208 protein-coding genes and 5 pseudogenes (2 of these 213 only partly in view) are annotated in these 225,850 nt (G+C 63.0%); 106 read left to right on the top strand and 107 right to left on the bottom strand.

Translation table 11 applies throughout. The features are described 5' to 3' along the window. From tssF to BTHE68_RS23100, 7 genes are all read left to right on the top strand, one after another. On the top strand, positions 1-22 hold the end of the coding sequence (tssF, locus tag BTHE68_RS23130) for a type VI secretion system baseplate subunit TssF (protein ID WP_162068632.1). The gene continues 1,838 nt to the left of window position 1, outside the view; 22 of the gene's 1,860 nt are visible here — the last part of the coding sequence; the start codon falls outside the window, past its left edge; its stop codon occupies positions 20-22. Continuing rightward, positions 19-1,113: a type VI secretion system baseplate subunit TssG gene (gene tssG, locus BTHE68_RS23125; RefSeq protein WP_162069156.1), complete on the top strand. Its 1,095-nt coding sequence runs from the start codon at positions 19-21 to the stop codon at positions 1,111-1,113. Before tssF ends, tssG begins: the two co-directional genes overlap by 4 nt. An 11-nt stretch (positions 1,114-1,124) precedes the next feature. Further along, complete coding sequence (gene tssJ, locus BTHE68_RS23120) at positions 1,125-1,655, top strand: type VI secretion system lipoprotein TssJ (protein WP_162068631.1); 531 nt, start codon at positions 1,125-1,127, stop codon at positions 1,653-1,655. A gap of 68 nt (positions 1,656-1,723) precedes the next feature. Then, the gene (tssK, locus tag BTHE68_RS23115) at positions 1,724-3,076 is read left to right on the top strand and encodes a type VI secretion system baseplate subunit TssK (RefSeq protein WP_162068630.1); all 1,353 of its coding nucleotides are present in this window, start codon (positions 1,724-1,726) and stop codon (positions 3,074-3,076) included. Between the two features lie 41 nt (positions 3,077-3,117). Next, the gene (gene tssE / locus BTHE68_RS23110) at positions 3,118-3,534 is read left to right on the top strand and encodes a type VI secretion system baseplate subunit TssE (protein ID WP_162068629.1); all 417 of its coding nucleotides are present in this window, start codon (positions 3,118-3,120) and stop codon (positions 3,532-3,534) included. 86 nt (positions 3,535-3,620) lie between these two features. Then, a complete protein-coding gene (locus tag BTHE68_RS23105; protein WP_162068628.1) occupies positions 3,621-5,294 on the top strand; it encodes a hypothetical protein in 1,674 nt (557 codons plus the stop codon). Positions 5,295-5,312: 18 nt separating this feature from the next. Then, a complete protein-coding gene (locus BTHE68_RS23100) occupies positions 5,313-6,446 on the top strand; it encodes an FAD-dependent monooxygenase (RefSeq protein WP_162068627.1) in 1,134 nt (377 codons plus the stop codon). Between the two features lies 1 nt (position 6,447). Here the strand turns inward: BTHE68_RS23100 and BTHE68_RS23095 are convergent, their stop codons facing one another. Then, entirely contained in the window at positions 6,448-6,705 is a 258-nt protein-coding gene (locus BTHE68_RS23095; protein ID WP_162068626.1) for a DUF1272 domain-containing protein, read from the bottom strand. Between the two features lie 47 nt (positions 6,706-6,752). Beyond that, positions 6,753-7,673 carry a LysR family transcriptional regulator gene (locus tag BTHE68_RS23090; RefSeq protein WP_162068625.1) on the bottom strand — a complete coding sequence of 307 codons (921 nt, stop codon included), beginning with the start codon at positions 7,671-7,673 and terminating at the stop codon, positions 6,753-6,755. A gap of 101 nt (positions 7,674-7,774) precedes the next feature. Here BTHE68_RS23090 and BTHE68_RS23085 point away from each other — a divergent pair, with 101 nt between their 5' ends. From BTHE68_RS23085 to BTHE68_RS23065, 5 genes are read left to right on the top strand one after another with little or no spacing between them, the layout of a single operon-like run. Continuing rightward, a complete protein-coding gene (locus BTHE68_RS23085) occupies positions 7,775-9,445 on the top strand; it encodes an FAD-dependent monooxygenase (protein WP_162068624.1) in 1,671 nt (556 codons plus the stop codon). 25 nt (positions 9,446-9,470) lie between these two features. Further along, a complete protein-coding gene (locus BTHE68_RS23080) occupies positions 9,471-10,799 on the top strand; it encodes an MFS transporter (protein WP_162068623.1) in 1,329 nt (442 codons plus the stop codon). 37 nt (positions 10,800-10,836) lie between these two features. Beyond that, positions 10,837-11,685, top strand: coding sequence for a fumarylacetoacetate hydrolase family protein (locus tag BTHE68_RS23075; protein WP_162068622.1), 849 nt, complete (start codon positions 10,837-10,839; stop codon positions 11,683-11,685). A 16-nt stretch (positions 11,686-11,701) separates the two neighbouring features. Then, entirely contained in the window at positions 11,702-12,601 is a 900-nt protein-coding gene (locus tag BTHE68_RS23070; RefSeq protein WP_162068621.1) for a VOC family protein, read from the top strand. 30 nt (positions 12,602-12,631) lie between these two features. Continuing rightward, positions 12,632-13,768 (top strand): porin, encoded by a 1,137-nt coding sequence (locus tag BTHE68_RS23065; RefSeq protein WP_162068620.1) that lies wholly within the window; start codon positions 12,632-12,634, stop codon positions 13,766-13,768. Between the two features lie 47 nt (positions 13,769-13,815). On the opposite strand, the gene BTHE68_RS23060 is transcribed toward BTHE68_RS23065, so the two are convergent. Next, complete coding sequence (locus tag BTHE68_RS23060) at positions 13,816-17,259, bottom strand: autotransporter domain-containing protein (RefSeq protein ID WP_162068619.1); 3,444 nt, start codon at positions 17,257-17,259, stop codon at positions 13,816-13,818. A gap of 222 nt (positions 17,260-17,481) precedes the next feature. Here BTHE68_RS23060 and BTHE68_RS23055 point away from each other — a divergent pair, with 222 nt between their 5' ends. Then, the gene (locus BTHE68_RS23055; RefSeq protein ID WP_162068618.1) at positions 17,482-18,126 is read left to right on the top strand and encodes a DsbA family oxidoreductase; all 645 of its coding nucleotides are present in this window, start codon (positions 17,482-17,484) and stop codon (positions 18,124-18,126) included. Between the two features lie 30 nt (positions 18,127-18,156). On the opposite strand, the gene BTHE68_RS23050 is transcribed toward BTHE68_RS23055, so the two are convergent. From BTHE68_RS23050 to BTHE68_RS23020, 7 genes are all read right to left on the bottom strand, one after another. Further along, positions 18,157-18,462 carry a Rieske (2Fe-2S) protein gene (locus BTHE68_RS23050; RefSeq protein WP_162069155.1) on the bottom strand — a complete coding sequence of 102 codons (306 nt, stop codon included), beginning with the start codon at positions 18,460-18,462 and terminating at the stop codon, positions 18,157-18,159. A 200-nt stretch (positions 18,463-18,662) separates the two neighbouring features. Beyond that, positions 18,663-19,253: an RBBP9/YdeN family alpha/beta hydrolase gene (locus BTHE68_RS23045; RefSeq protein WP_502710604.1), complete on the bottom strand. Its 591-nt coding sequence runs from the start codon at positions 19,251-19,253 to the stop codon at positions 18,663-18,665. Positions 19,254-19,258: 5 nt separating this feature from the next. Then, positions 19,259-20,605, bottom strand: coding sequence for an MFS transporter (locus BTHE68_RS23040; RefSeq protein WP_162068616.1), 1,347 nt, complete (start codon positions 20,603-20,605; stop codon positions 19,259-19,261). 65 nt (positions 20,606-20,670) lie between these two features. Beyond that, the gene (locus BTHE68_RS23035; RefSeq protein WP_061178169.1) at positions 20,671-21,726 is read right to left on the bottom strand and encodes a beta-keto acid cleavage family enzyme; all 1,056 of its coding nucleotides are present in this window, start codon (positions 21,724-21,726) and stop codon (positions 20,671-20,673) included. A gap of 46 nt (positions 21,727-21,772) precedes the next feature. Then, the gene (locus tag BTHE68_RS23030) at positions 21,773-22,621 is read right to left on the bottom strand and encodes a TauD/TfdA dioxygenase family protein (protein WP_162068615.1); all 849 of its coding nucleotides are present in this window, start codon (positions 22,619-22,621) and stop codon (positions 21,773-21,775) included. An 11-nt stretch (positions 22,622-22,632) separates the two neighbouring features. Continuing rightward, positions 22,633-23,613: a quinone oxidoreductase family protein gene (locus BTHE68_RS23025; protein ID WP_162068614.1), complete on the bottom strand. Its 981-nt coding sequence runs from the start codon at positions 23,611-23,613 to the stop codon at positions 22,633-22,635. 45 nt (positions 23,614-23,658) lie between these two features. Next, positions 23,659-24,510: a universal stress protein gene (locus tag BTHE68_RS23020; protein WP_162068613.1), complete on the bottom strand. Its 852-nt coding sequence runs from the start codon at positions 24,508-24,510 to the stop codon at positions 23,659-23,661. A 186-nt stretch (positions 24,511-24,696) separates the two neighbouring features. Here BTHE68_RS23020 and BTHE68_RS23015 point away from each other — a divergent pair, with 186 nt between their 5' ends. The 7 genes from BTHE68_RS23015 (at position 24,697) to phaZ (ending at position 33,842) form a co-directional block, all read left to right on the top strand. Continuing rightward, positions 24,697-27,390, top strand: coding sequence for a winged helix-turn-helix domain-containing protein (locus BTHE68_RS23015; RefSeq protein ID WP_162068612.1), 2,694 nt, complete (start codon positions 24,697-24,699; stop codon positions 27,388-27,390). 221 nt (positions 27,391-27,611) lie between these two features. Next, complete coding sequence (locus BTHE68_RS23010; protein ID WP_162068611.1) at positions 27,612-28,736, top strand: porin; 1,125 nt, start codon at positions 27,612-27,614, stop codon at positions 28,734-28,736. 14 nt (positions 28,737-28,750) lie between these two features. Beyond that, positions 28,751-29,104, top strand: coding sequence for a BON domain-containing protein (locus BTHE68_RS23005; protein ID WP_162068610.1), 354 nt, complete (start codon positions 28,751-28,753; stop codon positions 29,102-29,104). A 16-nt stretch (positions 29,105-29,120) separates the two neighbouring features. Next, positions 29,121-30,785: a fatty acid--CoA ligase gene (locus BTHE68_RS23000; protein ID WP_232078093.1), complete on the top strand. Its 1,665-nt coding sequence runs from the start codon at positions 29,121-29,123 to the stop codon at positions 30,783-30,785. Next, positions 30,782-31,246: a MaoC family dehydratase gene (locus BTHE68_RS22995; RefSeq protein WP_162068608.1), complete on the top strand. Its 465-nt coding sequence runs from the start codon at positions 30,782-30,784 to the stop codon at positions 31,244-31,246. Before BTHE68_RS23000 ends, BTHE68_RS22995 begins: the two co-directional genes overlap by 4 nt. 19 nt (positions 31,247-31,265) lie before the next feature. Then, positions 31,266-32,936 (top strand): alpha/beta fold hydrolase, encoded by a 1,671-nt coding sequence (locus tag BTHE68_RS22990; RefSeq protein ID WP_162068607.1) that lies wholly within the window; start codon positions 31,266-31,268, stop codon positions 32,934-32,936. 90 nt (positions 32,937-33,026) lie between these two features. Further along, positions 33,027-33,842: a poly(3-hydroxyalkanoate) depolymerase gene (phaZ, locus tag BTHE68_RS22985; RefSeq protein WP_162068606.1), complete on the top strand. Its 816-nt coding sequence runs from the start codon at positions 33,027-33,029 to the stop codon at positions 33,840-33,842. Positions 33,843-33,881: 39 nt separating this feature from the next. Here phaZ and BTHE68_RS22980 read toward each other — a convergent pair whose 3' ends face one another. Continuing rightward, entirely contained in the window at positions 33,882-35,579 is a 1,698-nt protein-coding gene (locus BTHE68_RS22980; protein ID WP_162068605.1) for an electron transfer flavoprotein-ubiquinone oxidoreductase, read from the bottom strand. Between the two features lie 16 nt (positions 35,580-35,595). Beyond that, entirely contained in the window at positions 35,596-37,386 is a 1,791-nt protein-coding gene (locus BTHE68_RS22975) for an acyl-CoA dehydrogenase (protein ID WP_162068604.1), read from the bottom strand. Between the two features lie 315 nt (positions 37,387-37,701). Between BTHE68_RS22975 and BTHE68_RS22970 the strand changes: the two genes are divergently transcribed. The 3 genes from BTHE68_RS22970 to BTHE68_RS22960 all read left to right on the top strand — a co-directional run bounded on the left by BTHE68_RS22970 (position 37,702) and on the right by BTHE68_RS22960 (position 40,705). Continuing rightward, positions 37,702-39,999: a mechanosensitive ion channel family protein gene (locus BTHE68_RS22970; protein WP_162068603.1), complete on the top strand. Its 2,298-nt coding sequence runs from the start codon at positions 37,702-37,704 to the stop codon at positions 39,997-39,999. A gap of 63 nt (positions 40,000-40,062) precedes the next feature. Further along, entirely contained in the window at positions 40,063-40,455 is a 393-nt protein-coding gene (locus BTHE68_RS22965) for a hypothetical protein (protein WP_162068602.1), read from the top strand. Between the two features lie 88 nt (positions 40,456-40,543). Further along, the gene (locus BTHE68_RS22960) at positions 40,544-40,705 is read left to right on the top strand and encodes a hypothetical protein (RefSeq protein ID WP_162068601.1); all 162 of its coding nucleotides are present in this window, start codon (positions 40,544-40,546) and stop codon (positions 40,703-40,705) included. A 17-nt stretch (positions 40,706-40,722) separates the two neighbouring features. Here the strand turns inward: BTHE68_RS22960 and BTHE68_RS22955 are convergent, their stop codons facing one another. The 3 genes from BTHE68_RS22955 to BTHE68_RS22945 all read right to left on the bottom strand — a co-directional run bounded on the left by BTHE68_RS22955 (position 40,723) and on the right by BTHE68_RS22945 (position 42,585). After that, positions 40,723-41,244 (bottom strand): SRPBCC family protein, encoded by a 522-nt coding sequence (locus BTHE68_RS22955; protein WP_162068600.1) that lies wholly within the window; start codon positions 41,242-41,244, stop codon positions 40,723-40,725. Then, positions 41,222-41,518 (bottom strand): ArsR/SmtB family transcription factor, encoded by a 297-nt coding sequence (locus BTHE68_RS22950; RefSeq protein ID WP_232078092.1) that lies wholly within the window; start codon positions 41,516-41,518, stop codon positions 41,222-41,224. The genes BTHE68_RS22955 and BTHE68_RS22950 overlap by 23 nt, the downstream gene beginning before the upstream one ends. A 122-nt stretch (positions 41,519-41,640) precedes the next feature. Continuing rightward, positions 41,641-42,585 carry a helix-turn-helix domain-containing protein gene (locus tag BTHE68_RS22945; RefSeq protein ID WP_162068599.1) on the bottom strand — a complete coding sequence of 315 codons (945 nt, stop codon included), beginning with the start codon at positions 42,583-42,585 and terminating at the stop codon, positions 41,641-41,643. A gap of 93 nt (positions 42,586-42,678) precedes the next feature. Here BTHE68_RS22945 and BTHE68_RS22940 point away from each other — a divergent pair, with 93 nt between their 5' ends. Genes BTHE68_RS22940 through BTHE68_RS22930 form a run of 3 tightly spaced genes read left to right on the top strand, consistent with a single transcriptional unit; the run spans position 42,679 to position 46,234 of the window. After that, a complete protein-coding gene (locus BTHE68_RS22940; protein ID WP_162068598.1) occupies positions 42,679-43,923 on the top strand; it encodes a DUF1479 domain-containing protein in 1,245 nt (414 codons plus the stop codon). Positions 43,924-43,966: 43 nt separating this feature from the next. Next, positions 43,967-45,214, top strand: coding sequence for an ABC transporter substrate-binding protein (locus BTHE68_RS22935; RefSeq protein WP_162068597.1), 1,248 nt, complete (start codon positions 43,967-43,969; stop codon positions 45,212-45,214). A gap of 57 nt (positions 45,215-45,271) precedes the next feature. After that, on the top strand, positions 45,272-46,234 hold the full coding sequence (locus BTHE68_RS22930) for an aldo/keto reductase (protein ID WP_232078104.1): 963 nt from the start codon (positions 45,272-45,274) through the stop codon (positions 46,232-46,234). 4 nt (positions 46,235-46,238) lie between these two features. On the opposite strand, the gene BTHE68_RS22925 is transcribed toward BTHE68_RS22930, so the two are convergent. The 7 genes from BTHE68_RS22925 to speB (BTHE68_RS22895) all read right to left on the bottom strand — a co-directional run bounded on the left by BTHE68_RS22925 (position 46,239) and on the right by speB (BTHE68_RS22895) (position 54,093). Beyond that, positions 46,239-46,646 (bottom strand): DUF2000 family protein, encoded by a 408-nt coding sequence (locus tag BTHE68_RS22925; RefSeq protein WP_162068595.1) that lies wholly within the window; start codon positions 46,644-46,646, stop codon positions 46,239-46,241. A gap of 44 nt (positions 46,647-46,690) precedes the next feature. Continuing rightward, entirely contained in the window at positions 46,691-47,548 is an 858-nt protein-coding gene (locus tag BTHE68_RS22920) for an AraC family transcriptional regulator (protein WP_162068594.1), read from the bottom strand. 21 nt (positions 47,549-47,569) lie between these two features. Beyond that, positions 47,570-47,989 carry a diacylglycerol kinase gene (locus BTHE68_RS22915; protein WP_162068593.1) on the bottom strand — a complete coding sequence of 140 codons (420 nt, stop codon included), beginning with the start codon at positions 47,987-47,989 and terminating at the stop codon, positions 47,570-47,572. 219 nt (positions 47,990-48,208) lie between these two features. Then, entirely contained in the window at positions 48,209-49,900 is a 1,692-nt protein-coding gene (gene betA, locus BTHE68_RS22910; RefSeq protein ID WP_162068592.1) for a choline dehydrogenase, read from the bottom strand. Positions 49,901-49,924: 24 nt separating this feature from the next. Then, on the bottom strand, positions 49,925-51,445 hold the full coding sequence (locus tag BTHE68_RS22905) for a purine-cytosine permease family protein (protein ID WP_162068591.1): 1,521 nt from the start codon (positions 51,443-51,445) through the stop codon (positions 49,925-49,927). Positions 51,446-51,527: 82 nt separating this feature from the next. Then, positions 51,528-53,036: an aldehyde dehydrogenase family protein gene (locus BTHE68_RS22900; protein ID WP_162068590.1), complete on the bottom strand. Its 1,509-nt coding sequence runs from the start codon at positions 53,034-53,036 to the stop codon at positions 51,528-51,530. Positions 53,037-53,118: 82 nt separating this feature from the next. Beyond that, positions 53,119-54,093: an agmatinase gene (gene speB, locus BTHE68_RS22895; protein ID WP_162068589.1), complete on the bottom strand. Its 975-nt coding sequence runs from the start codon at positions 54,091-54,093 to the stop codon at positions 53,119-53,121. A 75-nt stretch (positions 54,094-54,168) separates the two neighbouring features. Between speB (BTHE68_RS22895) and BTHE68_RS22890 the strand changes: the two genes are divergently transcribed. Next, positions 54,169-55,167, top strand: a complete 999-nt coding sequence (locus tag BTHE68_RS22890) for a LysR family transcriptional regulator (protein WP_232078091.1) — start codon at positions 54,169-54,171, stop codon at positions 55,165-55,167. Positions 55,168-55,277: 110 nt separating this feature from the next. Here BTHE68_RS22890 and BTHE68_RS22885 read toward each other — a convergent pair whose 3' ends face one another. The 12 genes from BTHE68_RS22885 to BTHE68_RS22830 all read right to left on the bottom strand — a co-directional run bounded on the left by BTHE68_RS22885 (position 55,278) and on the right by BTHE68_RS22830 (position 68,954). Beyond that, complete coding sequence (locus BTHE68_RS22885) at positions 55,278-56,636, bottom strand: MFS transporter (RefSeq protein ID WP_162068588.1); 1,359 nt, start codon at positions 56,634-56,636, stop codon at positions 55,278-55,280. Between the two features lie 31 nt (positions 56,637-56,667). Beyond that, positions 56,668-58,329 (bottom strand): UbiD family decarboxylase, encoded by a 1,662-nt coding sequence (locus tag BTHE68_RS22880; RefSeq protein ID WP_162068587.1) that lies wholly within the window; start codon positions 58,327-58,329, stop codon positions 56,668-56,670. Between the two features lie 68 nt (positions 58,330-58,397). Further along, entirely contained in the window at positions 58,398-59,870 is a 1,473-nt protein-coding gene (locus BTHE68_RS22875) for an NAD-dependent succinate-semialdehyde dehydrogenase (RefSeq protein ID WP_162068586.1), read from the bottom strand. 76 nt (positions 59,871-59,946) lie between these two features. After that, positions 59,947-60,537, bottom strand: a complete 591-nt coding sequence (locus tag BTHE68_RS22870; RefSeq protein WP_225936362.1) for a UbiX family flavin prenyltransferase — start codon at positions 60,535-60,537, stop codon at positions 59,947-59,949. Further along, complete coding sequence (locus tag BTHE68_RS22865; protein ID WP_162068584.1) at positions 60,524-62,191, bottom strand: UbiD family decarboxylase; 1,668 nt, start codon at positions 62,189-62,191, stop codon at positions 60,524-60,526. Before BTHE68_RS22865 ends, BTHE68_RS22870 begins: the two co-directional genes overlap by 14 nt. 90 nt (positions 62,192-62,281) lie before the next feature. Then, positions 62,282-63,010: an enoyl-CoA hydratase/isomerase family protein gene (locus BTHE68_RS22860; protein WP_162068583.1), complete on the bottom strand. Its 729-nt coding sequence runs from the start codon at positions 63,008-63,010 to the stop codon at positions 62,282-62,284. 63 nt (positions 63,011-63,073) lie between these two features. Beyond that, positions 63,074-65,440, bottom strand: coding sequence for a xanthine dehydrogenase family protein molybdopterin-binding subunit (locus BTHE68_RS22855; protein WP_162068582.1), 2,367 nt, complete (start codon positions 65,438-65,440; stop codon positions 63,074-63,076). Between the two features lie 6 nt (positions 65,441-65,446). Then, positions 65,447-65,959: a (2Fe-2S)-binding protein gene (locus BTHE68_RS22850; protein ID WP_061178203.1), complete on the bottom strand. Its 513-nt coding sequence runs from the start codon at positions 65,957-65,959 to the stop codon at positions 65,447-65,449. A 14-nt stretch (positions 65,960-65,973) separates the two neighbouring features. Next, positions 65,974-66,861, bottom strand: a complete 888-nt coding sequence (locus BTHE68_RS22845) for an FAD binding domain-containing protein (protein ID WP_162068581.1) — start codon at positions 66,859-66,861, stop codon at positions 65,974-65,976. Between the two features lie 30 nt (positions 66,862-66,891). Then, a complete protein-coding gene (locus BTHE68_RS22840; RefSeq protein ID WP_162068580.1) occupies positions 66,892-67,608 on the bottom strand; it encodes an SRPBCC family protein in 717 nt (238 codons plus the stop codon). A gap of 87 nt (positions 67,609-67,695) precedes the next feature. Beyond that, positions 67,696-68,499, bottom strand: a complete 804-nt coding sequence (locus BTHE68_RS22835; protein ID WP_162068579.1) for an alpha/beta fold hydrolase — start codon at positions 68,497-68,499, stop codon at positions 67,696-67,698. Positions 68,500-68,558: 59 nt separating this feature from the next. After that, positions 68,559-68,954: a carboxymuconolactone decarboxylase family protein gene (locus tag BTHE68_RS22830; protein WP_162068578.1), complete on the bottom strand. Its 396-nt coding sequence runs from the start codon at positions 68,952-68,954 to the stop codon at positions 68,559-68,561. Here BTHE68_RS22830 and BTHE68_RS22825 point away from each other — a divergent pair. From BTHE68_RS22825 to BTHE68_RS22805, 5 genes are all read left to right on the top strand, one after another. Next, positions 68,949-69,791: a GntR family transcriptional regulator gene (locus tag BTHE68_RS22825; RefSeq protein ID WP_232078090.1), complete on the top strand. Its 843-nt coding sequence runs from the start codon at positions 68,949-68,951 to the stop codon at positions 69,789-69,791. The genes BTHE68_RS22830 and BTHE68_RS22825 overlap by 6 nt on opposite strands. Positions 69,792-70,055: 264 nt before the next feature. Further along, positions 70,056-71,354 (top strand): MFS transporter, encoded by a 1,299-nt coding sequence (locus tag BTHE68_RS22820; protein WP_162068577.1) that lies wholly within the window; start codon positions 70,056-70,058, stop codon positions 71,352-71,354. Between the two features lie 10 nt (positions 71,355-71,364). Further along, positions 71,365-72,756 (top strand): uracil-xanthine permease family protein, encoded by a 1,392-nt coding sequence (locus BTHE68_RS22815; RefSeq protein ID WP_162068576.1) that lies wholly within the window; start codon positions 71,365-71,367, stop codon positions 72,754-72,756. A gap of 73 nt (positions 72,757-72,829) precedes the next feature. After that, positions 72,830-73,876: a porin gene (locus BTHE68_RS22810; protein WP_162068575.1), complete on the top strand. Its 1,047-nt coding sequence runs from the start codon at positions 72,830-72,832 to the stop codon at positions 73,874-73,876. A gap of 93 nt (positions 73,877-73,969) precedes the next feature. Further along, entirely contained in the window at positions 73,970-75,061 is a 1,092-nt protein-coding gene (locus BTHE68_RS22805; RefSeq protein WP_162068574.1) for a porin, read from the top strand. 39 nt (positions 75,062-75,100) lie between these two features. Here the strand turns inward: BTHE68_RS22805 and BTHE68_RS22800 are convergent, their stop codons facing one another. The 3 genes from BTHE68_RS22800 to BTHE68_RS36960 form a co-directional block, all read right to left on the bottom strand. Next, positions 75,101-75,541, bottom strand: coding sequence for an aromatic-ring-hydroxylating dioxygenase subunit beta (locus BTHE68_RS22800; protein ID WP_162068573.1), 441 nt, complete (start codon positions 75,539-75,541; stop codon positions 75,101-75,103). A 41-nt stretch (positions 75,542-75,582) separates the two neighbouring features. Then, positions 75,583-76,869 carry an aromatic ring-hydroxylating dioxygenase subunit alpha gene (locus BTHE68_RS22795; protein ID WP_162068572.1) on the bottom strand — a complete coding sequence of 429 codons (1,287 nt, stop codon included), beginning with the start codon at positions 76,867-76,869 and terminating at the stop codon, positions 75,583-75,585. A gap of 330 nt (positions 76,870-77,199) precedes the next feature. Next, entirely contained in the window at positions 77,200-77,715 is a 516-nt protein-coding gene (locus BTHE68_RS36960) for a non-heme iron oxygenase ferredoxin subunit (RefSeq protein ID WP_232078089.1), read from the bottom strand. Positions 77,716-77,761: 46 nt separating this feature from the next. On the opposite strand from BTHE68_RS36960, the pseudogene BTHE68_RS37285 reads away from it, so the two are divergent. From BTHE68_RS37285 to benC, 4 genes and pseudogenes are all read left to right on the top strand, one after another. Continuing rightward, a pseudogene (locus BTHE68_RS37285) lies at positions 77,762-77,893 on the top strand (helix-turn-helix domain-containing protein); the annotation flags it as partial. A 140-nt stretch (positions 77,894-78,033) separates the two neighbouring features. Then, positions 78,034-78,654 carry a LysR substrate-binding domain-containing protein gene (locus BTHE68_RS22780; RefSeq protein WP_162068570.1) on the top strand — a complete coding sequence of 207 codons (621 nt, stop codon included), beginning with the start codon at positions 78,034-78,036 and terminating at the stop codon, positions 78,652-78,654. Positions 78,655-78,658: 4 nt separating this feature from the next. Beyond that, on the top strand, positions 78,659-79,339 hold the full coding sequence (locus BTHE68_RS22775) for a cysteine hydrolase family protein (protein ID WP_162068569.1): 681 nt from the start codon (positions 78,659-78,661) through the stop codon (positions 79,337-79,339). Between the two features lie 118 nt (positions 79,340-79,457). Continuing rightward, positions 79,458-82,254: pseudogene (benC, locus tag BTHE68_RS22770) on the top strand (benzoate 1,2-dioxygenase electron transfer component BenC). On the opposite strand, the gene BTHE68_RS22765 reads toward benC, so the two are convergent. The 3 genes from BTHE68_RS22765 to BTHE68_RS22755 form a co-directional block, all read right to left on the bottom strand. Then, entirely contained in the window at positions 82,225-83,157 is a 933-nt protein-coding gene (locus tag BTHE68_RS22765; protein ID WP_162069150.1) for a helix-turn-helix domain-containing protein, read from the bottom strand. The pseudogene benC and the gene BTHE68_RS22765 overlap by 30 nt on opposite strands. A gap of 148 nt (positions 83,158-83,305) precedes the next feature. Further along, positions 83,306-84,736: an alpha/beta fold hydrolase gene (locus tag BTHE68_RS37280; protein ID WP_162068568.1), complete on the bottom strand. Its 1,431-nt coding sequence runs from the start codon at positions 84,734-84,736 to the stop codon at positions 83,306-83,308. A 76-nt stretch (positions 84,737-84,812) separates the two neighbouring features. After that, entirely contained in the window at positions 84,813-85,319 is a 507-nt protein-coding gene (locus BTHE68_RS22755; RefSeq protein ID WP_162068567.1) for a YkgB family protein, read from the bottom strand. 174 nt (positions 85,320-85,493) lie between these two features. Between BTHE68_RS22755 and BTHE68_RS22750 the strand changes: the two genes are divergently transcribed. Beyond that, positions 85,494-86,399: a LysR family transcriptional regulator gene (locus tag BTHE68_RS22750; protein ID WP_162068566.1), complete on the top strand. Its 906-nt coding sequence runs from the start codon at positions 85,494-85,496 to the stop codon at positions 86,397-86,399. Between the two features lie 74 nt (positions 86,400-86,473). On the opposite strand, the gene BTHE68_RS22745 is transcribed toward BTHE68_RS22750, so the two are convergent. The 5 genes from BTHE68_RS22745 to BTHE68_RS22725 form a co-directional block, all read right to left on the bottom strand. After that, positions 86,474-86,734 (bottom strand): hypothetical protein, encoded by a 261-nt coding sequence (locus BTHE68_RS22745; protein WP_162068565.1) that lies wholly within the window; start codon positions 86,732-86,734, stop codon positions 86,474-86,476. A gap of 348 nt (positions 86,735-87,082) precedes the next feature. After that, a complete protein-coding gene (locus tag BTHE68_RS22740; protein ID WP_162068564.1) occupies positions 87,083-87,322 on the bottom strand; it encodes a hypothetical protein in 240 nt (79 codons plus the stop codon). Between the two features lie 146 nt (positions 87,323-87,468). After that, complete coding sequence (locus BTHE68_RS22735) at positions 87,469-88,041, bottom strand: response regulator (protein WP_232078085.1); 573 nt, start codon at positions 88,039-88,041, stop codon at positions 87,469-87,471. A 61-nt stretch (positions 88,042-88,102) separates the two neighbouring features. Further along, positions 88,103-89,398, bottom strand: a complete 1,296-nt coding sequence (locus BTHE68_RS22730) for an MEDS domain-containing protein (protein ID WP_162068562.1) — start codon at positions 89,396-89,398, stop codon at positions 88,103-88,105. Positions 89,399-89,611: 213 nt separating this feature from the next. After that, positions 89,612-91,372 (bottom strand): SulP family inorganic anion transporter, encoded by a 1,761-nt coding sequence (locus BTHE68_RS22725; RefSeq protein WP_162068561.1) that lies wholly within the window; start codon positions 91,370-91,372, stop codon positions 89,612-89,614. A 354-nt stretch (positions 91,373-91,726) separates the two neighbouring features. On the opposite strand from BTHE68_RS22725, the gene BTHE68_RS22720 reads away from it, so the two are divergent. Then, positions 91,727-92,314: a BPSL1445 family SYLF domain-containing lipoprotein gene (locus BTHE68_RS22720; protein WP_162069149.1), complete on the top strand. Its 588-nt coding sequence runs from the start codon at positions 91,727-91,729 to the stop codon at positions 92,312-92,314. 232 nt (positions 92,315-92,546) lie between these two features. Here the strand turns inward: BTHE68_RS22720 and BTHE68_RS22715 are convergent, their stop codons facing one another. Both BTHE68_RS22715 and BTHE68_RS22710 read right to left on the bottom strand, forming a co-directional pair. Further along, positions 92,547-93,254: an MgtC/SapB family protein gene (locus BTHE68_RS22715; protein WP_162068560.1), complete on the bottom strand. Its 708-nt coding sequence runs from the start codon at positions 93,252-93,254 to the stop codon at positions 92,547-92,549. A 124-nt stretch (positions 93,255-93,378) separates the two neighbouring features. Then, positions 93,379-93,846 carry a YybH family protein gene (locus BTHE68_RS22710; RefSeq protein ID WP_162068559.1) on the bottom strand — a complete coding sequence of 156 codons (468 nt, stop codon included), beginning with the start codon at positions 93,844-93,846 and terminating at the stop codon, positions 93,379-93,381. A gap of 306 nt (positions 93,847-94,152) precedes the next feature. On the opposite strand from BTHE68_RS22710, the gene BTHE68_RS22705 reads away from it, so the two are divergent. The 3 genes from BTHE68_RS22705 to pstS all read left to right on the top strand — a co-directional run bounded on the left by BTHE68_RS22705 (position 94,153) and on the right by pstS (position 97,966). Then, positions 94,153-95,085: an MBL fold metallo-hydrolase gene (locus BTHE68_RS22705; RefSeq protein ID WP_162068558.1), complete on the top strand. Its 933-nt coding sequence runs from the start codon at positions 94,153-94,155 to the stop codon at positions 95,083-95,085. 97 nt (positions 95,086-95,182) lie between these two features. After that, the gene (locus BTHE68_RS22700; RefSeq protein WP_162068557.1) at positions 95,183-96,613 is read left to right on the top strand and encodes a DEAD/DEAH box helicase; all 1,431 of its coding nucleotides are present in this window, start codon (positions 95,183-95,185) and stop codon (positions 96,611-96,613) included. A 321-nt stretch (positions 96,614-96,934) separates the two neighbouring features. Further along, positions 96,935-97,966: a phosphate ABC transporter substrate-binding protein PstS gene (gene pstS / locus BTHE68_RS22695; RefSeq protein WP_162068556.1), complete on the top strand. Its 1,032-nt coding sequence runs from the start codon at positions 96,935-96,937 to the stop codon at positions 97,964-97,966. Positions 97,967-97,994: 28 nt separating this feature from the next. On the opposite strand, the gene BTHE68_RS22690 is transcribed toward pstS, so the two are convergent. Beyond that, a complete protein-coding gene (locus BTHE68_RS22690) occupies positions 97,995-98,372 on the bottom strand; it encodes an NUDIX hydrolase (RefSeq protein WP_162068555.1) in 378 nt (125 codons plus the stop codon). Between the two features lie 378 nt (positions 98,373-98,750). Here BTHE68_RS22690 and BTHE68_RS22685 point away from each other — a divergent pair, with 378 nt between their 5' ends. Further along, complete coding sequence (locus BTHE68_RS22685; protein ID WP_162068554.1) at positions 98,751-99,662, top strand: CHAD domain-containing protein; 912 nt, start codon at positions 98,751-98,753, stop codon at positions 99,660-99,662. Between the two features lie 368 nt (positions 99,663-100,030). Here the strand turns inward: BTHE68_RS22685 and BTHE68_RS22680 are convergent, their stop codons facing one another. The 4 genes from BTHE68_RS22680 to BTHE68_RS22665 all read right to left on the bottom strand — a co-directional run bounded on the left by BTHE68_RS22680 (position 100,031) and on the right by BTHE68_RS22665 (position 104,116). Then, entirely contained in the window at positions 100,031-101,011 is a 981-nt protein-coding gene (locus tag BTHE68_RS22680) for a transglutaminase family protein (protein ID WP_162068553.1), read from the bottom strand. Between the two features lie 43 nt (positions 101,012-101,054). Then, positions 101,055-101,354 carry a hypothetical protein gene (locus tag BTHE68_RS22675; protein WP_232078084.1) on the bottom strand — a complete coding sequence of 100 codons (300 nt, stop codon included), beginning with the start codon at positions 101,352-101,354 and terminating at the stop codon, positions 101,055-101,057. A gap of 139 nt (positions 101,355-101,493) precedes the next feature. Beyond that, positions 101,494-103,407 carry an RICIN domain-containing protein gene (locus BTHE68_RS22670; RefSeq protein ID WP_502710607.1) on the bottom strand — a complete coding sequence of 638 codons (1,914 nt, stop codon included), beginning with the start codon at positions 103,405-103,407 and terminating at the stop codon, positions 101,494-101,496. Positions 103,408-103,486: 79 nt separating this feature from the next. After that, a complete protein-coding gene (locus tag BTHE68_RS22665) occupies positions 103,487-104,116 on the bottom strand; it encodes an SCO family protein (protein WP_162069146.1) in 630 nt (209 codons plus the stop codon). Between the two features lie 440 nt (positions 104,117-104,556). Here BTHE68_RS22665 and BTHE68_RS22660 point away from each other — a divergent pair, with 440 nt between their 5' ends. Continuing rightward, on the top strand, positions 104,557-106,236 hold the full coding sequence (locus BTHE68_RS22660) for a PQQ-binding-like beta-propeller repeat protein (RefSeq protein ID WP_162068552.1): 1,680 nt from the start codon (positions 104,557-104,559) through the stop codon (positions 106,234-106,236). Positions 106,237-106,310: 74 nt separating this feature from the next. Here the strand turns inward: BTHE68_RS22660 and BTHE68_RS22655 are convergent, their stop codons facing one another. Together BTHE68_RS22655 and BTHE68_RS22650 are read right to left on the bottom strand one after the other, a co-directional pair. Continuing rightward, positions 106,311-106,799 carry an Hcp family type VI secretion system effector gene (locus tag BTHE68_RS22655; protein ID WP_162068551.1) on the bottom strand — a complete coding sequence of 163 codons (489 nt, stop codon included), beginning with the start codon at positions 106,797-106,799 and terminating at the stop codon, positions 106,311-106,313. Positions 106,800-106,984: 185 nt separating this feature from the next. Beyond that, the gene (locus tag BTHE68_RS22650) at positions 106,985-108,424 is read right to left on the bottom strand and encodes a beta-1,3-glucanase family protein (RefSeq protein WP_162068550.1); all 1,440 of its coding nucleotides are present in this window, start codon (positions 108,422-108,424) and stop codon (positions 106,985-106,987) included. A 199-nt stretch (positions 108,425-108,623) separates the two neighbouring features. Here BTHE68_RS22650 and BTHE68_RS22645 point away from each other — a divergent pair, with 199 nt between their 5' ends. Continuing rightward, positions 108,624-109,019, top strand: a complete 396-nt coding sequence (locus BTHE68_RS22645; protein ID WP_162068549.1) for a tautomerase — start codon at positions 108,624-108,626, stop codon at positions 109,017-109,019. An 11-nt stretch (positions 109,020-109,030) separates the two neighbouring features. On the opposite strand, the gene BTHE68_RS22640 is transcribed toward BTHE68_RS22645, so the two are convergent. After that, on the bottom strand, positions 109,031-109,978 hold the full coding sequence (locus BTHE68_RS22640) for a GlxA family transcriptional regulator (protein ID WP_162068548.1): 948 nt from the start codon (positions 109,976-109,978) through the stop codon (positions 109,031-109,033). A gap of 209 nt (positions 109,979-110,187) precedes the next feature. Between BTHE68_RS22640 and BTHE68_RS22635 the strand changes: the two genes are divergently transcribed. Further along, a complete protein-coding gene (locus tag BTHE68_RS22635) occupies positions 110,188-110,997 on the top strand; it encodes an SDR family NAD(P)-dependent oxidoreductase (RefSeq protein WP_162068547.1) in 810 nt (269 codons plus the stop codon). Between the two features lie 62 nt (positions 110,998-111,059). Here the strand turns inward: BTHE68_RS22635 and BTHE68_RS22630 are convergent, their stop codons facing one another. Continuing rightward, entirely contained in the window at positions 111,060-112,106 is a 1,047-nt protein-coding gene (locus tag BTHE68_RS22630; protein ID WP_162068546.1) for a LacI family DNA-binding transcriptional regulator, read from the bottom strand. 186 nt (positions 112,107-112,292) lie between these two features. Here BTHE68_RS22630 and hisD point away from each other — a divergent pair, with 186 nt between their 5' ends. After that, positions 112,293-113,606: a histidinol dehydrogenase gene (gene hisD, locus BTHE68_RS22625; RefSeq protein ID WP_162069145.1), complete on the top strand. Its 1,314-nt coding sequence runs from the start codon at positions 112,293-112,295 to the stop codon at positions 113,604-113,606. 20 nt (positions 113,607-113,626) lie between these two features. Next, the gene (locus BTHE68_RS22620) at positions 113,627-114,067 is read left to right on the top strand and encodes an acyl-CoA thioesterase (RefSeq protein WP_162068545.1); all 441 of its coding nucleotides are present in this window, start codon (positions 113,627-113,629) and stop codon (positions 114,065-114,067) included. Here the strand turns inward: BTHE68_RS22620 and BTHE68_RS22615 are convergent. Then, positions 114,051-114,482: a MarR family winged helix-turn-helix transcriptional regulator gene (locus tag BTHE68_RS22615; RefSeq protein WP_162069144.1), complete on the bottom strand. Its 432-nt coding sequence runs from the start codon at positions 114,480-114,482 to the stop codon at positions 114,051-114,053. The genes BTHE68_RS22620 and BTHE68_RS22615 overlap by 17 nt on opposite strands. Positions 114,483-114,894: 412 nt before the next feature. Between BTHE68_RS22615 and BTHE68_RS22610 the strand changes: the two genes are divergently transcribed. The 4 genes from BTHE68_RS22610 (at position 114,895) to BTHE68_RS22595 (ending at position 118,611) form a co-directional block, all read left to right on the top strand. Further along, the gene (locus BTHE68_RS22610; RefSeq protein WP_162068544.1) at positions 114,895-115,266 is read left to right on the top strand and encodes a tautomerase family protein; all 372 of its coding nucleotides are present in this window, start codon (positions 114,895-114,897) and stop codon (positions 115,264-115,266) included. Between the two features lie 72 nt (positions 115,267-115,338). Next, positions 115,339-116,682 (top strand): MFS transporter, encoded by a 1,344-nt coding sequence (locus tag BTHE68_RS22605; protein ID WP_232078083.1) that lies wholly within the window; start codon positions 115,339-115,341, stop codon positions 116,680-116,682. A 29-nt stretch (positions 116,683-116,711) separates the two neighbouring features. Next, positions 116,712-117,836 carry a LacI family DNA-binding transcriptional regulator gene (locus BTHE68_RS22600; RefSeq protein ID WP_197919730.1) on the top strand — a complete coding sequence of 375 codons (1,125 nt, stop codon included), beginning with the start codon at positions 116,712-116,714 and terminating at the stop codon, positions 117,834-117,836. Positions 117,837-117,852: 16 nt separating this feature from the next. Further along, positions 117,853-118,611: an SDR family NAD(P)-dependent oxidoreductase gene (locus tag BTHE68_RS22595; RefSeq protein ID WP_162068543.1), complete on the top strand. Its 759-nt coding sequence runs from the start codon at positions 117,853-117,855 to the stop codon at positions 118,609-118,611. 70 nt (positions 118,612-118,681) lie between these two features. Here the strand turns inward: BTHE68_RS22595 and BTHE68_RS22590 are convergent, their stop codons facing one another. Then, positions 118,682-119,128: a type II 3-dehydroquinate dehydratase gene (locus BTHE68_RS22590; RefSeq protein WP_162068542.1), complete on the bottom strand. Its 447-nt coding sequence runs from the start codon at positions 119,126-119,128 to the stop codon at positions 118,682-118,684. A 4-nt stretch (positions 119,129-119,132) separates the two neighbouring features. Continuing rightward, positions 119,133-120,416: an MFS transporter gene (locus tag BTHE68_RS22585; RefSeq protein WP_162069142.1), complete on the bottom strand. Its 1,284-nt coding sequence runs from the start codon at positions 120,414-120,416 to the stop codon at positions 119,133-119,135. Positions 120,417-120,605: 189 nt separating this feature from the next. Here BTHE68_RS22585 and BTHE68_RS22580 point away from each other — a divergent pair, with 189 nt between their 5' ends. Then, positions 120,606-121,391 (top strand): IclR family transcriptional regulator, encoded by a 786-nt coding sequence (locus tag BTHE68_RS22580; protein ID WP_162068541.1) that lies wholly within the window; start codon positions 120,606-120,608, stop codon positions 121,389-121,391. Between the two features lie 153 nt (positions 121,392-121,544). Here BTHE68_RS22580 and BTHE68_RS22575 read toward each other — a convergent pair whose 3' ends face one another. After that, entirely contained in the window at positions 121,545-121,868 is a 324-nt protein-coding gene (locus BTHE68_RS22575) for a DUF4148 domain-containing protein (protein ID WP_162068540.1), read from the bottom strand. 330 nt (positions 121,869-122,198) lie between these two features. Here BTHE68_RS22575 and BTHE68_RS22570 point away from each other — a divergent pair, with 330 nt between their 5' ends. From BTHE68_RS22570 to BTHE68_RS22550, 5 genes are all read left to right on the top strand, one after another. Beyond that, positions 122,199-122,861, top strand: a complete 663-nt coding sequence (locus tag BTHE68_RS22570; protein WP_162068539.1) for a CsgE family curli-type amyloid fiber assembly protein — start codon at positions 122,199-122,201, stop codon at positions 122,859-122,861. 53 nt (positions 122,862-122,914) lie between these two features. Then, complete coding sequence (locus tag BTHE68_RS22565; protein WP_162068538.1) at positions 122,915-123,352, top strand: curli assembly protein CsgF; 438 nt, start codon at positions 122,915-122,917, stop codon at positions 123,350-123,352. Between the two features lie 18 nt (positions 123,353-123,370). Continuing rightward, positions 123,371-124,291, top strand: a complete 921-nt coding sequence (locus BTHE68_RS22560; RefSeq protein ID WP_061180519.1) for a CsgG/HfaB family protein — start codon at positions 123,371-123,373, stop codon at positions 124,289-124,291. Positions 124,292-124,341: 50 nt separating this feature from the next. Then, on the top strand, positions 124,342-124,860 hold the full coding sequence (locus tag BTHE68_RS22555; RefSeq protein ID WP_162068537.1) for a hypothetical protein: 519 nt from the start codon (positions 124,342-124,344) through the stop codon (positions 124,858-124,860). Between the two features lie 159 nt (positions 124,861-125,019). After that, entirely contained in the window at positions 125,020-126,294 is a 1,275-nt protein-coding gene (locus tag BTHE68_RS22550) for a hypothetical protein (protein WP_162068536.1), read from the top strand. A gap of 142 nt (positions 126,295-126,436) precedes the next feature. On the opposite strand, the gene BTHE68_RS22545 is transcribed toward BTHE68_RS22550, so the two are convergent. Further along, positions 126,437-127,942, bottom strand: coding sequence for a DASS family sodium-coupled anion symporter (locus BTHE68_RS22545; protein WP_162068535.1), 1,506 nt, complete (start codon positions 127,940-127,942; stop codon positions 126,437-126,439). A gap of 291 nt (positions 127,943-128,233) precedes the next feature. Between BTHE68_RS22545 and BTHE68_RS22540 the strand changes: the two are divergent. Beyond that, positions 128,234-128,398, top strand: a pseudogene (locus BTHE68_RS22540) (Lrp/AsnC family transcriptional regulator); the annotation flags it as partial. On the opposite strand, the gene BTHE68_RS22535 reads toward BTHE68_RS22540, so the two are convergent. Then, positions 128,388-129,692 (bottom strand): MFS transporter, encoded by a 1,305-nt coding sequence (locus BTHE68_RS22535; RefSeq protein ID WP_162068534.1) that lies wholly within the window; start codon positions 129,690-129,692, stop codon positions 128,388-128,390. The pseudogene BTHE68_RS22540 and the gene BTHE68_RS22535 sit on opposite strands and share 11 nt — an antisense overlap. A gap of 458 nt (positions 129,693-130,150) precedes the next feature. Between BTHE68_RS22535 and BTHE68_RS22530 the strand changes: the two genes are divergently transcribed. Continuing rightward, on the top strand, positions 130,151-130,594 hold the full coding sequence (locus BTHE68_RS22530) for a MarR family winged helix-turn-helix transcriptional regulator (RefSeq protein ID WP_162069141.1): 444 nt from the start codon (positions 130,151-130,153) through the stop codon (positions 130,592-130,594). 17 nt (positions 130,595-130,611) lie between these two features. On the opposite strand, the gene BTHE68_RS22525 is transcribed toward BTHE68_RS22530, so the two are convergent. The 5 genes from BTHE68_RS22525 to BTHE68_RS22505 all read right to left on the bottom strand — a co-directional run bounded on the left by BTHE68_RS22525 (position 130,612) and on the right by BTHE68_RS22505 (position 136,334). Then, on the bottom strand, positions 130,612-132,891 hold the full coding sequence (locus BTHE68_RS22525) for a xanthine dehydrogenase family protein molybdopterin-binding subunit (protein WP_162069140.1): 2,280 nt from the start codon (positions 132,889-132,891) through the stop codon (positions 130,612-130,614). 73 nt (positions 132,892-132,964) lie between these two features. Next, positions 132,965-133,618: an isochorismatase family protein gene (locus tag BTHE68_RS22520; protein ID WP_162068533.1), complete on the bottom strand. Its 654-nt coding sequence runs from the start codon at positions 133,616-133,618 to the stop codon at positions 132,965-132,967. 9 nt (positions 133,619-133,627) lie between these two features. Then, positions 133,628-134,671: a 2,5-dihydroxypyridine 5,6-dioxygenase NicX family protein gene (locus tag BTHE68_RS22515; RefSeq protein ID WP_162068532.1), complete on the bottom strand. Its 1,044-nt coding sequence runs from the start codon at positions 134,669-134,671 to the stop codon at positions 133,628-133,630. A 28-nt stretch (positions 134,672-134,699) separates the two neighbouring features. Next, positions 134,700-135,551: an alpha/beta fold hydrolase gene (locus BTHE68_RS22510; protein ID WP_162068531.1), complete on the bottom strand. Its 852-nt coding sequence runs from the start codon at positions 135,549-135,551 to the stop codon at positions 134,700-134,702. A 30-nt stretch (positions 135,552-135,581) separates the two neighbouring features. Continuing rightward, positions 135,582-136,334: a maleate cis-trans isomerase family protein gene (locus tag BTHE68_RS22505; RefSeq protein WP_162068530.1), complete on the bottom strand. Its 753-nt coding sequence runs from the start codon at positions 136,332-136,334 to the stop codon at positions 135,582-135,584. Positions 136,335-136,606: 272 nt separating this feature from the next. Here BTHE68_RS22505 and BTHE68_RS22500 point away from each other — a divergent pair, with 272 nt between their 5' ends. The 3 genes from BTHE68_RS22500 (at position 136,607) to BTHE68_RS22490 (ending at position 140,703) form a co-directional block, all read left to right on the top strand. Next, on the top strand, positions 136,607-137,764 hold the full coding sequence (locus BTHE68_RS22500; protein ID WP_162068529.1) for an FAD-dependent monooxygenase: 1,158 nt from the start codon (positions 136,607-136,609) through the stop codon (positions 137,762-137,764). 103 nt (positions 137,765-137,867) lie between these two features. Continuing rightward, a complete protein-coding gene (locus tag BTHE68_RS22495; RefSeq protein WP_162068528.1) occupies positions 137,868-138,371 on the top strand; it encodes a (2Fe-2S)-binding protein in 504 nt (167 codons plus the stop codon). A 19-nt stretch (positions 138,372-138,390) separates the two neighbouring features. Next, positions 138,391-140,703, top strand: a complete 2,313-nt coding sequence (locus BTHE68_RS22490) for a c-type cytochrome (RefSeq protein WP_174258118.1) — start codon at positions 138,391-138,393, stop codon at positions 140,701-140,703. A gap of 27 nt (positions 140,704-140,730) precedes the next feature. On the opposite strand, the gene BTHE68_RS22485 is transcribed toward BTHE68_RS22490, so the two are convergent. Together BTHE68_RS22485 and BTHE68_RS22480 are read right to left on the bottom strand one after the other, a co-directional pair. Then, on the bottom strand, positions 140,731-141,972 hold the full coding sequence (locus BTHE68_RS22485) for an NAD(P)/FAD-dependent oxidoreductase (RefSeq protein WP_162068526.1): 1,242 nt from the start codon (positions 141,970-141,972) through the stop codon (positions 140,731-140,733). Positions 141,973-141,995: 23 nt separating this feature from the next. Further along, positions 141,996-142,778 carry an ABC transporter substrate-binding protein gene (locus BTHE68_RS22480; RefSeq protein WP_162068525.1) on the bottom strand — a complete coding sequence of 261 codons (783 nt, stop codon included), beginning with the start codon at positions 142,776-142,778 and terminating at the stop codon, positions 141,996-141,998. A 156-nt stretch (positions 142,779-142,934) separates the two neighbouring features. Here BTHE68_RS22480 and BTHE68_RS22475 point away from each other — a divergent pair, with 156 nt between their 5' ends. After that, on the top strand, positions 142,935-143,939 hold the full coding sequence (locus tag BTHE68_RS22475; protein WP_162068524.1) for an ornithine cyclodeaminase family protein: 1,005 nt from the start codon (positions 142,935-142,937) through the stop codon (positions 143,937-143,939). Then, a complete protein-coding gene (locus BTHE68_RS22470) occupies positions 143,936-144,628 on the top strand; it encodes a helix-turn-helix transcriptional regulator (RefSeq protein WP_174258104.1) in 693 nt (230 codons plus the stop codon). Before BTHE68_RS22475 ends, BTHE68_RS22470 begins: the two co-directional genes overlap by 4 nt. A gap of 167 nt (positions 144,629-144,795) precedes the next feature. On the opposite strand, the gene BTHE68_RS22465 is transcribed toward BTHE68_RS22470, so the two are convergent. From BTHE68_RS22465 to BTHE68_RS22450, 4 genes are all read right to left on the bottom strand, one after another. After that, positions 144,796-146,358 carry a purine-cytosine permease family protein gene (locus BTHE68_RS22465; protein ID WP_162068522.1) on the bottom strand — a complete coding sequence of 521 codons (1,563 nt, stop codon included), beginning with the start codon at positions 146,356-146,358 and terminating at the stop codon, positions 144,796-144,798. Between the two features lie 125 nt (positions 146,359-146,483). Next, entirely contained in the window at positions 146,484-147,437 is a 954-nt protein-coding gene (locus BTHE68_RS22460) for a LysR family transcriptional regulator (protein WP_162068521.1), read from the bottom strand. A 29-nt stretch (positions 147,438-147,466) separates the two neighbouring features. Continuing rightward, complete coding sequence (locus BTHE68_RS22455) at positions 147,467-148,900, bottom strand: NAD(P)/FAD-dependent oxidoreductase (protein ID WP_174258103.1); 1,434 nt, start codon at positions 148,898-148,900, stop codon at positions 147,467-147,469. A gap of 49 nt (positions 148,901-148,949) precedes the next feature. After that, the gene (locus BTHE68_RS22450) at positions 148,950-149,297 is read right to left on the bottom strand and encodes a cupin domain-containing protein (RefSeq protein ID WP_061176360.1); all 348 of its coding nucleotides are present in this window, start codon (positions 149,295-149,297) and stop codon (positions 148,950-148,952) included. Positions 149,298-149,511: 214 nt separating this feature from the next. Between BTHE68_RS22450 and BTHE68_RS22445 the strand changes: the two genes are divergently transcribed. The 5 genes from BTHE68_RS22445 (at position 149,512) to BTHE68_RS22425 (ending at position 154,042) form a co-directional block, all read left to right on the top strand. After that, on the top strand, positions 149,512-150,357 hold the full coding sequence (locus BTHE68_RS22445; RefSeq protein WP_162068520.1) for a helix-turn-helix domain-containing protein: 846 nt from the start codon (positions 149,512-149,514) through the stop codon (positions 150,355-150,357). 111 nt (positions 150,358-150,468) lie between these two features. Continuing rightward, positions 150,469-151,419, top strand: coding sequence for an agmatinase (speB, locus tag BTHE68_RS22440; RefSeq protein ID WP_162068519.1), 951 nt, complete (start codon positions 150,469-150,471; stop codon positions 151,417-151,419). A gap of 17 nt (positions 151,420-151,436) precedes the next feature. Next, the gene (locus BTHE68_RS22435) at positions 151,437-152,900 is read left to right on the top strand and encodes an aldehyde dehydrogenase family protein (RefSeq protein ID WP_232078082.1); all 1,464 of its coding nucleotides are present in this window, start codon (positions 151,437-151,439) and stop codon (positions 152,898-152,900) included. Positions 152,901-153,138: 238 nt separating this feature from the next. Then, entirely contained in the window at positions 153,139-153,570 is a 432-nt protein-coding gene (locus BTHE68_RS22430) for a hypothetical protein (protein WP_162068517.1), read from the top strand. Between the two features lie 232 nt (positions 153,571-153,802). Continuing rightward, positions 153,803-154,042 (top strand): hypothetical protein, encoded by a 240-nt coding sequence (locus BTHE68_RS22425; protein WP_061176365.1) that lies wholly within the window; start codon positions 153,803-153,805, stop codon positions 154,040-154,042. A gap of 92 nt (positions 154,043-154,134) precedes the next feature. Here BTHE68_RS22425 and BTHE68_RS22420 read toward each other — a convergent pair whose 3' ends face one another. The 3 genes from BTHE68_RS22420 to BTHE68_RS22410 all read right to left on the bottom strand — a co-directional run bounded on the left by BTHE68_RS22420 (position 154,135) and on the right by BTHE68_RS22410 (position 157,383). Beyond that, complete coding sequence (locus BTHE68_RS22420) at positions 154,135-155,154, bottom strand: Gfo/Idh/MocA family protein (protein ID WP_353622662.1); 1,020 nt, start codon at positions 155,152-155,154, stop codon at positions 154,135-154,137. A 79-nt stretch (positions 155,155-155,233) separates the two neighbouring features. Then, positions 155,234-155,971, bottom strand: a complete 738-nt coding sequence (locus BTHE68_RS22415) for a sugar phosphate isomerase/epimerase family protein (protein ID WP_197919728.1) — start codon at positions 155,969-155,971, stop codon at positions 155,234-155,236. Between the two features lie 62 nt (positions 155,972-156,033). Next, a complete protein-coding gene (locus BTHE68_RS22410; protein WP_162068515.1) occupies positions 156,034-157,383 on the bottom strand; it encodes an MFS transporter in 1,350 nt (449 codons plus the stop codon). A 125-nt stretch (positions 157,384-157,508) separates the two neighbouring features. Here BTHE68_RS22410 and BTHE68_RS22405 point away from each other — a divergent pair, with 125 nt between their 5' ends. The 3 genes from BTHE68_RS22405 (at position 157,509) to BTHE68_RS22395 (ending at position 160,467) form a co-directional block, all read left to right on the top strand. After that, a complete protein-coding gene (locus tag BTHE68_RS22405; RefSeq protein ID WP_162068514.1) occupies positions 157,509-158,429 on the top strand; it encodes a LysR family transcriptional regulator in 921 nt (306 codons plus the stop codon). 778 nt (positions 158,430-159,207) lie between these two features. After that, a complete protein-coding gene (locus BTHE68_RS22400) occupies positions 159,208-159,738 on the top strand; it encodes a hypothetical protein (RefSeq protein WP_232078081.1) in 531 nt (176 codons plus the stop codon). A 450-nt stretch (positions 159,739-160,188) separates the two neighbouring features. Continuing rightward, entirely contained in the window at positions 160,189-160,467 is a 279-nt protein-coding gene (locus BTHE68_RS22395) for a hypothetical protein (RefSeq protein WP_162068512.1), read from the top strand. 164 nt (positions 160,468-160,631) lie between these two features. On the opposite strand, the gene BTHE68_RS22390 is transcribed toward BTHE68_RS22395, so the two are convergent. Next, entirely contained in the window at positions 160,632-161,528 is an 897-nt protein-coding gene (locus tag BTHE68_RS22390) for a LysR family transcriptional regulator (protein ID WP_162068511.1), read from the bottom strand. Positions 161,529-161,634: 106 nt separating this feature from the next. Between BTHE68_RS22390 and BTHE68_RS22385 the strand changes: the two genes are divergently transcribed. Continuing rightward, positions 161,635-162,750, top strand: a complete 1,116-nt coding sequence (locus BTHE68_RS22385) for an NADH:flavin oxidoreductase (protein ID WP_162068510.1) — start codon at positions 161,635-161,637, stop codon at positions 162,748-162,750. Positions 162,751-162,778: 28 nt separating this feature from the next. Here the strand turns inward: BTHE68_RS22385 and BTHE68_RS22380 are convergent, their stop codons facing one another. Then, a complete protein-coding gene (locus BTHE68_RS22380; protein ID WP_162068509.1) occupies positions 162,779-163,750 on the bottom strand; it encodes an AraC family transcriptional regulator in 972 nt (323 codons plus the stop codon). 119 nt (positions 163,751-163,869) lie between these two features. Here BTHE68_RS22380 and BTHE68_RS22375 point away from each other — a divergent pair, with 119 nt between their 5' ends. The 3 genes from BTHE68_RS22375 (at position 163,870) to BTHE68_RS22365 (ending at position 166,876) form a co-directional block, all read left to right on the top strand. Beyond that, on the top strand, positions 163,870-164,409 hold the full coding sequence (locus BTHE68_RS22375) for a carboxymuconolactone decarboxylase family protein (RefSeq protein ID WP_162068508.1): 540 nt from the start codon (positions 163,870-163,872) through the stop codon (positions 164,407-164,409). Positions 164,410-164,477: 68 nt separating this feature from the next. Then, positions 164,478-165,875: a mercuric reductase gene (locus tag BTHE68_RS22370; protein WP_162068507.1), complete on the top strand. Its 1,398-nt coding sequence runs from the start codon at positions 164,478-164,480 to the stop codon at positions 165,873-165,875. Between the two features lie 716 nt (positions 165,876-166,591). Next, complete coding sequence (locus BTHE68_RS22365; protein ID WP_162068506.1) at positions 166,592-166,876, top strand: hypothetical protein; 285 nt, start codon at positions 166,592-166,594, stop codon at positions 166,874-166,876. A 160-nt stretch (positions 166,877-167,036) separates the two neighbouring features. Here the strand turns inward: BTHE68_RS22365 and BTHE68_RS22360 are convergent, their stop codons facing one another. Both BTHE68_RS22360 and BTHE68_RS22355 read right to left on the bottom strand, forming a co-directional pair. Next, positions 167,037-167,588: a TolB-like translocation protein gene (locus tag BTHE68_RS22360; RefSeq protein ID WP_162068505.1), complete on the bottom strand. Its 552-nt coding sequence runs from the start codon at positions 167,586-167,588 to the stop codon at positions 167,037-167,039. A 384-nt stretch (positions 167,589-167,972) separates the two neighbouring features. After that, positions 167,973-168,530: a MarR family winged helix-turn-helix transcriptional regulator gene (locus tag BTHE68_RS22355; RefSeq protein WP_162068504.1), complete on the bottom strand. Its 558-nt coding sequence runs from the start codon at positions 168,528-168,530 to the stop codon at positions 167,973-167,975. A gap of 111 nt (positions 168,531-168,641) precedes the next feature. On the opposite strand from BTHE68_RS22355, the gene BTHE68_RS22350 reads away from it, so the two are divergent. Both BTHE68_RS22350 and BTHE68_RS22345 read left to right on the top strand, forming a co-directional pair. Then, entirely contained in the window at positions 168,642-169,442 is an 801-nt protein-coding gene (locus BTHE68_RS22350; RefSeq protein ID WP_162068503.1) for an SDR family NAD(P)-dependent oxidoreductase, read from the top strand. Positions 169,443-169,625: 183 nt separating this feature from the next. Then, positions 169,626-170,399, top strand: a complete 774-nt coding sequence (locus BTHE68_RS22345) for an SDR family NAD(P)-dependent oxidoreductase (protein WP_162068502.1) — start codon at positions 169,626-169,628, stop codon at positions 170,397-170,399. A gap of 183 nt (positions 170,400-170,582) precedes the next feature. Here the strand turns inward: BTHE68_RS22345 and BTHE68_RS22340 are convergent, their stop codons facing one another. Continuing rightward, entirely contained in the window at positions 170,583-171,413 is an 831-nt protein-coding gene (locus BTHE68_RS22340; protein WP_162068501.1) for an enoyl-CoA hydratase/isomerase family protein, read from the bottom strand. Between the two features lie 339 nt (positions 171,414-171,752). Between BTHE68_RS22340 and BTHE68_RS22335 the strand changes: the two genes are divergently transcribed. From BTHE68_RS22335 to BTHE68_RS36940, 3 genes and pseudogenes are all read left to right on the top strand, one after another. Continuing rightward, entirely contained in the window at positions 171,753-172,949 is a 1,197-nt protein-coding gene (locus tag BTHE68_RS22335; protein WP_162068500.1) for an MFS transporter, read from the top strand. A gap of 80 nt (positions 172,950-173,029) precedes the next feature. Continuing rightward, complete coding sequence (locus BTHE68_RS36735; RefSeq protein ID WP_225936357.1) at positions 173,030-173,251, top strand: SDR family NAD(P)-dependent oxidoreductase; 222 nt, start codon at positions 173,030-173,032, stop codon at positions 173,249-173,251. Then, positions 173,212-173,352, top strand: a pseudogene (locus BTHE68_RS36940) (glucose 1-dehydrogenase); the annotation flags it as partial. The gene BTHE68_RS36735 and the pseudogene BTHE68_RS36940, both read left to right, overlap by 40 nt. Positions 173,353-173,428: 76 nt before the next feature. On the opposite strand, the gene BTHE68_RS22325 reads toward BTHE68_RS36940, so the two are convergent. The 6 genes from BTHE68_RS22325 to BTHE68_RS22300 form a co-directional block, all read right to left on the bottom strand. Further along, on the bottom strand, positions 173,429-173,881 hold the full coding sequence (locus BTHE68_RS22325) for a winged helix-turn-helix transcriptional regulator (RefSeq protein WP_162068499.1): 453 nt from the start codon (positions 173,879-173,881) through the stop codon (positions 173,429-173,431). A gap of 542 nt (positions 173,882-174,423) precedes the next feature. Continuing rightward, complete coding sequence (gene hpxZ, locus BTHE68_RS22320) at positions 174,424-174,804, bottom strand: oxalurate catabolism protein HpxZ (protein WP_162068498.1); 381 nt, start codon at positions 174,802-174,804, stop codon at positions 174,424-174,426. Beyond that, a complete protein-coding gene (locus tag BTHE68_RS22315; protein ID WP_162068497.1) occupies positions 174,801-176,225 on the bottom strand; it encodes an AtzE family amidohydrolase in 1,425 nt (474 codons plus the stop codon). Before BTHE68_RS22315 ends, hpxZ begins: the two co-directional genes overlap by 4 nt. Then, positions 176,222-176,413 (bottom strand): AtzG-like protein, encoded by a 192-nt coding sequence (locus BTHE68_RS22310; protein WP_162068496.1) that lies wholly within the window; start codon positions 176,411-176,413, stop codon positions 176,222-176,224. The genes BTHE68_RS22315 and BTHE68_RS22310 overlap by 4 nt, the downstream gene beginning before the upstream one ends. 11 nt (positions 176,414-176,424) lie before the next feature. Further along, on the bottom strand, positions 176,425-177,576 hold the full coding sequence (locus BTHE68_RS22305) for an amidase (protein ID WP_162068495.1): 1,152 nt from the start codon (positions 177,574-177,576) through the stop codon (positions 176,425-176,427). Continuing rightward, positions 177,573-178,379 carry a cysteine hydrolase family protein gene (locus tag BTHE68_RS22300; protein ID WP_162068494.1) on the bottom strand — a complete coding sequence of 269 codons (807 nt, stop codon included), beginning with the start codon at positions 178,377-178,379 and terminating at the stop codon, positions 177,573-177,575. Before BTHE68_RS22300 ends, BTHE68_RS22305 begins: the two co-directional genes overlap by 4 nt. 196 nt (positions 178,380-178,575) lie before the next feature. Between BTHE68_RS22300 and BTHE68_RS22295 the strand changes: the two genes are divergently transcribed. The 5 genes from BTHE68_RS22295 (at position 178,576) to BTHE68_RS22275 (ending at position 183,953) form a co-directional block, all read left to right on the top strand. Next, positions 178,576-179,601 carry a BMP family protein gene (locus BTHE68_RS22295; RefSeq protein WP_162068493.1) on the top strand — a complete coding sequence of 342 codons (1,026 nt, stop codon included), beginning with the start codon at positions 178,576-178,578 and terminating at the stop codon, positions 179,599-179,601. Then, the gene (locus BTHE68_RS22290; protein ID WP_162068492.1) at positions 179,598-181,169 is read left to right on the top strand and encodes an ABC transporter ATP-binding protein; all 1,572 of its coding nucleotides are present in this window, start codon (positions 179,598-179,600) and stop codon (positions 181,167-181,169) included. The genes BTHE68_RS22295 and BTHE68_RS22290 overlap by 4 nt, the downstream gene beginning before the upstream one ends. Next, a complete protein-coding gene (locus BTHE68_RS22285; RefSeq protein ID WP_162068491.1) occupies positions 181,166-182,284 on the top strand; it encodes an ABC transporter permease in 1,119 nt (372 codons plus the stop codon). The genes BTHE68_RS22290 and BTHE68_RS22285 overlap by 4 nt, the downstream gene beginning before the upstream one ends. Next, positions 182,281-183,198 carry an ABC transporter permease gene (locus tag BTHE68_RS22280; protein ID WP_162068490.1) on the top strand — a complete coding sequence of 306 codons (918 nt, stop codon included), beginning with the start codon at positions 182,281-182,283 and terminating at the stop codon, positions 183,196-183,198. Before BTHE68_RS22285 ends, BTHE68_RS22280 begins: the two co-directional genes overlap by 4 nt. Before the next feature lie 62 nt (positions 183,199-183,260). Beyond that, positions 183,261-183,953 (top strand): TetR family transcriptional regulator, encoded by a 693-nt coding sequence (locus BTHE68_RS22275; RefSeq protein WP_162068489.1) that lies wholly within the window; start codon positions 183,261-183,263, stop codon positions 183,951-183,953. Between the two features lie 5 nt (positions 183,954-183,958). Here BTHE68_RS22275 and BTHE68_RS22270 read toward each other — a convergent pair whose 3' ends face one another. Genes BTHE68_RS22270 through BTHE68_RS22255 form a run of 4 tightly spaced genes read right to left on the bottom strand, consistent with a single transcriptional unit; the run spans position 183,959 to position 188,170 of the window. Next, on the bottom strand, positions 183,959-184,855 hold the full coding sequence (locus BTHE68_RS22270) for an ABC transporter permease (protein ID WP_162068488.1): 897 nt from the start codon (positions 184,853-184,855) through the stop codon (positions 183,959-183,961). Position 184,856: 1 nt separating this feature from the next. Then, positions 184,857-185,771, bottom strand: coding sequence for an ABC transporter permease (locus BTHE68_RS22265; protein WP_162068487.1), 915 nt, complete (start codon positions 185,769-185,771; stop codon positions 184,857-184,859). Between the two features lie 16 nt (positions 185,772-185,787). Next, positions 185,788-187,077 (bottom strand): ABC transporter substrate-binding protein, encoded by a 1,290-nt coding sequence (locus BTHE68_RS22260; protein ID WP_162068486.1) that lies wholly within the window; start codon positions 187,075-187,077, stop codon positions 185,788-185,790. 37 nt (positions 187,078-187,114) lie between these two features. Beyond that, on the bottom strand, positions 187,115-188,170 hold the full coding sequence (locus tag BTHE68_RS22255) for an ABC transporter ATP-binding protein (RefSeq protein WP_162068485.1): 1,056 nt from the start codon (positions 188,168-188,170) through the stop codon (positions 187,115-187,117). 272 nt (positions 188,171-188,442) lie between these two features. On the opposite strand from BTHE68_RS22255, the gene BTHE68_RS22250 reads away from it, so the two are divergent. The 3 genes from BTHE68_RS22250 to BTHE68_RS22240 are packed head-to-tail and all read left to right on the top strand — an operon-like array spanning position 188,443 to position 190,650. Beyond that, positions 188,443-189,360, top strand: coding sequence for a polysaccharide deacetylase family protein (locus BTHE68_RS22250; protein ID WP_162068484.1), 918 nt, complete (start codon positions 188,443-188,445; stop codon positions 189,358-189,360). Then, the gene (locus BTHE68_RS22245) at positions 189,357-190,061 is read left to right on the top strand and encodes a GntR family transcriptional regulator (protein ID WP_162068483.1); all 705 of its coding nucleotides are present in this window, start codon (positions 189,357-189,359) and stop codon (positions 190,059-190,061) included. The genes BTHE68_RS22250 and BTHE68_RS22245 overlap by 4 nt, the downstream gene beginning before the upstream one ends. 1 nt (position 190,062) lies before the next feature. Beyond that, positions 190,063-190,650 carry a flavin reductase family protein gene (locus BTHE68_RS22240; RefSeq protein ID WP_162068482.1) on the top strand — a complete coding sequence of 196 codons (588 nt, stop codon included), beginning with the start codon at positions 190,063-190,065 and terminating at the stop codon, positions 190,648-190,650. Positions 190,651-190,673: 23 nt separating this feature from the next. On the opposite strand, the gene BTHE68_RS22235 is transcribed toward BTHE68_RS22240, so the two are convergent. From BTHE68_RS22235 to BTHE68_RS22210, 6 genes are all read right to left on the bottom strand, one after another. Beyond that, complete coding sequence (locus tag BTHE68_RS22235; protein ID WP_162068481.1) at positions 190,674-191,294, bottom strand: glutathione S-transferase family protein; 621 nt, start codon at positions 191,292-191,294, stop codon at positions 190,674-190,676. 23 nt (positions 191,295-191,317) lie between these two features. Beyond that, entirely contained in the window at positions 191,318-192,199 is an 882-nt protein-coding gene (locus BTHE68_RS22230; RefSeq protein WP_162068480.1) for an NAD(P)H-binding protein, read from the bottom strand. Positions 192,200-192,336: 137 nt separating this feature from the next. Continuing rightward, on the bottom strand, positions 192,337-192,894 hold the full coding sequence (locus tag BTHE68_RS22225; protein WP_162068479.1) for a TetR/AcrR family transcriptional regulator: 558 nt from the start codon (positions 192,892-192,894) through the stop codon (positions 192,337-192,339). A 121-nt stretch (positions 192,895-193,015) separates the two neighbouring features. Then, positions 193,016-193,795 (bottom strand): TetR/AcrR family transcriptional regulator, encoded by a 780-nt coding sequence (locus tag BTHE68_RS22220; RefSeq protein ID WP_162068478.1) that lies wholly within the window; start codon positions 193,793-193,795, stop codon positions 193,016-193,018. Between the two features lie 127 nt (positions 193,796-193,922). Next, positions 193,923-194,834, bottom strand: coding sequence for an SMP-30/gluconolactonase/LRE family protein (locus BTHE68_RS22215; protein WP_162068477.1), 912 nt, complete (start codon positions 194,832-194,834; stop codon positions 193,923-193,925). A gap of 39 nt (positions 194,835-194,873) precedes the next feature. Continuing rightward, entirely contained in the window at positions 194,874-195,638 is a 765-nt protein-coding gene (locus tag BTHE68_RS22210) for an enoyl-CoA hydratase/isomerase family protein (RefSeq protein ID WP_061179652.1), read from the bottom strand. Positions 195,639-196,002: 364 nt separating this feature from the next. Here BTHE68_RS22210 and BTHE68_RS22205 point away from each other — a divergent pair, with 364 nt between their 5' ends. The 6 genes from BTHE68_RS22205 to BTHE68_RS22180 are packed head-to-tail and all read left to right on the top strand — an operon-like array spanning position 196,003 to position 202,343. Beyond that, positions 196,003-197,340: an MFS transporter gene (locus BTHE68_RS22205; RefSeq protein WP_162068476.1), complete on the top strand. Its 1,338-nt coding sequence runs from the start codon at positions 196,003-196,005 to the stop codon at positions 197,338-197,340. Next, positions 197,337-199,769 carry a xanthine dehydrogenase family protein molybdopterin-binding subunit gene (locus BTHE68_RS22200; RefSeq protein WP_232078080.1) on the top strand — a complete coding sequence of 811 codons (2,433 nt, stop codon included), beginning with the start codon at positions 197,337-197,339 and terminating at the stop codon, positions 199,767-199,769. Before BTHE68_RS22205 ends, BTHE68_RS22200 begins: the two co-directional genes overlap by 4 nt. Next, entirely contained in the window at positions 199,766-200,626 is an 861-nt protein-coding gene (locus BTHE68_RS22195; protein ID WP_162068475.1) for an FAD binding domain-containing protein, read from the top strand. The genes BTHE68_RS22200 and BTHE68_RS22195 overlap by 4 nt, the downstream gene beginning before the upstream one ends. After that, positions 200,623-201,090: a (2Fe-2S)-binding protein gene (locus BTHE68_RS22190; RefSeq protein ID WP_162068474.1), complete on the top strand. Its 468-nt coding sequence runs from the start codon at positions 200,623-200,625 to the stop codon at positions 201,088-201,090. The genes BTHE68_RS22195 and BTHE68_RS22190 overlap by 4 nt, the downstream gene beginning before the upstream one ends. Positions 201,091-201,121: 31 nt before the next feature. After that, on the top strand, positions 201,122-201,448 hold the full coding sequence (locus BTHE68_RS22185; RefSeq protein ID WP_162068473.1) for an EthD family reductase: 327 nt from the start codon (positions 201,122-201,124) through the stop codon (positions 201,446-201,448). A 37-nt stretch (positions 201,449-201,485) separates the two neighbouring features. Beyond that, positions 201,486-202,343, top strand: a complete 858-nt coding sequence (locus BTHE68_RS22180) for an NAD(P)-dependent oxidoreductase (RefSeq protein WP_162068472.1) — start codon at positions 201,486-201,488, stop codon at positions 202,341-202,343. Positions 202,344-202,460: 117 nt separating this feature from the next. Here the strand turns inward: BTHE68_RS22180 and BTHE68_RS22175 are convergent, their stop codons facing one another. The 3 genes from BTHE68_RS22175 to BTHE68_RS22165 all read right to left on the bottom strand — a co-directional run bounded on the left by BTHE68_RS22175 (position 202,461) and on the right by BTHE68_RS22165 (position 208,167). Continuing rightward, complete coding sequence (locus BTHE68_RS22175; RefSeq protein WP_162068471.1) at positions 202,461-203,939, bottom strand: alpha-amylase family glycosyl hydrolase; 1,479 nt, start codon at positions 203,937-203,939, stop codon at positions 202,461-202,463. Positions 203,940-203,949: 10 nt separating this feature from the next. After that, a complete protein-coding gene (locus BTHE68_RS22170) occupies positions 203,950-206,688 on the bottom strand; it encodes an MGH1-like glycoside hydrolase domain-containing protein (RefSeq protein WP_162068470.1) in 2,739 nt (912 codons plus the stop codon). A gap of 261 nt (positions 206,689-206,949) precedes the next feature. Further along, positions 206,950-208,167 (bottom strand): FAD-dependent monooxygenase, encoded by a 1,218-nt coding sequence (locus BTHE68_RS22165; RefSeq protein WP_162068469.1) that lies wholly within the window; start codon positions 208,165-208,167, stop codon positions 206,950-206,952. A gap of 169 nt (positions 208,168-208,336) precedes the next feature. Between BTHE68_RS22165 and BTHE68_RS22160 the strand changes: the two genes are divergently transcribed. The 3 genes from BTHE68_RS22160 to BTHE68_RS22150 all read left to right on the top strand — a co-directional run bounded on the left by BTHE68_RS22160 (position 208,337) and on the right by BTHE68_RS22150 (position 211,855). After that, on the top strand, positions 208,337-209,272 hold the full coding sequence (locus BTHE68_RS22160; RefSeq protein WP_162068468.1) for a LysR family transcriptional regulator: 936 nt from the start codon (positions 208,337-208,339) through the stop codon (positions 209,270-209,272). A 332-nt stretch (positions 209,273-209,604) separates the two neighbouring features. Next, entirely contained in the window at positions 209,605-210,030 is a 426-nt protein-coding gene (locus BTHE68_RS22155; RefSeq protein ID WP_232078079.1) for a septal ring lytic transglycosylase RlpA family protein, read from the top strand. A gap of 157 nt (positions 210,031-210,187) precedes the next feature. Then, entirely contained in the window at positions 210,188-211,855 is a 1,668-nt protein-coding gene (locus tag BTHE68_RS22150; protein ID WP_162068467.1) for an ABC-F family ATP-binding cassette domain-containing protein, read from the top strand. A 22-nt stretch (positions 211,856-211,877) separates the two neighbouring features. On the opposite strand, the gene BTHE68_RS22145 is transcribed toward BTHE68_RS22150, so the two are convergent. From BTHE68_RS22145 to BTHE68_RS22115, 7 genes are all read right to left on the bottom strand, one after another. Next, the gene (locus BTHE68_RS22145; RefSeq protein WP_162068466.1) at positions 211,878-212,627 is read right to left on the bottom strand and encodes an IclR family transcriptional regulator; all 750 of its coding nucleotides are present in this window, start codon (positions 212,625-212,627) and stop codon (positions 211,878-211,880) included. Between the two features lie 11 nt (positions 212,628-212,638). Next, positions 212,639-213,391 (bottom strand): amino acid ABC transporter ATP-binding protein, encoded by a 753-nt coding sequence (locus BTHE68_RS22140; protein WP_162068465.1) that lies wholly within the window; start codon positions 213,389-213,391, stop codon positions 212,639-212,641. Beyond that, complete coding sequence (locus BTHE68_RS22135; RefSeq protein WP_162068464.1) at positions 213,388-214,032, bottom strand: amino acid ABC transporter permease; 645 nt, start codon at positions 214,030-214,032, stop codon at positions 213,388-213,390. The genes BTHE68_RS22140 and BTHE68_RS22135 overlap by 4 nt, the downstream gene beginning before the upstream one ends. A gap of 11 nt (positions 214,033-214,043) precedes the next feature. Further along, positions 214,044-214,760, bottom strand: coding sequence for an amino acid ABC transporter permease (locus tag BTHE68_RS22130; RefSeq protein ID WP_162068463.1), 717 nt, complete (start codon positions 214,758-214,760; stop codon positions 214,044-214,046). 13 nt (positions 214,761-214,773) lie between these two features. Then, positions 214,774-215,625, bottom strand: coding sequence for an ABC transporter substrate-binding protein (locus BTHE68_RS22125; RefSeq protein ID WP_162068462.1), 852 nt, complete (start codon positions 215,623-215,625; stop codon positions 214,774-214,776). Positions 215,626-216,016: 391 nt separating this feature from the next. Beyond that, positions 216,017-217,114 carry a lipopolysaccharide biosynthesis protein gene (locus BTHE68_RS22120; RefSeq protein WP_162068461.1) on the bottom strand — a complete coding sequence of 366 codons (1,098 nt, stop codon included), beginning with the start codon at positions 217,112-217,114 and terminating at the stop codon, positions 216,017-216,019. 977 nt (positions 217,115-218,091) lie between these two features. Continuing rightward, positions 218,092-218,433, bottom strand: a complete 342-nt coding sequence (locus BTHE68_RS22115; RefSeq protein WP_162068460.1) for a BON domain-containing protein — start codon at positions 218,431-218,433, stop codon at positions 218,092-218,094. Positions 218,434-219,042: 609 nt separating this feature from the next. Here BTHE68_RS22115 and leuC point away from each other — a divergent pair. The 8 genes and pseudogenes from leuC to BTHE68_RS22075 all read left to right on the top strand — a co-directional run. Next, positions 219,043-220,473: a 3-isopropylmalate dehydratase large subunit gene (leuC, locus tag BTHE68_RS22110; RefSeq protein ID WP_162068459.1), complete on the top strand. Its 1,431-nt coding sequence runs from the start codon at positions 219,043-219,045 to the stop codon at positions 220,471-220,473. A 1-nt stretch (position 220,474) separates the two neighbouring features. Continuing rightward, positions 220,475-221,071: a 3-isopropylmalate dehydratase small subunit gene (gene leuD / locus BTHE68_RS22105; protein WP_162068458.1), complete on the top strand. Its 597-nt coding sequence runs from the start codon at positions 220,475-220,477 to the stop codon at positions 221,069-221,071. A gap of 37 nt (positions 221,072-221,108) precedes the next feature. Beyond that, complete coding sequence (leuB, locus tag BTHE68_RS22100; RefSeq protein ID WP_162068457.1) at positions 221,109-222,179, top strand: 3-isopropylmalate dehydrogenase; 1,071 nt, start codon at positions 221,109-221,111, stop codon at positions 222,177-222,179. A 109-nt stretch (positions 222,180-222,288) separates the two neighbouring features. Next, a pseudogene (locus tag BTHE68_RS37355) lies at positions 222,289-223,315 on the top strand (ABC transporter substrate-binding protein). After that, a complete protein-coding gene (locus BTHE68_RS22090; RefSeq protein ID WP_162068456.1) occupies positions 223,312-224,166 on the top strand; it encodes an ABC transporter ATP-binding protein in 855 nt (284 codons plus the stop codon). The pseudogene BTHE68_RS37355 and the gene BTHE68_RS22090 overlap by 4 nt, the downstream one beginning before the upstream one ends. Then, positions 224,147-224,953, top strand: coding sequence for an ABC transporter permease (locus tag BTHE68_RS22085; RefSeq protein WP_162068455.1), 807 nt, complete (start codon positions 224,147-224,149; stop codon positions 224,951-224,953). The genes BTHE68_RS22090 and BTHE68_RS22085 overlap by 20 nt, the downstream gene beginning before the upstream one ends. Positions 224,954-224,980: 27 nt before the next feature. Further along, entirely contained in the window at positions 224,981-225,736 is a 756-nt protein-coding gene (locus tag BTHE68_RS22080) for an SDR family NAD(P)-dependent oxidoreductase (RefSeq protein WP_162068454.1), read from the top strand. A gap of 15 nt (positions 225,737-225,751) precedes the next feature. After that, positions 225,752-225,850, top strand: the 5' end (the start) of a protein-coding gene (locus BTHE68_RS22075; RefSeq protein ID WP_162068453.1) for a fumarylacetoacetate hydrolase family protein. It continues 744 nt past the right edge of the window; 99 of the gene's 843 nt are visible here — the first part of the coding sequence; it begins with the start codon at positions 225,752-225,754; its stop codon lies off the right edge, out of view.

Here is a 225,850-nt window from a genome sequence, read left to right as displayed (position 1 = left end):
GACGCATCGGGCGCCGCTATGACGCCGGCCGGTTTCCCGAATGTCGAACCGCTGGTCGCCGCACTGCTCGCGCGTGCGCCGCGCATGAACTTCATGCAGTTGTGCCGCTTGTTCGAAGCGAGCGCGCCGCAGCGTGCTGGTTTCGGCGAGCGCGACACGCCCGAACATGAGCCGGTGCGGTTCCGGCCGCGCCCGCGCATGGGCTTCCCGGCGGGCGAGATCGCCGCCGTCGAACTCGATGACATCGATGAGGGCGGATATGGCGCGCCGAGGCCGCCGACGATCCGCACGACTTTCCTGGGCCTCTATGGCGTCGACGCGGTGATGCCTACGCACTACCTCGACGACATCGTCATGCGCGAGGAAGGGCACGAGGCGGTCGAAGCGTTTCTGGACCAGTTCAATCATCGATTCGTGACACTGCTGTATCGGGCGTGGAAGAAGTATCGCTACCCGGAGACCTTTCGACCCGGCGGATCGGACGCGTACTCGAAGAGCCTGCTGTGTCTGGTGGGCTTCGGATGGGGGAACAAGCCCGCGCGCGCGGGCCTGCCCGACTCGCGCATGCTCGCGCTTCTGGGACTGCTGATCCAGCGCACACGCACGCGCGAAGGACTGGCCGGTGTGGTGGCCCTGGGCGCGCCGGGCGTCGATGTGCGCGTCGATGAATTCTGGCCGGTGGCCCGACGCGCAGCACCAGGGCAACCGCTGAGCGCGAAAGCTGCGCCGCCGGCCAGGTCCAGCGGTCTGGGCGGCGGCTACGTGCTCGGCAAGCGCCTGCATTATCGCAGCCGCGCGGTGCGCGTGACGCTCAGGCCGACGAACGCGCAGCAGGCGCAGGACCTGTTGCCCGGCGTGTGGCTGCATCGCGATCTGCTGGCGCTGGTGCGGCTCTATATCGGCACGAAGGCGGATGTGCATTTGCGCATGCAGATGTCCTCGCGCTTCGCGCCGCAGCCGTCAGTGGGCAAGTCACGCACAGCCGTTGCGCCGCGTCTGGGCTGGACCGTCGTGCTGCCCGCTCAGGAAGAGCGCCTGATCACGGTCGAACTGGGCGTTTGCGAATCGTTTCCTGCGCCGCGGCCCAACCCATATCTCGAACCCAACGAATGAGAGGACGAACGATGTTCAAACGTGGCGCAGTGACCAGCGCATTTCTGCCCGTCTTGTTGGGCGGATGCGGCGTCTGGCAGGCGGCCTCCGATGGCACGGCGAACGCCTGGCACGTAATGACCGACTGGCGCGTGAAGGTGGTCGATGTCGACATGAGCGCGCACGCGGACCTGAACCCGGACGCCTCGGGCCATCCGGGCTCGGTCGCGGTGCGCGTCTACCAGTTGAAGGACCGCAAGCGCTTCGATAGCGCATCGTTCAACGATCTCATCCGCCGCGACCAGACCCTGCTCGCACCGGACCTGCAGACGAGCATGGCGACCGTCGTGAACCCCGGCGCATCGGCGAGCGTCTCACAGCCAATGCAAAAAGAGACCGCGTTCATCGCGATCGCAGCCTTCTATGAAACGCCGAACAAAGCGGGCGCGTGGAAGCAGGTGATTGCAGCCAGGAAGTTGCCGGACGATGTGCCGCTCAAGCTGACGCTCGCCGATGGAAAGCTGGAACTGGCGAACGAGGACACGAAGGCAGGCAAGCGCTGACTACCTCCTACCAGGCGCATGGAATTCCCACTTCAATCAAAAACCATAAGCAAAACGAAGCAAACTCAATGAGAATCGATAAACCGCTCTGGCACGAAGGCCTGATACTCACGCAACAGCATTTCCAGCAACAGGAGCGATGGACCGAGTTCGCGCTTCGCCAATTCGCCACGGCCGCGCTGGCGTATCCGTGGGGCACGCTCGATGTCGCCGTCGATGAAGATGCGCTTGCCGCCGGACGCGTCAAACTCTCGCGCCTGAAGCTGCGCTTTCCCGATGGCACGCCGGTCGACAGCACTGTGGCCGACGCGCTGCCGCCCGCACGCGATCTCACACAGGGCGTGAGCTCCGAGCGGCAGAGCGTGACCGTGCTCGCCGCGCTCGCGCTGCCGGATGCCAACGGCAACAATTGCCGCATGGACGAGACGGTGCTGACGCGTCCTCGCCGCTCGTTTCGCGAGTTCGTCAAGGTCACCGACCTGAACGGTACGGATGAGGTGGAAATCGCCGCCGAGCGGCATGCCGTGCGCCTGCTGTTCGACTTCGAGCCGCACGCGGACGACACGGTGTGCGCCGTCGCGCGTCTGACGCGTTCGACGAACGGTCAGTTTCAGCTCGACCCGCGCTTCGTGCCACCATGCTTTACGCTCGCGGCGCACGCACTGCACGCCGAACGCATCAGCCGTATCGCCGATATTCTGCTGGCCAGGAGCTTGACCCTGAGCACGCGCCGCAGCGAGCGCATCGAGCAGGTGGCGGAGTACGGCGTCGCCGACGTGCAACTGTTCTGGCTCCTGCACTGCATTCATGCGGCGTGGCCGAAGTTGCGATATCTAGCATCGAGCCTGAATCAGCCGCCCGAGCGGCTGTACGGCGTGCTCTCGGAACTGGCGAGTGCGTTGATGACGTTCTCGACGGGCAAGCAACTCACCGACATTCCGCTCTACGATCACGGGCGCGCGGATGAAGTGTTCGCGCAACTGGAGTCGATGATTCGCAACCTGCTCGATGCCATCATTCCGTCGCGCGTGGTGTCGATCGGGCTGACCCATCCCAGCACGACGACGTGGACTGGCCAGATTCTCGACGATCGTATCGCCGAGGGCGCGGCCGACTGGTATCTCTCGGTCAACTCGACGCTGCCAGCGTTCGAGCTCATCGAGCGGATTCCGCATCTGTGCAAGATCGGCGCGCCCGATGAGGTCGATCGCATCGTCAATGCGGCGCTGGCGGGCATTGCGCTCAAGGCCGTGCAGCGCGTGCCGGCGGCCATTCCTGTCAGGCTGGACAACCAGTATTTCGCGCTCGACGCCACGAGCCCCGCACACGCGCGCATGCTCGCGGCGCGCGCCTGTCAGATTTATTTGCCGAGTTCGCTGCCGGATGTCTCGCTTGAACTCTACGCGGTGTTGCGTTCATGAGATCGCGTTCATCATTCTTTGTTGGCCTGAGGTGAGCACCGATGCCAACGGGTCCTTCTCTTTACGACATGCTGCTCGGCCAGATCGATGGCGTGCCGATCGGCAATTTCGACGACAGCACGCTCGAGGCGCTGAGCGTCCAGCACAACGTGCGGCGCATCCTGAACACGCGTGCGGGAGCACTCAAGCACCTGCCCGACTATGGCTTGCCGGATCTGACGAACATCTACAAGGCGTTACCGGCGTCATCGCAAGCACTCAAGGAACAGATGGAGGTGACGCTCCTGAAGTACGAGCCGCGCATCCGCGCCATCGACGTGGCGATGATCGACTCGGCCGAGCCCGGGCTTCAGGTGAGCTTCGAGATGACGTGTCACCTGAAGAAGTCGGGGCTGGTGCGCTTCGGCACGTACTTCGTGCCGCCGGGCGTTTTCCGGCTGGAACGACGCGTGCGTTAGGGGAGAACTTGATCTCTTCGTGAGGTCCGACGCGTGCCTCTGACCGATGTACTATCCGTCATGTCACTTTAGCCAACTGACTGACGATGCCCGAACACCTCACACACAGGATCGAGTCGAGCGCGGGAGCCACCGGGTTGCTCTTCGTTGTCGCGTATGCCGCGCTTTCGCTCACAGCGATCCTGCTGGTCGGTCCCTATGGCTGGGACGACGGCGCCATCACCGTCGCCTACGCGCATACATTGGGGCGGCACGGGATCTTTGCGTTGACACCGGCTTCGGTATCGGCCGAAGGTACGTCGAGTCTGCTCATGACAGCGCTGCTGGCGCTGGGCCAATGGCTGCTGCATCCAGACTTTCTTGAGGCGATCAGAGCAGCGCAGCTGCTGTCCTTCATCGCGCTGAGCGCCACCTTGGTGCTCGTGTGGCGCGAGCTTCAACCGTCCCTGCCGAACCCGACGCATCGTCTCGTCGTGGTGTGCCTGCTCGGGCTGCTGCCGACCTGCCAGGCCGAGATCGTCAATGGCATGGAAATGACGATCTTCGCACTGCTGCTGTTTGCGTTCGTGCTCTCCTGGCGCGCGCAATCGACGCTCGCCTATGCGATGTTGCCGCTTCTGCTGCTGACTCGCTACGAGGCGGTGTTTTATCTGGGCTTCGCGCTTGGCTGGATGGTCGTGTTTTGCAAGCAGGATCGACGGCGCGCGGTTCGAATGTGCGTCTGGCTCGTGTTTTGCTTTGTCATCCTTACAATATCGAGATTTTGGTTCTTCGGGTCTCTTTTGCCGAACACCATCCTCGCCAAGCTTCAGGCGCCCTACAGTAAAGAAGGCTGGAGCGGCGTGTTGGAAAAGCTTCGCGGACTCAAGGATTTCCTCTTCGTGAATGCCGCGTTGCTGGCTGGAATGTACATGAGCCGGAAGGGCGGCGAGGGGCGTCGTCTCGATCCGATGCCTGTACTTCTGATATTGGCCTTCGGCGTATTCGCACTCGTATCGGGAAGAAACTGGGGCTATACCGGGCGAATGTTCCTGGCGGTGCCACCCCTTTTCGTATTGACTCTCGCTGAACGTTTTGCCGATACGCGTCGACCACGTGTGTTGCACGGTCTTTTGCTGTGCCTTGCCGGAACCTTCCTGTTCAACCTTGCAGTGCTGCGCGACAACGTCGAAACCGTCATCCTCGGTGCGGCGATGCGTGGCGCTTTGCCGGCCTCACTGAACTCCACGGGCGGCACGGTGCGAGAAAGAGTGTGGCACGATTTCCCCGGTGACTGGCGGGGTATTACGCCAGCGAACTACGCGATGACGGGCGCTTCGGTCGATCGCCTGCGCAAGCATCTCGGGCAACCGACGCTCAAGTTCATGACGCCGGACGTTGGCGGGGCCGCATTGTGCTGCCAGCATCTGGACATTCTGGATTCGGGGCTGTTGACCAACCCGTCGCTGGCGCGCAGCGGGTACGCAGGGCTCGCGGACTATCTGAGCAAGGAGCGCCCCGAAGTCATCGAAACGCATGGCTTGTGGAGCAGCGTCAGCGACATATACTCCGTCGCCGAATTCAGGACGAACTATCTGCCCGCGGTTCACGACGGGACGCTTCTCTGGCTGCGTCATGACGTCCTGCGGCGCTTGATGGCGGGCGGCATGGCGGCCGATTCCGTTCGTCCGGACAAGCTGCTCGAAATTCGTTATCTGGGAAACAGCGCAGACGTTCCGTATCTGATGCGATTTCCTGCCGTGACAGTGCTCGGCCGATAAACCTCAAGGAGAATTACGATGCTTCGAAACGCTCTGATTTCCGGCGCCGGCGTCACGGGTCTCGCGCTGGCCTTCTGGCTGGATCGCGCGGGAATTGCCGTCACGCTCGTGGAACGTTCCGATGGTTTCCGGCGTGGCGGTCAGGCCGTCGATATCCGTGGCGTCGCGCTGCATGTCGTGCAGGCGATGGGCCTGCTCGATGACGCACGCGCGTTGCGTACACGGCTCAAGGGCATGTCGATGCTCGATGCCGACGGCAAGGAGATACATCGAACGGAAGAGCGCACGTACAGTGCGGGCCGTCTCGATAGCGACGACATCGAGATCTTCCGCGACGACCTGTGCGAGTTGCTGATGAACGCACTGAGCGGGAACGTCGAGTTCATGTATGCCGATAGCATTCGCGCGATCGACCAACACGCGGACGGCGTCGAGGTCCAGTTCGAAAGCGGTTCGGACAGATCCTTCGATATCCTGATCGGTACGGATGGAATCTACTCGAACGTCCGGAAGCAGGTGTTCGACGATGAAGCAGCGGTTGTTTTTCCGCTGGGCGTCGTGCTCGCGCTGTTTTCGACGCCCAATCTCATCGGCCTCGATGGCTGGCAGATCGGGCACCGGATGAACGAACTCGGCTATGTCATATACCCGAGCCGGGACCAGCGCGAGTTGCGCATCGGGGTGGGCTTTGCAGCGCCCGATCCAGCATTGTCCCGAAGCGATGTCGATGCACAGAAGCGCGTCGTAGCAGAAAGCTGCGCGAATCTGAAAGGCGATTTCCCCAGGTTTCTCGACGCGATGAAGCGCACGGACCAGTTCTACTACAACGAGCTGGCGCAAATACACATGCCCGCGTGGTCGCAAGGCCGTGTCGTGCTGGCTGGCGATGCGGCGCATTGCGCATCGCCGTTTTCGGGGCAGGGCACGAGCCTCGGGCTTGTCGGCGCGTTCGTGCTCGCGCATGAACTCGTGCGCCGCCCGGACGATCTTGCGGATGCGTTCGCCGCCTATGAAGTACGAATGAGGCCGTACGTCGATCTGAATCAGGCGCTGGTCGATCTCGAACGCGAAGGACCGGTGCCGGACGAGCAACTCGACGCGGCGAAAAACGGCATCGACGTGACGGATTTGCTGGGCGCCACGATCCGATGAGTCAAGGCGTGCGCCGCGCCTTGTCCCGGCATGTCGGATCGAACACGCGCTGGGTGGAGGCGGGATGTTTGACGAGTTTGTCCGCCGCGCGGCGCGGGCGCGCCAGCAGTTCGCCTCCGCAGTTGGGGCAGGCGCCGCCCAGCACGTTCGCTGCGCAATCGCGACAGAAAGTGCATTCGAACGAGCAGATGAGCGCATCGGTCGAATCCGGAGGCAAGTCCTTGTCGCAGCATTCACAACCGGGTCGAAGTTCCAGCATGTCTGTCTCCGGAATCGGTGAGTCGGGTCATTCGTTATCGTGCGAGTCTACACGCGCACCGGTTTTCGGCCGGCTGACCCGAGCGTCGTCGCCACCAGACCTCTGAACCACCGATGCCCCGCATCGTTGTGATGCCGCGCGTGCCAGAACTGCTGCACCGTGAGATCGGGCAGTTCGACAGGCAAGGGGAACACATCGACATCCGCGAGGCGCGAGAACAGTTCCGCGAGTTCATCCGGCACCGCCGCAATGAAATCCGATGTCGCGACGAGGCTCGGGACCGCGAGCAGATACGGCACGTCGATACCCACTTTCAGCTTCGAACCGAGCCGACGCAATTCCTTTTCGAGCAACTGGTTCGTCAGCGCCAGCGTGCCCGCGACGACATGCTTGCGCGCGATGAACTCATCGAGCGTCATGCGAATCTTCCTGCGCGTCTTGCCGCCCTTCACGATGCCGACCAGCGAGCGCCTGAACAGCGGCTGCTGATGCAGGTTCTCGCCCATCTTGCCGAGATAGCCGATAGCGAGATCGAGCGCGCCGTCCTGAAGCGCGCTCGCCAGCTCCAGCGACGGAAGCTGAATCGGCTTGAGCGTCGCGTTCGGCGCGCGTTCGCGCAAAGCCGCGAGCAGACGCGGCAACAGCACGATCACGCCCATGTCGCTCAGACACACCGAGAACGTGCGCGTGGTGCTCGCGGCATCGAAGGCCTTTGCGCTCCAGATTTCTTCCTGCACCACCGCGAGCACATGCGCCACGCCTTGCGCGAGCCGCTCGCCCACCGGCGTCGGCGCCATCACCGAACCCGCGCGCACGAACAAATCGTCCTGAAACAGCGTACGGAGTTTCCCTAGTGCATGGCTCACGGCAGGCTGAGTCAGCCCGAGGCGTTCGGCGGCGCGAGACACGCTCCGCTCCTCGTCGAGCGCCTGCAACACATACAGAAAGTTCAGGTCGGGGGTCGGCATGTATGAATCAGATTCATTCCGGGTATGAAAGTCATTGTATAGATTTATAGCGCCGACGCGTTTAACTTCGCATCCAGCTTCAGAAAAAACAGGAGACGGATGTGCTGGATTGCGAAGTCATCATCGTGGGCGGAGGCCCGGTCGGGCTGTTTCTCGCCGCCGAACTCGGGCAGCGCGGCGTGAGCGTCGAATTGTTCGATGCCAAGAGCGGCACCAGCCGTCATCCCGCCGCCAATGCCAACAGCGCGCGGACCATGGAGCACTTCCGGCGCATCGGCATTGCGTCGAAAGTGCGCTCGCTGGGTTTGCCTGCGGACTACGCACCGGACGTGGCGTATTTCACGTCGATCGCGGGTCACGAACTGGCGCGGCTGCATCAGCCCGCATCGCGCGACGCGGTCGAATGGGCGAAGGGACACGCGTTCACCTGGCCGACGCCGGAGCCGCCGCATCGCTGCTCGCAGCTTTATGTCGAGCCCGTTTTGCTCGACGCCGCCCGCAGCTATCCCGATTGCCACGTGCATTTCTCATCGCGCGTGGTGGACTTCACGCAGAACGAGACATCGGTCACGGCGACGATCGAATCCGATGCCGGCGACACACGCACCGTCACGGCGCGCTATCTGATCGGCTGCGACGGTCCGCGCAGTTTCGTGCGCAAGGCGCTCGATATCCGGCTCGCGGGCATGGCCGGGGAAAAACGCGAATTCATGGGCGGGCAGATGGACGCCGTGTACTTTTACGCGCCCGATATCTATCGCGTGAGCAAGCGTGCGCCGGCGTGGCAATACTGGACCTTCAGCCCGCGTCAGCGCGCGCTCATCATCGCGGTCGATGGCGCGGGCCACTTCATCATGAACGTGCAGTTGCGCGAGGGCGAAGTCGCGGATGAGGACAGCGTGCGCCGTCGCATCGCGGAAGCGATCGGCGCGGACATTCCCTTCGAAGTGAAGAGCACATCGACATGGACGGCGGGCTTCGCGCTGGTCGCCGAACGCTTCGGCGCGGGCCGCGTGTTCCTCGCGGGCGACGCCGCGCATCTGTTCACGCCGACGGGCGGTCTCGGCTACAACACCGGCATCGACGATGCAGCCAATCTCGCATGGAAGCTCGAAGCGATGATCAAGGGCTTCGCGGGCGATGCGCTCGGCGCGAGCTACGAAGCGGAGCGCCGGCCCGCGGCCTTGCGCAACACCGCGTTCGCGCGCGGCTTCGCGGACGGCATCGGTCACGTGCGACTGCCCGACGCGGCATTCGAAGCAGGCGCATCGGGCGATGCCGCGCGCGAAGCCATCGGCGATTATCTGGCGTTTCATGCCACCGGCGAATTCGTGATTCCCGGTGTGCATCTCGGCACGCGTTACGAAGCATCGCCGCTCGTGGAAGCGGAAGCGGGGTCGCCGCCGCCCGATGCCGCGAATCTCTATCTGCCGACCGCGCGCGCGGGGCATCGCGCGCCGCATGTCTGGCTTGCCGACGGCGCATCGCTGTTCGATAGTTTCGGTCCGGGCTTCACGCTGCTATGCACGAAGACCGCGAGCGCCGCTTTCGATGCCGATGCGGTGCAACGCGCCGCGCGTGCGCTGCCTCGACTCGCGGTCGTGCACATCGACGAAGCGGAAGTCGCGCAGGCCTACGGCGCGGGCTATGTGCTGATTCGTCCCGACCAGCATGTCGCCTGGCGTGGCGATGCGCTGGACGTTGGGTTCGAAGCGGCCGCGCGACGCACTGTCGGGCTGTGCGCGAACGAAGCCGCGCTGGTCACTCAATAAAAACATCGATCGGAGACACACCAACATGCATGCGCAATCCGTTGCACCGCAAGGCATCGCCGATGAAGCGAAGACTTCGCCGCTGCAGGTTCTGACGCTGGTTCTCTGCTTTCTCGTCGTTGCCGCCGATGGCTTCGATGTCGCCTCGGTCGGCTATGTCGCGCCGCTCCTGAAATCGGCTTGGTCGCTGACGCCCGCGCAACTCGGGCCGATTTTCGGCGCGGGGCTCTTCGGCCTCACCGTCGGCAGCTTTCTCTTCGGGCCGCTCGCGGATCGCATCGGCCGCAAGCGGGTCATCGCGATCTCGCTGATTCTGTTCGGCCTCGGCAGTCTCGCCTGCGCCTTTGCGCCGTCGGCGGGATGGCTCATCGCGCTGCGCTTTCTGACCGGCGCGGGACTCGGCGGCGCGATGCCCAACTCGATCACGCTGTCGTCCGAATTCAGTCCCCCGCGCGGCCGCGCGATGCGCGTCACGCTGATGTTTTGCGGCTTCACGCTCGGTCTAGCGGGCGGCGGCGCGGTCGCGTCGCTGCTGTTGCCCACGTTCGGATGGCAAGGCGTGTTCGTGTTCGGCGGCGTGTTTCCGCTGCTGCTCGCGCCGGTGATCTGGCTGTGGCTGCCGGAATCGATCCGCTTCATGGCCGGCAAGCCGCGCTATGGAAAGGAAGCGCGCCGCACCATCGAACGCCTGACCGGCGACGCGAATACGCCCATCGACACCTTCGCGCCCGAAGACGCGCGGCGCGAGCACGCGCAACGGAGCGTAATCGGCACGCTGTTTTCCACGCGCTATCGCACGGGCACGCTGCTGTTGTGGATCGCGTTCTTCTGCACGCTGTGGGTCTATTACCAGGTCAGCAGCTGGCTGCCGACGGTGATCACCAGCGCGGGCATCGATGCCTCGCATGCGGCGCGTGTCGGCGCGATGCTGCCGCTCGGCGGCACGCTCGGATCGCTCGTCAACGCGCGGCTGATGGACCGGATGAATCCGTTCTTCGTGCTGTCCGGCTCGTATGCGATCGCGGCGGTATCGATCGCGCTGATCGGCGTGGCGATCGGCGAGCCGTTCCTCGTGTACGTCACGGTGTTCATGGCGGGCTTCGGGCTGTCCGGTGCGCAGACCGGCGCAAACGTGCTGGTCGCCGGCTTCTATACGACGGCGGCGCGCGCGACTGGCGTGAGCTGGGCGCTCGGGGTGGGACGCATCGGCTCGATCATCGGTTCGATGACGGGCGGCGTGCTGCTCGCGACCTTCCATTCGCTGCCGGCCGCCTTCGCGCTGTTCGCGGCGCCGGTTGTCATCGCCGGACTGGCGATGCTCGCGAACGGCTGGGTGTATCGGTCGCGCGCCTGACCTCTGCAATTTTTCCATTTCGATAAAGGATCAAGACATGCGGTTCGTGAATTTCATCAAGGAAGGACAAGCGACGCTCGGCGTGCGCGATGGCGACGATGTACGCGTGCTCGGCACCGAGCCGATGGAAGCGGTGCTGGCGCGCGGCGTCGATCTGAACGAATGGGCTCGTGCAAGCGCCAGCGAAGAGAAGCTGCCGATGGCGGGCCTTCGCTTGCTGCCGCCCTTGCAGCGCCCGCCGAAGATCATCTGCGTGGGACTCAATTTCGCCGATCACACGAAGGAGAGCAACTACGAGCAGCCCGCGTATCCGACGCTGTTTCTGCGCGTGAACACGAGCCTCGTCGCGCACGATCAGCCGATGATCCGTCCCGGCGTGACGGACTCCGAAGGACTCGACTACGAAGGCGAGATCGCGGTCGTGATCGGCAAGGGCGGCCGTCATATCGCAAAGGAAGATGCGCTCGATTGCGTGGCGGGTTATTCGCTCTTCAACGACGGCTCCGTGCGCGAGTATCAGTTCAAGACGCCGCAATGGACCGTGGGCAAGAACTTCGATGCGACCGGCGCGTTCGGCCCCGATCTCATCACCGCCGACGAACTGCCGCCGGGCGTCAAGGGCCTGCGGCTGGAAACGCGCGTGAACGGCAACGTGGTGCAGTCCGCGAATACCGACGAGATGGTGTTCGACGTGGCTTCGCTCATCAGCATCATCAGCGAGGCGATCACGCTCGAAGCGGGCGATGTGATCGTGTCGGGGACGCCCTCGGGCATCGGCTGGGCGCGCACGCCGAAGTTGCTGATGAAGGCGGGCGACGTGTGCGAAGTGAGCGTCGAAGGCATGGGCGTGCTGCGCAATGTCATCGCGGACGAACCGGCGCGCTGAAACTCGGGAGGCGATCATGGCTGCCGTTCATTCGATCGATCACTTCGCGCTCAACGTGCCTTCAGTCGATGAAGCCGAGCGCTTTTTCAAGGCATTCGGGCTCGATGTGGCGCGTGCGGGCGCGCATCGGAACGAACTCGAACTGCGCGCCGCCGACGGCTGGCGCTGGGCGCGCGTGCTGCCCGCGGCGGACAAGTCGCTGGCGTATCTGAGCTTCAACTGTTTCGAGCACGATCTCGCAACGATTCGCGCGCAAGCGCAAGGCGCAGGCGCGCGATTCGTCGATGGCGACGAGGGCCTCTGGTTCCGCGATCCGGATGGCAATCTCATTCAGGTCAAGGCGGGACCGAAGACGAGTCCGTCATCGAAGACGTCGCATGCGGTCATGGGCGCCGCAGCGGACGAGCGCGGCAACTGCACGCGTTCCGAAGTGAAAGAGGTCAGGCCGAATCGCCTGTCGCACGTGTTGCTGTTTTCGCCGGACGTGCTGCGCGCGATCGACTTCTGCGGCGCGGCGCTGGGCCTGCGCCTCTCCGATCAGTCGCGCGACATCATCGCGTTCACGCATGCGCCGCACGGCAGCGATCATCACCTCGTCGCGTTCGCGAAGAGCAGCGCGCGCGGCTGGCATCACGCGGCATGGGACGTCGACGACGTGAACCGCGTGGGCGAAGGCGCGGCGCAGATGGCGGCCGCCGGCTACACGAAAGGCTGGGGCACGGGGCGTCATGTGCTCGGCTCGAACTACTTCCATTACGTGGAAGACCCGTGGGGATCCTTCTGCGAGTACTCGGCGGATATCGATTTCGTGTCGGCGGGACAGGCATGGCCCGCGGGCGATTTCGCTCCGGAGGACTCGCTCTATCTATGGGGACCGCCCGTGCCGGAGAACTTCATACACAACACCGAAGCATAGGCATCGCTAAAAACATAAAAGGACGGAGACATGAAACGCAAGATGATGGCGGGCGCTGCCGCGCTTACGCTGTGCTGCGGCGCGCACGCGCAAAGCAGCGTGACGCTGTACGGAATTCTCGATACGGGCATCGAACTCGTCACGCACGCGGGACCGACGGACGACAAGGTCGTGCGGATGCCGGGCATCACCGGCTCGCTGCCCTCGCGCTGGGGAATGCGCGGCGTCGAGGACCTGGGCGGCGGCTACTCGGCTATTTTCACGCTGGAGAACGGTTTCAACGTGCGCTCGGGCGACGTCAATCAGGGCGGCCGCCTGTTCGGACGGCAGGCGTGGGTCGGCGTGTCGAACCGTTTCGGCACGCTCAGTTTCGGGCGGCAATACACCATGTCTTACTGGGCCATCGTCGATGCCGATCAGCTCGGGCCGGACATCTACGGTGGCGTCGGCTCGCTCGATTCATACATGCCCAATGCGCGCAGCGACAATACGGTCGCCTATAAAGGCACGTTCAGCGGCGTCACGATAGGCGGCACGTATGCGCTCGGCCGCGATTCGGCGGGAACGGGCAACTCGCCCGGACAGGGAACCTGTGCGGGTGCGATTCCCGGCAACTACAACGCGTGCCGGCAGTGGTCGGTACTCCTGCGCTATGACGCGAATGCGTTCGGCGTCGCCGCGTCCTACGACGAGCAGCGCGGCGGTCCGGGCGCCGCCGCGAATCTCTTCAACGGAACCGCGCCGATTGCGCTGACCAACAGCGGCGACAAGGATGCTCGCACGCAATTGAACGGCTATATCAAGCTCGGCCAGTTGAAAGTAGGCGGCGGCTGGCTCGGACGCCGCGTGCAAACGGTGTCGCCGACGCTCGCCGATGTGCATACCGACATCTTCTATCTCACGGGCACGTACTTCGTGACACCCGCGATGTTCGTCGATGGGGGCGTGTATCGCACTGTCGACACGGCGCAGGACACGCGCGCGACGCTAGCCGCGCTGCGCGGCACCTATCTGCTGTCCAAGCGCACCGGCGTCTATCTGCAAAGCGGGTATGTCTTCAACAGCGCGAAGGCGCGCTACACGCTGAGCCAGGGCGGTCCGGGCACGACGCCGAATGCGGGCGTCGGTCAACTCGGCGTGATGGCGGGCATTCGCCATACGTTCTGATCGAGCGGACCGCGTGAGTCGCGATCCGCTCTGCTTCGACCTCGTCCTCAGAATGCGACGCGCGCGCCGGCGGTCAGACCATACGCCGTCCGGCGAGCCGCCGCTTCGCCCTCGACATGCGCGAACAGATGGCCGTTCTTCGACACCCGCAGCGTGCCGTCGAGGCCGAGCTGCCCGAACACGCGGCCCGAATGCGGCGAGGTCGTCGTGAGGCCGAGTCCCGCAAGGCTTGCGTCGACGCTCGGTCGCGTGAGACTGCCGGCATCGACGCCCACGGCCGCCGTGAAGCGGTAGGTCACACGCTGGGCGAGCGGGTCCTGCACGCGCGAGCCGCCGGCAAGCCCCGTCATCATGCGCACGCCGTTGCCCGAGTAGCTGTCGAGCGAGAGCGCCGCAGGCGAGACCGCGCCTTCCGAGCTCGCATCGCGCGATACGTGCTGGTAGATCGCCCGGGCGAACGGCTCGAGCCGCTGCGTGCCGATGTCCACCGGCAGGCGCACGCCCGTGGCGGCGAGCACGTCGCGGCCGTGGGTGCCGCTGGTGAGGCCGGACGTGGTGCCCAGCGCGTCGGCATGATGCGTGTCCCAGCTCTGCGCGCCATAGCCGAGCGTGCCGTCGATCAGCACGCGGCCGAGCGCATGCTGCCCGTACACGAAGCCCATGCTTTCCTCGATCGCGCCGTTGCCCGAATCCGCCGACACGTTGGTCTGCGTATAGGCGAAGCCGACGCCCACCTTCGTCGTGGCGTTGCGCACGATATCCGCGCCGGTCGCCACCTGGTTGTCGCGCGAGGTGAAGCCGGAGGCGTGACTGTCGCTTGCCGAGGTGTTGTTGCCGTGCGTGACGTTCGCCCAGAGCGTCTGACCATGGTCGATGCTCCCCGTCGCGATATCCGACAGATGCGCCGCGACCTGTCCCTGCACGCCGAGCGCCGCGCGCGGCGCGGCCGCGGCCATGTCCGCGTGGATCTCGCCGGAGAGCGTCTTCGTGACGGGGCCGATCTGCGCCGCCTGCGCACTGGCCACCGCATAGATCAGCTGGCTTTGCAGCGCGGACGCGCTGCCCTTGTCCTGCGCGCCCATGATCGTGTCGAGCAGCGCGGCCGCCGCGCGCGCGTTGTCGTTTTCCGCCGCGAGCGTCGTCGCGTACGAAACCGGCGTCACGCGCAAGTCGATGCTGTTGCTGCCGTTCATGTCGTAGAACGCCTGCAGGCGCGTGCCCGCCTGCAGCCCGTCCGAAGGCTGCGCGAGGGTGTCGAAGCGCCCGCTGATGCCGCCTTCGGCTGTGACGATGCGGTAGGTATCGCCGAGATTCGGCACGAAGGTGTTGGTCGCGTCGCCGGTGATGCCGCGCAGGAGCGGCGCGAGCGTGCCCGCGGCGACGAACGGATGATTCGCGCCGAACACCAGCAGTCGCGAATAGTTGCCAGCGCCCGTGCCGGTGCCCGTGCCGTCGATGTCCACCTCGAAGGTGCTGCCGGGGTTCATCGTCACCGTGCCGTTGACCGCGAGCGTGCCCGGCGAGTTGCCGGGCGCGAGACGGCCGCTCACCGAGAGCGCGCCGTCGATCGCGCCGACGCCGCGCAGCGTGCCCGCGGCGAGCACATCGACCGCGCCGGTGATCGAGCCGTTTGCGCGCAGCGTGCCGGCCGCGACGCATGCGCCGCTCGCGAGCGACGCGGAGCCTGCGATGGTGAGCGCGCCGCCGCCGGACTTGCTCAGGCAGGCAGTGCCCGCGGCGGACGCGATCGCGCCCGACAGCACGGCGCTCGTGCCGGCGGCGACATCGACCGTTGACGCGCCGGTCACGATGAGTTGCTGGGCGGCGGTGAGCGAGGCGGTCGTGCCGAGCGTGGCGCCGTTCAGCACGATCGCGCCGCTGCCGAGCGACGAGCCGCTGCCGATCTGTACCGTGCCGCCATTGATGAGCGTGCCGCCCGTGAAGGTGTTCGCGCCGCTCACCGCGAGCGTGCCCGCGCCGTTCTTCACGAGACTTCCCGTACCGCTGATCGGGCCGCTCGCATCGAGCGTGACGCCGGCGAGCGTCGTCAGCGAGGCGCCCTCGGCGCCGATGACGATGGCGCGCGCGGTGTCCATCGACTGCGTGATCGTGAGATCGCCGCCGTGGAACGTGAGAGCGCCCGCCGCCGCGCCGAGATTCGTATCCGAGGCGACATGCAGCGAGCCGCCGGCGAGCGTCGTGCCGCCGCTGTAGGTGTTGTTGCCGGCGAGCACTTCGGTGCCGCCTTGCACCCGCAGCCCGCCCGTGCCGGAGATCGTCCCGTCGAAGGTGCCCGCCGCGTTCGAGAGCGACAGCGTGCGCGCGCCCAGCGCGACCTGGCCGCTACCGGAAAGCGACGTGACGGCCGTATCAGCCGCGAGGCCCGAGATGTCGAATACGCCATCGTTCGACACGCCCGAGGACGCCGCGATGCTGCCCGCGCCCGCCAGCGCGAGCGTCGCGCCCGCGCCGATATGCGTCGCGCCCGTGTAGGTGTTCACGCCGGTGAAGGTCACGCTGCCGCCGCTCGCGTTGTTGACGATGCTGAGCGCGCCGGGCGTACCGCTCGCGGCATCGGCGATCACGCCGGTAAATGTCGAAGTCTGGCCGTTCTGGTCGATGGTGCCGCCGGCCGCGCCGATCGAGAGCGCGCTCGCGACCGTCGCGCTGTCCACGCGCAGCTTGCCGCCGCTGAACACGGGATTCACGCTCGTGCCGAGGTTGCTCGACGAAAAGTACGGCGTGCTGGTGTCGATGTCGGAAGGGGGCACGCCGCCCGTCGTCGCGACCGCGTTGCCGGTGAACGTGCCGGGCTTCGACGCAACGTAGAACACCGGACTGACCGAGGTGTCGTTGTAATTGAAATCCGCGAAGCCGATCGTATAGGTACCCGTGGCGCTAATCGTGAAACTGGTGATGATCCACTGGGTCGTGCCGTAGCTGCCGAGCACCAGCGTGCTCGCCTGCGCGGGCACGTACGTCGGCGACGCGCCGTTGAGCGCCAGAATGCCGACCTGCTGGGTGCCCTGGCCCGCGACGGAGAACATGACGCCGTCGTTGAAGGGCTGGTAGTCGTTCGCGGCATACGCCCACGCGAAGGAATACGTGCCCGCGGCCAGCGTGAACTGCTTGTAGATGTAGCCGTAGTTCGTCGTGCCGCTGACGAGATTGCTGATGCTGCCCGGCGTCAGCCCGAAGCTCGATTCCACGGTCCCGACCTGGTTGTATCCGCCGCCCGGCGTGATCTTCGCCATCTGGTCGCCGACCGCCGGCGTGAGCGAGTAAGGCTGGCCGCCCACGGTGAAGGCGTTCGTCGTGCTGAGCACGGCGACGGAGCCGGATTGCGTCCAGCCCGTCAGGCCGTTCGAGAAATCGAGGAAGGTCGAGGCATGGGCATTGACCGGCAATGCGCAACACAGAAAACCGACACCCGCGGAAACGGTCTTGCCGCAAATCTTGACGATGCGGAATACCTGATGCTGCACACTCATGAGCTGCCTGTTCAGTTGTTTTGATTGACGTCGTCGGGCAGGCGCGCTGTCGTGCCCGTTCTCCGGGTCAATGACGGCAAATTTTTTGCAATATTTAGTGAACACGTAGGAAATATTCGGCGCGCGCTGAATGGCACGCTCGTGCTGCTCGAGAGTTGAAGACTGCAGACCACCGCGAATTGAGCTAGCGTGTCGAATCCTTATCGACTTTCTGACAACGCCATGTCCCGACCGCTTCAAATCGACTTCGTGTCCGACATCGCCTGCCCGTGGTGCGCCGTGGGCCTGGCTTCCCTCCAACGCGCACTGGCGCGCCTCGGCGATGAAGTCGATGCGCGCATCACGCTGCATCCGTTCGAGCTGAATCCGGACATGGGTCCGCAGGGCGAGGGCATCGTCGATTATGTCGGCCGCAAGTACGGCCGCACGCCCGAGCAGATCAGGGAGACGCAGGCGGTGATCCGCGAGCGCGGCGCGCGTGAAGGCTTCGTGTTCGGCGAACGCAACCGGGTCTACAACACGTTCGATGCACATCGGCTGCTGCACTGGGCGCGCATCGAAGGCAGGCAATTACCGCTCAAGATGGCGCTGCTCGCCGCGTATCACGGCGACGGCAAGGACCCGAGCGATCGGGACGTCCTGATCGAAGCGGCACGAAGTGTCGGACTCGACGGCGACAAGGCGCGCGAAATTCTGGAGAGCGCCGCGTATGCCGATGAAGTTCGCGCCGAAGAGCGCGAGTTTCAGCAATTGGGGATTCAGTCCGTGCCCGCCATCATCCTGGACCGCAAGTTCCTCGTGAGCGGCGGTCAGCCCTCCGAGGCGTTCGAGGAAGCGATACGGAAGGTAATCGGCGAGCAGGCGTAAAGGAGACGTGCGTCGCCGAGGCCTTCAGAATCAATCGACGCGTTGGGTCACGAGTTCGCCGTCGATCGCTTCGACGGGCAGCTTCGTCAGGCACAAACCCGGCGCGCCGACGGCACACCCCGACGCGAGGTCGAAGCGCAGGCCATGCGCCGGGCATTGCAGCACGTGGCCGTCCAGCCGGCCATTCGCGAGCGATGCGCCGTTGTGCGGGCACGAATTGTCGATCGCGTGAATGACGCCGTCGATATTGAACAGCACGACGGTGCGCCCGTCGATGAATGCGATCTTGCGCGAGCCGGGTTTCAGATCGTCGGCGCGGGCAAGCGCTATGCTCATCGCCACGATTTCAGGTCTCCTGACGGTGTGTGCGCGTCCATCCAGTCATAGGGTTCGCGGGTTCGTCCCCATGCCCAGGTTCGTGTCGCCGATGTTTCCCTCGCGCGCTTGTTCGTGTTGGAATCCTTCTGCTCGACGGTAACTGCGGTTTGCGTTGACGATGCGGTCCGTACGTGATCTGACATTTGCATGGTTCTCCATCAAAGGGAAGCGTATTGGCGCGGGCGCTCGCCGCAGAGTTCGGCGATCAGTTCATCGGCGAGCGGCCACTCGCCGTGCCCCGACGCGGGATTCAAATGGCCGGCCGCGCCGATATCGACGAAACGGCTGCCCCACGCGCGTGCGAGTTCCTCGACGCGTTCGATGCGCGCCAGCGGATCGTTGGTGCTGGCGGCGACGATGCTCGGAAACGGCAGACGCGTGCGCGGTGCGGGCAGCCATCCTTCTCGCTGCAGGATGTCCGGCGACGGGTAACCCGGCGGCAGCGGCGAATCGAAATCGGGCGGCGTCGCGAGCAGGGCGCCGTGAATCTGCCGCGTGTGACGCTGCGCCCAGTGCACGGTGATCATGACGCCCGCGCTGTGCGCGACGAGCACGACCGGTCCATCGATTTGCGCCAGCGCCGCATCGAGCGCGGCGACGCGGGCCGCGCAGCTCAGCCTGTCGTGCTCGAGCGGCGTCACCGAGCGTGCATGGGCAAGCCTGCGTTCCAGCAGGGTCTGCCAGTGATCTTCGACATGATCGCGCAGTCCCGGAACGATCAGGATCGTGGGAGTAGAGGTGGATTGCATGTTGCTCATACGTGTAAAGGAGGCTTGTCGTTCGCGGCCTGTCCGCGCAATGCGTCGATACGGCTCAGATCACGCACATACCTCGCGCGGCCGATGGCGAACGCGAGCATCGCGGCAATGCTCACGCACGGAATCACCTGCAGCGCGCCCAGCAGGCCGATGCGGTCGGCGATCATGCCGGTGACGAGCGGACCGGGCGCGAGGCCGAGCAGGTTGTTCGCCAGCGTCAGCGTCGCGAAGGCGGACGCATGGATCGCCGATGGCGTGAGATTCGCCACCATCGCGCCCGCCGGTCCGGACGTGCCCGCCACGACCAGGATTCCCGCCCCGAGCAGCACGAGTTGCAGCGGGCCGGCGTCGAGCCTGAAGCCGACGGAGAGCAGGACGAGCGAAAGCAGGCAATAGGCCAGTGCCGTGAGCCACTTGCGCGAGGGCACATGCCTGCAGATGCGGTCGGTGATGACGCCGCACGTGACCATGCCGAGGCCGCCCAGCAGCACGAAGACCGCGGCTCCCGCGGCGGCCTTGTCCGCGGGCATGCCGTAATAGCGATTCAGAAAGCTCGGCATCCACGCGATCACCGCGCCCATGATGAAAAGCTGCAGTCCGCTGCCGACATAGGCGCAGACCACCGAGACCGTCGAGAAGAGGCCCGCTATCAGCGTGCGCAGGCTGGTCCGCATGCCTGCGGCGTCCTCTCTGGCCGCCTGGCGATCGGGAAAGCGTGCCGCAATGCGCGCATCCGACACCACCAGCCGGTAGACGATCACCAGCACGATGCCGAAGCACGCCATCGCCGCGAAAGACGCGCGCCATCCGAGATGCACGGCGACAAAGCCGCCCAGCGCCATGCCGAGCACCGAGCCGAACGCGCCGCCGGCCATGAACGCGCCGGTGAGCGTCGAGCGCAGGTGCGGCGGAAAAATGCTGAGGATGAGCGCGATGCCCACGCTTCCGTACGCCGCTTCACCGAGACCCACGAAGGCGCGCGCCAGCAGCATTTCGCCGTAGTTGGTGGCGATCGCGCAGCCGAGCGTGGCTACGCTCCAGAGCGTCGCCATGATGATGAGGCTGCGCACGCGGCCCCAGCGGTCCGCCAGCACGGAGAGCGGGAAGGTCAGCACGCCGACCATCAGCGCCACCACGCCGCTGAGCGAACCCAGTTGTGTGTCGGACAGACCCCAGGCCTGTTTCAGCAGCGGAAACACCGCATTCAGAACCTGTCGCGACATGTAATCGGACAAGAGCAGTCCGAAGGTCAGTGCGAATATGATCCACGCGTATTTGCGTGATGTGGGCGTGGGCGCGGCGATGTCGCGCGCGTGCGGCCCTGTGCAATCGATTTCCAACATTGTCTCCTCCGATGTCCGGCGCTGGCTTCTGCGAGCCGTTCGCGCCGGAAAGTAATACCCGTGCCTCAGGCTGCGCGCAGCGGGAGGTTGACCTGACCCGCCTTGCGGTTCGGCGCCATACCCATTTGCGCGAGCGTCTCGTCGGCGTCCTTGTATTGCACGCCGATCTTGTAGATCTCGCGCGCTTCCTTGCCGCTCGCGATCTCGCGGCCCAGTTCGCGGGCGACGCGCACGCACTGCTCGATCTGCTGCACCGACGTCATGCGGTTGCCGTGCTGGTCGATGATCGTGTCCTCGATGCCGCAGCGCGGATGCAGGCCCATCGACATCGCCATCATGTTGAACGGCAGTACGTTCTTCAGCAGCGACTCGGCCGTCAGCGTGCAGCCATCCGGCGCGCGGTGGACGAAGTTGAAGAAGTTGAACGGGTTCGGGCCGTCGAAACCGCCGCCGATGCCGATCCACGTCAGATTCAGCGGACCCGTGTAGACGCCCTTGCGCACGAGGCGTTCGAGCGTTTCCAGCGCATGGATGCCGGTGAGCTGGAAATGCGGCTGGATGTTGGCCGCCTGCAGGCGCCTGAGATGCTCCTCGACCCACGCGGGACCAGCGGGAACCGTCATTTCGCTGTACGCGGCCATGAACGCCGGATTCGAGAGCGAGGTGCCTTCCAGATACTCCGGATACAGCAACTCCATGATGTTCATCTGCGTCGTGTTGATCGCGACGGTCACCTGGTCGGGCTTCGGATCGAGATCGGCGAGCATGTGACGGGTATCGTCGGACAGCCACTTGGCGGCCTGACCGTCGTTCTCCGGCGCGAACGAGATCGAGCCGCCCACCTGGATGATCATGTCCGGCACCGCCGCGCGCACGCCGGCGATCAGTTCGTTGAACTTCGACAGGCGCTTGGAACCCTTGCCGTCCAGTTCGCGCACGTGCAGATGCAGCACGGTGGCGCCCGCCTCGTAGCAGTCGACGGCCTTCTGGACCTGTTCTTCCATGGTGACCGGAATGTCTTCAGGGAAATCGGCGGGCATCCATTCGGGGCCGTACGGCGCCACCGTGATGACCACCTTGTCCTGGTTTTCGGGGTGCAGCGAATCGTCGAGGAATTGCATGTGGTGCTCCAGCGTAATTGAGATCGATGTATTTAAAGCGCGAGGATCAGTAAGGCGCGTCGCCGATGATCCCGGCGCGTTCCATCTTGCGATGGCACGGCGGGTAGTCCATGACCGCGTAATGCTGCGTGCTGCGGTTGTCCCAGATCGCGATGCTGTTCTTTTTCCAGCGCCAGCGAACCTGGTATTCCGGGATGTACGCCTGGCTGATCAGGTAGGCGAGCAATTGACCCGCGCCCGGATTGGCGTCCTGGCCGAAACGCACGCGCTCGGGCGTGTGATAGTTCGTGAAATGCGTAGTGAACGCGTTCACGAAGAGCGTCTTCTCGCCCGTCTCGGGGTGCGTGCGCACGACCGGGTGTTCGGCGTCGGGAAACTGCGCTTTCAGCGCGAGCCGCTTCTCGATCGGCATGGCGGCCCCGAAGCTGGCCTCGATGCTGTGGCGGGCGCGCAGATCGGCGATCTGCGTCTTGATGTGCTCGGGCAGGTTCTCATAAGCGAGCACCATGTTCGCCCAGATCGTGTCGCCGCCGACCGGCGGACATTCGACGCAACGCAGCACGCAGCCGAAAGGCGGCGCGGCGCGCCAGGTGGCGTCGGTGTGCCATGCGTTCTCGTAACGGTCGTTGGGCTGGTCGGGATTCTTGTAGATACGCACCAGGCCCGGATGCTCGGGATCACTGCCGGCGACCGGATGATCTTCCAGCTCGCCGAAGCGGCGGGCGAACGCGACATGCTCGGCGCGCGTGATGTCCTGATCGCGCAGGAACAGCACGCGATGCTTGAGCAGCGTGGCGCGGATTTCCGCGAACAGGCCGTCGTCGTGGACCGCGTCCGCGAGGCTCACGCCGCTGAGTTCGGCTCCGATGGAGCAGGTAAGTTGTTCGACTCGCATGATGTGTCTCCTCACACGACGAAAATGGATGAACCGGTGGTCTTGCGCGATTCGAGATCGCGATGCGCCTGGGCGGCATCCTGCAGCGCATAACGCTGGTTGATCTCGATGCGGATGCGGCCGCTCGCGACATGCCCGAACAGCTCGTCCGCCAGCGCCTTCTTCTCGGCCGGATCGGCGATGTAGTCGGCCAGCGCCGGGCGCGTCAGATAGAGCGAGCCTTTCATCGCGAGCAACTGCGGATTGAACGGCGGAATCGGACCGGACGCGGTGCCGACGCAGACCATCAGGCCGCGGCGGCGCAGCGAATCGAGCGACGCTTCGAACGTGTCCTTGCCGACGCTATCGAACACGACGTTCACGCCGGCGCCATCCGTCAGTTCCCGCACGCGTTTCGCGACGTCTTCGTGGCTGTAGTTGATGACATGGTCGCAGCCGTGAGCACGCGCAACCTCGGCCTTGGCCTCGCTCGACACCGTGCCGATCACCGTCACCCCCAGGAGGCGCGCCCACTGCGACACGATCAGGCCGACACCGCCGGCCGCCGCATGCAGGAGGATCGAGTCGCCCGCCTTGAACGCATGAATGCGGCGCATCAGATAGGACGCGGTCAGGCCTCGCATGGTCATCGCGGCGGCGGTGGCGCATTCGATCCCGGCCGGCAGCCGGACGAGCGCGGCCGCCGGCGCGAGGCGCTCGGTGCTGTACGCGCCGAGCGTATTGATGAAGCCAGTGTAGGTCACGCGGTCGCCCACGCACACCTGATCGACGCCCTCACCGATGGCTTCGACCACCCCTGCCGCTTCCACGCCCATGCCGGCGGGCAGGGGAACGGGATAGAGGCCGGAGCGGAAGTACGTATCGGCGAAATTCAGGCCTACGGCCTCGTGACGCAGACGAACCTGTCCGGGACCGGGCGTGCCGACCGCGACCTCTTCCCATCGCAATACTTCGGGACCGCCGGTTTCGTGAAAGCGGATTGCATGTGCCATGTGTCTCTCCATTCATGCGCGCGAGCCGTCTGGCTCGCGACGTGTTCAGTGTTGTTTCGCGGCCCGGCCGAGCAGCGCCGCGGAATTGAATTCGCCGTCTATTTCCGTCCAGTCGGCGTAGCTCAGATAACGCCGCGCCGCCGGCAGAATCACGCCCTGTTCGCGGCCCATCCAGTCCCAGGCGAAGCGCGCATAGGCGCTCACGGCCTGTTCGAGAACGTCCGGCATCGGTGCGTCCTGACTGACCATGCGGGCGAGTTCATGAAGCAGTTCCTCGTCGCGTTGATGCAGGCGCTCGAGTTCGGCGAGCTCGGCGTTGACCGCCGATGTGCGCTTGCGAAGGCAGCGGAACAGAGCGGTTTTGGCTCTCGCCCCGACGCCGCGCGCAGGCAACTCCTGCAGGCTGCGGACTTTCTCGCAGAGCGCCGCCGCGCTCGGCACGGCGTCTCGTTCGCGCGCGGCGCGCAGCGTGTCGAGCCATTCGTTGAGCGTGTCGGCGAGCCTGCGATGCGCGTTCAGAAGCGCACCGATCGACGCCGCCACCGCGGGCCGCCGGTCCGTGCCGCACGACAGCACGCCGGGCCACACCCCGTCCGTGGCGATCGTTCCCGCCGGGCTTGCGCTCGTGCAGATGAGATCGCAACCGTGGCGGCGGGCCTGCGCGATCAGCGTGTCGAACGAATCATCGCCGCCGGCGACGACCGTCGTGCAGGCCACGCCCTGAGCGCGTGCGCCGGCTTCGGCCCGCGCCAGCCATTCGTCGGCGTGCGCGTCGGCTGACGACACGTGCAGGAAAGTGATGCGCGCGCCGATGGCCCACGCGAATTCGGTCGCATGGCCGATTGCTTCGACGCTGGCGTCGGTGTCCTCGACAGGAACGAGTAGATGCTGATACATGGCGTTGTGCGCTGGATTGGGTGTGTGCCTGAACTCATCTGCATCGTAGTGCAGGGACTCTTCGTGCGACCCTCTCGCGAAGGGAGGGGTTGACGCCCCCCGGTCATTCGAACGATGCTGTGGGCGCGATCCAAGCCAGATGCGGCCCGCGCGGGCCGCTCGATCCTTCAGTCCAACCTGTTCCCGATGCCCCCCACCACAAGCGCCGCGGCACCCTCGACGACCGAACTGGTCCTCAAGACCATTGCGCCACGCGCCCCCCTCAACCTGCTCGCGCGGCTGCGGCTCAGCGCGGAAGCCGCGCATTACCGCGACCGGCAGATCACGCTCGTGCAGGCGCCGGCAGGCTACGGGAAAACCTCGCTGCTCGCGCAGTGGCGGCGCGAATATCTGGCGCGCGGGATCGCCGTGGCCTGGCTGCAGGCCGACGAGCGCGACGACCCCGAGCGGCTCCTGCGCGGGCTGGTTCAGGCGGTTCGCACAGGCTGCGCGCGCGCCGGCTTCGGCTCGATGCTGCCCGACGGCGCGCTCGCGGCGGTGGGCAATCTGGATGGCGCCACGGGCTGGCTCGCCGAGATCGCGCTGCTGTCGCTGGAGGTCGTGCTCATCATCGACGAATCCGAGCGGCTGCCCGCCGCCGGCGCCGGACTGCTCGCCTATCTGCTTCACAACGCCCCGCAGAACCTGCGCGTCGTGGTGGCGGGACGAGGCGGTCTCGAAGCGCCGATGGCCGATCTGCTCGCGTACGGCCACGGCACGCTCGTCGGGCCGGATGCGTTGCGCTTTCGGCTCGACGAAACGATCGCGCTGATTGGCAACCGTTTTGGCGAGCGCGTGGACGCCGACGCGTGCGCGCGCCTGTTCGAAGTGACCGACGGCTGGCCGCTCGGCATCCAGCTCGCGCTCGCCGCGATGGCGCACGCGGCGGACCCGCGCAAGGCGGTCGAAACGATCGCGTCGGGGCCGGGTGGTCTGCGCGAACATCTCGTCGGCGCGCTGGTCGCCAATCTTTCGCCGGAAGACGACGCCTTTCTCACCCGCGTCAGCGCGGTGGACATGCTGCATCCGGAACTATGCGAGGCGCTGACGGGCCGCGCAGAGACGCCCGAACGGCTCGCGCGGCTGGTGCGCGAGACGCCTGTATTCATCGCCGTGGAAGACAGCGCGTGGTGCCGGCTGCACACGCTCGTGCGCGATGCCCTGCGCGTGCGCCTGGCCGACCTGCCCGCCGCCGAGCGCGAGGAACTGCACGCGCGCGCCATGCGATGGTTCGTCGCCCGCGACATGATCGAGGAGGCCGCGCGGCACGCACATGCGGCCGGCGAACATAGGACCGCCTTCGAACTGGCGGAGCGCAGCCTGCTCGATGCGGTGCGTCACGGGCATCTCAGCCTCGTACTCGACTGGCTCGATCTGATTCCCGAGCCGGAACTCGAACAGCGCCCCCGGCTGCGCCTCGCCGCCGCATGGGCGCTCGCGGTCGGGCAACGCCACGCGGAGGCGCAGCGCCAGATCGAGCGCATTCTCGCGGGCCCGGCCGTCGATACGACCCTGCGCTACGAGTGCGCGCTGATCCTGAGCGCGGCCGCGTATTTCGCCGATGAACCCGACCGCTTCGTGGCGCTCTTCGAGCCGTGGGCCGAAGCGCCGCCCGATGGCGGTTCGTGGCTCGCGCAAGTGCATGCGAACCGTCTCGCCGCCCGCGCGATGCTGCTCGGCGAGCCTGCGCAGGCGCGCCGCGCGCAGCAGCGCGTGCGTTCCGGCGACGGCTCCGGCACGCTCGATTATCTGGTGCGCTGGGGCGAGCACATCACCGGGGCCAGCTATTTGTGGGAAGGCCAGATGTCGCTTGCCGAAGAGGTGCTGAAGCCCGCCCTCGCGAGCGCCGAGGCGGACCTGAGCCGCCGCCATCCGCTGAGCTGCATGTTCGCGGTGGCGTGCGCGGCGATCGCCTACGAAGACGATCGGCTGGACGAAGCCGCGGCGCTGTTGTCGAACCGCCTGGACGTGCTCGAACGGGCCGCGCCGCCCGAGACCGTCATGCTCGCGTATCGCACGGCAGCGCGCATCGCAGCGGCGCGCGGCGGCGAACATCGCGCGCTCGACATGCTCGAAGCGCTGCACGCGCTGGGCGTGAGCCGCTGTCAGCCGCGCCTGTGCGTCGCGAGTCTCGCCGAGCAGGTCCGCATGCACGCCGGCCGCTACCGCAACGAGACCTGCCAGGCGCTGGTGCGCCGCATCGACGAGATTCTGCTGCGCGAGGCCGGTCGCGGCGCGCTCTGGCGCGAGTCGGTCGTGCTGATGCAATTGCTCGCGCACGCCGACGCGGCCATCGCCGCGCGCAGCTGGCCGCAGGCGCTCGACGCGCTGGACGCGGCGGGCACGCAGGCCGACGCGCTGAAGATGGGCCGTTACCGCATCGAAATCCTGGCTTTGCGCGCATTCGCGAAGCAGCAGACGGGCGTGGATGCCACCGCGCTGCTGCTCGAAGCGATGAATCTCGCGCAGACCTTCAGGCTGGTGCGCACGCTGATCGACGCCCATCCCTCGCTCGCCGACTGGGCGCGGCGCACGCGCGATGCAGCGGACGCTGAAAACACCGGCAGAACGCCGGCGGCATTGCCGAACGTGCGGCCGCACCCGCGCGAGACGGGCGGGCCGCGCGCGGTGCCGTGCGTCGTCCTGACACCCAAGGAGCGGGAGATTCTCGAACTGCTTGCGCGCAACCTGACGAACAAGGAAATCGCGCGCGCGGGGATGATCGGGGAGGGCACCGTCAAGTGGCATCTGAAGAATCTCTTCGGCAAGCTCGACGCGAGTTCGCGCAAGCACGCGGTGCGCCGCGCCGTCGTGCTCGGCCTGCTCGAAGGCACCCAGTAAGACCGAAGCGCAATCGGCCGCCCGCGTGCGGCTGATGTTCGCGCTTGTCGCCCCCTCCCGTCGCGAGAGGGGCTCGAATCGCCCCCCTTCCGTATTCTTGCTCCATGACTTCACGCGCCGCGAGCGCGTGAAGCAACCAATCCGGCGATTGCCCGACTGACCGGCCCTGGCTACGTTTGCCCGATGCAAACGCTCAAGCCGATAAAAAATATGGAGACCTCATGAAACTCAGACGCTCTTGCCTTGCCGCATTGATGACCTTCTCAGGCGCCGCCGCCGCGCAAGGCTCGGTGACGCTCTACGGCGTGGTCGACTCCGGCCTGCTCTATCAGAGCACGTCGGCGGCGTCCTTCGCACCGAACGCGCCCAATCTCGGCAAGGTGTATCGATTGAAGGACGGCGGCATCTACGCCAGTTTCTGGGGCCTCAAGGGCAGCGAAGAACTGGGCGGCGGATACCGCGTCAACTTCAGATTGCAGGGCTCGTTCGATACGGGCACCGGCAAGTTCGGCCTCTCCGACACGCCGGGCGTGTCCGCGCAGTTCAATCAGTTCGCGACGGTCGGCCTGTCCGGGCCGTTCGGCACCTTCAACGCGGGCCGGCAGATCGTGCCGATGGTGTACGCGATGTTCGACACCGACGTGCGCGGCGCGCAGTACTTCGGCAGCATTCTCACCGCGTGGCTCGGCATGAACCAGGCGGCCGGCTGGACCGGCACCAGCACGAACGGCGCGATCGGCGCACTGTACGACAGCAACGCGCTCGTCTATGAGTCGCCGAAATTCTACGGCGCGTCGCTCGCGCTGGAATACGCGCCGGGCGGTGTTCCCGGCGAATTCCAGGGCGGCACGCGGGAATCCGCCGTGCTTAAGTATTCGAACTACGGCCTGAACCTGGCGGCGGTCTACTACAACGGACACGACGCGAGCCCCTTGCCCGGCGTCGCGCCGACGGGACTCAACAACAATCGCTTCACGTACTTCGGCGCGATGTACACGTTCCGCGATTTCTCGGTATCGGGCTCGTACAGCCACGGCAAGAATCCGGCCAACGCGGGTCGAGCGGACTACGACCTCTATTCGGTCGGGCTCGGGTACAGGTTCAATCCGGTTCTGAAGGTGACGTCCGGCTTCTATTACCTGAAGGACAAGAACAACTCGACGAATCATTCGAGCGAATTCGCGGTGGGCACGGAATACAGCCTGTCCAAGCGCACGCTCGCCTATGCGCAAGTCGGTTATGTCGACAATCACGGCACCATGAACCAGACGATCGTCTATGGACAACCGGTTGCGCCGGGCGAGTCGACCACGGCCGCGATGATCGGCATCCGCCATAACTTCTAAGAACGGACCAACCCATGAAGAGAATCAGTGCAGCATTGATCGTACTGGCGTCGATCGGCGCGAGCCTTCAGGCCGGCGAAACGATGGCGGCAGCGGGCGAGCCCGCGATGGCGTCGGCCGCGAGCGCGCCTGTCGCGACGAAGAAGGAGAACCGCGCGCTGCGCAACGGCGTGTACGCCGCGTTCGCCAAAGACAAGAGTATCGATGCCGGAAACATCGGCGTGCGCGCGACGAATGGCGCCGTGACGCTGACCGGCACCGTGACCGACACCGCCCACATAGACAAGGCAGGCGCGCTGGCGAAAGGGGTTCCCGGCGTCACGTCGGTGACCAACAAATTGACCGTCCAGCGCAATTTCGGGCAGTAATCAAATGAACCACGACATGTTCGAATCTTCCCCCGCGGCATACGCGTATCCGTTGCTCATCAAGCATCTGCTGCATACGCCGCTCGCGCATGCGGCCGATCAGGAGATCGTGTATCGCGGCGAGACGCGCCTGACCTACCGCGCCATGCAGGAGCGCATCGCGCGCCTCGCCAATGGCCTTTCGCGTCACGGCGCGCGCATGGGCACGACAGTGGCCGTGATGGACTGGGATAGCCATCGTTACCTCGAGTGCTACTTCGCCATTCCGATGATGGGCGCCGTGTTGCAGACGGTCAACGTGCGGCTTTCGCCCGCGGAGATCGCCTATACGATCAACCATGCCGGCGCGCAGATCCTGCTGCTCCATACCGACTTTCTGCCGGTGATCGAATCGATCAGGGACCAGCTCGAATCGGTGCGCACCTTCATCTGGATCGACGACGCAGGCAGCGAAGCGGTCGCGCACACGATTCCGTTCGCGGACGAATACGAGCTCATGCTGGCCGCCGGCGAGCCCGCCTACGACTTCCCGGATTTCGACGAGAACACGCGCGCCACGACCTTCTACACGACCGGCACGACCGGTCTGCCGAAGGGCGTCTATTTCTCGCACCGTCAGCTCGTGCTGCACACCATCACGGGGATGGCGGCGCTCGCAAGCCCGGTGTCCGGGCAGCGCTTTCATCGCGGCGACGTGTACATGCCCATCACGCCGATGTTCCATGTGCACGCGTGGGGCATGCCCTACATCGCCACCGTGCTGGGCGTGAAACAGGTCTACCCCGGCCGCTACCTGCCGGAGCGCCTTCTTGCGCTCGTGCGCGATGAAGGCGTCACGTTCTCGCATTGCGTCGGCACCATCATGCACATGCTGCTCGGCTGCGGCGACGCGAAGAGCATCGATCTGAGCGGATGGAAAGTGGTCATCGGCGGGGGCGCGCTGCCGCACGGACTCGCGCGCGCGGCGCTCGAACGCGGCATCGATATCTTCGCGGGCTACGGCATGTCGGAGACGTGTCCGCTCCTGACGCTCGCGCAACTCAAGCCGGGCAGCGAGACGCTCGGCGTCGACGAGCAGGTCGAGCTGCGTTGCAAGACGGGCCTGCCGCTTCCGCTCGTCGAGCTGCGCATCGTGGATGAAGAGGGAGACGACGTGGCGCATGACGGCCGTGCGAGCGGAGAAGTCGTCGTGCGTACGCCGTGGCTCACGCAAGGCTATCTCAAGGATGCCGACGCATCGACGCAGCTTTGGGAGGGCGGCTATCTGCACACGCAGGACGTCGCGAACATCGATCCGAACGGATATCTGCAGATCACCGACCGCATCAAGGACGTGATCAAGTCGGGCGGCGAGTGGGTTTCGTCGCTTGAAATCGAGAGTCTGATCTCGCTGCACCCGGCCGTTTCCGAAGTGGCGGTGATCGGCATCAAGGACGAGAAGTGGGGCGAACGCCCCGTGGCGCTGGTGGTGCTGAAGCCGCAGTCGGCAGCGCCTGCATCGGCGGACGACATCAGGAATCACGTGCTCGCGTTCAGCGAGACAGGACGGATTTCGAAGTACGCGGTGCCGCAGATCGTGAAGATCGTCGAGCAACTCGACAAGACCAGCGTCGGGAAATTGAACAAGAAGCGGCTGCGCGAACAGTTCGCGGTTACACCGGAAGGAAAAGCAACATCATGAGCATCGCAGGATACGGCATCGCGACCATCGACGAATTCGTCGGCACGGAGCTGGGTGTGTCGGAATGGATCGTCGTCGATCAGGCGCGCATCGACGCCTTCGCGCAATGCACGGGCGACACGCAGTGGATCCACCTGAACGAGGAGCGCGCGAAACGCGAGAGCCCGTTCGGCGGCACCATCGCACACGGCTATCTGACGCTTTCGCTGCTGGCGACGCTCGCAATCGATGTGGGTCTGATCCCTCCGGATGCGTCGGCCGCGCTGAACTACGGACTCGACAAGGTGCGCTTCATGACGCCGGTCAGATCCGGTTCCCGGGTGCGAAGCCGAGTGGTTTTGACCTCGGTCGAAAGGAAGAGTGACGGCCGCATGCTCGTCAGGACGGACAACGAATTGCAGATAGAAGGCGAGGACAAGCCCGCGCTGATCGCGCAGACACTCGTGATGATCATCGCGTGATGAAAGTATGGAGATGGAGATGGCAGTAAACAAGAGCAGCGAACACGACGACATCACGGCCGGCGCGACCGATGGCATGTCCGGGCCCAATCCGTTCGTCGGGCTGCGCGCCGTCGATATGCTCGCCGCCGTGCAGCAGATCGGCGCGCAGGCGGTGCTGCATCCTGCGCTGCTGCTGACGCAGACGGCGGCGCTCGCGCGTGATCTGACCTCGGCCTTGCCGCAGCAGAGCGACAAGCGCTTCGCCGATCCCGCATGGCGCGATCAGCCGCTGTATCGCGCCACGCTGCATGGCTATCGGGCGTGGTGCAACGCGCTTGCTGGCTTCGTCGAACACTCGGCGCTCGACGGCAAAAGCAAGGAGCGCGCGCAGTTCGTCACGTCGCTCGTGACGGACGCGCTCGCGCCGACCAACACGCTGGCGGGCAATCCCGCGGCGCTCAGAAAGCTCGTCGAATCGGGCGGCGCGAGCGTCGTCGCCGGTCTGCGAAACATGCTTACGGATACGCTCTGCAACAAGGGCATGCCGTCGCAGGTCGACAAGAGCAAGTTCAAGGTTGGCGGCAATCTCGCCGCAACGCCCGGCGCGGTGGTGTTTCGCAACGAAGTGCTCGAACTGATTCAGTACGCGCCGGCTACGCCGAACGTCCATGCGTGCCCGCACTTGATCGTGCCGCCGCAGGTCAACAAGTACTACATCTTCGATCTGGCCGCGAACAAGAGCATCGTCGAATATCTCGTCAAGAGCGAGTTTCAGGTGTTCGCCGTGAGCTGGCGCAATCCCACCGTGGAACATCGCGACTGGGACATGGACACCTACGTCGCCGCGCTGATCGAGGCGATCGACGCGGTGCGCGATATCACCGGCCATGAGGCCGTGAACCTGCACGGCGCGTGTTCCGGCGCGATGACGATCTCGGCGCTGCTCGGCCATCTGGCAAGCCGCGGCGAGAAGAGCGTCAATGCGGCCACGTTGATGGTGGCGGTGCTCGACAATACATCGGAATCACAGCTCGGGCTCTTCACCACGCCGGAGGCCATCGAGATCGCCAAGCGCAACAGTATGGCCAAGGGCGTGCTGGCAGGCGACGAAATGGGCCGCATGTTCGCCTGGATGCGACCCAACGATCTGGTGTGGAACTTCTGGGTCAACAACTATCTGCTGGGCGAAGCGCCGCCGGCGTTCGACATTCTCTACTGGAACAACGACACCACGCGCCTGCCCGCGAAATTCCACGGCCAGTTGCTCGACATCTTCTCGCGCAATCTGCTCAGCACGCCGAAGGCGTTGACTGTGCTCGGCACGCCGGTCGATCTCTCCGAGGTCACGTGCGACACCTATGTCATGGCGGGCGCGACCGATCACATCACGCCGTGGAAAGGCGTCTACAACACGGCGCGCGCATTCGGCGGCAAGACGCGCTATGTGCTGAGTTCGAGCGGTCACATTCAGAGCCTGATCAATCCGCCGGGCAATCCCAAGGCGAAGTTCTTCCACAACGCGGCGCTGCCCGAAGATGCCGATGCATGGCTCGGCGGGGCGACGTCCGAAGCGGATTCCTGGTGGAACGACTGGCGCACATGGCTCGCCGAACGCTCGGGCGAACTGCGCGCCGCGCCCAAAGCGCTCGGCAACAAGCGTCATCGACGTATCGGGGATGCGCCGGGAACGTATGTTCACGAGGCGTAATCCGCCTCAAAACTTCAAACGTCGGAAGGCGCACCGGGGAATGCCGCGCGCTTGCCCGGCGTTTCGTCGACATTCACATGGACAAGAACGATGAAAAGTGTGCGTACAGTGGATATACAGACCGTCGCGCTCGGCGCACAACTGCTTCGCGTCGGCATCTGGCGAGGCGGCGATGCGTCGCCGCCGCTCCTCATCTTCAATGGCATCGGCGCGAATCTCGAACTGATCCAGCCGTTCGTCGATGCACTCGGCGACGTGGAAGTCGTGATGTTCGATATTCCCGGCGTGGGCGGATCGCCCGCGCCGCTCATGCCGTATCGCTTCTCGACGCTCGCGGTGCTGGCCGACCGGCTGCTCGCGCAGCTCGGCTATGACGGACCGGTCGATGTGCTCGGCGTGTCATGGGGCGGGGCGCTTGCGCAGCAGTTCGCGTATCTGTATCCGTCGCGTTGCAGGCGGCTGGTGCTGGCCGCGACTTCACCGGGCGTCATCATGGTGCCGGGCCGGCTTTCGGTGCTTTCGAGGCTGGTCGGGGCGCGCCGCTATCGGGACCCCGATTATCTGCGGGAGATCGGCGCGGAAATTTATGGCGGCGTATACAGGCGCGATCCCGAGTTGCTGGCGGAACACGGGCGTCATATTCAGGCGCCCGGCGGGCGCGGATACATGTACCAGTTGCTCGCCACATGCGGATGGAGCAGCCTGCTGTGGCTCGGTTCCTTGCGCCAGCCGACACTCGTCATGCATGGCGACGACGATCCGATCGTTCCTCTCGTCAACGCGAAGATCATTGCCAGCCGCATCCGTCAGGCGACGTTGCGCGTCATCGAGGACGGGCATCTTTTTCTCATCACGCAAACCGATGAAGTGGGACCGCTGGTGCGCGAGTTTCTGCTGGAAGCGTAGTGCCGACGTGACGAGGGCCGCGCAAGCGGCCCTCTCGATTCACATGTTCGGATAACCCGGCCCGCCGCTGCCTTCGGGCGTAACCCATACGATATTCTGTCCCGGGTCCTTGATGTCGCAGGTCTTGCAGTGCAGGCAATTCTGCGCGTTGATGACGAGTTGCTCGGCGCCGTCATCGTCCTTCACGAACTCGTAAACGCCCGCCGGACAATAGCGGCTTTCCGGTCCCGCGTACTTCGCGAGATTGATCGCGACGGGCGCGGTCGCATCCTTGAGCGTCAGATGCGCCGGCTGGTTCTCCTCGTGATTCGTGTTCGAAATGAACACCGAGGAGAGCCGGTCGAACGTCAGCTTGCCGTCGGGTTTCGGATAGACGATAGGCGTGGCGTTCGCGGCGGACTGCAGCGTTTCGTGATCCGCATGACGATGCCGCAGCGTCCACGGCACCTTGCCGCCAAAGAGCTTCTGTTCGACGCCCACCATCAACGAGCCGACAACCAGCCCCTTGCTCATCCACTGCTTGAAGTTGCGCGCCTTGTGCAGTTCCTCGTGCAGCCACGAACGCCTGAACGATTGCGGATAATCGCCCAGTTCGTCATGCTGACGGCCGCAACGGATCGCATCGAAGGCGGCTTCGGCGGCGAGCATGCCGGACTTGATCGCGCCGTGGCTGCCCTTGATCCTCGACGCGTTTAGAAAGCCCGCGTTGTCGCCGATCAGCGCGCCGCCCGGAAACGTCAGCTTCGGCAGCGCGGTGAGACCGCCCGCCGTGATGACGCGCGCGCCATACGACAGGCGCTTGCCTCCTTCGAGAAACGGCCGGATCGCGGGGTGTGTCTTGTAGCGCTGAAATTCCTCGAAAGGCGACAGGAACGGATTCCGGTACCCCAGTCCGACGACGAAGCCGACCGCCACCTGATTCCCGTCGAGGTGATAGAGGAACGATCCGCCATAGGTATCCGTGTCGAGCGGCCAGCCGGCTGTGTGAACGACGAGGCCCGGCTTGTGCTGAGCCGGGTCGACTTCCCACAGTTCCTTGATGCCGAGCCCGTAGACCTGATGACCCGCGTTCGCCCGCAACCCGAACTCATCGCTCAAACGGCGGCCGAGATGACCGCGCGCGCCTTCCGCGAACAGCGTGTACTTCGCGTGCAGTTCCATGCCGAGCTGAAAGCCGGCGGTCGGCTCGCCATCCTTGCCGACGCCCATGTTGCCGGTGGCGACACCCTTGACCGAGCCGTCGTCGCGATACAGCACTTCGGCTGCCGGAAAGCCCGGGAAGATTTCGACGCCGAGCGCTTCGGCCTGCTGAGCCAGCCAGCGCGTCACGTTGCCGAGGCTGATCACGTAGTTGCCGTGATTCCTGAAGCTCGCGGGCAACGCCCAGTTTGGCGTCTTGACCGCCCCCTTCTCCGACAGGAACAGGAACCGGTCTTCCGTCACTTCGACATTCAGCGGCGCGCCGAGCGCTTTCCAGTCGGGGATCAGTTCGGTGATCGCGCGCGGGTCCATGACCGCGCCCGAGAGAATGTGCGCGCCGATCTCCGAGCCCTTTTCGAGCACGCAGACCGATACGTCGGCGCCTTCCTGCTGCGCAAGTTGCTTGATGCGGATGGCCGCCGACAGCCCCGCCGGACCGCCGCCCACGATCACCACGTCGTATTCCATCGATTCGCGCGGGCCGTACGCTTCGATCCATCGGTCCGATGGATTCGCCTGTCTGGTCGATATTGGCATGAGGTGGTCCCCTCGCTCAGAACTGGTCTGCGTCGAGCGCGAGCACGCCCTGATCGCCCTTCGCGCTGACGATCGACGCTTCCAGCGCAACCGCCTGCGGCAGCAGATGATCGGCGAAGAAATGCGCGGTCGCGATCTTGGCGTCGTAGAACGCCGGATCTTCGGCGCGTTTCGTGTGCGCCGCGATCAGCGCGCGCGCCATCTGCCAGCCCGACAGCACGATGCCGGCGAGCTTCAGATAGGCCACGCCGCCCGCGAAAACGGCTTTCGTGTCGCTCTTCGCGTTGTGCAGCATGAACTCGACGGTGTTCGCAAGCGCGGCGCGTCCGGCCATGAGCCGTCGATGCATCGCACCGAATGCGGCGCCGTCGTGCTGTTCGAGCGCGGCGAGCGTCTCGTCGATCTGCGCGAGGATCGCGCGGGCGGCCGCGCCGCCGTCGCGAATCGTCTTGCGGCCGATCAGGTCGTTGGCCTGGATCGCGGTCGTGCCTTCGTAGATCGTCAGGATGCGGGCGTCGCGATAGTGCTGCGCCGCGCCCGTCTCTTCGATGAAGCCCATGCCGCCGTGCACCTGCACGCCGAGGCTCGTGACGTCGATCGACATCTCCGTGCTCCAGCCCTTCACGATCGGCACGAGGTATTCGTAGATGGCGGCGTGCCGCGCGCGCGTGTCGGCGTCGGCGGCGTGATGCGCGATGTCGGAATGCGCGGCTGCGACATAGGCGAGTGCGCGGGCGCCTTCGGTCAGCGCGCGCATCGTCGCGAGCATGCGGCGCACGTCCGGGTGCTGAATGATGGCGACGGACTGTTTCGCGGAACCGTCGACCGGACGGCTCTGCACGCGATCCTTCGCATAGGCGGCCGCCTGCTGGTAGGCGCGATCGGACACCGCGATGCCCTGGACGCCGACCGCGAAACGCGCCGCGTTCATCATGATGAACATGTATTCGACACCGCGATTTTCCTCGCCGATCAGATAGCCGAGCGCGCCGCCGTGATCGCCGTATTGCAACACGGCCGTCGGGCTCGCCTTGATGCCGAGCTTGTGCTCGATCGACACGCAATGCACGTCGTTGCGCGCGCCGGGCGAGCCGTCGTCGTTCACCAGGAACTTCGGCACGAGGAAGAGCGAGATGCCCTTGACGCCCTCGGGCGCGTCCGGCGTGCGCGCGAGCACGAGATGCACGATGTTCTCCGCCATGTCGTGCTCGCCGTACGTGATGAAGATTTTCGTGCCGAACAGCTTGTAGGTGCCGTCGCCCTGAGCTTGCGCGCGCGAGCGGACTAGCGCGAGATCGGAGCCGGCTTGCGGTTCCGTCAGGTTCATCGTGCCGGTCCATTCACCCGAAATGAGCTTGGGCAGGTAACGCTGTTTCAGTTCGTCGGAACCGGCGGTGAGCAGCGCTTCGATCGCGCCGTCGGTGAGAAGCGGGCAGAGCGCGAACGACAGGTTCGCGGCGTTCAGCATCTCGATGCAGGGCGTCGCGATCAGCTTCGGCAATCCCTGTCCGCCGAATTCGGCCGGATGCACCACGCCTTGCCAGCCGCCTTCGCCATACTGGCGGAACGCTTCCTTGAAACCGGGCGTCGTCGTGACTTCGCCGTCATGCCACGCGCTCGGATTTTTGTCGCCTTCGGCGTTGAGCGGGGCGAGAATTTCGCTGTTGAACTTCGCGGCTTCGTCGAGCACCGCCTGCGCGATGTCGAGCGAGGCGTCCTCGAAGCCCGGCAGCGCCGAAATGCTCGCGACATCGGCGAGTTCTTCGATCACGAACAACATGTCTTTCAGTGGCGCGGTGTACGTCAATTTGTCTCTCCGGATGAATGCGTGTGAGCGCAGCGGCAGCGGCCGTGAAGCTCGCGGATGCGCGCGTGCCATATCCCACAGTGCGTTGCGCCGATCTTAGAGCGGTGCCGGCCGGTTGCGCGCCTCCCGCAACGGGAGGGGCGCAGGTGCGGGTGACTTAAACGTTCACTGAGATGACGCGCGGCGGTTCGCCATGCTCACGGCGATAGGCTAATCTCCAAGAACCGCAATCCCGGCGCATTCGGCGATTCGAGTCCTTTGACAATCTCGCGGATAGTGCCGCTTTGACCGGGATGACGTCCCGGGGGAGTCTCCATGAGCGCATTCACGCGGCGTATCGAAGCGGGCCATGTCCTGATCCATGCCCGCGCGTGGATGATTGCGCTCGGCATCTTCATCGGATGCGCGATGTTCATGCGTTGCGCCTTGGCCGCGCCCCTTCCCGCGGCGATGCAGGGCATCATCTCGACCTGGACAGCTTCGGGATCGCAGGCAGCCTCGCCGCCGTCACCCGCGAGTCAGGCCGAGATGGTGCGTTCGCTGAACGGCCTGATCGGCACGCTCGACAACGACGCGCAACGCAGTGCCTTCGTCGCGCAACTGAAGGTGTTGCGCGACGCCACGGAAAAGGCCGCGCCGGCCGCGCCCGTGCCCGTGGCCGTCAACGGCGACTTGCTCGGCGCGATTGCATCGGGCATCGCATCGGTCGAAACGAATCTCAGCCAGGGAATCTCGCCGTTGCGATTCTGGAGCGCGCGTTCGAGCGCCGCTGCAAGCGAGCTGCGCGCCGTCGTCACGGGCGCGAATGGCGAATCGTTCGGCAGGATCGTCACCGGCATGGGCGCGACGCTCGCGCTCTGGGGACTGTGCGCGTACGTGCTGATCCGCGTTCAGCGACGCGTGTTCGCGCGCTATGGCAAGGACGTCGCGCTCGCGCCGAATCCGACATCGGTCGAGATGCTGAGCTTCGCCCTGCGGCAGACCGGACCCTGGATCGTCGCATTCCTGGCCGTGCTGTTCTTCGTGCGCGCGATGCCCGACGCGCTCGGCCGCACGCTCGGGCTCGTCATCGCGTATGCGATCCTGGGCGGGGCCATCTTTTCGGCGATCTGCATGATCGTGTTCTCGATGTTCAGTACGGCGCATCGTCGCGCCGCCGTGCAGCACCTGCTGGCACGAACGCTTTGGCCGCTCTTTGCGGTCGGCGCGTGCGGCGCGCTCGGCGACGGGACCGCCAATGTCGATGTCACGCGCCAGCTCGGCCCGAATCTCGCGGGCATCATATCGACCTTCGCCAATCTCGCTGCGGCGTTGCTCTTCGCCTATTTCGCGCTCGTATTTCGGCGGCCGGTCACGCATCTGATCCGCAATCGCCCGTATGTGCGACGGCGCGATCACCAGTTCGCGACGGAAACACTCGATATCCTCGCGTCGCTATGGCATATCCCGGTATTGCTGATCGCGGCGGCGTCGGTCGTCGCGATCATCGACGGGCGTGGCACCGAAAGGGACGTGCTGCGGCCGTCGGTCCTCAGCGCGGTACTGCTCGTGCTCACGATTTTCGTGTCCGCGTTGCTGCTGCATCTGACGCGCCGGCGCGACACCCGTGCGCAACGCCGCGCGCCGCACATGACGCGGCTGTTGCGTTTCGTGTGCACGCTGGTCGTGTTCCTGATCTGGCTGGCCTACCTGCGTTTCGAGCTGGAACTCTGGAGCGGACCGATTGCGCGCGTCATCAAGCACAGCGCGATGACGCCCGGCTTCAGGCACGCGCTGATCGCGGTCGTCGCGACGGTATTCGGCGCGTGGTTTCTGTGGATTCTCATCGACACTGTCATTCTCGAAGCGCTCGGCCCGAACAACTCGCGCAACAAGGCGCTTAGTCCGGGCACGCGCGCCCGCACGATGCTGCCGATCGTGCGCAACGCGATCTTCGTGACGGTCGCGAGCCTCGCGGTGTTCGTCGCCGCCGCGAGTCTCGGCATCAATCTGACGCCGCTGCTCGCCGGCGCGGGCGTGATCGGTCTCGCGGTCGGGTTCGGCGCGAAGTCGCTCGTCACCGATCTGATCACGGGCCTGTTCATCATCGTCGAGGACACGATTTCGGTCGGCGACTGGATCGATCTCGACGGCGGACATGCCGGCACCGTGATGGACCTAACGATCCGCACCGTCCGGCTGCGCGATGCGCAGGGCGCGGTTCACACCATTCCGTTCTCGCAGATCAAGATCGTGAAGAATCTGTCGCGCGATTTTTCCAACGCGGTGTTCGAAGTGCGCGTTCCGTTCTCCGCGAAACTGGACGACATCACGCGCATGATCACGGAAGTCGCCGACGATCTGAGCGCCGACTTTCGCTTTCGCAGCGAGATACTGGCGCCGGTCGAAGTGTGGGGCCTCGATCGCTTCGAAGCGAACTGCGTCGTGGTGAAAGGGCAGATCAAGACCAGGCCGCTGCAGCAATGGAGCGTGGCGCGCGCCTTCAACGCGAGGCTGAAGCTCAGGATGGACGATGCCGGCATCGAGATGATGCTGCCGCAGATGCAGATTCACTCGCCTGCGCAGGAACGCGGCGCGCCGGCTCAGCCTGAGTTGCGCGTGCTCAGGGAATAGCCTGAACGATCCCGAAGGTGTTGTTGCCCTATACTGAGCCCACTCCAGGAACCGGAGATTCCGATGCGCGTCCACGTCTCGCTGCCTGTTCTTGCGTCAGCTCTCCTCCTCGCGGCGTGCAATACGCCGCCTATCCCGCCAGGCAAGCCAGTGGATATACCCACGGCGCTCCAGAATGTCCTGGACGGGCTGTGCAACTTCAAGAAGGCGCAGGCCGAGCACAAGCGGGACTACGGCGTCGCCATCGATTCGATCACCGTGGAACTCGATCTGACCGTCGACGGCGCGCAAAACCCGCCCGTCGCCGTCGCGCCCGATATCAAGTTCATCCCGACCGTCAGTTACGGGCATATCATCACGGCGACTACCGGAAGCAGGCTGCTTGTTTCGCTGAAGAATGTCGATGGCGGCAAAGCGGCAGACATGCGATGCCCGTCGTCCACTGCCGAGAAATAGGCCGATTTGACGTGCGTCAATCGAGCGGCGGGGCGCACAGATAGGCTAGTAGTGTCGTGCACGGCCTGGTGGCTGCGAGGAAAATGCCATGGGAATTCTGGTGTCAGCCGTGATCTTCCTCGTATCGGCTGGATGTCTCGTCGGCGCGGCGGGCCCCGACCCGTCGACGGCGGTTACACCGACGTTCGCGCCGGATTCGCTGAGCGCCGCAAACAGCGCTGCGCGGCCCTTCGCTGGCCGCGGCGATTGAACGGAAAGACGACGAGATCAGCTCCGTTGCGCGCCAGCGCCGCGGGCAATGAGGAATTCGTCCAGTTGCTCGAACGTTTCGGGCATCGCTTCGTCCATGCCTTCGATGGCGACATCGAGCGCTTCCCTGGACGGATAAAGCTCGCGCATCACCAGCAGCGTCTTGCCATCCTTCTCCTCGAAGGTCACCGTGGTCACCGCGCCGTCTTCGCTTTCCTCGTTAGTCCAGACGAGGCGCGCATTCGGCACGACTTCGAGGTACTTGCCGAAGAACGTCAGCGGCGCGGCAGCCTTGGGATGAGCGAACTCCAGGCGATATCCACCGCCGACGCGGACATCCTGTTCGCAGGAAAGCAGGGTCGCGCCGCTCGACTTCGGCACCCACCACTGCCTGAACAGTTCGGGCGTGGTCCACGCTTCGAACACGAGCCGCGGCGGGGCGTCGAAGATTCGCGTGATGACCATCTCGCGCTCGGACGTGCGTTCCGACGTCGTCCGGTTGCCCGTGCGCGCCGGCTCATTCTCTCTGCTTGCGACCATCACGTTTCTCCTTGCGTTTGAGTTCCTCGATGACCGTATCCAGCGCGTCGAAGCGCGCGGCCCACATCTGCCGATAATTCTCGATCCAGGCCAGCTCTTCTTCGAGACGGCGCGTGCCCAGCCTGCAGGTCCGCACGCGTCCCACCTTTTCCGTGGTGACGAGTTCCGCCTGCTCCAGTATGCCGATGTGCTTCCGCATGCCCGTCAGGGTCATGTGGAACCGCGCGGCGAGATCCGTGACGGACGCGTCGGCGCGCATCAACTGCTCCAGCACGCCGCGTCGGGTGGGGTCCGATAGCGCGGCGAACGAAGCATCGAATCGAGTTTGTCGAGAATACTGAGCCATTTGGTTCAGTATTGCATGGGTGTGGATGGGAGGCAAGGGAGGATCAGCACTCAGGATGCGTTGCGCTTCTGCCGAAGCGAAGGAGGCCGTTCGGTCAGGCTGCTTGCGGTGTCCTCGTCCGTCGAACCCGCAGCGATGAACTGGCGTCGATACTCGGCCGGCGTCGCCTGCTTCGCCGCCTTGAACTGCCGATTGAAATTGGCGACGTTCGCGAAACCCGAGCGGGCCGCGATGACCGAGACGGGCAGCGACGTATCGCCCAGCATCCGGCACGCGTGCCCGATGCGAACGCGCGCGATATATCGGCCGACGCTCTCGCCGATATGCTGCACGAAGTACCGCGTGAGCGTGCGCTCCGACAGGCTGGCCGCCGCACAGAGTTCCGAGAGCCGCAGCGGTTCGGCGAAGCGCGCATCGATCATGGCGAGGACGCGGTTGATCCGCTCGGGCTCATGACCGGAGGGGCCGGTGTTCGTCTGATTGAAGGCGCTCGGCGAAGCGAGCGGATGGCCGTGCGCGTCGGCGAGCATGCACAGAATATCGAGCGCCGCGCTCAGGCGCTCGCGTGGCACGTTCGAGAGCAACTGATCCAGACGGCCGCGCATCCGTTCCCCGGCAGGCGGCTCGAACGCCAGCCCGCACGCGGCGCGGCGCAAGAGCTTGCGAAGCGGCTCGTATTCGCGGCAGCAATCCGCCATGCGTCTCGCCCACGCGCCGTCGAACCAGATGACGATGGCGACTTGCGGCAAGGACGGCTCGATCGAGCGGTTCGATGACCAGGTATGCGGCAAATCCGGCGGCACGAGAACCAGGTCCTCGGCTTCATAGTCGCTGACCGAGTCGCCGATGTAGCGCTTGCCGTGACTGTTCATCGTCAGCGTCAGTTCGTATTCCGGATGGTGGTGCCATTCGAACGGAATGCGCGCAAGCCGCCGATGGTAAACCCGCACCGAACAGTCCTCGCCGAACTCGACATGTTCGTAGGCTGGTTTCATGGCCGAAAACGCAAATGAATTGCCTGAATAGTATCACCAGCGCATAGCTCCGCGTCATATGCTGTGCGCACAGAAATTGACATGGAGACGATCATGGCGCTGAAAATCGATGACTTGCCCGGCGCGATCCGGCAGGCGAAAAAAGAGCTGCGGGCAGCGCTGCCGAACTACCGGGAGGTATTCGCCGAAGTCGAACAGGCGATCGTCGCCGAAGCGAAACGCATCGCCGCGCAGCGCGATCGAGGGGAAGACGTCATTCCCGAGATCCAGTTCGCCGACATCGCTGAACGACGTGTAACCGACGAGCAGATCGCGCTCGTCAGATCGCGCGGTGCGTGCGTGATTCGCAAAGTCTTCCCTCGCGCGCAGGTGCAAGCGTGGGACGACGATATCGCGCACTACGTCGAGCGAAACCATCTCGACAAGCGCCTCGAAAACCGCGCGGAGGACAAATACTTCGGACAACTGGCTTCGAGCAAACCGCAGATCTACGGCGTGTACTGGTCGAAGCCGCAAGTGCTGGCGCGTCAGTCGGAGTCGCTGACGGCGGCGCGCGTCTTTCTCAACAAGCTCTGGCGCAACGAGAGCGAAGGGCGCGTCCACTTCGATCCGGAACACGTGCCTGTCTATGCCGACCGTCTGCGTCGGCGGCCGCCCGGCTCGGCATCGCTCGGTCTGTCGGCGCATTGCGACGGCGGCTCGGTCGAGCGCTGGATCGAAGGCAATTTCCGCAAGGTGTATCGCCACGTTTTCTCCGGCGAATGGCGCAGCTACGACGCGTTCGACGCCGCCTTTCGCCCCGATGTGGAAGAGATCGCGTCGCCAGCCGTGTGTTCGATGTTCCGCACGTTCCAGGGCTGGACCGCACTGACGCCGCAAGGCCCGGGCGACGGCACGCTGCAACTCGTGCCCATCGCCAATTCGATGGTGTACATCCTCCTGCGCGCCCTTCAGGACGATGTCGCCGACGACGACCTGTGCGGCGCCATGCCCGGACGCGCGCTCTCGATCAAGCAGGAATTTCATGCGCCGCTGTTCGAAGCGTTGTCGTCGATTCCAAAGATGGAAGCGGGCGACACGGTGTTCTGGCACAGCGACGTCATCCATGCGGTCGAGGACGAGCACAAGGGCGCGGGGTTCAGCAATGTGATGTACATCGCCTCGGCGCCCGCCTGCGCCAAGAACGACGCCTATCTGAAGCGTCAGTTGCCGAGCTTTCTGAAGGGCGAAAGCCCGCCTGATTTCCCGGCCGATCATTTCGAAACCGATTTCGCCGGCCGCGCGACCGTCGACGATCTGACGCCGCTGGGCCGTGCGCAACTCGGGCTCGACGTGTAGTCGCACGCACTGCTTCATCCATAAGAAAACATCGGAGACTGCAATGAAGACATCACTGACGTCGGCCGCGGCGGCCGTCGCGCTGTTCATCGCCGGTACGCATGCGGTGCTGGCCGCCGAACAGCTCTCGGTTCTGCACTGGTGGACCTCGGGCGGCGAATCGAAGGCCATCCGCGTGCTCAAGGACGACATGAGCAAACAAGGCTATGAGTGGAAGGACTTCGCGGTCGCCGGTGGTTCGGGCACGGCCGCGATGACCGCGCTCAAGACGCAGGTGATCTCGGGCAATGCGCCGTCGGCCGCGCAGATCAAGGGCCCGTTGATTCAGGACTGGGCCGATCAGGGCGTGGTGGTCACGATCGATCAGGCCGCGACCGACTGGAAGAGCCACACTCCCGCGCAGATCGACAGCGCGATGAAGTCGGGCGGTCATTATGTGGCAGCGCCTTTTTCCGTGCACCGGATCAACTGGCTGTGGATCAACAAGGCGGATCTCGACAAAGTGGGCGGCACACCGCCGACGACGTGGCCGGAGTTCTTCGCGCTCGCCGACAAGTTTCGCGCGGCGGGCATCACGGCTGTCGCGCACGGCGGTCAGCCGTGGCAGGACATGACCATCTGGGAGACGGTCGTGTTGTCGCAGGGCACGGACTTCTACCGTAAGGCGCTCATCGATCTCGATCAGAAAACGCTGACGTCGCCGCAGATGGTGCAGGTCTTCGAGACGGTCCAGAAGATCCGCACTTACTTCGACAAGGCCTACCACGGCCGCGACTGGAATCTCGCCACCGCGATGGTGATCTCCGGTTCGGGCGGCATGCAGTTCATGGGCGACTGGGCCAAGGGGGAGTTCGCGAACGCGAACAAGAAGGCGGACGTCGACTTCGTTTGCGCACCCGCGCCCGGCACGTCGAATGCCTACACGTACACCGCGGATGCATTCGTGTTCTTCCAGCAGAACGGCAAGAAGGACGCGACGCCCGGACAACTCGCGATGGCCAAAACGATCATGTCCCCCGCGTTTCAGGAGCAGTTCAGTCTCAACAAGGGTTCGATTCCCGTCAGACTGGACGTGCCGATGGACAAGTTCGACAGTTGCGCGAAAAAGTCACGCGCGGACGAGCAGGCGACGATCAAATCGGGCGGCTTTCTTCCCTCGCTGGCGTTTGGCGAACTTCAGTCTCCCGTCACCGCCGGCGCCATCACCGACGTCGTGACGAATTTCATGAACTCGAACGAAGACGCGAAAGAAGGCGTGCGCAAGCTCGCCGCTGCCGCAAAGGTCAAATAAGACATGGACCCGATCGCCAAGGAAAAATGGCCCCGTTCCGGGCTCGAGACAACGTTGATGGGATTCGGCGCCGCGCCGATCGGCAACATCTTCAGGCCGATCAACGAAGCGGATTCCGCCGCCCTGATCAAGGCAGCCTGGGATGCCGGCGTGCGCTACTTCGACACCGCTCCGATGTACGGTCATGGTTTGAGCGAAGCGCGCTGCGGGCAGGGGCTGCGATGGTATCCGCGCGATCAGTACGTGCTGTCGACGAAGGTCGGACGGCTCCTCAAGCCGCGCAGGCGCGCCGAAATCGACTTCGCGCCGTGGGTCGATGGCTTGCCGTTCGAAACCGTTTTCGACTACAGCTACGACGGCGCCATGCGCTCGATCGAGGACAGTCTGCAGCGTCTCGCGCTGGAGCACATCGATATCGCGCTGATTCACGATATCGATGTCTTTACCCACGGCGAGCGTCAGCCCGAGATGTTCGAGGCAGCAATGGCCGGCGCGTCGAAAGCGCTGCTGAAACTCCGCGATGAAGGTGTCGTGAAGGCGGTCGGGGTCGGCGTCAACGAATGGCAGGTCGCGCACGAAGCCATCCGCCGGCAGGATTTCGATTGCCTGCTCCTGGCCGGCCGCTACACACTGCTCGAACAGGACGCGCTCGACGGCTTTCTGCCGCTGTGCGAAGCGCAACAGGTGTCGGTCATCCTCGGGGGCGGCTACAACAGCGGCATTCTCGCGACAGGCGCGGTGCCCGGCGCGAAATACAACTACGCGAGCGCGCCCGAGGCCATTCTGGCGCGCGTTCGCGAGATGGAGCAGGTCTGCCGGGAATACGCGGTTCCGCTCAAGGCCGCCGCTTTGCAGTTCGTCCTCGGACATCCCGCGATTCCGACGAACATTCCTGGCGTACGCACGGTTGCGCAGCTCGAAGACAACCTTCAAACCTTCCGGACCGACATACCGTTGGAATTCTGGGCCGAACTGAAACGCCGCGAGCTGATTCGTCAGGACGCGCCCACGCCGCAATAGCGCGTCACGCGTGCAGAACCAGCCCCTTCACCGCCTTGTCCACGGCTTTCCTCGATCCATGCAGCGCGAGGCCTACGAAATCGAGACTGGTTGCGTCCTGCGCGCGAAATACCTCGCGATTGGCCGCATCGTGTCCGGTGGAAAACATCGCGTGCACGTACGGCACGATCTCGAGTTCGCTCGCGAGCGCCTGCCGATGCGCGGCCTGCAGTCCGGACAGATCGGCGGCGAACACGAGCATCGGTTGGCCCAGCATGCGGCCATACCGATTTCCGGCCGCGTCCTCGTAGGGTTCGCCCAACGCTTCGGGAATCGCGGCCGCCACGCCGGTCGCGAGAAATGCGACCACGTTGAGCTTTTGCCAGACAGCCAGATCATCGCGCACGATCAGCGCCACTTTGGTATTGAACATGAATGTTCCTCCTTGGAACGCTCATGGTCCGCGATCCGCCGCGATCAGTCTGGAACGTTTGTGCACATCTGCCGATAGGCCGCAGGCGTCATCCGATAGGCGCGGTTGAACCAGCGGCCAAGGTGACTCTGATCGGAGAATCCGACCATCGCGGCAACCTGCGCGGGCCGATGACCGCTCGCCAGCAATCGACGGGCGGCGCGCAGGCGCAAGCGCACGAGGTACGCGTGCGGCGACGTGCCGAACGTGCGCTTGAAAAGGCGCGTCAACTGAAACCGGTCGATTCCGGTAACCGTAGCCAGTTCATCGAGTCCGATGTTGCCGTCCATCTGTTCGTGCAGGAGATCGCGCGCGCGAAGGGCGGCAAGCGGCGCTGCTAGGGTAGTCATCGCCGGCGCGTCGCGCAACTGGCCGCCGAGTTGCGTCAGCAGATGATCGAGTGCCTGGTCGCGGGCCAGCCTGCCTTCGTCATGGAACGTGGCGAAGAACGCCGCCTGGATCGCGTCGACGAGACGGCGATCATCCACCAGCGTTTGGCGAAAGGCGGCCTCGACGCCGCGCAATCCGGGCAGATTCAACTGGCGCGCCGCGTGCTCGACCCAGCCTTGCGGCAGATACAGCATGGCGTAGGTGAAGCCGCTCGCTTCCGGCGCATGCCCGTCGTGCAGCGCGCCGGGCTCGATCAGGATCGCGCGGCCCGGAACGCTCGTGTGCAGGGACCGATGGCATTGAAAGCGTTGCACGCCCTGCTCGGTGTAGCCGATCAGCATGTCGTCATGATCGTGCGGATCATAGGCCTGACCGCGGAAATGCGCGCGCAGCGCTTCGATACCCGTCTCGGGATCGCGCCGCGCGGCGAGCCAGTCATCGATTCGCCCGTTGGATACGCTTGTGCCCGTCATCGCTCATTCGCCCCGGCAACCTCAGAAATGCGCGCTCAGCCAGCGCCACGCGAGCGGCCCGCAGATCACGCCCCACGCCAACGCTCCGATGACGATGGACACTGTAACCGCCGCGCTGCCGCAGTCTTTCGCGCGCCCGGAGAGTTCGTGACGTTCGAGCGAAATGCGGTCGATGGCCGCTTCGATGCTCGAATTGATCAGTTCGACGAGCAGCACGAGCAACACCGAAGCCGCGAGCAGCACGTGCTCGGCGGCGCTCACCGGCACGAAGGGCACGATCGGAAGCAGCACGGCCGCGACGCAGACCTCCTGGCGAAACGCGCTTTCCTCGCGCCAGGTGGCGACGATGCCGTTGCGCGAGTGACGCAGCGCGAACAGGCCGTGCAAAAGCCCACTGCGCTTGATGGGCACGGGTTTGGGGGAAGACGTAGATCGAACCATGACGCGACGCGGCGATTTCGATGAAGGGATGTCTGGCTTGACGCGCACTCCCATAGATTATGCAACCGTTGCGCAAACAGGACGACCCGCAACTAACGGTCAATCCCGCCGCCGTCTGAGGATCGCGACGCGATTCACTCGGCCTCGATGCCCGAGCCTGCAAGCATCGAGGCCGAAGCCCCGCATTCATGATGAGACGAACAAGCCGCCGCCCGACACTCACACGTGATGCAACTTGCGTTCGGGCTGATGCGTGCGTTGCCGCGTTTCCCAGCCTTGCGCGAGTCCCACTTCCGCGTGCGAAGGTTCGAGCGTCGGGATGCCCTTAACCAGGTCGGCGGCGCGTTCCGCCAGCATGATCGTGGGCGCGTTCAAATTGCCGTTCGGCTCGGTCGGAAACACGGACGAGTCGATCACGCGCAGGCCGTCCATGCCACGCACGCGCAGTTCGGAATCCACCACGGCCATCTCGTCTTCGCCCATCCGGCACGAACCGCAGGGGTGCATCGTGCTTTCCAGGTTCTTCCGGACGAAGGCGTCGATCTCCGCGTCCGTGCGGACGTCCGGCCCCGGCGCAAGTTCGACATCGCGAAACGCATCCATCGCAGGCTGCGCGATGATTTCCCGCGTGAGGCGCACGCAACGCCGGAAGCCCTCGCGGTCTTCCTCGCGTTCGAGGTAGTTGAAGCGGATCTCGGGATGCACGTACGGATCGGCCGCGTTCAGGCGCACGTAGCCCCGGCTCTTCGGCTTGTTGGGTCCGGTGAGCACCATGAACCCATGCCCCTTGAGCGGTTTGTCGCCGTCATAGCGCATCGCGGCGGGCAGGAAGTGGAACTGGATGTCCGGCCAGCGCAGTCCCGCTTCTGAGCGAATGAAGCCGCCTGCTTCGAAATGATTGCTGGCGCCGAGTCCGTCCTTGAAGAGCAGCCAGCGCAGCCCGATCATGAACTTGCTGAACGGGTCCATTCTGCTGTTGAGCGTGACCGGCTGCTTGCAGGCGTACTGGATATAGATTTCCGCGTGATCCTGCAGACTCTCGCCGACGCCCGGCAGATCGTGCCGGACTTCGACGCCCGCGCCACGCAGCACCTGCGACGGTCCGATGCCCGAGCGCTGCAGCAGATGAGGCGAGCCGATCGGTCCCGACGAGATCAGCACTTCGGCGCGGCAGCGCGCGGTACGCGTCGTGCCGCCCTGTTCGTAGACCACGCCGACCGCGCGCTTGCCCTCGATCAGCACGCGATGCGTCATCGCGTTGGTCACGACATGCAGATTGGGCCGGGTCATCGCCGGACGCAAGTAGGCATTCGCGGTGGACCAGCGCACGCCGTCCTTGACGGTCATGTGCATCGCGCCGAAGCCTTCCTGCATGTGACCGTTGCAATCGTCCGTCTTGATGTAGCCCGCCTGCGCGCCCGCTTCGACCCAAGCGCCGTACAGCGGATTGCGCATGTTGTTGCCGTTGTTCGTCGACAAGGGGCCGCTCGCGCCGCGATACTCGTCGCCGCCGAACTTGTAGCTCTCCGCGCGCCGGAAATACGGCAGGCAGTTCGCATAGCCCCAGCCGCGCGCGCCGAGCGATTCCCATTCGTCGAAGTCGTATGCATGGCCGCGAATGTAGACGAGGCCGTTGATCGACGACGACCCGCCGAGCACCTTGCCGCGCGGACAGTGCAACTGGCGTCCGTCGAGATACGGTTCCGGCGCGGTCTGGTATTTCCAGTTGTACTTCTTCGTGTTCATCGGCATCGAGAAGGCGCTCGGCATCTGGATGATGATGCTGCGGTCGCTGCCGCCGTATTCCAGCACCAGCACGCGCACGGACGGGTCTTCGGTGAGGCGGTTGGCCAGCACGCATCCGGCCGAACCCGCGCCGACGATGATGTAATCGTATTGATCGGTTGACATGACTTTTTCCTGATCCTTGACTGTTCAGAAGCGCTTGTCGCCTGTCGTGTACTGCGGCTGCGTCTTTTCGATGTGGTGGATGATCACTTCTTCGTTTCTCATGTCGAGCGAGCGCGCGAGCAGGAAGTACGCGACGCCCGAAACGATCAGGCCGACCAGCCACGCGAGATCGACACTGCCGATCGCCCGTGCGAGCGGACCGACGTAGACTTCGTCCTGACCGTCGAAGATGCAGAAGAAGGGGATCATCGCGGCGAAGCCGATCACGTATGAAATCAGGCCACGCGCGCCCCACGCGCCGTACACGCTGCCGTGCGGCATGAAGAAATGCGGAATCGCATAGCGGCCCTTGCGCACGAAGAAGTAGTCGGTGAGATTGACCGCCGTCCACGGCACGAGGAAGTACAGCATCACGACGAGATAGATGTTCAGCACCGACAGTCCCTTGCCCGACGTGTAGATGCTCAACGCGACGCCGAGTTGCAGACACACGACGAAGAGCACCGCGACGATGCGCGTGCGGGCCGTCGGCCGCAACTTCCTGAACGAATCGACACCCGTGATGGCCGTGAGCTTCGCGCTGTAGATGTTCATCGCAATGACCGGCAGGAACGCGATGATCGTGACGGCGACCACCACGCTGCCGAGTCCCGGCGCGAGATCGCTGCCGACCTGATTGAGCGCGACGAGCACATCGCTCGCATGCAGGTGATCGGCGAGCCAGCCGCCCACGGCGATCATCCACGCACCCGACAGCGACGCGCCCACGAACACCGCCGCGATCAGCTTGCCGCCCGGCGTGTTCTTCGGCAGATAGCGCGAGTAGTCGGACACATAGGGCGCGTAGGCGATGTTGTAGCTCGCGGCCGCCGCGAACTGGGCGATGAATCCCGTCCAGTTGAAGCCGAGCGGCGCGGGCGGTGTTGCGCCTGCGGCTGCTGCGGGAAGCGGGATGTCGTGAACCCAGTGCATCAGCACCGCAAGCGTGACGAGACCATACAGCGGGAGCGACAGGTAAAGCGCCCACTTGAAGCTGCGGTGCATCCAGTCGTGGCCGAGCACGGCGAGTATCGACGCGGGCACGGTGACGGCCAGCGCGATCCTGAACGGGTCCCATCCGAACAGTGTTTTCAGGCCCTGCATCATCAACACGAGATTGACGATGTTGAAGCCCGCGAACACGAACAGGGTGGCGAACAGCACCAGAATCACGCCGCGATAGCCGAACTGCGCGCGCGACTGGATCATCTGCGGCAAGCCGAGATGAGGACCCTGCGAGCCGTGAAACGCCATGAACAGCGTGCCGAACATGATGCCGAGCGTACCGGCGACCGTCGTCCACCACGAAGTCAGTCCGACGCTCGGGCCGACGAAGCCGATCGTCATCGTGAAGAATGTGAAGTTGCCGAGAAACCAGAAGGGACCTTGCCTCGATAACCGGTCGGTTCGCTCGTGCTCGGGAATGAAGTCGATCGAATGACCTTCTATTGCTCCGTGTTCGCTTGCCGCCGCGCTTGCGTTCGCGGCGCTTTCATATGATTCCATCGCATACCTCGATCAGTAAGCTGATGCCATGAGAGGAAAAAGCAGAGGAAAAAGCAGAGGAAAAAGCGGAGGGCAAAGCGGCTCAGTGCAGCGTGATCCAGACGGCCTTGGTCTCCGTCAGATGGTCGAGCTGCTCCATCCCGAGGTCCTTGCCGAAGCCCGATTCCTTGAATCCGCCGAACGGCATCGCCGGGTCGATCGTGCTGTGCGCGTTCACGTAGACGCTGCCCGCGCGCAGTTGCGGCACCAGCGCGTGGATGCGATTCACGTCGTTCGAATAGATGGCCGCGGCGAGACCATAGGGCGAGTCGTTCGCGAGCCGCACGGCTTCGCCGATGTCGTCGAATGGCGAGGTCACGAGAACGGGGCCGAAGATCTCTTCACGGACGATCTTCATCGAGTTGCGGCAATGGGCGAAGATCGCGGGCTCGACGAAATAACCGGTTTCTTCCCGTCTGCGCCCGCCGTAGACGAGTTCGGCTCCTTCGCGTCGACCCGCGTCGATGTATGCGCTCACGCGTTCCTTTTGCAGCGCCGACACCAAAGGACCGATGAAGCAATCGGGATCGAGGCCCGGAGCGATCTTCAGGGTGCGCGTGTAATCGATGAGCGCAGCGAGAAAGCGTTCGTGAATCTTGCGCTGGACATACACGCGCGTGCCAGCGTCGCAGACCTGGCCGGAGTTGAAGAACATGCCGTTCGCCACGGCGTGCGCGGCGGCGTCGACGTCCGCGTCGTCGAGCACGAGCACCGGCGACTTGCCGCCGAGTTCCAGCGTCACGCGACGGATATCGTGCACGGCCGCCTGTCCCACGTTGCGGCCGACGTCGGTCGAGCCGGTGAAGGTGAGCTTGTCGATGCCGGGATGACGCGCGAGCGCCGCACCGATCACGCCGCCGCGTCCCGTCACGACATTGACGACGCCTGGCGGAATGCCGGCCTCCTGCACGAGCTCGGCGAAGCGCAGCGTCGACAGCGAGGTGAGTTCGGCGGGCTTGATGACCGCCGTGCAGCCCACGGCGAGCGCGGCCGCGAGCTTCCACGCCATGGTTTGCAGCGGAAAATTCCACGGCACGATGATGCCGACCACGCCGACCGGCTCCTTGCGCGTATAGGCGACGTAGTCGCCCGGCAGCGAAGGCTCGACGGTGCGTCCGTGCAGCTTCGACGCCCAGCCCGCGAAGTAGCGGAACGTATCGATGGTGCCCTGCACGTCGACGTCACGCGCCTGCGCGGCGGACTTGCCCATGTCGATCGATTCGATTTCCGCGAGTTCGGCCGCGTTGGCTTCGATCAGATCGGCGAGCCGGTGCAGCAGGCGCTCCCGTTCGAGCGGCTTGAGCTTGCGCCACGGACCGCCATCGAACTGGGCGCGCGCGGCGCGCACCGCGCGGTCGAGATCGTCGACGGTGGCGAGCGGAATCTGCGTGATGACGCCGGTGGTCGACGGCTCGATCACATCGAGCGTCTCTCCCGCGCCGCCCGGCACCCACTCGCCGCCAATGAACATTTTCTGCGGCTTGTTCAAAAAGCGCGTGGTGGCTTCCTGAACGCCGAACCGATTCAGATAGTCGCGGACATTGGTATCCAAAACTCGTCTCCTGTTGGTCCGGGGCTTCATGATGTCGAGCCCCGTGAGTGTCGATGTGAACCGTGGATGTGCTGGCGCGTCGTCAGCGCTTGGCCTTGCTGCGCTCGTGAAAGATGAAGCCGATCGAATTCATCAGCAGTTGAGCGGCGAGAATCGGCGTGACGCCGGCGGGGTCGTAGGCGGGCGCGACTTCCACGAGATCCATTCCTACGATGTTTCCGCGGCTGCGCCGGGCGAGCGCCTGGATGATCTCGAGCACCTCGTAGTACTGGAAGCCGCCGTGGCTCGGCGTGCCCGTGCCAGGCGCGATGGACGGATCGAAGCCGTCGATGTCGATGGTTATATAGTAGGCCGCGCCTTCCGGAACCCGGGCGAGCACGCCTTCCGTGCCGAGCTTGCGCACGTCGCGCACCGACAGGATTTCCGAGCCGGCACGGCGCGCCGCGTCATAGTCTTCGCGGTTCGACGACGACACGTTGCGAATGCCGAGTTGCGTCATGCCGACGATATGCGCCATCTCGGATGCACGGCGCAGCGGATTGCCGTGCCCGTAGCGCACGCCGTGGCGCTCGTCGACGAAGTCCAGATGCGCATCGAAATGGATGATGTGAATCGGTCCTTTTCCCTCGAACGCCTTGATGACCGGCGCGTGGATCGAATGGTCGCCGCCCAGCGTGATGGGCATCGCGCCGCATTCGAGTATCTTGCGCACCGCGAGTTCGATGTTCGCGTTGCTGCTCGCCATGTCGGTGTGCACGATATCGGCGTCGCCGACGTCGACCATGCGCAACTGGTCGCGGCTCAGATACAGCACGTCGTCTTCGTGGTCGTAAGCGCCCGCATGGCCGAACGAGAACAGCGTCGACGCTTCGCGGATGCTGCGCGGCCCGAAGCGGGCGCCGGAGCGCCATTGCGTGCCCATGTCGTTCGGCGCGCCGAGGATCGCCACATCGGCGTCGATCCGGTTCCAGTCGAGGCACACCGGCGACTTCGCGAACGTGCAATGGCCGACGAACGGCAGGTTGAGTCGCCCGGATTCATAGCTGTTGCCCTGCATTTCAGCATCTCCTGTTCTGTCAAGTTGGACCGCAGGTTTGAGCCTGCGCGTTGTTTTGAGAAACTATGAACAGGAATGACGGGCGTAAAAATCACGAGTATCGGATGTTCACATCGGATAATCCGAAGCAACGACGAGGGGAGGCGGCACCCGATGACCCAATTGCAGGACGTTGATCTCAAGCTGCTGCGCGTCTTCATGGCCGTGGTGCGATGCGGCGGCTTTTCGGCCGCGCAGGCGAGCCTGAACGTGAGCCAGTCGACGATCAGCGAACAGATGACGACGCTCGAGACCCGTCTCGGGCTCAAGCTCTGCGAACGGGGGCGGGGCGGCTTCCGGCTGACCGAGCATGGCATCGCGACCTTTGAGGCGGCGCAACGGCTGCAGATCGCGGTGGAAGCATTTTGTATGGATACCGATGCGCTGAAGAAGCACATCTCGGGCAGGCTCTACCTCGGAACCATCGACAATACGGTTTCCGACAAAACCTCGCCGCTGCCGCATGCGTTGCAGAAGTTCGTATCGCGTGGACACGATGTGCACGTCGATATCTATGTCGGCTCACCGGCCGAACTCGAGGAACGCGTGCTCGACGGGCGGCTGCACGTTGCGATCGGCCACTTTCCGATTCACGTGCCGGGGCTGAGCTACGACGAGCTATATGTGGAAGCGGACGGCCTTTACTGCGGCAGGGGCAATCCGCTTTACGCGAGCGCGTTCGATGCTGAGGTGTCCAGCGAGATGATCGCCGAAAGCCGGATCGTCGCGCGGGGTTACTTTCAGCAGCACGATCTGCGGATGCTGAGCGCGAGCAAGGCGGCGGCCACCGTCGACAACGTCGAGGCGCAGGCCATTCTCATTCTGTCAGGGGCGTATGTGGGGTTTCTGCCCAATCACTATGCTGCCGGCTGGGTCGAGAGCGGCGACATGCGCAGGGTCTGCGCCGGACGATTCGGCGGGAACTGGCCGTTCTGTGCAATCACGCGGCGCGGGGCTTCGATGGCTTCGATACTGAAGGTGTTTATGGCGGATCTGCAGGCATGTCATGAGGCGTTGCGGGTGGAGCGCGCTTAGGACGCGGCAGGGTCGTCGCGGGATCCCGTGATCGTGTCGATCTATTAGCACAGGGGCAACGCCAATAGACCGACGCGAATACGGGATCCAGCGATGCCCCGACACTCACTCTAATGCCGCGACAGCGCCGACCGCGAGGACATCTCCCGCGCCACTTCGGGCGTGATCGCTCTGTTGAGCATGAAGCAGGCAACCCCAGCCGCTAGCAACGGCAACGAACCGAGGAAGAAGATCGTCCCGATGGGCGTACCGATAGCGATCAGCACACCCGCAAGCAGCGGCCCGACAATCGCGCCAATGCGCGCCACCGCGAACGAAGCGCCGGTCGCGGTCGAGCGAATGAAGGTCGGATAGATCATGCTCGAAATGGCATTGAGACCGATATTGCCGCCCAGCACCAGCAGACCCGAGGCGAGCGCCATCGCCATGGTGGGACCGGCGCCCGTACCTACGGCCACGCCGAGCGCCGCCACCGGAATGGCGCCGAGAATCATCGTCAGTGTCATCACCGAGATGCCCTTCTTGTCGATCATCCAGCCGAAGAAGCAACTGAAGCCGGCGCCGAGCTGGAACAGAGCCTGACTGCGGGCCGCATTGGCAAAGCCGATTTCGTCGGTGAGCAGTGTCGTCATCCACTGCGACAGAAAGAAGTGCGTGACGAACGAAAAGCCGAGCGCCAGCCACAGAAAGGCGGTCATCGCCGAGCGGCCTTCGGTGAAGAGGTGCCTCACCGGCACGCCGGTGCGTACCTGTTCCTGAATGGTGAAGCGCGTGTCATCGGCAAACCGCGCGCTGGGCTTGAGCTTGCGGGCATAAGCCAGGATGCGCTCGCTGCCGGGATTGCGCAGGGCCAGATAGCGAATCGATTCAGGCAGTCCGATCAGAAGAATGATGCCCACCACCACCGCGCCGGCGCCACCCAGATAGAAGACCGAGCGCCAGCCATAGGCGGGAATAATCTCCGCCGCAAGCAGGCCGCCGCCGGACGAGCCGGCCGTATAGCCGAGATAGAGGAGGGTGATGACGAGACCCCGATTGGCCGAGCGGGCATAGTCCGTGATCAGCGAGACCGCCATCGGCATGCCGCCGCCGATGCCGAGCGCGGCGCAGAAACGCATGATCGACAGTGTGACCAGATCGTGCGCGAAGGGCACGGCGAAGGTAAAGCCGCCGAACACCACGGTCGCCAGCAGGATCGCGCGTCGCCGGCCGATGCGGTCCGCCAGCATCGCGAAGACGACCGACCCCGCCATCCAGCCGACGATGCTGACGTTGAACACGGGCGTCATCAGGGCTCGGTTGATGCCCCACTCCTTGATGATGCCGGGCGCGGCGTAGTTCAGGGCCTGATTGTCGAAGCCGTCCGCCAGCATGACGAGGGCGCACAGGACGAAGAGGGTCACGGTGAACCAGCTCCGCTCCTGCGTCTCGACGACCTGGGCGATATCGACGGTAATCTTTTGAGTCATGGATGTCTCCGGATGTCCCAGCTCTAAGGGCTTATTCGCCGTGGCCGCCCGAGGCTTCGCGAACCGGTGTTTCCGGCTTCACGCCGCCGCGCCGGTTGGCCCACGTACGCTCGCCGGTCTCGCGCCAGCCGCCGGAGGTCGCCGCATCTGCATACTCATCCCAGCGCTTGTCCCAGTCGCCCAGGTGGTAGCCGTGCCAGGGCGGGCGCGGCGTCAGATGAGGGAGGTTCAGCTCTTCCCAGATCTTGCGTGCGGCCGTCATGTACCGCTCCGCCGGCAGAGCCAGCGGCGGCATGTCGTGCTTCAGCGTGGCGTCGATCAGAAGCGTGCTTTCGAGCGGCGCACGGCCGGACTTCGGACCATGGCCGCTCGTGCGATAAGGCGTCACATGCACGTCGTGCGTGAAGTCGGAGCGATACGCCAGCGACCAGAAGACGGCATCGGCGTTTTCCGGGTCGATGTCCTCGGAGACTGCGATGACCAGCTTGCCGCACTGTGCCTGAAGGGTCGCGGCGCCCTGCATGCCGCGCCAGACCTCCGCCTGCGGCGTGCCGCGCGCAAACTGCACGAAGATCACCTTGCGCAGGTTGGTGAGCGGCTCGTGCATCACCACCCGTTTGACGCCGCGCACGCCCATCACTTTTTGCAGATGCTCGAGGAACAGCGGCTCATAGGCCACCTTCTTCAGCACCGAGCTTTCGCTCGGCGTCACCTGACTGATGATCGAGACGAACACGGGCTTCTTCTTCATCGTGATCGCGGTGACGTGCATCGACATGTTGTAGTCTTCGAGCGCGATATGACCGTGGCTCTCGCCGAACGGACCTTCGGGCTCCAGAGCATCGGTGTCGATCAGGCCTTCGATCACGATTTCGGCATCGGCCGGGACGACGAGGTCGATGGTCCTGCAGCGCACCACCTCGACCGGCGAGCGCATCAGGCCGCCGGCTACCGCCATCTCGTCCTGATCGATCTGCAGCTTTTGCGGCCCGGTGAACAACACGGCCGGCGCGCAGCCCAGCACGATCGCGCAGGGCATCTGCTGACCCATTGCGCGATATTTCTCCCAGTGCAGATAGCCGCCCGCACCCGACAGCCGGCTCGCCATGCGTACGCCCAGCCGGTCTTCCGACTTCAACGCGGCGCGGTACGTGCCCATGTTCTGGACGCCGCTCTCGGGGTCCTTGGTCACGCACAGCGTCGCGGTGAGATAGGGCGCGGCGTCGAACCCGGGCGTGGACACCGGCACCGGCAGCCGCGACAGCCCGCGGCGTTTCAGTTCTTCGCCCGTGATCACGACTTCCTGACAGGGCGCGTCATCCGCCATGACCGGCGCGATGGGCTCGGCGATCGCCTCCATCCAGACCTTGCCGATCTGATCGACCGGCAGGCCCAGCCCGGTCGCGTAGATCTCCGGCGAGGCCGCGAGACCGCCGATCAGCACCGGGATGTCATAGGTCTGGCCTTCGCCGTCGACCACGTTGGTGAACAGGAAAGCGCGGCGCTGGTCTTCGTCCAGTCCGCCCTGAAACTGCCAGCGCGCGAGCGGATGCAGTTCCGTGTCCTTGTTGATGGGCCGCTCGATGCGGGTCAGGAGCCCCTTGGCTTCCAGCCGCGCGATATGTTCCTGCAGGTCGCGCGGGGCGCCTTCGGCGGTTGCCGCAGGCGAAAGATCGTGAGGCGACGTCGACATGCTTTCTCCTTCATGTGAGACCCGGCGGAGGGGTTCATCACGGTCATTGTTTGTTTGCACGACAGGCTTCAGACGCCGCCCATGCACAGATATTTGATTTCGAGGTATTCCTCGATGCCGTACTTCGAGCCTTCGCGACCGAGGCCCGACTGCTTGACGCCGCCGAACGGCGCGACTTCGTTCGAGATCAGACCGGTGTTGATGCCGACCATCCCGTATTCGAGCGCCTCGGACACGCGCCAGATCCGGCCGATGTCGCGGCTGTAGAAGTACGCGGCCAGCCCGAACTCGGTGGCGTTCGCCGCTTCGATCGCCTCACGCTCGTCGTGAAAGCGAAAGAGCGGGGCGACCGGGCCGAAGGTTTCCTCGGTCGCGAAGCGCATCGATGCGGTGACGCCGTCCACCACGGTCGGTTCGAAGAAGAGCGTGCCCGCAGCATGACGCTTGCCGCCGGTGATCACGCGCGCGCCGTGCGCCACCGCGTCGGCGATATGCGCTTCGACCTTCCCGATCGCCGCCTCGTTGATGAGCGGTCCTTGCGTGACGCCGCCCTCGAAGCCGTTGCCGACCTTGATGCGGCCGACTGCCGCCGCGAACTTGTCGGCGAATGCGTCGTACACGCTGTCCTGCACATAGAAGCGGTTCGTGCAGACGCAGGTTTGTCCGGCGTTCCGATACTTCGAAGCGAGCGCGCCTTCGACGGCCGCGTCGAGATCGGCGTCGTCGAATACGATGAACGGCGCGTTGCCGCCCAGTTCGAGCGAGAGCTTCTTGACGGTCGGCGCACACTGGCTCATCAGCAGCCGGCCCACCGGCGTCGAGCCGGTGAATGAGAGCTTGCGCACGATCGGGTTGGCCGTCATCTCCGCGCCGATCTCGCGCGGATCGCCGACGACCACACTGAACACGCCCGCCGGAACGCCTGCGCGATGCGCGAGTTCGGCCAGCGCGAGCGCCGAGAGCGGCGTGGCTTCGGCGGGCTTCACGATCATGGCGCAGCCTGCGGCGAGCGCGGGCGCAACCTTGCGGGTGATCATCGCGGCCGGAAAATTCCACGGCGTGATCGCGGCGCACACGCCGATCGGCTCTTTCGTCACGAGCATGCGCTTGTCGCTGGAAGGCGAGGCGAGCACGTCGCCATCGACCCGTTTGGCCTGTTCGGCGAACCATTCGATGAACGATGCCGCATAGCCGATTTCGCCCTTCGCTTCCGCGAGCGGCTTGCCTTGCTCGGCCGACATGATGATCGCGAGGTCGTCGGTATTGGCGATCATCAGCGCGTGCCAGCGCTTCAGGACCGCCGCGCGCTGCGCGCCAGTGAGCGCGCGCCAGCCGCGCTGCGCGCGTTCGCCCGCCTCGATCGCGCGGCGCGTCTCGACGCCGGTCATCAGCGGGACGTCGGCGATCGTCGCGCCGGTGGCGGGATCGTCGACGGCGAAGGTGCGGGCGTCGTCGGCGCCGCACCACGCGCCGTCGATATAGGCGAGCGTGCGCAACAGGCTCGGATCGGCGAGCCGGGAAAGCGGATTGGATTCAGTCATGGTCATCGCAAAAGGGCGGCCGCCGACGCACGCGGCGGGCCTGTGATGGGGATGAAGGCGCGTCAGCGGCGCATCGCTACTCGTCCTGCTGCTCTTTCCAGCGCTTGACCACGCCGGTTTCGATATCGAACAGATCGAGCATGCGGCCGATCGTGTGATTCACGATGTCGTCGATCGTCTTCGGCTTCGAATAGAAAGCCGGCACGATCGGCGCGATCACCGCGCCCATGTCGGAGAGCTGCACGAGCGTGCGCAGATGACCGCCATGCAGCGGCGTCTCGCGCACGCCGAGCACGAGACGCCTGCGCTCTTTCAGGACGACGTCGGCCGCGCGGCTGACCAGCGAACTCGTGATGCCGGTGGCGATCTCGCTCATCGAGCGCACCGAGCACGGCACGATCAGCATGCCTTTCGTCTTGAACGAGCCCGACGAAATGGCCGCGCCGATGTCGCCGGGCGAATACCATCGCGACGCGCGCGCGCGCAGATCGGCGGCGCGGAAGTCGGTTTCGTAGGTCATCGTCAGCTCGGCGGCCTTGCTGATCACGAGATGCGTCTCGACGCCCGCCTCGGCGAGCAGTTCGAGCGCGCGAATCCCGTAGATCACGCCAGACGCGCCCGTGATGCCGACGATGATCCGTTCAGGAGAGCCGTTATTGGTCGCCACGATCGTCCTCATAGCCGCGTGCCGGCGAGTTCGGTTCGACGCCGCTGCGACGCCGCGCCTGGTAGGACGCGTCGCGCTGCATCCATTCACCGCGCGTAGCCTGCTCGGCGTTGCGGTCCCATTCCTCCGTCCAGTCGCCGAGCGAATAGCCGTACCACGGCGACTCGGGCTTGAGCGCCGGCAAGCCGAGGCGCTCCCACAGCAGCTTCGCGTTCTCCATATATTCCTTCTTCGGCAACGCGAGCGGCGGCATCGGCGCCTTCATGGTCGCGTCGATCAGCATCGCGGAATCGAGGCCGGTCGCGTGGTCCGAGCGCGGACCGTGGCCCGGCTCGCGGTACGGAATCATCTTCACGTCCTCGACCGGATTGCAGCGATAGCCCATCGCCCAGAACACCGCGTCGGCGTTGTCGGGATCGATGTCGTCATCAATGGCGATCACGAACTTGCCGATCGCAGCCTGCAGCGACATCGTGCCGTACAGCGCGCGCCAGACTTCCGTACGCTTCGCGCCGCGCTCGAATTGCAGAAACACGAAGCGGCGCAGGTTCGTGAGCGGCTCGTGCAGCGATACCTTCTTGATGCCGCGAATGCCGAGATGGTCGCGCAGATGGCGCAGGAACATCGGTTCGTAGGCGAGCCGCTTGATGACGCTCGATTCGGACGGCGTGACCTGCGAGATGATCGACGTCAGCACCGCGTCCTTGCGCCGCGTGATCGCCGTGACCTCGATGACGAGGTTGAAGTCCTCCAGCGCGACATAGCCGTGACTTTCGCCGAACGGACCTTCGGGTTCGAGATACTGCGGATCGACATAACCTTCGACGACCACTTCCGCTTCGGCGGGCACCAGCAGATCGACGGTGCGGCCTTTCACGACACGCACCGGCGTGCCGGCAAGACCACCGGCGACGCTCAGTTCATCGACATTCGGACGCAGCTTCTGCGGCCCCTGGAACGCGACGACGGGCGGCGCGCCGAGCACGATGGCGACCGGCATCTTCTCGCCCTTGGCCGCGTACTTGCGCCAGTGGTCGAGACCGCCCGCGCGCAGATTCACGAGCATCATCATGCCGAGACGCGTCGCCGATTTCAGATGCCCGCGATAGGTGCCCATGTTCTGCACGCCGGTTTCCGGATCGCGCGAAATCACGCCGGTCATCGTCATGTAGGGCGCGGCATCGAAGCCCGGCGTCGAGATCGGCAGCGGCAGCGATTCGAGGCCGTTGCCCGAACCTTCGAGGTCTTTTCCTTCGATCACGATGTCGTGCACCGGGCCGCTTTCAACCACGACCGGTGGAATCGGATTGTCGATCGCGCGATTCCAGGCGTCGCCGATATCGTCGAGCGAGGGCACGTTCATGCCGATGCGGTAAATCTCCGGATTCGCCGCGATGCCGCCGACGATGACCGGAATGTCGTACTTGCGCCCCTTGCTGTCGACGATGTTCGTGAAGAGAAACGCACGGCGTTCGGCTTCGGGAATGCCGCCGCGAAACTGCCATCGCACGAGCGGATGCATTTCGGTGTCTTTATTGACCGGCTCGTCGATTCGATACAGCAGGCCAGCCGCGTCGAGCCGCGCGATGTGTTCGTGCAGGTCCGCGTAACCCGTGTTCGCGGCGGACGTGGAAGAGGTGTCTTGATCAGCCATGACTGGAAGTCCCTTGAAGCGCCGCGTTGCGCGGCGCCCTTTGCTTTGATTGCTGCCCGGCGGGCAGGGTAGTGCGTGTGCGTCGATGTTTCAGCGGCGCATCGACGTCATTGCGTTGGCGAGCGACGCACCGGCCACTTCGCTTGCAAGCGAGAAGTCGGGAATCGTGATCTCGCGGAAATACGTCTTCAGCGTGGCGATGGCGATGCGCTCGCGCGTGCAGATCGACGCGACCATGGCGTCGGCGCGCGCGGCCAGGCTCGCGGCCGGCACGACTTCGGCGACGATGCCCCATTCGCGCGCGTTCGCGGCATCGATCGTCTCGGTCAGGTAGACCAGATGCGCGGATGCCTTCGGCGGCACCTTGTGGCGCAGCACGGAAAGCACGAGCGTCGGCGGCAGGTTTTTCTGCAGTTCGGGCAGGCTGAAGCGCGCATTGTCCGCCGCGATGGCCATGTCGCACGCGGTGACGAGCGCGCAGCCGAAACCTTCGGCATCGCCTTGCACTTCGGCGATGAGCGGCACTTCGCTTTCGTGCATCGCGCGATAGACGTCGAGAATCGGATCGGCGACGTTGCGGCGGAACTGCGCGGACGTCGGCGGCGTGGCGGGCGGCGCGCTGACCGCGCGGCCACGGCAGAACGCGGGGCCGGACGCGCGGATGCGGATGATTTTCACCTCCGGATCGCGGCCGGCCTTGCGGATCTCGGCGGCGAGCGCGCGCATCGCTTCGAGCGTCAGCGTGTTGCCGAGGTCTGGCTGGGAGAGGGTGATCCGGTATTCCGAATCGTGGAGCGCGGCGTTGAATTCAGTCGTCATGGCGGGCAAGTAAAGTCAATGAAAACGGGAAATCCACATTTCTGATGAGCCGGCGCGCACCAGTCAGCGAGCGTAGGCGCCGGCCTCCTTGAGCTTCTGAAATACGCGTTGCGGAACGAGCGGCGCTTCGGTGAACTCGACGCCGTATTCCGAGAGCGCGTCCTCGATCGCCGCGACGATCGCCGCCGCGGCCGGAATCGTTCCGCCTTCGCCCGCGCCCTTGACGCCGAGCGGGTTCAGCGGCGACGGCGTTTCGAGATGCACGATGTCGACGTTCGGTACGTCGGTCGCCATCGGCAGCAGGTATTCGCCGAAGTTCGTCGTGGTGGGTTGCGCGTTCTCGTCGTACTGCATCCATTCGAGCGTCGCGTTGCCGATGCCGTGCGCGACCGAGCCGATCACCTGGCCATCGACGATCATCGGATTGATGAGCTTGCCGGAGTCGTGCGCCATCACGTAGTTGAGGATCGTGATGTGGCCGGTCTCGCGATCGACTTCCAGTTCCACGACAGCAGTGCCGTTGCAATACGTCGACTGCGCGGGCGAGAAGTACTTCGTTTCTTCGAGGCCGGCGGTGAGGCCCTTGGGCATCGTGAAGCCCGGCATGCCTTGCGAGATCTTCGCGAGCTGGCCGTAGCTCATGCGCTGTTCGATGCCCGCGCGGCGCGCCACGTGCCCCTCGACGAGCACGAGTTCTTCGGGCTCGCACTGCCACAGATGCGCGGCGAGCGTGAGCATCTTCTCGCCCACGGCCTGCGCGGCGATATAGACCGAGTTGCCGGCATTCACCGTCACGCGGCTCGCGAAGGTGCCGACGCCCATCGAGATGCCGCCGGTATCGCCGGTCACGACGTCGATCGTTTCGAGCGGCACGTTCAGTTGTTCGGCGCAGATCTGCGCGAAGGTCGTCTTGTGGCCCTGACCTTGCGGCGATGCGCCGGTGATCACGACGATGCGGCCATTCGCCTGCACGCGCACCGTCGCGCCCTCGAACGGCCCCATGCCGGTGCCTTCGACGAAGCTCGCCATGCCGATGCCGATGAAGCGGCCCTGACTGCGCGCCTCGGCCTTGCGTGCGGCGAAGCTCGCGTAGTTGGCGCGTTCGAGCGCCGCTTTCTGGCAGGCCGGATAGTCGCCGCTGTCGTAGCGCAGCGGACTGCCGTCGCGATAGATGAAGCCCGCGTCATACGGCATCTGCTCCGGCTGGATCAGATTGCGCCAGCGCAGCTCCGCGCGGTCGATGCCGAGCGCGCGCGCGGCCTTGTCGAGAATCCGCTCCATTGCGAATACGGCTTGCGGGCGGCCCGCGCCGCGCACCGGCGAGGTCGCGCACTTGTTGGTGTAGACGACGTCGAGCTTCGCGCCCATCGCGGGGATCACGTACGGGCCGGGCGTCGTCGTGATCGAGATGTACGGCGTGATGATGCCCCACGGCAGGAACGCGCCGTTGTCATGCACCATCTCCAGCTTCACGCCGCGAATCTTGCCGTCGTTTTCCAGCGCAATGCGTACGGTCCACCACTGGTCGCGTTCCTGCGTGACCGCGAGGAAGTGCTCGCGCCGGTCTTCGATCCATTTCACGGGACGCTTGAGCGCGACCGCCGCGATCGAGACGAGCGCCTCTTCCGGATAGAACGGCAGCTTCGGGCCGAAGCCGCCGCCGACGTCGTTCATCAGCACGCGCAGCTTCTCGGCATCCCATTCGAGCAATTCGACGAGATTCTTCTTCTCGTGATGCGGCGCCTGACCCGACGACCAGACGGTCAGCTCGCCGTTGGTCGCGTGATACTCGGCGAGATAGCCGCGCGTTTCCATCGGATGCGCGGAACCGCGGTTCTGCCAGTACGTTTCCTCGACCACATGCGGCGCATTCTCGAAGGCGGCGTCGATGTCGCCAAAACCCATTTCGATATGCGCGACGACGTTGTCTTTCGCGTCGGTGTGGCAAAGCGGCGATTCGGCGCGCAGTCCGTCGCGGCAGTCGGCGACGGCGGGCAGCGTGTCGTATTCGACTTCGATGAGACCGCACGCGTCTTCGGCGATATAGCGGTTGTCCGCGACGACGAATGCCACCGCTTCGCCCGCGAACGTGACTTCGGTCGAGGCGAGCAGTTCCTGTGTGCGCTCGAAGCGGATCGCCGGATTCGGCAGCATCGACGGCGCGCGGCCGCGTGCGCGGCCGCTCAGGTCCGCGTGCGTGTAGACGGCATGCACGCCCTTGAGTTCGCGGGCAGCGGTGCAGTCGATCGACACGATTTTCGCGTGCGCGTGCGGGCTGCGCAGCACGGCGGCCTGCAGCATGTTCGGCAGATGCAGGTCGTCCACGTAGGAGCCCTGGCCTTGCAGCAGCTTCTTGTCCTCGGTGCGCGTGATGCGCTTGCCGATGTAACGCTGGTCGGTGGGCGCGCCCTTCAGATCGGAAATTTCCATCGTGTGTTACTCCGTCGCGTAGGCCGCCGGTGCGGCGGCACGCTGATCGCGGATGCGCTGCGCGGCGAGCAGGGCCGCGGCCACGATCGGCTGATAGCCCGTGCAGCGGCACAAATTGCCCGTGATCGCTTCGCGGATTTCGGCTTCGGTCGGCGAATCGGTTTCGTTCAGCAGTTCGGTCAGCGTCATCAGCATGCCGGGCGTGCAGAAACCGCATTGCAGCGCGTGTGTTTCGGTGAAGGCTTTTTGCAGCTCGTTGAGCGTGCCGTCCGCGTGAGCGAGCCCTTCGACGGTGGTAAGCGTCCGGCCGTTTACTTGCGCCGCGAGCGTCAGGCAGGCGCGCGCGGTGCGGCCTTCGATCAGCACGGTGCAGGCGCCGCATACACCGTGCTCGCAGCCGTAGTGCGTGCCGGTGAGTTCGAGGTCGTGACGCAGGAAGTCACCGAGCATGCGGCGCGGTTCGACGTCGCGCTCATAAGCGGTGCCGTTGACGACGACTCTGACAGTACGAGTCTCCATGTCCATCTCCTTGCTCACTGTACGTTTTGTCTTGCAACGCGCGAGAACGCCCGCTTCAGCGCTCTTTCGCTCAGGACGCCGGCGAGATGCTGGCGGTAGTCGGTGCTCACGTGCGCGTCGGTCATCACGTCGAGCGCGCGCGCGGCGTCGCTCGCGATGCGCAGCGCGTCTTCGTCCATCGGACGGCCGTGCAGCGCGGTTTCGACGTCGTGCATGCGCACCGGGCCGGGCGCCACGCCGCAGATCGTCAGCGATACGCGGTCGATGTATCCCTTTGCATCGGCGGTGCAGAGCGCGGCGACGCCGACGATGGCGTAATCGCCATGGCGCCGCGCGAACTCCTCGAATGCATAGCCGTGGCCCTCGGGCCAGATCTCGAGCGAGATGTCGGCGAGCAGTTCGCCTTCTTCGAGCGCGGGCGTCATGTACATCAGCGCCCAGTCGGACATCGGCAGTTCGCGGTGCGTGACCGCGCCGTCTTCGTAGCGCGCGATGCTCAGCACGCCGTCGAGCGCGGCGGTGAAGCACGGCTGTTCCGACGATGGATCGAGCTGGCACAGGCTGCCGCCGAGCGTGCCGCGATTGCGGATCTGCTTGTGGCTGACGAGTTGATACGCCTCGCGGATCAGCGGCGCGCGCTTCGTGACGAGCGGCGACAGTTCGATGTCGCGCTGCCGCGCCATCGCGCCGATGTGCAGGCGGCCATCGCGTTCCTCGATGCGCGTTAGCGCCTCGACGCCGTTCAGATCGATCAGATGACTCGTCATCAGATACCGGAAGTTCATCATCGGCATCAATGACTGGCCGCCGGCGAGCACGCGGGCGTCCTCGAGCGTGCCGAGCAGATGCGCGGCCTCGTCGACGGTGGTCGGCGCGTGATACTGGAATTCACTGGGTTTCATGGGTGCTCCACGGGTGCGTCGGCCGCTTCGTCAATGCTGTTGCCCGGGTCTGAAAAGCCGGGCGAAGAAGTTTCGGATCGACTGCCACATCGCCTTGCGCATCAGCGCGCCCGCGTCGAGCGGCGCGACCGGCGCAGGGGCGGGCGGCGCGCGGCGCGGTTCGGCGGGCGGCACCGGCGCGGCGGTTTCACGCGCGGATTGCGCGTTTTGCGGCGTAGCGGAGGTCGCGGCGTCGTTCGGGACGTCGGCGCTGACGAGCGTGTGCGTCGTTTGCGCATCGTGTGCCACGTCCGCCTCGATGAGCGCGGTCAGATTCTTCGCGAACTGGTTCAGCAACTGCTGCGAGAGCGCTTCGATCATCCCCGCGCCTCGACCGTACTGCGCGACCGTGCCCGACAGATTCACCTCCGAGACGACATCGACTTTCGTCTTGCCGCCGGCTTCGGCGACGGCCGCGTTGATTTGCGCATCGGCGCCGCCACGGCCTTTGGTATCGGTGCCGCTTGCCGAGACGACGACCGTGCGGTTGGCGTCGTTCTGATCGGCGATCTTGAATTTGCCTGCGAACTTGAGCGTCAGCGGGCCAAGCTTGACGGTGAAGCCGCCCTTGTAGCTGCCATCGGGCTGCTGCTCTTTCAGTTCCGCGCCTGGAAAACACGGCGCGGAGCGCTCGATGTCGGTCATGGTCTTCCAGACGTCGGCGGGCTGCGCATCGACGGTGAACGACGAACGGATGGTGATTGCCATACTGCCTCCTCGGAGCGATCGACGCATGCGGGCGTCCGCTCCACTTATTTGGTTGATTCTGAGCCGCGCCGCGCGCGAACTCGGGTCTTACTGCGCGAGGCTCGTCAGGAACGCGTTGAACACCGGTGCGATGGTCTCGCGCATGTCGAACGCGCCGAAATGCGCCGCGCCCGGAATCGTGACGAAACGGCCTGCCGGCAGCGCGTCGGCGATTTTTTGCGATACCGCCGGAGGAATGCTCGCGTCGGCGTCGCCCGCCACGACGAGCGCCGGCTGGGGCACGGCGCGCAATTCAGCGAGGTTGTCGAGCCGGGAAATCGCCTCCCAGTTGGCGCTCCAGCTGTACCAGTCATCGGCGGCGAGGCGCGCGCGGCACTTCGCGACGAGATCCGGGCGCGGCGTATCCGTCGCGAACCAGCGCGCGATGGTTTCGTCGATGACTTCCGGCATCGCGCCCTGACGGCTCGTATCGCCGCGAGCGCGAATGCGCGGACGCACGTCGTCGGGGAAACCGCCGGCGGTCGCGCAGAGGATCATCGCGCCGACGAGTTCGGGAAACTGGATCGCCACGCGCTGGGCGACCATTCCGCCCATCGACACGCCGATCAGCGCGGCGCCGGCGACGCGCTCCTTGTGCAGCACCGCGGCGACATCGGCGGCGTGGTCGGCGAGCGTGATGCCTGACTTGAGCGTGCTCGATTCGCCATGACCGCGCATGTCGATTGCTATCACGTCGTAAGACGAAGCCCAGGAGTCGACATATTCGTCCCACCAGCTTCGGTCGACGCCAATCGGATGAAGCAGCACCAGCGGCCGACCCGTCCCGCAGCGCGAGTAGGCGATACGGCCGTTAGGAATTTCGCAGTAACTTGGCTGTGTTAACAGTGACATGACGTTTGCGGGGAAAGCGGGGAAGTCACGCGCGCCATACATTGGACGCGCGAGTCGGCTCAGGCGGCCTTGGCCTTGAGTTCCAGAATCACGGCCTTGGCGCGCCGCAGCGCTTCCGCCGCGACCGGAATGCCCGCGTACACGCCCGCCTGCAGCAGCACTTCGGCGATTTCCTCTTCGGTCACGCCGTTGTTCACCGCACCGCGCGTATGCACTTCGAACTCGTGCCAGCGCCCGAGCGAGGCGAGCATCGCAAGGTTCAGCATGCTGCGCGTCGAACGCGTGAGGCCGGGTCGGTTCCAGACGTTGCCCCAGCAGAAGTCCTCGGTGAACTCGAGAAAGACGGCGTCGAACAGATGAGGCTCGGCGTTGCGCTGCGTGTGCGCCGTGCCGAGCACTTCCTTGCGGATCGTTGCCCCGATAGCCCTGCGTTCAGATGACGTGATGTCTTGCATGAAAACCTCTTGGGTGCAGTGGTTTGGACGGTTGTACGATTGTATAATCACACACAGTATGAAGACGCGCTAAAGCCGTGTCAATATGATTGTATTACGACCTTTGATGAGAGAGGGGTTCGAATGTCAGATACGCAAACGTCGGTCAAGGAAGGAATGAACACGAACAGACAAGTAGTGCGGCCGGCGGCGACGTTGCGGCAGCAGGTGATCGAGGGGCTGCGCTCATGCATCAGCGACCTGACTTTCAAGCCGGGCGATCGGCTCATCGAGCGCGAGCTGTGCGAGATGCTGGGCGTGAGCCGCACGCTGATTCGCGAGGCGCTCAGTCAGCTCGTCGCCGAGGGGCTCGTGCAAACGATTCCGCACAAGGGTCCGATCGTCGCAGTCATCACGAAAAACGAGGCGAAGGGCCTGTACGAGGTGCGCGCGGCGCTGGAGGCGCTGGCCGGGCATCAGTTCACCGAACGGGCGTCGAACGACCAGCGTGTCGCGCTGATGCAGGCGCTGAAGGAACTAGCCGCGATCCGCGACATGCGCGCAGATGATTCCATCTTGTTGTTTTTGAAGCAGAAAGCCAAGTTTTACGATGTGATTCTGGAAGGCGCCGGCAACCCGGTGCTGACCGAAATGCTTCGTCTCGTACACACGCGCGTGATGATGCTGCGCGCCACGACGCTTTCGCAGGAAGGGCGTCTCGACGAGAGCTACAGCGAAATTTCAGCGATTGTCGACGCGGTCATGCGAAATGATGCCGATCAGGCCGCGGCCGCCTGCAAGCGGCATGTTCAGCAAGCGGAGCGGCTCGCCGTCGAAGTCCTCGCAGACATCAACTGACTCTGCCTGTTCTCCCGCCGCCCCGATCTGCGACCTTCGTCGCAAATCGGGGCGGCAGCACTTCCTGCTCACTCCATATTTCCTTTTCCGGTCCACCCCGGGCGTCCTTCGCTTCGTCTTCGCATCGACCAAACTGGCAATATTCTGTATTGCAATAACATTGTATTACGGCATATACTCCCGCCAACGGATCGGCGTACGCCGATAAAGCTGCATTGGCGCGTCCGGTCGTAAAAAACGGCAGAAGACCAGGAGACAGCAGGAATGGACACTTCGCAGGAGATAGGCGAGGGGGTGGCGGCATCGGCAGCGGCGCCGAAGTTCAGGCTGTCGCGCTATCAGTGGCTCACGCTGATTTCCGCGTTCCTCGGCTGGATGTTCGATTCGATGGACCTGAATCTCTTCACGCTCGTGCTCGTGCCGAGCGTGAGCCAGTTGATGCACACCACCGACGCGGCAGAGATCAGCAAGATCGGCAGTTACATCATCGCGGGCAAGCTGCTCACGTGGGGCATCGGCGGCGTGCTGTTCGGCGTGGCCGCCGACCGGCTCGGCCGTTCGCGCGTCATGGCCTGGACGATCCTGATCTATGCCACTTTCACGCTGCTGAGCGCGTTTTCGCAAACCTGGACTCAGCTCGCGGTCGCGCAGGCGATGGCCGGCTTCGGCATCGGCGGCGAATGGGCGGCGGGCGCCGCGCTCGTCGCGGAATCCTGGCCGGAGCGGTATCGCGCCCGTGCGATGCAGATCATGCAGATGGCGTTCGCGTTCGGATTTCTTGCCGCCGCGCTGGATAACCTGCTGCTCGGCAGTCTCGGCTGGCGCTGGGTGCTCGGCATGGGCGCCGCGCCCGCGCTCGTCACGATTCTCATCCGCTTCTTCGTGCCCGAACCGCAGCGCTGGGTGAAAGTGCGCGCGAGCGTCGACGCCGAACCGGCGATGCGAACTTTCGCCGCGATCTTCGCGCCGGGGCTGCGCCGCAAGACGATCGTTGGCGTGCTCGTCGCGTCGGCGGCCATGCTCGGCTGCTGGGGCGGGCTCACTTTTCTTCCGAGCTGGATTCATCAGTTGTCGGTCATCGCCTCGGATCACCGCGACGTCGGCTCGACGGTGAGTTACGCGTTCATCCTGATGATGATCGGCGCGACGCTCGGCTATCTGACGCTCATCTGGATGCTCGATGCACTCGGCCGGCGGATGTCCTACTTCATCTTCTCGGTCGGCTCGCTCGCCATTTCGCTCGTGCTGTTCATGACGGTGCATGACATCGGCGGCGTGCTGTGGCTCATGCCTTTGTACGGGTACTTCGTGATCGGCGCGTTCGGCACCTTCGCCGCCTATTTGCCGGAGCTCTTTCCCACCCGCGTGCGCGCAACCGGCCAGGGTTTCTGCTGGAACATGGCGCGCGCGCTGACCAGCATCGGCCCGCTCGCGGGCAATGTCGTGGTCGCGAAGTTCGGCTCGTTCCCGGCGGCGTCGGCGGCGGTCTCGCTGCTGTTCATCGTCGGGATGGTGTCGATCTGGCTCGGTCCCGAAACGAAGGGCGTACCGCTCGATGACTAAGGGAACAGATATGTCGAAGTCAGGCGCCTCGAGCCGAAACGGCGCATCCGATGACACCACCGCGCGCGTCTTCGATGTCGGCATCAACGAGCGCCTGCCGCTTTCGCAACTGGCCGTGCTCGGTTTGCAGAACGTCTTCGGCATGACGGGGATGTTCGTATTTCCCGGCATTCTCGGCCGCGCTTTCCAACTCCCCGACGCGCAGATCGCGTACCTCTACGGCATGACTTTCATGGCGTGCGGAATCATCACGATCCTGCAGTCGATCTTCCTGCTGCGGCTGCCGATTGCCCAAGGTCCTTATGCGGGCAGCTTCGGTGCGCTGCTGGCCGTCGGGCATATGCAGGCGGGCGGACTCGGCACCGCGTTCGGTTCGTTCTTCGCCGCTTCGCTGATCTGGTGCGCGCTCACGGTGCCGATCCGCGGGCGCAGCGTGGCCGGGTTGTTCGCGCGGCACCTGCGGGTGCCGCTCATCTCCGGCATGATCGTGATGCTGATCATGGTGCAGATCGCAAGCGTCGCGCTGCCCACGTGGATCGGCAATCGCGCGAGCCCCGGCTTTCCCGGCGTGAACCTGTTCGCGGGCGCGGTTGCGGTATCCGGCATCGTCTTCGCCATGCTGAAGGGCGGCCGCTGGGTTCGCCGGATCTCGATCCTGCTCGGCCTCGCGCTCGGCACGCTCGCCTATACGCTGTTTCAGCCGATTTCGTTCGCAGCGGTGGCCGCCGCGCCCTTGGTCGTCCTGCCGCACATTTTTCCGTTCGGTTTCGGCGTGCGTCCCGATCTCGTCGCCGTGTTTCTGCTCGTGCTGATTCCGGCCGGCATGGGATCGATGGCGCTTTATCAGACGGTCGCGGACTGGGGCGGCGAAACGCTGACGCCGGGAAGAATGTCCGAAGGACTCTTCGGAGTCGCGCTCGGTTCGGTCGTCGCGGCGATGTGGGGCGGCTTCAGCACGATCGCCTATCCGGACAATATCGGCATTCTGCGTGCGACGCGCGTCGGCTCGCGCTTCGTCACACTCACTGCAGGCATCTTCCTGATCATGCTGGGCGGATGCGTGAAATTCGACATGTTGCTCGTCGTGGTGCCGATTCCCGTGATCTCCGCTGCCGCGACGCTGCTGTTCGGCGTGGTCTTCATGCATGGCGTGCACATGCTGGCGCAGGTCGAGTGGGACGACCGACGGCTCATCGCGACGGGGCTTTCCTTTCTGATCGGTCTGGGCGGCCTGTTCGTTTCGCCGGACGTCATGCGCGCCATGCCGCTGATGCTTCAGCTCGTGCTTCAGCAACCGGTCATCTCGGGCGGGCTCACGCTCGTTGTCCTGCACGCGTTGCTGTGCTCGACGCGGGAAGCGTCTGTAACGCCATCGACTGCGACGACCCGCACGCAGCATTGAGGCCGCGCAGACCACGTAGCTAGTTGCTCGAAATACCTGATTAGCACTACAAATCAGCTAAAAAGGAGACGGAGTGAAAATAATAAAAAGCGGCTTGCAGGCGATGGCTTTCGGTGCCGCGCTGCTCAGCGTAGCGGCCCATGCGCAGTCGAGCGTGCAGCTTTATGGGCTCATCGACGCGTTCGTAGCCTACAAGAAACCGCTGAACGGACAATCGACCGTGCTGGCGGGCAACGGCGGCCTGACCGCATCGTACTTCGGGATGCGCGGCGCCGAGGACATCGGCGGCGGCACGAAAGTCATCTTCGATCTCGAAGGCTATTTCAACGTTCAGAACGGCGCGATGGGCCGCACCGGCTTTCCGCAGGACGGCCTGTTCTCGCGCAATGCGTGGGTCGGCGCGACCGGGCGCTACGGCACCGCGACGGCGGGCCTGATTCCCCCGCTGCTGTGGTTTTCGACGATCACCTTCAATCCGTTCTTCAACTCCTTCGTGTTCTCCCCGATGGTGCTGCACAGCTATGTCGGCGTGAACGGGCAGGGCGTGTTCGGCAACGCAGGCGAGTGGTGGAACTCGGTGTACTACTCGACACCGGCGATCGGCGGTTTTGTCGGTCGCGCGATGTATTCGTTCGGCAACGATCCGGGTCATCTCGGCCAGAACAAGTGGACCGGTCAGGTTTCCTACAGCAACGGCGGCTTCGCGACGTCCGTCGTGTATCAGCAGATCAAGTTCAGCCTGAATGCCGGCGATCTCGACACCGTGCTGCCGGGACTGAAGACGCAATCGGTGGTCAACGCGGGCGCGTCGTATGACGTGGGCTTCGTGAAGCTATACGGACAGTATCAGCACGTCTGGGATTCCATCTCGACGGGCGATGTGGGCATCGATACCGGCCAGCTCGGCTTTTCGATCCCGGTAGGTATCGGCCGGATTCTCGGCTCGGATGCCTACTCGAAGAGTTCCGGCAATAGCTCGGTGTATCGAAACACCTGGGCGCTGTCGTACCTGTATCCGCTGTCGAAGCGAACCGACCTGTACGCGGCGGTGCTATCCGACCGCGCGAGCCACGAGTCCACCGGCGAGACGATCGGTGGCGGCATTCGCACGCAATTCTGATCGGCGGTTGTCCGGAATCCACGAAGGATAGAGCGGGTGTGCGGAGCATCGCGCGTCCCGCCGCACAAAATGAAATTTATCAATGGAGAAGATATGGATAGAACTGGAGGAGCAAGGCGCGTCGTGCGCAGGACAGGAATAAAACGATCGCTGGCCGCACTGACGCTGGTGGGGCTTTCATCCGGCGCCGCTCACGGGCAAAGCAGCGTCTCGTTGTATGGATCGCTGGATGGCGGTCTGCGCAATCTCGTGAACGGCACCAAGGCAGGCGGCGCGGCGCTGACGATGGCATCGAACGGCGTGTACAAATCGAATCGCTGGGGGTTTCTCGGCACCGAAGACCTCGGCGGCGGATACTACGTTCGCTTGAACCTGGAGGCAGGCTACGTTCTTGCGACGGGTGCAAACAGTAGTACTACCAATCAGATCTTCCAGCGCAATTCGACGCTCGGATTCGGAGGACCGTTCGGCAGAGTCGACATGGGCCATCAGTTCACACTGCAGCACAGGCTGATCAAGGAGTTCGAGCCGTTCGATCTGGACTACCTCCAGGTGACGGAGGCCGCGGCGATATCGGGCGGCACCAGCGGACGCGACGACAACGCCATGTACTATCACGGCGACTTCGGTCCGTGGACGGCTCGCGCGGATTACGCGCCGGGCGGCGTACCGGGCAGTCTCGCCAGCGGCTCGATGATCGCGGCCGGCTTCAACTATCACCCGGGTGGCTTCAATTTCGGCGCGGGCTATACGCGCCGTTCGGTTCCGGTTCCGTCTACGTCGAGCGCGTATTTCGGCAACGATCAATACACCGCGGGCGGAGGCGTCACGCTCGGTCCCGTCGAAATGATGGGCGGTTACTCGCTCGTGATGCAGGCGGTTCCTTCGAACATGGCAGGGCGGACGCGCAATCAGTACATGTGGGGCGGGGTCCGCTATCACGCGACGCCGTTCTTCAACGTCACGGGCGCGTACTATGACAACAAGAATACGACGAACGGCGTGGACGGAAGAAAGGGCGTCGCGATTCTGGGCGTCACCTATGCACTCTCGAAGCGCACCTTGCTTTATGCGGATATCGACTACACGCATTTCACGGGAGGCTACGTGACCAATGCGACGCTGAATCCGTCCTTGCACGAAAAGCAGACGGGCGTCTCGTTCGGTATGAACCACTGGTTCTAAGCGCGGCTGTGCCCTCGATGAGAGGGCACATGTTTCCAGTCAGACCGGCGCCACGACGGAAGTCGGATAGAGCAGCGTATCCGTCACGCAGACACGGCTTTCGAACAGAAAGCGGCCTGCATCGACTCCGACACGGTCGATATAACAGCCCGACATCACGATTTCAGTCATGCGGTCCAGCATCGTCTGCAAGATCAGGAAATCGGCGCGGACGCGGTAGCCGTCTCCATCCGCACTCACCTTGATGCCGCTGACGATATGCCGTAGCGCGCGCGGCTGCGAAATGGTCGTCTCCGATGTCGTGAAGGCCCGGTCGTCGATCATGCCCTTGCCGTCGCAATAGATGATGGCGATCGGCAGCCCTCGCTCATGGTTTTCCTTCGTCGTCAGCCGATACTCCGCATCGATGCTGAAGCAATCGGCCCAATCCTGGTAGCGGCCCTCATCGAGCGCCGCAGTGTATTCGACGTAAAGATCCATGATGCCAAAGCGAACGTCCGCAGAAATGGCAGTCGGTGTATTCATAATCCCATCACCTTGCGGTAGTGTTGGTAAAGGCCGCGCACGGCCACTTCGGTGATCGTATGGTCGTGATCCTCGACCGTGCGCCCGGCCATCTCCGCCACGCCGGCGCGGTCGTTGTAGGGCGTCACGCCCTCCTGGGACATCACCATGACTTCGCTGTCGTCGACCGAAACGAAGCCCGCCGGCCCCATCAGGTTTGCCTGCCTGATCCGGTGTGCGCGCATCTCCGGCGTATCGTCCGCGTAGCCGAAGAATGTCCAGTGCAGATCATGGCTGGCCGGTCCGCGAGGCACCAGATGGCGCATCGCGAGCGTGTTCGATTGTTGCTGGATGATCAGGTTCGGCCAGATCGTGCACATCACCGCGGTCACGTCGCCCGGATATTCGCGGATCAGATCGAGTACGCGCGTATCCTTGAGCTGCATGTCGCTGCGAAGCGTCTGCCGCATTTCGTGCGCGGCCACCTCGTCGAGTTTTCCTCCGCGCCGGTTGATCATCGCGCCGTGGCGTCCGGTCTCATCCATTTCGATTGCCGATTCCGCATCCATTCGAAAGAGACCGAAGGTCACGAAGAAGACGTGCAGCAGGCTCGCGTGATACGGGTCCTTCAGGTTCTCGAACATGAATTTCCAGTTGCCGTCGATCCGCTGGCGCATGTAGCCGAGCAGTTCGAGCTTGCGTCCGTCGAACACACGGTCGAAATACGTCAAGAGCTTCGGACCGAGATACGCTTCGAACGACTCGACGCTGGTGTCGAAGGAGGCAAAGATCGCCCCGTTTCGCACGCTCACCGCGAGCGGCTGCGCGCGATGCTGCTTCAGATCGAAGTCGGCGGGCATGCCTCCCTTGCCCTTGTAGCCACGGCGAAAGGGCAGCCCCGTGACATTGCCCTTAAGGTCGTAGCTCCAGTGGTGATAGGGGCATGTGAAGGACTTCGCATTGCCATGCTCGCTCTGGCAGAACGCCACGCCCCGATGTGCGCAACTGTTGCTGAATGCATTGACGCTGCCGTCGGTGTCACGGACAACGACGATTGGCAGATCGCCGACGAAACTACGTTTGAAGTCGCCGGGATTCGGAATCTCGCATTCGAGCGCGACGTAGCTCCAGTTCGGTCCGCGAAAGATCCGCTCCTGTTCGCGTCGATAGATTTCCTCGTCGGTATAGACCCAGAACGGAATGCGCGAGCAGCCCTGCTCAGGCCACACATAGTCGTGCGCAGGGCTATGGCTGGCGGCGTGAGCGGCCGTATCGCGTTTCGACCATTTGATTTCGGTCTCCATGTTTCGTCTCCATAAGGTCTAGCTTTGGGCGCGGGCCTGACCGGGAAGCGGTCGTCCCACGTCGGCGATTTCGGCGCAGTCGATGCGCCGGCGACTCGCACGCCGGCACGCAGTGCGATCCGGTGTTCTTCGTACCAGCCGAGCGGAAAGATGGTCGCTTTCGAGGGCGCTCCGCCGTTCAGCACGTCCTTCGAGAACGGCGGAGTCATCCAGGTGGCGCAAGGCTGCGGCGGTCCTCGCGCCGGCCTGACCCGCGCCGACGATAACGGTACGCCCGGTCATGTCGTCATCCGGTGCGCGCGTCCGCATGATCGAAGGCTCAAGGAAAAGTCATTCGACATCGACCTGAACCTCATCGCCATCGATCCGTACAGCGAACGTCCTGATATCGACATCGACCGGACCCGATAGCGCCTTTCCCGTACGCACGTCGAATACGCCCTGATGCATCGGACATTCGATCTTGCCGTCTTCGAGATAACCATCCGACAGGCACGCGTGAGCATGCGTGCATATATCGTGCGTGGCAAAGAACTCGCCGTCGAGGTTGTACAGTGCGATGGGAATGTTATCGACCCGGCACGCTTTCACGTTGCCGGACGAAACATCGGCAACATGTGCCAACGGTTTCCACGTCATCAGAATTGTCTCCTTGAGATGGGTATGAAAGGGCGATATCGGTAACATTCCCTTCAGAACCGGTGCGCTCTGTCCTGCCACATCGCCTTGATTGTTCCGTATTTTGCGGGAGATGATTCCGGCCCGCGTTGCTATTTCGTTGATGGAGCGTTCGCCGTTCGCGAACGCCGAAAGTGCCTCGGCCGGATCGGGACGATTCGACATCATGTGGTAACGTCGCCCCGATACGGGTCCGCACTGTGATGGAGACACCATGCGCTTCGATCTCACCGACCTGAGACTATTCGCGGCAGTCGCCGCATGCGGGAATATCACCAAAGCGGCCGAGAGTCTGCCAATGGCGGTTGCGGCGGCGAGTTCGCGCATCCGCGCACTGGAGGAATCTGTCTCGGCGGCACTCTTGCTGCGTCACAGCCGGGGCGTCGAGTTGACTTCGGCGGGGGAAGTGTTCCTGCAACATACGATCTCGATCCTGCGGGAAACGACGAAGCTGCGTCACGAGCTCTCTCGCAATTCGGCGAAGGTATGCGAGGCAATATCCAGCTCTATGCCAACACCAATGCCATCCACGAATTCCTGCCTTCGCTGCTTGCGCGATTTCTCGCGGACAACCCCACCATCAACGTCGACGTGCAGGAGCATACGAGCCCCGAGACCGTGCGCGCGGTCGACGAGGGCAGCGCGGATCTCGGCATCATCGTCGGGCTGGTGAATACGCGTGAGCTCGCTGTCACACCGTTTCGCGATGACCGGTTCGTCGTCATCGTGCCCGAACAGCATTCGCTTGCCCATGAGCGCGCGATTCGGTTCCATCAGGTGCTCGAGTGGAATTACATCGGGTTGAACGAGCGCTCGTCTCATCAACAGTACGTTTCGAAGACTGCGCTGCTCCTTGGCCAGAGCATTCAGTTGCGAACGCAGGTCGAAAGCTTCGAGGCGGTGTGCCACATGGTGGCGGCGGGTGTCGGTGTATCGATCGTGCCGGAGTCGACGACGTGCCGGCTGCGCGACACGTTGCCGTTTTCCGTGGTCGATCTCGACGAGCAATGGTCGAGCCGTGAACTGAAGCTCGTCTCCCGCCCGCAAGCGACGCTGGCCGCGCCAGTCCACAAGCTATTCGACGCACTGGCGCAGCTCGTTGCATAGTGCGTTGGCATCCACTCAACTGACGGAATCCCTCTCGGAGAGACCTATGCGTACCGTTTGGAAACCGCTGTGCGTCCTTGCGCTTGCCTGCTCCTTCCATGTCATCGTGCACGCGGACATCATCGCCTCCTGGACCTCGATGCAGATGCCTTCACCGCCGCCATTGAAAACATTCACCGTGACGGACCCCGCACACACAGCGTTATTGCTGCTCGATTTCGACACCAGCACATGCAACGAGAACGAGCGCCCGACTTGTGCGGCATCACTGCCCTCCGTACAAAACCTGCTGAACCAGTCGCGGCATTCGAATCTGATGATCGTCTACAGCCTGACTAGCACAGGCACGCTGGCGGCGGTGCCGCCGGCGGTGGCGGCCACCGGGGGCGAGACGGTCGTGCAGTCGGGCGTGGACAAGTTCTTCAAGACCGATCTCGAAGCGGCGCTGAAGTCGAGAGACATCGGGACGGTGATCATTACGGGCACGATGGCGCACGGCGCGGTGCTGTACACGGCGAGCGAAGCCGCGCTGCGCGGATTCAAGGTGGTAGTGCCGACCGACGGCATGTCGAGCAAGGATCCGTTCGGTGAATTGTCGGCCGCATGGGTTCTCGCCAATGCGCCGGCGAGCGTGAGCAAGAACGTCACGCTGAGCCGGTCGGGCATGATCCGGTTTCCGCAGTAAGCATGCAGCACAATGCACGTTTTGTCCGGGATAACGTCGTCTCTGTCCGTTGATGGGAACGCGGTTCAACCTCTAAATTGGCATCGAAACCCATCGATATAGAGGAGACACCGGCATCATGGTTCATCAGATAACCCTTCGTTTTGAGGACGGAGCGACCCGCTTCATCGAGTGCGAAGAGGGCGAGCGCGTCACCGATGCCGCCATTCGCGCCAGGATAAATATTCCGCTCGATTGCCGTGATGGTGTGTGCGGCACCTGCAAGGCGATTTGCGAGTCCGGCGAGTACGTTCTGGGCGACTGTGTGGAAGACGCGCTCAGCCCGGACGAGGCGAGCGCCCGCAAGGTTCTCACCTGCCAGATGAGCCCGCGTTCCGACTGCGTGATCCACATCGCCACGAACTCGGATGTCTCGGGCACCGGTCCTTCGTCGCACAAGGGGCGAATTGTGGCCTGCCGAAGGGCGTCGGACTCCACCATCGCCATCTCGGTCGAACTCGAGAACCGCGCAGATCTCGGCTTTCTTCCTGGGCAGTATGTCAACATCCGGGTGCCCGGCACCGATCAGACACGGTCCTACTCCTTCAGCTCGGGACCGTCCGAGCCGCACGTGTCCTTTCTTGTGCGCAATGTGCGTCAAGGCGCGATGTCGACCTGGCTTTGCGAAAGCGCCAAAGTCGGGGATCCGGTCGAGTTTCGCGGCCCGATGGGAAGCTTCTATCTGCGCCCCATCGAGCGGCCGGTGCTGTTTCTGGCAGGTGGCACGGGCCTCGCGCCGTTTCTCTCCATGCTGGACAAGATCGTCGAGGACGGCGGCAGCCCGTATCCGATCCACATGATCCTGGGTGTGAACAGCGACGAAGATCTGGTTGGCATCGACCGGCTCGAAACCTATGCGCAGCGCCTGCCGAACTTCACCTATGCCTGCACCGTCGCGAGCCCCGACAGTCGCCATCCCAACAAGGGCTATGTGACCCACCACATCAGCGCGTCCCAGCTCAACGGTGGCGATGCCGATGTCTACCTCTGCGGCCCGCCTCCGATGGTCGATGCGGTGCGCAATCATCTGTCGTCCGAAGGACTGACGCCGCGCAACTTCTACTACGAGAAGTTCGCCGGCGCGGGCCTGGTGGTTCAGACCGGCGAGGAGCGCATCGCGCCTGTCGATGTCGATGAAGCCTTCGACCTGCGCATGGCGCTCGAACTGGGCGCCGCTCAGCTGACGATGGGCCGGCTGTCGAGCGAGCAATTGATCATGTTCCGCCAGCTCGCCGAGGCGACCGCGCCGTGCGTGTCCGGCCGGCGCTTTACCGATGTTCGGCGCTACATCGACGCAAATCATGCCTTCCACATGTTTGCGATCGAAGCGTCCGGGAACGCCCAGTTGATCGCGCTCTACCGGCAACTGGCCGTGCAGGACTATATCGCTCGCGCGCTGACCGATCAGATCGAGATCGTCGGCGATATCGTTCAGCAGCACCGGGATCTTGTCGCCGCCTTCGAACTGGGCGACCTGAACGCGGCGCGGGACGTGATTGCGCTGCATGCGCGCCATTCCAAGGCCACGATGAGCCGGGCGCTGGAGCACATGTCGAAGGGCAAGACGATGCCCACGGTCGCAGCGCCACCCTCGGCGCCACAAGCCTGCCCCTTCACGGCCAAAACCCTTCCTGCCTATTCACACGAACTGGACTGGCCCGAAGGGCTGGAGCCGTTCAAGGTGGTCGATGACGGCTCGCAAGGCGACCCTTACGAGCACTATCGCTGGATGCGGGAGCATGCGCCCGTGCTGCGTTGCCAGTCGACGACGTCCGACGTGTGGTTTCTCTCGCGCTACGACGATGTCTACCAGGCAATCCGCAATCCGAAACTGTTTTCCTCCGAGGTCGTGAGCCCGCCGCCGCTGACCTTCCTCACGCTGTTCGATGCGCCCGACCATACGCGCTTGCGCAAGGTCGTCCAGCCGTCTTTCCTGCCGCTGGCGCTCGATCCGTTTATCGAGCAGATCGCGCAAAGGGCCGAGGACCTGCTCGACGCGATGATCGCCAGAGGCGGCGGCGATGTCGTCGACGACTTCGCCATCCCGCTCAGCATCTCCACCATCTCCACGATGATCGACGTGCCGAACGAGGATGAGGAGAAGATGAAGTTCTGGTCGGACGAGACCTTCAGCTACTTCGGGCGCCTTGCTCGCAACGCGCCGGGGACCGGCACCGACGAAGAGAGCGCGCAGGCGTTCTTCGCATATCTGAAGGAGGCCATGGAGCGGCTCGCGCTCACCGATAGCCAGTCGATCGGCGGGCATATCGCGCGCATGTGGAAGGATGGGCTGCTATCGGAGAAGGAGGCCAAGGAGTTGTGCGCGTTCGTTTTCATCGCCGGGCATGACACTACGACGATCCTGGTCGCCAACGCGTTTCGCATGTTCGCCGAACAGCCGGATCTGCTGGGACGTATCCGCGAAAATCCCGCCGACGCCGACCGCTTCGTCGAGGAGGTCGCGCGCTATCGCGGCACTGTCCAGCGCGTGAGCCGCATCACCACCGAGGCGACCACGGTCGCGGGCGTCGCGGTTGCTGCTGTCCGCTGCGAATCGCGACAGCCGCAAATTCGCCGACGGCGAGACCTTCGACATCGACCGCGATAGCACCGGCCATCTGGGTTTCGGCAATGGCATGCACAAATGCCTCGGCGCGCCGCTGGCGAAGCTGGAGACACTGATCGCGGCGAAGGCCCTGGCGCGCAAGGTCGGCGCTATTGCGCTCGATCCGGCACGCCCGATCCAGTATGTGCGGGGCAACAATCTGACCAACTCCGGACCGGAGCACCTGTTCGTGAAGCTCGGTGGGTTATCGCGATCTGAAGCGGAGGAGGAAACGGCCGAATCAGCCGGCGCTTCCCTTCTCATCGGGTAGGGATCGGTCGTGGGCTGCGGTGCGGTATTCGGTTGGCCGCAGCCCCGTCTGTTTGCGGAAGAACCGGCCAAAATAAGCCTCGTCCTGAAAGCCGAGTTCACTGGCGATCTGCTTCACGTTGAGCGTCGAATAGCCGAGCAGCCGCTTCGCCTCATGGATGGCGCGTGCATCGATCGCCTCGATTGCCGAGACGCCGAAGGTAGCGCGGCAGATGCGCGAAAGCTGGCCTGTGGTCACGCCCATTTCATCGGCATAGCTTGCGACCGGCCGCCGCTCGCGGCAATGGCGGTCGAGCAGGGCGCGGAATCGCTCGATCCGCGCGGCCATGGTCCGCCGCTCGGAACTGGCGGAAAGCCGGGCGCTCTCGCTGAGTCGCCCGATCTTGACGAACAGGGCGATCGCGAGTGCCGCGCCCGCGGTGAATTGCCAGCGCTCGTGGCTCTGCGCCTCTTGACCGATCGACTGAAACAGCGTGTCAAGCGGTGCGCCGCGCTCGACGTCGGTATCGATCGACAGCACCGTCGGCGTGCGGATGAATTCCAGCAACTCGGGCGCGACCGTCATCGCCAGCGATTCCAGCGCAGACTGCGCGGCGGTGATGACATGACCGTCGATGTCGCTGCGAAAGTGAAAGCCGTGGACCGAGCGTGCCGGCACGACGATCAGGCATGGCGCTTCGACTGCCCAGGTCCGTCCGTCGATGAAGGTGTCGCCGCTCCCGCCGGTCACGTAGAGCACCTGGATCAGCGCATCGTGCACGTGTGGCTCGATGTCGAAGTCGAAACGGCCGGCTCGCAGGGGAATGCGTTCGTAGTGCACCATGTCGACCCACGATGGGTCGGCTTCCGTGCCGTATAGCGCGAAATGCCGAACGGTCCGGCTGCGCGATTGGTCATGATCCATCATGCACGTTATGTTTCGCCCTATGTGATCGCGGTCCATTGTTTCACACGCGCTCGAGGCGTTCAATGGCGATGCGGACTTCAGCTAGCGTAAGTATACGAAAGCAGCAAGCGCAGCCATCACCGTGATGGCCGCGCTTGTCATCGGATCAATCGGCGCGGAAAGCGGCGTCGATTTCTGGTCGCGACAGATGAGCAACGGTGTTCACGAGTGTCTTTGCGGCGGCAGCCAATGCTATGGCCACCATCGCGCGGTGATCGAATCCCGCGGCTTTCAGGGCATTGACGTCGCTGTCCGATACCTGCGTCCGGTTCGTCGCGATTGCGGCAGCGAAACGACGCACCGCTTCCAGCCTTTGATCCTGAATCGTGCTCCCGCTCCGCATTGCCTGGACGACGTCCGCCGATGCGCCCAGTCTGGCCGCGAGAGTTGCATGCACGGCAATGCCGTAATCCGCTGAGTTTGCGCGGCTTGCGGAAACCATTGCAACTTGCTGTGCGATGGGGTCGAGCGAACTTGCCCCGAGCGACTGAAGCATCGCGATATAGGCTCCAAGCACCGACGGTTCGGCCGCAAGCGCGTAGCCCAGGTTAGGCACGAAGCCGAATACCCCGCGCATGACGTCGAGCAATTCTTTCGCGTCAACAGGTGCCGATGCTTCTCCAAGTTCTCCGAACAGCGCCGCGCCTTGCGCTGAATCCACGGTGCGGGCCAGAAATGCCCGGATGATCGCCGCGACTTCGTCGAGATGCGATTCCAGCGGGAAGTGACCTGCATCGACGAAGTGAACTTCGGCATCCGGAAGATCGCCCCGGAAGGCTTCAGCGCCGGCGGGCAGAAAGAAAGGATCGTTCTTGCCCCAGACGGCCAGCATCGGTGGACGATGCGTACGGAAATATTCGTGGAAGCGCGGATACGCCGCTACGTTCGATCTGTAGTCGCGGAAAAGATCGAGTTGAATGTCCGCGTTGCCCGGCCGATCGAGGAAGTGCTGGTCGAGCGTGTACGACTCGGGAGCGATCAGCGATGTATCCGACTCCCCGTGCGTGTATTGGAATGACGTCGTCTCGGACTTCAGGAACGCGCGGAGGTTGTTGCGGTTCTCGTCCGTTGCCGCTTCCCAGTAGGCGCGAATCGGATTCCAGGCATCACTGAGACCTTCCTCGTAGGCATTGCCGTTCTGTGAAATCAGCGCGCTCACGTGCTCCGGCCGCGACGCAGCCAGTCGAAAGCCAACCGGGGCGCCGTAGTCGAACACATAAAGTGCGTAGCGATTCAGCCCGATCGTGTCGGTGAAGCTTTCGACCACTTCGGCCAGATGGTCGAAGGTATAGGCAAAGGTGTTGGCTTCGGGTGCATCGGAGAGGCCGAAGCCGGGCAGGTCGGGGGCCACTACACGATATTTGTCGGCGAGCCGGGCGATGAGCCCGCGATACTGATGGCTCGAAGTCGGAAAGCCGTGCAGCAGAAGGACAACGGGAGCGTCCTTGTGTCCGGCATCGCGATAGAACACATCGATGGTCGATCCCGTACGACGATCAGCAACAGAGACAGTTTGATACGTGGGCGTAGCAGACATGACAAGCTCCAGTGTGGCGTGAAATCGAGGTGAGTGCATTGCGCGGTGAACCGGGCCGCGCAGCGCCAAGGATCACTCAACGTACCTTGGAAAACAGGCGCGGCAAGGATGTCGCCAGAAGACTGAATGAAGCCGCGAGAAGCACCAGGTCCTTGAGCAGAAACTGGCCTGGCAGCGCGGAAATCGCAGGGAAGCCGCCGGCGGTTGCCTCGGCTACCCCCGGTGTCGTGACAAAGAAAGTCAACGTGATCAGATATGTCATCGCGGACATCGCCGCGCCGAGCGCCGAGAGCACCGGAACGAATGCGCCGGCTGCAAGTGCAACCGCAGTGGACAGTTCCAGCGTACCGATCACATAGCTGGCACCCTGAATGCCAAATGCCGCGTGCAACCAGCTCATGATCGGGCTATTGGCGATGAACGGGGCAATACCATGTGCCTCGTAGCTCGTAAACTTCATGCCGCCAAACCACATGAACACGATAACCAGAGACCATCGCAGCAGAGCCTGCGATATGTAAGTCCCTGAGGATCGTTCCGCGGCTGCAAAGTCCGAAAACGTCGATTGACTGGTCGATGCCATGATGAAACTCCGTGTAAGAGAATAGTCGGGAGAATGGTCCCCCACTCGCAGCACGTCCTTTTGATGGTTGAAACGCGGTGCTGACGTCGTGAAGGCAGTCTGCGCATTTCCGGAGAATGGCGATAGACACTAAAATGTGGAATCGACCTCTCGTTTTCTGGAAGGCCATAGGCCATGGACCAGCTCGACGCAATGGCGGTGTTTCTCGCCGCAGTGGAAATGGGGAGTTTTTCGAAGGCGAGCCGGAGGCTGGGCGTTCCGCTCGCCACGGTCAGCCGCAAGATGGCAGATCTGGAGACATACCTGAGAGCAACGCTGTTGATTCGCTCAGCGAAAGGGCTCGAATTGACGCCCGCTGGCCGGTCTTACGCAACGTCGGCGAAAGCCATTCTCGAGCAGGTGCTCGAGGCGGAGCGAACCGCGGCGGGAGAGTATGCGGAGCCGAAAGGTGACCTGGTCGTTACTGCGCCAATCATGTTCGGCAGGCTGCATGTGTTGCCCGTTGTAACGCACTTCCTTGCTTCGTATCCGGAGGTCTCCGTGGGCCTGGTCCTGACCGATCGGGTCACCCATTTTCTCGACGATCAGGTGGACGTGGCGCTGCGGGTCGGGGAACTACCGGACAGTAACCTTGTTGCGGTCGGCTTGGGTTCAATCAGACGCGTTGTGTGTGGCAGTCCGGAATATCTCGACACGCGCGGGGAGCCTGTCGGGCCGGAGGACCTCGCGCGTCACAGCGTGATTTCGTTCGAAAGCATATCGGCGTCGGTGCGATGGAACTTCTGGTCTGATGGCGACGAGATCCACGCTCCTATCAGGCCGCGCTTGAGCGTCAATACCATTGATGCCGCAATCGACGCCGGGCTTTCGGGCGTTGGCCTGGTTCGGGCGATGTCCTATCAGGTGGTCGAGTATGTACGCCAGCAGCGGTTGCGCGTCGTCCTGGAGGGATTCGAGCCCGAACCGCGACCGGTTCACCTCGTCTACGACAGGCAACGCAGACTGCCTCTGAAATTGCGCACGTTCATCGACTTCGTGGTTCCACGCTTGCGAGAACGGGTGATGCAGGCAAGTCTTTGAGAAATCGACACGTGCAGGTCGAGCATCGCCGATTTGACTGCTCGATTCAAGCGTTGAACCGCTTTCCTCAGCGGTCATCTTCTCGAATAGTCGGCATGTGAACGCCCAGCGGCTGAAGCGATCCGGTCCAACCGGCTCAGAAGCTCGGTGGCGTGCTTCTCGAGCGGGTAGGGCAAGTCTGGATCGACGAGAATCGTCGCAATTCGCTCTCGCCAATAGTCGGGTTTCAACACGGCATTGCGCTGAGCGTGAAATTCATCGGCCATGCGCTCAAGCTCCAGAATCATCGCCCGAATGTGAGCCAGCTCCTGCTCCTCACGATAGTCGCGTGACATAAGCGTCTCTCGTCCGTGTCTGTGATGATCAAACAGCGTCTCGGTTATGCCCGGGATGACTTCTACCGGCGGGGGTGCGATTCACGACATCGCCATGTCTCTTGAAAGGGTTCTTGCCACTTTCTCAGGTCATGCCGGCGACGCTCTTCGCGCCGATAGTGCTGGGCGATCAAGACTGCCGCAACCAGCATGACCGCAATGCCGATGACGATCGGTACCCATGACTCGCTCATTTGAATCTCCGAAATGCGCTTATGTGCGCGCACGTATCGTTGCTCGGTTGACCTCGCTCCTTCGAGCGCGGATCTTGCCAGGCGCGAAGCCGAACCGCTGTTTGCCGAGGACCGCTCACCCCGGCCGGGCAGTTCTGCACGAGGCAACCGGCCACAGCATGCCGAGCTGTCTCGCCAGCGCGTGGCCGGCTGCGGTAACACGTGCCTGACCTGATTTGTGCGTGATCGTGTCGATGTACGCGAGACCACGGTGGGCGAGTGCCCAAAAATCCAGCGAGTCGATCTGGACCTGAGCTGGCGACCGGACGAGTCGAATCAGCGTGGCAAGTTCGTGAGGGGTCAGCGTCTGGTCCATGTGCGGGATCTTGTGTCCGAAGCGCTACCGAGCCTGAAGTCCGATAAACCAGTATGACGTTGGTGCCCCGCGCGCACAGGCAAGAAATCCATACACGTCGTGTAGGGGAATCTATACAAAATCGGCGGGACCGCCAATGCAGCGGCTCAAACGAGCAAGCCCTGCTCGAGCGCGTAGCGCGTCAATTGTGCATTGCTCTTCAAGCCGATTTTCTGGCAGATTCGCGCTCGATACGTCGTAACGGTATTGGGACTCAGATGCAGCATGGCCGCGATATTGGCGAGGCTTTCGCCGCCCGCGATCAACTTCAATACCTCCAGTTCGCGGTCGGACAGGGCTTCGTGTGCCGGACCCAGCGCTTCTCCGAAGTGCTCGGCGAAGCGTTCGGCGAGCGAGGGCGTGATGAACCTGCCGCCCGAGTGCACCTTGCGCACTGCGGCGATCAAGGTCTCGGCGGACACGCTCTTGGTGAGATAGCCGGCCGCCCCATGCTTGATTGCTCGCAACGCATATACCTCTTCGGCATAGATGCTGAGCATCAGTACGGCGAGCGCGGGTTGTCGCGTCCGCAACGACTTCACCAGCTCGAGGCCGCTGCGATCCGGCAGCGCGACATCGACGAGTGCGACGTCGAAAGGCTGGGTCTTGGCGAGCAGCAGGGCATCGGCGGCCGTCTGGGCTTCCGCGGCAACCTCGATATCGTCGCTCGTTCCCAGCATGAGCCGAACGCCGTTGCGAACGACAGCGTGGTCGTCCACCAGCAACACCCTGATCACGGACTCAGCTGGCATACAGTGTCTCGAGCGGCAGCCGCAAGCTCACCGTGGTGCCCATGCCAGGCGCGCCCGCGATGGTGAGCGCGCCCCCGAAGTGCCGTGCGCGCTCGTGCATACCGGCGATCCCCCAGGATTGCTGCCCGAGCAGCCGCACGGCATCGATGCCCTGACCGTCGTCGCAGACTTCGAAGCACGCGAAGGCATCGTCGCATTGTGCGCGCACGATCATCGACTTTGCCTGCGCGTGCCGCACCGCGTTCGTGAGCGCTTCCTGAATGATGCGAAACAGCGCGGTGCCGAGTTCGGGCCCGACCTCGGAAGCGCTCAGCTTCGGATCGATCGTCAGCGAGCAGGGCACGCCTGTCTGCTTCTCGACCTGCTCGATATACCATTCGAGCGCCACCCAGATACCGAGGTCGTCGAGCACGGTCGGACGCAATTCGGTGATCACGCGACGGACCGTGTCGAGTGCGGTATCGGCCAGTTGCGTAGCCTCGATCAGTTGGGGATCGGGCGCGCGGCCTTCGCGCCGGGCGCGTTCGACTGCAACCGAGACATACGCCTTGATGCCCGTGAGGACGCCGCCAAGCTCGTCATGTATTTCGCGGGCGATGTGTCTGCGCTCGTTTTCGCGGATCCGGTGCTGGTGCGCGCTCAGCTCGCTCAGTGCCCGCTGAATATCGGCCCGCCGGGCGATCTCCAGCTGGAGCGCCTTCGTCTCGTGCTGCCATGCCGCCACGGCCAGCTGATACGGCACGGAGTCCTCAGCCGTCGCGACGAATGTCTCGGGCGGCAGAACGGCATCATGGGCTGAACAAATCGCATGAAATGCGCGCGCCTCGTCGATGCCCCGGAACACGCGTGTGGGATAAGCGCACAGCAATGAGAACGCATGCTTGTGCGAGAGATCATTCCACAGTTGCTCGAGACGCAGCGCAGCCTCGGGCTTTCCGCGTGCGCAAAGAATGGCGACCATCTCGCCGAACGCCCGTACGGGAACCTTGCCGTTCCCCGAGATCGTGTCGATCAGCGTGCCGAGGACCGCTTCGCAGCGCGTCGCGCTCGGCCATCCTTCGATCAGCAGTGCGTCCAGCGTCGCCTCGGCATCCAGCCAGACGACGTTGGCCGGACTTGCGAAAGAGGCCAACTCGAGATCCGTGGGCTTGTCGAGCACCCGTTCGATCTCCTCGCGGTGCCCACGGGTGGCGATGATGAGCGTTGGTTCTTCTGCCTGTGCGGCCTCACGGATAAAGCTGGCGACGCGCTCGCACAGAAACCAGTCGTTCTCGTAAAACTGCACGGCATGATTGCACATCGAAAGATCCTCGCCGCATTGCGCCTGGACGTTTGCCGTCGGTATCAACGATGCGACCGATCTTACCACTCGTGTGCGTGACCGAAACGTGCCTGCCTGCCGTGTGATCTCGTGTCATGAAGCCTTATTCGTGGTGCTTTCGGCGGTGATATTCGAGTTTGTCCATGACGCTGCCGGTGCACGGGAACAGTACGCGCTTCAACGATCCTCACGCAGCGGACCCTGATCCGGGCGCGTGATATCGAGGTAAGCGTCGACCGCGCTGCCGATGGTTGGATGAAAGCACGCGTCGGGAAAAATCGGCGTCAGCTCGAAGCGTCTGAGCTTGTCGCGGACGGGATCTTTCATCTCGGCAAAGTGCATCTCGATGCCGCGATCCTTCAACGCCCGATGCAGCTCGCGCAGCATGTCGGCGGAGGTCACGTCGACGCTCGTTACTGGCTCAGCCGTGACGACGACGCGCCTCACCCGGGTGGGCGCCTGATCCAGCGCGTCGATCAGGCGGTGCTGAAACAACTCTGCGTTTGCGAAGAACAACGGCGCATCCCAGCGAAACAGAAGAAGTCCGGAAATCTGTTCGGCGTTCGGGTAGCGCTTCAGGTCGTGATAGCCGCGCAATCCCTCCACCCGCCCCAGCACGGCGAAATGCGGACGCCAGCCGTCCCACAAGAACTCGATCACCGCGATCACCACGGCGATACAGATCCCGGGTATCGCGCCGAACAGGACGACCCCGACGAAGCAGCAGAGGGACAGCCAGAACTCCCATTGCTGGATGCGATAGATGCGCTTCAGGTCGCTGAACTCGAATAGCCCGATCGCCGCAGCGATCACGACGGCTCCGAGCGCGCTGTTCGGCAGATGGCGAAGCAGATTCGGCGCGGCGAGCAAAACGGCCGCGACGGCCAGCGCGCCGACGATGCCCGTAACCTGGGTTCGCGCTCCAGCCGCTTCGGCGACGGGCGTGCGCGAAGAGCTGCTGCTGATCGGAAAGCCCTGGAAGAGGCCGGTCGCGAGATTGGCGACGCCCAGCCCGATCATTTCCTGATTCGGATCGACGCGCACGTTGGCGCGTGCCGCAAAGGTGCGCGACAGCACGCTCGTGTCCGCGAACGCGATCAGCGCCACGGCGCAGCCGCCCAGCAGAATCCGGACGATGTCGGCGCCGCTCGCCCACGGCAGCGAGAACGAAGGCAATCCCTGCGGAATGGTCCCGAGCACCTTCACGCCTTCGCGTTCGAGATGAAACACCATGACGCACAAGGTTGCGAGCACGACCGCGATCAGGATGCCCGGCACCTTGTCGAAGCGCCTCAGGAGCAGAATGAGCACGAGACTGCCTGCGCCCACGGCAAAGCTGGACCAGTTGGCTTGCCCGGCGGCGATGCCTCTGGCGAGGTTGAGCAGATCGCGCAGCGGACCCTGGTCCTCGATGGAGATCGCGAAGAGCTTGGGCAACTGGCTGATCAGCACCGTCAGCGCGATGCCGTTCATGTAGCCGTAACGGATCGGCTTGGAGAGCAGCTCTGTGACGAAGCCGAGCTTCAGCATGCCAAAGACGACGCAGACGAGACCCGAGACGATCGCCATCATGCCCGCGACGGCGATGGCGCGCGAGGGATCGCCCGACGCGCCGATCACGACGACCGCGAGGACCGGCGCCGCGAGCGCCGAGTCCGGGCCGAGCACGAGAATCCGGCTGGGGCCGAAGATCGCATAAGCGAGCAGCGGAACGATCGTCGCGTACAACCCGCATACGCCGGGGACGCCCGACGCCTCCGCGTACGCGATGCCGACCGGCACGAGCATCGTCGTCAGCACGATGCCGGCGATGATGTCGTTCTTCAGCCAAGCTGCGCGATAGTCCCGCAACATCGTCACGATCGGCAGATGGCGCGTCCAGCGCTTGATGGCGGCCGTGGCTGTCTGACGTGAGTGAGCCGTGTGATCGGTTTCCATGGATCGGCGCTCGTGAAGCGTTCAATGAAGAAAGTGCCCCGGCACGCGCAGCGCGGCGACGGCCATATCGATCAGATCAAACGCGATCGCGAGCATGACGGCGCAGAACACGCAGATCACGGGATGGATTTGCCAGTCGCTCACGGCAACCCGCGCTGGTGTTATCGCATCGGCGGCGCGATGCGGTTGTCACCTGCGTGCCGCATGTTGCGAATATCTGTTGATGATGATATTCAAGTTATGCGGTCGATCCGAAGCAGCGCTCGATCCTCGACGGGGCAGGTGTCGATGGGATACATGCCTTCAACAATTACAGCATCACCGGTTCGATTGCAAACCACGATGGAGGCAACCATGCACAGAAGAGACTTTCTACAGTCAGGTGCCGCAGCGCTCGCTGTCGGCGGCCTTGCCCTGGCGGGTTCCCAAATGATGATCCGTGACGCCGCTGCCGCCGAGTCCAACGCCGCGAAGCGGCAGGCAATCGACGCCAAGGTTCAGGCAACCCTGTCGCGGCTGTACGTGGCGGTCAAGGGTTCAAAAGAACTCATCGCCAAGGCGAATGGCGTGCTGGTATTTCCGTCCGTGATCAAGGTTGGCTTCGTCGCCGGTGGGGAATACGGTGAAGGTGCGTTGCATGTAGGCGGCAAGTCGGTTGGCTATTACAGCACGGTAGCAGGCTCGTTCGGCCTGCAGGCGGGTGCGCAATCGAAGGCCATGATCTACGTATTCATGACGCACGAAGCGCTCAACAGCTTCCGAAATTCCAAGGGCTGGTCGGTTGGCGGCGAAGGTTCCGTCGCGCTGCTGAAGGTCGGAGCGAACGGGGAGATCGATACAACGACGGCCACGGCGCCCGTCGAAGCGATCGTGCTGACGAATGCCGGTCTGATGGGCGACGTGTCGCTCGCGGGCACGAAGGTTTCGCGGCTGAAAATCTAAACGATGCTGCCGATTTAACTATGCACGTCAACCACTAGCGAATCGAGGCAAGCCGCTTGTGATCGAGTCTGATCACGTGTTGCGCGGCGCGTTCGGTTATGTCGTCCATGGTGGCTCCAGTGATCTCCGATGCAGGCACCCGATGCGAAGGCGTTGACTGTTCTTCCACCTCGCGTGACATGTCAATTGATCTGGATCAGCCCACATGCGCCTGACACCGCCGTTCTCACATTCATTCGGGTGCGGGCTCGACTTCGGTTGCAGACCAACTGATGCTCGATACCCCTCGCTCCATGCTCATCCGACTGGCCATTCGCTCAAGCCTTGCCTGGTCTTTCGGATGCATGCGAATCGTTGCCGTAACCTTGATTTGTGTTGGCTCGCTACCCGTGTCCTCGCTGGTCAGGCTCTGGAACGAAAGCGGTTGTGATTCCATTGCGTTCGATAACAGCGTGCGAATATGAATTTCATCTTCTTGCCGGCCGACGACACTCAGAACGTATTCGCGCACCAGATCCGCGCTGGAAACCGGCGTGGAATTGATAATGCGGCTCAAGTCGCGCAATAGCGTATTAGTGACGAGCACCACTCCTGTTCCCGCGAACGCAGGTCCGTAGTGCCCGCTGCCGCATAAGACGCCGACGGCTGCGGAACACCATAACGTGGCCGCCGTGTTGATGCCTTGTATGGAGCCTTTGTCGCGCATGATGACGCCCCCGCCGAGGAAACCTACGCCTGACACGACGTACGCCGCAATCTGCGTTACGCCGGCTTCGCCGTTGCCTGTCAGCATGCCAAGGGTGACGAACAGACAGGCGCCACTCGCGACGAGCGTGATGGTGCGCAAGCCGGCAGTGCGTTGACGAAGCTGGCGCTCGAGCCCGATAGCAACGCCGCAAGCAAACGCGGCCAACAGGCGCAATACGAAATCGATGCTCATCGATGCGATGTCTCTTTCTTCTTTAAAACCTGAAATCGTCTCACGACAGTATGTAGCTGGCGTGAATGTTCGATAGCGAGCCGATCCGCGTAGTCGCGGTGAGCCATCAGTCTGAGGTTAGAACTCAGTCTTTCTCAGGGTAAGCAATGTACCGGATGATCTTCCAGCTGCCGTCGGGCTGGCGGCCGAAGACATCGAGACCCGTCTCATCGTTCGACTCCTGTTTGCCGTTCCCGGCAAGAGTCGATCTCCACGTCAGGCGAACGATCGCGAGGTCACCGGAGACAATGATCTCCTTGATCTTGAGCTCGTAAGAAAGCGATTGCGTAGTGTCGACCAGTGCTTGGCGCAGACGGGCACACAGCAACGGGTAGGTCCGCTCGGGCGCGCCTTGGAAATCGTAACGAAGATCGGGTGCGAAGAGGTCGCAGATATGCGCGGCACGTCGTGCGTTGAAATCCACGCGCCACTGTTCCAGAGCGGAGCGGATGGTGCTCGCGGGATCATTGTCGACCGTCGCTGCATTCAGCACGCAAGGGAATAGGGTAAGGGCAACGCCCACCGTGGCGATGCGGAGGAACAGTCGATTCATTCCGGCTCCCAGTGTACGCGTGCGCAGCATTATTAGGATTCCAGCAGACAATTGTAGTACGCGGTCCCTCAAAGCATAAAGCTTCGGTCGACTTCAACTCTGATCTCTCTGAGCATCCAGCTTGATTGTTGCCGGTTGGACAACACCCTGTACGCATTCGCGATGCTACTGGCGTTCGCCGCTCATGAGTAGCATCTGTCACACGGTCGGTCGAAACACGAGCAAAGCGAAGCGCCAGATTCGCGGTCGTGCTTGTGTACCGACCGCCCAGCGCGGCCAACCCCTCGAAGGAAAAGGAATACTGCAATGAGAGAACTAACCCGTAACGTGCGACCAGTCGTCACCAGCTTCGGCAAAGAAGGCACAGGCGAACTCGTGTCTTCCCGCTACGCGGTGCGCGTGGGTGACGTCGATGTCGTGCTGATCAGCGATGGCATTCTGCCGCTGCCGACTTCCACCATGTCCACCAATGTGAGCGAAAAGGATCGCAACGAATGGTTCGATGATCGCTTCCTGCAACGTGATACGTTTGACTGGGCGCTGAACATCGCGCTCGTGCGCAGCGGCGAACGCCTGATCCTGATCGACTCGGGCGTGGGCGACGGCTTCGAATACTTCACGCGCGCGGGTCAGTCGGTGATGCGCCTGGAAACGGCTGGCATCGACCTGGCAGCGATCACCGATATCGTGATCACGCATATGCACATGGATCATGTCGGCGGGCTGAACGTTGACGGAGTCAAGGCCAAGCTGCGCCCCGACGTGCGCATTCACGTGTCGGCCTCGGAAGTGGAGTTCTGGAGAAATCCGGACTTCACAAGGACGGTGATGCCGGAGACGGTTCCTCCCGCGCTGCGCAAGGCGGCCGCGAAGTTCGTCGAACTCTACAGTGAAAATATTGTGCAGTTCAATCAGAGCGTGGAGGTCGCGCCAGGCGTGAAGGCGCGCGTGACGGGCGGGCACACACCGGGACACTGCGTCGTGGATGTAGCATCGGACGGAGAAAAGCTGACTTTCGTAGGCGACGCGATTTTCGAGGTCGGCTTCGATAATCCCGATTGGCAGAATGGCTTCGAGCACGATCCTGAGTTGGCCGTGGACGTACGTATCGCGCTGCTCAACGAAGCCGCTGAAACGGGCGCCCTGTTGGCCGCTGCACATGTCGCGTTCCCGTCAATCGGTCACATCGCAAAGAACGGTGACGCCTTCCGCTTCGTACCGGTGCAGTGGGACTACTGACGCATTCCCCGCTTGCAGTCGTCTTCATATATATCGCCCGGACGGAAGGATCAAGCGCGGTAACGCTAAAATCTAGGTTTTAGCCCGGAATACGTGCATGTCTTTTGCCTCGCTTGGCCTGATCGATCGGTTGCTGCGTAATTTGCAGGACCTCAATTACCAGACACCTACGCCGGTGCAGACCAAGGCGATTCCTCCCGTGCTCAGCGGCAGGGACGTCATGGCTGCGGCGCAGACCGGCACTGGCAAAACGGCGGGTTTCGTGCTGCCGCTGTTGCAACGACTGGTGCAAGACGGTCCGGCGGTGTCCAGCAACCGCGCGCGCGTGCTCGTGCTGGTGCCCACGCGTGAGCTGGCTGAACAAGTGCTGCAAAGCTTTATCGATTACGGCAAAGGTCTCGACTTACGGTTTCTGGCCGCCTACGGCGGCGTGAGTATCAATCCGCAGATGATGAAGTTGCGCAAGGGCGTCGACGTGCTTGTTGCCACGCCCGGCCGTTTGCTGGATCTCAATCGCCAGAACGCCGTGCAGTTTGATCAAGTCGAAACGCTGATTCTGGATGAAGCCGACCGCATGCTGGATCTGGGCTTTGCGCGTGAACTCAACGCCGTCTTTGCTGCCTTGCCCGCTCGGCGCCAAACCCTGTTGTTCTCCGCCACGTTCACCGATGATATCCGCGCCATGGCGGCAAGCATCCTGCGCGACCCGGTCAATATCAGCGTCAGCCCACCCAATGCCACGGCCAGCAAGATCAAGCAGTGGGTGGTGCCGGTGGATAAAAAGAACAAGCCTGAGCTCTTCATGCACCTCGTCTCCGAGAATGACTGGGAGCACGCGCTGGTGTTCGTCAAAACCCGCAAGGGCGTGGATTATCTGGCGGCCATGCTGGATGAAGCGGGCTACGCGGTCGATACCATCCACGGCGACAAACCGCAACCCGCGCGCCTGCGTGCGCTGGAGCGCTTCAAGTCAGGCGAAGTACGTATGCTCGTAGCCACCGATGTGGCGGCGCGCGGACTGGATATCGATGACCTGCCGCTAGTGATCAACATTGATCTGCCGATCGTGGCGCAAGACTATGTGCACCGTATTGGCCGTACCGGCCGCGCGGGCGCAAGCGGCGTGGCGGTGTCCCTCGTGTGTGCCGATGAAGCGCCGCAACTTGCTGCGATCGAAGCGCTGATCCGGCATACGCTGCCCCGCGAGGAAGAGCCGGGATTTGAAGCAGAACATAGAGTGCCGCAGACCAGTGAGACGGGCCAGATCATCAGGAAGCCCAAAAAGCCCAAGAAGCCGAAAATGCCGCAGGCCGCGCCTGGCGCCATGCAGGCGCTCGGCAAAAAAATGCCGATGCAAAGCGGCGAAAAAGCGCGGCGCGTTGCGACCGCAGATAAAGGCACAAGCTTGTCCAGCGGCAATCCATTCAGCGTGCAAAAGCCATCTGGAAAACGCGCGAACAAGCCAGCTTCGGGTTCACGCAAGCCGGCTGGCAAATCCGTTGGGGGGCGCGGCAAACGCCAACCCTGATTTGTCTGGATAACTAACGCCAGCATTGGAGCAGACTGGAGGTTTGCCGCCTGCTGGCAAGCAGCGGCGCGAATTCGGCGTGTATCAGGCGGCGGGTTATGGCGCACTCAATCAAGCGGCCTTGATCAATTGGAAGTCGCATTGATAGCCCCGCGAAAACCTGGCGACCAAACTGCAATCGCATCGGTCGGCATTGGGAAAATCGCCGGCACATCCTAAGATCAGATACAGCAACCCGAGGGCGCGACTGCAACAGTGCGCCATAACGTTGCGAACTGCGTCGTCCCGTACCTTGCAAGGCACGCCGAGGAGTTCTCAACAATGAAAACAAGACTGACCGGTTCTTCCCGCCTGCTCGTCGCCGTGGCGTTTTGCGTCTGCGCATGCCATGCGGTCACTGCGTTATCCGCGGAGATTTCCGGCGCCGGCTCTACCTTCGTATATCCGCTGTTGCTGAAATGGGCGGCCACATATCATACGAAGACGGGTCAGCGCGTCGACTATCAGCCCACGGGTTCGGGAAATGGTGTTCGACAAATCAAGGCAGCCAGAGTGACTTTCGGCGCCTCGGACATGCCGCTCATGCCCGACGAGTTGCGAGCCGCGGGACTGGCCCAGTTTCCTGTCGTGATTGGCGGTGTTGTGCCCGTCGTGAATCTTCCGGGTGTAGGTCCGGGACAGATTCGCCTGTCCGGGCCGCTTCTCGCCGACATCTACCTTGGCAAGATCGTCTACTGGAATGATCCGGCTATCGTCTCGCTCAATCCCGGTGTTGCCCTTCCGAACCTCAAGATCGTCGTCGTGCATCGGAACGAGAGCTCCGGCAGCACCTTCAATTGGGTGAGCTTCCTCTCGCAGAGCAGCGCTTCCTGGAAATCCAGCGTGGGTGCGGCTACGACTGTCAAATGGCCGACCGGCGTCGGCGCTACCGGCAACGATGGAGTCGCGACGTACATCAAGAACGTGGAGGGCTCGATCGGTTACGTCGAACTGACTTACGCGCTGCAACGGAATCTGGCTTATACGGCTGTGCAGAACCGAAGCGGGACTTTCGTGCAACCGTCGCGCGATAGCTTCAGCGCGGCCGCAGCAGCAGCGGACTGGAATGATCGGCCAGACTTCTATCAGATCGTGACCGATGCGCCGGGCGAAAACGCATGGCCGATTGCCGGCGTGGTGTTCGTTCTCGTGCCGAGAGAGGCGAAGGACCCGGCTGCATCCAAAGCCGTGCTGGCTTTCTTCAGATGGGCGCTCAATGAAGGGCAAGCCGACGCCGATGCCGAGCACTACGTGTCGTTACCTGCCGCGCTCGTCAAGCAGATCGAAGCTTACTGGAGTCAGAATATCAAGTGAGCCTGGGAAAACCTATGCAGCACTTGCACTACTTCCCGCGACCGTTCTTTCGCTTCTGGCTCGCCAGTTTCACGATGTCGTCCGTTGGCGTGCTCGTCAGGAGCCGCCGCATCTCGTCCAGTTCTACCCAGCGACACTTGGATATTTCGTTGTTCGGACGCGGTTTGGCCCGGTTCGAGATGTCGCAGTAAAAGACGTGGTGATGTTTCTGCTTGCTCTTGAAGTCGAAGAGATATTTCGCCGACTTGCCGGACAGTCGCGTTTCTTCCTTGAGCTCGCGGAGCGCGGCATCGGCCAGATGCTCGCCACGCTTGAGCATACCGCCCGGCAGCGCCCATTTGGATTCCCTTGCAACGAGCAAAATCCGTCTGCCTTTTCGACAGATGACAGTGGCGCGTTTCTTCAAGTTTGAACTCCGCGTTTTTTTCTATGTGTCGATGCCCGCGTGTCTCCGGCAATGCGCGCGGATTTGCGTCAAGCGGCAGAGCGCCGATAGCTTGGATGTTCACGCGCGATGCGCGCAGCAATGCTATTACAAAACCGGATGCACTTGCCATCGATTAATTTGCGGGTGAGCGCAATAAATCTGGCTGTCTGACATAAAAGTTTCATCGAGCCGAAAGCGAAGCGCTGTATTCAAGGCTCGGTCTCGGCAACTGCGGACTCGGGCGTCTGGCCGCAAGATTGCAGTATGAAGACGGTTTTGTGACTTCGTATCGCGAGACGCGAAGTTGCTGTGTTAAGGTCTGGGCAAAATATATCTTCTGTCCGACCCGAGGTTTGAATGGATATGGATGGTGACTGGCCCTTGCCACGCCCGAACACGCTCTTCAAGAATGATCGCTTGACTGCGAGTTCATTGCTTTCAAGACAGAGCACGATCGCCAGTACGTTTTCTTTTCTCGCTACACCGGTGGTAGCCGAGGCGGTTCAAAGGGCGAAGGCGCTGTCCACGACAAGCGATGCCGAGGGGTTTCATCAACTCCGCGTGGCTTTCAGAAAGCTTCGCGCGTTGTTCTGGGCGTATTCCCCATGGCTCGGGGAGGAGGCGACCGCGCAGGCCGTCGAAGAATTCAAGCGTCTCGCTGCGGTAGCGGGTGGAACGCGTGACTGGGACATCGCTGGCGATCTCCTGAAAGCTGCCCAGGAGTCGCGCGCATCGATCGAATTGCTCGTGGCGGCCGCACGCGAGAAACGCGCGCAGGCGGTGATGCACAGTCAGGCGATGATCAAGTGCGATGAAGTCGAGGCGTTCCTGAACGACGTCTTGCTACGTGCGCAAACGACGCTGCAGTCGCGTTGCAACGATCTCCCCATCCAGGCATTCGCGGAGGAGCGCGTCCGGCTGGCGCAACGCGCGCTTCGCAAGCGGAGCAGGCGTGCAGCACGTAGCGAGACCGCGCACGAAGAGGATCTCCACGACGTTCGCAAGGCGGGCAAGAAGCTGAGATACCTGCTCGAGTTCTTTCAACCCGTTATCAGAGGCGGGCACAGCCGCACCATCAAGGAATTGACGTCCGTGCAGAACAAGCTTGGACTGTTCAACGATATTGCCGCCAGTGAGGCACTCATCCGCAGCGCCTCGTTCGACGAGGTTCCGCACCCGGTCGTGCGGGAATCGCTGCAATGGCTGGAAAAACAGAAGCATCGCCGAATGCGTGCAGCATCACGGCGAGTTCGAGCGATCGCTGGGTGAGTCCATCCCGAAGGCGCTCGAAGGTGTCACGTTCGGCTGGTATAAGCAAGGAGTCCAACCGTGCAGGAGATGCATGTTGAGCCCGTCCACTACTCAGAATCGCGCAAGGCATCCATTCGAAACCCTGTTCGTCGACTTAGGCCGACACTCGCCTGACAAGGCGCTCGCGTTACTGACTGTAGCTATGCGTGAAGAGCCGCGCGATACCAACGCCTATGAGTGGATCACAAGGGTTCTTCCCGGCGCGACGCTCAAACCCGCGCTGGCATTCGGTTCAATCGGAGAACTCTATCGGTCTTACACGCGACCGGCGGAATTCGAGAGGCTGAAGCACGTCCTCCGCGCATAAGAACTGATTCTTTGATCGACTACAAACGTTCGCCGGCACATGCCGGCTCTGCCTGCTGCTCGATTCGCCGCACGCTGACGCGGACGTCCATGTTCATGAAGTCCTGCGCGTCACCGAGCCAGGAACCGCACACTGGCGCGGCCTGTTCGGGCTTGCGCGTGAACGCCACGCGAATCAGGTCGGTCCCGCCGACCAGTGAGTTGGTCGGGTCGTATGGCACCCAACCGGCTCCTGGCAAAAAGACGTGCAACCATGCATGCGTCGCGCCGGCGCCTGCCACGAGCGGCTCGTCGCGGCTTTCAACCTGTCGCGCGCCCTGCTGCAGTCCCGTATTGCGTACCGCTGGCGGAGCCGGCGTATCGAGCGCCCGATCGTACAGATACCCCGACACGAAGCGAGCGGCGAATCCCAGTCCCCGCACTACCTCCATCATCAGCAGCGCGAAATCCCGACAGGTGCCGCTGCGCCTGTTCAGTGTCTCGGACGGATGCTGAGTGCCCATGGCATCACGCGACTGGTACTGGAAGTCGCTGCGGATGGCTGCGTTGATATTGGCCAGGATGTCGCGCGTGTGGATGGTGCCGCGGCGGGGGAGAAACTGCGCCGTCCAGTCGCGCAGCAGGGGCTGATCGTCTGGATATTGCGGCGGGAGGAAGGGCGCCAGGTCGAGCCGGTCTTCGTCGGTGTATTGGAACGGATAGTTCTCGGCTTCGGGCGCCAGCGGCAACTCCAGATTCTTGACGCCGAAATGCTCGATCACGAAGCGCGCGCGGAATTCCAGCGTTTCGGCGGGCACCCGTGGTTCGACGATCGCGACCGAATTGGAGAACACGTCCTGCATCCAGAACTGTGTGCTGTGCGGCGACACCGCCAGTGTGGCCGACAGCACGCGGATGTCGTGCGCGGCGCGCGGCCGGAACATCACGCGGTGCGGGGAAAACTCCACTGGCTTGTTGTAGCGATAGGTTGTGACGTGCTCGACTTCGAAAAAGACGGACATGTGCCACCTCAGCCGGGCGCCATAACATTTGATCAAGATACCATCATTGACGCACCAGGTACCGCCAGAGCGCCATGCATTCGGCATCGGCAATCTGATAGCGGGGCATCGACTTGCGAAGCAGGACGCCCGCCGGGTCGACCCCATCCTTGACCGCGCGGCAGAAGGCCGTCACGTCATAGTGGCTGATCGGACCTCCACGGCGAGGTGTCGCGGCGAGCAGCGAGTCGTGTGTCAGCGGTGGCGCAAAAGCTGCCGCCGTCGACGCGCCCGCATGACAATTGACGCATCGAGTCGTCCAGGAAGGCAACGGGCGATCGTCGTCGCGCAGGTGCGCGGCCATCGGATGTTGTCCGTTGAATATCGCGCACCCCAGGCCGGCGGGTTCACATTCGGCCTGCGCACGCGCCGAAGGTGTCATCACGGCAAGGGCCAGTCCGATCGCGGCGGTTCGCGTCACAGAGCGAAATGGCCGCGCCATTTCAATGCACCAGCAGCACGCGCGAGACACTCGGCACGCCCTTCGCGTTCAGGGCGAACAGCATGTAATAGCCGGGGACCACGACGCCGGGATCGGAAGGAATGTTCAACTGATATTCACCCGCGGTACCTACCGTGAACGTCAGCGGCACGCGTCGCTGCTCGTTGTTCAGCGAATGGGTGACCGACGACGAGCGCATCAGCGCGAAGGCACGCATTCCCCTGCTGGCCGTCACCACGATCGTCGTGCCGAGTTGCGCGTCGGACGGCACGGACGTGAGACTGGGCCGGGACGCGGCTGACCCGTCCGCGTTGAGCAGATAGGGCGGCGTCAATATCTCCACGTCAGTGTGATTGGTCGCGCATGCCCCGCACAATCCGCCACCGCCGCTCAGCACGCGTCCGTCGTTCAGAAGCAGCGCGACGCTGTGATACGTGCGCGGCACGGCCTGAGCGGCGAGCGGAGAGAACGCATTGGTGGCCGGGTCCCACAGTTCCGGGGTGAGGATGGCGTTGTCGTCCGAGAAAGGCGCAGCAAAAGTCTGTCCGCCGATCACGACGACCTGTCCGTTCGGCAGCACGACGCTGTTGCTGAACGCGCGCTGGTAGATCATCGGCGCGATGGTCTGCGTCACCGCATTTCCGTTATTGATGTCGATGAGTGTCGCATTGGACGTGGCCTGCGATTGATCGTAGCTCGGTGCGCCTCCGACCGCGAGAATCTTGCCGACGTCGTACATGACGGCGTTGCCGTTCATCGCATCGCTGTCGCGACCCCGGTTGCCTGCCGCGGTGACATTGCCGTTACCGGCTGTATCGAACCAGTGCATGGCCCGGCTGGGTCCCGCGTGGAACACGCGTCCATTGGCGACCGCGAACAGCCATGCGTGATTGTCGGCGCGAAATACGCCCGCATTGTCGTTCGTGAGGATGGTGTCGTCGGTGATGGCGCCGTCGATCCGCCAGCCCGAACCCGGGGTCCAGGTTTCACCGGTCTTGCCCCCGAGCCCGCCGTTCCAGGAGCCGCCCACCAGGAACACATTGCCGTTGCTCAATGTCACGCTTCCCTGATAGCCGCGTGGAATGTTCATGCGATCGCTCGCGGTCCAGGCGTTCGTCGAAGGCGAATAAATGCTGGTCAGTCTCGTGCTCGAACCCCCGGTCACGAAAATCCGGCCATCGGGGAGATTGGCGATGCCCGGGCAGAACATGTCGTGACCGGTATTGCTCACGATCACTTGCTTGCTGTTGCCGGTCGATGGATTGAAGATCGCCGTGTAGGTCTTGCCCGGCGTGACCTCGCCAGTGGTGAAGTTGAGCGCGCTGTCCGCGGCCCAAACCAGTACGTTTCCGTTGGGAAGATTGGCGGCCTGCAACGGGACGAGCGGCATTGAGATGGGCGCCGTCCACTTCGAGGGCAATACGGTTCTCGGCACCGGCAAGCCGCTCACTTGCCAGGTCTGTGTCGCACTGCCATTGCACACCTGTTGCGTGAGCTGGACACCCTGAGAGGTCGTGCTCGACGCGCTCACGCACAAGCCGCTATGTCCCGCGACGATTGCGTAGCCCGCCCCTTGCGGTGTCAACGAGAAGGCCTGATTCAAGCCGCCATTGCAGGTCCACTGGATGATGGGGCCACCCGGGTCGCGGGCCTGGCCCGACACGTCCATGCACAGGCCGCTGTTCCGATTGACGAGGTTGTACCGGGTGCCGGTTGCAACCGGGAGCCATTGCTGGTTTGCGCCGCCCCAGCAGGGCCAGGAAATCACGGGCCCTCCCGGCGCCGTTGCTGCGCCGCTGACGTCCGCGCACATGTTAGTGCCGCTCAGCGTGATAGGGGCCGAGGTTTGCGCCCGGACAGCGGGCGATATGCCTGCCAAAGCCAGCGGCAATGCGATCAGCAGCAAAAAGCGCATGCATCGGACGAGCAGGCGGGCCGCGTCCCTCGTCGAACGAATTCCTGGCATGGTTTCGCTCCGCGTGGAGAAAGTCTGCTTAGGCACGTGCAAGTGCGCCGAGCACATTGCAGAGGTCGTCGACGCGGGGAAGGTCGGCGCTTCGCCAGCGCAACATCGCGTTGGCGTCGAAGCAATACACCTGCGTCGAATGATTCGCGATGTCGCCGAGAGGGCTATTGCTGCCCGAGAGCGCCACTCGCATCCGGTCTACATCCTTCAGTGCTGGCGTCGCGGCATTCCACGCCGGACCTGCCTGAAATCGCGCAAGCCAGGCGCGCAATGCCGAGGGTGAATCGGAAAGCGGATCGATTCCAACCGACAGCAATTGCACCGGACGATGAGCGCGGATTTGCGGAATCCGTTCCTGAACCGCGCTGAAAAGCGCGCCTTGCAGGGGACATACCGTGCCGCAGCCCGTGTATATCGTCTGCAGCGCGGTCACGCCCTGGCGGAGCACGTCGTTCAGCAGGCGCGTTCTGCCGGTCTGATCGACCAGCAAGGTGTCGCCGAGGTGAACCGGCGGCGTGACTAGTCCCAGCCCGCCATGCTGCGCAAACGAGAACGGGGACATTGCGCCCAGCGCGAGTGCAGCCATGTCGCGAAGCAGAGCGCGGCGAGTGAGGGCGGGAGCAAACGCACCCATGCCGGATGTCAGACAGTCGGGCATCTTTTTCTGGCTCACCGAAATCGCCCTCATCGACACGTTTTACGATCCCCGTTCCGGGGCATCACGGTGCGACTTGTACGTCGAAGATCCGGCCTGACAGGCGCGAGCAGAGGTGTCGCAGCCATGGCTCTTTTGTATTGCAATTTCTCTCGGACGAAGACTAGCAGTCCAAATCGGCAAGATCCGTTCTGGAGGATAAATAAATAGGTAAATATGTGCCCTCGGATACATACGCCTTAGGAATTGAAAGGGTTCTCGAAGCAAACGCGTCATTGCTGTCCTGATTCGAAATCGGCCGCGCACTTTGCATCCGAACGTTCGTTGGCGAGAAAGTCTTCTTTTTCTGTCACCATCCGGGGGCGCTCATGTTATTGCTTTGTTAGCATCGTCGTCGCTCCATGCGTTGCCCGTTCCGGCCCTTCCGGAGAAGGAGAATGCAAATGAATGCGCGTTTTTCCGCTTGTGCCGTCGCACTCGGCGCCGCGCTGATCGCGGCAATCATCGGCGCGTGCAGCGGCGGTGACTCCAGCAGCGAGTCGACATCGGCCGCCGCCAGCAGGGCTGCGTCGAGCGTATCGAAGGCAACGAGTGCGGGCACGTCGGCTGCCGGCAACCCGATGGACGTCGTCACCTGGCACAACGACATCGCCCGCACCGGCCAGCAACTCAACGAAACGATCCTCACGCCCGCGAACGTCAGTGCGAGCAATTTCGGCAAGCTTGGGTTCTTTTCCGTCGATGGCCTCGTCGATGCCCAGCCGCTCTTTCTCGCAGGCGTGCCGATCGCGGGCGCTTCGCACAACGTGGTCTACGTCGAGACCGAGAACGCGAGCGTCTACGCCTTCGATGCCGACAACGGCGCCGTGCTCTGGAAAGTTTCGACGCTCGGCAACGGCGAGTCGCCGAGCGGCGACCACGGCTGCACCCAGATCACCCCGAGGATCGGCATCACGGCGACGCCGGTCATCGACCGCACGCGCGGGCCGAATGGCGCGATCTATGTAGTCGGCATGTCGAGGGACGCTTCGGGCGGCTATCACCAGCGCATTCACGCGCTCGACGTCGCCACCGGCGCCGAGCTCTTCAACGGCCCGACGGAAATTCGCGCGACCTATCCGGGCAATGGCTCGGGAAGCCAGAACGGCACGCTCACATTCGATCCGGGCCAGTACGTGGAGCGCGCGGCGCTGCTGCTGCTGAACGGCACCATCTATACCGCATGGACCTCGCACTGCGATTTCCTGCCGTACACCGGCTGGGTGATGGGCTACGACGCCGGCACGCTCCAGCAGACAAGCGTGCTGAACGTGACGCCGAACGGCCAGATGGGCGCGATCTGGATGAGCGGAGCGGGGCTCGCATCGGACGGCGAAGCCATCTATCTGCTCGATGGAAACGGCACCTTCGATCCGACGCAAAACGAGCACGAGATGCCGATCAACGGCAACTACGGCAACGGCTTTCTGCGACTCAATCTCGGACCATTGCGGGTGCAGGACTATTTCCAGCCGTCGAATACGATGCAGGAATCGAATCAGGACGAGGATCTCGGCTCGGGCGGCGCGATGGTGCTGCCCGATATGGCCGATTCGACTGGCGCGGTGCGCCATCTCGCGATCGGCGCGGGCAAGAACAAGACGATCTACGTCGTGAACCGCTATTCGATGGGCAAGTTCGATTCGAACGCCGACCATATTTACCAGGAGCTCGTCGGCCGGCTCGGCGGGTCGGTGTTCGGCGCGCCCGCGTATTTCAACAACACGGTCTATTTCGGATCGGTCGGCGACAACATCAAGGCGTTCACGATCTCGAACGCCACGCTGTCGGGAGCGCCCACGAGTCAGACGGCGAACAAGTTCGGCTTCCCGGGCACGACGCCGAGCATTTCCGCGAACGGCACGGCGAACGGCATTCTGTGGGCGGCGGAGAACGGCACGATCGGTGTGCTGCGCGCGTACGACGCGACGAATCTCGCAAGCCAGCTCTACAGCAGCAACGACTTCGGCGGGCGAGACCAGTTCGGCCAGGGCAACAAGTTCATCACGCCGATGATCGCGAACGGCAAGGTGTATGTGGGCACGAGGAACGGTGTGGCCGTGTTCGGATTGTTGTCGAGATAGCGAGGGCTCGCCCGCCCGCTGAACAAAAAAAGGCCGCCTCGTTCAAGAGGCGGCCTACTTCCATCAACCCACCATCAGGCCTTCGGCGCAAGCCACGAGTCTTCGGCTTCGATACCGTCCGGCTCGTACGTCCACGTGATCTTCTCGTACGTGAAGGCGAGGTCTTCCATGTGGCCCAATTGCTTGTTGCTGGGGTCCAGCGCGTTCGGCGTCCACGACTTCATATTCGTCAGAATCGCGTTCGACAGCTTCACGGTGTAGTACTTCTCTTCCGTGCCCTTCGGCGAGATGCGATAGAACTCCAGCGACACGTCCTTCAACTGCTCGCCCGAGGTCAGCGCCTGAAACAGCTTGGGCGACGACTTGTCGATTTCCTTGGTGATCGTCATCGCGCCATGCACGCGTTTGCCCGTGGGCAGACCGGTTTGCGGGCTCTTCGGAATTTCGATGGTGTGATCGACGGCCTGGACGAGAATCTTTCCTTCGTGACCCTGAACTTTGTTCGAGCCTTCGATCTTGCCTTGGTTTTGGCCTTCGAGAGTGAGGTAGCACGGCATCGGCATGATTTGTTCTCCGGTTTGTTTGGCGCGTTTCGTTTAGCGCATGAGAGGTATTCTGTGGGCGCGCCGTTACGGTCGCGTTTCAGAAAAGCGGATTCAGGTTACGAATGAAACACGGGGCTCGCGCCGCTTCGGCGAAGCGTTTGAGCGCGGCCCGCTTGCATCGTGGACGTGAGCGCGCAGAACGCTCAGCTGAAGAACTTCCCGAGCGTGATCGTGACCGACTGCGTCGCCGTCAGCCCGATGGACGGATTCTGGTCGCAGACATCGTCGTAGGGGAAGGCGTAGGCGAGCGAGTTGGAGCTCAGTCGATGGAATAACTGCGCCCACGGATTGAAGACCAGTGTGTTTGGGTTGGCGATCTGATAGAAGGTCGCTGCGTCGTTCTTGCAGGTCGCATCGGCGAGCGTGTTAGACATCACGCCGCGGTTGAACGCGGCGGCCAGCATCTTCTGCACGTTCTTGGCGGCGTCGCTGCCGGTCGCGAGCGTATTCGCGCACTGCCAGACGTCATAGCTGGAGATGCCGGGCGTGCCACCGACCGTGAACGCCGCTGTGCCGCTCGCAGTCGAACCGGCGTAGAACGTCAGGCCGACACCGGATTGCACGATGCCGGTGTAGGTGCCCGTCGCGAGATCGGTGACGGACAGCGGCGTGGTGGCCCAGGTCTGATACCAGTTCTCGATGGTCTGGTCGAAATACGTCAGCAGCGAGCCGTTGTACTGGTTCTGCGCCGAGATGCTCTTGGGCGACAGCGCGCGCAAGGTGACTCTGCCGTTGACCGCGAGTGCCGCCGGAAAGGCGGACGGCGCGGGCACGCTCTGCGGCAGGTAGAACGCGGAGGGCAGCTTCGATACCGCCTCGAGGATCGACGGACGCGACGCATCGTACCGGCCTTGCTGCGCGCCGCCCGGCGTGCCGCTCAGCAACAGCGGAAAGCCGAACTGATCGACTTGCGTGGTGTTGCCGTTGAAATTGCCCTCGCTGTCGAACGAGAATTCGATCCAGTCGAACAAGGTGAGTGAGCCGGGACCGTCGACGGTCACCGGGGCGGTGTAAGCGCTGCTGCCGAGCGCCGTGAACGGCAGTTTCGGCACACCGACGGACAGATAAATGCGGCCGCTGAACGCCGCCGTGCCGGTGCCCAGACCCGGAATGCTCGTTGCATTGAGCTTCGACAGATCCAGCACGAAGCTCGACCCGACCGTGAGCGGAATGCTGTAATCGGCCCATGCGAGCGGATAGGTTTCTGCAAGCGCCGCGGCTTCGCTGCCGGGCAGCGCGGACGAGCCGGGAAACGTCTTCGAGGCGATCGTGTTGTCGGCGGCGCTCATCACGTGGGGCGTGCCGGTCGAGTCCACCCAGTACTGCGTCACGCCCGAGGTGAGACTCGTCTCGCCGATCACGTAGGCGTAGACGGCCGTACCGGCAGGCAAATCGGTTTGTGTGAGATCGAGCGTCAGCGGCGTCTTCGCGGTGGCTTGCATGCCGCCCGCCTGCGGCGCTGACGACGACGCAGTCGATCCCGACGCCGGATTCGAACTCGAACCGCCGCCGCATGCGGCGAGGAGGCCCGATGCCCCCATGCCGAGAAGAAAAGTGCGTCGGCTGATGCTTTTGGTCGTCATCTTCGGGTCCTTCATCGGAACATAGGGTTAAGGGCGGCACAACGCGCAGTTCATAAACTCATCGGGTTATCGGCATGCGAGGACGCTGGCTTGAGGCCTGGCGCGGATCGGAGCTTGCGTGTCCGGAAACCTTGCGCATGCGACATTGGAACGGCCCCGCGTCCGGTCGAGAATGGAATTTTCGAGGAGTGCGACGACCATGCCCTACCTGCAACTGGATGTATGCGGCCACTATTCAGTGGACGACAAGCGGCGCCTGGCGCTGAAGATGAGCGAGACCTACGCGCGGATGATGTCGGTGGACATCAGGCGTATCAGCGTCGCAATTCGAGAACTGGGTGATGGAGGTGTCTGGCGGATTCCCGAAGCCGGTGAAGAGCCCACGCCGGTCGCGGTGATGATGCTGGATATCAGAAAGGGCAGGGCGCCCGAACTGCGTATGGATGTGGCCAAAGCGCTTTGCGCGCATTGCATCGAAATTCTCGGCCTTCGTGAAGACCGGCTCAACTTCGAATTCACCCAGCATACCGGGGATGAAATGTATCACCCGGCACTCGGTGGCTATAGTCCGGAATGGACGCCCGGGGAACAATGAGGCGAGCGTCTCTAAGACGCGAGCGGCGTTATACCTGACGCCCGCTGTATGGTCTGGGGAGGCTGACCGAATGCACGCAGGAAGGCTTGACGCATGCGTTCCCGGTCTCCGAAACCCGTCTCTCTCGCGACGATCTCGATCGGGTGACGAGTCGTCTCCATCATCAGCCGGGCGGCTTCAACGCGAAGCCGCTCGATCGCCTTGGCGGGCGATTGACCCGTCTCCTCACGAAATACGCGGCTGAACTGGCGCGGACTTAGCCGTGCCGCTTCTGCCAGTCGCTCGACCGACAAATCGCTTGCAAGATTTTCGCTCGCGTAGGTGAGCGCCATCTGCACGCGGTCCGAGCGCGCTCCCATCTCCAGCAGCGCCGAGAACTGCGACTGGCCGCCCCCGCGTCGCTGATAAAGCACGAGCTTGCGCGCGACCATGCGCGAGGCCTCCAGCCCGAAGTCGTTCTCGACGATCGCGAGCGCGAGATCCACGCCCGCGCTCATACCGGCCGACGTCCATATCTGCCCGTCGACGACGTAGATGCGATCTTCTTCGAGTCGAATGTCCGGATACTGCGTCTGGAAGGCGCGCGCGTGGAACCAGTGCGTCGTTGCCCGCTTACCTTCCAGCAGACCCGCAGCAGCCAGAACGAACGCACCCGTGCAGATCGAAGCGATGCGCCTTGAGTGCCGCGGTGCTTGCCGAAGGTATTCCACCAGCGCAGCCGAGGGAAGGCGGCATTCGTTGTCGCCCGCCACGATCAGCGTGTCGTAGCCCTCTTTGGCAAGCGGTTCGGTGTGAACCGAAAACCCCTGGGACGAAGCGACCGGTCCGCCGTGCTCGGACACGATGGCGAACTGGTATGCCGCTTCGTCGCGGAGCAGGTTGGCGTATTCAAAGACGCTCGCCACGGCAAGCGCGAGCGACTGAAAATCTGGATAGACGAGAAGTCCGACGGTATGCACGATATCCCGCGAGTCATGGCCTGATTCATTGAAGGTAGCATGAACAGACAGCGGTGCGGTCCGTCCGTCGTCGAATCTGCGAATCGGGAGCAAGGACAGCCGATGGCTTGAATCATTGCATATATGGCATTGAGGTCGTCGACGGTCAAGGTCAGAATCCACTCCATGAACCGACACCCTGTTGGTTCAACCCACCCAAAGGAACGACCATGACTGCTTCTACGAAAGGTTTCGCGCTGATCACGGGCGCATCGGCCGGCATTGGCGCCATCTACGCAGACCGCCTCGCCAGGCGCGGTTTCGACCTCATTCTGGTGGCGCGTAACCAGACCCGACTGAACGCGCTCGCAGAGCGCCTCACGAAAGAGACGGGCCGCTCGATCGAAACCGTTGCCGCGGATCTCAACGACAAGGCTGCGCTCGCGAAAATCGAAAGCATGCTTCGTGAAGACCAGCGCATCACGATGCTGGTGAACAACGCAGGCGTCGGTTCGGTCGCATCGGTTCTCGACGGCAATGTCGACGCCATGGAATCGATGATCGGCCTGAACATCACGGCGCTGACGCGCCTTACCTATGCAGCCGCGCCTGCGTTCGCCGCAAGGGGCGCGGGCACCATCATCAACATCAGTTCGGTGGTCGGCATTGCGGTCGAACTGCTGAACGGCGTCTACAGCGCCTCGAAATCGTACGTGCTGAGCTTCGGCCATGCGCTGCAGCGCGACCTCGCGGGCAAGGGTGTGCGTGTGCAGACCGTGCTGCCCGCAGCGACGGCAACCGAGTTCTGGGACGTGGCGGGCTATTCGAAGCAGAAGGAAGCGGCGAGCACGATGACAGCAGACGATCTGGTCGATGCAGCGCTCGTCGGACTCGATAACGGCGAACTCGTGACTATCCCGACGCTGCACGATGGCGACGACTGGACGAAGTGGGAAGCGGACCGTCGCGCGCTGGCTCCCAGATTCGCGAATGCCAAGGCCGCTCCGCGCTACGCGTCGAGTGCCGGGACGGCCCGGTAATCGCGTCAATCGATGTTGCGGAAGCGATTGGCGCGCAAGGCTTTTCGGATAGCTGATTTCTTTTAGCTTATCGGCCCCGTTGTATCGCGACGGACCAGTTGGATGGGCAAGACATCGTGGACGGGCGCGCCCATTCCTCCGGCTCGAATGCGCTCGACGAGTCGGCGGGCGGCGGTGCGCGCCATTGCTTCAACGGGCTGCCGGATCGACGTCAATCCGACCAGAGGCGATCCAGCCAGTGGCATGTCATCAAAGCCGATGATCGAGAGCTGCTGCGGCACCGCGATGCCCTGTCTTTTGGCTGCTTCGAGCACGCCGAGCGCAATCGTGTCGTTGCCCGCGACGATGCCGGTGACCCGGTTATCGTCGCTCAGCATCGCGATGGCGCTGGAATACCCCGCCTCGCTGGTGTAGTCGCAATGAATCAACGGCACCGATTCCGGCGCTACGCCCGCTCCTTCGAGCCACTGCAAGGCCCCTTTGACGCGGTCTCTGCTTGTCGACGTGTTCTGCGAACCCATGATCAACCCGATCCGGCGATGACCCAGTTGATAGAGATGCTCGGCCGCGAGGGCGCCGGCGTGAACGTTGTCGACCTCGACCGTGTCGACCCTCACATCATCGACAGACCGAACGACGAGTACAAGGGGAATGCCGCGCCTTTGCATCTCTGCCACCACGGGTGAGTCGAGCGTCGCGGTGGCAAAGATCATCCCATCGAGATAGCCGTCGATCAGCGGCCGAAACGCGAGCAGGTTCTCCGAGTCGTTCATCGAATCGATCATCAGCGTGATCTGGTAGTCGTACTCCTGCAGAGCGTCATGGAGATGCGTCAGCAACAAGGTCATGAACCGATTGTGCAGCGCGCCGACCACCACCCCGATCAGCTTGGTCGCTGACTTGCGCGTGGATCGACCTTGTGAGGGCAGTCGATATCCCATTTCGGCTGCGACCGCCTGCACGGCGCCACGGGTATCGCTACTGATGGCGGGGTGTCCCGCCAGTGAACGCGACACGGTGGACACCGAGATGCCGAGGCGCTCGGCAACGTCCTCGAGGCGGACTTTCGAAGCCTTCGAGCGAACTGAAGAGCGGCTGGTGGTTTGCATAAATTTGCATTGTGAGGTTGTACAGGAGAGGCGCCGATCGCGCCGTGGATGCGGGATTCTAGGGTAAGTGTGGAGCATTTGCGCAAATTTTGCAGAAAAAATTGCGCTACATTTGCATCAACGCAGCAAGCCTTCCAACCTCCGAGTCACGCTGCTCCTCGGTCACCCCGCAGAAAGGAAATGCAAATGGCAATCCAATACTTGAAGCATGGTCGTAGCGCGGAAGCGTCCTCGCAAGACGCCGCCAAGGTTCGTGACGTGGTCACCGGCATCCTCGCCGATGTTGCATCGCGTGGCGACACAGCAGTCGCCGAACTCTCGGCGAAGTTCGACAACTGGTCACCGGAGAGCTTCCGACTGTCGGAAGACGAAATCGCGAGCTGTGTTCGCACGCTGTCTCCGGGGCAGCTCGACGACATCAAGTTTGCGCAGGCTCAGGTGCGCAACTTCGCCCAGGCACAACGCGAGTCGATTCGTGACGTCGAAATCGAGACGCTGCCGGGCGTGGTGCTGGGCCACAAGAACATGCCGGTCGACAGCGTGGCATGTTACGTCCCTGGCGGAAAGTTTCCCTTGGTCGCCTCGGCACACATGGGTGTCGTGACGGCGAAGGTGGCGGGTGTTCCCCGCATCATCACCGCGTCGCCGCCGGTCGGTGGCAAGCCGAATCCGGCAGTGGTCGCCGCCATGCACCTCGGCGGCGCAGACGAGATCTACACGTTCGGCGGTGTCCAGGCCATCGCCGCGATGGCGCTCGGCACGCAGACGATCGACCCGGTCGCCATGGTGGTTGGACCGGGCAACGCCTTCGTCGCGGAAGCGAAGCGCCAATTGTTCGGTCGCATCGGAATTGACCTGATCGCAGGGCCGTCTGAAACGCTGGTGATCGCCGACGACAGTGTCGACGCGGAACTGTGCGCGACAGATCTTCTGGGTCAGGCGGAGCACGGCTTCAACACGCCGGCCATTCTCCTCACGAACTCGCTGCAGTTGGCCAAGGAGACCATCGCGGAAGTCGAACGCCTGCTCGAAATTCTGCCGACGGCAAACACGGCAGGGGTTTCGTGGCGCGACTACGGCGAAGTGATCGTGGCGGACACGCTCGAAGAAATGGTCGCGGTGGCCGATCGCATTGCATCCGAGCACGTTCAGGTGATGACGCGCGACCCTGATTACTTCCTGAAAAACATGAAGAACTATGGTGCGCTCTTTCTCGGCGCGCGCACCAACGTTGCGTACGGCGACAAGGTCATCGGCACGAATCACACGCTTCCGACTGGCAAAGCCGCGCGCTACACAGGTGGGCTGTGGGTCGGCAAGTTCATCAAGACCTGCACGTATCAGAAGGTGCTGACGGACGAAGCGAGCGCGCTGATCGGCTCGTATTGCTCGCGACTGTGCGCCATCGAGGGCATGATCGCGCACGGCGAGCAAGCGAACATCCGCGTGCGCCGCTTTGGCAACCGCGATGTGCCGTACGGCACGGCTGTTCCTGCGTAACTGCCGCCACGGAGACGCTCATGACACGGACCACGCCACGGCCTCGAAGTGATTTTCACTGGTTTTGCCAGGTCAACACCCAGTGGAACGACATCGACATCTACGGGCACGTGAACAATGCTGTTCACTACACGTGGTTCGACACGGCGGTCAATGGATGGCTCGTCGAACGAGGCCTCCTGGACCCTGTTCGCGGTGAGGCTGTTGGTCTGGTCGTACGCACGAGCTGCGAGTACTTCGACGAGGTCGTTTTTCCGGACCTCGTAACCTGCGGGCTATGCGTAAGCAGAGTAGGGACGACCAGCGTGACGTACGAGATCAGTCTCTTCAGAAACGACCGCGATCAGTCGTTCGCGCATGGCACGTTCGTTCACGCCTATGTCGACCGTCGCACGCGAAGGCCCGTGCCGCTGTCCGAGGAACTGCGACACGCGGTCCATCAGATTATCGTGCGCCGCTGACGTGCTGCAGCGTCTCCAGTGCCTCCAGAAGCACGTTCTTGGCCGGCCCCTTCAGGTACTTCTTGAGTTCTCTCTCGACTTGAGCCTGCGCCGCGCGCCAGTACGGTTCGGCCTCTTTCAAGACACGGGCACCTGTGAGGCTGAGCTTTGCCAGTTTGTAGCGCGCATCTTCATCGCTCGATACCTCGACCCATCCCGCGTCGATCAGTAACTTGATGTTGCGCGAGATCGTCGTCTTGTCGAGCGACAACTCGGCCGCAATCTCGTTGTAGGTCGCCGAACCAAGGCGGTCGAGCCCACGCAACAGCGTGAGCTGCGTGATTTTCAGACCCACCGGTCGCAAAGCGTCGTCGTAAATGCTCGTCAGGGCATTCGCCGAGCGCCTGAACTGGGTGCAATAGCATTCTGTGAACATCGACAATCCCTCTCGAAAGATTGATCAGTGTATATGCAACAATCGTAGCACTTCGGGACAAGACACGTCGAATCAATGAAAGAGGAGGGTGGTTCGGGTTCTCACTAGGTTGAAGACCCGCCGAATCTAACTAGACTGTTGCATATACATCAGTTGCGGGTACATCTACATCGGACCGGTACTGGTATGACGGTCCGGAGCAGCGAGTCAGAAGGGTAGGAAGGAACCGAGGCATGGCACGCATTGTCGTGGCCATCGGTTTTGCGCGGAAATGCCGCGCTCATATAGATGTATATGCAACAGAGTGATTTACCTGGCGCGAAACGGTAATGGCGCTTCTCGAAAATTGCATACGTATTCGCGCTGTACTGCCTACTGCACACCTTAACCAGCCTCGAAGGAGTTATCGAAAATGCCCATCATCGTTTGCAACACGCGCGCCGGTCTGGACGCCGACGTCAAGCGCAAGATCGCCAAGGCGATCACCATCGCCGTGAACGAGACCATCAAGTCGCCGCTCGAAATCATCAGCGTGGTCTTCAATGATTTGTCGTCCGAAAGCAGCTACGTGGGTGGAGAACCGGGCGGCGACACGCTCATCATGTGCAATATTCGCGCGGGTCGATCTGACGAGGCAAAGCTCACGCTGGTCAGGAAGGTGAGCGCGATTTTCAGCGACTATGCGGGCATATCAGAAGACCGTATTGAGGCGGGCCTGCTCGAATACAACCCCAAGTTCATCATCCGCGGCGGCCAGCAGCTGCCCGACCCTCCCTACGCGTGATCGACAGCATCCCTGATACAAGCTGTAGACAGGTTCATAAATCTTTGCATACCTATGCATTAGGAGACGGGTTTGGATACCAAGCGCTCGACTGCGGCAGGGCATTCTTCACCGAAGATGTTGACGATCGCCATCGCCAGTTTTATCGGAAGTGCCATTGAGTGGTTTGACTTCTTTCTGTACGGAATCACCTCGGCACTCGTGTTTGGCAAGCTGTATTTCCCTGGTGGAGATCCGTTGACCGGGACGCTTCTGGCCTTCGGCACGTTCGCGGTCGGGTTCGTCGCACGACCATTCGGCGGTATCGTCGCGGGCCACCTCGGCGACCGTGTCGGGCGCAAGTTCGTGCTGGTCACCACGCTGCTGGCAATGGGCATTTCGACCACGCTCATCGGACTCGTGCCGTCATACAACAGCATCGGACTTGCTGCGCCGCTTCTCCTGATCCTGCTGCGCATCGTGCAAGGGTTGGCCGTAGGCGGCGAATGGGGCGGGGCCGCGCTGATTGCTGTCGAACATGCAAACCCGAACCGGCGCGGGCTCTATGGCAGCTTCCCTCAGATGGGACTTCCCGCGGGGTTGTGCATGGCGGTGGGCGGGATGGAACTGGCCAGTCGCCTGCCCGAAACGGAGTTCCTCGCGTGGGGTTGGCGTGTTCCGTTCCTGTTCAGCGCGGTACTTGTCGCGGTTGGTCTCGTGATCCGACTCCGCATCGAAGAGCCGCCTGCGTTCAAGAAGGTGCTCGACAGCGATGCAACCGTCAAACTTCCGATCGTCGAAGCGGTACGAAGGTTTCCGAGAGCGATCTTGTTGTCCGCTGGGCTTCGTTTTGCGGACAACATCCTGTACTACGTGTTCACGACGTTTGGTCTGACCTACATGACGAGCCACCTGGGCTTGCCGCGGAAAACGGTCCTCGTCGCCATCCTGATCGCCGCAGCGCTCGAATTGCTGACGAAGCCATTCTTCGGCGCGCTATCCGACAAATTGGGTCGAAAGCAGGTGGTCGTCTTTGGCGCACTGGTCGCGGTGGTGGCGCCGTTCCCCTTCTTCCACATGGTAGGCACGGGAAACCCGACGATGATCCTGCTCGCGGAGATCATGGTGCTCACGATTGCTCACGCTGCCGTGTTCTCTCCGATGGCCGCATGGTTCGCCGAAATGTTCGCCCCGGAGGTGCGTTACAGCGGAGTGACGATCGGGTTCCAGTTGGGCGCATTGGTCGCGGGTGCGCCGACGCCATTGATCGCTACGGCGCTGCTCGCGAAGTACGGCGACTACACACCCGTGGCCATCTTCGCAATGGTTGCGGCAGGGATCACGCTCGTCTGTGCGCTGTTCGCAAGGGTCGCCAGCGATCGCAACGCGCCGTCAGTAGCCAGCTTGATCCCGGCAGGCAATACGCGTGAAGGTTGAGCCGCGATCCGTCAAGACGCGACGAAGAAATGAAGCAACTTTCGACTAACGGCATGCCCGAGAAGAAGCGACCACGGGAGCCCAGGCGTCCCGTCACCGGTCATGAAGTCGCTCGATTCGCGGGCGTTTCACAGTCGGCGGTGTCTCGCGTCTTCACACCCGGCGCGAGCGTCTCCGACCGAACGCGTGCGAAGGTCGCCGCCGCAGCGACCATGTTGGGTTATCGGCCAAACCTCATCGCAAGTTCGTTGATCACGGGAAAGTCGCGCATTGTCGGCGTCGTCGTACCGGGTTTGAACAATCCGTTCTACGCCGCTCTGATCGATGCGCTGTCGGCGGCGCTTTCCGTGCGCGACTATCGCGTGATGCTGTTCACAGCACGGCATGGGACGTCTGCCGACCCGATTCTCGAAGAGATCCTGCGCTATCGGCTCGATGCGCTGGTGCTCGTATCAGCGCAACTCTCCTCACGTCTTGCGGAAGAGTGTGCGGAGGTCGGCCTGCCTGTCGTGATGGTCAATCGAAAAACGGATAGCGACGTGGTATCGAGCGTGACAGGGGATAACCGGGCGGGCGCGGCCTGCATTGGTTCCTTTTTACTCGCTGGTTTGCATCATCGCTTCGCGTTCATGGCTGGCCTCGATTCGTCATCGACCAGCCGTGACCGGGAGGCAGGGTTCTGCGAGCGACTCCATCGTGCGGGCGCCGTGCCACCGATCAAGGTCCACGGAAGCTACACCGTCGAGGACGCCGCTCGCGCCACTCGAGAGCTTCTTGAGGCTGACACGCGACCAGACGCCATCTTTTGCGCTAACGACCAGATGGCGATGGCGGCGATCGATGTCGCGCGCAGCGAGTTTGGTCTCGACGTTGGCAGAGCGCTTTCCATTGTGGGTTTTGACGACACACAGCTTGCAGCCTCACCTGCGTATCGCCTCACCAGCTTCTCACAGCCCTTGGACGAGATGGTGGACAGCGCTGTTGCGATACTCGTCGATGCCTGCAGTGGACGTGAATCATCGGCTGGATCACGCATCGTCAGTGGTCAACTCGTCGTGCGCGACTCTGCTCGCCTTCCTCCGAATGGGTTGTCGCAAGTCGGCGGGCGCACGGTGTGGATGCAGCCAGTGAAACAATCAATCAACCGCATTTGAAATCCGGGAGGAACATATGTCTAACGGACTTTTTAGTCTCGATGGTAAGACCGCTGTTGTGACGGGCGCAGGCCGTGGCCTTGGCGCAGATATCGCCTCGATGCTCGCCGGGTCCGGCGCGCACGTCTATCTGCTGAGCAAGGAAGCAGGGGGGCTGGACGAAGTGGCTACTCGCATCCATCGAAACGGTGGCACTTGCACTCCACTGGTTTGTGATCTTCTGAAGGATGAGCAACTGGAGCGGGCATTCGCTGAACTGCCCAGGCTGGACATCCTTGTCAACAATGCGGGCACCAACATCCCGTCGCGACTCGCGGACGTCAAAACTTCAGATCTGGACTTCGTGATCGGCCTGAACGTCAGGGCGACGTTTCTGGCAACGCGCGCGGCCGTTCTGAAGATGCTCGAAGGCGACGCGACCGGTGACCGCGCCATCATCAACATATCGTCGCAGATGGGGCATGTGGGCGCGCCTGATCGATCCGTCTACTGCATGACGAAGCACGCGATGGAAGGGCTGACGAAAGCGGCGGCAGTCGAGCTTGCGCCGAGGATACGCGTGAACTCGGTGGCACCGACGTTCGTCGATACACCGATGACGCAGCCGTTCTTCGAGAACGAGCAGTTCAGGCGCTGGGTCTTCGACCGGATTCCGATGGGCCGTCTGCTCGAAAGTGAACAGGTGGCTGCGGCGGTGCTGTATCTCGCGTCTCCCGCCGCCGCAATGATCACCGGTACGAGTCTGCGTATCGACGGAGGATGGACGGCGCAGTAGCGTTCGTCCTTAACGAGGCGCAAGCGGACTCCTTGCGGAGTCCGCTTGATCGATAAAACGAGAGGCAGATTTAACTCTGACTGCTCCAGAGGTCGTCAACCGAGCGAATCGCCAGCAAGTAGCCGTTCGCGCCAGCCCCGCAGATCACCGCGGTGGCGGCCACCGAGATCGTCGAGTGACGGTACTCCTCGGAGCGACGGTGAATGTTCGTGATGTGCACTTCCACCACCGGACGGCGGATCAGCTTGACTGCGTCGAGCACCGGAATCCGTCCGAAAGAAAAGCCGGCCGGGTTGATGATCAGCGCCGCATCCTGCAGGAACGCTTCCTGAATCCAGTCGATCAGTTGACTCTCGCTGTTGGTCTGACGGAAAACGCAGTCGAACTTGAGATCCTCGGCGAGCGCGAGACAGTTCTGCTCGATATCCTTCAGCGTGGTGGTGCCGTACAGGTGAGGCTCCCTCAAACCCAGCATGTTCAGGTTGGAGCCATTGAGAATGTAGAGTTTGCGAGTCATGGTTTCAGTGTGTAGCGCTACGTTCGAGGGCGGTGCCTTTGGTTTCCCGCGACGTCGCGATCATGAGGAAGGAGAGCAGGTTCAGCGAGCCGCAGACCGCCACGATCGCCCACGGTGAACCATGAAAGGCGTTGAGCAGCGCCACGGCGACGATCGGCATCGGCCCGCCGGTGAGCAGGTTGGCGCCCGAATAGGACAGTGCGGACCCCGTGTAACGCGCCTCGGTCGGGAAGGACTCGGCGAACCACACGGGCTGGATGCCGCTCTGGAACTGCGTGAAGCCGAGGAAGGCGCCCATCACGGCCATCGTCATTGCGACCGAGTGCTGGTTGAGGATCGGAAAGTAGATCAGGCAGCAGATCAGCGTGCAAAACGAGCCGATCAGCAGCGCGCGTTTGCGCCCGATCCGGTCGCTCAGATAGCCGCCTGCCAGCGCGCCCACGATGGCGCAGACATTGGCGACCATCAACAGCATGAAGCCGGTCTGTTTGGGCACGCCGAGGTTCTTGGTCAGATAGCTGAGCGAGAACACCACGATCAGGTAGAACAGCGCAGCCGGGCCGCAGAAGAACAGCGTCAGGCGCAGCGCGGTTCGCCAGTGAAACTTGAACACGATGCCGAGCGGATTCGCGGCGCGCGCACCTTCGCCTTTCTTTTTGAGCGCCTCGAAGGCCGGCGTCTCGCTGACTTTCATGCGGATATAGATGCCCAGCAGCACGAGCACGAAGCTCGCGAGGAACGGGATTCTCCATCCGAACGATTCGAAGTCGTCGGCCGAAAGCAGAGCGGACAACGCAAAGAGGGCGAAATTGGCGAGGATCTGGCTGAGCGGCGAGCAGATGCCGAGCAGGCCCGAATACAGGCCGCGTTTCGTCGCGGACGCGTGTTCGACCGCCATCAGTTGCGCGCCCGTCGATTCCCCGCCGAGCGCGAAGCCCTGAATGATGCGCAGCGAGACCAGTAGCGTCGGCGCAAGAATGCCGACTTGCTGGTAAGTGGGAAGCAGCCCCATCAGGAACGACGACGCGCCCATCACCGAGACCGTAACGAGCATCAGGTTGCGGCGTCCCCAGCGGTCGCCGAGCATGCCGCAGATCACCGCGCCGAGCGGACGAGCGGCGAGCCCCGCCCAGAAGCTCGCCAGCGACGCGAGCAGCGAGGCGGTCGGATCGAGCGATGGAAAGAATAGCTTCGGAAAGATCGTGGCAGCGACGACGCCGTACAACGCGAAGTCGAACCATTCCAGCGCAGTGCCGACGGTGGCGCCCGCTACCGCACGACGCGCCATCTGGTGAGCCTGTGCGGATCGTTCGCCCGCGGCAAGGTTTGGGTCAGCGATAACTGACATGGGTGTCTCCTGGATTCTCGGTATGTCGTAACGTTCGCGTCTCGTGGCGAACAGATGCTATTGTTTGCGCTCCGAAAGCAAAGCGTTCCGCACCGGAACTGCATTTCATATCACGAAATTCGATCGATCATGTCGCTCAAGAATGGCCTGAGAATGCTCGATTTCCTCGCGTCGCAAGGTGAAGGCGCGGGGCTGGTCGACATCGCGGATGCGTTGGGCATTCCACGCAGTTCGTGCCATCGCGTGCTCGCCGAGCTCATCGAGAGCGGTTACGTGAGGCAATTGACCGATCACAGCCGCTATATCCTGACGATGCGTATGACGTCGAACGGCCTGGAATTCCTGAGCCTGACCGGCCTCGCGGATATCGCCCAGCCGATCATCGAACGCGTCGCGGCGCACACGGGCGAGCTGGCGCGGCTGTCGCTGGTCGACGGTGACGCGATCATCTGGGTGGGCAAGGCGGATGGACAGCGCACCGGCTTTCGTTACGATCCCGACATGGGCCAGGCGGCGCGGCTTTCATGCACATCGACCGGACACGCGTGGCTCATGACGATGACCGACGAACAGGCGGCTGCGCTCGTCCTGAAGCAGGGCTTCGGACAGCCGAACGAGTTCGGTCCCAATGCGCCAACGACACTCAAGGCGCTGCTGGGTTTCCTGCACGCCGCGCGCGTGCGCGGCTACGCGATGATCGACGAGGTTTTTGCGCCGCGCATGTCGGCGGTCGCGACGCCCGTTGTCAGCGGCTCGCGTTGCGTCGGCGTCATCAGTCTGGCGGGTCCGCGGGTGCGGCTGACGGTCGAGAAGATTCACGAATACTCGGTTCTCCTGCGAGAGGCGGCCAACGAACTGGCCCAGTTGAGCAATCTGGCCGGTTTCCCGAGTCGGCCGCCGCTCGGCAAGGGATGAGCCGGAAGAGACACAAGCGATCCGGAATCCTAATTGCCATCACAGGTAACAGTAGTGGAGAATCGAGAATGGTCGAGAGGAGCGACATGGTGTTCGCCGCCAAGACGAGCTGACTGGGCCTTACAGCTTCTACTCCTGTAGAAACAGAACGCGCTACTGGCCTCCAAAATAGAGTTGCTTCATTTCCTCCGTCGACGCCGGGCGCGTGATGATACGAGAGCCGGATGCAGATGAGCCTGGGGTGATTCCACCATAAGCGGTTGCGCCGTTCTGGCTCGAAACGCGCGCTTCTGCAGTCTGAATGTCTCCCGGATAATTCGCGTCATCACCTTTGGCCGGGTCATATCCGGCCTGCTCCAACTGCTGCAGTTCAGCGCGTACCTGCGCACGCGTGGGTGTCGCGTCCGTCTGCGAGAGCGCGGCAATGGGCAACGCAAGCGCCGACGCTACGGCGATTGCCATCGCAAATGATTTCATGGTGACCTCCTTGAGATGCCAGGATCCCGTGGCCGATGCATGCTTCGGTTACTGGCAATCGAAGTCTATGCGGTCAAGCCTTCAACATCGATACGAGCTGTCTGCGCGGAGCAAACGTTTTCTTACGCCACGCGAATAAAGCGTCGACAAAACGCTTTCTTTTAATGCCTCGTTCCTTGCATCTTTCGGCGTTCGAATGTGGGGCGGACAACATTATGGTTACAAGTAATTACGGAGAATCCGTTCCGTCGTACAAATACAAAAAACGAAACGCTTAAGACAGAACGTCCGAAAACCTCACCATAGCGGTCATGGACATACGGGGAAGTCATGCAGCGAGAGAAGAACAATCTGCGCCTGAAAGCGTGTGTCATTGCGGTGTGCATCGGGGCGTCTGTTGTCACTACGCATTCAAGTGCGCAGGATGCGGAAGCGCCTCCGGATGCACGCATCAACGCGACGCCCCAGGCACAACCGCTTATTTCGCTGCCCAGCACGCCGACGCCCAGTCCCGTCGGCAACACGACGGCGCAGCCCGCCCCGAGTGGCGCGCCTCTTACGCCGCGCGGCACGGTGAACGCAGCGTCGTCGCTCGACAAGAGCGCCACGTTGTCCGGCACGCCGCGCGCCCGCACCGCGGACATCGAAGGCAAGCAGCCGCTCGCCGACGAACTCGGCGGCGTCGTGACGACCGATACGGTGACGCTCGCGGGGCAGGACTTCTACACCTGGTTCGCGCAGGCGTGGGGCACGATTCCCCTGTCCGAGCGTTACATCGTCTCGGTTCACGAGCGTCCTTCCGCGCGCTACGGCAGCCTCGTGTGGGTCGAATACAACCAGCGCCGCGTATTTCAGGCGTTCCTGCCGATTGCCCGCTCGAACGTGAAGCCGGTGGCGGAAGGCGCGGCGCAGATCGCTTTTCAGAATGTCATGCAGGCGGACCTGACCCGGCTGCTGTTCCGCGACGCCGACATGGCCACGGACGAACTATAAAAACGCATCACAAAAAATAAAGCAGTAAGGCCAAAAACCTACGGGGAATCACGATGAAAACGAATGCGCTCCTGCAACGCGCGCTGCTCGCTTGCGCGCTGACGATACCGCTCGCCGCGAACGCCACCTCGCTCGTCTATGAGCCGGTGAATCCGAACTTCGGCGGCAATCCGCTGAATGGCCCGAATCTGCTGAACGAGGCGAATGCGCAGAACAAGTACAAGGACCCGTCGACCGCCAGTCTCGGCACGGGCAACCAGTCGACGCTCGATCAGTTCAACACGCAATTGCAGCAGGCGATCCTGTCGCGCGTCGCGTCGTCGATTTCGAGTTCGATCGTCGGCACGGACGGCACGCTTCATCCGGGCACGATCAACACGGGCAACTTCTCGATTGCGATCTCGCAAGTCACGGGCGGCAATCTGCAAGTGACGACGACCGACAAGACCACAGGCGCATCCACGACCTTCATCGTCGGCAACGGCCAGTAACGCGAGAGCACACACGCAATGAACAAGAATGCTTTCAGGACCGCTGCGATGGGCGCTGTCATCGTCGCGTCGGCGCTGCTCACCGGTTGCGTCACCACGCCGATGCCTTCCGCCGGCAACGCCACGCTCACACCGCCGACGCGCGTCACGCGCGACCTCACGCATCTGCCGTCGCCCAAGGGCAGGATCGTCGCGGCGGTGTATGGCTTTCGTGATCTGACCGGCCAGTACAAGCCGTCGCCGGACAGCTCGTTTTCGTCGCAGGTGACGCAGGGCGGCGCGTCGTTCCTCGTCAAGGCGATGCGCGATTCCGGCTGGTTCACGCCGGTCGAGCGCGAGAATCTGCAGGACCTGCTGACCGAGCGCAAGATCATGCGCGCGCTCGAAACGCCCGACGACAAGAAGAACGCGATTCCCCAGATCGGCGCGCTGGCGCCCGCGAGCATCGTGCTCGAAGGCGGCATCGTCGGGTATGACACCAACATCCGCACGGGCGGCGCGGGTGTCGCGTATCTGGGGATATCGGCGTCGCAGCAATATCGCGTCGATCAGGTAACGGTGAACCTGCGCGCGGTCGATATCCGCAACGGCACGATTCTGAACAGCGTGTCGACGACCAAGACCATCTATTCGATTCAGATCGATACGGGCGTGTACCGCTTCATCGGCTTCAAGGATCTGTTGCAGGCCGAAGCCGGCATGACGCGCAACGAGCCGCAGCAGCTTTGCGTGAACGAGGCGATCGAATCGGCGCTCGTGCATCTGATCGTGCAGGGCGTGGCGAACCAGACCTGGGCGCTCAAGGACATGAAGGACTGGTACGACCCCACGATGCAGCGCTACCTGCAGGAAAACCAGGGCTACGCGCAGACGATGGAAGACGTGAATCCGCCGTATAGCCCGGTGAAGATCGATCCGCCGAAGACCATCGGCAGCTGAATCGGCTGCCGAATGGGTAGCCAAGCGAAACTGAACAGGAGGAGACCAGCATGAAATCACTGCGCGCCTCGAAAGCCGCGCTGTGTGCAGCGCTCGGCGCGGCCGTATCGCTCGCGGTGTATGCCGCCGATCTATCGTCGGTGTCGGATTTCGGCCCGCCCGAGCCGGGTTTCGGTGGTGCGACACAGGTGGCGCGTGTATCGCAGCAGGGCACGGCCAACCGGTTGAACGCCGTCCAGGCCGGACATAACGGCCTGATGGCGAATCAGATGGGCATCGCCAATGCGGCGGCGACGGCGCAGGCGGGCAACGACAACTGGACGGTGCTGCAGCAAAGCGGCGTCGCCAACCAGTACGCCGGGTATCAGGCGGGACAGTACAACCGTTCGATCGCGGTGCAGAACGGCAGCGGTAACGAAGCAACGGTCACGCAGATTGGAAACTCGATGTCGTCGCAGGTGACGCAGCTCGGCGCCAACAATGAGATTTCCATCCTGCAGAGCCGTAATGGCTCGGGACTGTCGGTCACGCAGACCGGCGGTGCGAGGGCGGCAGTCCTCATGAAGTAGGCAGTGATCCATCCCGGTGATATGCCGGGGCGAGGGGACCAGGAAGTTTGATTTCAGTGTGAATGTGGTGGGTAGGGTGGAATCGGTCGTCGGCGGGGGCTGGCGACCTTTAGGGTTACGAATTGCTGTAAATAAAACATCAATCAACGAGGCATAAAAATGAAAGTCAAGGCAATCACTATCGCTATGGGTTTGGCAACACTGGCTTCGACGTCGGCATTCGCTGATTCGAGCTTCGAAGGCGCAACGGTCAACCAGTTTGGCAATGGCAACACCGCAGGTGTGACGCAGACGAATTCGCACAACGACAAGGTGAACGTGCTGCAAACCGCGGACGGCGCGAACGCCAGCGTCAGCTCGGACGCGGGCGGCTACAACGTCACCGATATCAAGCAGACCGCGAACGGCAAGGGTGCGTCGAAGCTGAACGCGACCGTCACGCAAAAGCAGACGGTCGGCGAGAACACGACGGTCCGCCAAAACGGCAACAGCCTCACCGCGACGATCTCGCAAACGTCGTCGATGTACGACACCGATACCGTCAAGCAAGCCGGCAAGAACGCGACGGCTTCGATCACCCGCAACGGCTCGGCCTACAACACGGTCAACATCGATCAGGGCACGGGCATGACCTCGGGCCAGACCGACGGCGCCAAGGCGACGGTCACGCAGACCAACACGGTCGCCAACACGGTCGACATCCTGCAAGGCAACAAGGCGGGCATCGCGACGATCGAGCAGCGTGACGGCGGCTACAGCCATGCGCGCGTCGAGCAAACGGGCGGTGGCACGGACGCGACGATCGAGCAATGGTCGGAAGTGGGCGATCACGCGTCGATCAAGGAAAGCGACGCGGCACGTTCGCGCATCCACTCGGAATACGGCGGCAACAACACCAATACGATCGTACAGAGCGGCGCGAACGCACCGCACTACGCTCAGATCAACCAGAGCTTCGCCACCAACGATACGACGACGATCATCCAGACCGGCTCGCAATACAACGAAGGCTATGTCGACCAGATCCGTTCGTCGAACGACACGGCGCTCCTGATTCAGGACGGCGACACCAACAAGGCAGCCGCGCGCCAGAACTACGGAAGTGGCAACACCGTCATCGCCGCACAAATCGGCGGGCACAACAAGATGGATCTGACGCAGCAGGCCGCGTTCGAATCCACGCTGCTGGCCGGCCAGCTCGGCGGCTACAACGACATCAAGGCATCGCAGTCGGGCGCGAAGGAAGATCTGACCATCGCGCAAGTCGGCGACCTCAACAGCGCGAACGCTTCGCAAGCGGGTTCGTACAACACGGCATCGATCACGCAAGTCGGCTTCGCCAACACGGCTACGACGTCACAAAGCGGCGTGGGCAATGCGACGGTCGTCAATCAGGCCGGTGCGTTCAACAAGGCGAACATCGTTCAGAAGTAAGCACGACGACGGTTTGAGCCACTTACGGGCGGGGAGCGGCTTTCCAGGCTGCTCCCCGCCCGTCTTTTCGTTGAGGGCTACCTTTGTGGCATTCCATTGATATGAGCCCGACGAGCTTTCAGAAGCAGGACGGACTACAGCTTCACCAGAAGCCAAGCATCTTCCACCAGAGGCTGCCGACCACCGCGAAGATCAGCAGCTCCACCACACACATCACAAAACCGACGCGCCACCAGGTACCCATCGTGACGTAGCCGCTACCGAAGATGATCGGCGAGGTGCCCGTCGCATAGTGGGTCAGCGTCATCATGATCGCCGAGCCGGCCGCCATCATCAGCATGAACGGCGCCACATATTCAGGTGGTATCAGATGCACCCCGACCGTCAGGAAGGCGAGCATCATCGCACTGATGTGCGCTGTCGTGCTGGCGAACAGGTAGTGTGAAAGAACGAAGGCCAGTACCAGGATCGTGGCAGTGGCGCCCCAGCCGATGCCGCTGGCAACGATCGCGCCCTTCATGGCTTCCGAGAACCAGGTGATCACGCCTTGCTTGTTCAGTTGCTCGGCCAGCATGATCAGCGCGCCAAACCACACCAGCGTGTCCCAGGCGCTCTTCTCCGACAGCACATCGTCCCAGTCAATGGTGCCGGTGATGATCAGCAGGAACAGGCCGACGAAGGCGACCACTGTCGGATCCAGGACGAACGACGGACCGAGCACCATCGCCGGCACGTCGGCCCAAAGCAGCAGTAGCAGCGCGAAGGTCCCCGACATGACCAGTTCCTTCGGTGACATGGGACCCATCTTAGCCAGTTCGGCGCGGGCGTACGCTACTGCATTGGGTGTGGCATGGATTTGCGGCGGCGCCAGCACATAGATCACAAGTGGCATGACCAGCAGGCATAGCAGGCCGGGCAGCAGCATGCACAGCGCCCAGCTCGTCCAGGTCAGATGCAGGCTCTGATTGGTCGCCTTGGCGATGTAGTCCACCACCAGCGGATTGGGCGCGGTGGCGGTCAAAAACATCGCCGAAGTGATCGGGTTGGCGTGATAGTTGACCATCGCGAGGTAGGTGCCGACCTTGCCCTCGGTGCCCTTGGCCGGATCCGAGTCGAACGCGTTGGCTATCGACTTCATGACCGGATGCACGATACCTCCACCGCGCGCGGTATTGCTCGGTGTGAACGGCGCCAGCACCAGTTCACAGACGGCCAGACCATAGCCGATGCCTACCGTGCGCTTGCCGATCAGTGAGATGAATATCAGGCCGATGCGGCTGCCCAGGCCAGTCTTCTTCAGCCCGCGGGAGATCAGGATGGCCACCACGATCAACCAGATCAGCGGACTGTCGAAGGCGGTAAGCGCATCGGCGATCGCCCCCTTGGACGAGGTCGACGTCACCTGTGACAGCGAGAGAACTACGATTGCCATCACCGCCATGACCCCGATCGGCATGACCTTTAAAATGATCGCGACGATTGTTGTCAGAAATATGGCAACGAGGCCCCAGGCCTTGGGCTTCAGCCCTTCGGGCACGGGTAACAGCAGCAATGTTACAAGCACGGCCGTTGTGATCAGCGCGGGGCCAAGTCGGAACGGAACAACGCTGTTGAAATAGCGGAACGTCGCTTTTAGTCTCGTGAGCATTCTGCGATCCTTCCCGGAATAGTTGTTCGCGTCCGCTGGAACATAGTTCAGGGAGGTCCATTTGGCAATGGGCAGCTTGCCTCTCCCGCGCTTTCATGAAGACGAGACGCTGAACTGTCGTGACGTACACGCGCATACATACTATTCGACGGGTGACGGAAGGAAACGCAATGCGTACAGCGAGGCGCTGCATCAATGTGATGCCGGCTTCCAGTTCGACTCAAACCCTTTCGGTGCGCGAGGGCAAACATGGATCGTTCATGGTGTCCTCCATCAATGAGCCTTCCTGGCGTCGTATCCCGCGACATCGATCATCACCAGCGCTTCATGGATGTTCTGCTTACCGAAGGTCTCGGGATCGAGCGCTACTTCACGTACGTCGTGACGAAGGTCGTGAAGGAGCGCGGTGACGTCGTGTCGTCCTGGGGTTCCGAGCGCAGCCGAGTCAACGATTGACCAGCTTCTTCGGGAAAGCGAGCGCGAGCGCGCAACCGAACAGGATGAACGCGGCGAACGCGTAGAGCCCGGCGCTTTGCGTGTGGAACGTGTCGCGAAGATAGCCGATGAGATACGTGCTTCCGAAGCCACCCACGTTCGCAATCGAGCACGCGAAAGCAATTCCGCCGGCCGCCGCTGTGCCCCGCAGAAACGTCGAAGGAAGCGCCCATACCACGGGCATCGCTGCTGCGGCGCCTGCATTCACGAGCGAGAAGAGCACGACGGTCATCGCGGTACTCGGCGTCGTCGCACCGGCGACCACCAGCGCAGCGGCAGCCACGGCGAATGGCACGACGATATGCCAGCGCCGCTCGCGCGCCCGGTCCGAGCTCGATCCGCACAGCAAGGTGCCGACCACGGCGGCGGCGTTCGGAATGACCATCAGCCAGCCGATGTGATACGAGTCCGTGACGCCCGTGTCACGAAGAATGGTCGGCAGCCAGAAGCTCACGGCGTACAGGCCCAGCAGCACACACAGATCGATGAGCCCGAGCGACCACACCTTACGGTTGGAGAAGGCTTCGCTCAGCTTGTGGCTCTTGTGCTCCGCCCCTTCCTCGACGAGTTCCGCGCGCAGCGTCTTCTTTTCATCGTCGGTCAGCCACTTCGCCGATTCGATGGTGTTCGGCAGCCAGCGCAGCACCGCGAAGCCCAGCAGGATGGAAGGCAATGCTTCGAGCAGAAAGAGCCATTGCCAGCCGCCGAGTCCATGCGTGCCATCGAAGAAGCGCATGATCCAGCCGGAGATCGGGCTGCCGACCATGCTCGACATCGGCAGGCCGACCATGAACAGCGCCACGATCCGTGCACGCCGCGCATCCGGATACCACTGCGTGAGGTAGAGCAACACGCCCGGCAGGAAGCCTGCTTCGGCCACGCCCAGCAGGAATCGCACGATGTAGAACTGCATCGGCGTATGCACGAACATCGTCGCGCCCGACAACAGACCCCACGTGATCATGATGCGCGCAATCCAGAACTTCGCGCCCACGCGCTGAAGGATGAGATTGCTCGGGACTTCGAACAGCACGTAGCCGACGAAGAACAGACCCGCGCCGAGTCCGTAGACGGCATCGCCGAACTTCAATGCGTCGAGCATCTGAAGCTTGGCCAGACCGATGTTCACGCGGTCCAGGTACGCCGCGAAATAGCACAGGCAGAACAGCGTGATGAGGCGAAACGTGACCTTCCGGTATAGCTCTTGATGCGTGTCTCTCGACGCGATGCTTACGCCAGATTGAACAGTTGACATGGGGCGACCCTGGTTAGGTGAAGGTTCCTTGACGAAAACATGTGTTTTGCGTCCGCAGGATCCTGTATAGCATGTCAAAATACAGCGTACACGCTAGAAATTACCCTAAGAGCCGTTTGCGGTCCGCGCGGCGGGAAGAGAGCCGCGAAATTACGTGTTACTGCTTCATGTAGTGACTATGCTTACGATGTTCGACATCGACGCGACACGGGTAAAACCTCATGGATGAAAACCAATTCCGCACAGATATTAAGCGTATGCGCTCAAATATGCACCGAGACGACAATCACCGGCACCATCTTCGTGCAGGTGTCGTCGAGGGGGCGCAACACGCCCCGGTGGCCCTTTCGTCGGCCGCCGTCGATCATCGAATCTTGCTTCGGAGTCGGTCCGTTAAAATGGAAGCCCTGCAAGCGCGTCGCCACGCGCCTCACTCTTTTGAAACCGCCTCTCCGGATATGTCGCTTCCCAACGACGATTACGACTTTCATGACCAGATCGGTCACCTGTTGCGTCGTGCGTATCAGCGCCACGTCGCGATCTTTCAGGAGGCGATTCCCGATTCGCAACTGACCGCCGCGCAGTTCGTGGCGTTGTCCGCGGTCAAGGAGAGCAGGGGATGTTCGCTCAACGACATCGTCAAGACGACGGCGATCGACCAGGCGACGATCCGTGGCGTCGTCGATCGCCTCAAGGCGCGCGCGCTGGTGCAAGTCGTGCCGGACCCGACGGATGGCCGCAAGCTGGTGGTGAACGCCACGCCCCAGGGGGAAGCGCTGATCGACGCGACCGTGCCGTTCGCCGCGCAGGTCACGGAGCGCACCTACGGCAAGCTCAATCCGGGCGAGCGGGTGGCGCTGCAGTACTTGCTGCGCAAGATGCTCGAACTCGACGAAAGCTGATCGCCGCCGACGGCTCGCTAAGGGGAAACGCTGCGAGCGTCCTCGTTCGACGCGTAGCGCCGCCCGGCTTCGTCCAGACCGGCGCGGATGGCGTCCGGCGCGTACGGCGGGGCGAAGAATCGCACGCCGGTTGCATCGAAGATGGCGTTGGCCAACGCGGCGGGGCCGGGCACCGAAGCGGATTCGCCCGCACCCATCGGCGGTTCGCCTTGCCGGGGCATGAGCACCACGTCGATCGCGGGCACCTCGGCGAAGGTGAGTATCGGGTAGCTGGACCAGTCGCGCGCAGCAGTCCTGCCTTCGCTGAAACGCACGCGCTCTTTCAACGAACGGCTCAGCACCTGGATCACATTGCCGTGAATCTGGTGACGCACGCCATCCGGGTTGATCATCGTGCCCGTGTCCTGTCCGATCACGACGCGCTCGACCGTGATCTCGCCGCTCAACCTGTCGACCACGAGATCGACGATCCACGCAGCCCACGCCGCGCCGAAGCCGGGAAAGCGGCTATGCACATAGCGCGCGTAGGCGATGCCCCTTCCGCGCACGAGGCGGCCGTGCTTCTCGATACGCTTTGGCCGAGCCTGCCAGCCGGCGCGCTGAGCGACGGCGCGCAGGAGGTCGATCGCCCGATCGTCCTTCAAATGCCGGATGCGATACTCGAGCGGGTCGGTGCCCGTCAGCGCCGCGCACTCATCGGCAAACGCGTCGTGGGCGAAGGAATTGGGCAGCGCCGAGACGCCGCGCAGCCACGACGCGCGCACGATCGACGCCAGATCCTCGCAGACGAAACGCCGGTTCGGCGACTCGTAGGGCGACACAGCCGTGCGGTCGCCCATTTCGAACACACCGGATACAGCCGGCTGAACACCGCTCAGCAGCAGGGCGAGCAGCGGCGCATCGTTGGACGGATAGCGCGTCGAGAAGTCGTAGCCGACGAGTTCGCCGCCGTCCGTGACCGTGCCCGTGACCTGCATCACCTGCCCGGTGCCCTTGGGTTCCCAAAGGTGCTCGTCCTGACGCGTCAACTGGACCCGGACCGGATGCCCGGCCGCGCGTGAGAGCAGCAGCGCATCGCCGCAGACATCGTCCGCGCAGTTGCGGCCGTAGCATCCGGCCGCTTCCATGCGTTCGATGTCGAAGTCGGCTTCGCTGCGTCCGACGAGCTTCGCAAGGTCATGCCGCAACGAAACCGGATTCTGTGTGCCGGACCAGACCGTGATGCGTCCGTCGCCGGGCTCGCGGTAATCCGCGACCGCGCACGATGGCCCGATGGACCCGTGCATCTGATAAGGCCACACGTAAGTGCGCGAAAGGGTCGTAGTGCCTGTCGCGTCGCGCACGCGTTCGACATCGCCTTCTTCGAGCAGAAGCCGGCGCGTCGCTGGCGCATTCGAGATGGCTTGCCCGATATCGTCCATCGACGTCAGGGGCGGCGTTTCGCGCCATTGCACCTTGAGTCTGCGCGCGGCGCGCGCCGCGAACTCCTCGCGCTCGGCCACGACACCCACGAAATCGCCGACGACGACCACCGCGCGAAGTCCGGGGATATCGGCGACGGAAGATTCATCGACCGAAATCAGGGACCGGCCGACGAACGGACCCGAGTCGATGCCGCTGTAAGGCGGCCGCACCACGCGGCCATGCAGCATGCCGGGCACGCGCACGTCGTGCACGAAGGTCAGCTGTCCGGTGGCTTTGGCAGGCATATCCACACGTCTCGACGAACGGCCGATGAGCCGATAGTCGGCCGGGTCTTTCGTCTTGACCTGCGTATCGAGTTCGGCCGTGATCTGCCGGTCTTTCACCAGCTCGCCGAAAGTACAGCTGCCGGTGGCATCGGCGTCTTTGAGGAACACACGCCCGTTCGCCGTCGCGAGGCGCTCGATGGCGACGTCCATGCGTTGCGCGGCCAGGTCGAGGAGGGCGAGCCGTGCTTGCGCAGCCGCGCATCGAAGCGGAACCGCCGATATCTGGATCGTGGCGCTGGCGATAGTCGGCCCCTGATTCGGCGTCGCGGCGGTCGAGCCGAGGATCATGCGCACGCGTTCGGCGGGAACGTCGAGCTCTTCCGCCGCGATCTGCGCCAGCGACGTGCGAATGCCCGTGCCCAGATCCACATGCCCGTTGAACGCGAGGATGCTTTCATCGTCGAGAACGGCCACGAACACCTCGGGCACATCCGGCACGAAGGTCGAAGGGCTTCCCGGCTGGCCCCGCGCGGGGGCGACCGGGCTGAGCGGCTGGCGAATGATGGCCAGGCGGCCGTTTCGGGCAAGCAGATCGGCGCGATTCACGTTCTTCCTCGTCATGCACTCGGGCATCTCTCGGCGCGTGAACCGCCGAAGCGGTCCGCGCCCGCTTCCTACACTACCGCGCTTCGGCTTCGGCTGCCGAGATCGCCGCGAGCGCGTCGGACAGCGGAAGTACGGTCGCGTATTTCTGCGCCATGTCGAAGAGACTCGCTTCGTGCGGCGCCAGCGCGCGATCGCCGACGCAGTCGGACAGCACGAACGGTCGGAAGCCGAACGACATGGCGTCGACGACGCTCGCACGCACGCAGCCGCTCGTCACGGCGCCCGCCACCAGCAGCGTCTGGATGCCTTGCTGCGCGAGCCAGGGCGTCAGTTGCGTGCCGAAAAATGCCGACGGAACGGTCTTGCGGACCACCAGTTCGCCCTTTGCCGGAGTCAGTTCCGCGACGATGGCGCTGTTGGGATTGTCCTCGGTGAGCGTCGCCATGCCGGGGACTTTCAGCGAGAAGACGTTGTCGTCGCTGCCGTCGGCCGCGTAGACGATGCGGCTGTGCGCGACCGGCCAGCCGTTCTCGCGCGCGGCCTTGAGCGCGTGCTTCGTGCGCTCGATCGCCTGCGGGATATTGCCGCCGCCGAAGACCGCGGGGTCGGCGAAGCCAACCACGAGATCCACGATCAGCAGCGCGACCCGGCCCTTGGGCGCCATCGGCGTGCCGAAGCCCTGTTGCCGGTAGACATGCGCTTCCGCATGCTGGGTGAGATCGTTCATGTCGTGCCTTTATGCGTGGTTGGCGTCGAGCACGCGGCCATCCCGGACGACGACTTCGTTGTCCAGAGAGACGGTGCAATGGCGCAGCGGGATGTCGATATGGCAGGTCGTCGTGCGATCGCCGCCGACTTCGTTGTTCGGTCCGAGCGAGAACAGGAAGTTGCCCTCGAACGCACGCGCGTCCATGCCGATGGTGGCTTCGCGATCGTAGAGACCGAGCGTCGACCAGCGCGCACGCGGCTGCAGCCCCCAGCCGATGTGCGAGATCGCATAGCCCTCGGGATCGTCGAAGGTTTCCATGTAGTCGCGCAAGAGCGCCGCATCCGTGCCGCCTTCGATCCGCACCGCATAGCCGCCTTCCACCGTGAGCGTGATCGGCTCGCTGACGTAGTGCTTTTGCGGCAGCAGAATATCGCCCCGGTCGATGACGATCTTGCCGTGCGCGGTCCTGTCGTTCGGAAACGTCAGCGCGAAGCCGCTCGGCCAGTGGTCCCAGCGGCCGGGTTCATCGACGAAACCGTATTCGGCGATGGCGGGAAAATTGCCCATCGGGCAGGTGAAGTCCGTGCCCGCGTCGGAATGCACGTGCATCTGACGCGCCGCCTTGATGCGCTCGGTCGCGGCGAGCACGCGGGTGCGGTCCGCGAGCGTCGGCACGAGGCGCACGAGCACTTCGGGCGGCTCCACCGCGAGCAGGATCTTGGTGCCCGACTGCAGGATTTCGTGCTGCTCCGGCGAGAACAACAAGGTCATCAGGTCCAGCACGAGATCGCTGTTCTTGAGCGCGGCGATCGCCGCCTGATTGCCGGTGAGCGGCGTCGTGCCGAGATACGCGAGCGAATCGCGGCTGAAACCCTTCTCGCCGTTGATGGGCGGCAGGTCCAGCCGGTTCACGATCGCGCCCATCGACTGCGTTGCGATGAGCGCGCACGACAAGGTCTGAGGGTGCGTGCCCGCGCTCGTCAGAATGGTGACCGTCTGCCCGCGTTCGAGCTTCGAGAGCGTGAGCACTTCCTTCCACGCTTCGATGAGTTGATAGTCGCTGATGGCCATCGTTATCTCCAAGGAATGTGCGGTGCGCTCACGCAGGCTTGTTCTGGGACACGGGCGCGCCGAGGAAATCGCCCAGCGCCGCATAGAAGCCGGCTTCGTTGTCCCACGGGATCATGTGGCCTGCATCCGGCACGCGCGTGTGCAGCATCGAAGGCGTGGCGCGTTGCAATTCGGCGACGTCTTCCGGCCGAACCACGTCGCCGCGCTCGGCGGTGATGAGAAGCGACGGCACGTTCAGGCGCGCTGCATCGGCGAAGAAGTCGTCTTCATGAAAGCCCTTGAACGATGCCAGCACGGCGCGTTCATCGCACGTATGCAGCCATTCCGCGCGCAACTGGCGCTGCTCGAAGGTCCACGTCGGACAGAACTGGCTCATGGCTTGCGCGTCCATGCCCTTGCGCGCGAGCGCCATCGAATCGACGTACCACGGCAACTGCGAGGGATAAGGACGGCGCCCCGGACCGGACGCGGGCGGATCGACCAGCACGACGCTCCTGAGCCCGCGCTCGATGCGTGCTGCCGCGCGCGCGGCGATGCGCGCGCCCATCGAGTGGCCGAGAAGACTGAAGGCGTCGAGGCCCAGCGCCTTGACGAACGCGACGACGTCGTCGGCTTGCGCGTCGAGACTGTAGTCGAGCGTGTCCGACGCCGACGAAAGCCCGCGCCCGCGCACATCCAGAATATAGGTATCGAAGCGGCTTCCGAGGACTTCGCCGACGAAGCCCCAGGTGATCGCCGGACTGGTGATGCCCGGAATCAGGACGATGGCTGGCCGCGTCGATTGCCCGCCCGCGCTGCTTGCGCCGGGTCCATAGTGCAGGTAGTGCTGGCGAATGCCGTTGGCGAACACATTGCCGCCGTGAACAAACGTGGATGACATGATGTGGCTCCGCAAAAGTTGCCGGGCGGCTCAGTACGCGCCGGACAGCAGCGCGCCGGCGCCGGGAACGATGGGCTCCAGATCGAGGTGGCGCAGCATCGCGTAGGTGGTGGCGATGGCGGCCGTGATGACGGGCTTGCCGGTCATCGCTTCGACCTTGGCCACGGCGGGCAGGGATGGCATCTGCACGCACGCCGAGAGCACGATGGCATCGGCGTCCTGATACTTCATCTTCGAGACGATCTCCGGCAGCCTCGACGGGTCATGACGCCCGACTTCGAGGTTGTCGGGAATCTCGAGCGCCCGCCAGTCGATGACTTCGTAGCCTTCGCTGCCGATGTAATCCACGACGAGCTCCGTCAGCGGCTTCATATACGGGGCGACGACCACGATCCGCTTCGCGCCGATCACCTTCAATGCATCGACGAGTGCGCCTGCGCTGGTGAGCACGGGCGCGTGAGCGCCGTTTTCCGTCGTGTGCTTCGTCAGGCGCTCCTGCGACACGCGGTGATAGCCGCGACCCATCGCCATGATGGCGACGAGGCAGGCGTAACCCAGCACGTCGACACGCGCATCCGACAGTTCGATCGCGCAGCGGTCCGATTCGGCGTCCATCGCGGCCAGTTCTTCCTTGACGACCTTTTTCATGCGCATGCGGCTCGAGTGAAACGTGAAGCGCTCGGGCCGGATGGCTTCGCGCAGGCGCAGCATCGCGGGAATCTCGGTTTCCATTGTCGTGTTGGAACTCGGCACGATCTGGCCGATGCGATAGGTCTTGAACATGGATACTCCTGGCCGGTGAGGGGAATTGCATTGAAGTCTAGCGTGTACGTTATAAAACGACAACCTGATAAAAGACTTTCGAGCATCGATTGGGTTGGTATTTTCCCTAGGTTTATGCGCTTAATACCGCCAATAAAGGGCGTTTTACGGTCTCCGGGATTTTTCCGCTTGTTTTCGTTATATTGAGTGTGTACGCTATAAATCACACCGTCACTCCGCTCGCTGGATGTCATCGCGTGACACCACGGGCACATATCGATCAGGAGATTTCCATGAGCAAAGCCCGCATTGCCGTCATCGGCGCTGGACTTGGCGGCGCGACCGCTGCCGCATTGCTGGAACGCAGCGGCTACGACGTCGTCTTGTACGAACAGGCGCAGGCATTCTCGCGGCTGGGCGCGGGCATCCACGTCGGGCCGAACATGATGAAGGTGATGCGCCGCATTGGCTGTGAGGACGCGCTCAACAAGATGGGATCGCACCCCGACTACTGGTACAGCCGGGATGGCAAGACGTCGGAAATCATGTCGCAGATTCCGCTGGGCGACTTTGCCGTGAAGAACTACGGCGCGAGCTATCTGACCGTGCATCGCGGCGACTTTCACGCGCTGCTGACGCAGGCGAGCAGCCCGGGCGTCGTGCGTTTCGGCAAGAAGCTGAGCTCGGTCGAAGATACCGGCAATGAAGTGCGGATGACCTTCGCCGATGGCTCCGTGGAGACGGCCGACATCGTGATCGGGGCGGATGGCGTCAATTCGAAGATCCGCGATCATCTGCTGGGCGCGGAGCCGCCCAAGTACACCGGCTGGGTCGCGCATCGCGCGGTGTTTCCGGCGTCGTTGCTGAATAACAAGCCGTATGACGCCTGCGTGAAGTGGTGGTCGGGCGACCGTCACATGATGGTCTACTACGTCACAGAGAAGCACGACGAGTATTACTACGTGACGGGCGTGCCGCAGAAGGAATGGCCGGCGGGCGTGCCATTCATGGAAAGCAGCCGCGAAGAGATGAAGGAAGCGTTCGCAGGTTGGCATCCCGACATCCAGCATCTGATCGATGTTTCGCCGTCCATCTCCAAGTGGCCGCTGCTCGAACGCGATCCGCTGCCGCTCTGGAGCCGTGGCCGCATGGTTCTGCTGGGCGATGCCTGCCATCCGATGAAGCCGCACATGGCGCAGGGCGCCGCGATGGCGATCGAAGATGCGGCGATGCTGACGCGCTGTCTCGATGAAGTCGGCGTGTCCGACTACACGAACGCGTTCGCGCTCTACGAAGCCAACCGGTCCACGCGCGCCTCGAAGGTCCAGCTCGTCTCGCACAACAACACCTGGCTGCGCACCAACGAGGATCCGGCCTGGTGCTTCGGCTACGACGTGTACGAGGTTCCGCTCGTCTCGCCGCAGACGGACACGGCGCCCGTCGCGGCATGAGGTTTTTGACTGTCTCGCCTTCGGGGGCGGGGCAGGCTAGCATCGAATGTTTCCGGCGTGCGCTGCGTCTCGCGTTTGCCGCTTTCTTTTCGGGGTTCATGTCATGTCTCATCCACGCCCGGTCGATGGTCCCGTCACGCTTCGCGTGAACGGGCACACGCGCACCGTCGAGTTCGTGGCGTCGGATGCTCCGTTGCTCACGGTCCTGCGCAACGATTTCGAGTTGAACGGACCGAAGTTCGGCTGCGGGCTCGGACAGTGCGGCGCGTGCACCGTGATCGTCGATGGCCACGCGACGCGCGCCTGCGTCGTGCCCGCCGTCGCCGCGACCGGCCGCGATATCGTGACGCTCGAAGGACTCGGGACGCCGGACAATCCGCACTTCATTCAGCGCGCGTTCATCGAGGAACAGGCGGCCCAGTGCGGCTACTGTCTCAACGGCATGATCATGAGCACCAGCGTGCTGCTCGAGCGCAATCCCGTTCCCAGCGACGACGAAATCCGCGACGCGTTGCGCTACAACCTGTGCCGATGCGGAACGCACATCGAAATCATGAACGCGGTGCGCCGGGCCGCTCGCTATCTTCAGCAGCAAGATGAACAGTAAAACGAGCGATAGCGTGGATATGGCGGATGTGCCGCCGCGCACCGGGACGACGGGCCCGGAGCCGACCACGCATCGGACGCACACCTATCGCTGGCCGGCCGGTCAGGAGGCCGGTCTCGCCTCGCTGGAAGTGAGCGTCGATGCGACACCGTCGGGCGTGCTGCGAAGCTATCGATACCGCGTGTCGCTGGACGAGTCCGCGGGCGCATCGGAAAAGGGTCTGTTCGCGCCGGACTGGCAACCTGCGTCCCGGCAAAGCCTGCTGTACCGCCATGCGCACGCCTCGCTGACGTTCGACGGCCCGGCGCCCGCCGTTCCGGAGCACGCGCACGTGTTCGCGCGCGAGTCCTTCATGGACGAGACGGCGAGCGAGCTTGCCCTCGATCCCGTCGAATTGCGCCTGCGTCATCTCGACGGGAATGAGGATGCGGGCGCGCGGGAAGTCGTGCGGATGGTCACGGAACGCGCGGCGTGGGGACGCAGGCCGCGTACCGACGCCGGTTCGCAGTGGCTCAGTGGCCGTGGTTTCGCGATGGACGGCGAGCGGGAAGGCGAGCCGAGCTGGTCCGCGTGGGTCGTGGATATCGATGTGCATCGGCAGACCGGGGATGTCGCGGTGCGCCGCGTCGTCGCCGGATACGGCGAAGGCTCCGCCAGCCTGCCGGTCTTGCATGGCGTGCCGCATGCGCTCATCGAGAGCGCGGTGTCGCTGGCGCTTGGCCACGCGTCGAGCGCGCGACCCGCGCATGACGAAGCTGCCGCGTCCGCGCCGATGTCGTTCGATATCGCGGCGGCTGCCGGCCCGGCGTCCCTGAGCACGCAAGGCACGCCGGATGCGTTGCCGACACCGGGCGCGCAGCGGGCCGCGGCGCCGGCGGTCGCCGCCATCGCAAACGCGATCTTCGATGCAACCGGCGTACGTTTCAGGCAACCGCCGTTCGATTCGCAGCACCTGCAGGCGAAACTGGCCGGCACGGAGCCTCCGCAGCCAATTCATCACGGCGTGGCCGCGCCGCGTCCTGGCCGCATCAAAAAGCTGCTCGCCGGAGGCGGGATTGCCGGATTCATCGGCGGCCTCGTCGGTCTTGCGTGCGCGATCATTCCGGGTCCGCGAGAGATCGCGCCTATCGCGCCGGGCAGCCTCGGCGCGTCGACATGGAGCGCGGCGACGCTCGAACGCGGCCGGCAGATCGCCTTGGCCGGCGACTGCGCGGTCTGTCACACGGCGCCGGGCGGACAGAAGAATGCCGGCGGTTTCGCGCTCGAAACGCCGTTCGGCACCATCTACTCGACCAACATCACGCCGGACCCGGAGACGGGCATCGGCCTCTGGTCGTATGCGGCGTTCGAGCGCGCCATGCGCAAGGGTATCGCGCGCGATGGCACGCATCTCTATCCCGCTTTCCCCTATACGGCTTTCGCGAAGATGAGCGAGCCGGACATGCTGGCGCTCTACGCGTATCTGATGTCGCAGCCAGCGGTGAAGCACGCCCCGCCGAAGACGAGCCTGCCGTTTCCGATGAACCTGCGCCCTGCGGTCGCCGGATGGAACTGGCTGTTTCATGACGACAGCGAGTTCAAGCCCGATGCATCGAAATCGGGGCTGTGGAATCGCGGCAAATATCTCGTCGATGGCGCGGCGCATTGCGGCGCGTGTCACACACCGCGCAACCGGCTGGGCGCGGAGAAGGGCGGTCTCGCGTATCTGGCCGGCGGCGAGGCGGAAGGCTGGGACGCGCCGGCTTTGGTCGGCCATCGCGGACCCGTGCCCTGGACCGAGAAGGCGCTGTTCGACTACCTTCGCACCGGCTTTTCGAAAGAGCATGGCGTGGCCGCGGGTCCGATGGGTCCGGTTGTGACCGGGCTGTCCGAACTTCCGGAGTCCGATGTAAAAGCGATCGCTCACTACATCACGTCCTTGTCGCCGCAGGTCGACGAAGCGGCTGCCGCCCGCGCGGCGCAAAAGCAGTCAAATGGCGCCGATGTGGTCAGCGTCATGGGCCTGGAGCGCGGGCGGCAGACCTTCGAGACGGCGTGCGCGGTCTGCCACGCGGCATCGGGCGGCGTCGGGCATCTGGGCGTGAGGCCGCTGATGGGCCTCAATACCAGCGTGGCGCAGAGCCGGCCCGACAACTTGCTGCATGTACTTCACAACGGCATCGACAGTCCGGCCACGGCAGAGCTGGGATATATGCCCGGCTTCGGCGATGTCTACGACGACAGGCAGATGGCCGAACTCGCGGCCTACATTCGGGCGCGATATGCGCCGGACCAGCCGGCGTGGACGGACCTCGAACAGGCCTCCGCTCAGGTCAGGCATGCAGCGCACTGAGTGGGGGACGCGACGCGCACGGCAGTTCTAGAACCTCCCCGGCCTGTAGGGAGCCGGATCGGTGAAGCCCGCTTCGCCGTTCATCAACTCACTGACGAGCCTTCCCGTTACCGGACCAAGCGTAAGTCCATGATGCGCGTGCCCGAACGCGAACCAAAGCCCAGGGTGGCGATCAGCAGGCCCGATCACCGGGCGCATATCCGGCGTACACGGCCGCAAGCCCAGCCACGGCGACTCGTCGATTCGCGCCCCGAGGCCGAATGCCGGTCGCGCGAGTTGCTCGGCGCGCTCCAGTTGCAGCGGGCTCGGTGGCCGGTTCCGGCAGGCAAGCTCGACGCCGGTAGTCAGACGCAGGCCACGCCGCATCGGCGCCACGACATAGCCGTTCTCGATGTCGACGACCGGCCTCGCGAGCGCAGCGCGTCCATCACTCTCGTAATGCATGTGGTATCCGCGCTTGGCCATGAGCGGAATGCGGTAGCCGAACTTGCGCACCACATCGCCGGACCAGATGCCGAGCGCGACCACGGCCGACTGCGCTTCGACAGGTCCGCTCGCGGTCATCACGCGCCAGCCGCTTCCCGACGGTTCGAGCGTCGCGGCATCGCCGATCAGGAAGCGTCCGCCCTCGCGCTCGAATAGCGCCGCGTAGCCTTTCGTCAGGGCGCCGGGATCGATCACGCTGCGTGGGTCCGTCCAGTGAATCGCACCCGCGTAAGCGCCTTCGAGCGACGCCTCCAGTCCATGCAGCGCGCTTCCCTCGAGCACCTGCATGCCGAGTTGGTATTCGTTCGAGATCCGTCTCGCGGCGCTCGCCTCCCGCTCGAACTGCTCGCGCGAGCGATAGGCTTCGAGCCAGCCCGTGGGCCGCACGAGATCGGCGTGACCTGCACGCGAGGCGAGCGCCTCGTGCTCGGCCACGCTTCTGCGGATGAGCGGGAGCAGGTCGTGCGCGGCGGCAGCGAGACGTCTGGGCGCCGATTCCCACCAGAACCGCGCGAGCCACGGCGCGTACGCTGGCAACGAGCGCAGGTCGTAACGAAACGCCGTCGAGCGGTTCATTGCGAATTTCAGCACCGTGGCCCAGTCACGAGGGAACGCATAAGGCACGACCGACGACGCCTCGATCAGCCCCGCGTTACCGAAGCTCGCCGCTTCACCGGGCGCCTGGTGGTCGACGAGCGTCACCTGCCATCCGCGCTGCCGCAAATGTAGCGCGACGCTTACCCCCACGATCCCCGCACCGAGCACGATTGCGTCCTGAGCCATATTCCGATGCCTTGATAGAGTACTTACTTCGCAATGATGTCGCGTTTGAAGTACTTTTGCGACAGTTGACTCAGTGTGCCGTCCTTCTTCAAGGAATCGAGCGCGGCGACCACTTTCGCCTTCAGCGCGGCATCGTCCTTGCGCAAGCCGATGCCGGTGCCTTCGCCAAGCGTCGAAGGATCGGTGAGCGCGCCGCCCGCGAAGTCGAAGTTCTTGCCTTCGGGCTTCGCGAGGAATCCGTCGATCGCGGTTTGCACTTCCTGCACGGCACCCTCGAGTCGCCCGGCCGACAGATCCGCAAAGATCTGATCCTGGCTTTGATACGTCACGATCTGCACGCCCTCGCTCGCCCAGTGCTTGCGCACGTAATCTTCCTGCGTCGAACCCTGCAACACGCCCACCGACTTGCCTTTCAGGCTTGCGGGCGTCGGCAGGAGGTTCGAGCCTCGCCTGGCGATCATCTGGATCGGCATGACGTAGATGGGCGGCGTGAAGTCGATCGCCTGCTTGCGCTTGCCCGTTATGTTCATCGCCGAATTGATCGCGTCGAACTTGCGCGCCTGCAATGCGGGAATCAGCCCATCGAAGCTGTTTTCCACCCACACGCACTTCATCTTGATGCGCTGGCACACCGCGTTGCCGATATCGATGTCGAAGCCCTCGAGCTGGCCCGTTGGCGTCTTGCTTTCGAACGGCGGATACGAGGCCTCGACGCCGAATCGCAAGGTCTGCGCCTGCGCATGCGCGAGACCGAATGTGAACGCGAGGCTCGTCGCGCCAGCGAAGCAAATCATCTTCCAGTTCATTATCGTCACCAAAGTTCGTTTGTGAACCACACCGTCTGTCGCGTCAGGCGCGCGAGTGTCGCCACGCGCTCATCCGGAATATAGACCAAAAATAAAATAAAAGTCTACAATAGACAAAAATGTCTGTTTTGACGGATCTGAACCGGAGGCTTTCAAATGATTTCTCTGTCCGAAGAATCGGGGAATGGCACGCGCGCCGCCCAGATGCCTTTCATCGTTCACGATGACGAAGTGCGGCTGGCGCTGCCATCGCTCGATATCCGCGGCGCGCTCCACGAGATGTTCGCCGCGCTCGGCGAGGGCGAAGCCGTGCAGCCGCCGCAGACACTTACGCTTTTCCCGAAAAGCGCGGGTGATTTCATCACCTATCTCGGGGCGCTCGCGAAGCACGAGGTATTCGGCGCCAAGCTCTCGCCGTATCTGGCGCAGCCGGGCGCGCCGATCGTCACTGCCTGGACCACGCTCATGTCGATGCGTACCGGCGCGCCGCTGATGTGGTGCGATTCGGCTCGCCTCACGACCGAGCGCACGGCGGGCACGACAGCGCTCGCGGTCGAGCGCCTTGCGCGCTCATCGAGCGAGCGTCTTGCGATCATTGGCTCGGGGAGCGTCGCGCTTGCGCATCTGCGGCATGTCGCGCCGTTACGCGAATGGTCGGAGATCCGCATCTACTCGCCGCGTCTTGTCAGCGAGCGCGCGAGTGCGCTGCAGGCGATCGACGCGCGGGTGCGCGTCGCGGCTTCGGTTGAAGCGTGCGTACGCGACGCGGATGTCGTGATGCTCTGCACATCCTCGGGTACGCCGGTGCTCGCGCTCGATGCGCTCACGCGACCCGCGCTCGTCACCTCGATCAGCACGAACGTCGCGCTCGCGCACGAGATCGATCCGGCAATGCTGAGCCTGCTCGATGTCTACTGCGACTATCGGCAGACGACGCCGTCGAGCGCGGGCGAGATGGTGATCGCCCGGGAACGTCACGGCTGGTCGCCGGAGGCGGTCGTCGGGGACCTTGCGGAGCTTGCGCGCGGCGCGTGCCCTGCGCCCTCGCACGAGCGTTCCGTGTTTTTCCGCTCGATCGGCCTCGGCCTCGAGGATATTGCGGTCGCGCATGCGCTCTATGTCCATCTCGTGAAGCGGCGCGCGGCGGCGCTGGCGGTATGATCGGCCTTCGACGGCCCGAACTGATCTCTACTTCCATGCCACGACGCAAGACGCCAACGCCCGTTCAATCCGCACGCGAAGCGCTGCTCGCGCGCTATGCCCACATCGCGGACAGCATCACGACGCTTTTCTTCCCCTATGCGGAAGTGGTGATTCACGATCTCTCTGACCAGACGATCGCGTATTTGTCGAACAATCTCTCCAAGCGCGAGATTGGCGATGACTCAGCGCTGGAAGACGTCGAGGAAACTGCGCGCGAGCGCCGTGTCGGTCCCTATGAGAAGCTCAACTGGGACGGCCGCCGCATGCGCTGCATGAGTACGGTGCTTTTCGACGATGTGGGCAATGCCGCAGGCGTGATGTGCATCAACTTCAACATTGCAGCCTTCGACGACATCCGCTCCACGCTCGATCTCTTCCTACGCGGTGCGGGCGTCGTGGCACAGCCTGTCGAGCTTTTCAAGGACGACTGGCAAGAGCGTATCAACACCTTCCTGCACGGGTGGCTCCGCGAGCGGCAGATTGCGCTCAACTCGCTCACGCGCGATCACCGGCGCGAACTCGTCGAGGCGCTGCATGCTCAAGGCGCGTTCAAGGGCAAGAGCTCAGCCAACTATGTCGCCAAGGTGCTCGGGATGGGACGCGCGACGGTCTACAAGCACCTGCGCGAGATGAAGGGCGAAGCCTGAACAATCGATTTTTCGGTGCGGTACCGGGTCGCTCGTCGTTGCGATAGACGCCGCGCCAGTCGGCTCGATGAAACGAGACTCGTCGAGTCGACGTCGAATGTGAAGCGTGCCGGACGGAGCGCGAGACGCGCATCGCGCGCCCGCGCTTCCGGTCTTGAACCGCGGTGTCACTCGGCCTGCTCGCGACTCCTCGCGAGGTTATGCACGCGCGAGCCCACGGCGACCGGCGCGGCGTTGCGCCCGCGCTGTCGCTGTTGCTGCTGCTGTGCGCCGAAGAACCGGCGTCCTTGCGGGCCGTACACGGCGTCGGGTTCGGGAAAGCGCCACAGCATCGCCATATACAGCACGCCGCCGACGGCGAACGACACCGGCACGCTCAGATCGCAGCCGCCCGCGAGTGCGCCGAGCGGCCCGACGAACTGCCCCGGCAGATTCACGAACGCGAGACCGACGAACGCCGCCGGCAGCCACGCGCCCATTGCGCGCCAGTTCCAGCCATGCGTGAACCAGTAATGGCCGCCGCGCCCGCCGCGGTTGAACACCTGCAGATCGTCGGCGAGATAGAAGCCGCGCCGCTGCAGGAAACCGATCACCATGATCGCCATCCACGGGCAACTGAAGGTGCAGATGAGCGTCGAGAACGTCGCCACGCTTTCGACGAGATTGAACGCAAAGCGGCCGACGAAAATGAAGCCGATGGCGAGCGTGCCGATCAGCATCGTCGCGCGCACCCGGTTGAGGAAGCGCGGAAACATGCTCGACATGTCGAGGCCCGTGCCGTAGAGCGCGGTCGTGCCCGTCGACATCCCGCCGATGATCGCGATGAGGCACATCGGCAAGAGGAACCAGCGCGGCGACACGGCGAGCAGGCCGCCCACGTAGTCGTTCGCGCTGATGTAGCTCGGCGCCTTCGTCGCGATGATCGTCGCGGTGACGAGGCCGAAGAAGAACGGCACGAAGGTCGCGATCTGCGCGACGAACACGGCGCCCATCACGCGATGACGCGGCGTGGATTGCGGAATGTAGCGCGCCCAGTCGCCGAGCGTCGAAGCGAACGAGACCGGATTGCTGAGCGCCACCAGCGCCGCGCCGATGAACGCGGCCCAGAAGCCCGCGCTGCCGTGCTGGAGCGTGCCCGCGTAGTGCATGTCGAAGGCGTTCGCGAAGGCGAACGCGCCGAGCACGAACATGAGGCTCGCCGCCCATACCGCGATCTTGTTCACCCACAGCATGAAGCGAAAGCCGTAGATGCACACGATCAGCACGAGCACGGCGAACACCATGTACGCCGTGCCGAGCGTCCACGGATTGACCGGCAGGCCCACCATGTCGTGCGCGCCGCCTACGAGCGCGTCGCCCGAACTCCACACCGCGAGCGAGAAGAACGCGACCGAGGTCAGCACCGCGAGAAACGAGCCGACGATCCGCCCGTGAATGCCGAAGTGCGCGCCCGACGAAACCGGATCGCTCGTGCCGTTGCGCGGCCCGAACAGGCTCATCGGCGCGAGGATGCAGGTGCCCGCGAGCACGCCGAGGATGATCGCCCACAGGCTCGCCTTGAACGAGAGGCCGACGAGGATCGGAAAGCTGCCGAGCACCGATGTCGAAAACGTGTTGCAGCCGCCGAACAGCAGCCGGAATAGATCGATGGGCCGCGCATATCGCGACGCGTCGGGAATGCGCTCGAAACCGAATGTTTCGATCTGCGTGATGCTCGTGCTGTCAGCCATATTGTCTCGCTCCTTTAGGTGTCGTCAGGCGCGTCGCGCCTGCTACCGCACTGTCGTTATGTGGCGGTCACTCTGATGCACTCGAATAAACGTTCACATCGGGCATGGCCGATGTCTGGCGATGCTCATGCTTCCACTGCTATTTCAGGCTGTTTCACGCGGACGTCACGCTCGTGCGCACGCGTGCCATAGACGCCGAAAAGGTCTTCACAGAAAGCTCGTACGATCGGTTGGTCGGCCATGCCGCGCTTCATCGCGAGATGCAGCGGCACGTCGAAGCCGAACGCGGTACGCCCGAGTACACGGATCAGACCGCGCTGCTCGAAGCTTTCCGCGTGATGCGCGGGCAGATAGCCGATATGACTGCCCGACAGAATCAGCACGGTGGCCGCATCGATGCTGTCCGCGATGGCCGTCACCCTGCGCTCGCCGATGCTCGCGAGTTCCTCGGGCACGGGATAGCTGCGCCAGATCCAGTCGTGCGCGCGCAACTGGTCGAGCGTCACATCCGGTCCGCCATGAAAGAGCGGATGACCGCGCCCGCAGCAGATCACCTGCCGTTCGCTGAACAGGCGGCTGTACGACAACCCCGCGACCCGATGCCAGAAGTAACCGATAGCGAGATCGAGTTGCGCATTGACGAGGCTCTCTTCGAGTTCCTGCGGCGGCGCGACGTGCATCGCGAAGCGCACGGCCTGATCGCGCTTGCGAAACGCGCCGATCGCTTCGGCGAGCCGCGCGTTCTCGACGTGCGACGCCTGGCCGATCAGACCGATCGACAAGGTGCCCACGAGCTTGCGGTCGATATCGCGCACCTGTGCGACGAACTGCGAGGTCGCGGCGATCAGCGCGCGCGCCGATGCGACGAAGCGCTCGCCCTTCGATGTGAGCCGGAAGCCGCCGCGCCCGCGCTCGCACAGCCTGAAGCCCATGCGCGCCTCCAGCGCGGAAAGCTGCGAGCTGATGGTCGACTGGCGCACGCCGAGCGTCGCTTCGGCGGCGGTGATGCCGCGCGCGTCGACCACGGCGAGAAAGACGCGCACGAGGCGCAGGTCGAGATCGGAAGTATTGGAGAACATGCGGATGGCTCGCGTTGGCAACGCCGCGTTCACATGGGGAAACCCATCGCCTTGATGCCCTTGATCCACGCGCGTTTCCAGCCGCCTTCGGCATCGGCGCCGTCGAACGCGTGGAAGGTCACCTTCGCGGCCAGCCAGCGCACCGGCTCGGGCGGAATGTAGGTGGGGCTTTGATTGGCGATATCGAGCGCGCGCTCGGGGCTGTCGCGATCGAACAGGATGTTCAGGCCCATGAACGCGCCGAAGCGGCTCGCGGCCACGCCGAAACCCGTGTAGCCCGCGACGAACACGGCCTTGTCGCCGAGATAGCGCTTCGCGAACACCGAACCGCGCGAACAGTAATCGATCGGGCCGCCCCACGCATGCGAGAAGCGCACGTCGCTCAATTGCGGAAAGGTCGTGTAGAACGCCTGCGCGAGCCGGTAATACGTTTCGCGGTTCTGGTCGCCCGGCGGATTGGGATCGCCATCGAAGTGATAGCTCACGAGGCCGCCGAAGATGATGTTGTTGTTCTTCGTGAGACGGAAATAGTTGAGCTGCGTGCGCGTGTCGTAAATGCCCTGACGCTGCGCCCAGCCGATGCGCGAGAGTTGTTCGTCGGTGAGCGGCTCGGTGGCGAGCACGTGATCGCGCACCTGCAGCACGCGCCGGTTGATATCCGCAATGCCGACCTTCGCGGTGCCGCTGCCGAACAGCACGCGCGTCGCGCGCACCGTGCCCGCAGGCGTCTTCACGAAGACGCTCGCGCCTTCGTCGCTCACGCTCATCAGCGGCGTGTTTTCGTAGAGCCGCACGCCGAGCTTGAGCGCCGCGCGCTTGAGGCCCCACGCGAGCTTGGCCGGATGCACGATGCCGCTGCGGTTGTGCGACCAGAGGGCGCCCGCGAACAGCGGCGAATCGAGCTGCGCGCGCGTGGCCGCCGCATCGAGCAGTTCGACATCGTGGCCGTAAGACTTGTGCAGATCGTAATCGGCGCGCAGATGCTCGACGTGATCGGGGTCGACCGCCACCGTCATCTCGCCATTCCATTCGATGTCGGCGTCGATGTCGTAGCGCTTGAGCGTCGCTTCGAAGCCATCGAGATTGCGCTGCCCGAATTCCTCCAGCTCGGCGATATCGTTCGGAAACACCCGCACGGCGTTGGGCAGGCCATGCATCACCGAGGTCGAAATGATGCCGCCCGCGCGCCCCGACGCGCCGTGCGCGACCTGTCCCGCTTCGATCAGCACGACATCGAGTTCGGGCATCTGCTCCTTCGCCTGCACCGCGGCCCACAGGCCGGTGAAGCCGCCGCCGACGATCAGCAGATCGGCGCGCGTCTCGCTCGTGAGCGCGGCTTCGGCGGGCGGCTCGGCGGGATTGTCGAGCCAGTAGGGAAAGAGCTTCGTGTGGGCGAGCGCTTCTTCGACGCTGAGCGCGGGCGCGGCCACCTCCGCTTCGAGAAATTGGGCGCGGTCGTTCATGCCTGGTCTCCTGTTCGGCTGCCGTGCGGGCGGCGGCGTTCGACGACGGTTATTGCTGCGGTTCGAGCACGATGTAGAACTTCTTCGCGTCTTCGATGGTTTCCCAGCGGCCCGCGAAGCCGGCCGGCAAGAGATATCCCTGTCCCGCTTCGAACTCCTTGCGGCCGCCGTTCACGTCGGTCAGCGCGATCCTGCCTTCGACGAGCCACACGGCTTCGTCGGCGGTCGTCGCGGGGAAATCGACGGCGCCGACCTTGCCTTCCCACCAGCCGATCACGTAGTTGCCGTTCTGGCCTTGCGCCGCGCGCCAGTCGCTTTCGTCCATGCCGTAATCCAGCTTCGTGAATTGGCCAATGCCTGCGCCCAGCGGCGCGATGTCCTGAATCAGCTTGCTCATGTGCGTCCTTGATTGCGTGGGTTTTCAATTGAATCGGTGGAGGAAAGTTACCGATTCGGGACGCCCCGGTATGCCCCCCCTCAGGGGAGGCAAAACGTGTTTCCTGATTCGCGGGTAAACACGTAGAGCGCGCGAAATATTCGCTGGAAACCCCGTGTGGCGGGCATTGCGGCGCATGGGCTAAAATCGGACAGCCTTTTCTCTGGGGCGCGCAATGCTGCTCAACGTACCCCCGCTCAACCGCGACTCAGCCGACTTTCCGCTTTCGTTCAAGGCGCTCGGGCAAGTGATCGAAGCGGTCGGCACACCCGATTTCGTGCCGCGTCTCACGCTGTTTCTCAATGAAATCGTGCCGCTCAATGTCGTGCACATCGAGCGCTCGCGTGTCGATCACAGCAGGCCCACGGGCTTTCGCCGCGAATGGATCGGCAGCAGCGGCGTGGGCATGGACAGCGGCGTGATCTCCGAAGTCATGACGCTCTACTACGACCGCTTCTACGACAGCGATCCGCTTTTCGCGGGCATTCGCGGCAAGATCGGCACGCTGCTCGTGGTGCGCGACATCGGCGCGATACCGCCCGGCGAATTTCGCCAGCGCCTCTTCGACGAAGCGCTGATCGCGCACGAATGCGTGCTCGCGCGCGGCACGCCGCACGCGCAGGATTCGATCGCGCTCGAACGCGCGCTCGATGCGCCGCCGTTCACGCTCGCCGAGATGAACCGCTTTCGCAAGGTGAGCGAATTTCTGTTTCCGCTGCTGGAGCTTCACGCCTCGACGAGCGCCGCGCGACGTGTCGCGCATCCCACATCGTTCCTGCATCCGCTCGCGCAATTCGATGCGCGCATCGCCGCCGATCAGGTGCGTCTGTCCAAACGCGAATACGAAATCTGCGCGCACCTCATCACGGGGCGCACGGTGCCGGAAGCCGCGGAGATCATCGGCGTGCGGATCGGCACGGCCGAGTCGTATGTGAAGCGCGCGTTCGCGAAGCTCGGCGTGCGCACCAAGCGCGACCTGATCGCGTGGGGCCAGACTTGCTCACGCCTGGCGACGCTCTGAAGGCCCGTTCACATAGACCGGGTTCGACGTAAACATTCCCACTTCGTGATTCGCGCGGCGCAAGCGTCGCCTAACATCGGCCCGTCCACATTACGATGACGGGAGACTCCCATGCAGCGCGAACTCAACCAGCCGCTCGGCGGCAACGACATGCCGCGCTTCGGCGGCATCGCGACGATGATGCGCCTGCCGCAGGCGGCCAGCGCCGATGGCCTCGATGCATGTTTCGTCGGCGTGCCGCTCGATATCGGCACGTCGAACCGCTCGGGCGCGCGCTTCGGGCCGCGCCAGATCCGCTCGGAATCCGTGCTGCTGCGCCCCTACAACATGGCGACGCGCGCCGCGCCCTTCGATTCGCTGCAAGTGGCCGATCTGGGCGATGTAGCCACGAACCCGTATGACCTTAAGGACTCGATGCGCCTGATCGAGTCGGCTTACGACGCGATCGTCGCAAACGGCTGCCGTCCGATCACGCTCGGCGGCGATCACACGATCGCGTGGCCGATCCTGCGCGCGTTGCACAAGAAGTACGGCAAAGTCGCCGTGGTGCACGTGGACGCGCATGCCGACGTCAACGACACGATGTTCGGCGAGAAGATCGCGCACGGCACGCCGTTTCGCCGCGCGGTCGAAGACGGCCTGCTCCAGTGTGACAAGGTCACGCAGATCGGTTTGCGTGGCACCGGCTATCACGCCGACGACTTCGACTGGTGCCGCGAACAGGGCTTCACCGTGGTGCAGGCCGAAGCGTGCTGGAACCGCTCGCTCGCGCCGCTGATGGAAGAAGTGCGCGCGCGCGTGGGCGACACGCCCGTGTATCTGAGCTTCGATATCGACGGGCTCGATCCCGCGTTCGCACCCGGCACCGGCACGCCCGAAGTGGGCGGCCTGACCGTGCAGCAAGGCCTCGAAATCGTGCGCGGCATGAAGGGGCTCAACGTCGTGGGCGCGGATCTCGTCGAGGTCTCGCCGCCTTACGATCAGGCCGGCACGACCGCGCTCGTCGGCGCCAATCTCGCGTTCGAGATGCTCTGCGTGATGCCGGGCGTCGCCTACCGATGAACCACGCGAGGACGATCATGACCAATCACACTTCATTCGTGCTGCCCGCCGCGACGATCGCGGGCATGCGTGTCGACGCGTCGGACCGCGAAGCGGGCAACGCGATTCACAATGCTTCCACGGGCGAGATCATCGGCTGGCAGGAACACGCCGATGCCGCGCAAGTCGATGCCGCCGTGCGTGCCGCGCACGGCGCGCTCGATGCATGGCGCGACCAGCCGCCCGCCGCGCGCGGCAAGGTGTTGCGCAGGATCGCCGAGCTGCTCGCGGCGAACCGCGCGAAGCTCTCTTCGATGCAGCAGCAGGTGAGCGGCAAGCCGCCGCTCGAAGCCGACACCGACGTGAGCGACGCCATCGCCACATTCGATTACTACGCGGACCTGTGCGCCGACGCGTCGCTCTTCGCCGCCGACACGCTCGCGCTGCCCGACGACACCGTGACAGGCGAACGGCAATATGAAGCGGTGGGCGTGGCCGCGCTGATCGTGCCGTGGAATTTCCCGATGGTCACGACCGCGTGGAAGATCGCGCCCGCGCTCGCGGCCGGTTGCACGGCAGTGCTGAAGCCGTCCGAATTCACCTCGCCGGTCGAGCATCGGCTCGCGGAGATCATGACGGCGGCGGGCGTGCCCGATGGCGTCGTGAATCTCGTGAACGGCGGCGGCGAGGTGGGCGCGCTGCTCGCGGCGCATCCGCTCGTCGACAAGATTTCGTTCACCGGCAGCACGGCGGTCGGCCGCAAGGTCATGCAGGCCGCTGCGCAGGACATGAAGCGGCTGACGCTCGAACTCGGCGGCAAGTCCGCGTTGATCGTGCGCGCCGACGCGGACGTCGAGCATGCGGTCGCGCTCGCGGTGGGCGGCGCGTTTACGAACGCGGGGCAGATGTGCTCGGCCACGTCGCGCATCATCGTGCACGACGATGTCTATCGCAAGTTCGTCGCGGCTTTCGAAGCGGCCGTGCGCGCGCTCGTGGTCGCGCCGCCTCACATCGGCAATGTCGCGATGGGGCCGCTCGTGTCGCGCGCCCAGCGTGAGCGCGTTCAGGCGCTGCTCGAGCAAGGCATCGCGGGCGGCGCGGCTGTCGCGTTCAGCGGAACGCTCGAACATGCCTGCGCGGAAGGCTTTTTCATGGCGCCCGTGGTCATCGCGGAACCGGATACGGCGAACGTGTTATGGACCGAAGAGGTGTTCGGACCGGTCGCGTGCGTGAAATCCTTCCGCACCGACGACGAAGCCATCGCGCTCGCCAACGACACGCGGTACGGACTCGTCGCGACCGTCGTGACGCGCGATGAAGATGCCGCGCGCCGCTATCGCCGAGCGCTGCGCGCGGGCCTCGTGTGGATCAACACGCCGCAACTGATCTTTCCGCAGGTGTGCTGGGGCGGACTCGGCCTGAGCGGCATGGGCCGCGAACTCGGCGTCGCCGGATTGCGCAGCTATCAGGAATTGCGCCACGCCATCGTGTCGCGCGGCTGACGTCGCGCGTTCGACTTTGACCGGCGGCATGCCGCCGGTCAAGTCACGCCTTGCGCGGGCGGCACTGACCTCTCCTGACGGAAGGTCGTCGTCTTTCACATTAGTGAAAACTTATGAGTCGGTTATAAATGCTAAATAGCGCAAATATTTCAGGGGCCTTATAGTTTTGCTCTCGAAGTCGTCAATAGCGCTCATGCCTCTGGCGACATACGCATTCAGCGACTCTGGGAGACAGCAAATGGCAATCGACGCGATCGTGGCGAACATGGACTCCGTCTGGACCGCAGGCGGCAAGGACACGAAACAGGCGGCGCACATGCATGACGCCTCCCTCAAACGCTTCCTGCAAACCATGCGTGACGACGGCTATCCGCTTGCGCTGGTGAGCGACCTCGATGCCGCGCGCCTGAACGACGCCATCGCCGACAAGCTCGGCGACGAAGGTGTTACGTACTTCTCATCGATTCTGTCATCGGGTGCAAGCGAGTCGCGCTATGCGATGGCGCTTCATACGCTCGCGACGCCCGCGCATCGCGTCGTCGCGGTGAGCGCCGGGGAGGGCGGTTTCGAAGAGGCGCGCTGTTCGGGCATCACGCAGTGCGTCGCCCTGCGCGATGCGCTGCGCCACGCGTCGGCGCCCTTCAGTCGCGCATATTCGTACGATCGTTAGAGCTCACTTGAAATGTCTGGCGTTTGCCGACATCGCACAATCGGACTGTTGTTCGCGCCCATCGCGTGAGGCGAACACGCGCGCGAATTCGACTTCGAGCAAGCTGAATCCGCGCATAAAATTCGACGCAAGCCGGCAATCGATGTCCTGCACGCTCATTGGCACGCCCTATGCAGAATACCGGGTGGCGACTTTCACGCCATTCACTTTATTTTTTGCCAGGAGACCAGCCATGACTACGCTGACCATCAACGACCTGCCGCGCACCGACACCCTGCATCGCGACGCGATGTCCTCCATTCGCGGCGGCATCGCCACGATCACCCTGCCGCCGAACGGCAACCCCGGTCCATTGCCGCCATCCATTCCGGCGTCGTTGCCCGGCCTCGCCGCGATCCTGAAGGATCTGCACATTCCGGTGTCGTGGCCCGGGCAACCGGTTCCGCAGGCGCAGGACCCGCGTCTGCTCTGAACGCGAAACGACATCGGACAGCGATGCATCAGACGGTGCATCGCGATCTCGTTTCAGGCTCCGGCGCTTTTGCGTCGACAAGCGTCATGCAGTCAATCGCCGGGCAGGAACACAGTGCTTCCCGACTTCGCGGCGACATGCACGGCCGTAGTCGCTTCGAGCGTGCGCAGCCCGTCGAGCGCAGAGCAGATCGGTGCCTCAGTACCATCGACCACCGCCCGGAAATGACGAAGCTGCTCGGTGTAGGGGCAGCCGGCATGGGGCGCGGTGCGTTCCTGCGTCAACGGGTCATGCCATCCTTTGCCGCTGCGGTATTCCCACAGTTCGAGCCGCGGAAGCGTCAGTGAAGCGTCTGTACCGCAGAGGTAGTGGGAATTGACGTCCTGACGCGGGAAGCGTTCTACTTCTCCTGCAGCGAGGTCGTAGTTCCACGGTGCCGCGACGGTATCGCTTACGCTGACCGTCGCGAGCGCTCCGTTGCGAAACTTCAGCACGACTGCCGCGGTGTCTTCCACTTCGAATCCACGCGTCTCATTCGATGTGACCGCCTGAAGGCTCTCGAGGTCGCCGAAGAGATGACGAAGCAAATCGATATCGTGGATCAGATTGATGAGGATCGGGCCGCCGCCTTCCGTGCGTCGCCACGAGGTATTGAAGTAGTCATCGGGCTTGAGCCAGGTGCACAGGGCCGTTGCGCTCACAGGCTTTCCGAGGCGCCCCGATGCGACGATCTCGCGCGCACGGCGCACGATCGGGTTGTGTCGCCGCTGGTGGCCGACGAGCACCGGCACCCGGAACTCGCGGGAAGCGTCGCTGATACGCTTTGCGTCCTCGACCGTATGCGCGATCGGCTTCTCCACGATCACCGCAACGCCGCGCTCGATGCAATCGAGCGCGATGCGCGCATGCGTGGCGTTGGGCGTCGCGATGACCACGCCTTTCGGCTTCACGGTATCGAGCATCGCCCGGTAGTCCGCAAACCACGGTACGTTGAAGGACGCAGCCATTTGTCTGGCCGCATCGGTCGGATCGGCGATTGCCGCGAGTGATACTTCGTCATGCCTGGCGGCCAGGTCGATGTGTACCTTGCCGATCAATCCAGCGCCGATCACGGCTATGGGCATTTTGCTCATGATTGAGATTTTCAGGTTCGTTGGAATAAAGGGACGCGCTCAGGCCAACCGCTGCTCGTCAAGCAGGCTTTGCTCGATCACTTGCTTCGATGCCTTGAACGCCAGCGCGAGCCGTTGGGCGGCCTTGAGCGCCGCGAACGGCATTTCGGCGCTGATGAGCGTATGGGACGGTAGTGAACGCAATAGCTCCGCGAGCGGCAACGCACCTTGGCCAGGCGGCAGGCGGCCCTCGCGCCTCCCGGATGATCGCGTCGTCGCCCACCGGCGAGACCGCTGGCGCGTCGCAAATCTGGACTGAGTGCAGGTACGCGGCCGGGAGTTCACTCACATCGGCAGGCGTGGCTCCGGAGCGCATCAGATGCAATGAATCGACCAGAATCGAGCCGTTCGGCCTCGCGGCGGCGTCGAGCACGCGTCGCGCGTCGCCGAGGGTGCCGACGTGCCGCCAGCGCATGAACTCGAGATCGATCCGCAAGCCGAAGCCCGCGGCGAGGTCGCAGAGCGCCACGAAGTTTGCGACGAGGCGCGAGAAGTCGCTGTCGTCACCGGACACGGTCACGGTCTGCGCGCCCAGTCCCGCTGCCGCTTCGAACATCGCTTCATAAGAGGAGACGACGATTTCCGGCAGAATCGGGATGAACTCGACCTCGCGAACGGTCGTGCCGTGATCGTCGAGCAAGCGGGCGAGCCGGCGATGTTCAGCGCTGCCGGCCTTCAGCGGATAGTGGATTGCGCCCGGCGCCACGGGACTGGTGCGCAGTCCGACCGCGGTGAAGCCTGCTCTCGCGCTCTCCATCACGAGCTCGGACGGATTCAGTTCCAGCGCGGTGAGGTGCGCTACGCCGATTCGAACTGCGTTCATTGATTGACATCCTTGCTTTCGAAAGAAGAGGCTTCGAGTTCGATGCGTTTGATGTCGCCGACCACGAAGAGGTAGCAGAACGCGCCCACCAGGGTGATGGCGGAGACGAACGCCAGGGCATACACGAACGATCCGGTGGCGTTGACGATCAGCCCGATGACGAGCGGCGTCACGATCCCGGAGGCATTCGCGAACAGGTTGAAGATGCCGCCGCTCAGGCCGAGCAGTCCTTTCGGTGCGATATCGGAGACGATCATCCACGCCAGCGCCGAGAGTCCCTGCGAAAAGTACGCGACGCACAGAATGGCGATCACCGCTTCCGTCGAGTCGACGAAGTTCGCGAGGACAATGGTCGAGCCGGTGAGGAGGCCCGCCGTCACAGGCAGCTTGCGGGCCCAGTTGAGCGACATGCCTCGACGAAGCATCGCGTCGGAAATCCATCCGCCCGCAAGCGTGCCGACGGAAGCCGCGATGAAGGGCAGCACGGCGAGTATCCCGACCTTGAGCCAGGGCATGTGGCGTTCCGTCACCAGATAGGTCGGAAACCACGTGAGAAAGAAAACGTTGGTCGCATTGCTCGCGAACTGTGCGATGCAGATGCCGAGCATGCGGCGCTCTTTCAGGATCGCGACGAGGTGCGACCACTGAAAGCGCACATGGATGCGGCCGCTGCTCACCACGCCGCCGCCGGCTTCGATATGTTGCAGTTCCGCGCGATTCGCACGGCCGGACTCGTGCGGTTCCCTGAAGCGCGCGAGCCAGATCCAGCCGAAAACGATCCCCACGGCGCCCACGATTCCGAACAGCGCGCGCCATCCGTAACGGTGCTCGAGCCAGAAGAGAAGCGGGCTGAGGAATGCCAGCCCCGCGTATTCCGCGAACGTGTAGACGCCTGTCGCGCGTGCCCGCTCGCTTTGTGGAAACCAGGTGGCGACGACGCGGCTGTTGGTCGGAAAGCAGGGCGCTTCGGCCATGCCCACCAAGAGGCGCAGAATCAGCAGCGTGACGAAGCCCAGCGCCAGCCCTTGCAGGCCGGTGAACAGCGACCACAGCGTCAGGGCGAAGAAATACGTCCATTTGGTGCCGATGCGGTCGAGCAGAATGCCGCCCGGAATCTGCGAAGCCGTATAGGTCCACGAGAACGCCGAGAAGATGACACCCATCGTCGCGGGAGTCAGTCCGAGGTCGTGGCTCATGTTCGGCGCGGCGATGCCGGCGACGCTGCGGTCGAGATAGTTGATCATCGTGCCGACTGCGAGCAATCCGAGAATGCCGAAGCGAGCGCGCGTGCGGCGCGCGGTCGCGGACGCCGCGTCGCCAGCCTGAACGCCTGATGCGTATTTCATCGTTGTCTCCACTGTTGTGAAAGTCCGCCTCGAAGGCAGCATCTGAGGCGATTCTATAGACAACACTTTGGATATCAACGGAGCTTCCGTTGTTTCATCATTCACACTTCGTTTAGAATCGGTGTATGGATATCGACGACCTGAAAGTCTTCTGCATCGCGGCGCGGCGGGCGAGTTTTGCTGCCGTGGCAAAGGAGCTCGGCACCACGCCGGCTCATGTCAGCAAGCGGATTGCGATTCTCGAAGCGACGCTTGCAGTGCGGCTGTTTCATCGCACCACGCGGCGTGTCGCGATCACCGCAGATGGCGAGATCGCCTATCAATGGGCGCGAAGGATTCTGGAAGACGTGACATCGATGACGGAGACTTTGCAAAGCACGCGCAGCGAACTCTCCGGACTGCTGCGCATCAGCACGAGCCTGCGTCTGGGCCGGCTGCATGTCGCGCCGATTCTTTCGAGTCTGGGCAATCAGTATCCGAAGCTCGATGTCTGGCTGGAACTGCTCGACCGGCGCACCGATCTCATCAACGAGAATATCGACATCGACATTCGCTTCGGGGATCCGACGCAGCCGCAGCTGATAGCGCATCGCCTCGCCAGCAACCGCCGCTTACTGGTTGCCGCGCCGGACTACCTGAGCCGGCACGGCGCTCCGGCTTCGCTGGCCGAACTCGCGGAACACGAATGCCTGCTGTACCGGGAGCGCGAGCAGGCGTTCGGCACCTGGCGTCTCGAGGGGCCGAAGGGCTTTGAATCCGTGAAAGTGACGAGCCGCTTCGGATCGAACATGAGCGACGTAGTCCGAAACTGGTGCCTCGACGGGAAAGGCATCTGTTTGCTGTCGGTCTGGGATATCGCCGATGCGATTCGCAGCGGACAGGCGGTGCGCGTCCTGGCGCAGTACTCGGAGCCCGCCGACATCTGGGCGGTCCTGAGCAGCAGGTCAGCGAATTCTGCGAAGGTGAGGGTGTGCCTCGAGTTCCTGAAAGATCAATTCAGTTGTGGTCCTTTTGCGCTCGATATGAATCCGGAGGTCGAGCATTGACCTCTTCAAGTTAGTGCGCGTGATCGCCGATATTTAGCGGGCAGTTTTTGAGGCGGCGCCGTGGAGCGGGGAGAGTGGTGGCGCTTTTGCGTCTTGGGGCGATCATCGGGCCTATCGCAGGTTGAGTGGCAAGGCGCGGTCACGAAGAGTCACTCCGCGCGACCACAGTTCGGGCATTCGTGCGACCGCTTCGCTCCGTCGACGCCCCTTCGGCCACCGATGATGTACTTCGCGTCGTCGGCCATCGCGGTCATTACCTACCCCCGGCGGTATGAGCGTTGGTTAACTCACACCGGCCATTCAGTCGCCGCCGCCTTGAACGCCAGCGTCGTTCGTGAATCGGCAAGCCACCGCTCCGCGCCAACCCCGCTGTAGTTACGAGAGTCTCTTGGCGTAATGGCCCGGCGGGGTCACGAGCTCAGCGGGCAAGATGTCGTGTTCTCGCTACCGACGGTCTCGCAGGCGCAAGCGTTCCTTTCCTCGGCGCCGATGTGCTTTCTCAAAGCGCACCATCCCCACGAAGTTGATGGTTGAACGTGGCCAACCAGTGAGGTCTGCAGCAAATGTTCCTCTAAAGAATTCTCGCCCGTTGCCGTTAGGTAGAGCGGGATCGCTCACGGCGTGCCGTAACAGGGCGGCCTAGACAAGAAGAAACAGCCAAGGTAAGAGGGAAATTATGGCGCGGATTAAAGCAGTCGCCGCGATGTTAGCGGCAACGATGTTCTCGGGTTGTGCATATAACGTCCAAGTTGCATCGCAATCGGGCGCTTCGGAAGTAATGAGCACGAAGATCAGACAGGACAAGGCCTACGTAGTCTTCAGCGACAATCTCGTCACGGCCGGCAAAGATGTCAAATCCGGTTTTGCCTGCGGCGCACATAAGTATCCGATGTATATCGGTGAGGCGCTGCAAGGCTCGCTCTCAAAGACTGTTGAAGCCGCCTTCCCTCAAGTCGTGAACAACGGTGGAGCGGTACCGTCAGGGCGTGACGGAATCATCTTCAAGTTCGACCTCTCCGAGTTTGATCCGCGAATTCGTTTCACGCCCGGATTTTGGGTGCCATCCGCTGATGCAAACGTCGATATCGCAATTCGCGCTCGCGTTGCCGACAAGCAAGGAAAAGAACTGATCACCACGACGTTTCGGGGTCAAGGTCATGCCAGTGAAGACGGAAATTGCTCGGTTGGCGCCGACGCCTTGAGTCTCGCTGCTCAAAAGGCGATCGCAAACGCGATGGAAAGTTTTGTTGACAAGGTGATCAACACGGGTGCGCTCGATCCAATCATGGCAACTTCTGCGCGACAATAATCTCAAGCTAATTTGAGAATATGGCCGGCATCAATTGAAAAGCCTCAGACTCGACAAGGATAATGGGGCAGCCTCAATGTCGATGGAACGGAGGCACTTCGCGAGGCCATCGGTCATGTTTTTCGATTGATGGCCTGCCTGATAGTCGGCGCAGGCACGTCCTTTCGGCCATTGCCGACGTTCGACGCGGCTTCCTTGCACATCGGCAACATAGCGGGTTGCCGCCGTTGACGACATCGAGTCGTCGAACGGCCACTCCTACCTTAGTCAACCCTCACTCTAGATCCACAACCGCCCCTCAGAAATCTCATGAGCTGCCGTTCAACAGTCGCGGACGATCTCCTGCGGACATGCCGCCTGCTGCGCGGCCCTGTTCCACTCTACATGACTGGTTGAAAATCCATGCGACGTGTGCTGGGGGTAGGATTTGTATGGCTTGCGCTGACATACATGCTCGCCATCGACGTGCAGTGCACTCCGAGCGATGTCAACTTCTGCGGTAAGCTCGCTGTCTTGTGGATGCGTCAGATATTCGCGATGAGCGTCCCATTGCTGTTTAAACCGCCTATCGAACTACTTGGTGCTATTGCGCTCGCGGACGGCACATTTACAGCGCTCGTGCATGTGCGGAGCTTGTTCATGCTAGGTTGGGTTGGCTATCTGACTTGTATCTTTGGGGCCTGCACCGGCGTTGTCGTCGCCGACTTCAAATCGCTGATGCAGTATTAAACTGCGCCCCGGGATTTCCGCTGCCGATAGTTACTGTTTTGCCGGACCAGGTTGTCTTGATATTGCATTTTCTGTTTGATTAGTCAGTTCGGCAAGACGCCACTCGACTGCCCATCGCCTTCGCGGGAAAGGGGCAACGCCCCGAAATCGGAGGTAGGCTGTGCTCAGCGTCGGAGTCCTTCGCTGAGTTCGGCGATCTGACTTTGCAGCGCGCCGAGAAAGACGCTCACCCTGTTTGGAACGTATCGCCTGCTCGGCATCACCGCCCAGACCGACAAGTCCTCCATCGCCGCATCCTCCAATTGAATCTGCACGAGCGAGTTGTCGGCTAATTGCCGGAAGACGTCCCAATACGTCAACTGCGCGAGTCCGAGACCTTGCACGGCAGCGGTCCGCGCCGCTTCGACACTGGTCGTGGTGAAACAAGCGTCCACGCGCTTGCGAATCAGCGCTCCGTCGACGACAAGCGGCCACCGTCGCACGGCACTCAGTCGGATACAGGCGTGATTGTCCAGGTCGGCAACCGTCGAAGGTCGTCCGTGTTTCTTCAGATAGGCCGGCGCGGCGCAAACGAGGCGAGGATTGGCAGCGATCTTCTTCGCCACCAGCTCGGAGTCCTCCAACGGCGCAATCCGCAAGGCCACGTCGAGGCCCTGCCCGACGATATCCACCTGACGATCCGAAAGATCGAGGTCGATGCGAAGCTCCGGATTGGCTTCGAGCAAACTCGCAAGCATGGGCAGCACGACGGATTGTCCGAACCCGCTCGGAGCCGTCAGACGAAGCACGCCCGACGCCTTTCCCTGCGACGGGCTGAGCTCGGCGCGCGCGCCGGATTCCGCATCCACCATCGCCGTGGCAAATGGGACGAACGCTTCACCTTCGGCAGTCAGCGTGAGCGACCGGGTCGTCCGATGAAAAAGACGCACGCCGAGATCTTCTTCCAGCACGGCGATGCGACGCGACACCTGCATGGGGACGACGTCGAGCTGGCGCGCCGCAGCGGAAAGACTGCCCGCCGACGCAACGGCGAGGAAGGTTCGAACGTCTGGAAGGAACATGGTTTATATCCGATAACGTTACGGCGGCTTCACCATTCGACGTCTGTTTTCCCGCCCTCCCAACGCCTAGGATGAAGTCACTTTCCTTCCTTTGACGAGCCGCGAAATGAACGACTTCACCTCGCAGATCCTTACCCCGTACGCCGGCAACGGCATTGCGGTGCGCAACCGCATCGCAGTCGCCCCGATGACGCGCATCACGGCCACCGAATACGGCCATCCGACACAGACGATGTTCGACTACTACGGTCGGTTCGCGAAAGGCGGCTTCGGTCTCGTAACGACAGAAGGTATCTATACCGACAAGGCGTTTTCGCAAGGATACCGTTTTCAGCCTGGCCTGGCCGATGACGAACAGGCGCGCGCATGGGCAGCCTTCAATCGCGACATGCAGGCACACGGCGCACGGGTGTTCGCGCAACTGATGCACGCAGGCGCGCTGAGTCAGGGCAATGTTTATCGCAAGCACACGGTGGCGCCATCGGCCGTTCGGCCCAAAGGCGAACAGATGGCGTTCTATTACGGCGATGGACCGTATCCCGAACCCAGGCAGATGACGGATGCCGAGATCGATGAAGCGATCCGGGGCTTCGTGCAGGCGGCGCATCGCGCGGTGAATATCGGCGGATTCGGCGGTGTGGAAATTCACGGCGCGAACGGCTATCTGCTCGACCAGTTTCTGGGCGCGCACACGAATCTCAGAAACGACCGTTGGGGTGGCAGCACGAGGGCGCGAGTACAACTGCTCGTCGATGTCGTGAAGTCGGTCCGGCTCGGCGTCGGCGATGCAGTGCCGGTCGGCATCCGCATCTCGCAGGGCAAGGTCAACGACTTCGCGTCGAAGTGGCCCGGCGGCGAGGCGGACGCAGAAGTGATCTTCGGCACGCTCGCCGACGCAGGCGTGAACTTCATCCACGTGACCGAGCACGAAGCGTGGCAGCCCGCATTCGAAGGCACGCGCGACAGCCTCATCGCGCTGGCGCGCCGCTACGCGCCGGAGGTGACGATCATCGCGAATGGCGGCTTGCATACGGCCGACCGTATCGCCCATGCGCTCGGGTCCGGCGCGGACATCGTGACGGTCGGACGCGGCGCGCTCGCCAATCCCGATTTGCCGATGATTCTCGCGAGCGGGCGCGAACCGAGGCAGTTCGATAGCTCGATACTGCAACCCATCGCCAGCATCAAGGACGACGAGTTAGCGATGCAGTTCTCCGCCTGAACGCGATTGTGAGCGCGGGCGCGTATCCTCAGTTCTCGACACGCGCCTGCTGCGTCTCCACATTCGAGCGCCGCCAGTGCGCCGGCGTCATGTCGAAGTGCTGACTGAACGCACGCCTGAAGGCCGCCACGGATTGATAGCCGACGGTCTCGGCCACCACTTCGGTCGATACGCCTGGCCTCTTCAGCTCATTTGCCGCCAGCGCCATTCGGACGCTGGTCAGCAGATCGATGGGTGAACGTCCCACCTTGTTCTGAAAATGACGAATCAATGTTGCGCGCGACATGCTGCATAGACTCGCCAGGTCCGGCAGGGTCCAGTCGCGCGCCGGATCATTGAAAATCGCGGCGAGCGCGGGCGACAGACGCGAATGTCCCGCGAGCGTCAACAGACCGGCGGGCGCTTCGTCGGACTCCGCGCTCGCACGCAACGCCAGCGCGAAAAGCGCCGCCGACAGCGCGTTCATCATCGCGTAGCCGCCGAGATTGCCGGCGACCGATTCCGTGCGCATCAGCGCGACGAGACCATTCAACTGTTCCAGCGCCGCGTCCTGTCCGCTGCCCTTCGCTGTCGACGTACGGACTACGAGCCGCGCCGGCAGATACGCACGAACGAAGCGGTCATGCGGCGGCGCCAGGATGATCCGTCCGCACAGCATGTCCAGACGCTCGCCGGCGCCCTTGTTTTCGCTGATGATCAGGTTCAGCGCCGCGCGTTGCCGGGCAGGCTTCGGCCGCGCCCCGCTGCCATCGCGAAGCGTATGCGCCGAACCGTGCGTGAGCATCACGATGTCCCCGGCGCGCAGATGTTGCGGCTTGCCGCCGCCGGGCGTCTCCAGCACGGCCGATCCGCCGAGCACGATGTGATACGGCATCTCGCCCGCGTCTGAATCGGCGTAGATCACTTCCCACGGCGCGCCGTACGAACAGCGAAGTTCGAGCTGACCGCGCACGGTCATCATGCCGAGCAGGCGGCTCAGCCAATCGATCGACATCGACATGCTTACCTCGAATGACACGATGAGACTTTTGAGCATGATATTGAGAATTTAGCGACTCAACAAGCTCATCCTGCGACCCTAAAGTGGAGGCTCCTAACCACCACCGAAGGAGGTCCACCATGAGTCGCATCGCCATTCCCGCCGTCGCCAACGCCACTGGCGACACCGCCGACGTCTACGCACGCGTTCGCAAGATCGCGGGCGGCAGCGTGCCGAATCTGTTCGCGGCGCTCGGCCATCTCGCGCCCGCGACGTTGAACGCCGCGCTCGACGCCGAAGGCGCGCTGGCCGCCAGCAGCCTGAGCAAGCAGGATCTGGAAACCATCAAGCTGCTGGTCAGCGAGCAGACGGGTTGCGACTACTGCGTAGCCGCGCACGTGATGCTGGGCAAGATGACCGGTCTGACGCCGGAAGCGCTCAGACAGATTCGCGCCGGCCAGCCGACCGGTGATCCCAGGCGCGATGCGCTGATCCGCTTCGTGCGGCTTTTGCAGACGACGCGCGGCACGATTGGCGCTGACGAACTCGCCGCCATTCGCGCGGCAGGCTATCGCGATACGCAACTGGCGGAGATATCGCTGGCGATTGCCATGACGATCTTCACCAACACGTTCAATCGCATCAACGACACCGACGTCGATTTTCCGCCCGTCGAGTAATGCAGACACTCGCGAGCGGATCCGTCCGCTCGACATCAAATCATCCGTTAGCTGATTGGGAGAAGGTCATGTCTCAGATCGAACAGTTCGATACGTTGATTCTCGGCAGTGGCCAGGGCGGCAAGCTTCTGGCGTGGCATCTGGCGCGCTCGGGGCAGCGCGTGGCCGTGGTCGAGCGGCAATGGGTAGGCGGCTCGTGTCCCGCTGTCGCGTGTCTGCCGAGCAAGAATGAAATCTGGAGCGCGCGCGTGGCGCATCTGACGCGGCATGCCGCCGATTTCGGGGTAGCGACGGGACACGTACTCGTTGATATGGCGAAGGTTCGCGATCGCAAACGCGGCATGGTCGAACGGGAAGCCGCGTTTCACGTGCAGGCGTATGCATCGAGCGGCGCCGAGCTGATCATGGGCGTCGGACGGTTCGTCGGGCCGAAGACCATCGAGGTGCAGCTCAATGACGGTGGCACCCGCACGCTTCGCGGCGATCAGGTTGTGGTCAACGTCGGCACGCATGCCGCGATTCCGGACGTGCCGGGCCTGGCGTCGGCCGATCCGTTGACGCACATCGGCGCGCTGGATCTTGATCGCGCGCCATCGCATCTGATCGTGATGGGCGGCGGCTATATCGGCGTAGAGATGGCGCAGGCGTATCGGCGCTTCGGCAGCCGCGTGACGATCATCGAGCGCGGTGCCCGGCTGATGGCCCGCGAAGATGCGGACATCGGCGACGAAATGCTGCGCATACTTCGCGCGGAAGAGATCGACGTCGTGCTGGACGCGCAGACGATCCGTGTCGAAGGGCACTCGGGCACGCAGGTGCGCGTCGTCGTGCGCACGCCTTCGGGCGAGCAGACCATCGAGGGAAGCGACATTCTGGTCGCGGCCGGGCGCATTCCGAACACCGCCGATATCGGCTTGGAGCGTGCAGGCATCCAGTTGGACGAGCGCGGTTATATCCGCGTGAACGATCGGTTGCAAACGTCGGCGCGCGATGTGTGGGCAATTGGCGAGGTCGCGGGAAGCCCGCAATTCACGCATGTTTCCGTCGATGATTTCCGGATCGTGCGCGACAACATGGCGGGCGGACATCGCAGCACCGGCGATCGGCTGATTCCATACACGCTATTCACCGATCCGCCGCTCGCGCGCGTCGGCCTGAGCGAAACCGATGCACGGCGCGAGGGGATTGCCGCGCGCATCGCGACGCTACCAATGAGCAGTGTGCTGCGAACCGAAGCGACCGACGAAACGCAGGGCTTCATGAAGGTGCTCGTCAGCGCGGCAGACGACCGCATTCTCGGCTTCACGATGATCGGCTCGGAAGCGGGAGAAGTGCTGGCAGCGGTGCAGACGGCGATGATCGCAGAACTTCCTTATCCGAAGCTCCGGGATGCCGTGATTTCCCATTTGACTATTGCCGAAGGTCTCGGACCACTGCTATCCAGGTTGCCTGAGCGCGCCGTGTAGTAGTGGCGCGCGTAGCCCGGGAGTTCGAGCGACCGCGCCTCGTGCGAAGCATGTTGTCTTCTTTTCGCGTTCCGTGCGTGCGGAACGCGCCCGCCGCAATTGAGGGTGGGCGCGCTCCGCGCCGCTTGGCAAGCGGCAGCGGTGCGGGGAGGGGGCGCTCGAGCAACGCGGTGTATGTAAGCAGGGAAGTCACCGGACCGTGCGGACCACGCGGACCGGCCGACGCGAACATCTCGGCCTTTGCGGACGTTGAAGCCGGCTGCGGTCTACGGCTTCAGCCCGACGCATTGCTGATCTTGGCGACATCGCCCGACCGGACTGCAACCGACTGCATCCGCGAACTCACACTCACGACCCTCTCCGGTCACACGCGTTGCTTTCGCTCGAAGATCGCTTCCAAAGGTGCAAACGGTCACTCGTGCTGTCACGTCGGCGGCCCCGCACGGTCCATGGCCACCTTTCGTCGGATATCAATTTTAGGGGTGCAAAACCACTGATGAACCCGCAAAGCTCCTGCGCAGTGCAGTTCGATCGCATCGCCTGCCGGTCGCCCCGAATTCGCCGGACTGAATGCTATTTAAGGGAGAAAACTGGTCCTGTAAGACCTAAACTGATATCCAATGCCGCCAGTTCGCGATACTGGCCAGCGCCCGAGGCGAAGCCTCAATTGGCGCGGCGAGTACATCAACTGCCGCAGCCCTTGGAGGAGAATGTCCATGAAGAAATTAATACTACTGGCATGCGTAATGCTTTCCACGAATGCGTTTGCAGAATGTGCGACGAACGCCCGTGGCGAGACGGTCTGCGGCAACGGACAGACGGCCGGCGGCTATAACCGGAACACAGGTACGGGCTGGACGTCACAGACGAACCAGAATGGTGTGCATACGACGCAAACCAACCGGGGCGGAGAAGCTCAGACGAAGAACGGCAAAGGCGTGGTTCACGGCCCCGGCGGACAAACCTGCTACCGGACCGCCAACAGCCACGGTTGCAACTGACGACCGTTAAGCACGGATTGTCACATTCAAATCAATGGGCCGCTGCGAGTAACGAAACGTCGATGGATCGACGATTGAAGTGACGCCCCGAAGGACTTCACTCATCAGCGACGCTGGTCAGGAGCATCCGACGGCCCGCTGTCAGCGGCAAGCCTGACGCTCAGCTGTCCGCGAGTGGACTGAGGCGGATTACCGGACCTGTACGGTCCCCGAAGGTCGCAGTCCGAGCGCCGAGCATACACGGCGACTCGGCCCGAACTTCCGTGCGCTCGGCATAGAGGTCGACGATGCGCTCGAGATTTCCGAACAAACGGAGATCTAAAAAAGGTCGTGGCCATCCGACGGCGCGCGATTTGTCGTCGCCGAACTCCCCTAGCACCTTGATTTCCTTGCCTTCCGGGCTCACCAAGACGTATGGATTCCATGATCCATGGCCTTCCATGTATCGGTGCTGGCTCGTCACTAGGTAGCCCGCGTGTTTACCGTGCTGGACAACCGCAAAGCCATTGCCGTTTGTAACAAACCGCTCGCGACCGCCTTGAACCGAAACGGCATGAATCGCTTTCGATGTCGCCCACGCTGCCGTGTTGAAATAGAGCGTCGAGCCATCCGGCGAAAACGTAAGTGAGTTGATGCCAGATAGCTCGTTCTCAGGTTGCGCCGAATGCGCTGCTGTAACGATCTTCCTGGACACATGGTGAACGTCGAACAAACTGGTTTGTTGAGGGCGTTCTGAAGTACCACAGAACGCTTGGTACGACGTTGAATGCGCTGATCGACACGGGCTTCGAAATTCGCCGGGTTGAGGAGTTTGCTCCAACACCCGGACAGATAGAGGAGATGCCGCAATTGGTCGAAGAACTGGAGCGCCCCATGATTCTGATGGTGTCTGCCTCCACATAGATGGCCCGCATGGGTTCGGGTGGACGGCCGCCGTCAGGCAGTGACCGGCCAGTTTGCGACATTCGGCAGCCAGCAACGTACGACCGTTTTAAGGCCAGTACGGTCACTGGAGTCGCTCAAATTGACGTCTTGTCGATTTTGGGCTGATAGCACGCAACCTCGACCCTTGCCGTCGACTCGCGGACGAGCGTGACTAGGAGCGCCTGTCAATTCGAGTCTGGCCATCGTTATACGCGTCGAGGAACGCATCCGACGCCACGTGATCGGCGAGCGAGCGCAAGCTGGCAGCCGAATCGCGGCCCAATATCTGTTCTACGCGCTGGTTTGCCTTTGCCCAATAGGCGACGGATTCGTGCAGGCGGGCCGTGCCAACGTCCGTCAAAACGGCGCGCTTGGTCCGTCTGTCTTGCTCATCCGTGCGCAATTCCACCAGACCATCCCGGATCAGCGGCCGCAGTGCATGCGTCACAGCCGAAATCTGGATCGCGAGCTTGCCCGCGAGATCCTGCAAGGTGGGCCATTGACGGTCACGAGCAGCCGCGAGCCGTTCGATATCCGCCAATAACCCAACCTGCGTTGCCTTCAGGCCTAACGGCGCAAGCGCATCGTCATACAGATTACCGAGGCGCCGTGCCGCGCGCCTGAGCGACGTATTGGTGCACACCAGATCCTCAAAAAGGCTCCTCTCTTCGCGCGGCGCTCGGCCCACGCCGACTGCGGAGGCAGCCGTTTCATCACGTTTCTTTCCCATGACGTAAGGATGGTTGAGTACAGCACCGTTGACAAGTACCAATGATATCGCTATAAACTTGAGCCCTCAATCAAATAATTGAGCCCTCAACTTAATTTAGCGGAGAAATGCATGTCCACTTCCAGGAAAACCGCCGTCGTGACCGGCGCATCCTCGGGTATCGGCGCTGTCTATGCTGACCGTCTGGCCGCGCGCGGCTACGACCTCATCCTGGTCGCGCGGCGTGCCGACCGCCTCGCCGCGTTGTCGAGCAAGCTGTCCGAGACGCACGGCGCCAAAGTTCAGGTTCTTGTCGCCGACCTCGAGATGGACGCGGACATCGCCAGTGTCGAAGCGGTGCTTGCGAACGATGCCAGCGTGCATGTGCTCGTCAACAATGCGGGCTTCGCCCGGCTGCGCCCGCTCGCGCAGTCGTCGTTGAACGATTCGTCGTCGCAGGTGGCGCTGAACATTACGTCGCTGACGCGACTCACACACGCCGTGCTGCCTGGATTTCTGTCGCGCAACGACGGGGTGATCATCAACATCGCTTCGGTGCTGGCTGTCCACTCGTTGCCGGTGAGCTCGGTTTATAGCGGTACGAAGGCTTATGTGCTGGCTTTTACGCGCGGTCTTCAGGATGAACTGGCGAAGACTGGCGTGAAGGTGCAGGTTGTGCTCCCCGCGTCGACCGCGACTGAAATCTGGTCGGAAGGCGTATCCGGCGTGCCGCTGTCCGCGCTTCGACCAGAGACCGTGATGAGCGCGGAAGACATGGTCGACGCGGCGCTGGCCGGTCTCGACAACGGAGAAGCGGTCACCTGGCCGTCGGTCGCCGACGAAAGCCTGTGGGCGAAGTACGATGCGGCGCGCGCCGCGTTGTTCGCGGCGACGCAGACGGGTACGCCTGCACCGCGCTATCGGAAGGCTTGACCGATACTGACGGCAGATCCTGTTCGCGTAAGCATTCGCGAGGATCTGCCGAAAGATTGCGAATGGCAGTGACTCGTTACGAGACCATGTTGCCGCCAGACCAGGCAGTCCACCTGTCCATATCTGCTGCCCGTATTCATGTGGATGATGGGACGAACTGGCTTTCTGCAAAAGAGGATATCGATGACGCTCCATGGAAAAGTCGCCTTGATCACCGGTGGCAATAGCGGGATCGGCTTGGCTACGGCTCGCCGGTTTATTGCCGAGGGTGCGAAGGTCGCTATAACCGGCAGGAATGCATCGACGCTTGCACAGGCGAGAAGCGAACTGGGCGAGCATCTGTCGACGTACGAGCTCGACGTAAGCGACGCAGCAGCCATCGAGCCTGTCGTTAGTCAGATCGCAAAGGATTTAGGTGCGGTCGACATCGTATTCGTGAACGCCGGTGCGGCAGGGATGACGCCGTTGGGCGGGACGACGCCAGCCGTGTTCCAGGCCTTGATTGCCACGAACCTGACCAGTGTTTTCTTCACCGTGCAGGCGTGTATTCCGCACCTCAAGACAGGCGCGTCGGTGATCTTGAATGGGTCGGTGCATGCTGTGCAAGGAGTGCCGGGCTGGTCTGCCTATGCCGCAGCGAAGGGCGCTGTTCGCTCACTCACCCGTGTCATGGCGGCCGAATTGGCCCCTAAGGGTATTCGGGTGAATCAGGTGACGCCGGGCGCCACTCGCACACCCATCTGGGATGTCGTGGCAACGTCACAGGACGCAATGCATTCGCTCGAAGCAAAACTCAAGCAGAAGATTCCGCTGAACCGCCTTGGTGAGCCGGATGAAGTTGCCGACGCAGTGCTCTTTCTGGCGTCGAGCGCATCGTCCAACATCACCGCGCAGGAGATTGTGCTGGATGGTGGCGCGACGGGCGCTCCTCAGGGGGCGCCGATCTACCGCGCCTGATTGGTGATGTATTTGCGATATGACCTGATCGCCGCGCTGGCGAAAGACCGACCTGATCTCTCGCCGACCACTCAAACTTGCTGTGTGCAGGCCCTTCGTGAGCCTGCTTCCCGCGGCCCTGAAAGCCCGGGCGACGCCGTCACGATAACGACGCCACCTTGCCGATCCGGGGCGTGACGCGGTTTATCGCGCAACGTGACCCACGTGGTGACCGAGGCGCAGTTCAAAGTCGCCATCCTGCTGCAAACCCTTCTCATACATCTTGCCAATTAACGCTTGCGTTTCCGGCCACGAAGTCGTGCCAATAAAAGCCTGGTTCGACGACCAGCGATCCGCCTCGGTCGGAACACCCGCGCGCGCGTTGACGAGCTTCTTCGCGAGTTCCAGGGCGCGCTTTTCGAAGCTAGCGACGCGGCGGGCGAAATTGTCGACAAAGGCGTCCAATTCCACATCAGGGATCGAACGATTCACCCAGCCGTACTTTTCGGCGGTGTCGGCATCGAAATCGTCAGCGCCGCAAATGATCTCCAGCGCGCGCGACCGGCCAGCAAGCGCGGCAAGCCATTCTGTCGCGCCGCCGCCCGGGACCACAGCAACGCCGACCTCGACCTGTGCGAGCACGGCTTTTTCCTTCGACGCGAAACGCATGTCGCAGGCCAGCGCCAGTTCAGAGCCGTGGCCGCGGGCACGACCGCGAAGCTTGGCCACGCTGACTACGCGTGATTGCGCGAGGCGCGTGACGAACTTCGGCCATGCGCTGAATTCAGCGGCACCCGGTTGTTCGGGGACGACTTCGCCGCGTTCGAGATCGTAGTGCGCCACGAAGTAGTCGGGGTTGGCGCTTTCGAACACGACGACCTTCAACTCGCGATCGGCTTCGATCTTGTCCATCAAGACATTCAGCTCCGCGAACATTTCCGGATCGTACAGATTGATCGGAGGGTTCTCGATGATGATGCGCCAGTAGGCAGAGGTTTCCGCCTTGATCGTGAGTCGGTTCTGAGTAGAAGCCATGAGGTTCTCCAGGATTCGGGTTGGGCAACGTCGGCGATGGATTCGCCAAATCTGGTTTCTTTATGAAACCACGTGAGTAGCTTATCGATTCTGGTTCGTTAATGCAACCAAAATGTATGGGCGACTCGATGGCTGTTGCTTAAGGCTGTTCGCTGAACAGACTGGATCTGGCAACAGTCATGTCCGTCACTTCCGTCCAAAATGTCTCATGAATATTGGTTGCATAAAACTACTAGAATGGCTACCATCACGCTGACATGTTTCAGGTCGGGCCCGCGCTGAACCATCGATGTGGCGCTCGACATCGATCCCATATCGCAAGCGTTCAGGAAATTCGCAATGCCCACTCAACAGAAAGACCCCAGTCGTGATTCGACCTATTCGTGGCCCGGTGTGCTGGCCGTCGCGCTCGGCGCACTGTCGCTGGTCGTCACCGAGTTTTTGCCCGTCGGCTTGTTGCCGGGCATCTGTCGCGACCTAGGCGTAACCGAAGGAACAGCCGGTCTTGCTGTTACCGCGACCGCAATTCTTGGTTTCATCGCCGCACCAGTCACTGCCATTGCGATCGGCCGGGCCGATCGCAAGCGGGTGCTGCTCGGGCTCACGGCACTGCTCATCATCTCCAGCGTGCTGTCATGGAAGGCAGAGACCTTTGCAACTTTGCTGATCGCGCGCGTGATCCTGGGCATCGGGGTCGGCGGATTTTGGGCGATCTCGATTACTGCTGCGGCGAAGCTTGTCCCACCGGAAAAAGTGCATGCGGCTTCGTCAATCGTGTTCGCAGGCATATCGATCGGCTCGGTCATCGCAGTGCCGGCCGGTTCGTACATCAGTGCTCATGCTGACTGGCGCGACGGATTTATGGGTGCCAGCGTGCTCGCGATCGTTTGCTTCGCGTTGCAGCTTGTCTTTCTGCCGTCGCTCAAGATGAAGCACGGTGTGAACGTGCGCGATTTCTTCGGTTTGCTGAAGGATCCCAAGGTTCGCGGAATCTTCCTGACTGTCATTTTTATTGTGGCCGGTCAATACGCAGGTTATACCTTCGTCACCCCTTATCTGGAGCAAATCACGCACCTCAGTACCGCGATCGTGAGCATTCTCCTGTTTGCCTATGGCGTTGCGACAGTCGTTGGAAACTTCGTAGGGGGCGCCTTCGCTGGTCGTAATTTGCACAACACCGTAGTCGCAACAGTCTGGATCTTCGTGCTGTCGCTGGCGGCTATCGCGGCGTTTGCCGCCAGCCCGTTGTTTGCTGGCTTGGCGCTGCTGGTGTGGGCGGTGTCGTGGGGAATGGCGCCGGTCGGCACCCAGCTGTGGTTGTACAACGCGACGCTGCATGCGCCCGAAGCCGCGCAGGCGATGAACACGAGTGTGTTTCAGTTGTCGATCGGGCTCGGCTCGCTGGCGGGTGGTATCGCAGTCAACTATGCGGGGCTGCATAGCTCGATGTGGCTTGGGGCGCTGATTCTGGCCCTGGCGGTGCTGATGGTGTACATCATCGGCCGCATGAACCAGCAGACTGTTACCGCAGCGTAATACCTGGTTTGACAGATTGCTACCGTTCGACCGCTTCGTTTGGGGCGCGCGTTGACGTACGAGGGTAAAAGGAGAGAAGCATGCAACCGACTGCAGTTGTGGTGGGCGTGGGATCGGAGGAGGGCTTAGGTGCCGCAGTGGCCCGCCGCTTCGCTCGTGGGGGTTTTCACGTCCTCGTGGGCGGTCGGACGATCGAGAAGCTCGAGCGGGTGGTCAAGAGTCTTGGCGAAGGCAATGGCACGCCTGTTGTCGGAACCTGCGTCCCGATGCGGTCGCACACCGAGGGCCGGATGGATTGCTGAACATCGACGCCATTGCGGAAACGTATTGGCAACTGCATCTGCAACATCCGACTGCGTGGACTCAGGAAATCGATCTGCGTCCATTCAAAGAGAGCTTCTGATGCGCGCCTGTTGCGCGCCCTGCGCAACGGCTTCGTCGTGCTGCTCAGGCTAAGGTCAGACAATGATCGCCGGCATCTAGTTCATCGTAATCACGCGCGACACCAACACATCCTTCGGTTGTAGCAGGCGGCCGTCTTCCGAGCGCAATTCGAGTTTCTTGAGGGGGCGCTTCTTCTTCGCGTCCAGCGGAAGCGAGCCCAGTTCTTTAGACTCGTAAAGATACTCGCCGCCCCATTGGCCAAGGGCCACGAGAACGGGCAATAGTGCTTCGCCCTTTTCGGTCAGCGTATATTCCTGGTATGCGCTGCCATCGGACGCGGGCACGATTTCCATGATGCCCTGCTCGACCATCGACTTCAGGCGACCTGACAGGATATTCTTGGGGATGCCAAGACTGCGCTGGAACTCACTGAACCGGCCGATGCCGGCGGTTGCGTCGCGGATGATGAGTAACGACCACCAGTCGCCGATCGAGTCGAGCGCCCTGGCAATCGCACAAAGATTTCCTTCGAAGCTTTTGCGTTTCATAGCTGACTGCCTTCGCGTAACCTGCCCAGCATAGCACATATGGTTTAATAACGAAACCAATCGCATAGGAGCTTCCGATGCGCTCGTTCGAGCGCTTCGCCAAAAGAGAGGCAGGCGTTTCCCATTACACAACCAGATACTCGTAGCGCCCGCGAAAATCGTTCTGTTTCACGGCCTCGGGCGATCGGTGAACGTGTGTATTTGGCCATGGGAGTGAGCGCTGCATATCGCAGCCAAAGGGTATTCAACCCCGCGCTTGCAATGCGGCAGAGTATGCGTGTACACGTCACGAAAGCAATCGACCTGCTAAGAGCCTGAAATCTAAGCGGCTGGTCTTCAGCGCCGGGCGCCGCGATCATCGTCGTGCGGTTTGTCGCGACCAAGACACGACGATGCGCATGGCTGATATCCCGACATAAGCAGCCGCTCAACGCAGTGGCGCCTCTTGACCGAATTGGGTCGACGGTAACCGAACAACCCGCGAATCGCTCACGCAAAATCTCATCAAAGCCACCAGCGCACGTTGTCAACGTACACCCCGTCTACGCACCCATCCAGCTCACATGCGCGCTTACCACCCGCCAGCCGTCCGGCATCTTCACCCACGTCTGGCTCTGTCTGCCGATGCGCGGTTCGCCATCGCGCCGGAACTCGATATTGGCGACAGCGAAAGCATCGCCGTATGTCGTCACGACGCGCGCCGTGATCGTGCGCGCGAGGCCCTGGCCGGGCCGCGCGGAGCGAAACGCGCGAATCGCGTCGTAGCCGTAGAGGTTTTCGGTTGCGCCGTAGCGCAGCGTGTGCGGTGAGTCCAGAAAAAGCATATCGAGCACGGCGACGTCGTTGGTGACGAGCGCGTGCTCGTAGGCGTCGAAGGCCGCGTCGACTTCGGCGAGCACGGCCGGACGATTGATCTCGATCATGCATCCGCTCCTGAAGAAAGCAATGCGTCGTCGAACGATGGCGGCGGCGGACAATGCGCGACCTGCGCCGCTTCGAGTCTGCGCGCGGCTTCGAACGCCAGATCCTCGCGCCACGGCGGCGCGATCAGTTGCACGGCGATCGGCAGGCCGCTCTGCGTGGGCATTGGCACGGCGACGACCGGCAGGCCGAGGCACGACACCGGCTGCGTCAGCAAGCCGAGATTGGGCCGCACGGCGAGCCGCTCACCGTTGATGTCCATGAACTCGTCGCCGATACGCGGCGCGACCATCGGCGTGGCGGGCGCGACGAGCACGTCGTAGCGTTCGAACAGTTCGAGCACGCGCATTCGCAAAGCCGCGCGCACGCGCTGCGCCTGCACGATCCACGCGGCCGGCAAAAGCGCGCCCGCAATCAGCCGGTCGCGCGACAGCGGTTCGCGTTCGTCGTAACGCGCACGCAGATTCTCCATGTGCAACTGGCCGCCTTCCGCTGCCGTGATGAGAAACGCCGCGCCGCGCGCCGCGTCGGCATCGGGATAGAGAACTGTCTGCGACGCGCCCAGCGCCTCGGCCGCCGCAAGCGATGCTGCGCGGGCATCGTCATTCGCGTGATCGTCGAAATAGCCGCCCAGGCGTGCCACGCGCAATGCGCCGTGCTGCGGGTTCGCCGGTTCGAAATCGCGCTGCGCGCACGCCGGATCGAGCGAATCAGCGCACTGCAAGGCATCGTAGATGGCGGCAAGATCGTCGACACTGCGGGCGAACGCGCCCATGTGATCGAGGCTCGCGACGAACGGATACGTGCCGTGCCGCGACAGGCGTCCATAGGTCGGCTTCACGCCGAACACGCCGCACAGCGATGCGGGCACGCGCACCGAACCGTTCGTGTCGGTGCCGAGCGTGACGGGCACGAAGCCCGCCGCGACCGCCGCCGCGCTGCCTCCCGACGACCCGCCCGCCGAACGCGTCAAATCGTGCGGATTGCGGCACGGCCCCGCGTGAAGGTTCTCGGTGGTGAAGCCATACGCGAATTCGTCCATGTTCAGCGCACCGACGAGAATCGCGCCCTGTGCGACGAGGCGCGCGACGAGCGTCGCATCGTGCGTGGCGGGCGGTGCGTTCGCGAGCACGCGCGATCCGGCGATCGTCGCGATGCCTTCGATATCGAAGAGATTTTTCGCGGCAAATGGCACGCCCGCCAGCGGCGGCAAGCTGTCGCCTCGCGCGCGCTGAGCATCGAGCGCGTCGGCTGCGATGAGCGCACGTTCGCGCGTAACGGCCGTGAACGCGTTGACTTGCGCATCGTGTGCATCGATCCGCGCGAGCGTCGCTTCGATCAGTGCGCGTGCGCTGAATGCGCCATCGGCATAGGCGCGTGCGATGGCCAGCGCGTCATCCGGAAAACGATCGTGTGCGGTCATGGGCGATACACCGGTGCAGGTTCGTCGCTCGCATCGACGCAATAGGCGAGCACGGGCGCGGCAAGCTGCGCGATGCGCGCGAACTGCGCTTTCACGCGCGCGGCGGCTTCATCTGAAAGTGCCGGGAAATGCAGCGCGAGCGCGGCGTCGGCATAGGCGTCGAGCGCGGCGTCGGAAGAAGAGGACATGGCGTTCATGCTCACGAAAGAGTGGGGAAGAGTTGACGGACACGCGCGATCAACGCGCGATCACTCCCGCGCGGACCGATGAACGACAACGCGAGCGGCCCGCCGGCTTCATTCGCGACCGGCACCGTGACCTGCGGCAGGCCAGCGAACGCGGCGACCGAGTTCATCGTGAGCGCATCGCGGTAAAACACACCGATGCCTTCGGGCGATTCATCGATGGCGAGCAGCGCGCGCGGCGTCGTCGGCAACACGATGAGCGCCTGATTCACGATGCTTTCGACACGCGCGGCAAGCGTCGTGCGCAGGATGCGGCAGCGTTCGACTTCCGCGTCGTCGAGCGACTTCATCCGCGCAAAACGCGTGGCGATGTCCGCGCCGAAGCGCGGTGCGTGGGCATCGATCCATGCGCCCAGCGAGGCGCGAATGGCATCGTCCTGCAATTGCTGATACACGTGCAGCCAGCGTGCACGATCACCTGAAAAGATCTCGATCTCGTCATGCGCCATCGACAGTTCGCGCAGGCGTCGCGCATCGTCCGGCTCGCGCTCGGCACGTGTATCGAAGGCTTCCTTGAAGAGCACGAGCGATGCGGGCGCGTCGAGCGCCGCGACGTCATCGAGCAATACATCGGCGACGCGCGCGAGCAACTCGCCCGAACGCGCGAACCAGCCCACGGTATCGAAGCAGGGCGCGAAGGGCAGCACGCCTTCGAGTGCAGCGTGATCGTGCGTCGTGCGAATGCCCCATAGCCCGCAGAAAGCGGCGGGCACGCGCACCGAGCCGCCGGTATCGGTGCCGAGCGCGAAGTCGACCTCGCCGCTTGCGACCGCCGAAGCCGACCCGCTCGACGATCCGCCCGGCAACGCATGCGGCCAGCGGGGATTCAACGGCGTGCCGTAATGCGCGTTCACGCCTTCGAGGCTGTAGGCGAGTTCATCGGTGATGGTCTTGCCGTCCACCGACGCGCCCGCAGCGAGCAGCTTCGCGACACAAGGCGCGTGATGCGCGGCGGGCGCGTGCGTGGCGAGCCAGTCGGGATTGCCGCCGCCCGTCGTGACGCCGGCTACATCGATCAGGTCCTTGACGGCGAAACGCAAGCCGTCGAGCGGGCCATGCGCGCTCGCCTCGATGCGCAGGCGCGGACCGGGAACGAAGGCGCTCATCGTGCTGCTCCTTTCAACGCGTCGGCGAATTGCAGTGAATCCGCCACGAAGCCATAGCACTTCTTCACGTTCCAGATGCTCGCTTCCGTGCAGAACGCGGGTGACGACGTCGCGCAGCAATCGGTCAGCATCACGCAGCCGTAGCCGAGGAAGTTGGCGTCGGTGAGCGTGTTCATCACGCACTGATCGGTGTTCACGCCCGCGAAGAAAAGCGTGCGCGCGCCGAGATTGCGCAGAATGCTGTCGAGCGGCGTGTCCCAGAAGCCGCTGATACGGTACTTGTCCACGCAGATGTCCTGCGGCTCGATCTCTAGTTCGTCGACGACCGCCGCCGCCCACGAGTCCTTTTCGAGCACGCGCGCGCCGTGCTCCGGCAGCGGTTCGCCGAGCCCGATGCCCGTGCCTTTCGGCTTGTAGAGATGCAGCTGGTTCGGCGGCATGTTGGCGAGGTCGGGGCGGTTGCCCCAGTTCACCCAGATCACCGGCACGCCGCTCTCACGCGCGAGCGGCAGGAGGCATTGCAATGGTGCAATCGGTGCGCGGTCCGCACTGTAATCGCCCCCGATGTGGTCCACCCACCCGCCTTTGGTGCAGAAGTCGTTCTGCATGTCGATGATCACGAGCGCCGATTTTTCGATGTCGAAGCGCACCTTCTGCGGTTCCGCATCGAGTATCGCGATGCGCGGCGCGGGCGCCTGTACGGCCATGTCGACGAGCGCGCCGGTGGCATGCCAGCGGGTCTGCGCGAAAGCCCCCAGCGGGCCGCCAGGCATCGTCTGGCTTGGGTTTGATGCGTGCTCCATCGGGTTCTCCGAAGCGTGGGATCGGTGCCGGCGGGCTGGGTCGAAAGCGCAGCGCGGCGGCGTTAAACGTGAGTGTTCCTGACAACATGGGCAAGCGGTCCTTCATCGAGCGGCACGCACATTGGCATCGAAGTTGCAATGTGCATTTCAGTCATGAATAACCTACTTACCGAAAGTCAACGCAAAAGGAGTGCCAGTGATGTTCAGCCTGCAACAAGCATCGCGCGAGAAATTGCGCCGCCGTCTCGTGCACCGCGTCGTCGTGACGGCGGGTGTCATCGCGCTTGCCGTGCCCGCGTTCTTTCTCTCCGATGCCTACGCCGCCGATGACGCGATGCGCGTCGGCGTGCTGATTCCGGGCTCGAAGACGGACAAGGGCTGGATGGAATCGGGCTACGACGGCGTCGTCGCGGCGCAGAAGGAGTTCGGGCCGAAGCTCAAGACCCAGATCATCGAGAACATCAACTATGCGGACATGGAGCAGGCGCTCACGAATCTCGCGACGAAGAACCAGCTCGTGATCGGCATCGGCGGACAGACGCAGGCGGCCGTGCTCAAGATCGCGAAGCGCTTTCCGAACGTGAAGTTCTCGGTCGTCGGCGGCAACAAGGGCGAAAACATGCCGCCGAACGTCGCGGGCTACGACGTGAAGCAGGCCGAGATCGCGTTCGTCGCGGGCGCGGCCGCCGCGATGCTGTCGAAGAACGGCGCGGTGAGTTATGTCGGCGGCATGGAGATTCCGTCGATCGTCAACGCGGGCAAGGAGTTCGGCAACGGCGCGCGCTACGTGAATCCGAAGGTGAAGTACTTCGAGAGCTATACCGGCGACTTCGACAACGTCTCGAAGTCGCGCGAAGCGACCGCCGCGGCCATCGCGCAAGGCGCCGACGTTCACTATCACATCCTGAACCTCGGCCTGCGCGGGCTCGAACAGGCGGCGAAGGAAAAGAATACGCACGTCATCGGCAGCTATACGGACCGTTGCGGAAGCGATCCGCTGTATATCGCGTACAGCATCACGGGCGTGGGTTATCAGGCGCAATACGCGATCGAGCAACTCGAGAAGGGGCAGTGGCAGCCGGGATACAAGGCGTTCGGCCTCGCGATGGGACCGAAGGCGTCGGGCATGGTCGTCTGCAAGTCGACGCCCGCGATGGACGCGAAGCTCAAGCAGATCGAAGACGACATCCTGAGCGGCAAGATCAAGGTGTCAGAGGGATGAGCGCGCTTCCTTCTCCGCTGCCCGAAGCCGCGCCGATTCTCTCGCTGCATGATATCGGCAAGCGCTTCGGCACGTTCACCGCGCTCGATGGCGTCTCGCTCGACCTGATGCCGGGCGACGTGCATTGCCTGCTCGGCGAAAACGGCGCGGGCAAGTCGACGCTGTGCAACGTGATCTTCGGCGTGCATCAGCCGGATTCCGGTGCCATGCGCGTGAACGGCGCGCCCTACCGTCCGCGCAATCCGCGCGAGGCGCTCGCGCACGGCATCGCGATGGTGCATCAGCATTTCAGTCTCGTCGATGATGCCAGCGTGCTCGACAATCTGCTGCTCGGGCAGGCGCGCGGATGGCTGAATCGTCCGCGCGAGACGCAGCGTGTGGGCGATGTGCTCGCGAGCGTCGGGCTCGAACTGGCGCTCGATGCGAAGGTCGCGGATCTGTCGGTCGGCGAGCGGCAGCGCGTGGAGATCGTGAAGTGCCTGATGCGCGAGCCGCGTCTGCTGCTGCTCGACGAACCCACGGCCGTGCTGTTGCCCGCCGAGATCGATGCGCTGCTCGATACATGCGAACGCGTGGCGAGACGCGGCTGCGCCGTGGTGCTCGTCACGCACAAGCTCAAGGAGATCAGCCGCATCGCCACGCATGCGACCGTGCTGCAATCGGGGCGCGTGGTGGCGCGCTCGGCATCGCCCGCGACGGAGATCGACAGGCTCGTCCACGCGATGATCCATCGCGAAGGCGACGACACGCCCGACGATCTCGCCGCGCGGCTCTCGCTCGTCAAGAGCGCCTCGCCGTATTCGCGCCCGCTGCAGGACGAAGTCCTGCAAATCGATGGCCTGAGCGCGCGCGATGCCGAAGGCGTGACACGGCTCGCGGACTGCACGCTCGTCGTGAATCGCGGGGAGATCGTCGGCATTGCGGGTGTGGAGGGCAATGGTCAGAGCGAACTGGGCGCGGTGCTCGCGGGCATGTCGAACGCATCGGCGGGGAGATTTTTCATTGCGGGCCGCGACATGACTCAGGCGAGTCCGCGCGAACTGACGCACGCGGGCGTGGGCATCGTGCCGGAGGATCGTCACGCGGTGGGCTGCGTCACCGGCATGAGTCTCGCCGACAATCTGCTGCTCAATCATCTCGATCGCTATACGCGCGGAGGCTTCTTGAATCGCCGCGCGATGCGCAGCGCCGCGCTGGAACTGATGCAGCGCTTCGACGTGCGCGCCAGCGGCCCCGATGCGCTGTTCGGCGGCCTTTCGGGCGGCAATCAGCAAAAGGCGGTGCTCGCGCGCGAACTGACGCTCGATCCGCTGATTTTTCTGCTCGCCGCGCAGCCGACGCGCGGTCTCGACGTCGGCGCGGTCGCCGCCGTGTATTCGCACATCCGCGCGGCGCGCGATCGCGGCGTGGGCGTTCTGCTTATTTCCTCCGAACTCGACGAGCTGATGAGCGTCGCCGATCGCATCGTCGTGCTGTATCGCGGCCGCATCATGGGCACGTGCACGCCCGAAGCGGGCAATCGCGGACGCATCGGCGCGTGGATGGCGGGCGCAGGAGAGACAGCATGAATCCCCACATGAAGCTGCAAACACCGCTCGCGTCCACGCCTGGTACGCAGAGCTGGCGCGCGCGCTGGCCGCAATTGCGGGTGGCATGCGTGATCGCGGCGGCCGTCGCTTTCGCGATATTCGCCGCGCTCGCGTTGATCGCGCTGATGCACGTTTCCATCGCCGATGCGCTCGCCGCGTTCGCCGATGGCGCATGGGGCTCGCCGTACGCGATCGGCGCGTCGATCAATCGCAGCCTCGCGTTCGCGCTCGTCGGCACGGGCTTCGTGATCGCGAACCGCGCGAAGCTCACGAACGTCGGCGGGGAAGGGCAACTCGCGATCGGCGGCATCGTTGCGACCGCGATGAGTCTCTACGGCGGTTGCGCGCATCTGCCCTTCGGCCTGGCGTTCATCGTGCCGATGCTGTGCGCGGCTGCGGCGGGCGCGATCTGGGGTGGCGTGCCCGGCGTGCTGAAGGCGAAGGCCGGCACCAACGAAGTCATCAGCACGTTGCTGCTTTCGTTCATCGCGGTATGGCTGCTCTACTGGTGCGTGCAGAGCGAAGCCCTGCTGCGCCAGCCGATGACGACCGGCGCCACTCTGCCCGAATCGCTTGAAATTCCCGATCCGACCAAGCTGCCCGCGATCCTCGCCGCGAGCGGCATGAGCCTGAACATCGGCTTGCCGGTGACGATCGTGCTCGCGGTTGCATCCGCGATCCTGCTCACGCGCACCCGCTTCGGTCTCGCGCTGCGTGCCGCCGGGCTGAACGCCATCGCGGCGAAACGCGCGGGCTTGCCGATCGCGTCGTCGCTGGTCGGTGCGCTCGCGCTCGCGGGCGCGTTCAGCGGACTCGCCGGCGCGCTGATGCTGCAAGGCGATCAATACTCGCTCAAGGCGGGTTTCTCGTCGGGCTATGGCTTCGACGGGCTCGTGGTCGGCCTGCTCGCGCGCGGATCGATCACCGGCGTGTTCGCCGCGGCGCTGCTGTTCGGCTTTCTACGCTCGGGCGGCATCAACATGGAGATGGTCGCGCAAGTGCCTTCGGCGCTCGTGCTGATCGTGCAGGGCATCGTCACGATCGCGCTCGCGGGCGGCGCGTTGTGGCTCGACCGGGGAGAAGCACGGCGATGAATCTCGAACTTCTGGCGGTCTTCGCGGGCGCATCCATTCGTCTCTGCGCGCCGATGATGCTTGCCGCAACCGGCGAGCTCGTGAGCGAGCGCGCGGGCGTGCTCAACATGAGCGTCGAAGGCATGATGCTCACCGGCGCGTTTCTCGGCGCGACGTTCTCATGGCTCACCGGCAGCCCGTCGATCGGCCTGCTGTGCGGCATGCTCGGCGTGATTCCGCTCGCGCTGCTGCAGGCGTTCCTGAGCGTGACCTTGCGCGCGAACCAGATCGTGACGGGCATCGGCATCAACATTCTCGCGCTCGGCGGCACGACGCTCGCTTATCGCGAGATCTTCGGTGAACGATCGAGCGCCGCGATCCCGGGACTCGCGCACTGGTCGCCGCCCGTGCTCGGACAATTGCCGCTGGTCGGCGAGCCCGTATTCGGGCAGGTCTGGTTGCTGTATGCGGGGCTTGCGGTCTTGCTCGCCACCTCGGTCGTCATGCGCCGCACGGCGCTCGGCGTTGCGCTGCATGCAACGGGCGTCGCGCCGCGCGCGGTCGATCAGTCGGGCCTGCCCGTTGCGCGCATCCGCTACGGCGCGGTGTTGTTCTCGGGCGTGATGTCGGCGGCGGCGGGCTGCTTCATTTCCATCGGCGACATTCACACGTTCACCGAAGGCATGACCAACGGGACGGGCTATCTCGCGATCGCGGCGATCATCTTCGGCAACTGGAAGATCGGACGCACGGCGCTTGCGTGCCTGCTGTTCGGCGCGGCAACCGCGATGCAGTTTCAATTGCCGATGTTCGGCCTGCACGTGCCGACGGCGCTGCTCATCATGCTGCCGTACCTGCTCGCGCTGGTGGCGGTAGCGGGCCTGATCGGCCGGCAGACCGCGCCGCCCGCGCTCACGCAGCCGTTCAAACGCTAGCGGCGGCGCGACGGAGTACCATCGTGTTTCGTCGCGCTGTGTTCAACTCATCGATCGAATTCATGCCACGTACCGCCGTTCCCGCGAAGAACCAGAAAGACGAGCCCACGCGCCGCCAGCAGCTTGCCGCCAAAACGCGCGAGCGCATCTTCAGGATCGCCATCAGGGAGTTCGCCGACAAGGGCTTCAGCGGCGCGCGCGTCGAGACGATCGCGAACCGCGCGAAGGTGAACATCCGCATGATCTATCACTATTTCGGCGGCAAGGAAGCGCTGTATGTCGAAGTGCTCGAACATGTGCTCGCGCGGTTGCGCGAAGCGGAACTCGCCGTGACGCTCGACGTGCGGACCGTCGATCCCGCGGCCGGCATTCTCCAGCTCTACGATTTCACCGAAGGCCATTTCGCGGCGCATCCGGAATTGCTGTGCCTGCTGTCGTGGGAGAATCTGAATCGTGCACGCTTTCTGAAGCGCTCGAAAGTGATTCAGGCGATGTCATCGCCCGTGCTCGACAAGCTGCGCACGCTGATCCGGCGCGGCGAGACGGCGGGCACCGTGCGGCGCGGCATCGATCCGCTGCATCTGTATGTGACGCTCGTGAGCCTCGCCTATTTTCACAAGTCGAACGCGTACACGATCTCGCGGATGTTCGATACCGACATGCTCGCGCCTTCATGGCAATCCGCGCACAAGGCGCAGGCGCATGAACTCGTGCGTGCGTTTCTCGCGGGAGAGCGGGTGCTCGAACTGACGTAAACGCCTCAGCGAACCACCTTCCTCCTCCGCGCGATCGATCTCACGATCAGCAGACCGCCGAACATCACCGCAAGCGACATCAGCGTCGTCACCGTGCCGAGTGCGTAGATGACGGGCGTCGTCACCGAGGTCGTCAAGCCCTGCAATTCGAGCGGCAGCGTGTTCTGATCGCCTATCGCCTGCGAGGTTCGCGCGATTTCATCCCACGAAAGCGTGAAGCCGAACATGCCGACGCCGATCACGGAAGGCCCGATGATCGGCAGCACCACATGTTTGAACGACTGCCACGGCGAAGCGCCGAGATCGCGCGCCGCTTCCTCGTACGCCGGATTGAAACGGTTGAAGACCGCGAACATCACGAGCAGGCCGAACGGCAGCGTCCACGTGAGATGCGCGCCGAGCGCCGAGGTGAAGAGTCCCATCGACGTGGTCCAGCTATCCGCGAACGACTGGAAGCCCCATTCGTTCGACAGATATTTGATCAGCGTGTCGAGCAGGCGAAAGGTGAGGCCAATACCGAGCGACACGATGATAGACGGCATGATGAGGCTCGCCACGGAAACATAGAACACCGCGGTATCGCCGCGAAAGCGCCGCCTGAACGCAAGGCCCGCGCTCAGTGAGAACAGCACGGTCAGCACCGTCACTGCGAGCGCGAGCTTGACGGAGCGTCCGAACGCGGCCCAGATGTCGATATCGCCGACGCCGTCGCGCAAGGCGGAGAACCAGTGCAGCGAGACGCCGCGCATCGGAAACGTGAGCCCGCCTTCCGGACCCTGAAACGACAGAATGAAGATCGTGATGACCGGCCCGTACAGGAACAGCACGAACAGCCCGAAGAGGAGCGCGAGCCAGTAGAAGCTCGCGGGCCGATGTTCCCGATGCGCGATTGCACCCGCCATGTCACAACTCCTTTCTGATATCGACGACGCGCGTCAGCGCCCATACGATCATCAGCACGACGGCGAGCAGGATGATCGCGTTGGCCGCCGCGGCGGGAAACTGCAGATAGCCGGTCTGCACCTGAATGATCTTGCCCACCGAGGCAATTTGCTGTCCGCCCATCACGCCGACGGTGAGAAAGTCGCCCATCACGATGGTGACGACGAAGATCGAGCCAATCACGATGCCCGTCTTCGATAGCGGCAGCACCACGTCGCGGATCACCTGCCAGCCGCTGGCGCCGGCGTCGCGCGCCGCTTCGAGCAGCGCACGGTCGATACGCATCATCGCGTTGAAGATCGGCACGATCATGAAGAACGTGTAGAGATGCACGAACGCGAGCACGACCGAGAAGTTCGAGTACAGCAGCCATTCGATCGGCCGGTCGACGAGATGCGCGGACAGCAGCGCCTGATTCACCAGTCCGTTGCGCCCGAGAAGCGGAATCCACGAGATCATGCGGATCACGTTCGAGGTCCAGAACGGAATCGTGCAGACGAGAAACAGCACGGTCTGCATCGCGGTCGTTCGCACATGAAAGGCGAGGAAGTACGCGGTCGTGAAGCCGAGCACGAGCGTCACGACCCACACGATCGCGCAGAACCTGAGTGTCGACCAGTAGGTCTTGAAGGTTACGCAGACGTCCGTGAACGAACCGCAGCCGTCGAATATCGCCGCATAGTTCTTCAGGGTGAAGGCCGGGATGATCTGATATTCGTTGAAGTCCCAGAAGCTCACGATCAGCGTGATCACGAGCGGCAGTATGAAGAACAACAGGAAGGTCAGCGTGAGGGGCGTCGCTTGCAGCCACGCGCTCACGCGACGGTGACGCACCGGCGTTTGCTTCGCCTGCTGGAGATATTCGACCGAAGCCATCGTGAGCGGCGCTCCCTTATGCGGCGATGAACTCGTTCCATTTCTGGACCATGTAGATGTTCTCGTCCATCACCGCGTTCCAGCAGGCGATCGCCCCCATGCGCTGGTCGTACGAGCCGCCGTCGCGCACGGTGCCCGCCTTCTCCAGCAACTGGCCGTCGGGCGCCTTGATGTCCTGCGCGGCGGGCTTGCCTTCCATCCAGTAGTCCCACTCGTAAGCCTGCATGTGCGACTTGGCCGTTTCGGTCACGCCGGGGTAATAACCCTGGCGCATCAGATACGCGCCCGCCCAGCCGTCCTGGAACCAGTTGACGAATTCATACGCGGCGTCCAGCTTCCTGCCCTGCAGCGAGCGTGGAAAGCCGAAGCCCGAGGCCCACGAGCGATAACCTTCCTTGAGCGGCTGGAACTTGCACGCGATGCCCATCGTGCGGACCTTGGTGACGGCGGGCGACCACATCGACTGGATCACCACTTCGCCCGAGGCCATCAGGTTCACGCTCTCGTTGAAGTCGCGCCAGAACGCGCGGAACTGTCCGGCGCGCTTCGCTTCGATCAGCACCTTGATGGTCTGGTCGATCTCCGCCTTCGTCATGTTGCCCTTGTCGCCGTACTTGACCTGACCCGCCGCCTCGATCGCCATGGCCGCATCCATGATGCCGATGGCCGGAATGTTGAGCAGCGCCGCCTTCCCCTTGAATTGCGGGTTGAGCAGGTCGGCCCATGTCGTCACGGGCCGCGAGATCAGATCCGGGCGGATGCCGAGCGTGTCCGCGTTGTAGGTCGTGGGGATGAGCGTCATCCATTCGGTGGGCGTCGTGCTGAATTCGGTCGAGCGTGCGCCCTTGAGGAACATCACCTTCTTGGGCGCCGTGCCCTGATCGCCGATCTTCTTGCCGTTCACTTCTCCTTTGGTCAATACGGGCGTGATCTTGTCAGCGAGCTTGATGCGCTTCGCGTCCATGCCCGCGAGCGTGCCGGCGGGAATCAGCTTCTTGAGGGAGAAGTATTCGGTGTCGACGATATCGAAGGAATTCGGCTGCGTGATGATGCGCTTGGTCACATCGTCGGTCGTGACGGGAATGTATTGAATCTCGATGCCCGTATCTTCCTTGAACTTCTTCGCGATCTCCGCGCTCTGGTTCACCGCCGTGCCGAGATAGCGCAGCGTGATTTTCTCCTGCGCGTGCACATAGGGAAACCCGGCGATGCCCGCCGCCGCCACCGCGCCCTTGATGAAGGTGCGGCGTGACATGCCTGCGTTCGTGGTGTCTGCATCGCGTGCGTTGGCTTGTTCGTCGTTCATGGACTCTCCTCGAATTTGAAGTTGTGAATGCCTGATCTCACGCGGCGAGCGGATGCGCGTTCTGTTCGTCCCACCACACCGTCACGCGCGCGCCGGGGCCGGCGCGTTGCGCGTCGTAGTCGGCGTCGCTGATCATCGAGACGAGTTCGGGAGAGCCGTCGAGCGGATCGAGCGTCATGCGCAGATGCGTGCCCTGATACTCGGCTTCGCGCACCGTGCAAGCGAGTCCGCCGATGCGCAGAAGACCGCTGTCGCCGGCGCTCGTGCCGGGCGCGACGCCCTGCGGCGCAATGCGCAGATGATCCGCCCGCACCGTGAAAAGCCGTCCGTTCGAACCGAGCACGTTATGGCCGCCCAGAAAGCGCGCTACGAATTCCGTGTGCGGCCGATTGAATACGTCGAAAGGCGTGCCGCTCTGCTCGATATGACCGTGACTCATCACGACGACGAGATCCGCGAGCGCCATCGCTTCCTCCTGCGAATGCGTGACGTGCACAAAGGTGATGCCAAGTTCCTTCTGCCAGCGCTTGAGTTCGGCGCGCATCTGCACGCGCAGGAACGGATCGAGCGCGGAGAGCGGCTCGTCGAGCAGCAGGCAGCGCGGCTCGTTGAGCAGGGCGCGCGCAAGCGCGACGCGCTGCTGCTGTCCACCCGAAAGCTGCGCAGGCTTGCGGTTCGCGTAGGACGACATCGCGACAAGTTCGAGCAGTTCGCCCGCGCGCTTCCTGCGCGCTTCCTTCGCGACGCCGCGCACCTTGAGGCTGAACGCGACGTTGTCGAGCGCCGAGAGATGCGGGAAGAGCGCGTAGCTCTGGAACACCATGGCCGTGCCGCGCGCGACCGGCTGCTCGCGCGTGACATTGCGCCCGCCGATCAGCACATCGCCTTCGGACACCCACTCGTGGCCCGCGATCATGCGCAGCGTCGACGTCTTGCCGCAGCCGGAGGGACCGAGCAGACAGCAATACGCTCCGCCGGGAATGCGCAGATCGATGGCGTCGACGGCGAGCGCATCGCCATAGCGCTTCGACACATGCACGAGCTCGATATCGGCCGGGCTCGCTCGAACCACTGTGGATGCCGGTTGAACCATGAAGGCTTGTCCTTGTTGAGGAGGCTCATTGAATACAGCGGGCAAGCCTTTGCAAGACGTATGCCATTCGTGCCCGGCCGCGCATTCGAGGCGCGCGATGAGTAACGCTGCACGACACGCTGACAGCAGGCGCCGACGAATTGGCGCGCATATTGCACACGATCGCGGACCTCGATCGTAAACATCTGCAAGCGCCTGACGTGTGCAATCGAGGTGCGGATCACGTCCGCCATGGGGCATGGCCTAACCAAACCGGTTCATCACATTCGACAATGAACGACTTCGATCCGTTGAAGACGCATGGACGCTTCGACTATCGCCCGATCCACGAAAGCGATGCTTATCGCTGGCCGAACGGCGCGGGCCTCGCGGTCTATCTCGGTTTCAACCTCGAACACTTCGCATTCGGCGAAGGGCTGGGCGCGGCGCTCGGGCCGCTGTCGCCGCAACCCGACGTGCTCAACTACAGCTGGCGTGAGTACGGCAATCGCGTGGGCGCGTGGCGCTGCATCGAACTGTTCGATGCACTCGACCTGCCCGCGGGAACGCTCATCAATACCTCGCTCTACGATCACTGTCCCGAGCTCGTCGAAGCATGCGCCGCGCGTGGCGACGAACTCATCGCGCACGGTCACACGAACGCGCAGCGTCAGAGCGACCTCGATGAAGACGGCGAACGCGCGCTGCTCGCGCACTGCCGCGCGCGCATGCTCGAACGTTCCGGCGCAGCGCCTTCGGGATGGCTCTCGCCGTGGATCTCCGAGTCGCATCGCACGCCGGACCTGCTCGCCGAGACGGGTTTCCGTTACACGCTCAACTGGTGTCACGACGACCGGCCCGTGCGCATGAACACGCGCGGCGGCCCGCTCTGGTCGATTCCCTATCCGCAGGAACTGAACGACCTGCCGATGATCATGGCGCGTCACATGGACATGCGCGACTTCGCGGACATGATCATCGATCAGTTCGACGAGATGCTCGAACAGACGCTGCGCGCGCGCACGCCGCAGGCGCTCGTGATGGGCATTGCGCTGCATCCGTATATCGTCGGGCAACCGTATCGGTTGCGGCATTTGCGGCGTGCGCTCGCGCATATCGCGGCGGCGCGCGAGGACATCTGGCTGACGACGCCCGGCGCGATCGCGCGTCATGCCGACGAAGCCGTGCCCGTGCCGGTGCAGGCCGCATGAACAGCGGAAAGGAGAGCGCGGACGCGCGCATCTATCGGTCGATCTTCGAAGGCGTGCTGAATCGCAGGCTCACGCCCGGCACGAAGCTGCCCGAGCCCGAGTTATGCGCGGTTTTCGGCGTGGGTCGCGCGGTCGTGCGGCGCGCGCTCGAAAAGCTCGCGTACGACGGCATCGTCGTGCTGCGTCCGAACAAGGGCGCGGTGATCGCGCAGCCGACCCGCGAGGAGACGCGCGCGATCTTCGAGGCGCGGCGTGCGGTCGAGCGCGCGCTCGTCGAACTCGCGTCGGAGCGCGCGAGCGCCGCCGATATCGCCGCGTTGCGCGGACAGCTCGATGAGGAACACCTGGCGATGCATCGCTTCGATCAGCCATCGTGGGCGCGGCTTGCGAGCGCGTTTCATCTGCGTATCGCGGCGCTCGCGGGCAATGCAATCCTCGAACACTATCTCAGCGAACTGATCTCTCGCTGCTCGCTGATCGTCGGCGCTTACGAGCCGGTCGGCAACGCGCCGTGCGAGCACGACGAGCACACTGTCATACTCGATAGTATCGAAGCGCGCGATGCTGCGGGCGCGATCGCGCACATGATGGCGCATCTGCACAGCCTGGAGGCGCGCATCGAGACATCGCGCATGCCGGGCGAAAACGGGCTCGCGCATCTGCTCGGCATCGAACCCGCGCAACGAACCGCAATGGAGTGACATGGAAATCGATTTCGAAGCGATTACTGAGTACCAGCGTTACAAGCTGATGGCGAGCCTGATCGTGCCGCGGCCCATTGCTCTCGTAACCACGCTCGGCGTGGACGGCACGGTGAACGCCGCGCCGTTCTCGATGTTCAACATGCTGGGCGAAGAGCCGCCCATCGTCATGATCAGCATCAACCGGCTGGCGGACGGCACGTTGAAAGACACTGCGGTGAATATCCCGCGTGAAAGGGAGTTCGTCGTGCATCTCGCCGATGAAGCCATCGCGCAGCAGATGCATCGCTGCGGCGAACGCTTCGCCGCGGATGTCTCTGAACTCGAGCAAGTGGGTTTGAGCGCGCTTGCCTCGACGCGCGTGAAGCCGCCGCGCATTGCCGAGGCGCCCGTCGCGTTCGAGTGCGCTTTGTGGGAGACGCTCGAAACGGCGAGCCGCCACATCTTCATCGGCCGCGTGCTGATGCTGCATGCGCGTGACGAACTCATCGATATCGATAGGTGGCGCGTCCGCCTGGAGCATTACTTTCCGGTAGGTCGCTTCGGCGCGAGCGACTACGTGACGACGCGAGACCGCTTTCAGATGTGATGGCGCATGGTCATGCGCTGCTATCAGACCTTGAATGCCCGATAGCCCCGCGCGACCGCGGGCCTCGCCTCGATCCGTTCATACCAGCGACGCAGATTGGGCAGTTGACTCCAGGGCAGATGTTCCTTCACCGATGACGTAATCGTGAACGCCGCAATGTCCGCGATAGAGAACGACTTGCCGGCCATGTATCCATTCGCGTCGGGATACTGCTCTGCAATCGCGAGGTTAGCAAGCATGCGTTCGGTAAGAAGCGCTCGCGCCTCTGAAGCGCCTGCTCGTCCGAGAAAAAAAGCGGCATGACTCGGAGCGATGACGTCTGTCACGAAGAAGAAAAAGCGCTCATACGCGACGGCGCGAGCTCGATCGTCCTCCGGCAGCAGGCGACCCGGCCGCTTTTCCGCCGCATAGAAGACGATTGCGTTCGACTGGGTAATGACGAACGGTGCTTCGTCCGCTTCCTTCTCGACCAATACAGGTACTTTTGCCGCCGGGTTCAGCGCCAGATGCGCGGACTGCTTCTGCTCGTGATTCGCGAGATTGACGAATCGAACCGTGTAGGGCAGTTCCGCTTCTTCCAGAGCGATCGCTGCGCGGATACAGTTGCCCGTCGGAGCGCCATGAAGCTCCAGGATTTTCGTCATTTCAGTATCCCGTGCGCCCGTTGTCATGCGCCGAAGGCTCGCCGGTTCGCGCGAACAAATTCCTCGACCGTCCGTGGCGCCTTTCCCGTGATCCGCTCGATGATGTCATCGACTCCTTCGAACACGCCGTTCCGGTAGTCGATGGCTACTTCGATGAAATGCTGGATCGTGAACTCCGAAAGATCGTATTTCCGCAAATGCTCGCGATATCCGTCGAGCGTGTCCGGGCTATACGTGATTTTCCTGTCGATGACCTGACTGATCTTGTCCGCGATTTCGTGGTAGTCGAGTTCCACCGGTCCGCAGAGTTCGTAAGTCTTGCCGATGTGGCCGGACGGCTCCGTCAGCACCGCGGCGATGAAGCGAGCCTGGTCCTCTGCTGCGATCGGAGCGTGACGTCCGGTGCCATAGGGGAGAGCAATCTTCCCTTCCTTCACGATCGTATCCAGGACCCACGGAAAAACCAGCCATTCAGAGAAGAACGTCGGGCGGATATGCACGGTCGGCACGCCCGACCAGTCGAGAACGCGTTCCGCGATCCAGTGATCGCGCGCGGCGTTGCTCTTCGAATCCTCACGGGCGGAGATCTGCGACATCTCCACGACGACTTCCAGACCGGCGCGCCGCGCGGCATCCGCAAAATACGCCGTTCCCTGAATGAATCCGGGACGCACCGGGTAGCAAAGGTATGCGCCCGACACGCCCGAGACGGCGCGAATCAGGTCGTCATGCTTGAGCAGATCGCCCACGATGACTTCGGCGCCCGCGGCACGAAGCGCTGCACTACGCTCGTCTTCCGTGCGAACCATCGCGCGGACGGCATGGCCTGCCTCGAGAAGGTTGTTGACCGTATGAACACCGGTTTTGCCAGTGGCACCGGTGATCAGGAATTTGCGTTTTTGCATGACGAAGCCTCCAATCGATAAGTGGATGTACCCGCGAGAGGGTGGAGAACCTTTTGCACCGTGGCCGGTATCGATGCATGGATGTGTATATGCACATTTCGCGGCGAAATTTGTCGTCTTGGGACTGCCGGTGAGGCCTAGATCGCAGCGACCTGTTGCCTGACGTCTTCCAGCAGCGATGCGGACGCCTCAGGGTCTGCAATGATTCGGGACATGGTGAGCGCACCGATCATGGCCGACAGCGCAAACACAGCCTTCGAGCGGTTCGTCTCTTCCTCCGAACTTTGGATGCGCTTTGCCAGCATGTCGACGAACTCGTCGAAGCCGCGAGATGCGGCCGCGCGCGTGGATTCGTCCGCACGCGCGAGTTCGCTGCCCATGCTTGCAAGGGGGCAGCCGCTCGCGGGACTATCGCGGTGGGACGTCGACATGTAGGTATCGATGAGAGCCTTGAACCCTTTCTTGCCTGCGGCCTCAAGCGCACCGATGATGTCCGCAATGGCCGCTTCACAGGCTTCGGCGACCAGATGCTCCTTCGATCCGAAATGCCGATAGAACCCGCCATGCGAGAGTCCGGCGGCAGCCATTACGTCGGCAACGCCGGTGGCGTGGATGCCGTTAGTCCTGAATTCTCCGGCTGCGATTTCGACGATGCGGCGGCGGGTTTCCGCGGTTTCGAGCTTGGATCGTTTCATGGTCGACTTGCTGCGTGATCGAATGTTTTAGATGATATATGTCATCTAAAAAGAAGTCAAGAAAACGCAACGAGTTTCCGGGGAGGTCCCGCGAACGCACTGGCGCCGCACGACGGCAAGATCACTCCGGCTGAACGCTGGCTGCCCGACGGGGGCGTTTGGGCACTGAGGCTTTCGCTGTTGACTTCGCAGTTTTCCCGCCCGGCGTCGGGCCGATCAGCGCCCGGATACCGGCTGCCGCAAATTTGACGAGCTGCTCATAATGCGCAGTAGATCGCGAAGTACGGGCGCAAGCGCCGAGACGCTCGGCGCGGCCGTTGAGCGCGTGTGCTTGCTGCCGGGCACCGACAGAAAAAAGATAGGCCCACGTCGCGTGTTCCCGCGAGATGCCGGGGATGACCGTGTGCAGAGCGTCGATGATCCGCTCCGCGATGGGATCGTAGTATGTCTCGCGGATACGTCGAGACCGCTCGTCACTACCCAGGCTGACGGACGCCACGAGTTGAACGTAAAGCGCGAGGTTCGCGGCGTCCTCACCGTGAAAGATCTCCGACAACGGTGTGAAGGCGATCGTCAGTACGTCTTCGACCGTTGCGGTACGCTCGCTCTCGAAAAGGGCGTCGAGCAGTTTCCCACGGTGATCGTTGATCGCCGATGAACGGCGCTCGAAGACTGCCTCGTAGAGTTTGTCCTTGTTGGCGTAGTGATAATGGACGAGCGCCTGCGCTACACCGGCTTCGTCGGCGATGTTGCGCATGCTCGCCCCTGCGTAACCATGTTCGCCGAACACCCGCTCCGCTGCGCTCAGAATCGCGGAGAGGCGCGAGCCAGGTGCACGCTCGGTTTCTTGAGCATGGCTGCCCGGGTTCCCGGACACCTTCTTCTCACGCGATGTTTTCATGTTCAAACGCTCCGGCATTGTCCTATTCGATCGATCAGTCAGTATATCGCGACCGCCATGCGGCGCGTCATGCCCGGTTCGAACCGCGTAGCTCAGGGCGACGCGGTCCGTGGAGGGACGAGCGCCGTCAGCCGAGGAATTCCGGCTCCGCCAGTCCTTTTACACCGGGTCGCACTGCGAGCACGCGGCCCGCGAGCGGTTGCTGAGCGAGTTCTTTTTCGTTCATGCGCCGACGCGCCGTCGTGATGAAAAGCGTATCGAGATCCGGGCCGCCGAAGCACAGGCTGCTCACGCGCCGCACGGGCAGATTGATAACCATGTCGATTCGTCCGCGCGGGTCGTAGCGCGTGACGCACCATCCGTCCATGTTGGCGCTCCAGAAGCACCCGTCGGCATCGACGGTCGAGCCATCGCAAATGCCGCGTCCGAGCGGTACTTCCGCGAATTTGCGGCGGTTATAGATAGCGCCGTCGACCGAGTCGTAGTCGAATACGTCGATCTGGCAGCTGAACGAATCGGTCATATACATGAGCCGGTTATCGGGACTGAAACTGATGCCGTTGATACAGGTGATGCCCTCCATGATCAGCTTCGGCTGCAGATCGGGATCGAGACGGAACAGACGCCCGCGCGGCGTGTAGGCGGCGGCTTCGACCGTGCCGGACCAGTAGCGTCCGTGACGATCGCACTTGCCGTCGTTGAAACGGTTCCTGGGGCGCTCGGCATCCGGACGCGCGATTTCGCTCAGTTCACCGGTCTCGGGCGAGAAAAAATAGAAGCCCGAACGCATGCCCACGATCAGGCCGCCTTTGGCGCGCAGGCCGATGCTGCCGATCTCTTCCTGCATCGGCCAGCTTTTCTTGGCGCCGCTTGAAATGTCGAGGCGATGAATCGCCTGACCGATGCCATCCACCCACCACAGCAATTGCGTCTTCTCGTCCCAGATGATCGATTCGCCGAGCACGTCGGGCGTGGAATCGACCACGTCGATGACCGAACCTACCATGTCGATCGGTCTCGTGATGCTGCTGACTGTCATGCTGCCTCCTGGTTTGTCGATGTAAATGAGTTCGATGGTTCAAACAGCCGGTTCCTTCATGCGAGCGATGCCTTCGAGCGCGAGTCCGTAACCGAGCACGTCATGCAGGCGCGCCTTCAGTTCCTGATTCAGGCAGGTGCGCGTGTAGCGTCGCACGAGGCGCGGCTGTTTGAGCATCAGCCTCGCGAGTTCGCGCGCGCGCGGCAAGAGGTCCGTCTGCGGCAGCACTTCGTTGACAAGGCCCATCTTCAGCGCTTCGTCGGCGGAAATCTCCTGTCCGGTCAACAGAAAATAGTGGCCGCGCGCGCGGCCCATCAGCAACGGCATGATCAGATGCATGCCGTCGCCCGGCACCATGCCACCCTGAAAGTGCGCGGTGTCCTGAATGGTCGCGGTGTCGGACGCCAGCACGATGTCGCCGAGCAGCGGAATCTCCGCGTGCCGCACCGCCGGACCATTGATGACGCTGATCACCGGCGCCTCGATATTCAGCAGGTTGATGAGCAGATGCTTCGCTTCCCAATAGATCGGATCGTAGATCGTCGGCGTCATGGAATTGCGGTTCTGGTGCATGCCGGGCGCGATGGCCGGACCGCTGAACGCATCGCCCGTGCCGGTCATGATGACCACGTCGTTTTCGCGGTCGCGGCCGACATCGAGAAAGGCCTGCTCGAACTCGCGATGCGCCGTGAGGTTCCACACGAGCGGCTCGCCGTGCGTGTGAAAGTGCATCTCCAGTACGCCGTCGCTGCGCGTCATGCGGATGGTCTCGAACTTGTCTGCGTATTCGTCGAAATGGCTCACGGCTCTTTCCTCTGCTGAACGTTGAAGATTCGCGCCGGCGGCGGTCGCTCGGGGTGCGACATGTCGCCGGCAATGGTTTCAGCCGCCGATACTAGTACTGACTGATCGATCAGTCAACAAGGGAAATTCCGCCCGCGTTTCCGGTTGACCACCCGTTCGCTCGTCCGCTACTGTGCTGACTGTTCGATCGATCAGTTTTTCGTTTCCTGCGGATCCGCTGTTCTTCGACCGGATCCACGCAGCCCCTGACAAAAGCCCATGCCGCCGGCCCCGCCGCGCGCCGGCAGGCTCAAGGAGACAGCTTCATGAAACGCATTCAGTCGTCCACGCGCCGTTTTCGCAACCTTCACTGAGAGGGGCCGCCATGTCGCGCAAAATCGCTCTCGACGCCAACGCGCCCGCTCCGGTGACAACACCCGGCGACACGCAGCGCGCGCTGTATTTCAAGGTCGCCGTTCGGCTCGTGCCGTTTTTGATCGTGTGTTACGTGGTTGCGTATCTCGACCGCATCAACGTCGGGTTCGCCAAGCTGCAGATGCAGGAGGCGCTCGGTTTCAGCGACGCCGTGTACGGGCTGGGCGCGGGCATATTCTTCATCGGCTACTTTCTGTTCGAAGTGCCGAGCAATCTGCTGTTGCAGCGTATCGGCGCACGCAAGACCATCACGCGCATCATGGTGCTGTGGGGGCTCACCGGCTGCGCGATGGCGACGGTATCCAGTCCTGGCGCGTTCTATGTGCTGCGCTTTCTGCTCGGTGTGTTCGAGGCGGGCTTCTTTCCGGGCGTCGTCTATTTCCTGAGCCAGTGGTTCCCGTCCAGCCGGCGCGGGCAGATTCTCGGCCTCTTCATGACGGGCTTCCCGATCGCGGGAATGATCGGCGGTCCCGTTTCTGGATGGGCGATGTCGCATCTCGCGGGCATCGCGGGTCTCGCGGGCTGGCAGTGGCTGTATATCGTCGAAGCGGTGCCGGCGGTGCTGCTGGGCATCGTGACGTGGTTCACGCTGTCTGACGACATCGAACGCGCCCGATGGCTCACCGAGCCGGAACGCGACACCTTGCGCCATGCATTGCGCGAAGAAGCCCGCGACGCTGGCGCGCGACATGACGGCCAGTTGCGCAAGGTGATCGCCGACCCGAAGGTCTACCTCATGAGTTTTGCGTACTTCACGTTCATCTGCGGCACATATGCGCTGAGTTTCTGGCTGCCGACGGTGCTGAAGGTCGCGGGCGCGACGAGTGTGGAGCGTATCGGCTGGCTGTCGGCGATTCCTTACGGCATCGCGGCCATCGGCATGGTGTTGATCTGCCGTCACTCGGACCGGCTGCTCGAACGCCGCTGGCACGGGGCGCTGGCCGCATTTGCGGGCGCTATCGCGCTTTCGCTGCTGCCGCTTCTGGCGCATGATCTGACTGCGACCATCGTGCTGCTGACGATCGCATCGATCACCGTGTTCGTCACCATTCCGCTGCTGTGGTCGCTCGCGTCGGATTACTTCGCGGGCTCGCCGGCCGCCGCGCCTGCCATCGCGTTCGTCAACAGCCTGGGTCTGCTGGGCGGCTTCGCCAGTCCGTTCGCGATGGGCTGGCTCAAGACGCTGAGCGGCACGCTCAACAGCGGCCTCTATCTGATGACCACGCTGCTCGCACTCGGCGCCTGCGCCATGCTGTGCATGCGCGCCGGAGCACGGACAAACGGATGACGAACGAAGTGACGAACCAGACGCAATCGCAGTCGGCACACATGGAACAGACCTTCAAGGATGCATCGCCGGGAAGCCTGCTGGGCGCGAGCGTCGCCCGGCTGGACGGCGCGCGATTCGTGTCGGGGCGGGTGGACTACAGCGCCGATCTCATTCCGCAAGGCGCGCTTCACCTCGCGATCCTGCGCAGCGCTCACGCCTGCGCGAGCGTCGTTTCGATCGATCTGTCCGATGCGCTCGCCATGCCCGGCGTCGTGGCCGGGCTGACGGGCGAAGACGCCGCGCGTCTCTCCGATGCCATGCCGCCCGCTATGGATCTGCCCGCCAAAGGTGCGCGCGGTCCGCTGCAGAGCCGCTGTCTCGCATTGAGCCACGCGACGTACTTCGGGCAGCCGGTCGCGGCGCTCGTGGCGACATCGGTCCATGATGCGCAAGCGGCGCTCGAGAAGATTCGCGTCGAATACGAAGTGCATGCGCCGACCGCGAACGCGCGCGACGCCTTGCGCGAAGGCGCACCGATCGTCCAGCCCGGCTGGGACACGAACCTGCTCGTGCGCGACCGCATCCGTTCGGGCGATGCCGATGCCGCCTTCGCACGCGCGGCGCACGTCGCGCGGGGCGAACTGACGATCGGCGCGTCGACGAGCGCGCCGATGGAAACACTGTGCTACATCGCCGAATGGGACGCACGTGGCGAGCGTTACACGCTGACCGGCACGTTCCAGAATCCTCATACGAGCCGCTGGCTGCTCGCGGCGGCGCTGCGCGTGAAGGAGTCGCAGGTGCGGGTGATCGCGCCGCGCATCGGCGGAACGTTCGGGCTCAAGATGGCGGGGCATCCTGAGGAAGTGCTGGTGGCGCTGTTCAGCCGCATCACGAAGCGCCCGGTCGCGTGGGTCGAGGAGCGGCGCGAAACGTTGCTCGCGGGCGCGCGCTCGCAACATCACAGCTTCGAGATCGCGGCGGACGAGCACGGCAGGCTGATCGGCTGGCGTGACCGGATGCTGGTCGATGTAGGCATCATCGGCGCGGGTCACAGCTGGGCGATGGCGCTCGTTACGCCGGCCGTGTTTCCGACCGTCTATACCATCGAGCATTGCGATATCGAATGCTCGCTCGCCATCACCAACCAGCCGCCGTGGCAGGCCATTCGCGGTTACGGCAAGGAGATCGGCAACCTCGTGCTGGAGCGCGCCGTCGATCTGCTCGCTCGTCAGACTGGTATCGATCCGGTCGAACTGCGGCGGCGCAATCTGGTTGCGCGCGATGCCTTGCCGCGTCTGCTGCCATCGGGGCTCAACGTGGATAGCGGCGACTATCCGGGCGGCCTCGATCAATTGCTGACGCTGTTCGATTACCGGCAATGGCAGGCGCGCTCGCGGGCCGCGCGTGACACGGAACGGCGCATCGGCATCGGGATCGCGTTCGAACTGACGCCGGAAGGCGGCGCGCGGCCCGGCAACTTTCCCAACGGCTACGAGACATCGACCGTGCGCTTGATGCCCTCGGGCGATGTGCAGGTGCTCACGGGCGTGACATCGCCCGGCAGCGGCAGCGATACCGGCATCGCGCAGATGGTCGCGGGCGAACTGGGATTGCGCGTGGATCAGGTGCGCGTGATCGAAGGCGACACCGACGTGACGCCGCTCGGCACCGGCAATGCCAGCAGCCGCGCGCTGATGTACGGCGGGACCGCTGCGTATCTGGCCGCGCAGGAGTTACGCGACAGGCTCAGGCAATGCGCCGCCAACATGCTCGGCGGCGCGCCCGGCGATATCGTGCTCCGTGACGGCCACGCGTGGCGCGTGCCGGACGGCGCGAAGATCGCAGTGGCCGAACTCGCGCTCGGTGTGCATCTGCGGCCATTCACAGTGGCAGCGGGCGTGACACTGCCGCTGGAAGTGACGCGCAGCTTCGCGCCGAAGAACGTGCGTGTGGAGCCGGACGCGCAGGGCCGCATCGCCACGTATCCGACGTTTTCCTACTCCGTGCATGCCGTGGCGCTCGAACTCGACATGCTCACCGGCAACAGCAAGTTGCTCGACTATGCCGTCGTCCATGACTGCGGCGCGATGATCAACCCCGCGCTCGTCGAAGCGCAACTGCGCGGCGCGATCGTCATGGGGATCGGCGTCGCGTTGTGGGAACTCATCAGATACGACGACCAGCATCGCATGATCACCGACCGCTTCAAGAGCTATCTGTTGCCGCGTGCGAACGATCTGCCGCCGATACGCGTCGGGCATCGCGTCACGCTCAATCCGTTCCATCCGCTCGGCATGAAGGGCGCGGGGGAATCGGGGCTCGGCGGGGCGCTCGCCGCCGTCAGCAACGCCGTGGCGAATGCGCTCGGCGACGACGCGCGCCTCGAACACGTACCGGCGACACCGGCGCGCGTCATCGCTTCTCTGAAGGAGCGATGCACGTGATCGGTCATCACTTCGAGTTTCATCAGCCAGCGACACTCGACGACGCCTGCGGCCTGCTGGCCCGCTTTGGTGACGATGCCTCCGTGCTCGGCGGCGGCACGATGCTGGTGCCCTCGATGTCGGCGAATCTCGCGCAGCCGGTGCATCTGATCGGTCTCGCGGCGCTCGGCCTGAACGAGATAGCGCTGGACGACACGCATCTGCATATCGGAGCAATGACCACGTATGCGCGCCTGCTTGCCTCGCCGCTCGTCGCAACTCACGCGCCGTTGCTCGCCGCGATGACCATGCAGGTCACGGGTGGTGCGTCGATTCTGAATCAGGGCACCCTCGGCGGGTCCGCGAGCTTCGCGAATCCGTCGTCGGATGCACCGGGCTGTCTCGCGGCGATGGAGGCGATTTTCGAGCTGAGTTCGTCGCGTGGCGTGCGCCACGTCGCGGCATGCGATTTTTTCGTGGACGCCTTTAGCACCGCACGGCGCGCCGACGAAATCCTCACCGGCATTCGCGTGCCGCGCGATGCGACGCTCGTCGCCTGCGAATATCAGAAGTACAAGGCGAGCGCGAGTTCGTGGCCGATCGTGACGGTCGCGTGTTCGCTGCATCGGGCCGAACAGATGAGCGTGCGGCTTGCGGTCGGCGCGGCGGGGCGGCGGCCTGCGTACCGGCGATTCGTGATCGAAGAAGCCACGCTGCATGCGCCCGATGCCTTCATCGAACAGGCTGCGATCAGCGCGCTGGATCTCGTGGGCGTTGGCTGGAGCGATGAACTCGCGGATGGAAATTACCGTCGCGCGATCGTGCCGGGTGTGGTGAAGCGACACCTGCGCAGCGTGCTTACAGGAACGAAGTCATGAAACGAACCATCGAGGTGCGACTCACGCTCAACGGCGAGTTGCGTTTCGCAGAGGCGGATTCGCGCCAGTTGCTCGTCGAACTGATTCGCGATGCGCTGGACGCAAAGGGCACGCGCATCGGCTGCCTGACCGGCGATTGCGGCGCGTGCACGGTGCTGATCGATGGCGAGGTGCGCAAGTCCTGCCTCGTGCTGGCGGCGTCGATGAGCGGCAATGATGTGCGGACCATCGAAGGCATCGAAGGCATTGAAGCGTTGCGGGAGGCGTTCATCGTCGAGAACGGGTTTCAATGCGGCTTTTGCACGAGCGGGATGATCGTCGCGGCGGCGGATTTGCTGAAGAACAATCCTTCGCCGAGTCGCGATGAGATTCGGCGCGCCATCAGCGGCAATCTTTGTCGCTGCACGGGTTACGAGAGCATCGTCGAGGCGATTCATCGCGCGGCGCACGGCGCAATCGGCTGATGTCGCGCTCAATCGGGCAGAGGAGGAAGAGATGTCTGAGCAAACCGGCGTCACGATCTACGTGACTTACGAAGGCGAACCCGGCGTTCGCTTCGATCGCGCGTATTACGTCGATCATCATCTGCCGCTCGTGATGCGTCATTGGTCGCGATACGGTCTGCAAAGCGTCGCGGCGTTTTTTCCGGCGGTGGCGCAGGCGGGAACGCTCGCCATCTGCGAATGCCGATTTTGCGACATGGCGTCTGTCGATGCGGCGTTCGCTTCGCCCGAAGCAGCCGAAGTAATGGCCGATCTGCCGAATTTTACTGATCTGGCAGCGCATCGTTCGCGCGTGATGCCGTTCGATTCGGATGGCTGATCAATTAAGGCTATGGCAAACCGCAAGGAGAAGAACCATGAAAATCGGCATCATCGGACTGGGCGCGATGGGACGCGCGATGGCACGCAGTCTCGCGCACACGGGACATGACGTGAAGGCGTGGAACCGCTCGGGCGGATCGGTGGATGGCGTGACGATGGTCGCATCGCCCGTCGAGGCATTTCAGGGCGACGCGGTCTTCACGATGCTCGCGGACGACGACGCGATCCGCTCGACGCTGATCGCACCCGGCGTACTCGCGCAAGCGAAGGCGGGTCTCGTGCGTGTGGTCACCTCGACGATCTCGGTCGCGTTCGCACGCGAATTGGTCGCGGTCCATGCGGCGGCGGGCGTGGGCTACGTGTCCGCTCCCGTGCTCGGACGACCCGATGTCGCGGCGAAAGGCGAACTCAATGTGCTGGCGGGCGGAGCGCCGGATGCAATCGCAAAGGTGCGGCCGTTGCTCGATGTGATCGGCGGGCGCATCTGGGACATGGGCGACGAAGCGCCGACCGCGAACGCCGCGAAGCTTGCCTGCAACATGATGATCACGATGGCGATCGAAGCGATGGCCGAGGCCGTCGTGCTCACCGAAGCGAACGGTTTGCCGCGCGAGCGCTTCTTCGATGTGATTCTGAATACGCTGTTCGGCAGCCGGTCGTACCAGGTGTACTCGGCGAATATCGCCAATGCGAACTACGAACCGGGTTTCAAGGCAACCTTGGGGTTGAAGGATTTGCGGCTCGCGTCCGAAGCGGCCGCGGACGCGGGCCGCACATTGCCGATGCTCACCGCGGTGCACGGGCGCATGAGCGAAACGGTCGCGGCAGGGATGGGCGAAAGAGACTGGTCGGCGATGGCGAAATACACGATCGAGTCGGGTAGGTCGCGATAATTCTTTCGTTTGTGCAGGGAAGGGCGGCTCGGCGGATCTCACGCGCGAGGGAATCGATCAACGCTACGCATTCGAGTGGAATCGAGCTCTTGTATAGCCCGCCTCCCCGACGTCCCTTCACGATGCAGTCAGCTCAAAGACGTGATAGCCCCAAGGCGGGAGATCCAGGTAGAGGCCGCGCGAGACGATGTCATTACCGTCGCGATCAAAACTCGCCGGCCCCATCATGTCCGTCAGCCGCACCGTGCTGCCGGTGACGTCGGCAAACGGGATTCGCACATAACATTGGCTCTGGTTTCCCGCGTAGTTGACGACAACGAGCCGCCGTTCGCCATCGTTCCGCTGCCAGACCCACGCGATGAAACAATCCGAGGTCCAGTTGCCCTCCCATGCCGGCACGATTTCGACAAGGCTCCACGTACCGTCTCGGAAGATCGGCTGTCGCAGCACCGTCATCAAGGTCTCATAGAACCCTTGCAAGCTTGCGTCGACAGGCTCCTGTGGCGCCCGCGCCAGATGCGGCGAAATCCGTTTCCTGCAGCCCTCGAACTGACCCTGGTGAAAGAAGCGCAAGCCAGGCGAAAGAAATGTGATGATGGCGCCGGCTTCATGTTCACCGGGTTCGAAGGTCGCCGCGGCCCGGGTCTCGTCGTGGTTTTCCAGGAAGCGCGCCAGCTTCTCCTGGTAATCGAGTCCGGCATGCAGGTGCTCGCGCACCGGCCGTGCGTTCACATCGCGCAAGCGGTCGTACATCTGCTTGTCGTAGGCGTAATCGAAGCCCTGTTGCAGCATCGTCCATTCGAGATCCCAATACACTTCTGCCATGAACCGGAACTGCGGATGCTCACGTCGCACGGCCTCGATCGCCTTCGGCCAGAACGGTTCGGCGCGGATGCCCCAGGTTCGTTCGAACACGTCGGGCAAGACCAGCATGGCCATATCGCAGCGTACGCCGTCACATTGAGCGGCGATTCTTTTCAGTTCACCGATCATCGTCTGCTGCAACTCTGGATTGCCGTAGTCAAGCTGCAGCGTGTCCGGCCATCCGTCGAAATAAGGATCCCGGCCGTAGGCGAGTATCAGCGGCCCGTTCCTTGTCTGCACGCGGCAATAGTTCGACGGTGAGCGAGCCAGGTCCGACTCGTCGCCGTGCACGAAGTAGTCCGGATGCGTGTCGATCCAGTCGTGATCCGGCGCCATGTGATTGGGCACGAAGTCGAGCATCAGCTTCAATTCGCGTTGCTGCAATCGCTGCCGCAAGCGGGCGAGCGCCTCGGCGCCGCCCAGATCGCGATGAACCGTGTAGCTCCGGATAGCAAACCCGGAGCCGGCGACGTCGTCGTCCGTGAGATCCGGCAGCGTATCGGCGAATTCGCGGCGCCAGCCGGCATGAGCGCGAGAAATTGCCTGGGCCGCCGGTCCGGTCTGCCAGACGCTCAGCAACCAGACCCAGTCGAAGCCGAGTGCGGCGAGGCGATCCAGTTCGGCATCTGGAATATCGTCGAGTGTCGCGCGCCAGCCTGACGCGCGAGACAACTCAGTCAGCCAGACGCGAGTGTTGATCTGGTACAGCGCCGGGTAGCGTACGCTGGACATGCTGCGCTCCTCATACCTTGCCGGTGTCTTCTCCGCTCACCTGCTCCCTGACGAGGTGGGACACCACGCGCCCGCGATCCGTTTCCAGCATGGTTTTGGCGTCGACGCGCCCGAACAGGTCGAGCAGCGCAGCGACCAGGCCCGTCCAGCCGGTCTGGTGACTGGCCCCGAGGCCAGCACCGTTGTCGCCGTGGAAGTACTCGTAAAACAGGATCAGGTCGCGCCAGTGCGGATCGCTCTGGAATTTTTCCGTTCCTCCGTAAACCGGCCGTTTGCCCTGGGCGTCGCGCAGGAACGTGCCGGTCAGGCGACGCTCGATTTCCTTCGCCACTTCGAAGAGCGTCATGTGTTGCCCGGAGCCGGTCGGGCATTCGACCTTGAAGTCGTCGCCAAAGAAGCTATACAGGTTCGCCAGCGCGCGGACGATCAGCAAGTTGACCGGCATCCACACCGGTCCGCGCCAGTTCGAGTTGCCGCCAAACATGCCCGTGTTCGATTCGGCCGGCAAGTACTGCACCTTGTATTCCTGTCCGGCGACGTGAATCACATACGGGTGCTCCAGGTGATACAGCGAAAGCGAACGGATGCCGTGGGGCCCCAGGAACTCCTTCTCGTCGAGCATGTAGCCGAGCACCCGTTCGAGCTTGCGCTTGTTCAGGATCGAGAGAAGCCTGCGCTCCCTGTAGCCGATGAAACCGCTATCGGTCGGGGCAACCTGCGCGATCAATTCGGGGTAGCGTTTGCGAAACTGCGCGATCATCTCCAGCAGCTTCGGATAGCGCGTGACGGACTGCGATTCGAACACCGTCGACGCGCACAGCGGCAGCAGCCCCACCAGCGACCTTATCTTCAGGCGCGTCGTCCGACCGTCGGGGAGCCGCAGCAGATCATAGAAAAAGCCATCTTCCTCGTCCCACATCTCGTCGTCGTGTTCCCCGCGTCGGTCCATCGCGTAGGCGATCCACATGAAATGCTGAACGAACTTGAAGGCGACCTCCTCGTAGAGCGGGTCGTATTCGGTCAGAATCACGGCCATCTCCAGCATGGCCTGGCAGTAGAACGCCATCCATGCGGTCCCGTCCGCCTGCTCGAGCGATCCGCCGGTCGGGAGTTGGGCGCTGCGGTCGAAAACACCGATGTTGTCGAGACCGAGAAAGCCGCCGGCGAACACATTGCGGCCCGACGGATCCTTGCGATTCACCCACCAGTTGAAATTGAGCATCAGCCCCTGAAACGAGCGCTCCAGGAAACGCGGGTCGGCCCGTCCCAGTTCTCTCTCGTACTTGTACAGCCAGAGCGTGGCGGCGGCATGCACCGGCGGATTCACGTCGCTGAAGTTCCACTCGTAGGCTGGAATCTGGCCGCTCGGGTGTACGTAGAGGCTGCGCAGCATCAGCAGCAGTTGCTCCTTCGCAAAATCGAAATCGACCTGCGCCAGGGCAATCGTATGGAAGGCCAGGTCCCAGGCCGCATACCACGGATACTCCCACTTGTCCGGCATGGAGATCACGTCGGCGTTCAGCATGTGGAACCACTCCGTGTTGCGCACGTCGCGCCGTGCGGAGTCGAGCAATGGGTGGCTCCCGTGTTCGCGCAGCCAGAGTTCGAGATCGAAGTAGTAGTATTGCTTGCCCCATAACATGCCCGACAACGCCTGGCGATGCACCCGACGCTGATCTTCGGTCAGCGATTTGGGCGTGATGCGCTCGTAGAACTCGTTCGCATCGGCGAGGCGGCTATCGAAGATCTGATCGAAGCCGCCGAAGGCGTCGTCGAGTCTGGATGACGCGAGTCGCAAGCGGATGGTCGCGCTGCCGCCGGCGGGTATGTCGCTGGTGTAATGGGCCGCGGCCTTGGTTCCCGTCCTGGCTGGGTTCACGGCGTCGCGCTGTCCTGAGATGACGTAGGCGTGGAATGCGTCCTTGACGAACGGCGACGCGTTGGGTTGACCCCACAGGCGCTGCGTATTGCTTTCGTTTTCGGTGAAGAGCGTCTCCGGCGCGCCATCGCAATGGAGCCAATATTCGCCCAGATCATGATGCATGGCCCGAATGGCGCCAGCACCCGCGTCGTGCAGGGACGGCTTGCGATTGTCCTCGCCCCAGGCCCATGTGTTGCGGAACCAGAGCGTCGGCAGGACCCGAAGTCGTGCCGCCTCCGGTCCGCGATTGTGCACGGAAATCCGCACGAGAATGTCTTCCGGAGCGGCCTTCGCGTATTCCACGAACACGTCGAAATATCGGTCATCGTCGAAGATGCCGGTGTCGAGCAGTTCGTATTCCATCTCCTCCCGCGATCTTTTGCGGTTGGTCTCGATCAGATCCCGGTACGGATATTCCCTCTGAGGATATTTATAGAGGTACTTCATGTACGAGTGCGTGGGCGTGCTGTCGATGTAGAAGTAATACTCCTTCACGTCTTCACCATGATTGCCCTCGCTATTGGTGAGGCCGAACAGGCGCTCCTTCAATATCGCATCGTGCTCGTTCCATAGCGCGAGCGCAAAGCAGAGGCGCTGCTGGTCGTCACACAGTCCGCCGAGACCGTCCTCGCCCCACCTGTAGGTGCGCGAACGCGAATGATCATGGGTGAAGTAATTCCAGGCGTCGCCGTTGTCACTGTAGTCTTCACGCACCGTGCCCCACTGCCTCTCGCTAAGGTAGGGCCCCCATTTCTTCCACGGTACTTGTGCCTCACGCGAGGCGTTCAGGCGCTTTTGTTCCACCACATCGACGATTACCTGGCTCATGCTGGTTCTCCGTCACGGCTGAATAAACTCGGCTTGACGCAACGCGTGAGAGCCGGCGAGTGCTGCGTCGGCGATCAGCATGGTCGATCCCTACAAGTGTAGGTTGTGCGTGTCGGGGAATGCGAGTTTCGGTCGGGCTCCGAAACTCGCACCGCAGTGGCTACGGTTGCACGGCGCCACAGTCACGGCGACCACGGCAGGCATGCAACGACCCTCGACGAGTTGGAATAGCTGTCCAGGCGTCAGCGCGAGGAGCGCAGTTCAAAACCAGGTGCCGCCCTGGCGTTCGGTCGGCTCTTGTTCAAGAGCGTCGAAATCGTGAATCCAGTCCAGATGATGCAGCAGGCTGTCGCGCGCGCGAAGGCGGGCGTTGCGCGCCGTCGCCTCGGCCCCGTCCGGCAGATGCAACACGTCAGCCGTCGATATTGAGGCGTATTGCACCTTGCGCGTGCGACCACGGCGCAACCGTTCGTAAGCCTCCTGCGCCTCACGCCAGCGTCCCGGGCCCGCCTTGGCCAGCTGCGCGGCCAACACGACGGCATCTTCGATCGACTGATTGGCGCCTTGGCCGTGGTGTGGCACGAGCGCATGCGCGGCATCGCCGATGAGCGTTACGCGGCCCTTGCTCCAGCGCCCGAGCGGCGGACGATGGAACAGACCCCAGCGCTGGCTGATGGGCACCGCTGTGATCATCTGCACCACGGCGGGATGCCAGCCCTTGAACAGGCGCAACTGCTCACCCTCGCTCGCCGACGTGACCCACTCGCGCGATGACCACGGTGACGGATGGCGCTCGACAAGCAGAAAGTTCTGGTCGCCTTTGTCGCCGATCGGATAGTGAAGCAGATGTCCCTGCGGCCCGACCCAGAACTGAATGGCCTCGGGATCGGGCAGGAGATCCACGCCGCCGGCCGGCACCACGCCACGAAAACCCGAGCAGCCCGAATACAGGGCGTCGTCGTAACCGAGCATCCAGCGGCGCGTGATCGAGCGTGCCCCGTCCGCGCCGATCACCAGGTCGGCGTCGATCTGCCGTCCATTGGCGAAACTCAGACTCACACGATCCGGATGCTGCACGAGATCGGTCAGTCGATGGCTGAGATTGATGCGTTCGATGCCGACGGCTCGCGACAGCACGGCCTGCAGATCCGCGCGATGCACGCCCCAATACGAACCGCCGAACTGCTGGCGATAGCTCGGTTCGCCACGATGCTGTCCGATCACTTCGCCGCTGCGCCCGTCCCGATAGATCAGCGCGGGTATTTCAGCGCATACCGCATCGAACGCTGCACGCAGTCCCATCCGCTCATAAAACCGCGTCGCATTCGCCGACAGCGCGACGGCCGCTCCGACCTCGCGAAGCTCGTCGGTCTGCTCGTACAACTGCGCGTCGAGACCATATTCCCGCAATGCGAGCGCGAGGGTCAGGCCGCCGATGCCAGCACCGACGATTGCGATCTTCAGATCCAGCTGTTCCATGGGGTGTCTCCGATATTCAGATTGTGTCGTGGTCGGCGCGGCATGCGTCCTCTAATGAAACGGGATGTGTGCGCCTTGTCCGAATTCTCGTCACTGCCCGTCCATTCCACAATAAAATGAGAGAAATCTGCTTCATCACTAGAATCAATGATGGCGAGGGACCGAAATCATGGAACTGAGTGAAGTTGATCTCAATCTGCTGCTGCTTTTCCAACGGTTAATGCAGGAGCGGCGCGTGGCGACGGTGGCCGAGCAGATGAACATGAGTCAGCCCGGCGTCAGCAACGCGCTGGCCAAACTGCGTCGTCTGCTCGGTGATCCACTGTTCGTGCGTGCGCCGGGCGGCGTAGTGCCCACGCCATTCGCGATCCGTCTGGCGGAGCCCGTTTCTCATGCGCTCTCGACGCTGCATGCGGCACTCAATCCCCAGACGGGTTTCGATGCGCTGCGTGTCACGCGCAAGGTAACGATCGGGATGACGGATATAGGTGAGGTCGTGTTTCTGCCCGCGTTGGTCGAGCGACTGTCGCGCGAGGCGCCAGGCATCGCGCTTAATACCGTTCGCGACACGAGCATCAATCTGGGCAACGAGATGGCCGAGGGCCGGGTCGATGTTGCAATCGGCCTGCTGCCACAACTCAAAGGCGGCTTCTATCAGCGCCGCCTGTTCGATCAGCGGTATGTCTGTCTGTTCAGACACGGCCATGCGCTCGAAGACGCGCCGCTCACGCTCGCTGCCTGGCGAAAAGCCGAGCATCTGGTGGTGGTCTCCGCCGGTACTGGACACGGTCAGGTCGACGATTGGCTGAAACGGCGAGGCGTGCAGCGCCGCGTTCGATTGACGGTGCCGCACTTCATGAGCGTCGGCTACATTCTGCAACGCACCGATCTGATTGCCACGGTGCCGGAACGACTGGCCCTGCAACTGGCAGCGCCGTTCTCATTGAGCCTGCGCGCATTGCCCTCGACGTTGCCCGAGGCTCCGATCCATCTGCTCTGGCATGCGCGAGTCCATCAAGACGAGGGCAATCGATGGCTGCGCAACGTGGTGATCGACCTGTTCGCGGACTCGGCGACGCCAGCGCGGAGAACGAAGTCCGTGTAATCAGGTTTGTGGTTCGATCGAGACATCAGGTCCAGCGACCTGATCGAGGCGCGTCTCTGTGTGCCTTCTCGTCTATTGTGCAGACAATACAAATATCCCGACGCTTCAATATCAGCCGGAGTTCGCTGGTCGCCAAGGCAATTTCCAGACTAAAACGGCCTGAAAACTGCGAGGGGTAGTTGCCCCTGGCACTCGCGCTTTGCAACATCGATAAGGCTGAGGTCGTCTAAAGGGCGCTACTTGTATGAATCCGGCAAGATGACGAGGAGCAGAAAATGAACGCTGGTCGAATCGGTCCGTGCTTAGTTCTGATTCCGCTTCTGACGTGCTGCATGAGCATGACGCTCCGTGCGGAAGAAAAGATTGCTCCGAGCCAAGCCGAGCATCGAGCGGCAAGCGGCGCGCATCTGGACCACTCAGGTCGAGCCAGAAAGGGCGAAGCTTCGTACTACAGCCGCAAGTTCTACAAGAAGAAGATGGCCGATGGCTCGCGAATGAACCCGCAGTCCAACGTGGCAGCGAGCAAGACGCTTCCGCTTGGCACCAAGGCTCGCGTAACGAACCTGGAGAATGGCAGCAGCGATGTCGTCGAGATCAAGGATCGCGGTCCGTACGCGCAAGATCGCATCGTCGATGTGTCGCCGCAGACCGCGGATAAGCTCGGTCTCAAGAAAGATGGCACGGCTCCGGTTGAAGTAAAACCGCTCGAGGTTCCGCAAGCTGACGGATCCGTCAAGCGCACTTCAGATGTGAAGTGAGCGCGAGTTCTCGAGGAGCCCGCGTCCTATACGCATCGCGCTTTGCGGGCCGGTGGGCGCCGCAAATCGCAGCTTACCTGCGCTCTTGCGGCTGGAAAAGCGACAGGCCTGTACGTCGGTTGGGCTATCATGCCTTTCCTCTCCGAAGTAGCTCCCTATGATTTCCGTCCGTAATGTCACGCTGCGCCGCGGCGTCAATGTCGTGCTCGACCGCGCGTCCGTCACCTTCACCCCCGGCGAAAAGATTGGCCTGGTTGGCCGCAATGGGGCCGGCAAGTCATCCTTCTTCGGTCTTCTCAATGGCACGCTGCACGAGGACGGAGGCGAGTTCTCGATTCCAGCTGCGTGGAAGATGGGCCAGGTTGCACAGGAGATGCCGGAGACCGAGCAGAGCGCGACCGACTTCGTTGTCGAGGGTGACACCGTGCTGCTGGCCGCGCAGGCCGAAGTAGCCGCCGCCGAGGCCAGTGACGATGGCATGCGCATGGCGCACGCCTACATGGACCTCCACGACGCTGGGGCGCACGATGCTCCGGCACGCGCCCAGGCGCTGATCCTGGGCCTTGGTTTCAGTGATGCGCAGCTTAGCCAGCCGGTCAACAGTTTCTCCGGCGGCTGGCGCATGCGACTGCAACTGGCGCGCGCGCTCATGTGCCCGTCCGACTTGCTGCTGCTCGACGAACCGACCAATCACCTTGACCTCGACGCGCTGGTCTGGCTGGAAGCGTGGCTCAAGCGCTATCAGGGAACCTTGGTTGTGATCAGCCACGATCGCGAATTCCTTGATGCGGTGACGCAGGTCACGGTGCACGTCGACAACGCCAGGCTCGTGCGCTATGGCGGCAATTACAGCAAGTTCGAAGACATGCGCGCCGAGCAGCTCGTGTTGCAGCAGGCGGCGATGGCCAAACAGGTGGAAAAAATCGCCCATCTGCAAAAATTCATTGACCGTTTCAAGGCGAAGGCCTCGAAGGCGAAGCAGGCGCAGAGCCGGGTCAAGGCGCTCGAACGCATGGAAAAGATCGCACCCGTGCTCGCCGACGCAGAGTTCAGCTTCGAGTTCAAGGAACCGCTCAACGTCCCGAACCCGCTCTTGTCGATGCTGGATGCGACCTTCGGCTATCCGGCGCCGGCCGACGCACAGCCGGGCACGCCGCCGACGGTCATCGTGCGGGGTATCAACCGATCCGTGCTCGCCGGGCAGCGCATTGGCATTCTCGGTGCCAACGGCCAGGGCAAGTCCACGCTGGTGAAGACGGTGGCGCACGAGCTGGCGCCGATTGCCGGCGAACTCAGCGAAGGCAAAGGCCTTAACATCGGCTACTTCGCACAGCAGGAACTCGACGTGTTGCGTCCTCTGGACACGCCGATGGAACACATGATCCGCCTTGCCAAGGACACGCCGGCGCACATGCGTGCGCCCGGCCAGAGTGGCACCGAACAATCGCTTCGCACTTTTCTCGGCAGCTTCAACTTCAGTGGCGACATGGTCCATCGGGCGGTCGGCACCATGAGCGGCGGCGAAAAGGCGCGGCTCGTGTTGTGCATGATCGTGTGGCAGCGTCCGAACCTGCTGCTGCTCGACGAGCCTACGAACCATCTCGACCTGGCCACACGCGAAGCGCTAGGCATGGCACTCAACGAATTCGAAGGCACAGTGATGCTGGTCAGTCACGACCGGTCCCTGCTGCGCGCAGTGTGTGACGAGTTCTGGCTCGTCACCAAGGGTGGCGTCGAGCCCTTCGACGGTGATCTGGACGATTACCAGCAGTTCCTGCGCGACGAAGCCCGCCGCCTGCGTGAGCAGGCTGCCGGGGAACAGTAGCGAGCGAAGCCGTGTATCCATGTCAGCGATGCGAAAGCGCCTGCGCCGACAGAAGCAGATCGTCCAGCATCGACTGACGGCGTTCGGGGTCCGTGTCGCGGCCCGTCATGAAGCACAGCGCGGCGATCGGGATGCCCGCGCGGTCGCGAACGGGCGCGGCCATGCAGAGCCGGAACGCGTTGGATAGCCCTTCCGTGCAGCAATAGCCAAGCGTTTTCGCGTTCTGCACATCGCGCATGAATTCATCGAAATCGATGTGCACGCCGTTGTCGAGCACGAAGTCATCCGCGGGAATCAGGGTGCGGATGGCGTCGGCGTTCATGTGACCGAGCAGCAGGCGCCCGGTCGCGGTCCACGGAATCGGCACGCGCACGCCGATATCCGAGCTGATGTTGAACGGCCGCGCACTGTTCTCCGATAACACGACCGAGTACTTATTCCCTTCGAGCATGCACAACTGCGTGGTCTCGTCGTACTTGCGCACGAGCGCGAGAATAGACTGATGCGCGCGGCTGATGAGGTCGTTGTGCGCCGCGTAGTCCGAGCCGTAGTAATGCATCTCGCGTCCGAAGAACACACTGCCATCCGTCGATGTTTCGAGCCAGCCCACTTCGGTAAGAATGGCGACGAGTTCGTAGATGCTCGAACGCGGCGAGCCGGTCGCTTCGATCAACTCGCGCATCGTCATGGGCCGCTGCGCGTGATGCAGCTTCCTCAAGATATCGATGACACGGTCCACGCCTCGCGCGCGCGACGATTCCGTTGCTGCCATTCGTTGACCCTTCAATGGTCGAGCACACGGCTGAGAAACTGCCGCGTGCGTTCGTTTGACGGGTTGACGAAGATTTGCTCCGGATCGCCTTGCTCTGCAATCACGCCCTTGTCCATGAACACGACGCGATCCGCCGTCTTGCGCGCAAAGCCCATTTCATGCGTGACGACGACCATCGTCATGCCGTCGCGCGCGAGGCCGCGCATCACTTCCGTCACTTCGCCGACGAGTTCGGGATCGAGTGCGGATGTGGCTTCATCGAAGAACATGATGCCGGGTTCGACCGCCAGCGCCCGCGCAATGGCGACGCGCTGCTGCTGTCCGCCCGACAACTGGCTCGGATAATGCGATGCACGGTCCGCGAGACCCACGCGGTCGAGCGTTTCCATTGCGCGTTTGCGGGCATCGGCGGGCGACATGCCGCGCGCCTTGATCAGCGCGAGGGTGACATTGCCGAGCGCGGTCTTATGCGGGAACAGGTTGAACTGCTGAAACACCATGCCGACGTGGCCGCGAATCTCGCGCGCGCGCTTCGGATCGTGCAGGGGCACTTCGTTGACCCACACCTGGCCGGAGTCCGTCGTTTCCAGTCCGGCCATGATGCGAAGCACGGTGCTCTTGCCCGAACCGGATGCGCCGATCAGCACGAGCACTTCGCCTGCGCGCACTTCGAGATTGATCTCGTTGAGAACGCGCGTCGCGCCGAATGCCTTGCTCACGCCCGACAACGAAATGACGGGCTTGTTCTGGATGGAATCGCTCACGTAAGTCTCCGGCGGTCATGATGGCGCACCCATTGCGAAAGCGGGAAGCACACGACGAAATAGATCAGCGCGACGAGTCCGTAAATCTCGACCGGCTTGCCGATGCGATCCACGATCGCCTGGCCACCGTGCATCAGTTCGGACATGCCGATCATGCTGACGATCGAGGTATCCTTGATGAGGGACAGGTATTGCCCGACGAGCGGCGGCAATACGATGCGTCCGGTCTGCGGTAACACGACCGAGGCAAAGGTCTGCATGCGCGACAGACCGAGAATCTGCGAGACTTCCCACTGTCCCTTCGGCACTGATTCGATGCCCGAGCGAAAGACTTCCGCGATATAAGCGCCCTGATACACGCTCAAGCCGATCACGCCCGCTGCAAAGACATCGATTGCATAGCCGAAGTACGAGACGCCGAAGTAGATGAACATCAGCGTGATGAGTACGGGTGTACCGCGAAACAACTCCGTGTAGAGCTTCGCGATTCGGTCCGTGCCCCACGGCCCGAACGACCGGAGCACGGCGGCGAGCAGGCCGATGAGCGTGCTCCCGACGATCGCCGCGACAGACAAGAGCAGCGTCGTCACGAGACCTTGCAGCAAAATCGACAGACTGTTTCTCAGCAATTCAAGTGACATGACTCAATCCCTCATGCACGATTCGCACGACGCAGCGTGAAACCAAGCCAACGCGCACCCGGCCTCACGATGAGCGGCGGATGAAACATGCGTGCGCCGAGTTGACTGGCAATCCACGACAACACATTGCTCAGCACCAGATACGCGACGAGCACGACCGCGAACGTCTGGACATACAAGAGCGTGCGCGAATTGATGACGGTTGCGGTGCCGGTGAGCTCGGGCAACGCAATTGCGGACAACAGCGAAGTACCGAGCAACAACTGAATCAGATAATTGACGATGGCCGGATACACCGCACGCGCTGCCTGCGGCAACACGATCTCTTTGAAAATCTGCCCGCGTTCCAGGCCAAGAATGCCGGCTGCTTCAATCTGTCCGCGCGGCACCGATTGCATGCCCGCGCGAAACACTTCCGACAGATACGCGCCCACGTTCACGCCCAGCGCGATGACACCGGCCCAATATGCATCGAGCGCAATGCCCATCGACGGCAAGCCGAAGAACACGATGAAGATCTGCAGCAACACCGGCGTATTGCGGATGGCTTCGACGTAAGCCCGCGCGATGAACCGCACGATGGCCGACGGCGACATGCCGGCAAGCGCCGCGATCAGACCGAGCGCGAGCGCCAGCACGAACGCCAGCATCGTGACCTGCAAGGTCAGCCAGCCCGCCTTCAGAAACTCGGGGACGTAGCCCCATAGCGTCAGCCATTGATAGCTCATCTGCGCCTCCGCTTCAGAACTGCGGATTGAGCGGATATCTCGGATCGACGCCGAACCACTTCTTGTACAACTGCGCGTTTAGTTTCGATGCATTGATGTTGAACAGGAACAGGTTCAGATAGTTGAGCCACGCCTGGTCACCCGCCTTCACGCCGAACGCGTTGTACTCGAGCGGCACGAGTGCTTCGTTCGTTACGGCCAGTTCCGGATCGAGCTTCGCCTGATACGCAAGGAAGTTGTTGTCCTCGATCATCGCATCGGCCTGGCCCTGCTTGACCGCGAGAATGGCCGCCTGCGAACTGTCGTATTCCTGAATCTTGACGGGGATGCCCATCGAGCGGACTTCGTCGCCGTTGGTCGAGCCTTTGACCGTGGCGATGGTGCGCCCGCTCATGTCCTTCGCCGACTGGATGCCGCTGCTCTTCTTCACGAGCATCGCTTCGCTGGCGACAACGTACGGCGACGTGAACTCGACGACCTTCGCGCGTTCGAGGTTGCGCGTGAAGTTGCAGAACACGACATCGACCTTGGCGGTCTGAAGATTCGGGATGCGATTCGCGCTGGTCGTGTTCACGACCTCGAGCTTCACGCCCATTTGCTTGGCGAGCTCCTTGGCGAGGTCGACGTCGTAGCCGTCCGGATTGCCGTCTTTGTCGTAAAAGCCGAACGGCGCGAACGTGAGGCAGTCGCCGACACGCAGCGTCCCACGCTGAAGCACGGCTTGAAGCGTCGATGCAGGCGCCGCTGCCGATGAACCCTGCTCGGGCGTCGCCACTTTGGTGCAGGCGGAGAGCGCGAGCAGTCCGCTCACGGCGGTTGCGGCGAACAGCATGGCGGCTTTGGCGCCCTTGGTGGCGAGCTTCATGTTCAGATCCTGATTTAGGGGTTGGACTGAGAAACCGCTTCCGTCGAAGCACTACAGTGTCCGATATATCGGATAGTTATCTGGCGAGCCGGATTGTTGTCGAAGTGTTGGACGCTAAAAAGGGCCGTGCAAGCCGCCAGAACCCTTATTGCTTCGAGACTTTTGTTGGGCTAGCTAAACGTGCAGCGTTCACGTGTTCGTCCGCGAAGCGCAACGATTTTTTGATCCCCAGTGGGACGTTGAGCTACGGTCGATGATGCCAACGTGAATTCAAATTCAAATGGCGGGTGAGGAGCGGCCTGGAACGCTCCGCTCCTCTACCCGACAGATTTGACTGCGTAAGCCGCTTGCAAGACCACCGTGCGCCATCCGCGCCGGTAAGCTCTGCACGCTATCTGGGGTGGTTCGCGATGAAGTTCTTGACTGCCGTGTACGCAGCTTTCTTCGTCTTGCCGTCGCTCTGCAACATCCCGTAATTTCCTTCCTGGGAGTCGTACAACTCGAAGCCCTGGACGGACTGGACGTTGTACTTCGACGCCTGCGTGTAGTACTGCAGCATCATCAGGTTGCCGGTCAGGTAGGAGGCGATGGCGTCATTCGTGCCGTATTCGGGACGCACGCCGTACTCGTTGATCCAGACCGGTCTACCAAACGAACTGATAATACCGAGGATGTCGTGGCATCCCGTGCCGCCGCAGGCATTAGTGATGTCGCCTTGGTCGGAGTACCAGTGCCATGCAGTGATGTCCCAGCTGACCGTCGGGTGACCGTGCGTCCCGTCGGGCTGCGAGCCGTCAAGGAGCATTTGAAAAAACGCAATATGCTTCCACGTTCCATCGACGATGATCTTTGCCGAACTGTCGACCGATTTCACACCTGCGATCATGCCGCGAATAACACCGCGCGCGATCATGAACGGCTGGTTACTGTACTGATACCACACGTTGCCGTCGTAGTTTCCGGCCAGCGCGGCTGAGTCCAGCTCATTCGCAACTTCGTAGTACGCATACTTGTACGTCTGCGCCGTCTGCTGACCCATCGTGTAACCGGCGTTGTAGGCCGCTTCCTCGGTATCGAAGCCCAGGCCGAGCAGCATCACCGGATACACCTGAACGCCGCCTGCCGCAAACTGCTTGGCAACGGTCGCGAGCACCTTGGCCGATCCCAGGCTGTACACGTCGTTGCGGAAAATCTTTACGCCGAGGTCTTGCAATTGCGACAGCTGCGTTGCGTAGGGCGTGTTGTCGTACGCGCCGCCGTTGGTGATGTGACCGTTCATGCCATAAAAGATCGAACCGGTGGTGGCGGCTTTTGCGGTCGCCTCGGGCGTATCGGCGGCCTTGACCGTCGCAGCATCAACGGTGCCTTCGCTTCCGCCGCCGCAAGCTGCGAGCATCAGGCTTGCGCCGACCGCAACTGCGACAGCCGAGAACTTGCCGAGAGAGAATTGGCCGAGCAAAAGATTGCTTATTTTCTTTTTAAATATCATGGTGATTAGTAATCCAAATTAAATGCGTCATTCTGTTTCGACGCGGACTGGTGACTTTAGGGCCCTGATCCAGTCATCGGTTGTCGATGTAATCAGGAACCGAACCGATGAAAAAAAGCCGCCGCTGTCAGTACGTAAATACCCAAACGGACTGGACGCGACTGTGGCCCGGCGCGAGTCTGCGCGGGAGGCCGTGTAATGGATCAGTGCATCGGCGCGCACGCGCTCTTGCTTCTCGGAAAAGTCGACAGAGACGGGACAAAGTTACCGAATTTGTCTGACCTTATAAGCGCTTTTACGGCAAAGCCTACGGAATTCTTTAATTCGTATGAGGAACTTAAGGACCGCGCGCCACGTTTGTGCGCATCGGTAGGTAATAGTTACCTTAGAGAGGTTTGGGAACCAGATGACTACAGGAGGACAGCGAAAGGGTCGATTAGCGGCGCACCTGGTTCGCATCAGAACTCGTGGTGCGCCTTTTTGCTTCTGGCGCCCTCGATACTCACGTCAGTGCAGCGACGTAGACATTCGGTATCCTGATGAAAATCACCGTGTGGAGGGGACGTTGTATTGATTAAATTAGCGGAGCGCTGCCGTGCAAGGTCTTGGACCCGCTTGGTTGACTTACTGAGACGTGTTCCGTCAATTAGCCGACGGTCTCGCTGTACAGATTGATTTGGAGGATGCTGCGATGGACGATCTGTTGTCCTGGTCGGTGATGCGAGCGGGCGCTACGCTCCAAACAGGGTGAACGTGTTCCGCGACGCGCTTCGAAATCAGATCGCCGAACTCAGCGAACAACACTGACGCTCTCTCGTGGAACGGCGTCCTTACCTTGAGGCTTCCGCCGGTGGATGCAACACGAAAAATTGCCGATTCCGTCGACGCAGGCTGTCGAACCACAAGCAAGCCCGACAGCCTGCGTCGTTCACGAAGCGGTAATGTGCGTGCGATAAGCCGTCACGCTGAAGCCGGTTTCAATGCCCGGCTTCTTCCACCGTCAGATTGTTGGTTACCGACGACACGCCGGGTACGCCCTCGGCTATTTTCCCTGCGGCATCTATCTGCTTCTGATCGGGCGCCATCCCGACCAGCGTAACCTTGCCGCTGCGAGCGACAGCATGAATATCGGCCGACTCCAGACCCTTTTGCTTGTACAGCGCGGTCTGAACCTGCTTCGCGAGTTGCCGGTTTGCGGCTCTGCCGGATGATTTCGAAGAAGTCGCTGCGCCTGTCTCTTGCGCACCAACCACGGGCACGGTCGCGATGATCGCGCCGATGGAAATCGCCGCGGCAAGGAAGATGTTCGTGGATTTCATTTCTTTTCCTCAGGTAAAAGTAGTAAGACGGGAGGAGAAACGCAAAGAACACCGGTCAACCGCGCGTACGAAAAAAATGCGCAAACCGGCAGTCGTGACCTGCGGCACTGCATCTACATTGTAAGCATGGAGGCATTGTGTTTGCGGCGTCAAAATTTCCTCTACTGCTCAGTTCATAACGCAATCATCCGCGTTCAGCCGTGCTATTCAGAAAAAAAGTGCGCGGAGACAAAGCCGTGCGCGTCGAGACACTAAAAGGGCGAGTTGGCTCGGCCAACGACTTCTCTCGACGAACCGGCGCAATGCCGATTCCTGTACCGCATCAGTCGATGTAGCCGTTCATCGAATCGCACCCAGCCAGGCACGACACTACCCGACGAGGTCTCATTGATCGCATTCGATTCGAATTGCGAGCCAAGCGGCTCGACGATCCGACCGGCCCAAAAATCACTGGCGGCGGTGTCGCTTCGTCATCGCGTTTGACGATGGTGCCTTTCCCAAAAAGCAGGTACAGCGCGGCCCGTCTGGCGCATGATGCTCGCACAACATTGACTCGCCGAACGAAGGCGTGCCTTCCCGAACGGCGCATTGACGGAGTGAGACGAAGCGATGCAACTCGAACAAGGGGTGGGTGGTCCACAGACTCTTTACGACAAGATCTGGAAAAGTCACCGGGTGATGTCGCGCAACGACGGGCAGGACCTGTTGTACATCGACCGGCATTTTATTCATGACGTCACCGCGCAATCCTTCGATCTGTTGCGCCAGCGCGGGATCAAGCCACGCTCGCCCGAGCGAATCTTCGGTACGGCGGACCATTACGTTTCCAGCGCCGCAAACGACATGTCGGCGGTGACCGACCCCGAGCGGCGCGCCATGATCGAGGCCCTGCAGCGTGACGCAGCCGAGTCGAGCATCACCTTGTTCGACATGGACGATTCGCGTCGCGGCATCGTCCACGTAGTCGGGCCCGAGCAGGGTTTGAGTCTGCCCGGCATGACCGTCGTCTGTGCCGACAGTCACACTTCGACACACGGTGCAATGGGCGCGCTCGCGTTCGGTATCGGCGCAACCGAGGTGGCTCATGTGCTCGCCACGCAATGCCTGTGGCAACGCAAGTCGAGCAACATGCGCGTCACTCTCGATGGCACGCCGGGCCCGGGCGTCACCGCCAAAGACCTGATCCTCGCCGTGATCGCGCGAATCGGCGTGGCCGGCGCTGCGGGCCATGTCATCGAGTACGCAGGCTCCGCCATCGCGGGTCTCTCGATGGAAGGTCGGTTGACGCTGTGCAACATGACCATCGAGGCCGGTGGCCGCGCCGGCATGATCGCGCCGGACGACACCACTTTCGCGTATCTGGCTCAGCGTCCCTACGCTCCCAAGGGCGAGCGTTGGGATCGCGCGATGGCGCACTGGCGCAAGTTGTTCACGGACGCCGACGCGACCTTCGACCGGGAGGTGCATATCGACGTTGCCGGGATCGCCCCGATGGTGACCTGGGGCACGACACCGGAATACGCCTGCGCCATCGACCGGCGCGTCCCCGATCCCGCGCTGCAGGCGGACCCCGATCTGCGCGCCGCGATGTCGAGGGCGCTCGACTACATGGGCTTGGCCCCGAACGAGGCGCTGGAAGGCGTGGCGATCGACCGGGTGTTCATCGGTTCGTGCACGAACGGGCGCATCGAGGATATGCGCAGCGCGGCCGAGGTCGCGCGGGGCCGCCATATCGCATCGGGCGTCGAGGCATGGGTGGTGCCGGGCTCGCACGAGGTGCGAGCGCAGGCCGAGGCCGAAGGACTGGACCGCGTGTTCAAGGAAGCCGGTTTCCAGTGGCGTTTCCCAGGCTGCTCGATGTGTCTTGCAACCAACGGCGATATCGCCGCGCCCGGGCAGCGTTGCGCCTCCACATCAAATCGCAATTTCGTGGGCCGTCAAGGGCCGGGCGTGCGCACGCATCTGATGAGTCCGGCTATGGCGGCTGCCGCTGCTGTGACAGGACGTCTGATCGATGTGCGCCGCCTCCTGGGAGCATGAGATGGAAAGCCTGACTCACCTCGATGCAGTCGCAGCCCCGATCGTCGTCATCAATTGCGATACCGATCAGATTCTGCCGGCGCGCTTCCTGCAAAAACCCCGCTCCGACGATTTCGGTCAGTTCCTTTTTCGTGCACTGCGCTTTGACGCAGACGGCGCCGAAAAGCCCGAGTTCGTGCTTAACCAGGCGCCGTTTCGCGACTCGCGCATCGTGGTGGCGAACCACAACTTCGGTTGCGGCTCTTCGCGTGAGCACGCTGTCTGGGCGCTGACCGACTACGGAATCCGGGCGGTGATCGCCCCAAGTTTCGGCGATATCTTCTTCATCAACTGCCTGAAGAACGGGCTGCTTCCCATCGTGCTGCCGGAGAGCGTGGTTCTTCCGCTTCTGGAAAGCCTGACCAATAAGGCGGGTAGCCGAATCTCCATCGACGTGCCTGCCCAGACTGTGACATTACCCGACGGCACCTCGCATGCGTTCGAGATGGAGCCCTTCGCCAAGGAGTGCCTGCTGCGTGGCATGGACGAGATCGATTACACGCTTTCGCATCGAGACCGCATTGATGCATTCGAGCGCAACCGTGCCGACGCTTATTGAGGCGCGCGCTTTCTAAAACGACCCTGGAGGAGTTCAGATGAAGATTGCAGTCATGCCCGGTGATGGTATCGGTCCGGAAGTAGTGGCACAGGCTCTCAAAGTGCTGCACGTCGTGGCACCTCAAGCCGAGACTCAAGAGGCGCACATCGGCGAGGCCGGAATCCAGGCGCACGGCGTGCCGCTTCCGGAGCCTACGCTTGACGTGGCGCGCAAGGCCGACGCCATTCTGTTTGGTGCGGTAGGCGTAGCTGACGAGGCAGAGATTCCCCGCGCGCGTCGACCCGGAACGGGTCTGTTGCAGCTGCGCGAAGCGCTCACGCTGTACGCAAACTTCCGGCCGGCCTATATGTTCCCGGAATTGATTGGCGCTTCGACCCTGCGGCCGGAAGTCGTTGACGGACTGGACATCGTCATCGTTCGTGAGCTGAACGGCGATGCTTATTTCGGTCAGCCGCGCGGATTCGAAACCAACGCAGCAGGGGAGCGCGTGGGTTTCAACACGATGCGTTATTCCGAGTCAGAGGTTGAACGCGTCGCGCACGCGGCCTTTCGGGCCGCGCGTCGCCGTCACCACAAGCTGTGCTCGGTGGACAAGGCCAACGTGCTTGAAGCGAGTCAGTTGTGGCGCGAAACGGTCACTCGCGTTGGGCGAGACTACCCGGACGTCGAACTAAGCCATCTCTTCGTGGACGCCGCTGCCATGATGCTGATGCGCCGACCCAAGCAGTTCGATGTGATCGTTACGGGCAATCTGTTCGGCGATATTCTGTCGGACGCCGCGGCCATGTTGACTGGATCGATCGGCATGCTGCCCTCGGCTTCGCTAGGGTACGACCGCAAAGGGCTGTACGAGCCCGTGCATGGCTCGGCACCGGATATTGCGGGCAAGGACATCGCCAATCCGCTTGCCGCCATCCTGTCGCTTGCGATGATGTTGCGCGAAAGCTTCGAGATGGAGGACGCTGCGGGCCGCGTCGAGCGGGCAGTGCGAGCAGTGCTGTCCGCCGGCTACCGCACCGCCGACATCTACCAGGACGGCACCCGAAGCGTCGGCACCCGTGACATGGGTGACGCAGTGGTCGAAGCCCTGCGCAAAGAAGTCGTTTAGGGCGGATCGCGCCTTGGGTCGGCTGGCATCCCGGCGTCCCGATCACGAAGTGCCAGTCCGTCCAAGGCAGTTGTTCGCACCAACATCCCTAGAAAGGGAGGAGACAACCATGAAGCTGAAACTCGCTGTTGCATTGTGCGCAGCCTTGGAACTCGTTTGCGCATCAGCCACGGCAGTGGCGAAGGACACGCCGGAGAAGCCCGAATTGCACATTGCGGCGGCGTCGACTGGCATCACATACCTGCCCATGCTCGTCGCCAAGCAGCGCGGTTATTTCAAGGACGAAGGGCTGGACGTAACCATCGCCGCATTTTCCGGAGGCTCAAAGACTCTGGAGGCCTTGTTGGGCGGTAGCTCCGATATGGTGGCGGGGGCCTATTCGAACACGATCACCATGGCGACGAAGGGTCAGCACCTCGTCGTGGTGGCCGCACAAGTGATTTGCCCGGGCTGGATCTTTGGCGTGTCTCAGAAGCACGAGACTGACGTCAAGTCGCCCAAGGATTTGAAGGGCATGCGAATCGGCGTGAGCGCGCCAGGCTCCAGCACGCACAGCGGTCAACTATATCCTGCACAAGGCGGGCCTGCAGCCTTCGGACGTATCGATCATCGGCGTGGGGCAGGCGGCCGGTGCCGTTGCAGCGGTGCGTGCCGGGCAGATCGATGCGCTCATCGTCAATGATCCAAGTGCCACGATTCTGACGAAGGATGGCAGCCTGAGACCGCTCGAGAACATGCGTACGGCGGACGGCAACGTGAAGGTGTTCGGCTCGGACTATCCCGAGTCGAGCGTATTCGCGACGCAGGACTTCATCGAAAAGAATCCCAAGACAGTCCAGGCAGTCGCCAATGCTATCGTGCGCGCGGAAAAGTGGATAGCCACGGCCACGCCGCAACAAGTCGCGGACAACGTGCCGCCACAGTTTCTGGGGGATAACAAGGCGCTCTATGCCGAGGCCTTCACGAACAGCCGCCGCTGCATCGCGCAGAACGGAGAAATCACCCCCAAAGGCGCACAGACGGTGCATGAGGTGCTTGCAGCCTTCGACCCCGCGGTAGCGTCGGCCAAGATTGACCTCGCCACGACCTATGACAATCGATTCGTCAGAAAGGCAGCGGCGGAGGTCCAGCCATGAGCACCGCAGCCTATAGCGTCCCGGTCGACAGTCAACAAGCAGAAGTGCGTGAGGCGTTACGCTTCGACAACGTGACCTGCACTTTCGCCGGCAATGGCAAGCGCGCTCAGACCTACACCGCAGTTTCTGGCGGAACCTTGACGATAAGGGACGGAGAGTTCGTCTCGATTGTCGGCCCCACCGGCTGCGGCAAGTCGACACTGCTGAACGTGGCCGCCGGCCTGACCCGGCCTTCGTCGGGTAGCCTGAGCGTGTTCGGCAAGAAGCTAACCCATGGTCTGAACACACAGGCTGCCTACCTGTTCCAGGTGGATGCGCTCATGCCATGGAAGACAGCCGAAGAGAACATTGCCATCGGCTTGATTTTTCGCGGCATGCCGCGCGAAGAAGCGCTGGGTGTCGCCCGTGGATGGCTTGAGCGAGTGGGGCTGCAAGGGCATGGGAAGAAATACCCGCATCAGATGTCTGGCGGCATGCGCAAGCGGGCCGGTCTCGCGCAAGCCCTGGCGCTCAATCCCCGCATCATTCTGATGGACGAACCGTTCAGCGCGCTCGATATCCAGACCCGCCACCTCATGGAAAACGAGCTATTGCGGCTGTGGTCGAACGACCGCAAGTCCGTGATGTTCGTGACTCACGATCTGGAAGAGGCTATCTCGCTTTCCGACCGGGTCATCGTGCTGTCGGCGGGGCCCGGGACGCGACCGATCGCCGAGTTCGAGATTGATCTTGAGCGGCCGCGCGAAATGTCGGAGATCCGGATGACACAGCGTTTCCTTCAACTGCACACCCAAATCTGGGACGTGCTTCGAGGCGAGGTCCTGAAAAGCTATGCGCGCAATCGAGTTTAGTCCAAACAATAGTTTCACTGTTCTGGTGACGCGGCTGGCAATTCTGTTCGGTGTCCTGTTCCTTTGGTGGCTCGGAACCTATCAGAAGTGGCTGTCTCCGTTCTTCTTTGGAGATCCGGTAGGTGTGGCTCGTCGCATTGTCGAGTGGTTCGTCACGGGCTCGGTCTTCCGCCATTTGTATACGACCCTGGTCGAGACCATGCTTGCGTTCGCAATTGGTACGGTTCTTGGATTGGGATGCGGCCTTTGGCTTGCACTGAGCCCGTTCCTGGCGGTCGTATTCGATCCGTTTATCAAAGCAATGAACTCGATGCCGCGATTGATCTTTGCGCCCATTTTCGCGCTCTGGTTCGGACTGGGCATCTGGTCGAAAGTCGCTTTGGGCGTGACGCTCGTCTTCTTCGTGGTCTTCTTCAACGTGTTTCAAGGCGTCCGTGAAGTGAGCCCGACAGTGCTGTCCAACACGCGGATGCTGGGCGCCAACTCGCGTCAACTGATGCGGCACGTGTATTTGCCGTCGGCGACGAGTTGGGTGTTTTCGAGCCTGCATAACGCAATCGGCATCGCCTTCGTCGGCAGCGTGGTGGGCGAGTATCTGGGCTCGGAGAAAGGGGTTGGCTACCTGATTTTGCTGGCTGAGGGCGTGTTCGATATCAACTCGGTCATCGCGGGGATTCTGGTGCTGACTGTGTTCGCGCTCGTGCTTGATACAGCCGTATCGATGATCGAAGACTACCTGCTGCGCTGGCGCCCTGTGGCCGGGCAGACCGTTGCCGCCAGCGCCTGAGTGCGCGTTCAACCGTGAGGAATCAAATTGCAGACGAACAAAATCAATCTGACGGAGCGCGTCGCGGTCGTGACTGGCGGCGCGCAAGGCATCGGTCTTGAGGTCGGCCGCCGGCTGCTCGAATCAGGTGCCCGGCTAGTGGTCTGGGACGTCAATCCTGCCGGCATCGAGCAGGCCCGTAGCCAGCTGAGCGAGCAAGACGTTCACTTCGAGCGCGTCGACATTGCGGACTACGCGAGCGTGCAAGCGGCTGTCGCGGGAACGCTGAAGTCGGTGGGGCGTATCGATATCCTGGTCAACAACGCGGCGATTGTCGGCCCGAATGCGCCGCTGATCGACTATCCGATCGATATCTGGAAGCAGGTGATGGATATCGACGTGAATGGCACTTTCCACTGCTGCCGTGCTGTGGTCCCGGAAATGGTCCGCCAGAACTATGGCCGCATCGTGAATCTTGCCTCGGTCGCTGGCAAAGAAGGTAACCCGAATGCGGCGGCCTACAGCTCGGCCAAGGCCGCGGTCATCGCCATGACCAAGTCACTGGGAAAGGAGTTGGCGCGTCACGACATCGCGGTCAATTGCGTCACCCCTGCCGTCGCGCGCACACCTGGCGCGATGGAGCAGGCGCCCGAACATATCGAGTACATGGTGGGCAAGATCCCGCGCGGCCGATTCCTCGAACTCAATGAGGCCGCCGCCATGATCGCCTGGCTTGCCAGCGAAGAAAACTCCTTTACCACCGGAGCGGTGTTCGACCTCTCTGGCGGCCGCGCCACCTACTGAAACGAGCATACCTATATGAAGCTGTTGCGCTACGGTTCACCCGGCCAGGAGAAGCCGGGCCTACTCGATGCCGAGGGAAATATCCGGGACTTGTCGAACCATGTTGCCGACATT

The sequence above is a fragment of the Burkholderia sp. THE68 genome (genome assembly GCF_009938265.1).
GTDB lineage: Bacteria > Pseudomonadota > Gammaproteobacteria > Burkholderiales > Burkholderiaceae > Caballeronia.
This window is presented reverse-complemented; position numbering and strand designations above follow the sequence as displayed.

What these genes read in the sequence shown, in the direction of transcription:
- tssG (WP_162069156.1), top strand. Translation starts at nt 19, where the DNA reads ATGACGCCGGCCGGTTTCCCGAATGTCGAACCGCTGGTCGCCGCACTG.
- tssJ (WP_162068631.1), top strand. Translation starts at nt 1,125, where the DNA reads ATGTTCAAACGTGGCGCAGTGACCAGCGCATTTCTGCCCGTCTTGTTG.
- tssK (WP_162068630.1), top strand. Translation starts at nt 1,724, where the DNA reads ATGAGAATCGATAAACCGCTCTGGCACGAAGGCCTGATACTCACGCAA.
- tssE (WP_162068629.1), top strand. Translation starts at nt 3,118, where the DNA reads ATGCCAACGGGTCCTTCTCTTTACGACATGCTGCTCGGCCAGATCGAT.
- BTHE68_RS23105 (WP_162068628.1), top strand. Translation starts at nt 3,621, where the DNA reads ATGCCCGAACACCTCACACACAGGATCGAGTCGAGCGCGGGAGCCACC.
- BTHE68_RS23100 (WP_162068627.1), top strand. Translation starts at nt 5,313, where the DNA reads ATGCTTCGAAACGCTCTGATTTCCGGCGCCGGCGTCACGGGTCTCGCG.
- BTHE68_RS23095 (WP_162068626.1), bottom strand. Translation starts at nt 6,705, where the DNA reads ATGCTGGAACTTCGACCCGGTTGTGAATGCTGCGACAAGGACTTGCCT.
- BTHE68_RS23090 (WP_162068625.1), bottom strand. Translation starts at nt 7,673, where the DNA reads ATGCCGACCCCCGACCTGAACTTTCTGTATGTGTTGCAGGCGCTCGAC.
- BTHE68_RS23080 (WP_162068623.1), top strand. Translation starts at nt 9,471, where the DNA reads ATGCATGCGCAATCCGTTGCACCGCAAGGCATCGCCGATGAAGCGAAG.
- BTHE68_RS23075 (WP_162068622.1), top strand. Translation starts at nt 10,837, where the DNA reads ATGCGGTTCGTGAATTTCATCAAGGAAGGACAAGCGACGCTCGGCGTG.
- BTHE68_RS23070 (WP_162068621.1), top strand. Translation starts at nt 11,702, where the DNA reads ATGGCTGCCGTTCATTCGATCGATCACTTCGCGCTCAACGTGCCTTCA.
- BTHE68_RS23065 (WP_162068620.1), top strand. Translation starts at nt 12,632, where the DNA reads ATGAAACGCAAGATGATGGCGGGCGCTGCCGCGCTTACGCTGTGCTGC.
- BTHE68_RS23060 (WP_162068619.1), bottom strand. Translation starts at nt 17,259, where the DNA reads ATGAGTGTGCAGCATCAGGTATTCCGCATCGTCAAGATTTGCGGCAAG.
- BTHE68_RS23055 (WP_162068618.1), top strand. Translation starts at nt 17,482, where the DNA reads ATGTCCCGACCGCTTCAAATCGACTTCGTGTCCGACATCGCCTGCCCG.
- BTHE68_RS23050 (WP_162069155.1), bottom strand. Translation starts at nt 18,462, where the DNA reads ATGAGCATAGCGCTTGCCCGCGCCGACGATCTGAAACCCGGCTCGCGC.
- BTHE68_RS23045 (WP_502710604.1), bottom strand. Translation starts at nt 19,253, where the DNA reads ATGCAATCCACCTCTACTCCCACGATCCTGATCGTTCCGGGACTGCGC.
- BTHE68_RS23040 (WP_162068616.1), bottom strand. Translation starts at nt 20,605, where the DNA reads ATGTTGGAAATCGATTGCACAGGGCCGCACGCGCGCGACATCGCCGCG.
- BTHE68_RS23035 (WP_061178169.1), bottom strand. Translation starts at nt 21,726, where the DNA reads ATGCAATTCCTCGACGATTCGCTGCACCCCGAAAACCAGGACAAGGTG.
- BTHE68_RS23030 (WP_162068615.1), bottom strand. Translation starts at nt 22,621, where the DNA reads ATGCGAGTCGAACAACTTACCTGCTCCATCGGAGCCGAACTCAGCGGC.
- BTHE68_RS23025 (WP_162068614.1), bottom strand. Translation starts at nt 23,613, where the DNA reads ATGGCACATGCAATCCGCTTTCACGAAACCGGCGGTCCCGAAGTATTG.
- BTHE68_RS23020 (WP_162068613.1), bottom strand. Translation starts at nt 24,510, where the DNA reads ATGTATCAGCATCTACTCGTTCCTGTCGAGGACACCGACGCCAGCGTC.
- BTHE68_RS23015 (WP_162068612.1), top strand. Translation starts at nt 24,697, where the DNA reads ATGCCCCCCACCACAAGCGCCGCGGCACCCTCGACGACCGAACTGGTC.
- BTHE68_RS23010 (WP_162068611.1), top strand. Translation starts at nt 27,612, where the DNA reads ATGAAACTCAGACGCTCTTGCCTTGCCGCATTGATGACCTTCTCAGGC.
- BTHE68_RS23005 (WP_162068610.1), top strand. Translation starts at nt 28,751, where the DNA reads ATGAAGAGAATCAGTGCAGCATTGATCGTACTGGCGTCGATCGGCGCG.
- BTHE68_RS23000 (WP_232078093.1), top strand. Translation starts at nt 29,121, where the DNA reads ATGTTCGAATCTTCCCCCGCGGCATACGCGTATCCGTTGCTCATCAAG.
- BTHE68_RS22995 (WP_162068608.1), top strand. Translation starts at nt 30,782, where the DNA reads ATGAGCATCGCAGGATACGGCATCGCGACCATCGACGAATTCGTCGGC.
- BTHE68_RS22990 (WP_162068607.1), top strand. Translation starts at nt 31,266, where the DNA reads ATGGCAGTAAACAAGAGCAGCGAACACGACGACATCACGGCCGGCGCG.
- phaZ (WP_162068606.1), top strand. Translation starts at nt 33,027, where the DNA reads ATGAAAAGTGTGCGTACAGTGGATATACAGACCGTCGCGCTCGGCGCA.
- BTHE68_RS22980 (WP_162068605.1), bottom strand. Translation starts at nt 35,579, where the DNA reads ATGCCAATATCGACCAGACAGGCGAATCCATCGGACCGATGGATCGAA.
- BTHE68_RS22970 (WP_162068603.1), top strand. Translation starts at nt 37,702, where the DNA reads ATGAGCGCATTCACGCGGCGTATCGAAGCGGGCCATGTCCTGATCCAT.
- BTHE68_RS22965 (WP_162068602.1), top strand. Translation starts at nt 40,063, where the DNA reads ATGCGCGTCCACGTCTCGCTGCCTGTTCTTGCGTCAGCTCTCCTCCTC.
- BTHE68_RS22960 (WP_162068601.1), top strand. Translation starts at nt 40,544, where the DNA reads ATGGGAATTCTGGTGTCAGCCGTGATCTTCCTCGTATCGGCTGGATGT.
- BTHE68_RS22955 (WP_162068600.1), bottom strand. Translation starts at nt 41,244, where the DNA reads ATGGTCGCAAGCAGAGAGAATGAGCCGGCGCGCACGGGCAACCGGACG.
- BTHE68_RS22945 (WP_162068599.1), bottom strand. Translation starts at nt 42,585, where the DNA reads ATGAAACCAGCCTACGAACATGTCGAGTTCGGCGAGGACTGTTCGGTG.
- BTHE68_RS22940 (WP_162068598.1), top strand. Translation starts at nt 42,679, where the DNA reads ATGGCGCTGAAAATCGATGACTTGCCCGGCGCGATCCGGCAGGCGAAA.
- BTHE68_RS22935 (WP_162068597.1), top strand. Translation starts at nt 43,967, where the DNA reads ATGAAGACATCACTGACGTCGGCCGCGGCGGCCGTCGCGCTGTTCATC.
- BTHE68_RS22930 (WP_232078104.1), top strand. Translation starts at nt 45,272, where the DNA reads ATGGGATTCGGCGCCGCGCCGATCGGCAACATCTTCAGGCCGATCAAC.
- BTHE68_RS22925 (WP_162068595.1), bottom strand. Translation starts at nt 46,646, where the DNA reads ATGTTCAATACCAAAGTGGCGCTGATCGTGCGCGATGATCTGGCTGTC.
- BTHE68_RS22920 (WP_162068594.1), bottom strand. Translation starts at nt 47,548, where the DNA reads ATGACGGGCACAAGCGTATCCAACGGGCGAATCGATGACTGGCTCGCC.
- BTHE68_RS22915 (WP_162068593.1), bottom strand. Translation starts at nt 47,989, where the DNA reads ATGGTTCGATCTACGTCTTCCCCCAAACCCGTGCCCATCAAGCGCAGT.
- betA (WP_162068592.1), bottom strand. Translation starts at nt 49,900, where the DNA reads ATGTCAACCGATCAATACGATTACATCATCGTCGGCGCGGGTTCGGCC.
- BTHE68_RS22905 (WP_162068591.1), bottom strand. Translation starts at nt 51,445, where the DNA reads ATGGAATCATATGAAAGCGCCGCGAACGCAAGCGCGGCGGCAAGCGAA.
- speB (WP_162068589.1), bottom strand. Translation starts at nt 54,093, where the DNA reads ATGCAGGGCAACAGCTATGAATCCGGGCGACTCAACCTGCCGTTCGTC.
- BTHE68_RS22890 (WP_232078091.1), top strand. Translation starts at nt 54,169, where the DNA reads ATGACGGGCGTAAAAATCACGAGTATCGGATGTTCACATCGGATAATC.
- BTHE68_RS22885 (WP_162068588.1), bottom strand. Translation starts at nt 56,636, where the DNA reads ATGACTCAAAAGATTACCGTCGATATCGCCCAGGTCGTCGAGACGCAG.
- BTHE68_RS22880 (WP_162068587.1), bottom strand. Translation starts at nt 58,329, where the DNA reads ATGTCGACGTCGCCTCACGATCTTTCGCCTGCGGCAACCGCCGAAGGC.
- BTHE68_RS22875 (WP_162068586.1), bottom strand. Translation starts at nt 59,870, where the DNA reads ATGACTGAATCCAATCCGCTTTCCCGGCTCGCCGATCCGAGCCTGTTG.
- BTHE68_RS22865 (WP_162068584.1), bottom strand. Translation starts at nt 62,191, where the DNA reads ATGGCTGATCAAGACACCTCTTCCACGTCCGCCGCGAACACGGGTTAC.
- BTHE68_RS22860 (WP_162068583.1), bottom strand. Translation starts at nt 63,010, where the DNA reads ATGACGACTGAATTCAACGCCGCGCTCCACGATTCGGAATACCGGATC.
- BTHE68_RS22855 (WP_162068582.1), bottom strand. Translation starts at nt 65,440, where the DNA reads ATGGAAATTTCCGATCTGAAGGGCGCGCCCACCGACCAGCGTTACATC.
- BTHE68_RS22850 (WP_061178203.1), bottom strand. Translation starts at nt 65,959, where the DNA reads ATGGAGACTCGTACTGTCAGAGTCGTCGTCAACGGCACCGCTTATGAG.
- BTHE68_RS22845 (WP_162068581.1), bottom strand. Translation starts at nt 66,861, where the DNA reads ATGAAACCCAGTGAATTCCAGTATCACGCGCCGACCACCGTCGACGAG.
- BTHE68_RS22840 (WP_162068580.1), bottom strand. Translation starts at nt 67,608, where the DNA reads ATGGCAATCACCATCCGTTCGTCGTTCACCGTCGATGCGCAGCCCGCC.
- BTHE68_RS22835 (WP_162068579.1), bottom strand. Translation starts at nt 68,499, where the DNA reads ATGTCACTGTTAACACAGCCAAGTTACTGCGAAATTCCTAACGGCCGT.
- BTHE68_RS22830 (WP_162068578.1), bottom strand. Translation starts at nt 68,954, where the DNA reads ATGCAAGACATCACGTCATCTGAACGCAGGGCTATCGGGGCAACGATC.
- BTHE68_RS22820 (WP_162068577.1), top strand. Translation starts at nt 70,056, where the DNA reads ATGGACACTTCGCAGGAGATAGGCGAGGGGGTGGCGGCATCGGCAGCG.
- BTHE68_RS22815 (WP_162068576.1), top strand. Translation starts at nt 71,365, where the DNA reads ATGTCGAAGTCAGGCGCCTCGAGCCGAAACGGCGCATCCGATGACACC.
- BTHE68_RS22805 (WP_162068574.1), top strand. Translation starts at nt 73,970, where the DNA reads ATGGATAGAACTGGAGGAGCAAGGCGCGTCGTGCGCAGGACAGGAATA.
- BTHE68_RS22800 (WP_162068573.1), bottom strand. Translation starts at nt 75,541, where the DNA reads ATGGATCTTTACGTCGAATACACTGCGGCGCTCGATGAGGGCCGCTAC.
- BTHE68_RS22795 (WP_162068572.1), bottom strand. Translation starts at nt 76,869, where the DNA reads ATGGAGACCGAAATCAAATGGTCGAAACGCGATACGGCCGCTCACGCC.
- BTHE68_RS36960 (WP_232078089.1), bottom strand. Translation starts at nt 77,715, where the DNA reads ATGATGTCGAATCGTCCCGATCCGGCCGAGGCACTTTCGGCGTTCGCG.
- BTHE68_RS22780 (WP_162068570.1), top strand. Translation starts at nt 78,034, where the DNA reads ATGCGAGGCAATATCCAGCTCTATGCCAACACCAATGCCATCCACGAA.
- BTHE68_RS22765 (WP_162069150.1), bottom strand. Translation starts at nt 83,157, where the DNA reads ATGGATCATGACCAATCGCGCAGCCGGACCGTTCGGCATTTCGCGCTA.
- BTHE68_RS37280 (WP_162068568.1), bottom strand. Translation starts at nt 84,736, where the DNA reads ATGTCTGCTACGCCCACGTATCAAACTGTCTCTGTTGCTGATCGTCGT.
- BTHE68_RS22755 (WP_162068567.1), bottom strand. Translation starts at nt 85,319, where the DNA reads ATGGCATCGACCAGTCAATCGACGTTTTCGGACTTTGCAGCCGCGGAA.
- BTHE68_RS22750 (WP_162068566.1), top strand. Translation starts at nt 85,494, where the DNA reads ATGGACCAGCTCGACGCAATGGCGGTGTTTCTCGCCGCAGTGGAAATG.
- BTHE68_RS22745 (WP_162068565.1), bottom strand. Translation starts at nt 86,734, where the DNA reads ATGTCACGCGACTATCGTGAGGAGCAGGAGCTGGCTCACATTCGGGCG.
- BTHE68_RS22740 (WP_162068564.1), bottom strand. Translation starts at nt 87,322, where the DNA reads ATGGACCAGACGCTGACCCCTCACGAACTTGCCACGCTGATTCGACTC.
- BTHE68_RS22735 (WP_232078085.1), bottom strand. Translation starts at nt 88,041, where the DNA reads ATGCTGGGAACGAGCGACGATATCGAGGTTGCCGCGGAAGCCCAGACG.
- BTHE68_RS22725 (WP_162068561.1), bottom strand. Translation starts at nt 91,372, where the DNA reads ATGGAAACCGATCACACGGCTCACTCACGTCAGACAGCCACGGCCGCC.
- BTHE68_RS22720 (WP_162069149.1), top strand. Translation starts at nt 91,727, where the DNA reads ATGCACAGAAGAGACTTTCTACAGTCAGGTGCCGCAGCGCTCGCTGTC.
- BTHE68_RS22715 (WP_162068560.1), bottom strand. Translation starts at nt 93,254, where the DNA reads ATGAGCATCGATTTCGTATTGCGCCTGTTGGCCGCGTTTGCTTGCGGC.
- BTHE68_RS22710 (WP_162068559.1), bottom strand. Translation starts at nt 93,846, where the DNA reads ATGAATCGACTGTTCCTCCGCATCGCCACGGTGGGCGTTGCCCTTACC.
- BTHE68_RS22705 (WP_162068558.1), top strand. Translation starts at nt 94,153, where the DNA reads ATGAGAGAACTAACCCGTAACGTGCGACCAGTCGTCACCAGCTTCGGC.
- BTHE68_RS22700 (WP_162068557.1), top strand. Translation starts at nt 95,183, where the DNA reads ATGTCTTTTGCCTCGCTTGGCCTGATCGATCGGTTGCTGCGTAATTTG.
- pstS (WP_162068556.1), top strand. Translation starts at nt 96,935, where the DNA reads ATGAAAACAAGACTGACCGGTTCTTCCCGCCTGCTCGTCGCCGTGGCG.
- BTHE68_RS22685 (WP_162068554.1), top strand. Translation starts at nt 98,751, where the DNA reads ATGGATATGGATGGTGACTGGCCCTTGCCACGCCCGAACACGCTCTTC.
- BTHE68_RS22680 (WP_162068553.1), bottom strand. Translation starts at nt 101,011, where the DNA reads ATGTCCGTCTTTTTCGAAGTCGAGCACGTCACAACCTATCGCTACAAC.
- BTHE68_RS22675 (WP_232078084.1), bottom strand. Translation starts at nt 101,354, where the DNA reads ATGGCCGCGCACCTGCGCGACGACGATCGCCCGTTGCCTTCCTGGACG.
- BTHE68_RS22670 (WP_502710607.1), bottom strand. Translation starts at nt 103,407, where the DNA reads ATGCGCTTTTTGCTGCTGATCGCATTGCCGCTGGCTTTGGCAGGCATA.
- BTHE68_RS22665 (WP_162069146.1), bottom strand. Translation starts at nt 104,116, where the DNA reads ATGCCCGACTGTCTGACATCCGGCATGGGTGCGTTTGCTCCCGCCCTC.
- BTHE68_RS22660 (WP_162068552.1), top strand. Translation starts at nt 104,557, where the DNA reads ATGAATGCGCGTTTTTCCGCTTGTGCCGTCGCACTCGGCGCCGCGCTG.
- BTHE68_RS22655 (WP_162068551.1), bottom strand. Translation starts at nt 106,799, where the DNA reads ATGCCGATGCCGTGCTACCTCACTCTCGAAGGCCAAAACCAAGGCAAG.
- BTHE68_RS22650 (WP_162068550.1), bottom strand. Translation starts at nt 108,424, where the DNA reads ATGACGACCAAAAGCATCAGCCGACGCACTTTTCTTCTCGGCATGGGG.
- BTHE68_RS22645 (WP_162068549.1), top strand. Translation starts at nt 108,624, where the DNA reads ATGCCCTACCTGCAACTGGATGTATGCGGCCACTATTCAGTGGACGAC.
- BTHE68_RS22635 (WP_162068547.1), top strand. Translation starts at nt 110,188, where the DNA reads ATGACTGCTTCTACGAAAGGTTTCGCGCTGATCACGGGCGCATCGGCC.
- BTHE68_RS22630 (WP_162068546.1), bottom strand. Translation starts at nt 112,106, where the DNA reads ATGCAAACCACCAGCCGCTCTTCAGTTCGCTCGAAGGCTTCGAAAGTC.
- hisD (WP_162069145.1), top strand. Translation starts at nt 112,293, where the DNA reads ATGGCAATCCAATACTTGAAGCATGGTCGTAGCGCGGAAGCGTCCTCG.
- BTHE68_RS22620 (WP_162068545.1), top strand. Translation starts at nt 113,627, where the DNA reads ATGACACGGACCACGCCACGGCCTCGAAGTGATTTTCACTGGTTTTGC.
- BTHE68_RS22615 (WP_162069144.1), bottom strand. Translation starts at nt 114,482, where the DNA reads ATGTTCACAGAATGCTATTGCACCCAGTTCAGGCGCTCGGCGAATGCC.
- BTHE68_RS22610 (WP_162068544.1), top strand. Translation starts at nt 114,895, where the DNA reads ATGCCCATCATCGTTTGCAACACGCGCGCCGGTCTGGACGCCGACGTC.
- BTHE68_RS22600 (WP_197919730.1), top strand. Translation starts at nt 116,712, where the DNA reads ATGAAGCAACTTTCGACTAACGGCATGCCCGAGAAGAAGCGACCACGG.
- BTHE68_RS22595 (WP_162068543.1), top strand. Translation starts at nt 117,853, where the DNA reads ATGTCTAACGGACTTTTTAGTCTCGATGGTAAGACCGCTGTTGTGACG.
- BTHE68_RS22590 (WP_162068542.1), bottom strand. Translation starts at nt 119,128, where the DNA reads ATGACTCGCAAACTCTACATTCTCAATGGCTCCAACCTGAACATGCTG.
- BTHE68_RS22585 (WP_162069142.1), bottom strand. Translation starts at nt 120,416, where the DNA reads ATGGCGCGTCGTGCGGTAGCGGGCGCCACCGTCGGCACTGCGCTGGAA.
- BTHE68_RS22580 (WP_162068541.1), top strand. Translation starts at nt 120,606, where the DNA reads ATGTCGCTCAAGAATGGCCTGAGAATGCTCGATTTCCTCGCGTCGCAA.
- BTHE68_RS22575 (WP_162068540.1), bottom strand. Translation starts at nt 121,868, where the DNA reads ATGAAATCATTTGCGATGGCAATCGCCGTAGCGTCGGCGCTTGCGTTG.
- BTHE68_RS22570 (WP_162068539.1), top strand. Translation starts at nt 122,199, where the DNA reads ATGCAGCGAGAGAAGAACAATCTGCGCCTGAAAGCGTGTGTCATTGCG.
- BTHE68_RS22565 (WP_162068538.1), top strand. Translation starts at nt 122,915, where the DNA reads ATGAAAACGAATGCGCTCCTGCAACGCGCGCTGCTCGCTTGCGCGCTG.
- BTHE68_RS22560 (WP_061180519.1), top strand. Translation starts at nt 123,371, where the DNA reads ATGAACAAGAATGCTTTCAGGACCGCTGCGATGGGCGCTGTCATCGTC.
- BTHE68_RS22555 (WP_162068537.1), top strand. Translation starts at nt 124,342, where the DNA reads ATGAAATCACTGCGCGCCTCGAAAGCCGCGCTGTGTGCAGCGCTCGGC.
- BTHE68_RS22550 (WP_162068536.1), top strand. Translation starts at nt 125,020, where the DNA reads ATGAAAGTCAAGGCAATCACTATCGCTATGGGTTTGGCAACACTGGCT.
- BTHE68_RS22545 (WP_162068535.1), bottom strand. Translation starts at nt 127,942, where the DNA reads ATGCTCACGAGACTAAAAGCGACGTTCCGCTATTTCAACAGCGTTGTT.
- BTHE68_RS22535 (WP_162068534.1), bottom strand. Translation starts at nt 129,692, where the DNA reads ATGTCAACTGTTCAATCTGGCGTAAGCATCGCGTCGAGAGACACGCAT.
- BTHE68_RS22530 (WP_162069141.1), top strand. Translation starts at nt 130,151, where the DNA reads ATGTCGCTTCCCAACGACGATTACGACTTTCATGACCAGATCGGTCAC.
- BTHE68_RS22520 (WP_162068533.1), bottom strand. Translation starts at nt 133,618, where the DNA reads ATGAACGATCTCACCCAGCATGCGGAAGCGCATGTCTACCGGCAACAG.
- BTHE68_RS22515 (WP_162068532.1), bottom strand. Translation starts at nt 134,671, where the DNA reads ATGGCCATCAGCGACTATCAACTCATCGAAGCGTGGAAGGAAGTGCTC.
- BTHE68_RS22510 (WP_162068531.1), bottom strand. Translation starts at nt 135,551, where the DNA reads ATGTCATCCACGTTTGTTCACGGCGGCAATGTGTTCGCCAACGGCATT.
- BTHE68_RS22505 (WP_162068530.1), bottom strand. Translation starts at nt 136,334, where the DNA reads ATGTTCAAGACCTATCGCATCGGCCAGATCGTGCCGAGTTCCAACACG.
- BTHE68_RS22500 (WP_162068529.1), top strand. Translation starts at nt 136,607, where the DNA reads ATGAGCAAAGCCCGCATTGCCGTCATCGGCGCTGGACTTGGCGGCGCG.
- BTHE68_RS22495 (WP_162068528.1), top strand. Translation starts at nt 137,868, where the DNA reads ATGTCTCATCCACGCCCGGTCGATGGTCCCGTCACGCTTCGCGTGAAC.
- BTHE68_RS22490 (WP_174258118.1), top strand. Translation starts at nt 138,391, where the DNA reads ATGGCGGATGTGCCGCCGCGCACCGGGACGACGGGCCCGGAGCCGACC.
- BTHE68_RS22485 (WP_162068526.1), bottom strand. Translation starts at nt 141,972, where the DNA reads ATGGCTCAGGACGCAATCGTGCTCGGTGCGGGGATCGTGGGGGTAAGC.
- BTHE68_RS22480 (WP_162068525.1), bottom strand. Translation starts at nt 142,778, where the DNA reads ATGAACTGGAAGATGATTTGCTTCGCTGGCGCGACGAGCCTCGCGTTC.
- BTHE68_RS22475 (WP_162068524.1), top strand. Translation starts at nt 142,935, where the DNA reads ATGATTTCTCTGTCCGAAGAATCGGGGAATGGCACGCGCGCCGCCCAG.
- BTHE68_RS22470 (WP_174258104.1), top strand. Translation starts at nt 143,936, where the DNA reads ATGATCGGCCTTCGACGGCCCGAACTGATCTCTACTTCCATGCCACGA.
- BTHE68_RS22465 (WP_162068522.1), bottom strand. Translation starts at nt 146,358, where the DNA reads ATGGCTGACAGCACGAGCATCACGCAGATCGAAACATTCGGTTTCGAG.
- BTHE68_RS22460 (WP_162068521.1), bottom strand. Translation starts at nt 147,437, where the DNA reads ATGTTCTCCAATACTTCCGATCTCGACCTGCGCCTCGTGCGCGTCTTT.
- BTHE68_RS22455 (WP_174258103.1), bottom strand. Translation starts at nt 148,900, where the DNA reads ATGAACGACCGCGCCCAATTTCTCGAAGCGGAGGTGGCCGCGCCCGCG.
- BTHE68_RS22450 (WP_061176360.1), bottom strand. Translation starts at nt 149,297, where the DNA reads ATGAGCAAGCTGATTCAGGACATCGCGCCGCTGGGCGCAGGCATTGGC.
- BTHE68_RS22445 (WP_162068520.1), top strand. Translation starts at nt 149,512, where the DNA reads ATGCTGCTCAACGTACCCCCGCTCAACCGCGACTCAGCCGACTTTCCG.
- speB (WP_162068519.1), top strand. Translation starts at nt 150,469, where the DNA reads ATGCAGCGCGAACTCAACCAGCCGCTCGGCGGCAACGACATGCCGCGC.
- BTHE68_RS22435 (WP_232078082.1), top strand. Translation starts at nt 151,437, where the DNA reads ATGACCAATCACACTTCATTCGTGCTGCCCGCCGCGACGATCGCGGGC.
- BTHE68_RS22430 (WP_162068517.1), top strand. Translation starts at nt 153,139, where the DNA reads ATGGCAATCGACGCGATCGTGGCGAACATGGACTCCGTCTGGACCGCA.
- BTHE68_RS22425 (WP_061176365.1), top strand. Translation starts at nt 153,803, where the DNA reads ATGACTACGCTGACCATCAACGACCTGCCGCGCACCGACACCCTGCAT.
- BTHE68_RS22415 (WP_197919728.1), bottom strand. Translation starts at nt 155,971, where the DNA reads ATGGAGAGCGCGAGAGCAGGCTTCACCGCGGTCGGACTGCGCACCAGT.
- BTHE68_RS22410 (WP_162068515.1), bottom strand. Translation starts at nt 157,383, where the DNA reads ATGAAATACGCATCAGGCGTTCAGGCTGGCGACGCGGCGTCCGCGACC.
- BTHE68_RS22405 (WP_162068514.1), top strand. Translation starts at nt 157,509, where the DNA reads ATGGATATCGACGACCTGAAAGTCTTCTGCATCGCGGCGCGGCGGGCG.
- BTHE68_RS22400 (WP_232078081.1), top strand. Translation starts at nt 159,208, where the DNA reads ATGAGCACGAAGATCAGACAGGACAAGGCCTACGTAGTCTTCAGCGAC.
- BTHE68_RS22395 (WP_162068512.1), top strand. Translation starts at nt 160,189, where the DNA reads ATGCTCGCCATCGACGTGCAGTGCACTCCGAGCGATGTCAACTTCTGC.
- BTHE68_RS22390 (WP_162068511.1), bottom strand. Translation starts at nt 161,528, where the DNA reads ATGTTCCTTCCAGACGTTCGAACCTTCCTCGCCGTTGCGTCGGCGGGC.
- BTHE68_RS22385 (WP_162068510.1), top strand. Translation starts at nt 161,635, where the DNA reads ATGAACGACTTCACCTCGCAGATCCTTACCCCGTACGCCGGCAACGGC.
- BTHE68_RS22380 (WP_162068509.1), bottom strand. Translation starts at nt 163,750, where the DNA reads ATGTCGATGTCGATCGATTGGCTGAGCCGCCTGCTCGGCATGATGACC.
- BTHE68_RS22375 (WP_162068508.1), top strand. Translation starts at nt 163,870, where the DNA reads ATGAGTCGCATCGCCATTCCCGCCGTCGCCAACGCCACTGGCGACACC.
- BTHE68_RS22370 (WP_162068507.1), top strand. Translation starts at nt 164,478, where the DNA reads ATGTCTCAGATCGAACAGTTCGATACGTTGATTCTCGGCAGTGGCCAG.
- BTHE68_RS22365 (WP_162068506.1), top strand. Translation starts at nt 166,592, where the DNA reads ATGAAGAAATTAATACTACTGGCATGCGTAATGCTTTCCACGAATGCG.
- BTHE68_RS22355 (WP_162068504.1), bottom strand. Translation starts at nt 168,530, where the DNA reads ATGGGAAAGAAACGTGATGAAACGGCTGCCTCCGCAGTCGGCGTGGGC.
- BTHE68_RS22350 (WP_162068503.1), top strand. Translation starts at nt 168,642, where the DNA reads ATGTCCACTTCCAGGAAAACCGCCGTCGTGACCGGCGCATCCTCGGGT.
- BTHE68_RS22345 (WP_162068502.1), top strand. Translation starts at nt 169,626, where the DNA reads ATGACGCTCCATGGAAAAGTCGCCTTGATCACCGGTGGCAATAGCGGG.
- BTHE68_RS22340 (WP_162068501.1), bottom strand. Translation starts at nt 171,413, where the DNA reads ATGGCTTCTACTCAGAACCGACTCACGATCAAGGCGGAAACCTCTGCC.
- BTHE68_RS22335 (WP_162068500.1), top strand. Translation starts at nt 171,753, where the DNA reads ATGCCCACTCAACAGAAAGACCCCAGTCGTGATTCGACCTATTCGTGG.
- BTHE68_RS36735 (WP_225936357.1), top strand. Translation starts at nt 173,030, where the DNA reads ATGCAACCGACTGCAGTTGTGGTGGGCGTGGGATCGGAGGAGGGCTTA.
- BTHE68_RS22325 (WP_162068499.1), bottom strand. Translation starts at nt 173,881, where the DNA reads ATGAAACGCAAAAGCTTCGAAGGAAATCTTTGTGCGATTGCCAGGGCG.
- hpxZ (WP_162068498.1), bottom strand. Translation starts at nt 174,804, where the DNA reads ATGATCGAGATCAATCGTCCGGCCGTGCTCGCCGAAGTCGACGCGGCC.
- BTHE68_RS22315 (WP_162068497.1), bottom strand. Translation starts at nt 176,225, where the DNA reads ATGACCGCACACGATCGTTTTCCGGATGACGCGCTGGCCATCGCACGC.
- BTHE68_RS22310 (WP_162068496.1), bottom strand. Translation starts at nt 176,413, where the DNA reads ATGTCCTCTTCTTCCGACGCCGCGCTCGACGCCTATGCCGACGCCGCG.
- BTHE68_RS22305 (WP_162068495.1), bottom strand. Translation starts at nt 177,576, where the DNA reads ATGAGCGCCTTCGTTCCCGGTCCGCGCCTGCGCATCGAGGCGAGCGCG.
- BTHE68_RS22300 (WP_162068494.1), bottom strand. Translation starts at nt 178,379, where the DNA reads ATGGAGCACGCATCAAACCCAAGCCAGACGATGCCTGGCGGCCCGCTG.
- BTHE68_RS22290 (WP_162068492.1), top strand. Translation starts at nt 179,598, where the DNA reads ATGAGCGCGCTTCCTTCTCCGCTGCCCGAAGCCGCGCCGATTCTCTCG.
- BTHE68_RS22285 (WP_162068491.1), top strand. Translation starts at nt 181,166, where the DNA reads ATGAATCCCCACATGAAGCTGCAAACACCGCTCGCGTCCACGCCTGGT.
- BTHE68_RS22280 (WP_162068490.1), top strand. Translation starts at nt 182,281, where the DNA reads ATGAATCTCGAACTTCTGGCGGTCTTCGCGGGCGCATCCATTCGTCTC.
- BTHE68_RS22275 (WP_162068489.1), top strand. Translation starts at nt 183,261, where the DNA reads ATGCCACGTACCGCCGTTCCCGCGAAGAACCAGAAAGACGAGCCCACG.
- BTHE68_RS22270 (WP_162068488.1), bottom strand. Translation starts at nt 184,855, where the DNA reads ATGGCGGGTGCAATCGCGCATCGGGAACATCGGCCCGCGAGCTTCTAC.
- BTHE68_RS22265 (WP_162068487.1), bottom strand. Translation starts at nt 185,771, where the DNA reads ATGGCTTCGGTCGAATATCTCCAGCAGGCGAAGCAAACGCCGGTGCGT.
- BTHE68_RS22260 (WP_162068486.1), bottom strand. Translation starts at nt 187,077, where the DNA reads ATGAACGACGAACAAGCCAACGCACGCGATGCAGACACCACGAACGCA.
- BTHE68_RS22255 (WP_162068485.1), bottom strand. Translation starts at nt 188,170, where the DNA reads ATGGTTCAACCGGCATCCACAGTGGTTCGAGCGAGCCCGGCCGATATC.
- BTHE68_RS22250 (WP_162068484.1), top strand. Translation starts at nt 188,443, where the DNA reads ATGAACGACTTCGATCCGTTGAAGACGCATGGACGCTTCGACTATCGC.
- BTHE68_RS22245 (WP_162068483.1), top strand. Translation starts at nt 189,357, where the DNA reads ATGAACAGCGGAAAGGAGAGCGCGGACGCGCGCATCTATCGGTCGATC.
- BTHE68_RS22240 (WP_162068482.1), top strand. Translation starts at nt 190,063, where the DNA reads ATGGAAATCGATTTCGAAGCGATTACTGAGTACCAGCGTTACAAGCTG.
- BTHE68_RS22235 (WP_162068481.1), bottom strand. Translation starts at nt 191,294, where the DNA reads ATGACGAAAATCCTGGAGCTTCATGGCGCTCCGACGGGCAACTGTATC.
- BTHE68_RS22230 (WP_162068480.1), bottom strand. Translation starts at nt 192,199, where the DNA reads ATGCAAAAACGCAAATTCCTGATCACCGGTGCCACTGGCAAAACCGGT.
- BTHE68_RS22225 (WP_162068479.1), bottom strand. Translation starts at nt 192,894, where the DNA reads ATGAAACGATCCAAGCTCGAAACCGCGGAAACCCGCCGCCGCATCGTC.
- BTHE68_RS22220 (WP_162068478.1), bottom strand. Translation starts at nt 193,795, where the DNA reads ATGAAAACATCGCGTGAGAAGAAGGTGTCCGGGAACCCGGGCAGCCAT.
- BTHE68_RS22215 (WP_162068477.1), bottom strand. Translation starts at nt 194,834, where the DNA reads ATGACAGTCAGCAGCATCACGAGACCGATCGACATGGTAGGTTCGGTC.
- BTHE68_RS22205 (WP_162068476.1), top strand. Translation starts at nt 196,003, where the DNA reads ATGTCGCGCAAAATCGCTCTCGACGCCAACGCGCCCGCTCCGGTGACA.
- BTHE68_RS22200 (WP_232078080.1), top strand. Translation starts at nt 197,337, where the DNA reads ATGACGAACGAAGTGACGAACCAGACGCAATCGCAGTCGGCACACATG.
- BTHE68_RS22190 (WP_162068474.1), top strand. Translation starts at nt 200,623, where the DNA reads ATGAAACGAACCATCGAGGTGCGACTCACGCTCAACGGCGAGTTGCGT.
- BTHE68_RS22185 (WP_162068473.1), top strand. Translation starts at nt 201,122, where the DNA reads ATGTCTGAGCAAACCGGCGTCACGATCTACGTGACTTACGAAGGCGAA.
- BTHE68_RS22180 (WP_162068472.1), top strand. Translation starts at nt 201,486, where the DNA reads ATGAAAATCGGCATCATCGGACTGGGCGCGATGGGACGCGCGATGGCA.
- BTHE68_RS22175 (WP_162068471.1), bottom strand. Translation starts at nt 203,939, where the DNA reads ATGTCCAGCGTACGCTACCCGGCGCTGTACCAGATCAACACTCGCGTC.
- BTHE68_RS22170 (WP_162068470.1), bottom strand. Translation starts at nt 206,688, where the DNA reads ATGAGCCAGGTAATCGTCGATGTGGTGGAACAAAAGCGCCTGAACGCC.
- BTHE68_RS22165 (WP_162068469.1), bottom strand. Translation starts at nt 208,167, where the DNA reads ATGGAACAGCTGGATCTGAAGATCGCAATCGTCGGTGCTGGCATCGGC.
- BTHE68_RS22160 (WP_162068468.1), top strand. Translation starts at nt 208,337, where the DNA reads ATGGAACTGAGTGAAGTTGATCTCAATCTGCTGCTGCTTTTCCAACGG.
- BTHE68_RS22155 (WP_232078079.1), top strand. Translation starts at nt 209,605, where the DNA reads ATGAGCATGACGCTCCGTGCGGAAGAAAAGATTGCTCCGAGCCAAGCC.
- BTHE68_RS22150 (WP_162068467.1), top strand. Translation starts at nt 210,188, where the DNA reads ATGATTTCCGTCCGTAATGTCACGCTGCGCCGCGGCGTCAATGTCGTG.
- BTHE68_RS22145 (WP_162068466.1), bottom strand. Translation starts at nt 212,627, where the DNA reads ATGGCAGCAACGGAATCGTCGCGCGCGCGAGGCGTGGACCGTGTCATC.
- BTHE68_RS22135 (WP_162068464.1), bottom strand. Translation starts at nt 214,032, where the DNA reads ATGTCACTTGAATTGCTGAGAAACAGTCTGTCGATTTTGCTGCAAGGT.
- BTHE68_RS22130 (WP_162068463.1), bottom strand. Translation starts at nt 214,760, where the DNA reads ATGAGCTATCAATGGCTGACGCTATGGGGCTACGTCCCCGAGTTTCTG.
- BTHE68_RS22125 (WP_162068462.1), bottom strand. Translation starts at nt 215,625, where the DNA reads ATGAAGCTCGCCACCAAGGGCGCCAAAGCCGCCATGCTGTTCGCCGCA.
- BTHE68_RS22120 (WP_162068461.1), bottom strand. Translation starts at nt 217,114, where the DNA reads ATGATATTTAAAAAGAAAATAAGCAATCTTTTGCTCGGCCAATTCTCT.
- BTHE68_RS22115 (WP_162068460.1), bottom strand. Translation starts at nt 218,433, where the DNA reads ATGAAATCCACGAACATCTTCCTTGCCGCGGCGATTTCCATCGGCGCG.
- leuC (WP_162068459.1), top strand. Translation starts at nt 219,043, where the DNA reads ATGCAACTCGAACAAGGGGTGGGTGGTCCACAGACTCTTTACGACAAG.
- leuD (WP_162068458.1), top strand. Translation starts at nt 220,475, where the DNA reads ATGGAAAGCCTGACTCACCTCGATGCAGTCGCAGCCCCGATCGTCGTC.
- leuB (WP_162068457.1), top strand. Translation starts at nt 221,109, where the DNA reads ATGAAGATTGCAGTCATGCCCGGTGATGGTATCGGTCCGGAAGTAGTG.
- BTHE68_RS22090 (WP_162068456.1), top strand. Translation starts at nt 223,312, where the DNA reads ATGAGCACCGCAGCCTATAGCGTCCCGGTCGACAGTCAACAAGCAGAA.
- BTHE68_RS22085 (WP_162068455.1), top strand. Translation starts at nt 224,147, where the DNA reads ATGCGCGCAATCGAGTTTAGTCCAAACAATAGTTTCACTGTTCTGGTG.